Below are 175,599 nucleotides of genomic sequence, written 5' to 3'. Positions count from 1 at the left end.
CGTAGGTAGGTGTTTTTTTATGTCATTGAAGATTACCAGTGTTCACCTGGGAACAAACGGGCATAAGCACGTTGCACAAGATTGAGTTTTTCTTGTTTACCGATTGAAGCTGTTGAGCTAGGGAACAAGTTAAAACCAATCGACATTAAAATGTTGTTAATGTCAGGTGCAACCGCGTAAGTAATCGATGCAAGACGACCAAGGTTTGTCGCGATTTTCTTCGGACGTTTTACGATTGCATAAGCAATCAAATCAGCCGCTTCTTCTGGAGAAAGCGTTGGTACATATTTATAAATCTTAGTTGGTGCGATCATTGGTGTGCGCACTAAAGGCATATAAATCGAAGTAATTGCAATTTTGTGCGAATGAACTTCTGCCGATAAGCAACGGCTAAATGCATCAAGCGCAGCTTTCGATGCGACATAAGCCGAGAAGCGGGTTGCATTTGCCAATACACCAATTGAACTGATGTTAATGATTTGACCATCTTTGCGTTGCATCATGTGCGGTAATACATTGAGAACTAAACGAACTGCACCGAAGTAATTCAACTGCATGGTACGTTCAAAATCATGGAAACGATCAATCGATTCATGCACCGCACGACGAATAGAGCGACCTGCATTGTTGACCAAAATATCAATATGATCTACTGCTGCAAGAATCTCTTTAGAAACCGCATCAATCGAATCCATGTCATTTAGATCACATGGGAAAACAGATGCTTTACCGCCTTCTGCTTCGATCTCAGCTTTAACTTCGTCTAATTTTTCCTTGGTACGAGCAAGTAGTAAGACATGTGCGCCAGCTTGAGCAAGATACTTTGAAACCGTTAGACCAATGCCACTAGATGCACCTGTGACAATGATTGTTTTACCGTCGACTTTTTGCTGAAAAAGTTTTTTGAGTTTTCCGTTCATGTAAGTTACCTACATTAATCAAGCTGTTGTTTGCAATGTCTTCTTATTGCGATTAAACATTGCACTTTATTTTGTATGTATATTAACCGATATTTTTTGTTTGTCCAGTGTAAATATTTGAAAAATAATAATTTTTTTAGAGTAAAAACTCTAAAACAAAGTGTTGTAATAGTTGAAAAAGCAATAATAATTTTTGAGATTTGAACAAAAAATAAGCCTCACTTAGTAGGCTTATTGATTTCATTAAAATTAAACTTGAGCAAGGGCTTGTTCGAGGTCAGCAATCAGGTCATCAACGTGCTCAATCCCAATAGACAAGCGCACGAGGTCTTCACTGACACCTGCTGATTTGAGCTCTTCTTCGTTCAATTGACGGTGCGTTGTTGTCGCTGGATGACATGCCAAGCTTTTTGCATCACCAATATTTACTAGACGTGTAAATAGCTGTAATGCATCAATAAAGCGTGTACCGCCTTCACGACCATCCTGCACACCGAAAGAAAGGATCGCAGAAGGTTTACCTTTCACATATTTTTGAGCCAAATTATGCTGCGGATGATCTTTTAGACCTGCATAATTCACCCATTTTACTTTTGGATGTTGTTTCAAATATTCTGCAACTTTGATGGCATTTTCAGTATGGCGTTCCATGCGCAGATTCAGTGTTTCCAATCCTTGTAGAATGAGGAATACACTGAGTGGGCTAATTGCAGCCCCTGTATTGCGTAAAGGAACGACACGCGCACGCGCGATAAACGCAGCTTCACCCAGTACTTCGACATAGTTCACGCCGTGATAACTTGGATCAGGTGTATTTAAGGCTGTAAAGCGTTCTGGATATTTACCCCAAGGAAATTTACCGCTATCAACGATAATGCCGCCAATACTATTGCCATGACCACCGATATATTTGGTGAGTGAGTGAATTACGATATCTGCACCAAACTCAAACGGCTTGAGCAGAGCAGGTGTTGCAACCGTATTATCTACAATCACAGGTACACCATATTCATGTGCAATCTGAGCAATCGCTTCTAGATCGATGATATTGCCGAGCGGATTACCAATTGATTCAACAAACACCAATTTGGTTTTTTCATCAATAATTGAACGTAACGCTTCAGGGTTCTGGTAATCAAAAAAACGAACTTCAACGCCTTGCTTTGGCAAGGTGTGCGCAAATAAATTATAGGTGCCGCCATATAGCGTGGAAACCGATGCAATATTGTCACCAGCTTCAGCAATCGTTTGAATTGCATAAGTGATGGCAGCCATACCTGATGCTAAAGCCAATGCCCCAATCCCACCCTCCAGTGCTGCAATACGTTGTTCGAGTACCGCAGTGGTTGGGTTCATAATCCGTGTATAGATATTGCCTTGTACTTTTAGATCAAATAAATCCGCCCCATGTTGTGTATTATCAAAGGCATAAGAAGTAGTTTGATAAATCGGCACAGCAACAGCTTTTGTAGTCGCCTCGGGTGAATATCCCGCATGAATGGCTAAAGTTTCATCTTTATAGGTCATAATTACATCATCTACGTGAGTTAAATAATAAGCGAGTGTAGCTTAAAAGCTATCCAAAATGGTGCATAAATGATGTGATTTTTAGCAGTTTTATTCATATCAATCTCAATAAAATTGCATTTATCCAGAGAGATACTGTGATTGGGTTGATCGTGTAATGTCTTGAAAAAGAAAATCCTTTTAAAGCAAACAAACAAATCTCAACTTAACTTCAAGTTAAAGGGCTTTTCAGCGTATAATACGTCCGATTATTTTTCGCTTATTCTGATTAGCGATGTATTGGTTTTTCAATTGAGGAGTCCTGCGTGGCCCAATATATTTATACGATGAACCGAGTGTCTAAAATGGTTCCGCCAAAGCGCGAAATCCTGAAAGACATCTCTTTATCATTTTTCCCAGGTGCAAAAATTGGTGTACTTGGTTTAAACGGTGCAGGTAAGTCAACCCTACTCCGTATTATGGCTGGCGTAGATAAAGATTTCTCAGGTGAAGCTCGTGCACAACCAGGAATCAAAATTGGCTATCTAGAACAAGAACCGCCTTTAGATCCAACCAAAGACGTTCGTGGTAACGTTGAAGATGGCGTACGTGAAGCACTTGATGCTTTAGAACGTCTTGATCAGGTTTTTGCTGAATATGCTGAACCAGATGCTGATTTTGATGCGCTTGCGAAAGAGCAAGAAAAATTAGAATCAATCATCCATGCATGGGATGCACACAATCTTAATAACCAACTTGAAATTGCTGCTGATGCATTGAACCTTCCTGCTTGGGATGCTGATGTATCATTACTTTCAGGTGGTGAGCGTCGTCGTGTTGCATTATGCCGTTTATTACTTTCTAAGCCTGATATGTTGCTTCTCGACGAACCTACGAACCATTTAGATGCTGAATCAGTATCTTGGTTAGAGCGTTTCTTGAAAGACTTCCCAGGCACGATCGTTGCGATTACGCATGACCGTTATTTCTTGGATAACGTTGCTGAGTGGATTCTTGAACTTGACCGTGGACATGGTATTCCTTATCAAGGTAACTATTCTTCTTGGTTAGAGCAAAAGAATGCGCGTTTAGAGCAAGAACAGAAACAAGAAGAATCTTTTGCTAAAGCATTGAAAAAAGAACTTGAATGGGTTCGTTCAAATGCCAAAGGCCAGCAAAAGAAAAACAAAGCGCGTATGGAACGTTTTGAAGAGCTTAACTCTAAAGAATTCCAACAACGTAATGAAACATCTGAAATCTACATTCCACCAGGTCCACGTTTGGGTAACAAAGTTGTGGAAGTGGAAGGTATCAGCAAATCATTTGATGGTCGCTTACTTTATGAAAACCTAACTTTCACTGTACCTCCTACAGCGATTGTCGGTATCGTAGGTCCAAACGGTGCGGGTAAAACCACTTTATTCCGTATGATGACGGGCGAGCAGCAACCGGATACAGGTACTGTGACTTTAGGTGAGTCAGTTAAAGTGGCTTACGTGGGTCAGATTCGTGACACCTTGGATAATAACAAAACAGTTTGGGAAGAAGTTTCTGGCGGTTTAGATATCCTAAAAATTGGTGATTACGAAATCGCGTCACGTGCTTACATCGGTCGTTTTAACTTCAAAGGCCAAGATCAGCAAAAACGCGTCGGTGAATTGTCTGGTGGTGAACGTAACCGTTTACAACTTGCGAAAATCTTACAGATGGGCGCAAACGTAATCTTACTGGATGAGCCATCGAACGACTTGGATATCGAAACTTTACGTGCGCTTGAGGATGCAATTCTTGTATTCCCAGGTACAGTGATGGTGGTGTCGCATGACCGTTGGTTCCTTGACCGTATTGCAACGCACATCTTGTCGTTTGAGAACGAACAGCCAGAATTCTACACAGGTAACTATGCAGAATACGAAGCTTATCGTCAGTCTCGTTTAGGCGAAGATGCAACGCAAAAACGCTCTAAATATAAAAAGATTACAGGTTAATTTTCTGTAACTTTAAAACCAGCCTTAGGGCTGGTTTTTTATTTGTATCGTATTTAAAAAAAAGTTAAAAGCTATCAATAATAATAGTGATTAGAGCTATGAAAGAAAATTATTTAAAGGCCGTGGGTTTATACTTATATTTTTAATTTATAAAGATTAATATCAGCATTCAATATATTAAATGGTAAATATACCTTTTGGAAAATCATGAAAAAAATTAAACTTTTCTCAATTGTGGTAAGTGTGGCTGTTGCTACGCAACTTACAGGGTGTCTCTCAGTAAAATCATATGTTGATCCAGCTTATAAAACGATTGGTTATTCAAATATTGAAAGACCAAGCCAGCCAATTCCAGTCACGGTGGTGACTGAATTTCAAAGAAATGGTGTTGTGATTCCAAGAGCTGGTAAAGAGCTACAATCAATCGTTGATCGTAGTCTAAGAGCTACAGGTGTATTCTCGCCAGCAGCACAGTCGAATGTTGCGAATCAAGCAAAGCTGCATGTCACTGCAAATAACGTAGCTGATTTAGGTGAAGCAGCGGGCAAAGGTGCATTAACAGGTTTAACTTTTGGTGCGGTAGGGAATGCCGTCACTGATAAATATGAATTTAAATTTAAATATATTGATGCTCAGGGCAAAGAAACTTCTCAGCGCTATCCACATATGATTTTATCGACTGTTGGAAATAAAAAAGCGCCAGTTGAAAATGTACAACCGATGACGATTAATGAGGCATTTAATAAAGTTGTCGATGATGTTGTGATTCGTTTTACTTATGATTTGCAAAAACAGCAATAACTATCTAGCTGAGTAAAAAGGCTTTCTCGAAAAGTCTTTTTACTCTTTTAAAAAGTTATGACTTAAATAACACGCTTAAACCAGAGTCATTATTTAAAAAGAATTTAATTTAACAAATGATTAACTTTATTAAAACAAACTTATTAGTGAGTGTAATTTTATTACATTAATCTTGCCTGCTATAGTGCTGTTAAGCAATTTACGGTTATGGTGTTCTGTTGCGACGTTCTGCTGTATTGATGACAGTCTTATTGAGTTTGTTCATGTTTCAAAGTATTTGGAACGTGGCAGCTGCTTATTGCGGTCATGAAAATACAACCAAGCAACTGATAGCGACGGTGAATCATTTCGGACATCACTCATTACAAGAGACACAAGAGCAATCGAATCTTAAACAAGATCTCGCCGATGATACAACTTTACTGAGTTCACAAGATCATCATGATCATTTGCCTTCTTGTTTTCATGTCGTTGTTTTGGCAGAAGAGCAACAGTTGAATCAACCGATTTTGTATGAGCCTGAATTAAAACAACAATATGACTGGTCTAATTTTTATCAGTCTCCTTATTTAACGGGATTAAACCCACCGCCTGTTTTAACCCTGCTATCGGTGGGGTAGCTGAAAAATAACCCACCAGAAATAAATTTATTTCAAAGGGTTATTCCATGCATAAAAATTTCTTAAAAATGCGCGATGTTTATGTGCCTATTGCCATATTTAAAAAATGGCATCGGCAGATTAGCGCTGATCTAGATTTCGATCCCGTCCCGATTGAGGTTAAATAAAATGAATATTTTATTTGCGCCTCGCGTAAGAACAATGAGTTCCAGAATCATTGGCTTGGCTTTGGCTGTTATTGTCGCGATGAGCTTTAGTAAATGGCATTTCCAAGCCCCATTTGTAGAACACATTCTATGGTTCTTTGGGTGGTTCTTTGTTGGTTTGGGGATAATGGGAAGAATCTGGTGCAGTATTTACATTTCTGGCTATAAGAATAGCCGATTAGTCACTCAAGGGCCGTATTCACTCTGTCGAAATCCACTTTATCTATTTAGTTATTTAGGTGGTCTCGGCATCATGTTTCTAACGGAGACGTTCTTCTTCCCAGTGATATTCTCTCTATATTTCTTGTGCTATTACCATTATGTGATACGCCAAGAAGAAAAATTTTTGAGTAAAAAATATGGGAGCGAATATTTAGATTATTGCAATCAAATATCTCGTTTTATTCCCAGTCTCAAGAGTTATAAAGAGCCTGAATATTATCAAGTTTCGCCCAAACATTTTCGTATTTTCTTAGTACAAGTGGTCTGGTTTCTCTGGATCGCGGCTTTCGTTCAGCTATTTGAAGAGCTGAGATTATTTGGTGTTATTCCATCTGTATTTAGTTTGTTTTAAGGAATAACAGTTTGGTGTTTTGCGTCTGCTCTAGAAAATGAGTTTTTTATTTTTAAAGTAGGACTGAATTCATAAATATATGTCGCTTTGTTCATTTTATTTGGGTACTTAACCCAAAAGTTTCATTGAACAGAGCTTCTCTTAGATAAGGTGAAGATTATGTTTAGTCAATTAAATGCAAAAGTATTGTTGGTTGTTTTACTTCTTTCTGCGACTGTTGCAAAGGCCGATGGTGGTTTGATTTTCTTAGAAAAAAATCTTAATGCTCAGAAGGAAACAAAGGCTCAAGTGGAGAAAAAGAGTCATCATACGACTGCTCAGCATAAGTGTTAATGATGGCTAGTAGGTTTGGAAACCAGTAACTTCTGTTGCTGGTTTCTATCTGATGATGTACCAATGTTTTGTACGCTGACTGAATAAGCCTTGCGCTATGAAGTCATATTATTTTTTTATTGCTTAGTCGAACAATGTAATTTTATTACATCAAGTTTAGTTGCTATAGTGCCACCTGAGCAATTTTTGTCTAAAGAGAAATTTTTGCGCCGTTTTAGTATTTTTATCACCGTCTTACTCAGTTTGTTCATATTCCAAAGTTTGTGGAATGTGGCAGCGGCGTATTGCGGCCATGAAAATATCAATGCAAAAACTTCGGTATTAACTCATTTTGGTCATCATATTCCTGAAAATCAGCATGTTGATACACAATCTACTTTGGTTAATGACCAAGATGCTGATTTACCTATGCCATTAAGCTTGCAAGATCATCATGATCATTTACCTTCATGTTTCCATGTGGTGGTGACTGAGGCTCAGCAACAGCTTGATGACCCTATTTTAACAACACATGAATTAGAACAAAAATATTACTGGTCTAACTCTTACCAGTCTCCTCATTTATTTGAACTGAATCCACCGCCTGTATTGACCCCGCTATAGGTGGGGTAGCCGAAAAATAGCCCACCGCAATTTCATTTTCTTTGCGGGGCTTTATATGTCTTTACGTTTAAATCAGCGTACCAATTTATATCAGAATCGTGCGCTAAAAAAATCCTCCCATTTTTTATCGATAAAATGGTCGGTGTTATCGATTGCTTTAACCACGGCAGTGTTTGGGCAATCCGTTTCTGCTGAGTCTCTATTGACGGCTAATCAGCCCACAGTGAGAGAGATCCAAGATCGTTCTAGTTTTGAACAGATTTTAGAGCAGATTCGCACTTACCAAGCCAATCAATCTAGCTGGCAGACTCAGCAAAATATGGCAAGTGCTCAACTCAAACAGAGTGGGTTATGGGCAAATCCAAGTATTTCGATTGAACAAACAGGATTGCAAAGCAATCAGGATCAGGAGTTGGCAATCGGGATTTCTCAGCCACTTGACTTGTTTGGGCAGCGTAAAGCTGCGCAGAAAGTGGCGAAGTTATCTGCAAATCAAGTTGATTTAGAGCAGCAGCGTTATAACGCGGAATTAGCGTTGATTGTGCAATATGCATGGTCACAAGTTGCGTTATGGCAACTAGAAAAATCTCTAATAGCCGAGCAGTTACAAGTCAGTCAGCAAAACCTCGAAGCAACTGAAAAGCGCTATCAAGCAGGGAGTATTGCACAGGTCGATGTAGAGCGAGTTCGAATCGCACATTTGGAAAATCAGCGTATTTATCAACAAGCTGATTTACAACTTCAAGTGGCTCAACAGCAGTTGGCTAGTTTTTGGGGAAGTGATTCAAATCAGTACCGCATTTCACCCAGTGTCAATGAACTATGGTCTCGTGCAACACAGGTGAAAGTCGACCAAGAACAAATTGAAAATCTATTTGAACGAAGTTTACAGCTTGAGAATCAGCGACAACAAGCCAGTATTGAACAACTTAAGGCAAAATCACGTCCTCAGCCGACAATGACGCTCGGGGTTAATCGCACACGTTCAGTTGATCAAAATACTGAAAATCAGCTGCGTTTAGGTGTAGAAATTCCCTTAAATATTTTTAATAAACAGAAATATGGAATTCAAATTGCTGAGGCAAAACAAACGCTCATTCAACAGCAGCAACGTTTCTACCGTCAGCAAAATCAGATGGATATTGATGTTCGTCTCGCTGAGTTAAAAGGTTTACAAGCGCAATTTCAACTGCTGAATAACCAACAAATTCCATTAGCAACTCAAGTGCAGCAAAAAACCTTACAAGGTTTTCGCTTGGGTAAGTTTGCTGTGACAGACGTACAGCAGGCCACAGTTCAACTGCAAGATGTTCGCCTGCGTAAGGTTCAATTATTGAAACAAGCATGGCAACTCAGTGTAGAAGTACAAAGTGCACGTATGGGGCTTCCTGTAGAACAAATCACAGCTAAAGATGCGTTGATGCAACTCAATCAACGTGTATGGCAACAAAGCAATGCATTTCCAAACCAACTAGGAGAATAACGAAATGAGTATCAGATTAAAAAAGCGTTCTCAGTGGGTTTGGATTGCGATGATTGTGGTGGTCACGGGTGTATTAGCATCATTGCTGCTTTGGAATAACAAAGCAAAAACGACGGGTGATGCTGAGCAAGGTGAACAGGCCCATGCACATCAGGAAAATGAAAAAGCTGGTGCTGAAGAAGGAGATGATCATGCTGAAGAAGAAAAACTTGTACTGACTTCGGAGCAAATGCAGCAGCAAAATGTCAAACTGGCAAAAGTCTCAGTCGGTGAAGTGAATGAGAGCCAAACTTTTCCAGCAAAGCTCGTGGTGAATACAGACCGTCAAGCGCATGTATCACCGAGCTTGGCAGGTCGTGTTGAGTCTGTTTATGTGGAACTGGGGCAACAGGTGAAACGTGGTCAGGCTTTGGCAAATTTACTAGTACCAGACTTGGTAGACCAACAGGCGAATCTACAAATTGCGCAAACCAATTTAGAGTTGGCGAAGCAAGATTATGATCGCGAGCGGAGTCTTTGGTCTCAAGGTATTTCAGCAAAGCAGGATTATCAACGTGCTTACAATGCCTATCGACAAGCACAGATTCAAGTCCAAGCTGCTAGATCTCGTTTATCTGCATTTGGTGCTGGTTCGGGTTCAAGTGGGCGCTATACCTTAACCGCACCAATTAATGGGGTGATCAGTAATAAAGACATCGTGATTGGTGAAAATGTTCAGCTTGCAGATCAGTTATTTACCATTGATCAACTCGATCAACTTTGGTTGGAATTTGTTCTACCAACGATGGCAAATATTGGGGTACAGCCGAATCAACAAATTCGTTTTAAATCTCTGCAAACAGGGAATACATTTAATGCACAAGTTCAAAGTTTAACAACAGAAGCTGATGCACAAACAGGTCGTTTACAAGTACGTGCCAAAGTGTTGTCGAATGCAGCTGAACTTCGACCAAACTTAATGGTCAATGTTGAATTACAAGCGACATCTAAACAGTCCGTCATTCGTGTAAGTGCAACTGCAATCCAACAAGTTGAAGGCAAAGATGTCGTTTTTGTTGCCAAAGCAAATCAGCAAAAAGGTTTTGATTTTGAAGCTGTACCTGTACAAATTGGGCAGCGTACCCAAGATGCACAATGGGTTGAAATCAAGCAAGGTTTAACTTCTGGGCAGTCTTATGTCGCAGAAGGAAGCTTCTTGCTGAAATCTGAACTTGAGAAAGGAGAGGCTGAACATGGGCACTAACTCCTCTCAACTTCCAAAGCCAGAAGGGCTGTTTGATCGCATTATTCAGTTCGCGATTAGCAATGCGATCTGGGTCATGCTGTTTGTTATGACTTGGATTGCTGTCGGTGTTTGGAGTTATCAAAAACTCCCTATTGATGCAGTTCCAGACATTACCAATACCCAAGTCCAAATTAACACTCAGGCCAATGGCTATACCGCTTTGGAGGTTGAGCAACGGATTACCTATCCGATTGAAACTGCAATGGCGGGCATTCCAAATCTGGAACAAACCCGTTCGATTTCACGTTATGGTTTGTCACAAGTCACGATTATTTTCAAAGACGGTACAGACATCTATTGGGCGAGACAAATGATCAATCAGCGCTTGCAAGAGGCTGATGGACAATTGCCTGATTCGGTTGATCCACTCATGTCTCCGATTTCAACAGGTCTCGGTGAAATTTATCAATGGGTGGTTAAAGCCAAACCTGATGCTAAAAAAGAAGATGGTACGCCTTATACAGCAATGGATTTACGAGAAATCCAAGATTGGATTGTGCGTCCTCAATTGCAACGTGTAAAAGGTGTGGCAGAGATCAATAGTATTGGTGGCTACAATAAAACCTATATTGTTTCTCCTGATTTAAAACGCTTACAACAGCTTCAAATTTCCCTTGCTGAGTTCCAAACGGCTTTACAGGAAAACAATGAAAATCGCGGTGCAGGTTTTATCGAAGAAAATGGGCAACAGTTAACGGTACGTGTGCCGGGCATGTTGAGTACAGTTGAAGATATTCAAAATGTGACTGTGAGCGTTAAAAATGGTTTGCCGATTCGTGTCTCAGATATAGCCACAGTCGCAATTGGACATGATTTAAGGACAGGCGCTGCAACTTACAATGGTGAGGAAACCGTGTTGGGGATTGCCATGATGATGCTCGGTGAAAATAGCCGTAGCGTTGCTCAGGCAGTCGATGCAAAAATTCAGGAGATTCAGCCGACTTTGCCGAAAGGTGTTGAGATTGAAACGGTTTATGATCGTACTGACCTAGTCAATAAAGCGATTAAAACTGTTCAGAAAAACCTTGTTGAAGGTGCGATTCTTGTTATCGTCATTCTGTTTGTTTTTCTTGGGAATTTTCGTGCAGCTTTAATTACTGCCTGTGTGATTCCACTTTCCATGTTATTTACCCTGACAGGAATGACCGAACAAAATATTAGTGCCAACTTAATGAGTTTAGGGGCGCTAGATTTCGGGATTATTGTGGATGGGGCAGTCGTTATTGTAGAAAACTGTATTCGACGCTTGGCTGAAGCACAACATCATGCAGGGCGGTTACTGACACGTCAGGAACGATTTAAAGAAGTTTTTCTTGCAGCGAAACAAGCTCGTCGTCCATTGATTTTCGGGCAAGCGATTATCATGGTCGTCTATTTGCCAATTTTTGCTCTCTCTGGTGTAGAGGCAAAAATGTTCCACCCAATGGCAGCAACCGTTGTGATGGCATTGCTTGGCGCAATGATTTTATCTGTGACCTTTGTTCCTGCTGCTGTGGCTTTATTTATCACAGGTGAAGTGAAGGAAAAAGAATCGCGTTGGATGCAGGCATTAAAAACAAAATATCAACGCATTTTGGATTGGGCTTATCAATTTAGAATGGTGGTGGTGACTTTGGCGGCGAGTATTTTAGTGCTTACAGGGGTGTTAACCACGCAAATTGGTAGTGAATTTGCACCTCAACTGAGTGAAGGCGATTTTGCTTTGCAACAAATGCGTTCACCAAGTACGGGCTTAGAGCAGTCCTTGCGTATGCAGGAGAATACGGAAAAGTTAATTCTCAAGAATTTCCCTGAAGTGAAGGCTATCTTTGCTAGAACAGGGACGGCTGAGGTAGCAACCGATGTGATGCCGCCGAACATTTCTGATGCTGTGATCTTACTTAAGCCGCGTGGCGAATGGTCAAATCCGAAAGAAACCATTGATGAACTACGGACACGGATGCAGGAATTTTTGGAGAAGATTCCTGGTAATAACAGTGAATTTTCACAACCAATTGAACTTCGTTTTAATGAATTGATTTCAGGTGTACGAAGTGATGTCGGAATCAAAATTTTTGGTGATGATATGAATGTGCTCAATACGCAGGCACAGGCAATCGCGCAGAAAGTACAAAAAATCTCAGGTGCAACTGCGGTAAAAGTTGAACAAACCAGTGGTTTACCTGTGTTGAATGTCGATATTAATCACGCTTTAGCGGCGCAATATGGCTTATCGGTTAAAGGCATTCAAGATGTGGTTGCAGCGAGTGTCGGTGGTCAGAATGTAGGACAAATCTTACAAGGCGATCGTCGTTTTGATTTTGAAATTCGTTTGCCAGACGATCAGCGCACCGCACAAAACTTAGCTCAACTTCCAATTCAGTTACCAAATGGCGGCTTAATTCAGCTGCAAGATGTTGCCAAAGTTGAAACCATTTCAGGTATGAATCAAGTCGGTCGTGAAAATGGTAAACGTCGTGTCATTGTGACGACCAATGTTGAAGGGCGTGATCTAGGATCATTTGTTCAAGAGTTACAAGCCACATTGAAGCAACAGCCTTTACCAGCAGGTTATTGGTTGGAGTATGGTGGTCAGTTTGAAAACTTAGCTTCTGCGGCAGCACGTATGCAGATTGTGATTCCACTGGCTTTGATCACGATCTTTATTTTATTGATGGCGGTATTTCATAACTTTAAAGAGAGTCTACTGGTCTTTAGTGGTGTGCCATTTGCGTTATCTGGTGGTTTAGTTGCGTTATGGTTGCGTGACATTCCATTATCAATGTCTGCAGGTGTTGGGTTTATTGCACTTTCAGGTGTTGCTGTGCTGAATGGTTTGGTGATGCTGAGCTTTATTAAAGAACTTCGAGAGCAATTTGATCTGCATGTTGCAACATGGCAGGGAGCGATTCTACGGTTACGTCCAGTTTTAATGACTGCATTCGTGGCTTCTTTGGGATTTATTCCAATGGCGATCGCAACAGGTACGGGTGCAGAAGTGCAGCGTCCGTTGGCAACTGTGGTGATTGGAGGAATCATTTCCTCTACATTGCTGACTTTATTGATCTTACCTGTCGTATATCGTTGGATGAATGAAGCTAAAACTAAGTTAGATCGTCATCATATTGAAGCTTAGCATTTGTACGCGCTAGCTAGGCGGCAAGGATGCTGCTGATAGCGTTATTGATCAATTCAGCTTTGTTTTAAAAAGAGTCTTAGACTAGGTCAGAGCTGACCTAGTCTAAGCAAGAATTCTACCCTCGACTTTATGGCGTGAAAATGGATCGCTGAAAGCAAAGAGTAGCTGTACATATAGCATTTGATTTAATTCTCAATTAGAGGCAGTGTAAGCAAGAAAAGAAATACACTTTCTTGCACAATTATAAGGAGTCCAACATGAGTGGACATCAAGGGCATGACCATAGTCATGCAGTTGTCACCGAAGGCAACGCCAAAAAGCTGACAATCGCTTTAGTTTTGACCTCAACTTTTTTAATTGTTGAGGTGGTTGCTGGTTTAATCACGCAAAGTTTGGCATTACTTTCTGATGCGGCACATATGTTTACCGACGCTGCTGCATTAGCGATCGCCTTAGTTGCGATTAAAATTGCAAAACGCCCAGCCGATGATAAACGTACATTTGGTTATCAGCGTTTTGAAATTTTGGCAGCATTATTTAATGCGGCGATGTTGTTTTTTGTCGCGATTTACATTCTCTACGAAGCGTATCAGCGTTTTACTCAACCACCAGAGATTCAAAGTGTTGGTATGTTGATTGTGGCATCGTTAGGGTTGGTGGTTAATCTAATCTCGATGAAGATTTTAATGTCGAGCGCTGCAGAAAGCCTAAATATGAAAGGCGCTTATTTGGAAGTTCTGAGCGATGCGCTCGGTTCTGTCGGCGTGATCATTGGTGCGATCGTGATTTATTATACCAACTGGTATTGGGTCGATACGATTATTGCGGTTGCCATTGGTTTCTGGGTATTGCCGAGAACGTGGATATTACTCAGACAGAGTATTAATATTTTATTGGAAGGTGTACCCGAAGAAGTTGATATTGAAAAATTGCGAAGTGATTTACTCTCGTTGGATGGTGTCGAAAGCATTCACCAATTAAAAGTTTGGGCAATTACATCGAAAAATATTCATTTAACCGTCCATCTTTTCGCACCGAATGCTGATCGTAATCAGTTACATCGTGCAGCGACAGAAATGCTATCACATGAGCATGGCATTGCTGAGGTGACCTTGCAGATTGAAGATGATGCAGAAATGAATTGCCAGCATAGCCATCAACATGATGACATTGCTGAACCAGAACACTCACATCAGCATTAAGTTGATGTGAGCAGATCGAAAGTGAAATGCCGTATTAGTTTTGCCATTCATGATTGCAGTCACGGCATTTCCAATGCTTTTGTGCTTGCATAAAAGCTTGCATTGAGATTTTGAAATCAGGTAAATCACGCCAGAAAAGAACACCTGCAATCACACAGACAGCAAAGACGACCACAGTCGAAATTTGCAGTGTCTGGCCTGCACCATTACCGAAAATCCACATCCCGATACTGATCACAACCAAGATCAATAGAATAAAAATCGCAGGCACTAAAAGAACCAAGCTTTTAGGTACATTTGGACGAGGGCTATTTGTACCCTGACTGACAGGCATTATTTTGACGCTTTGACATTTAGGGCAACGGTATTGCATAAAGGTTTCCTATTGTGTTTTGGCTATTTTAGCGAAAATTATGCAAAAGCTAAAATTATGAGTTATTCAAATACATAAATTTACTTATTTTGAACTTTGATCTGTAAGCCCATCTCTGGATTTTGATTCAAAAAAGCATTTATACAGCTCGTCTAAAGCTAGTCGCTATGCTGTTACGAGTCATGCTAATTTGATTTTAGGATTTTTTGAATGATGTGAAAGGAAACGCATGTTAAGCACTAAAATTTTAAAATTGCGTTTGTCTCGGATTGAAAAGGGGAAAGAGCATTTATCAACGCAAGATAAATTGATGTTGGTGAGTATGGATAGTCCTGACTTGAGTGCGAATTTTATTTTAAGACTATTCAAAATGAACCTGCCAAAACAGTGGAAGTTCCAACATGAAACTGAGGAAGATATTTTTTATAACACTCAGCTTATTCAACTGATTGAAGATGAGTTTATTCCAGCGTATGAGTTTCATGCACGGAAACATGCTTGGTATGAGCAGTGTTTAATGTATAGGTTGAACTTCATCACACCAGAACCCACCCAACAGCAAATTAATGTTTTTTTGCGTCATTTAGATCAGTGTTTAGATCAACTACCTAAAATTGAATTACTTCACTATTTCTTGCAAAAATATCCGACCACCCAACATGCGATTGCTCTTGCAAAGGCCTATGCAGGTGCTCAGCAATATAATCAAGCGATCCAACAACACGAATGGGCACAGAGACAGTCTACGCAGCCCAATGAAGTCGCTTTTTACGGCTATATCGAATGTTTGCTTAATCGTCGCCAAGGTGAATACAAAGCGCATGTGAGTGATGTGGAATATGCGCTTGATTTATTGTGCAAATATGAAAAGCCTATCGATCAGAAGAGCTATAAAAAATTATTAGATCGTGCAATCACCGCATTATTACCGCAACAACTGCTGCAAACGCGAGCCATTGAAACCAATGTATTCTCCGATGTTGGTCGAGGGTTAAACTCACTGGGGAAATCATTAGGTGGAATTTTTGGTGCGAGAGATTTCTATATTCCTTATAGCAAAGAACTTATTGCGAGTGCGCCTCAACTATTACATGATCATGATGTGTTTGAGAGCCTTAGCCAATCTCAAGCGATGCGGTCTGCATTGCAGCGACTATTAAGCTCGAGTGAAATTGACAGCTCTGAACAATTACTTAAATTCCTGTGGATTTCAATCCAGCAAGATCCAGATATTTTAAACTCATTGCAGCCTCCTATTGATTCAGCACATCTCATTCAATCACTTTCTAAAATTGAGCCGATAGAACAGCAAGCTCTGGATTTTGGACAATTACAATTGATCTTGGAGCAAGGTCTAAGTGCTTATCTTGGCGACGGTCGTTTAAATAAACAGCATCCTGAACGACATCATTTATATGAATGTCGGGATGAAATTGTCCAGCAGATGATCGATTTTGCGGTATGGTTTTATCGAGACATTGTTAAAATTTATCTTGAGCAACAGAACTTACAGTTACAACAGGTGAAAAAGCTTTTGATTGGGCAGTTACCAGAAATTGCACTCTCCAGCGGATTATTTGCCTATCAGTTTGAACATTACCAGCGTGTGCAAGCTTTATTTGATTGGATGAAACCGAAGCTAGAAAAAGGTAATGATTTTGAAAAAATGCAGGCTGCATGGGTCGCTTTAAGAGAGGCGAGATATTTTGATGATGATTCTCTTATAACGCGTGTTCAACCGATACAGCAGAAATTTGCAGAATATAAAAGCATACGTGACCAACAGATTTTTTTACACGAACAGGTCGAACAAGAGAAACTTGAAAAGTAATATTTTATGAACAAAATAAGAGCAATTTAGTGTTTAAATAATTTGAAGCTTTGCAACAAAAAGACGCAAACGGCGATGCGTTGCATGCTAATCTACATAAAAACATCTAATAAGTTCAGAAAGCAGATCGCAGCTCATAAGAAGTGAGCCAGTAAGAAAGGGAAGAGGGAGAGCATCTTGAATCGACAAGATGATAAAAAGGCAATGTTCGATATTATGCCTGCAGATGAAGACGCAACGGATAAACCATCTTTATCACGTCGACTAATCTATAAAACGTTACAGCACGCACAAGATGCTGTTGAATTCGCAAGTGATACCTCTCGCAATATTGCAGGTGTTGCTGATGCAGCATTGGGTGCACTGGATCAAGTGACTCACCATACCAAACGTGGCGTTGAAGGGGTGAGAAACTCTGTTCGTGATATGGTCTCAGAAACCAGTGAGGCTGCACGACAAGTTGCACTTGCAATGGCAAGAGCATCACTTGGGAAAGGTTCTCTGACCTTATATTTACCTGAAATGCTGCTCAATAATCAGATTCGTAAGCGCATGGATCGCTCCGAGATTGATGATATCAAAATTGAATGTGGCAATGATCGCTTTCACATTGAACTTGATGGACATTATCGCCGTTTCCTCTATCGACTCTCTTTAGAATTTAATGTGCTTGAATGCCGTATTGGTCAGGAAAAATATTTACGTTTGCGGCAAGTTGATGAACACCTAGATTTGCAAATTCGTCATGGTGGGACACTGACCAATTGGGCGACGCGTAGAGTTGGAAATGTCAGCTTTGAAGTGATTAATTCATTACCGATACCTTTTCTCATCAATCACCTTATTCGTGATGTGCCGGGAATTCAAAAAGAAGGCCATCGTTTGTGGTATATCGACCTCGAAGAAGCGGGTTTTATTGATTTTATTAACAACCGTTCTTGGATGGTAGATAAATTATTAAACCTCACCGATTTTAGTATTCTGCCGGGTTTGAATATCCTGCAAGAAAGTCGTGAGCTAGTACAGCAATTGGTTGATCAATTTGAAATTCGTGGTTTACGCGTGCAATCTGGCCGCTTAGAAGTTCAAGTTGGAATTGGAAACGAATAATAAAAAAGCCACTGTCAATGCAGTGGCTTTTTTGAATTTGGCGTCCCTACGGGGATTCGAACCCCGGTTACCGCCGTGAAAGGGCGATGTCCTAGGCCTCTAGACGATAGGGACTTATATGAGGCATACATCTGAATATTGGCGTCCCTACGGGGATTCGAACCCCGGTTACCGCCGTGAAAGGGCGATGTCCTAGGCCTCTAGACGATAGGGACGTTTCAGAGGTGGGCGTATATTAGGTTGAATTAGATAGGGTGTCAAACACTTTTCTAAAGAAAATCTAAAAAAAGTGAATAAGTGTTTAAAAATACCGCATATCGTGGAATAAATAATCAAAAATAAAGATTTAGGTGTGAAAGCTAGATTTTTATCATGATTGTTACAGATATAAAAAATGCAGCCAGAGCTGCATTTTTTTGAATGTCGAGATTATGTGCGATCACGATAGAAAACATAGTGACTTAAATAACACGCAGCAATAAACAATAAACATCCAATAAAACCTGCTTGCATTTCAGGATCAGCTGCCATACTTAAACCTGTAATAAAACAGAAGATGAAGCCTAGAATTGGAACAATAGGATATAGCGGTGCAGCAAATTTTAAATCTTTTGCTGAGTGCCCAGCTTTATACCATTGGCGACGGAAATTGAATTGGCTCCAGCAAATGCTCATCCATACAATCACCATCGTGAAAGCAGCGACACCTAATAAGTTTTTGAAAATCGTTTCAGGTGCAAAATGTTCTGACAATAAGCCAGGGATCGCGCCGAACATGGTCACAACCAATGCAATAATCGGTGTTCCACTCTTTGAAAGTTTAGAGAAAACACTTGGTAACTGGCGCTGATCTGACAATGACCACATCATACGTGAAGCGGCATAAAGCCCAGAGTTGGCTGCTGAAAGCAATGCAGTGATGATTACGAAACGGATAATGTCATCGGCATAAGGAATACCAATGTAATTGAATACTGTAACAAAAGGGCTGCTACTCACGCCTTCACCGCCCAAACCTGCGATTTGGAAAGGAAGTAATGCGCTGATGACGATAATAGTACCCACGAAGAAAATCAATAAGCGCCAAATCGCGGCGTTAATTGCTTTCGGTACATTGACCGCAGGATCTTTGGTTTCACCAGCAGCGACACCGATCAATTCAGTACCTGAAAAAGCAAAGTTTACAATCAGCATGGTGGTAAAGATCGGAACTAAGCCCTGAGGGAACCAGCCGTGAGCGGTTAAATTGTGAAACAACGGTGCTGACTCTGAGCCATGGAATGGAATCAAACCAAAAATTGCGAGTAAACCGAGAATAATAAAGGCAATGACGGTTACAACTTTGACCAGTGCTAACCAAAACTCTGACTCCGCAAACATGCGCGTCGATGTTAGGTTGAGGCCTAAAATGGTGACAGCAAAAATAATAGTCCAAATCCACATCGAAATATGCGGGAACCATTCTTGCATGAGCAATGCAGCAGCAGTGAACTCAGTACCGAGTGTGGCGGTCCATGTTAACCAATAGACCCAAGAAATCATGTAGCCAGTGCCTGGACCAATGTATTTTTGCGCGTATGCACCAAAAGATCCTGCTACAGGCATATGTACAGCAAGTTCACCTAAACATAGCATGACCATGTAAGCAATTAGACCACCTAAGATATAGGCAATAATTGCACCGACAGGGCCGGTTTGAGCGATAACTTCGCCAGAACCTAAAAATAAACCCGTACCAATTGCACCACCTAAGGAAAGCATAACAAGGTGTCGTGTGCTCATTGCACGTTTTAATGTTTTGGTTTCTGGATTCGCATTTGAGTTGGAAGATTGCATACGACAATTTGTCCAAGCATAGAGAAGCGGCTATTTTATGGAAAATTCGAAAATGTGCAATCTGAATGAGTGAATGATTAGTTGAAAAAGATCATTTTATAATTTTTATATAGAAAATGGCGTCCCTACGGGGATTCGAACCCCGGTTACCGCCGTGAAAGGGCGATGTCCTAGGCCTCTAGACGATAGGGACAGATGAGGCAACACAAAATGTCTGGTGGAGCCAAGCAGGATCGAACTGCTGACCTCTACAATGCCATTGTAGCGCTCTACCAACTGAGCTATGACCCCAGTTTGTGTGAGCGCAATATTAGGGGGATTGCGCTCACACGTCAATGATTAAACTGAATTAAGTCTCACTATTTGCATCATTTTTCGGCAATTTTAGTGATTCATTTAATTTTTCCCAAACTTTCAGTTCTTTCTTGCTTGGACCACCAACAATTTCAAGTGCATTGCGTAAGCGAGCGAAAGTTAAATCAGGACCAATGGTCACCATTGCTTGCATTACAGGCGTTGAACTGGTTGAGCCTGCAATCGCAATAAAGAATGCTGGCATAAAGTCGCGTAATTTAATTTCCATTTGTGCAGCCAAATCGATCAATGTTTGACTTACGGTGTCATTGTTCCACGTAAACTGACTTTCTAAACGCCAGATCGCAAATTGTAGGCTTTGACGAACCTGTTCTTCGGTCAACTTTTTGCTTTCAAACTGCGCTTTGCTGATTTGTGGCATGTGGTTAAAGTAGAAACCAGCCCAATTCACGGCTTCAGAAAGTAGGTTGATACGAGGTTGAATTGCAGCAGCAATATCTTCTAATGTTTGACGATCACTTTTCCATGCCAATAAACGATCAAGCAATTGTCCTGGAGTCAGGCCTTTGATCCATTGACCGTTGAGCCAGTTTAGTTTCTCGACATCAAAGATTGGACCACCCAATGACACGCGTTGCACATCAAAGTTCTCAATCATGTCTTGTAGCGTGAAGATTTCACGCTCATCAGGCATTGACCAGCCCATGCGACCTAAATAGTTGAGCAATGCTTCTGGTAAAACACCGATGTCACGATAGTAATTGATCGAAGTTGGGTTCTTACGTTTAGAGAGTTTTGATTTATCTGGATTGCGTAATAATGGCATATGGCAAAGCGTTGGCATTTCCCAACCAAAATATTGGTAAAGCAATTGATGCTTTGGTGCTGATGGTAACCATTCTTCGCCACGGAGTACGTGCGTGATTTCCATCAAGTGATCATCTACAACGTTTGCAAGGTGATAAGTTGGCAAGCCATCTGTTTTTAACAGAACTTGCATGTCAACTTGTGCCCATGGAATTTCAACTTCACCACGGAGTAGGTCATTGATTTTACAAATCCCTTCTTCTGGTACTTTCATACGGATGACATGTGGCTCACCAGCAGTAAGGCGACGTTGTACCTCTTCAGTAGAAAGCTTCAACCCGCGACCATCATATTTTGGTGTTTCACCGCGCGCTTGCTGTTCAGCACGCATTTGATCTAGCTCTTCTGCAGTGGCAAAACAATAGAAAGCGTGACCTTTTTCAACAAGTTCTAATGCATATTGTTTATAAACACCCATACGCTCAGATTGGCGGTATGGTGCATGAGGGCCACCGACATCAGGGCCTTCTGACCAGTTGAGGCCTAACCAACGTAGCGAATCCAAGATCATTTTCTCAGATTCAGGGGTAGAGCGAAGTTGGTCCGTATCTTCAATACGTAAGATAAATTCTCCACCATGCTGTTTTGCAAAACATAAGTTAAATAACGCGATATAAGCAGTTCCTACATGTGGAAAACCTGTAGGAGAGGGAGCAATACGAGTACGGACTTTCATAAGAGATCGGATTTAAAATTAGAAATTGAAACTATTATAACGAAAAAGCCTAGTCACGGAATGACTAGGCACATTTAAACATGCGAGGGGTTACATATTTAAAGTATTAAGAATTATGCGGTTGGAAAATCGTTTGAACAAAGCGTGAGAAACGCTCATGTTGGCTAGCAAAGAAATTTTGGCTTGGCGTTGCGCGAATCGTATTGAGCATTTTGATCTCATCATTGGTTGATGGAATCATCGCTGTATTACGTTTCTGTTGATCAAGTGCTTTAACAATAAGAGAAGAAGATTTGTCTACTGATTTTATGTTATTACTTTCTTTGATTGCAGCAGCATGACCCATCTGTACAGAGCAGACTAAAAATACGCTTAAGCATAGAGTTTTTTTCAATTTTAATGCTCGCATTGCTAACATCCCCTTCATGATTTCGAGTCTACAAGACTAACTAAACAAATATAGTATTGCTTTAATGATACGATTCAAACATAAATCTTAATAAAAAAGTAGAACTGCGTCACACTTTTTACAAAAAAGATAAACTTTCAGTAAATTTCTACTCGATATTTATAGCTGTGTGGCTAGTTTGTATGCAAGTCAAATTTAGCAAGCAAATATGTAGAAAACATGGAGACCGAAGATTTAAGGAATATTATCTATTTTTGTACTTTCATTTTACTGCTATCTATATGAAAAGTTAGCATATCTAGAATTAAGCATAATAAATATTATATTGATATAAGTTGTTGATTGTAAAATATTTTATCTAAAATATAGTGGTGTAGATATTTATGAGTTAGGGGTTGTACAAATGAGAAAAATATTCACGATCGCATTGCTTGGCTTTGGTTTAAATGGTGCAGCACAGGCGGCAACCACATTTTTGAATGTATCTTATGATCCAACACGTGAATTTTACCAAGAATACAATCAAGCTTTTGAACAATATTGGAAATCTAGAACAGGTCAAGAGGTTGATTTTAAACAATCACATGGCGGTTCAGGAAAGCAAGCGCGATCCGTTATTGATGGTCTACAAGCTGATGTAGTTACTTTAGCTTTGGCAAACGATATTGATGAAATCGTAAATGCGGGTTTAATTCACAAAGACTGGCAAAAACAGTTTAAAGATAATTCAGCCCCATATACCTCAACTGTTGTTTTCCTTGTTCGGAAAGGTAATCCTAAAAATATTCGAGACTGGAACGATTTAACCAAAGCGGGTGTGGAAATTATTACACCCAATCCCAAAACAGGCGGTGCACCGAGATGGATTTATTTATCTGCTTGGGGGTATGCGCTTAAACAACCAAATGGTAATGATGCAAAAGCACGTGAATTGGTCAAAAAACTTTATCAAAATGTCAAAGTTCTAGATTCAGGTGCGCGAGGCTCGTTGACTACCTTTGCTGAGCGCGGTATCGGTGATGTATTGCTGTCTTGGGAAAATGAAGCACTACTAGCCACAAAAGGATTAGGTCAAGACAAGTTTGAGATCGTTTATCCATCTATTTCGATCTTGGCTGAACCTTCTGTTGCTATCGTTGATAAGACGGTAGATAAAAATGGTCATCGTAATCTGGCTCGTGGATATTTAAACTTTTTATATTCACCATTGGGTCAAGAGTTGGCGGCTAAACATTATTTCCGTCCACGTAATCCTCAAGTTGCTGCAAAGTACGCTAAGCAATTTCCAAAAATCAAACTTTTTAATATTAATGATGTGTTTGGTGGCTGGGCAAAAGCGCAAAAAACACACTTTGTAAATGGTGCGATCTTTGATCAAATTTATGCCGAAAAACCATAAATGTTGGGTGTGTGCCTTTGAGGAAAATGATTAAAAAAGCAAATACAGCGCGTATTTGCTTTTTTATTGAGTGAAAAATCGAAAGAAAACGGTTTTATCTATGAAAAGTTAAGAATTCTCTACAAAAAGTCGTTTGGTGATGGCATAAAACAAGGTGATAATGTGCAGTTACATTTTTAGCTGTTGATTGCATTGTTATGTCGCATATTTCTGTCTTACTTCATGAAACCGTTGATGGCGTACTGGCAGGCCGTGACACAGGTATTTTTATTGATGCGACTTTTGGTCGTGGTGGTCATACTCAATTATTGCTTTCAAAATTAGATGCCAATGCGCGTGTTTATGCTTTTGATAAAGATCCACAAGCACTTGAAGTTGCAGCACAATTAGAACAAGAAGATTCACGTTTTAAAATTATTCATGCAAGTTTTGCAGATATTCAAGCTGAACTCAGCAATATTGGTATTACTGAAGTCGATGGCATCATGGCTGACTTGGGAGTGTCATCTCCGCAACTAGATCAAGCTGAGCGCGGTTTTAGCTTCATGCATGACGGTCCTTTGGATATGCGCATGGATAACTCGCAAGGTTTGACAGCGGCCGAATGGTTGCTTGAAATAGAAGAAGAAAAATTAGCAAACATTATCTATCAGTATGGTGAAGAGCGTTATAGCCGCCGTATTGCTAGAGCCATAAAACAAGCTGGTGAAATTACAACAACAGCACAGCTCGCTGAGATTGTTAAAGTTGCTCACCCTAAATGGGAAAAGCATAAGCATCCTGCAACACGTACATTCCAAGCGATCCGTATTGCGATTAACAAAGAACTAGATGATATTGATGTATTTTTACCGCAAGCTGTAGAATTATTAAAACCAAAAGGGCAATTGGCCGTGATTAGCTTTCATTCTTTAGAAGATCGTTTAATCAAACAATTTATTCAAAAAGAATCGAGCTTGGCTGAAGATGCAGGTTGGGGAATGCCTCAAGCGCAGGTTGATACTCGACGATTGAAAAAAGTTTCTCGTATTCGTGCGAGTGAAGCAGAAGTAAAGGCAAATCCTCGCTCGCGTAGTGCATGGCTTCGTGTTGCAGAGCGCTTAGAGCAAAAAGGCAAATAATGAACAACAAGAATGATGACGAAGTCGTATCCAACAGCAAAAAGGGACTGAAAAAAGTTATTGTTTATGCTGTACTCGTTGCATCGGTGTTTATCAGTGCGATGATGGTGGTATTTCAGGTGTTTGAATATCGTCATGATTATCGAGATTTAAGTTCCTATATGCGTGAGAGAGATGATTTAAACGCAGAATGGGGACGTTTGCTGATTGAACAACAGACTTTTGGTGCGACTGCCCAAATTGGTTCGCGTGCGGTAACACAATTACGAATGTTTTCACCACCAGCTACGCAAACTGTAGTGATTTCTTTACCTATGACTTCAGAGCAAGATAAATAAGGCATGCTGTATGGCAGATAAGCGAAGCAAACCAATACGAAAAAAACAGCAATCCATTTCGGAAAAACCAACCCTTGCTCTCGATATGTGGCGATTTTATTTGCTCTGGGGTGTTGTGCTCCTTTGCTTTGTGGTGTTGGTTGCGCGTGCCTTTTATGTGCAAGTTGTGAATAAGGATTTTTTACAGAATAAAGCGAATGCCAATATTCTTCGTACAGAGCGTTTAGAGGCAATGCGTGGCGTGATTAGTGACCGTCATGGTGTGCCTTTGGCAATCAGTACACCGATCATGAAGATTGTGATTGACCCAAGAGATTATTGGGAAGCGAAAAAGCAATTTGATGAGATCACTGAAGAGTTAAAGAAAGATCCAACCAATCGTAAATTGAAACGTCAGTTGCCTGATAAAAATCTAAATTTAGATGAGTTGGCAGATGCAGTAGGTATTGATCGCCAGTCACTTCGAAAGCAAATGAATGATCGTCAACGCTCGCGCTATTTGGTACTGCAAAAAGAAGTGCCGCCGCAGCAAGCTGATTTAATTACTAAGCGTAATTTCCAAGGTGTATACGCAGAAAAAAGTTATAAGCGTTATTACCCACAACCTCAACCAAACGCTCAAATCATTGGTCTAACCAACAGTGAAGGACGCGGAATTGAAGGTTTGGAAATGCAGTTGAATAAACAATTGTCAGGTGTGGATGGCGAGCAAAAAATCATTCGTGACAAGAAAGGCAACCGTTTAAAAGTTTCTGAAGTGATCAAGGAAGTTGAGTCTGGAGAAAATATTACCCTGAGTATCGACTCGCGTTTACAATACATCATGTATCGTGAACTCACAGCTGCAGGCGTGGCGAATAATGCTCGTTCTGCAACTGCAATTGCCGTGGATGTAAAGACGGGTGAAATTCTGGCGATGACCAGTTGGCCGTCTTACAATCCAAATGATAAAAATGGCCTCAGCAATAAAGATGCGATGCGTAACCGTGGCGCAATTGATATGTTTGAGCCGGGTTCGACGATGAAACCATTTACTATTGCAGCGGCATTAGAAAGTGGAAAATACACACCAAACACTATCGTTAATACTGCACCGGGTTCAATGAAATTGGGTTGGCATACAATTCGTGATACGCATAACTATGGTGCTTTAACTGTTACAGGCGTCATTGTTAAATCTTCAAACGTTGGTTCAGCAAAGATTGCACTATCTTTGCCAAAAGATACCATTCCTTCTTTCTTTAGACGCGTTGGTTTTGGTCATCGTTCGGATGTGAAATTTCCGGGTGAGAGTGCAGGTTTGCTCTATCCAGCGGATAAGATCAACCCTTCTCAGCTCGGGACGATGGCGTATGGTTATGGTTTGAATGCCACGATCCTTCAAGTTGCACAAGGTTATGCGATGCTGGCCAATCATGGCGTTGAGATGCCACTGAGTCTACGAAAGCTAGACAAAGCACCTGAAGGAACACAAGTCTTATCACCTAAAATCGCTGATGAAGTGTTGTTGATGCTTGAACAAGTGACGATGCCAGGCGGTACGGCGAAGCAAGCGGTGATCCCAGGTTATCGTGTTGGTGGTAAAACAGGTACAGCGCATAAGCTACGCGCAGACCGAAAAGGTTATTCAAATACTGAATATCGTGCACTTTTTGCTGGGGTAGCCCCTGTCAGTGACCCGCGTTTAGCGATGATAGTCGTCGTTGAAAATCCACAAGGTCGCTACTATGGTGGTCTTGTTGCAGCGCCTGTATTTGCAAGAATTATGCAAGAGTCGTTGCGCCTATTAAATGTGCCTTTAGATAAACCACTAGATACTTCTATTAAACCCAACCCGTAGGTAAATTATGTCGATTAGTTTTCAACAGATACATCCGATCAGCATAGATGCGGCTTGGTATACACAGCCCTTTCAAGGCTTCTGCCTTGACAGTCGTAAGGTTGAGGCAGGGCATATTTTTATCGCCTTAAATAGTTTTAGTCAGCCTGAGAAAACACTTCAATTTGCGCAAAATGCCTTGGATGCTGGAGCTTTAATTGTCATTAGTGAAGCAGCTCTAGGGATCGAGAAAGAATGGGTTTGTTCGGAAGTTCGTGATCTAATAGGTGGATGGCAGAAGCAGTATTTGCAGTTGACTGATCCTACGCAGCCCTTACGTGGTATTGCGGTCACAGGAACCAATGGCAAAACAACAATTTCTCGTTTAATCGCTGAGTTAATTACGTCACAACATCACGGTTGTGCTGTGATGGGAACGACTGGTAATGGTATTTTACCGAATTTAACACCATCAACCCACACGACACTTGATGCATTACAACTGCAAAGTGCACTACATGATTATGCAAAACAAGGTGCGAGTTTTGTTGCGTTAGAAGCCAGTTCACATGGACTGGAGCAAGGGCGTTTAAATGGCTGTGATCTTGAAATTGCGGTGTATAGTAATTTAAGCCGCGATCATTTGGATTATCACGGTACTTTAGAGGCTTATGCAGAAGCGAAAGCGCGATTATTTAAATTTAAAACACTCAAAGCTGTTGTGATCAACTTGGATGATGCGCATGCAAATATAATGTTGGATGCCGCTAAAACTAATCCATCTCAACCGAAAATTCTCACCTATTCTTTAACGCAGGCTTCTGCTGATTATCATATTGCTGATTTGCAATATCGTTTGAGTGGGGCGAGTTTTAGTTTAATTTCGCCAACAGGTTGTTATGCCGTACAAAGTCCATTACTAGGACATTTTAATGTCGAAAACTTATTGGCGAGTTTGATTGCAGCGGAGTGTGCTGGTTTTGCTTTGGATCAGTTGGTTCAATTTGTTCCGCAATTACAAGGCGCGCCAGGACGTATGCAAGTCATCCAAGATGATGAACGATTGTTTGTTGTCGATTATGCTCATACTCCAGATGCCTTGATTCAAGTATTAACTACATTAAAACGTCATGTAAATGGGCAGCTTTGGGCGGTCTTTGGCTGTGGTGGAGATCGAGATCGCGGTAAACGTCCGTTGATGACTCAGGCGGCTTTAGATCATGCTAATCCTGTGATTTTGACCTCGGATAATCCGCGCACGGAAAATCCAGAGCAAATTTTTGCGGATATGAAACAAGGTATTCATTTTGCACAACATACCATGCATGAGATTCATGATCGCCGTGAAGCGATTAAGTTTGTTGTTGCTCAAGCACAGGCTGGTGACATTGTGGTGATCGCTGGGAAGGGACATGAAAACTATCAGGAAATTGATGGGGTTCGTCATTGGTTTGATGATGTGGTTGAGGTGCAATCAGCAATTGCAGCACAGCCACATGCAGTAGATTCAGCTTATCCTGCACAATAGGATTCAAAGGTAATAACAAGTATGCATACATCAACGACGAGTACCGTTCCATTAGAACCATGGACAGCTGAACAATTACAACAAGCAACCCACGGTGAATGGCATAATGCCAAAATCCCACAAGGTGAAGTTAAACGTATTCTGACAGATTCACGTCATGCCGAAGCTGGAGATGTCTTTCTTGCTTTAAAAGGCGAGCGATTTGATGCACACAATTTTGTCGATCAAGTGGTTGCACAAGGTTGTCAAATTGCCATTGTAGAGCGTCCAGTCGATGCAGAAATTGCACAGCTCATCGTTAAAGATACACGATTAGCGCTTGGACATTTGGGCGCATATCGTCGTCAACAGAATCAGCAGTTGAAAGTGATTGCACTCACAGGTAGTAGTGGTAAAACCACGACCAAAGAAATGTTGGGCAGTATTTTATCTCGTTTGGCACCGACACTGATCACGCGTGGCAATCTAAATAATGATTTGGGTGTGCCAATGATGTTACTTGAGTTACGTCAAGACCATCAATTTGCTGTGATGGAGTTAGGTGCTAGTCATCAATGTGAAATTGATTACACCTCAAATCTAGTTCAACCACATGTGGCTGGAATTTTAAATATTGGTACAGCGCATCTGGGTGAATTTGGTGGTCGAGAAGGGATCTGTCGTGCTAAATCAGAAATCTATGCGCATATTTTGGATCATGGAACTGCGATTGTTCCTGCATATGATGATTTTAGTGCAACCATTCGTCTCAATGCGCAAGGACATCAAATCTTAAGTTTTGGCGAAGGCGGTGATGTATTTGCTACGGATATCGTACTACATCCTCAATCAGCACAATTTAATTTGCATACGCCACAAGGTGTTCGTGCAGTGAACTTACCTTTTGCAGGGATGCATAATGTGCAAAACGCAGCTGCTGCCGCAGCATTTGCACTCGCGATCGGGGTTGAGCTTGATCAGATTGTAGAGGGCTTAGAGCAAGCGCAGGGTGCTAAAGGTCGTTTGAACTTTATCCAACATCAAAATCATCTTTTCATTGATGATACTTACAATGCGAACCCAACATCAATGCGTGCGGCTGCACAAGTATTATTGCAGCAACAAGGTTTGAAAGTCATGGTGATGGGGGATATTGGTGAACTCGGTGAAAGTAGCTGGCAAGAGCATCATGATCTAGGTCGAGATTTAGTGGGTCAACCATTAGATCATTTGGTTGTTGTTGGTGAGTTTGCTACAGCTGCACAACAAGGTGCGACAGATTCTGCAAAACTGCATGCCTTTGCATCTCAAGCAGATGCATTACCATTCTTAATTAATTTAGTCCAAACACATCAACCCCAGTCCATGAGTTTCCTGTTTAAAGGGTCTCGTTATACCCATATGGAAACGTTGATGGCTGACTTGATGGAGAAAATTTAAATGTTGTTATGGTTATTTGAGCAATTGGCGGACTATAACAGTTCGTTTCAGGTTGTTCGTTATTTAACGTTGCGCTCTTTGTTGAGCTTGCTGACTGCTCTGACGATCGGACTGGTTTTAGGTCCAGTCATGATTCGTAAATTACAGGCATTAAAATATGGTCAGGCTGTGAGCTCTTTTGCGCCAGAAAACCATGCCAAAAAAATGGGTACCCCAACCATGGGCGGGATCCTCATTTTGCTCTCTATCGGGATCAGTACCCTATTGTGGGCTGATTTATCCAATCCATATGTCTGGATCGTGCTTGGTGTAATGGTGGTGTTTGGTGCGGTGGGTTGGGCCGATGACTGGATTAAAGTCCGTTATAAAGATAATGCCGGCTTGCCCGCACGTAAGAAGTTTTTTTGGACTTCGGTGGCATCTCTGGGAGCGGGTATTGCCTTATATGTGATTGCGAAACAGCAGGATAGTGCCGTACATACGGCGAATATGCTGGATTTGCTGATTCCTTTCTTTAAGAATTTGTCGATTCCTCTATCTGTTGTGCCGCTGGGTTTAGCATTTATTGTTTTCACTTATCTTGTGATTAATGGTGCATCAAATGCGGTTAACCTGACGGATGGCCTAGATGGTTTGGCGATTATGCCAATCGTTATGGTTGCAGCAGGCTTGGGCGTTTTTGCTTATTTATCTGGTGACATTCGTTTTGCGAATTATTTGCATATTCCATACGTTAAATATACCTCTGAGCTTGTAGTGATTTGCTCTGCAATGATCGGAGCGGGTCTTGCTTTCCTTTGGTACAATGCGCATCCTGCACAAGTCTTTATGGGTGATGTCGGAGCTTTAGCGCTTGGCGCAATGCTTGGTACGATTGCGGTGATGGTTCGTCAAGAAATTGTCTTTGCAATTATGGGCGGTGTATTTGTCATGGAGGCTGTTTCTGTATTCTTGCAAATCGGTTCATTACGTATGCGAAATAAACGTGTATTCTTAATGGCACCGTTACATCATCATTATGAAAAGCAAGGTTGGAAAGAAACACAAGTCGTAATCCGCTTTTGGATTATTACCATTTTCCTCGTTGTGTTAGGGTTGATGACGTTAAAATTACGTTAAGCCAAGATTCGAGAAAAGAGCTGGTGATGACCAGCTTTTTTTTATGTTTGGAGAAAATAGATGAGTTTGTTGATGTGTCCTGTTTGTCGCCAATCGTTGAATTTGGCGGAGAATACATGGCGATGTGAACAAGGACATAGCTATGATGTGGCCAAACAAGGTTATGTAAATCTTCATGTGGTTCAACACAAACATAGTAAGACACCGGGTGATACTGCTGAATCTGTATTAGCGCGCCGTGAATTTTTACAAGCAGGTTATTACCAGCCATTACAGCAAGCGGTTGTTGAGATACTTCAGCAGCTTAAACCAAAAGCAATTTTAGATATTGGCTGTGGTGAGGGTTATTATACCGATGCGATGCAAACGGTTGCTAACGATTGTATTGGTGTTGATATTGCTAAAACAGCGGTACAACGTGCAGCAAAACTAAATTCCAAAGTAACATGGATTGTTGGAACAGGTGCAACATTGCCCGTTCAAAATCATTGTGTTGATGTTTGTACGAGTTTATTTAGTCCAATTCCTCAAGCAGAAATTGCTCGAGTTTTAAATCATGGTGGACATTTAATTGTTGTAACGCCTGCACCTAAGCATTTATATGATTTAAGAGCTGCTTTATTTGAACAGGTAAATTTACATGAGCCTCATAAGTTTGTTGAGCAACTTGAAGCTGAGTTTGAGTTAATACAAGAGCAAGTGATTGAAGCGCCGTTAAGTTTGGATCAAATGGCCTTAAAGAACTTAATCGCAATGACGCCTTATGCTTATAAAACCAATCCCGAACGACGGATGTTGTTAGAGCAGAATTCAGTATTCACGGTAATTGCCGCTTTTCAGATTTATCTATTTCAAAAAAGAAAAAAGCCATCAATTTGATGGCTTTTTAGCTTATTGGATTTGTTTGATGAGGTTTTCTATATTATCTCTTTCTTTCTTTGGTGTTGGGCTTTGAGGTTCCGTACCTAGAGCAGGTGGTTGTTTTTTTGAGGGAACAATAATTTGTTCATCAGCTGTAGGCGCTGTGCCGGGTAAGTCTGAGAAATCATTATCTATCGAACGTGTTGGGACGACTGGCGCAGGGCGATAGAGAGGACGTGCTAAAGGTGGAGATGCTCGATAAACTTTTTGATCCTCGCTTTGTTGAACTTGTAATTCATCACGAGAGATTGGTGCGCTTGCATCTTTATCAAAACGGACCCATGTAGACGGCGTGCCTGCAAGTGACTTCGCCATAAAGTTCGACCAAATAGGTAGTGCAGCAACGCCACCATATTCACGACGACCTAATGTTCGAGGTTGATCAAATCCAACCCAAGCAATCGCGACGAGCTTGCCATTAAAGCCTGCGAACCAAGCATCTTTCGCATCATTGGTTGTTCCTGTTTTACCACCTAAATCATCTCGTCCAATTTTGAGTGCAGCACGACCTGTACCACGCTGAATTACGTCATGTAGGATATTTGCCATATCATAAGCTGAACTGGATTTTAAAATTCTTTGAGCTTGTTTGTAATTGCTATTGGTCTTGAGTAATTGATCAGGATTTGCATCTGTCGCTTGAGTTTCTGATGATGCTAGAGCGTTCTCTAAGCTTTCATTGGTGATCTCTTGTGTTTCATCATCTTGGTTGGTGTCTTGTGCTTGGTTATAAGCATTTGAGTCGCTGATGCATGGAATACATGCATATTCAGGCTTAGCTTCATAAATGATATTGCCATTATTGTCCTCAATTCTTTTGATGAAATGAGGCTGTATACGATAGCCGCCATTTGCAAAGGTTGCATAACCTGTTGCCATTTGCACTGGAAGAACTTGAGGTGTACCGAGCGCAATCGTGTAGTTGCGTGGAATTTGATCATCCTGTAAGCCAAAATCCATAAATAATTGGCGAGCTCTTTCGATTCCTACATTCTGTAATAAGCGCACAGAGACTGTATTTCGAGATAAATACAATGCACGACGTAGCGGAATCATACCGAGATAGCGACCATCAGAGTTTCGAGGAGACCATTTGCCAATCGTAATGGGACTGTCATTCACCATGCTAAATGGTGTCATGCCGCGCTCTAATGCTAATGCATAGACAAATGGTTTAATGGTTGAACCAGGCTGTCTCCAGCCTTGTAAAGCACGATTAAATTTTGTTTGATAGAAATTATATCCACCTACGATTGCTTCAATTGAACCATCATTTGGATTTAATGCAATCAATTGTCCTTGAACTTTTGGAACTTGAACTAAAGACCACACGGTTTTATTTTCATTTGGTCGTAAGCGAATAATATCTTTAACTTTAACAATTTGAGAAGCATTGGATGGCGCACCGCCAACGCTATTGGCATTACGATAAGGACGCACCCATGACATACCTGACCAATTCACGGTGACTGTTGAACCATCTTGCATCAAAGCATCAAAGGAGTTGCTCTTTACTTTTACAACTTGTGCGGGGTAGGTGTTGGCATATGCCATGAACTGATTAAGTGGTTTATCATGAGCTTCAGGGCCACGCCAGCCATGACGACGATCATAAGCTTCAAGGCCATCTTGAATTGATTGTTCTGCATAGCGCTGACGTTTGCTATCAATCGTAGTATAAACCTTATAGCCAGAGTCGATTGCTTGAGCGCCAAAATGTTCAACAAGCTCAGCACGAACCATTTCACCTACATAGGGAAATACGTTACTGACTGAACGATCCACCATGTTTAAACTAATTGGTTCAGCAACAGCTTTTTGATATTGGGTTTGATTGATATAACCAAGCTGCAACATACGACCTAAAATCCAATTACGACGTTCAAGTGCTCGTTCAGGATTTACAACAGGATTATACTTTGATGGTGCTTTAGGCAATCCAGCGATCATTGCCATTTGTGCTGTTGTTAGTTCATTTATATTTTTGTTGTAGTAGATTCGAGCAGCTGCTGCGATACCGTAAGCATTTTTTCCTAAGAAAATTTTATTGACGTAAGCGGTGAGAATTTCTTGTTTTGTTAGGTTTTGTTCAATTTTTCGTGCAAGGAAAACTTCTGTTAGTTTGCGTCTTAATGTACGGTCTGGGCTTAAATAATAGTTCTTCGCAACTTGCATGGTGATCGTTGAGCCACCAGTTTGGACATCGGATCCAGTAATTGATTCAGTGACTGCGCGACCAAGGCCTTTGAAGCTAATGCCATTATGCTCAAAAAAAGAAGAGTCTTCCGCTGCTAGAAATGCATGGATAAATGTTGGGGGAATTTGCTCATACTTTACTGGTATTGATAGTTTGCCACCATATTCCGCGATTAACTTATTATCAGCTGTATATACCTGCAATGGTTTCAGTAATGGCGCTTTTTTTAGAGAACTCATATCTGGCAAAGATGGTGCAAGATAGAGATACATGCCATAAAATCCCATAGGAAGTGAGACTAAGATAATAATAAGCATCAAAAAAAATGGGCGAACAATGCCAGAACTGGATAGCTTTTTCATAATAAGTAAGTTTTAATAAGAGCGAATGGCAAACTAATTGTGGTCAGTATATCCTTTAGACATGCGGATTGTTAGATGAGTTATTGTATCCGTATAAATTAAAGACCAAAACAAATTAGTATGTTGTATTTTTGGGGATAAAAAAATAAATAGGAAAGTACTGTGCTCAGGTTATATCGTAAACCAAATAAGGGGTTAGTAGGGGTCGATATTAGTTCGACAACTGTTAAGTTATTGGAGCTCTCTGTAAAGAACGGTAGATATTGGGTTGAAAGTTATGCGTTGATGCCGCTGCCAGAAAACAGTGTCGTCGAAAAAAGCATTCTTAATCCTGAAGCAGTTGGTGATGCCCTTGAGCGTGTTGTCAATTTAGCGAACCCTCACACTACCAATGTGGCAATCGCAATTCCAACATCAATGGTGATTAATAAGATCATTGAGATGGATGCTGATATGTCAGATGAAGAGCGTGAAGTGCAAATTCGTATGGATGCTGAACAGTACATTCCGTTTCCATTAGATGAGGTGAGCCTTGATTTTGAGGTTCTGCCTGATAAATTGCCAAATCCCAATCGCGTTAACGTCCTATTAGTTGCTACCCGAACAGAAAATGTTGACACGCGTGTCGAAGTTCTTGAACTTGCGAACTTAACAGCAAAAATTGCTGAAGTTGAAAGTTATGCAATGGAACGAGCTTTTAGTGTGTTTTCTGATACGCTTCCAATGGGTGCGAATACTGTCGGCATTCTAGATATTGGTCATACCATGACAACTTTATCTGTGATGCAAAAAGGTAAAATCATTTATACGCGTGAGCAAGTATTTGGTGGTCGCCAGCTTACCCAGGATGTGCAAAACCGCTACGGTTTGTCATTTGAAGAAGCGGGTCGGGCAAAAAAAGAAAGATCGCTCCCAGATGATTATGACACTGAGGTTTTGGAACCTTTCCTTGATGCGGTTGTGCAGCAAGCTGCACGCTCACTGCAATTTTTCTTCTCATCATCACAATTCAATGAAATTGATCATATTTTATTGGCTGGTGGTAATGCCAATATTCCTGGCTTAGCGAAGCTTTTGCAGCAAAAATTAGGTTATCGCGTTACGATTGCTAACCCATTCTTACAAATGGGCTTTTCTCCCCAAATTGACATTAAAAAAATAGAAAATGATGCTTCCTCTTTGATGGTGGCATGTGGTCTAGCATTGAGGAGTTTTGATTAATGGCAAAGATTAACTTACTCCCTTGGCGTGATGAGCTAAGAGAACAAAGAAAGAAACAGTTTGTCGCTTTGTGTGTTGGCGTTGCTGCTTTAGGTGTGGCATCAATATTCTCAGGTTGGGTTTATTTTGATCAAAAATTGGATGATCAAGAGCAAGCGAATCAATTAATTGTAAGTACCAATCAAAATCTAGATACTCAGTTAAAATCATTAGAAGGTTTGCAAGAACGCCGTAATGCAATTATTGAGCGTATGAAGCTCATTCAAGGATTGCAAGGTCAACGTCCTGTAACTGTAAGATTGGTAGACGAACTGGTTCGGGTTACACCACCTACGATGTATTTAACCAAGTTCACAAGAACGGGCGATAAATTCACGATTGAAGGAAAAGCGGAAAGCCCAAATACAGTTGCTGAATTGTTGCGTAATTTGGAAGCATCTCCTTGGTATCGCAATGCATTTATGAATTCATTCTTAGCGGCCGAAGAGAAAAAAGATAAAACGGCTAGCTCTTTAGTTCCTCGAGTCGAGGAAAACTATGGAAGCTTTGTTGTAACAGTTGATTTAGGGGAGATTGGGGCAGTGACGGAAGTTGACCCATCAGCGGAAACAGCTGCTTCTGCAACGGCTGGAGGTGCACAATGAGTCAAGAAGAACTAAATGACCTCAATCAAGATGTTGTAGTCAAGAAAAAGAAAATGACAGTAGAGCAGTTCTTCCAACAATTTAACACGTTGGATATGAACAACTACGGCAGTTGGCCTCTGTCAGTTAAAATTACATGCTGGATTTTCGTTTTCTTGGCGGTGGTGGCGCTTGGTTATTTCGTCGTCATTAAATCTCAGCTTGAATCGATTGCAAATGCGCAAGCTAAAGAGCAAAGCTTATTAAACGAGTTTAGAGAGAAGGACTCGAAATTAAGAAACTTGCAGCAATACCAAGCACAATTACAAGAAATGGAAGCGAATTTTAATCAACAGCTTGAACAGCTTCCAAAAGAAACAGAAATCCCAAGTTTGGTTGAAGATATTAACCTAACAGGCGTGAATTCTGGTCTGAAATTTAAAAATATCCGTTTAGAGAGTGAAGTTAAGCAAGAATTCTTTATTGAGCAACCAATAAGCATTGAGGCAACGGGTGATTATCATGCATTTGGCGCGTTCGTTACGGGGATTGCTGCGTTACCTCGAATCGTAACGCTACATGATTTTGTTGTAGAAGCTAAACCTGATATACAAAAGAAATCAGATATTCCTGTGATTAATTACTCAGTTAAAGCAAAAACATATCGTTATATTGGGGCAGATGATCAAGCTGGTACGGACACGGTTTCTCCAGCAACTCAACCAGCTGCTAATGCTCAAGGAGGGAAGTAATAATGAATAAAACAACATTATTACTCGGCGTATTATCGCTGCTTGGTTTGTCTGGTTGTGATTCTCGTATTGACGCTGTAAATCAACAGATGGCTGCTATTCGTAATGAAGCTCCACTACCGATTGAACCAGCACCTATTTTTACACCAGTACCTTTATTTAATTATTCAGCACACCAATTAAAAAGTCCATTTATGCCAAGTTCTTTGGCTGCGGAATTAAGAATCATGGCGGGTAAACGTGTTTATCCAAACTTTAATCGTCAACCACAACCTTTAGAGAGCTATGCACTAGAGTCTCTGAATATGAAAGGTAGTATGCGTGGGAAAAGTAATGAGACGATTGCTTTGATTCAAACACCAGATGGGCAGGTAGAGCGTGTGCAAGTTGGAAGTTACTTGGGTGTAAATCAAGGACGAATTGTTAAAATCAGCCCGACACAGATTGATTTGGTGGAAATTGTACCTGATGGGCGAGAAGGGTATGTTGAAAGACCTAGAACTCTCGTTTTAATTGGGCTAGCACCGTAAGATTAAGGGAATAAAAATGAAAAAACAGTTTAAAGATTCTTTATTTGGGGAAGCGAAGACCATGAATCGTGCATTCCGACAATTTTCTATGGCTGCTATTACTATAGCGGTAATGCAGGCTGCTTCAGCTCAGGTAGCGATGACGAACATTGTACCGATGAGTTTGGCTGATCAAGGTACTGAAATTCGAATCATGTTTAATGGTTTGCCACCTCAACCACAGGCATATCAACTTGAGCAGCCAGGTCGATTAATTCTAGATTTCGATAAAGCTCAACAAACATTGAAAAAAACGTCTATTCCAGTATCTACGAATGAAGCAAATTCGATTGATGTGGCTTCTGATGATCAGCGTTCTCGTGTAATTGTAAATCTAAAAGATGCTGGTGCATTTACGACGCGTGTTGAAGGTAATACTTTTGTACTGAAAATTAATTCTGTACAACCTCAGACTAGTGCTGTAATGAAATCTTCGGTGAATCAGGTACAGCAAGGTGTGTCAAATATTGGTTTTCAGCGCGGTAAAGATGGTGAAGGTTTAGTTGTTATTGATCTGCTGGGAAGTAATACGCCAGTTGATGTTCAACAACAAGGAAGTAAGATTGTTGTTCGAACAATGGGAAGTAAAATCCCGACTCATTTAGCGCGTCGTTTAAATACCAATGATTTTGCAACACCAGTTGCCAGTATTGACGCATATAATGATAAAGGTAATGGAATTATTAATATCCAGTCTGCGGGTAGCTATGAGTATATGGCATATCAAGCAGAAAATAAGCTGACGATTAGTCTTAAGCGCCCTCAAGAGAACACACCGCAAAAAGCCAAAGCTCAGGCGTATACAGGTAATAAAATTTCTTTGGATTTCCAAGATATTGAGGTGCGCCGAGTATTACAACTTTTGGCTGACTTCACTGGAATCAATATGGTTGCTGCGGATACGGTGCAAGGAAATATTACTTTGCGTTTAAAGGATGTTCCTTGGGATCAGGCGCTAGATATTGTACTGAAAACTAAAAATTTAGATAAGCGTCGCAATGGTAATGTAATTTGGATTGCGCCTATTCCTGAATTGATCAAGTCTGAGGAAGATGAGGCGAAAGCGATTGCTCAAAGTATTAAATTAGCGCCTTTGCAAACTGAATATATTCAATTGAGCTACTCTAAAGCGGCTGACATTGAAAAACTTATTACGCAAGGTAAGAATACAAATGTTAATAATTCAAATGGGAATAATAATGATGATTTCACGGGAGGGTTACTTAGTCCTAGAGGAACGATTTCTATTGATCCAAGAACTAATACTCTAATTATTAATGATACTTCTCAAAAAATTGATCAGATCCGTAAAATGATTGATTTATTGGATGTTTCTGTTAAGCAAGTGATGATTGAGGCGCGTATTGTCAGGGCGAGTACTGATTTTACAAAAGAGATGGGGGTCAAGTGGGGAATCTTATCACAAGGTGTGACAAGTAATAATGATCTATTGGTTGGTGGTAGTGATACAACATTATGGAACCTACGTGAACCTACAAAAGATAGTGATACTGGTGGTTGGAAGTATGAAATTGAGCGCCCGGATAATTTAAATGTAGACTTAGGTGCTGTTACACCAGGTGCAAGTCGTATTGCCTTTGGTCTAATCAGTTTATCTGACTTTATGTTGGATTTAGAGCTCTCAGCTGTACAGGCTGATGGTTATGGCGAGGTGATTTCTACACCCAAAGTCATGACTGCAGATAAACAAGCGGCAAAAATTGAGTCAGGTACAAAAATCCCATATACCTCTTCTTCTGGCGGCGGAGCAAATGCAGTTCCCAAAACTGAATTTATTGACGCAACTTTAAGTTTGGATGTAACTCCTAGCATTACACCTGACGGTAAAGTAATGATGAAGTTGAATATCACTAAGGATGCGCCTAGTACGCCGACACCTACTGGTCAATTAACCATTAGCAAAAACTCTATTGATACCAATGTATTGGTGGATAATGGCGAAACCGTTGTTTTAGGTGGGATTTTTGAGCAGGAAAATATTAGCTCTCAAACAAAAGTGCCTTTCTTGGGCGATATTCCTTACATTGGTCGATTATTCCGTCGTGATCTTAAAACGGATAATAAACGTGAACTGCTAATTTTTGTGACACCGAGAATTGTTAATGACACTTTGACAAGAAATCATTAATATATTTTCAATAATTGCAATGAATATAGGTGGCGCGTTGCCAAGCAAAGCGTTTGAAACCCTACCAAATATATATTTGGTAGGGCCAATGGGGGCAGGAAAAACAACAGTCGGGCGACATCTAGCGGAATTGTTAGGTCGAGACTTTATTGATAGTGATCATGAAATCGAGCGTAAGACTGGTGCTACGATTCCATGGATTTTTGAAAAAGAGGGAGAAGTTGGCTTTCGTTTACGTGAGACCAATGTATTAAATGATTTAACTAATCGATCCTCCCTTGTCTTAGCCACTGGTGGTGGTGCAGTAACACAATTAGCAAATCGAGAATTCTTAAAACAGCGCGGCATTGTGGTTTATCTTTATACTCCTGTAGAGCTTCAATTACAGCGAACCTATCGCGATAAAAATCGCCCTCTATTACAAGTTGAAAACCCAGAGCAAAAACTACGAGATTTGTTAGCAACAAGAGATCCCTTATATCGGGAAATAGCACACCATGTTATTGAGACAAATCAAGGAGCGGCTAGGGATTTAGCACAGCGTATTCTTCAGTTAATATTATCGAAACAAGTTAAGTAATTCATTTTTGGTTTTAATGTTATGCAAACGTTACATGTTGAGTTAGGTGATCGTCGTTACCCAATTTTTATTGGGAGTCTTTTAAATCCAAAAGAGTTACTTAAGTCCTATCTGCATGGTCGGCAAGTCATGGTGGTTTCAAACACCACTGTAGCACCACTATATTTACAACATTATGTGCAAGCTTTAACTGAATTAGATAAACAAGTTGCGCAATGTATATTGCCTGATGGTGAGCAATTTAAAGATATACAGCATCTGAACTTAATTTTTGATGCACTTTTAGAAGCGGGATTTAACCGCGATTGTACTGTTTTAGCTCTAGGTGGTGGTGTAATTGGAGATATGGCGGGGTTTGCATCGGCATGTTTTCAACGTGGAGTTAATTTCGTACAAGTTCCTACAACATTATTGTCGCAAGTTGATTCGAGTGTAGGTGGAAAGACGGGTATTAATCATCCTTTAGGTAAGAATATGTTGGGTGCTTTTCAGCAACCGCAAGTTGTATTGGCTGATATGGCTCAATTAGATACCTTGCCAGATCGAGAGTTATCAGCAGGTTTGGCAGAAGTGATTAAATACGCTTTACTTGGTGATGTCGATTTTTTGGTCTGGTTGGAACAAAACATAGATGCTTTAGTTGCGCGGGATGCTAATTTGCTCGCAGAAGCAGTGTATCGTTCATGTGCACATAAAGCGCGTATTGTGGCAAATGATGAAAAAGAGCAGGGCGAGCGAGCATTGTTAAATCTTGGTCATACCTTCGGTCATGCAATTGAATCCTATCTAGGATATGGGGTTTGGTTACACGGTGAGGCGGTTGCAACAGGCATGGTCATGGCTGCTGATTTATCTCATCGTTTAGGGTGGATTTCTGAGGATGATGTGCAGCGTACAAAAAAAATCATTCAACGTGCAAATTTACCGATATCATGTCCAAAAATTCCTTTAGATGAATTTTTAGCTTATATGTCACATGATAAAAAAGTATTAAATGGTCAACTGCGCTTGGTGCTATTGAAAAAATTAGGCCAGGCTGTAATTACCAAAGACTTTGATATTGAGCTTATGAAGCAATCTATTCTTGCAAATCAATCTGTGTAGTTAATTCTAGGAAAACATGACTGTGTCCCGATCAATTTGGCAAAACATACAACAATATAGTTGGCTTGTGCTCGCATTGGCTTGTTTAATTGCTGCATTGGTTTTTTGGGGAATCACGGGTGATAAGCAAGAAGTTGTTGCTGTTGAACATCAAGCAAAAGATGAAGTCCAAGTTCAGATTCAACCGGAAAAAGTCGCAGCCACATCTCATTTAGGGGCATTGTCCGATGAGGTGAGGCCACTGGATTTAACGACTCGCGTGGTTGTATCTAATGAGCATGCACCTGAATTTAGAGGGACTAAGTACATTAAAGAAAATCAACGTCAATGGGTGATGGAGATTTTCCGTAGTTCAGATGAAACGATTATTAAAAACTTTTTATTAAATCGGCCAGACAGAAAAAACTTCGTTTATTTTCGTTTGAATAGTGATGACCAAGTTGAGCAATATGTTTTGGCATATGGGTTATTTGCAAATGCTGAAGAAGCTAAGCAGAAATTTGCGCAACTAAATTTGACTCTACCTCAATCTATTCAGCCTCAACCTCAGTCCATATCAAGTTATGCGACATATGTAAATGATTTGGGTTCTGATGAGCTTAAATCATCAACGAGTCAGTTGTATGCAATTAATTTAAGGCCAGCTGCACTGCCACGTGTTGATGAAACATTATTAATGAATGGTAGTTCATCACAAAGTGGGATGGGCTCTGATGTTAAAAAGTCTGTGGAAACATCGACGACTGTGAAGACTATCGTGACTCAACGTGATGCGGATGGGAATGTGGTTAATGTTAAACAAACTCAATCAGCACCTAAGCAAACAATAAATACTGAAAAATTAAAGGAAAATTCAGATTCTTCTCGGAAAGAAGTAACTGATCCATTTAATTAGAATGCACCTTAATGGTGCTTTTATGGGCTATTATGTGGCATTTTGGTATATTTTGGTGCAATTTTAATCGTAAATTATAATTCTTCTATAATTATAACTACACGTTATTTTAACTTTTTTAATGATTTAGTAAATTTATAACTATGTGGCATATTTTTTGCTTTCTTGTGGTGCTAATTTATCTGCTCATTGCTCTTTTTAGTGCTAAATGATTCATTATTTTGGTGAAATGGAAAGTTTTTGTGCTTTACAAAGGCTAGTTAAGGTGTAATAACTAAAAACACTTTATATGGTGAAATGCGCTGTTTCTGAAACAAGAAAGGCGTATATTTGCAAATTCGCCAGTAAAAATGTTTTCGCGAAGCATTGAACTTTATATGAGTTGATCGGCAATATCGCAGAAAATAAATTGATTGTTTGTTGCTCGAAAGAGCCATGTTGAAAGAAGGGTACGCTATGCACATGCCATCGCCAAATACTGTAGCTCCCGCTCAAGGTTTATATCAGCCTGATGAGTTTAAGGATAACTGTGGTTTCGGTTTGATTGCCCATATGAAGGGTGAATCAAGTCATCATCTGGTCGAAACAGCGATTCACAGTCTAAGTTGCATGACGCACCGTGGTGGTATTGCCGCAGATGGTAAAACTGGAGATGGATGCGGATTGTTATTGGCTATGCCTAAGCAATTTTTCCGTGATGAAGCTCAAAAACTTGGTGCGAATTTAACTGAAATCTTCGCTGCTGGTACCGTATTTTTAAATACTGATCCTGCTTTAGCGCATAATGCAAAAAATATTCTGAATAAAGAAATTGAAGCTGAAGGTTTAACGGTTGCAGCATGGCGTGTTGTACCAACTAATAATGATGCATTGGGTGAAATTGCACTGCAATCTCTACCTGTGTTCGAACAAATTCTTGTGAACTGTCCGATGGGCTTAACTGAAGTTGAGTTTAATCGTAAGTTATTCTTAGCACGTCGTCGTGCTGAACAATCGTTACACAATGATTCATTGTTTTATGTAACGACATTAGCAACGACTGTGATTAGTTATAAAGGTTTGATGATGCCAGCAGCAATTGCTGACTTCTATACCGACTTAGCTGATGAGCGTTTAAAATCTCATATTGTTGTATTCCATCAACGCTTTTCTACAAATACTTTACCGCGTTGGCCATTGGCTCAGCCGTTCCGTTATCTTGCACATAATGGTGAAATTAATACCATTACTGCGAACCGTAACTGGGCATTGGCACGTACACCAAAATTTGCAAACCCATTACTACCAGGATTAACTGAGTTAAATCCGATCGTAAACCGTACTGGTTCTGACTCTTCAAGCTTAGATAATATGCTTGAGATTCTTGTGGGTGGTGGTATGGATTTATTTCGTGCACTCCGTATGCTCGTTCCACCAGCATGGCAAAACGTTGAAACTTTAGATGCCGACTTGCGTGCTTTCTACGAGTTTAACTCTAAACATATGGAAGCTTGGGATGGCCCAGCAGGTCTTGTTATTCAAGATGGTCGTCACGCGATTTGTATGCTTGACCGTAATGGTTTGCGTCCAGCGCGTTGGGTAATTACTAAAAATGATTACATCACACTTGCTTCTGAAATTGGTGTGTGGGGTTATGAGCCTGAAGATGTTGTATCTAAAGGTCGTGTTGGTCCAGGTCAAATCTTAGTTGTAGATACTTTGACTGGTAAAGTGCTGGATACCAAAGACGTCAGTAACCACCTTAAAAACATGCGTCCATACCGTGAGTGGTTACGTGACCATGCGATCCGTTTAAAAGCAAATCCGCAACTTGAAGAGCAGCTTGTTGATCAAGGTCTAACCGGCGATGCACTTAAATCAGCTCAAAAAATGTTTATGGTGACATTTGAAGAGCGTGATCAGATTCTTCGTCCTATTGCAGAAAGTGGTCAGGAAGCTGTTGGCTCGATGGGTGATGATACGCCAATGGCTGTATTGTCTCGTCAAGTACGTCACATCTCAGATTATTTCCGCCAACAGTTTGCGCAAGTGACAAACCCACCAATTGATCCATTACGTGAATCAATCGTGATGTCACTCGAAACGTGTATTGGACGTGAACAAAACGTATTTGAGCAAGGCCCAGAACATGCGGATCGTATCATTATTGCAAGCCCTGTATTGTCGAATTCAAAAATGCAGCAGCTTCGTGATGTTGAAAAAGATCGCCAAGGCTATGGCGTAGCTGATATTGAATTGAATTATGCTGAAACAGAAGGTTTACAGGCTGCAATTACTCGTATCTGTGAAGAAGCTGCTCAAGCGGTTCGTGATGGAAAAACGTTGATCGTACTCACGGATAAAAACTTCCGTGAAGGCTTCTTACCTGCAAATGCTGTTTTGGCAACTGGTGCTGTACATCACCATTTGATTAAAACGGGTTTACGTACCGATGCAAATATTTTAGTGGAAACGGGCTTTGCACGTGATCCACATCAATTTGCAGTGTTACTTGGTTTCGGTGCAACAGCGATTTATCCATACTTGGCTTATGATGTGATCAATGATTTGGTTGCTAAAGGCGAGTTATTGGGTGATCCAATTCATGCTCAAGCAAACTTCCGCAAAGGGATTGAGAAAGGTCTATTAAAAGTTCTTTCTAAAATGGGTATCTCTACCGTTGCATCTTATCGTGGCGGTCAGCTGTTTGAAGCGGTTGGTTTATCTTCTGAGGTCGTTGATCAATGTTTCCTTGGTGTACCAAGCCGTATCCAAGGTGCGACATTTGCTGATTTGGAAAATGATCAGAAAAAATTGGCAATAACTGCTTGGCAAAATCGTAAGCCGATTGATCAAGGTGGTTTGCTTAAATTCGTATTTGGCAAAGAGTACCATGCGTTCAATCCTGATGTGATCAATGCTTTGCATAAGTCAGTACGCTCTGGTCAATATCAAGACTTTAAAGAGTATGCTGAGCTTGTAAATAACCGTCCAATTGCGACAATCCGTGATTTATTTAAGTTAAAAACAACGGATTCAATTGCCATTGATCAAGTTGAAAGTATTGAAGAGATTCTGCCACGCTTTGACTCTGCGGGCATGTCTTTAGGTGCATTATCCCCAGAAGCGCATGAAGCAATTGCAATTGCGATGAATACGATTGGTGGGCGTTCGAACTCAGGTGAGGGCGGCGAAGATCCAGCGCGTTATGGCACGATTCGTAATTCGAAAATCAAGCAAATTGCATCAGGTCGTTTCGGTGTTACGCCAGCATATTTAACTTCTGCTGAAGTTCTTCAGATTAAAGTAGCACAAGGTGCGAAACCGGGTGAGGGTGGTCAGTTACCAGGTGGTAAAGTGAATGGCTTAATTGCGCGTTTACGTTATTCAGTACCAGGTGTCACACTCATTTCGCCACCACCGCATCACGATATTTATTCGATTGAAGATTTATCGCAGTTGATTTTTGACTTGAAACAAGTCAACCCACAAGCGATGGTTTCAGTAAAATTGGTATCTGAGCCGGGTGTGGGTACGATCGCGGCAGGTGTTGCGAAGGCATATGCTGACTTTATTACGATTTCTGGTTATGACGGTGGTACGGCAGCATCTCCACTTTCTTCAATTCACCACGCGGGTTCTCCATGGGAACTTGGTTTGAGTGAAGCGCATCAAGCATTACGTGTAAATGACTTACGTGGCAAAGTGCGTGTTCAAACAGATGGTGGTTTGAAAACTGGTTTAGATGTGATTAAAGCAGCAATCTTGGGTGCGGAAAGTTTTGGCTTCGGTTCCACACCAATGATCGCGTTAGGTTGTAAATATCTCCGTATTTGCCATTTAAATAACTGTGCAACGGGTGTTGCAACTCAACAAGATCATTTACGCCAAGAACATTATATTGGTGAGCCACAAATGCTCATTAATTTCTTCAAGTTTATTGCTGAAGAAACACGTGAATGGTTAGCAGCACTTGGTGTTGCGTCATTGAAAGATTTGATTGGTCGCGTTGATTTACTTGAAGTTTTACCAGGTGAAACTGAAAAACATGCTCATCTAGATCTTAGTGCTTTATTGACTTCACATCCATCAGCTGAAGGTAAAGCTCAGTATTGCCAAGTTCAAGGTAATGCGCCATTTGATAAAGGTGTATTGGCTGAGAAAATGGTTGCTGAAATGCTACCAGCAATTGAATCAGGTGCAGGCGGTTCATTCAACTTCACAGTAGGTAACTGTGACCGTTCGATTGGTGCTCGTATCTCAGGTGAAATCGCGCGTCGCTATGGTAACTTGGGTATGGAAAGCAGCCCAGTTGTTATGAATCTTGAGGGTACTGCTGGTCAATCGCTTGGTGTTTGGAATGCAGGCGGTTTGCATATCAAACTAGAAGGTGATGCCAACGACTATGTCGGTAAAGGTATGGCGGGTGGTCGTGTATCGATTTTCCCACCAAAAGGTTCACCATTCCAAACACAAAATACCGCGATTATTGGTAACACTTGTTTATATGGTGCAACAGGCGGTAAGTTGTTTGCTGCAGGTACTGCGGGCGAGCGTTTTGCGGTTCGTAACTCAGGCGCATTTGCAGTTATTGAAGGTGCTGGCGATCACTGCTGTGAATACATGACAGGTGGCGTGGTAACCGTATTGGGTAAAGTCGGTCATAATTTCGGTGCGGGTATGACAGGTGGCTTTGCTTATGTACTTGATCTTGATAATGACTTTGTTGATTACTACAACCATGAACTAATTGATCTTAACCGTATCTCAACTGAGTCTATGGAAGATCACAAAGAATACTTACTACGAATTTTAGATGAGCACATCCAAGAAACAGGAAGTGCTTGGGCATACAAAATCCGTAATGAGTTCGACTTCTATAGTCGTAAGTTCTGGCTTGTAAAACCAAAAGCTGCTAATTTGCAAACGCTTTTGAAAACAACTCAAGCTGACCCACAATAATTCCACGACTGCAAAGACATAGGCAGGTGCAAAGATGAGAGACATCCTTGCGCCTACCCACGGAGAGAGACATGGCAGAACGCCTTAATAATGACTTTCAATTTCTGGATGTAGCACGCCAAGATCCAGAGAAAAAAGATATTACTGTCCGCAAGGCAGAGTTTGTGGAAATTTATAAACCTTTTACTGCGGATGTGGCTGCAAACCAGACCCATCGTTGTTTAGGTTGTGGTAACCCTTATTGTGAATGGAAATGTCCAGTACATAACTACATTCCAAACTGGTTAAAGTTGATTGCTGAAGGTCAAATTTTCCAAGCAGCGGAACTTTGTCATCAAACCAATACTTTGCCAGAAGTATGTGGTCGTGTATGTCCGCAAGACCGCTTGTGTGAAGGTGCATGTACACTCAATGATGGCTTTGGTGCTGTAACTATCGGTAATGCTGAGAAATATATCAACGATACGGCCTTTGCTTTAGGTTGGCGTCCAGATATGTCTGGCGTTAAGTGGACCAACAAAAAAGTTGCGATTATTGGTGCTGGTCCAGCAGGTTTAGGCTGTGCAGATATTCTAGCGCGTGGTGGTGTTAAACCAGTTGTATTTGATAAACGTCCTGAAATTGGCGGTCTACTCACATTCGGTATTCCAGAATTTAAGATGGAAAAAGATGTGATGAAACGCCGCCGTGAAATCTTCACAGGCATGGGAATTGAATTCCGTTTAAATACCGAAATTGGTGTTGATGTTACCATTGAGCAATTACTTGCTGAATATGATGCTGTGTTTATGGGAATGGGAACTTACACCTACATGAAAGGTGGTTTCCCTGGCGAAGACCTAAATGGTGTTTATGATGCTTTAGATTTCCTCATTGCCAACGTCAATCGTTGCCAAGGTTGGGAAAAAGATCCTAGCGAATACATCAGTGTAGACGGCAAGAAAGTGATTGTTCTAGGTGGTGGCGACACTGCAATGGACTGTAACCGTACTTCATTGCGCCAAGGCGCGCACGAAGTAACTTGTGCTTATCGTCGTGACGAAAGCAACATGCCGGGTTCTGCTCGTGAAGTGAAGAATGCGTATGAAGAGGGTGTAAAATTCCTATTCAACCGTCAGCCAATTGAAATCGTGGGTGAGAATGGCAAAGTCACAGGTGTTAAAGTTGTGACAACGCAAATGGGTGAGCCAGATAGTCGTGGTCGTCGTAGCCCTGAGCCAATTCCGGGTTCTGAAGAAGTATTAGCAGCTGATGCAGTGTTGCTAGCTTTTGGTTTCCGTCCAAGCCCTGCTGATTGGTTTGCCAATGCTAAAGTAGGTTTAGATGGTTCAGGTCGAGTGATTGCTGCTGAACAACAAGAATTTAAATTTCAAACCTCGAATCCAAAAATCTTCGCTGGCGGAGATATGGTGCGTGGTTCTGATCTTGTTGTGACTGCTATTTGGGAAGGTCGTCAAGCTGCTGAAGGTATTTTAGATTATCTTGGTGTTTAATCTCCCAATGCTGTAAATCACATTAAAATAAAGCCTGCACCATGCAGGCTTTATGATTTTCATCTTGTCAGTTTGGTAGTTTTAGCAAATTTTATAAGCTTTTTTGCCCTGTCCTTGCTAATTTTCTAGCGCAATACTCGAAGACCAGTTGGGAAATTGTAAAGGCAATCAAGATGGCGCTTGCACATGCGAATGCAGAAAAAAACTATTTAAATCGCCCTAAAGCACTTGGCATTACTGTGCGACGTTTGCAATTTAATCCTGAAAAAATTAAACGGCATTATTTTGCTAATTCTCCATTAATGTCGCATTTACTGACTGCACTCTCCTCAACCTTTCCGATAGGCGAGCAATATTTTGTAAATAGTGTCCGAAATGTCCGTGAAAAAGTGCAAGACCCACAATTACAAGCCCAGATTGCAGCTTTTATCGGTCAGGAGGCGATGCATTCTAAAGCACATACTGAGTTTAACGATGCTTGGCGTAGTGATGGTTATAATCTTGACCGCTTTCAAGCTTGGTTAGCAAAGCGAGATGATGTCCTTCGCAAAATTCATCCTAAATTACAACTCGCATTGACCTGTGCTTTTGAGCATTTTACTGCGATGTTAGGTGGTTATATTTTGAAGCATCCAGAAATTTTAAGCACATTAGACGATGATGCGATGAAACTTTGGGTTTGGCATGCGATTGAGGAAATCGAGCATCGATCGGTCGCTTTTGATGTGTATCAAGAGGTTTATGGTGATGATCGAATTCGTCGTTTATTGATGCGAAGTGTGACTACAGGCTTTGCAAGCCTCACGTTCTATGCAACAACGCGTTTAATTTGGCAAGACAAATGGAAAAGCTTACCCAAAGTAGGTGGTAACGTATTTGGAATGTATTTACTTGGAAAAATGCTAATTCAACTCATTCCAGAATATCTTTCTTATTACCATGCAGACTTCCATCCAGCTAAACATGATTACAGCAAATTGGTTGAGTATTGGAAAGCAAGAATGGCGGATGAATACGGCATGATTAGCTTTCAAGAAGAAACAGCATCAAAAATTTATAGTTAATAATTATTAAAACATTAAATATTTGCTTAGCGTGGCATTACTTTGAGATTTCGAGTAATGCCATTTTTATTTAAACAGACATAAATCAACTTTAATAAATGTTACACAGCAAGCAAAAAATCACATTACAATGAATTATCGCAAAAATATAAAGAAAAACCTGAGGATAAATTTTGATGAAAGTAATTAAACAAACCGCAATTGCGACAGTATTGGCGAGTACACTCTTATTTACAGGATGTGGCTATAATACTTTGCAAGTGAAAGATGAAGCAGTCAATGCATCATGGTCAGAAGTACAAAACCAATACCAGCGTCGAGCAGACCTCGTTCCGAATTTAGTCAATGTCGTAAAAGGTTATGCAAAACATGAGGAGCAGGTACTTACGGAGGTGACACAAGCACGCTCAAATGTAGCTGGCTTGAAAGTGGATAAAGAAGTATTAGAAGATCCAGCACTATTCGAAAAATACCAGCAAGCGCAAAGCCAGCTCACAGGAGCATTATCGCGCTTAATTGCCGTTTCTGAAAACTATCCAGATTTAAAAGCCAATGAACAATTCCGTGATCTTCAAGCACAGCTCGAAGGCACAGAAAATAGAATTGCTGTTGCACGTAATCGTTATATTACGACAGTGCAAGACTACAATTCTTATGTACGTCAATTCCCGCAAGCAATGACTGCAAAAGTGATTGGCATGAAAACTAAGGAAAACTTTAAGGCTGAACAATCTGCTCAGCAAGCTCCAACTGTGTCATTTAACTAATTACTGATTGTTGAGTTAAATGCGGAGGAGAAAGCTGATGTTGAATGTGTTAAAGCAAAAATGGAAATCTATTTTAATTATCATTTTTATGATGCTTTGCTTTCAACATACAGCTTTGGCTGAGGTTGCCACAGCAACTGATCAAAGTGATTTGGTGGTTGCGGGCAAAATTATTCAGGAACAACATAAAAATAAAGCAGCATCATCGAGTACATCTGGTACTGAAACACCCATATTACCGAAAGTCGCCGATGATATGGCAGACGGTGAATCCATACGTGGATTACCGACATTAAACCGATCTGTTATTGATCAAGCAAAAGTATTAAGTGATGCTGAAATTCAGCAATTAGATCAGAAAATACTTAACCTATATCAACAAGGTAAAGCTCAGATCGGTGTGATCATTGTACCAACCACAGGACAAGAAGCTATTTTTGATTTTGCTTTGCGTACAGGCGAAAAATGGCAGTTAGGTTCAGCGAAGCGAGATAATGGCTTATTGATGGCAGTTGCGATCAATGATCGGAAAATCCAAATACTCACTGGTTATGGCTTAGAGGGCATACTGCCTGATGTGGTTTTAAGTCGTATTATCAGAAATCAAATTACACCGTATTTCAAACAAGGACAATATGCACAGGGTATTTCAGCCGGCTTGGATGAGATTACCCGCATTGTGAATTTAGATCCTGAGATTGCTCAGCAGGCAGCTCAAGAACTCAAAGAACGTCACGATCAAGCATTACAAGCACAGCAAGCAAAAGATAATACTTTAACGATGGCATTGTTTATCCTAATTGCTGGCGTTGTTGGATCGTTTATAGTGGGTAAGCGGCTGAGTGCTTCTACTGCTGCAGTGGCTGCAACCGTTGCTGGATTGGTCAATGGTGTAGGTTTTGTGATGAGTCTGTTGCTTGGTGTTGGTATTTTCTTTTTATTAATTACTTCTATTGCACAATTGATTTTTCAAGCATTTCTCTCTGGAGGTGGGCGTGGTGGCAGTGGAGGTGGTTTTGGTGGAGGCAGCGGCGGTGGTTATAGTGGTGGCGGTGGCAGTTTTGGCGGCGGAGGAGCATCAGGCTCATGGTAACAAAGACAGATACAACTCAAATCATTACTCAACCTATATTGGATGATCAGGTACAACACAGCTTAAAACGCTGGTTTAAGCATTTTCTCTATGTCTCTTCTGCACATCGATATTTCAATAAACAAGATCAAATAGAAATTGCAAATGCTGTACAGCAAGCTGAAAAAGGCCATGTGGGTGAAATTCAGGTGGTAATTGAAGGGCATATTCCTTGCTCGCAAGCGTACTATCAAAATACAAGGCTACGTGCACAACAGCTCTTTGCTGAGCTTGGTGTATGGGACACTGAGCTGAATAGTGGTGTTTTACTCTACTTAAATCTATGCGAGCGTAAGGTTGAAATTGTGATTGATCGAGGTCTCAAAAATGCAACTCAACCAGAGATATGGTGCGAAATCTGTCAAAGTATTGTGGGCCAGTTGGCTCAAAAGCAATACTTGTTTGCGGTTAAAAGTGGTGTAGAGGAAATTGGGCGAGTTCTAGATCAATATTACCTCGAGAATGATCTTGATGATCAAAATGAGTTACCAAATGCACCTATTATTCTGAATTGAGTGTTAGAGAGCATAGATTAAATACTTGCTTTAATTAAAAAGAAAATTTAATGTATAGAAAAGTCTGTATTGTGTTTATTGATCTTCCGATGGATGGCAAAAAAATTAAAAATATTTTTTGTGATTTATGTCGCTCAAATTTAACACTATTAGAGCATCATCAAGTTCATGGTTGTGGATTTTGAATAATAAATTGGTAAATATGACATTAATTGTCATATTTTTTCGCAAAGCGTCTAAAATGCTCTCATTTTATCCAAGATGAATTTTTTTTAAGTCCCTGTTTTTTTGAGTTAAAATTGGCTAAGCTAAGGACTGGCATAAAACATGCTGAATACAAGTAGCTAATAAAAGCTTATAAAAATTTATACATTGGAGAAATGTTATGAAATCAATGCAAAAGGGTTTTACTCTTATTGAATTAATGATCGTAGTTGCAATCATCGGTATCTTGGCTGCAATCGCGATTCCTGCTTATCAAGACTACATTACTCGTTCACAAGTATCTGAAGCTGTAACTTTAGGTGGTGGTCTTAAATCTCCATTATCTGAATATGGTGCTGATCGTAATGCATGGCCAACATTGGTAGGCGTAAATGCCACTGCTGGTTCAGGTCAGCTGAATGCTACACTTGTTGGGAAGTATTCAACTGTTTCTTCATCAATTACTGGTAATTATCCTACGGGCTCAATTACTGTAGCAATGACAACTGGTAAAGCTTCTGGTGGCAACTTAGTTTTAGCTACAATTAATGGTGGCTCTACTTGGGCGTGTGGTGCAACTACTGTTGATGGTGCAACTGGTTCTGCAACTATTGCAGCAAAATATTTACCAAATGCATGTAAGCCATAATTAAATATTAAGTTCAAAATAAGACCTTTAATAGGTCTTATTTTTTTAAGGTAAATAAATATATGTCTAATATGTTAAAAAGTTCTGCAGTTTTTGTTTTTATTTTTATCTTTTCGATTTTTTTGTATTATAGTTCATTAGCTGGAGATTATGTCTGGGATGATACGCTGCTATTTGTAAATAAAATAAATCTTGTAAATGAACCATTAACTTGGAGCTTGTTGTCAGAGCCAGTTCTACCTGGAACAACATATTTTAGACCATTTGTTTTTCTTTCTTGGTATACAGAGTTTTACCTATTTGGGCAAAATCCTTTTATTTCACATTGTGTTAACTTGTTGCTGTTGATTTTTAATACTTTTTTTGTTTTTATTCTTGCTTTAAATATAGCAAAACAGTTGGATATAAATAAAGGTTTTTTATTATCATTTCTTGCTTCTTTTCTTTATATGATTCACCCAGCAATAATTGAGTCTACTGCTTGGGTTTCTGGAAGATTTGATCAATTTGTAACATTTTTCACTTTAATTGGTTTAATTTTTTTGTTAAGAATTATTTTAATATCCAACAAAGAAAAATAACGGATTTTTTTGTTGGACTAAGTTTCTTCTTGGCTCTTTTAAGTAAAGAGTTAGGTGTTGTTTTTCCGATTTTACTTTTAGTTTTTTCTCTTATGTTGGAAGTCGATTTTAAAGATAGTTATATTTTTACTTTGAAAAAAATAATTAATAGAAATATAATCATTATAACAATTTTGATAATTTTCTTTTTATTTTATATGTTCTTGCGTATTAGCGCTATGCATAGTGTATACCATCAAGCAATAAATGAGAATTATTTTTATGAAGTTATTTTTAAAGATTTGACTCCATTATATGCTCTTAAGTTTTATATAAGTCAGTTTTTCTTACCATTTTATAATATTACTCCTTTGCATCCAATAGCTGAGTTTAACTTAAATAATATCATTAATAAAACTATTGTTTTATTATTTTTTTTGGGGGTGCTGTCTTTGATTTCTTATTTTATAATAAAGAAATCTAGATTAGTTTGGTTGTTTGTTGCAGCATTAATTACAATAATTTTAGTAATACATATAATCCCTTTGACGATTGCAAACAATCTTGGCCATGAAAGATTTATGACATTAGGGATCGCTTTTGGATGCATTGGGGTTGTATTTATGCCTTATGCTAGAGTGGCGGAAAGGTTAAAAATCAAACCTAAAATTGTAAACATTATTTTGATATCAGTTTTTGTTGTTTGGAGTCTACTTGCAATAATCACGGTAAAGAGTGTGACACCATTTTGGAGAACTGATTTTCAGCTATGGAGTTGGATGTACAAAATGCATCCGAATGATCCACTTAGTCGTTATAGTTATCTCTATGGAGCTATGTCATATCAGCAATATGATTTAGTCATTAAGTATTGTGAAGACTATATAAAAAAGCATGGGGCATTATCTGTAGCGGATCAATCTGTATATGCTTCAGCTTTGATGAATGTTAGAAATAAAGATAGTATCGGCTATTTTCAGGGAGTTATTTATGCATTACCTAAATTTCATGAAAAAAATGATAGATTCGGAGCAAATAGTTTTTTAATGACATCATTGCAGATGGGGGGGGTTTATAATAATTATGCAAATGCTTTAGTTTTATTTAACGGAGATGCAAAAGCGGCACTAGAGAATAGTAAGATTGCTGAATGGTATTTAACATATGATCAAATGCAACCTGTTTTCTATTATCGGGCTGCTTATCTATATATTTTAGGTAATTATGATGAGGCTTATCATCTGTATGATTTACAAGAGAATAAGAATAGTATGAGGAAGACCGTAGATAGATATTCGACTTATCAGATCATTAATACTTATTGTAACGAAAGTGGTGGAAAAAGTGAGCCATGCATTAAGTTGAAATCTGAAAGTAGATTTGTTAAATAATGAAGTTTCCATCTATATAGGATATAAAAGCAATATGGAACAGAAGGTTCTGATAAAAGAAAGATTTAAGGCTATGGGGTATCATTTTATATTTTCTATGCTACTGGGCCTTATTGCTTTATATTTAGTATTTTTTTTGTGGTACCCACATCCTTTGGATATAGCCATGGGCGTTACAAAAATATACTTAATTATGTTAGTTATAGATTTATTCCTTGGACCTATATTCACAGGTTTAATCCTTAAAAAAGATCGGAAAAAGTTTATTCTTGATCTATGTGTTATTTTGATTTTACAACTTTCAGCGTATGGATATGGCTTGTATACAATGAGTGTTGGGCGAGCAGCTTGGTTAGTGTTTGTTGTAGATGATTTAGAAATTGTAGCACCAATTGATGTTCAATCTAATAGTCAAAACCATATACATAAAAAGTTATTGTCTCACCCTGAATGGATTGCTGCTACGTACTCTACAAATGCTGAAGTTGCAAAGCAGCAAAAAGAAGATGAAATATTCAAAGGTATAAGCTTAGCAACAAGGCCTGAGGCTTTTAATCCAATAGCTGTTCAGTCAAATGATATTATTAGACGTTTGAAACCATTAAAAGATCTAAATAAATTCAATAGCCAAGAGGCTACTACAAAGGAATTATTGGATTATAAAACAGCATCTGGCTGGTTGCCTGTCAAAGCTTCAGAATTAGACATGGTTGCATTATTTAATTCTAAGGGAGAACCATTAGGTGTAATAAATTTAAGGCCTTGGAATTGATTTTTGTCGGCATAATGTGACGCCGAGCGTCAAATCATTTTTATTAATTTTTTATATCTGTTTGATTTTTATATGTTTATTTTTTGGCATGAATTTTGATTATATAACTAAAAGTTAAGTCGGAATTACTCAAATGAATAAATCAAATGGATTTACATTAATAGAATTAATGATTGTGGTGGCAATTATTGGTATTCTTGCTGCCATAGCTGTTCCAGCCTATCAGGATTATATGACCCGAGCGCAAGTTTCTGAAGCAATAATATTGGGTTCAGGTATGAAGTCTACACTGGGGGATTATGGATGGAATCATGCAGCATGGCCAACTCGATTAGTTGGTGTGAATGCGGTGCCGAGCAGCGGAGAAATTAATGTAAATTTAATTGGAAAGTATTCTAGTATGTCTTCTACGATTATCGGATCGTATCCTAGTGGTTATATTACAATGACAATGACTACAGGAGTAGCTAGTGGGCAAACGATTTTCTTTGAAACATCTGACGGGGCAGCAACTTGGACATGTACTCCAGGAACAATAGAAAAAAGATATAGACCTAATGCATGTAAGTAATTAAAACTTAGTTAAGCTGAATTTATGAAGATAGCTAATTTTCTATATTTATTTTATACTATCGAAATTGATATATTTAATAGGAATGAGTATATTTTCTAATTTTATTTTTGGTAAATATACTTCTGGAAGATAAGGAAAATAATTGGTTGAGCTTAGTTAAATATTTTAAGAAAGAATTAAAAGAATATTATTTAAAGAAAATGTTACGCTATCAGCCGTATACTTGATAAAAATAATAAAACTTTATGCTATAAATAGACCAGTGATCATTCCAATTGAAATTCCTGCTAATATCTCTAACTTAGTATGACCAATTCGCTCTCTTAATTTTATATTTCCATTACTATTTATTTCGTTTATTGCTTTTGCATGTTTGCCAATTTGTTGTCGTAGACTATTAGCATCAAGAATCACGATAAAAGCTAGTGTTAATGATACACCAAATGCTGAACTATCAATTCCTTCTTTGAATGCTATTAAGCTAACCATACTACTTACAATTGCACTGTGGTTACTAGGCATACCTCCGTAACCAATTAAATCAAAAGCTAGACGTTTTGACTTTATACTGTTAACTAAAAACTTCGTTAGCCCGCATATTAACCATGCTAAAAAAGGAGTAATTAAATATGAATAATCCATTATATAATTCCTTTATTTAGCAAGAAGTAACCCATAAATGCAAGTGATAATCCATAGACTTCCAGTTATTAATAGTTGCTTATCTGATAGGATTGCATCTGTTGGAGATTCGCCTTCATTATGTATATCAGTAATATACCAATAACGGAACATTCCAAAGATGACTAAGGGGATTGTAATTACCAATTTAGGTCGTTCAGACATAACGAAGATACTATAAAATAGAAGCGCACCAATTGCGGACATTTCTGCATAGCGATTTAATAAATACAGAGAGTAACTTTCTAAGGATTTTCTACTCGTTACGCCATGAGCTGTTAATTCTTGACGGCGTTTAATAGATGCTAAATATAAAGCCAAGCATAGTGTCGTAATAAACATCCAGCTTGATACAGGAACATTAATTGCAACGGCACCAGCATATACACGAAGTACAAAACCTATAGCTATAGTAAAAATGTCCAATACAGGTTGGTGCTTTAAATAGTGTGAATAGAGAAAGTTTAGAAGTAAATAACTTACAATAACAGCTAGTATAAGTGGAAAGAAAAAAGAAGAAATAGCTAAAAAGATATAAAAAGCAAACATTAGTATTTTAGCTTGTTTAGGTATCACTGCACCTGATGCTAATGGGCGTGTCTTACTTTTTTGGGGATGCAGTCGATCTTTTTCAATATCCTTTAAGTCATTTAGGATATAGGTTGCTGATGATGCAATACAGAAGAGAAGCATAGCTGTAAACGCTGAAATTATGCTATTAAAATCTGTAAATAAACCTGCGAAAAGAAGCGGAGCGAGTACGAATAAATTTTTGATCCATTGCTTAGGCCTACAAAGCTTAATAAGCCCCCAAAAAGTTGAAGACATTCGATGTTTTCCCCAAAAAATCCATGTAAAATTTATCAATTTATTTAGTAAGCAAGAAGTATAGATGAAACTTGTTATTTATTATAGTCTTTTTGCTTTCATTGCAATGATTGTTAATTTTTTAGTACAAGAGCTAACTTTAACAATTTATTTAGGAACTTATAGGTTATGGCTAAGTATCTTTTTAGGTACCATAGCAGGGCTTATCATCAAATTCTTTTTAGATAAACACTACATATTTAAATATTTAGTTAAATCGCATGGCCACAATTTTATACTTTTTTTTCTATATAGTGTTATGGGGTTAATTACAACTCTAATTTTTTGGGGCTTTGAACTTAGTTTTTATTACATTTGGGGAACTGATGTTATGAAATATGTAGGGGGGGGATTGGGATTGATATTAGGATACCTTTCGAAGTACTTTTTAGATAAAAAATATGTTTTTACGTCTAAAAGAGAGGGTTAAATAATGAAGTTATGGAGTTGGGGGAGATTGTATCCTAGCGACTGTCAAGTAAAGCTTGTGGATCGTTATGCATTAAAAAGAATATTCAAGAATAATAAAAAACTTTTAGTTCAAGGAAGTGCTCGTAGCTATGGAGATGTATGCTTAAATACTAACCAAGTAATTGTAAAAACTTCAATTCTAAATTTTTTTAGAAGCTTTGATCCTGCCAGTGGGATCTTGACCTGCGAGGCAGGCATTCTTTTAAAGGATATTCAGGATGTTTTTATATCAAAAGGATGGATGTTGCCAGTCACTCCTGGTACTCAATTAATTACCGTAGGTGGTGCGATAGCCAATGATGTACATGGTAAAAATCATCATATAAGAGGAAACTTTGGTCATCATGTATTGGAAATAGAGTTGTTGAGATCCTCTGGTGAGTTATTGATTTGTACTAGGCAAACAAATAAAGAGATTTTCTATGCAACTATAGGTGGTATAGGATTAACAGGGATTATTGTTTCTGCAAAAATTAGACTCATGCCAGTGGTTTCCCCTTATCTCAATGTTGAATACAAATCATTTAAGGGAGTAACTGAGTTTCTAAATTTAAATAAAGAATCTGCAGATGATTGGGAGTATACAGTTTCTTGGATTGACTGTCTTAGTGGAAAAAATTTTAGAGGAGTTTTTATTAGAGCAAACCATCTTGAGACATCTAAACCATGTATTGCTAATAAAAGTGACCCCAAAAAGATCCCATTTTTGCCACCTATCTCATTAATTAATAAAGCATCTTTGAAACTATTCAACCAATTTTATTATTTTGTAAATGCAAAGAAACAAGGTGGTAGTTATTTGCAGCACTTTTATGATTTCCAGTATCCGTTAGACAATATTGAAAACTGGAACGTGTTATATGGAAGAAAGGGTTTTTATCAATATCAGTGTGTTATCCCACTTGGGGCGGCGGCATGTGCGATTGAAGAAATTTTGGAATTATTACAAGTAGCACAACAAGGTTCCTTTTTGGTGGTTCTTAAGGTATTTGGTAATGTTAGAAGTGAGGGGTTGTTGAGTTTTCCAATTGAAGGTATCACTTTGGCATTGGATTTTCCAAATCTAGGTACGAAAACTTTAGAATTATTCGATTTATTAGATAAGGTTGTATTGAAAGCTGGAGGTCGATTGTATTTAGCTAAGGATGCTAGAATGAGCAAAGAGCTATTTGAAAAGATGTATCCAGAAGCAACTGAATTTAAAAAACTAAGAGATCCAGCATTAAGTTCTGATATGGCATTAAGGTTATTTGGGGAGTAAATGGATGAAAACTGTTTTGATTGTTGGGGCGACGTCCTCGATTGCTCAAGCTTGTATTAGGCAATGGTGTGTTCTAGAAGAGTCTCTAGAATTTATATTAATTTCTAGAAATGCTTTAAAGTCAAAGGATTTGTGTAATGACTTACATGTTCGTTATCCTAATATTGTGCTGCATCAAATTAGTTTGGATTTTGGTCAGTTGGAGAAGTTTAAGCAAATTTTGGTAAATGAATTTGAGAGGACAAAAATTGATATTGCTTTGATTGTGCAGGGTCATATGTATCACGATGAGAGTAACTTGACACCTGATCAAATAATTGATTTGATCGATATTAACTGCGGATCTGTGGCGCTGTGTTTAGATACTATTTATAACAGAATGGCACTTCAAAATAGCGGGAAAATTGGTGTTTTTAGCTCTGTGGCTGGTGATCGTGGGCGTAAAGCAAATTATTTATATGGTGCAACAAAGGCATTTATTTCAACCTATACTGAAGGACTTCAACACAAGATTGCATTGTTAAAACAAGATATTAGCATCAGTCTTATAAAGCCTGGCCCGACAGCAACGTCAATGACTCAGCATTTGGTAAATCAAGGAGAAAAATTAGCTTCTGTGGATGATGTTGCAAAGATGATAGTTGTGGGTGTCGAAAAAGAGAAAAGTATAATCTATGCCCCTAAGATATGGAGAACTATAATGTTTATTATAAAAAAGTTGCCTTTTTTCATTTTTAAAAGATTAGATATCTAAAGATTTTTTTCGACTAAGAGCAATTTAGTCAGTTTATTTGTATATTATTCAGAGAATATTTCAGTTTCTATCACGATATGCAAATTTTGTGTCTGTTATTAACAGCATTGCTGCTGGGTTTTGCTTGGCTCTCGCCATTTCACACTTATCCTTGGGTGACGTTCTCGAGTGAGTTGGCGAGTTTTGGCGCTAGTCTGGCACTAATTAATATATTTCTTAATAAAAATATAAAAATTGCTCGCCCTCAAATTCTGATGCTGGTGCTTACTTTTATCCCTTTAGTTCAATGTGGCTTCGGGTTAATTACTGATTTTAGTGTTGCATTCTTAAGCTTTTCATATCTGTTTATGTTTTGGCTGATGATCGTTATTGGATATAACTTATCTTTACAGTCAGAACAGCGTGAAAGAATCATGCTCGGTGCAAGCTATTTATTGTTTAGCATATCTTTTATAAGTTCCATTATGGCGATCTTGCAATGGTTAAACCTTGAAAGCTATTTCGATGTAGTAATGGGGTTGAGAGGGAGTCGCCCTTATGCAAATTTTGGCCAGCCTAATAATTTAGCTACTTTTTTAATTGTAGGCTTAATGGGAGCCTTGTACTTATATGAAAAGAGAAAACTGACATTATGGCTGCTCATCCCAATAAGTAGCATCATTCTTTTTGCAACTGTTCTCACTCAATCTAGAACATCTTGGATTGTATGTATCTTCTTTTTCTTTTATTGGATTTATAAACAATACCGAAATTCACCACGATTTAATTTTCCTAAATTATTGCTATGGACAGCTTTTTATTTCGTCTTGGCTGCATATGTGTTGCCTTTATTTACACAGATTTTGACTTCAAGTATTGATACTGGCGTTACGCAGACAGCGTCAATTGCTCAACGCGCTGGTTCTGGGCATGAACGTTTAGGGATGTGGATGCAAATTCTGCACGCGATTGCTGAGAGGCCTTTATTGGGCTATGGTTGGAACCAAACAAGTATAGCAGTAGTCGAAAGTATTCAATTTAATACCGTTCAAGTCTGGTTTAATAGTGCGCACAATGTTTTATTAGATCTGCTGGTATGGAATGGGGTGCCGCTTGGTCTTTTGATCATTACATATGTAGCATTGTGGCTGTTTTGGCTGAGTAAAAATGCAAAAGATATGACGTCTATCATTGCATTACTCATGGTAAGTGCAATCTTAATCCATGCTCTACTGGAATTTCCTCAGCGTTATGCTTATTTTTTATTACCTTTAGGTTTTCTATTAGGTTTGGTGCAAGCTCAAACACCAAATCTAAAAAGTATTGTGCTCAATCAAAATGTGATCCGTTGTATTGGGTTGATGGCGCTGGTTGTTTTTCTTTTGATTTGGAGAGACTACAAGCTTTTCCAAGACAACAGTCGACTGGTCTTTAAAGGTAAGCAGCCAACAGAAGAAATTTTGGGTAGTTCAAAAATCTTGATTCTGACACAGTTTCACAAACGATTAGATTGGATTGCTTTGAATCCTAAAACTAAAATGTCGGAACATGACTTGAGTCTACTGGGTGAAATGGTAAAAAATAAAGCGACTCCATACAACCTGAAGAAGTATGCTCAACTCCTTGCATATAATCAGAAAGCTGAAGAGGCTGAGCGATATTTATTGGTCTTACAGCGGTTATATAAGCAGAAAATTAGTTTAGCGGAAATTGTTGAATTAAATAGTCGCTAGAAATAAAAAAGCCCTTTCAAAAAAGGGCTTTTTTATTAAATTTGGCTTTGGATGTAGTTTTCAATACCAACATTCTCAATAAGATCTAATTGAGTGTCTAACCAATCCCAGTATTCTTCTTCTTTCTCTAGAATTTCTTGAACTAAATCGCGAGTTACATAGTCTTGTTGTGTTTCTGATAGTTCAACAGCTTGCTTTAATGCCTCTATATTCTCTTTTACTTTGCGAATATCACAATTTAAAACTTCTTCAGTGTGTTGTCCTATGTAGAGCTTACCTAAATGCTGTAGGTTTGGTAGTCCTTCTAAGAAGAGAATACGTTCAATAATTTTATCCGCGTGTTTCATTTGGCGAATAGACTCTTTGTATTCCGCAGAACCTAATTGTTCAATTCCCCAGTCATTAAACATGCGTGAGTGTAAGAAGTATTGGTTAATTGCAGTTAAATGGTGATAAAGCACCTGATTCAGTTGATTAATAACTTCACGATTGCCTTTCATTACACTTACTCCATATCCACCAAATGATGCCTTATTCACTAAGACAATTTATATTATCTTAATCAACAAATTATAATCTTGCGAGTAATTTATAGAACGGCAAATGAAAATCACAATCAGAAAGATGAAGACTGGAGAGTAATTGATGGAGTGGTTTTAATGATCATAAAAAAACCGCTTCACTGTAGAACCTAAGATCTATTGAAAGCGGTGGAGTCGTAACAGTGTAGAGAAATATTCGGTTAAGCTGCGATTGATATGCGAGCAGCAATTTCAGCTAATTCATCGCTAATAATTGCGCGTGCTTCTGGAGCACAACGACCACAGCATGTTCCTAAGTCGAGTAAGTCGCGAATTTCACGATAGCTCTCAGCGCCATTTGCAACAGCGTCTTTGATATCTTGATCTGTAATTCCACGGCATAAACACACGTACATGGGAGTGATCTACAAATATAAATGCGATAATTGATATTATTGATAATTGTTATCGTTTGTCAATGAATTTCATTCCAATAGCTGACTTATTCTTATTGAGAATTTGGATAAAAAAATACCTCTTGAGTGGAAATCCGAGTTATCGTTGGATTTTTGTTCAGGAGGTACTGGTATTTTATAAATAGGTTTTGAATTTATATATTTGGTTTTAAATGATAAATTATGGAATGATAACGATACCATCCATTTCTACCAAAGCGCCTTTAGGCAAGCTTGCAACACCAAGAGCAGCTCGAGCAGGGTAAGGTTGCGCAAAGTATTCGCCCATAATTTGGTTAACAAGCTGGAAATGAGATAAGTCTGTAAGAAAAATATTGAGCTTAGCAATGTCCGCTAGACTGCCACCTGCGGCAGTACATACAGCTTTGAGGTTATCAAATACACGACGAATCTGTGCTTCAATCCCATCAACAAGTTCCATACTATAAGGATCTAAGCCGATTTGGCCAGAAAGGTAGAGCGTGTTGCCAACTAAAATTGCTTGTGAATAAGTTCCAATAGCAGCAGGGGCGTGTTCAGTATGAATGACTTGACGTGACATTAAGCTCTCCTATGTCCTTTTTATCTCGAAACAAAGAGACTTTAACACAAAAGTGTTATCACGGAACTGTTGAATACTGTTTAGTCGCTCTTGATTTAAGTTAATTTTAAAAATTATACATTTGATATAAAAGTGATAAATCTCTAAACAATAGGCAGTGTTATCAGGCTTTGGCGACATCTGCTTGCACAATTGGCATATTGAGACGTTCGATTCGCGGAAAACCAAAATGCATACGTAAATCACGAATGATTTGAGCGATTTGATTTCGATTGCTCACAACAATATTGACATAGGTTTTTTGATCTTGGGATTCGACCATTTCGACACCAGTCTTTGCTTTACGGCACTGGTAAATTAAATCTGATATTTGTTCATCATTCATTGCCATATGAATGCACAGATATGCACTGAAACGTACATCATCGACTTCTTCTGCTTGCCAGTGCAGTGGCATTATATTTTCAGGATGAAGATGTTGTTCATGCAATAAGTTGCGGCAACGTGAGCGATGTACTATTAATCCACGCCGAGAAAGATGTCCTTGGATTGGATCACCTAAGACTGGATTACAACAATGTGCATATTTTACATCTACACCATCTGTACCTAAAATCAAACGCTCAGATGTCTCGTGATGATTTGAATGATAATCTTGTGCAAACAGATGGTTAGCAACGAGTTGAGGTAATAAATCGCCCACTGCAATTTGCTCGAATAAGGTATCTTTACTACTTAAATGACGCCATTCAAGGACATTGATCCAGTCATTTGGTGAGAGATCATTAATGGAACGATTAAATAATTTTAAAGCTCGATTCAATGCTTGTTGGCCGACTAATCGTTGCTCTTCAATATCTTGATCTCGCAGCATATTTTGTAATGCGCGTCGTGCTTTTTGCGTATTGATAAAGCTCAGCCAATCTGGGTTAGGTGTGGCGAGAACATCTGTAATAATCTCAACCACTTGTCCACTGTGTAGTGGTGTTGAAAGTGGGCGAATCTCACCATCAATTTTTGCACCGACAGCATGATTACCTAGAAATAGGCTTGCCGAATATGCGAAATCTACAACTGTTGCACCTTGGGGTAACTCATGAAGTTGACCATGTGGTGTATAAACCCAAATCTTCTCTTGGTGTAAATAATCTAATAGATCGCTAAAGGTGGTTTTTGCACAATGACTATCAATTAGAGTGTTTAAATTCTGCATTGAGGCTTGAATCGCTGATCGACAAGCTTGAGGTGCATTTTCACCAAGTACCACGCCAAAACGAGCGGCTTTTCGCATTAGTTCTGTTTGGATAGTGAGAGAAAGTGTGGTTTTCTCACCTTTTAATTTGATCATTAATGATTGATTGCCACCTGGTAGGGGGCGACGAATATAATCTTTATATTGTAATACTTGAAAATTAGCTTTAAGTGCTTCAACTAAACGGTCACAGTCAGCAATGCTTTGCAGAATAATTTCGAAAGCATGACTATGGCTGAGTTCGTTTAAATCAATTTCATTTTTCACAAAGTGGCGCAGCAATTCAATATTGTTATTTTTCTTTTTAATGCGACCTTTAATATCGTAAGTATCGAGTAAGTCTGAGAGTTTCTGCTCCCAAACAGCTTGGTACTCACAGCGTTTAGGTTTAGTTTCTAACAATGCTGACTGAACATCATTAAACATATCTAAATCAAGATTCTGATAGCAAAGATGTTCTAAATTATCGGCCATCTCATTCATACCAACAAGACGAGCCATTGGCACAAAAATATCAAATGTTTCTTGGGCGATGCGCGCACGTTTATCTGGGCGCAATGCATCAAGCGTCGTCATATTGTGATAGCGATCTGCTAATTTAATAATAATGACACGCGGATCTTGTAGGGTCGCTTGAAGAATTTTTCGAAATGAAGCTGCTTTGTTATATTCCTTATCACTTGAATGGCTAAGTTTAGTTACACCATCAACAAGTTCAGCAACGACAATTCCAAATTTTTGCCCGATTTCATCTTTGGTAAATTCGGTATCTTCGATCACATCATGTAATAAAGCAGCCATAAGTGTATCAGCATCGAGACGCATATGGGCCAAGATACAACTGACAGCAATAGGGTGTAATACATACGGTTCACCACTTTTACGGGTAATGCCACTATGTGCCAGATCAGCGAAATCGCAGGCAGCAAGCACTTGTTGAACGTCACTATCTTTTAGATAGGCATCAACGATAACTTTAAGTTGTTGCTTGGCTTGGCTGACCTCTTCGCCTGGCATAAAAACACCTTTTATAACATGAATTCAGTAATGAGTAGCTTAACTTCTAATGAAAAGCATATTGATAAACTTGTCAATTTGTTCGTTATGAAAAATCGTAAATTTTTTCAATGAAGTATATTGTTTTTACCAATATAAGCCCGAATTTTTCAATAAACAAAAAAGCCCAGTGTCTTCACAATGGGCTTCTAAGTAAAGGTTGTTTTACTTAAAAAGTAAAGCCTTCTAAATTTAGAGAGTTTGTAGACAATACCATATCAAGGTTTGAAGTTTGGTAGTCTTGATCGCGTTGTTTCAAAATATCTTTAGTAACATGACCCACTGCGATTTCACGTAATGCAACTACGGTTGGCTTGTCATTATCCCACTCAACAGTTGGTTCCATACCTTGACGTGCTAATTGACGTGCACGTTTACTCGCTACCAGTACTAACTCGAAGCGGTTATCTACATGGTCTAAACAATCTTCAACGGTTACACGTGCCATAAGTTGTCTCGTTTGAACATCACATTTGAAAGACTAAATAGTATAAAAGGCTTTTATCCAAGACTCAAGTTATTCGCGATTGAGGGTAATTAAGTTTTCGATCAGCTGTTGATGACGAGTGCTTTGTTGCAAGGTAACTAGACGGCTTGCAGTGATGATTGCTTCTAGATCATGTACCGCTTTGTTGAAATCATCATTGATGATCACATAATCAAAATTAGAAAAATGACGCATATCTTCCACTGCACAACTAAGGCGATGTTCAATAACATCCACTGAATCTGTGCCACGATTAGATAGACGTTGTCTTAAATCATATTGTGTTGGTGGGAGGATAAAAATTTGTTTTGATTCAGGAAAAAGTCTGCGAACTTGCTCTGCACCTTGCCAATCAATCTCTAATAAAACGTCATGACCTTGTTGAAGCTGTTCTTTTACTTTAGCTTGCGATGTACCGTAGTAATTTCCAAATACTTCTGCGTATTCGATAAAACCACCTTGTTCAACTTGAGCTAAAAATGTTTCTTTGCTGGTAAAATGATAATGAACACCATCGAGTTCACCAGGACGTTGATCGCGTGTTGTATGTGAGACAGAAACGTGTAAATTGCTGACTCGATCGAGTAGGGCTTTAACCAAAGATGTTTTGCCTGTTCCTGAGGCAGCAGAAACGACAAACAATAGACCCGACATGATATTTTTCCTGATATGATAAAATATCTTGGCTATTGTAGTGTAGCGCACCATTAAACGAAATAGTTTGGTGTAAATATTCAGATCATGAGAGAGGATGTTATGGAAATCGTGTTGGCCAATCCAAGAGGTTTTTGTGCTGGTGTTGACCGTGCTATAGCGATCGTCAATCGAGCATTGGAATGTTTTAATCCACCGATTTATGTTCGGCATGAGGTGGTTCACAATAAGTTTGTAGTTGATGACTTACGTCAGCGTGGTGCAGTTTTCGTTGATGAATTAGATCAAGTACCAGATGACTCTATTGTGATTTTTAGCGCACATGGTGTTTCTAAAGCGGTACAGCAAGAAGCAGAGCATCGTGGTTTAAAGGTTTTTGATGCAACATGCCCACTTGTGACGAAAGTACATATTGAGGTGACTAAATATGCTCGTGAAGGAACTGAAGCTATTCTGATTGGTCATGAAGGTCATCCTGAAGTTGAAGGGACAATGGGGCAGTATGATAAGTCTCAAGGTGGTCAGATTTATTTGGTTGAAGATGAGCAAGATGTTGATGAGTTAGTGATTAGACACCCTGAAAAGGTGGCTTTTGTTACCCAAACGACGCTTTCAATTGATGATACTGCAAAGGTTATTGATGCATTAAGGGCTAAATTTCCTAAGATTCAAGGACCACGCAAAGATGATATTTGCTATGCGACTCAAAATCGTCAAGATGCTGTGCGTGATTTGGCTGAACAATGTGATGTAGTGCTTGTCGTTGGCTCTCCAAACTCGTCTAATTCAAATCGTTTACGTGAACTTGCTGAGCGTATGGGGAAATCTGCATATTTAGTAGATAATGCCGATCAGCTTGAAAAAGTGTGGTTTCAGCAGGATAGTAAGATTGGTGTGACTGCTGGAGCATCAGCGCCTGAAATACTAATTAAACAAGTGATTCAGCGTTTACAAGACTGGGGAGCAACTCCTCCAAAAGAGTTACAAGGTACAGAGGAAAATATTACTTTTAGTCTACCAAAAGAGTTGCGTATACAGGTGATACAAGCCTAATTTTTAAAGAAAAATGTGAACTTGAAACGGATGGAGTGCACTCCATCCGTTTTTTTATGTTACTTATCTACTTTGTATTGGTTATGTAGGATATGAGTTTATTATTAGTATAAGTAAAAGTTTTTCTTGGGTGTGGAGCGATGGGGAAAAATCGGGGATTCACCTTAGTAGAGTTGGTGGTGACAATAGCAGTAATAGCTGTGGTATCCATTATGGCAGCTCCATCAATGGCTAATTTGATGGAGAAAAGACGGTATGATCAGAATGCTAGAGAATTATTACTTGCTTTATCTCAAGCTAAAAGTCAGGCCATTCTAAATCGCTCTGATGTTAGCGTAAATCTTGCGTCTAATAGTGTGAATACATTAACGAGCTTGAATTGGAATGTAATAAATAACACAACTTTATCCATTTCCCCGACAGTAACGGCCTCCACTTTTGTATTCAATTCGAATGGTTTAATTTCAAATATAGCAGGGGATAGAACACTTACTCTTTGTAACGCTAAGGTAAAAATTCAGAAGACTATAGTTGTAACGAGATTGGGGACTTACGTTATAAAACCAGAAGGAACATGCTGATGATAATTAAAAAACAAAGAGGTGTGGGACTTATGGAAGTTCTAGTTGCTTTATTGTTATTAGCAATAGGTGTATTGGGGTACGTTGCTTTGCAACTACGTGCTTTTGATGCATCAGCGGAAGCGATGCAAAAGTCACAAGCTATGGTAATTATGAGAGCGCTGGCTGAAAACATGCGTGTTAATAAAACTCAAATAAATAATTATCCTGTTTTTGTCCGTAGTTATTCAGGTTTTGATGCAACGACACCATCACCAACAAACTGTTTTGATTCTGCTTGTTCGCTTAATCAGGTTGCACAATTCGACGCTTATCAAACAGCAAGAAATGCAAATCAATTAGGAATACATCTAACTATGGATAATTGTCCAGGGGTTACTGCTACGATGACTATGCGTAGACAATGTATTTACGCCTTTTGGGGTAAGACACAACCAGTGATTGTAACCACAGGAAGTGGTAGTTCTGCTACCACTTCTGCTGATGTTTCAAGTTGTATGGGAAATGATGGTGTGTATGTGAATGGGGCATCTTGTCTAATGATGGAGGCCTATTAAGATGAATAATATATCGATTAGTAGGAATGCTGGTTTTACAATAATTGAATTAATGGTGGCTCTAGTTTTGGGGCTTATTGTCGTTGCGGCAGCAGTCCAGCTGTTTACTGGTGGAATATTGTCAAGTCGATTACAACAGGCCAATGCTGAAATTCAGGATAGTGGAATTTTTGGTGTGGATTATGTAATTAGAGATATTCGTTTTGCAAACCAAGAAAATTTAACTAATTTGAAGTTGGATGATAGAACTCCCTATGGAGGAGTTATTTTGACTGGTTCAACAGCTACAAATCAAAATGCAAATTTTGTACCTAAAGTTGGAGCGACTACATATATTGATTCTGCTCTGTTAAGTCGTGGACAGGGTGATACTGTATCTTCAACTAATAATTATTGGAAAGGACTAACACAAGTAACTCTAAAAAATAGACAAGGTTCAACTATTTCTAATCCAGTAAGCGATCAACTCACGATTCAATTTTTTGCTCCAGAGAATATGGTTAATTGCGAAGGTGCAAATGTCTTGGTTGGAGATTTGGTGGTGCAGCGGTATTTTTTGAGACCTGATGCAAATGGGGCTTCAACTGACTATGCACTTGCTTGCGATGCGAATACGCCATTAACAAGTACAGCAGATGTGGCAGCAGCAGCTGCTGCTAGAATAACTCCAGATGCTACGACTGGAGTTATTACTCCAATGCCTATCACTGGGTTGGGTGATGCTGGGCAAATTATTATTCCTAGAGTTGATCATTTCCATGTATTAATTGGTGCGAAAACTACAACTACTATCAAGACGACAAACACTTCTACAACACCATCAACGATTACAAGTTCTACTAGTGATCAGTTTGCTTATTACACGATTCCACAGTATCGATCTGCTTCAGACTCAGCCCGTGCAAGTACAGTAGCAACAACTTCTGGATCAGTTGTGACAGATGTTAATGTTTCAACCAGAATATTATCTTTACAGATATCCATGTTAATTCGTTCTGCAAATAATGCTCAAAATAATGCAATTGATCCTTCGCAGCCATTTTTCATGTTGGATAATACGGCGACTCCATCTAATACGACTACACGTTTCCAACGCCGAGTATATAGCTCAACAGTTGCATTGCGTAATGGAATGGGAGATGTCTTATGAGCCTTTCGAACAGGAACGAGTTACATATAAAGCGTCAGCAGGGTGCAACATTAATTGTAGTCATGATTATTCTACTCATAATTATTGTGGTTGGAATTTTAGCTGTGCGTGTGGCTATTGTTTCTTTGAGTGTTGCAACTAATAGCCAAGTAAACCAATTAAATTTTCAATCATCAGATACACCTCTTGCTTGGTTTAACAATTTTGATCCAACAACCGTTACGAATATAGGGAATGTAATAGGTGCCGCGCTTAAGGAAAATGAAAGTAATCCAGGTGGGGAGTATATTTTTTGTCTTAAACCTACATCGACAACGGTTTCTTTTGCTCAAACTATTGATGCAAGCTTAATTAAACGTGGTAGTGGAAATAATGCAACTGTTGAAGCTGGTGGTGTTGTTGGATTTTGTGATTTAACTTCAAATTTTGGTAGTAACCGCCCAGCAGTAGTTACTCAAGTTGCAGTAAGTGTTCCTACAAATGCTATTAATAGTACGCCTGGTTCTAATTTACCAAGAGGAATTAATGTGTCTGATGGAACACAACTTCCAAAAAGTATGACCTCTACACAACGAGTTAGGGTAACCACTACGGCAATTTTACCAGCTTATTCAAGCAGTACAGCGTCTTCTATCCAATCGGATTGTCTAAGTTCTTCTAGTGCAAAAATTAGTGACGATCTAACTGCAACTTTAGCGGCTGGAAATGAGTATACCTTAGCAAAATGCCTAGTTGATAAGGGCGTACCATTTAGCACTCAAGTGCAAGAATTTAATTATATTAATCAATTGACTGAAACAGTTGCTCCGGGAAGCTGAGGAGAAATGCCATGAATAAAAATTTGGAAAAGTTTAGAAGAAATAAGTTGTGGTATGCCATCTGCTCAAGTTCTTTAGTTATGACTTGGTTGATGACAACCTCAGTTGTTAAAGCGAGTGATTTACAGATCTATGCTGTTCCTACAGCTGGCAAAAAAACTATTGTAATGATGTTGGATACATCTGGTTCTATGGGGCCAACAATATCTACTCAATCCTCTGGTGGGAATTATACTTATGGTATCCCAGATGATTATAATATTACTAGTTGTACAGTAACCTATTCTAATTCATTAACTACGCCTAGCTATCGACGCTATTATTGTCCCGTTTCTTCAAATACAACAAATACTAGAGTAAAAGCAACTGATGGTTCTGGCTGTGAGAAGCAGTCCGATAACAGTTATCGTTGTTATGATCGTTTAACACGTTTAAAGGATGGTGTATTCAGATTCCTAGAAACGGATAATCCTAACTTTAATAGAGTTAGTGTAGGCTTAGGGCATTTTTCTACATACAGTAGTGGGACTAGTGGTGATGGCAATAGTGGGGAAATTCTAGTGCCTGCTGCTGATCTTGGAGCTGTTGGTTCAAGTCAGAGAATTGCCTTAAAAACAGCGGTGGCAGGTCTTGCTGCTAGTGGTGGCACACCAACTGCAAACGCTTTTGCTGAAGCTGCTGCTTATTTAATGGGAACAAGCACAGTAAGCTCGAGTACTCGAAGTATTCCCTTATATTTTAAATATTATCCTACTACTGCGACGAAAGTTTATTATTTTCGACGAGAAGGTAGTGGTTGGAATCCAACTTACTATAGATGTAATGGCACAGTTGGAACGACTACAACTTCGGGTTGTACATCTACTAGTACCGTGAGTAGTAGTGCTGTCAATGGTATGGATTGGGATACTAGTGGTGGAAATAGGTATTATTATGATTATGTATATACAACGTCCAGTACACCTAATTATAAATATTGTACAGATACCACGTATACAGTGGACAGTTGTACAGCATGGAGTAGTGATTCTACAACAAATCCTACAACCTCTACATATGATACCAACTGTTATATTGGTGGGCAAAGTGGCACATGTGTATATGAAAACAAACTAGTTACAGGCAGTAGCACTTATAGTGGTTTTAATAAATCTGTACAGTCCTCTAAGGATCCTAATACAAATTATACGACATATTTATCTCCCTTACCTGCTGTAGCAAATCGTCAGAGTTGTGATGGTCAAGGTGTCTACATTCTATCTGATGGTGTACCTACATCTAATGCTAGTTCATCAGTTATGGCACAAGCCCTGAATAGGAATTCTTTTAGCAGTAGTGGTGGTCTAAGTGGTGGGACTGACTGGGACTATATGAGTAACTTTGCTAAAGAGCTATTCAATGGTGGAACTGTCCAAAGTAACTCGACGAATGCTACTAACCCAGCCAATGTTTCTATTCAAACTGCTTTTGTCGGTTTTGGTGCGGCATTAAATAATCTAAGTACAAGTGATGCTGTGAATGCTTGTAAGATGAGTTCTCGTACGCAGAGTGATAGAACTGGAGATGATGCGTGCTCACCAAATCAGGCAACCAATGCTGTAACAGCTCCAGGGTGGGGGAATGGGGGGTTTTTCCCGACACAAACAGCAGATGGCGTGACGGAAAGTGTTGTTCAATTTATTAATAATTTGGGGGCAGCTCCACTCGACCCGTTAACGACGGGACAAATCTCTGTACCTTATGATGCTCTCAATCCAAGTAACCTTTCTGAATATGGTTATTTGAGAGCATTGGAACCAGATCCTGCACATAGCTTTCTTACATGGAGAGGAAATCTTAAAAGGTATAGTGTAACCCTGTCTGGAGTTAATGTTGGGGCGTTTAGAGGTGATACTGGCGGCCTAGTTTATGATGCAGCAGGTGCGTTTAATGCTGGAACCAAAGATTATTGGAATAGTTCGAGCTATAATGACGGCGGTAAAGTTTTCCTAGGAGGGGCTTATTCTAAAGTTCCATTACCATATAATGGCCAAGCAGAGGTTAGTTCTGGGGGGAATATTATAAAATATGCTTATGCAGCTTCTCAGAAACTTCGTAATCTATTCACTGATGTTTCATCAGTAGATACGAATAATGCAATATTAACTGCTTCAACTGGTAGCTCATCTGGTACAGCATTACTGCAAATTCCTGAACAACCAACAGCAGCTTTTGCAAGTGTTTCAAGTGTGGGCACTCATGTTTTAAGTAAATTCAATGCTTCAACTGGACAAAATATTCTTAAAGATTTTCCAGTATCAATTAAGCTCAAGTTGTTAAATTATCTAGGCTATAGTACAGATATTACAGCAAATACGCTTCCATCAACGCTCTCTGCGCAAGATGCACCTTATTTATCAATGGGTGGAAGTATTCATTCTATGCCTGTGCAATTAACTTATTCTGGTAGATTGGATGCTCAAGGAAATTTAACGAGTGCCCGTAAACAATCGATTTTATACGGTTCGATGGAAGGTGGTTTACATCTTGTTGATGCTGCATCGGGTGAAGAGCAAATGGTTTTTGTCCCTGCTGAGATCTTAAATGATACGACTAAGTCCAAAGCCTTAGTCATAGGGCAAACAGGCTTAAACTCACCTATACATGGTGTTGATGGATCTTGGGTTGCAGATCCAACATATAATATTACTTCCACTACTTCAGGCTCAACCGTTACATCAAGTGTCACTGCTAGACAGATGAATATTTATGGAGGAATGAGAATGGGTGGTAGTAGCTATTATGGTTTAAACGTATTGAATCCTAGTAGTCCCAAATTACTGTTTAGAGTTGATAGTACAACGTCTGGCTTTGATCGCTTAGGGCAAACTTGGTCTAAACCTGTCCTAGCTAATATTCGTTATGGTAATAATATTACGCGTGTAATGATTGTTGGAGGAGGATATGATGAATGCTATGAAAGTCCTTCATTTACTTTGGCATCGTCAGGGGATGATAGTACTTGCTCTACACGAACTAAGGCGAAAGGTAATGCCGTCTATATGATTAATGCTAAAACTGGTGCATTAATTTGGTCAGCAACTTATAGCTCAACAGCAACAGATGGCAAACAATATATGAAACATAGTATTGTAAGTCGCATAAGTACTTTAGATCGTGATGCTGATGGTTTGATTGATCATATTTACTTTGGTGATTTGGGTGGGCAGGTTTTTAGAGCTGATTTTAATAATAATGCAACGGCGACAGGTGGATTTGGTAAGCGAGTTGTGCGTTTAGCGAATCTTGCAACAAACGATACTACAAATGATCCTGGTAATGATTATACTGGAGCAAAAGCGCCTCGTTTTTATGTTCAACCAACGGTGACAATTCATGATGAGGGTGTAAATACATTTATATTATTAGGTATTGCATCTGGGGATCGTAGTACTCCTTTAGATGTTTATCCGATTCAAGGGCGTGAAGGTATGAGCCCTGCAAATGCTTTGTCAGACCGACCAGTAAATAATATCTACGGTATAATTGATCGTGATTTTATACGTCCAGATTTAATCTCAGGCACACCAACTTTAGAGTCACAGAATAAAACTCGTGCTGATTTTAAAAAGAACCCTCAAGTTTTAGCTACAGGCGAGACAGTTGCCTCTTTGTTCTTTCCAACATCTGGAATTGGTAGGGCCGGGTGGTATCGTTCTCTGTCTAGTAAAAGCTCAAGTGCGACGACTATCAACAACATAGAAAAAGCAGATGGATCTTTCAGAATTAAAGGTGGAATGAAGGCATTTGAAGAAGAACCAATTGCTATTACTAATAATCTATTAGTTCCTGTATATGATCCTCAAGGAACTGGGATTGTACAGCAAGATCCATGTAAACCTCGAGTTATCGGTGAGACAGATTGGCAAAGATTCTGTTTACCATATGGAGCTTGTTTAAACACAAATGGAACTTTAAATACTGCCTTGGAAATGAAAAGTGGTTTTCAAACAAAAACCACGGGTTGTCCTGCTGGAGTCTCTGAATGCAATGACAATGTAATTGGTGCTGGTATTCGAGGTATTACCTTTGTACCAAAACCAGATAGCACGCCTGGAAGTTGTGGTAAGTTGACGATGGCGGGTAATACGCAAGGAACTGGTGAGTGGCAATGTACTAGTCGTTTAGTTCAGACTCGTTGGTATGAGCGTTATCGCTAAAAGGATATTCTATGCAAAAATATTCTAATAAATTGTTTTTCAATCAAGGTTTTACCTTGATTGAGCTGATGCTGGTTTTGATGGTTATCGCATTATTGGCAGCGATAGCTATGCCAAGCTATCAAGCTTATGCTCGCCGTGCAAATGCTACAGCTGCTCAACAAGAAATGTTAAAGCTAGCTGACCAATTAGAGAGGCATAAATCAAAGAATTTTAGCTATAAGGGTTTTAATCCACGTTATTTATATAATGCTTCAGGAGTTGTTCCTTTTAATACTGGAACTCAAACATTGACCTTACCATTAGAGGCGACTGGAGCAGAAATTAAGTATACATTAACGATTGTTGATGGTGATAATTCTAGTTTACTCTTAACTAACCCTGCTTCTATAGGTCAAAATTGGGCGATTAAGGCTGTTAGTTCTGATGCTCGAAATTTTTCATTTTTAATTACAAATGTGGGGATACGCTGTAGAAATACAACAAGTGCTAATATTACGTATTCTACATGTGGAGGCGGGGCGGAGAATTGGTGATGTATACTCGGAATGGCTTTTCATTAATTGAATTGATGGTTGTAGTTGCAATTATGGGAATTATTGCGATTGTAGCTTATCCTTCTTATTTGCAATATTTACAAAGGACGCATCGTGCAGATGTTCAAGCAGAAATGACTAATATTGCTCAAATAATGGAATCTAGAAGGTTGGCAAATAGTAGTTATCTTTCTACTGATACCAGTAGAAATAATATTTTATCAATTTATGGTTCGACAACTAGCCCTAAACAGGGAGGTGCCCTATATACACTCGCCTTTACATCATTAACAACTTCATCTTGGGTTCTAACAGCAACACCAATTTCTTCAAGCTCACAAAGGAATAATGGAATCATTTGTTTAAATGACCAAGGTCAAAAATTTTGGGCTAAAGGGGCATCCGGATGTTCGTTATCAAATACATCAAACTGGAATGGACGTTAATAAAACCTTAAAGTTTGATTTTTTGAATACCACTTAATCTCATTAAGTGGTATAGCGTAGTATTTAAATATTTGATAAGAATAAAAGAAAATTTCCTTATATAGAACTGGTTGAGTCTCTATAGAATTCAAAACTGTGGGTAAAACTAAATTATTCTTCCTTTCAGCATAAAATTAACGTAAAATACCGCCCTCTATTAAAGGGGTTTGAAGTGCTGTCGGTGGTCGACGCAGGGATAATCCGTAAAAACTATAAGGTTGTTCTCATGGTTGTTATTCGTTTAGCACGCGGTGGTGCAAAAAAACGTCCATTCTATCAAATCGTTGTAACTGATAGCCGTAACGCACGTGACGGTCGTTTCATCGAACGTATTGGTTTCTTTAACCCAACTGCACAAGGTAAAGCTGAAAAAATCCGTTTAGACGCTGACCGTTTTGCACACTGGGTTTCTCAAGGTGCTCAACCTTCAGAACGTGTTGCTTCTTTAGCTGCTCAAGCTAAAAAAGCTGCAGCTACTGCATAATTGTAGTAGATAGCCCATGACACCAGCACAGAATGTTCCCGAAGATCGTATTCAGATTGGACAGTTACGTTCAGCTTATGGATTGAATGGGTGGCTCTGGGTTTACTCAAACACTGAACCTATGAGTAATATGTTTGACTACCTTCCTTGGTACATCGAGACCAAGGCTGGTTGGCAAACAATTGATGTAAAACGTTGGAAACCACATGGCAAAGGCTTGGTTGTTGCATTAAAAGGTGTGAGTGATCGCACTGGTGCAGAAAGTTTAGTCGGTGCAAATATCTGGATTGCTAAATCACAGCTTCCAAAAGCAGATGTAGATGAGTATTACTGGTCTGATCTTAAAGGCCTAACCGTGTTAGGTTTGAGTGAAGATGAGCAAGAAGTCAATCTTGGTCAAATCTACGAGCTTTTTGAAACAGGTGCCAATGATGTCATGGTTGTTAAAGCAACTGCAGATAGCATTGATGCCGAAGAGCGAATGATTCCTTGGCATAAAGATGTGGTGCAACGCGTTGATCTTGAAGCTGGTCGTATTTACGTCAATTGGGGCGTAGACTACTAATCCTTAAAATAAGGAATAGTAGCGCAGCAGGAAAATAAAGAAGGAGTCTGCGGTGTTTTTTGCAGTCATCACATTGTTTCCTGAAATGTTTGAAGCGATTACAGCGTACGGGATTAGCGGACGCGCAACAAAAAGGGATATTGTGCAAGTCACTTGCATTAACCCACGAGATTTTGCTGAGGGCAACTACAAACGAGTGGATGAGCGTCCATTTGGTGGTGGTCCTGGTATGGTAATGATGGCTGAGCCGTTAGCAAAAGCAATTACACATGCCAAACAACTAGCAGTGCAAGCAGGATGTGCCAATGTTCCTGTGGTGTATATGTCACCGCAAGGACAGACCTTAAATGAACAGGCAGTACAGCAATTCGTTGATTATGATGGTTTGATTGTATTGTGTGGTCGCTATGAAGGGGTCGATGAGCGTTTAATCCAGCATTATGTTGATCAAGAATGGTCAATTGGGGATTATGTGCTTTCAGGTGGTGAGCTGCCTGCAATGGTATTGCTCGATACTGTTATTCGTCGTTTGCCGAATGTCATGTCAGACGAGCAATCTGCAATACAAGATTCTTTTGTGGATGGTCTGTTGGACTGCCCACAGTATACCAAGCCTGATCATTTTGAAGGGCTAGATGTGCCTGAGGTACTCAAATCAGGGCATCATGCCAATATTGAGAAATGGCGTTTTTTGCAGCGTTATCAACGAACTTTAGATCGTCGACCAGAATTGGTAGAAAAAGTAGAGTTGACCAAGCAGCAAATTAAATGGTTAAAAAATTCCAAAGATTAAACTGGTATCAGTTTGTCTTTGCACCCAACGAGAAGCATTGCTTCGAGTTATGACTTAAACCTAGTTTAAGTTAAATAATAGGCTCTTTAAGACATTCTGTTTTAAAGGGAAAGTTAAACGAGCGATATGCGCTTTAGCCTCTATCCTCAGCGGTGTAAGAGACCTCTTCTCTCCCGCACATATTGGAGATTCCACAATGAGTGGTAAACATCCTTTAGTTCAAGCTGTTGAAAATGCACAGTTAAAAACTGATATCCCTGCTTTTGCTCCTGGTGACACAGTAATTGTCCAAGTTAAAGTAAAAGAGGGTGACCGTGAGCGTCTTCAAGCATTTGAAGGTGTTGTAATCGCGAAGAAAAACCGTGGTTTAAACTCTGCTTTCACAGTTCGTAAAATCTCTAGCGGTGTTGGTGTTGAGCGTGTTTTCCAAACTCACTCTCCAATCGTTGCTAAAATCGAAGTGAAACGTCGTGGTGACGTTCGTCGTGCTAAACTTTACTACCTACGCGAGTTGTCTGGTAAAGCTGCACGTATTCGTGAAAAGTTACCAGCTCGTAAACAAGGTTAATTTTAACTTTGTTGTAAAGCAAAAAAATGCGCCAATTGGCGCATTTTTTTATGCTAGTGAGATTTTTAAAAGCTATCTTTTTATAATCTTAGTCCTGATTTTGATAAAATGCATGTTTATGCTTTGACTTTTTATTATGAAAAAAAGTTCGTATCGCCATTTGAGCGGTGTTTTCTTATTAAATAAACCTTTAGGTTTAAGTTCTAATTCTGCATTACAAAAAGTGCGTCGTCTGTTTAATGCACAGAAAGCAGGGCATACCGGTGCGCTTGATCCATTGGCAACAGGACTATTGCCAATTTGTTTAGGCGAGGCGACAAAATTTTCTCATTATCTATTGGATTCAACTAAACGTTATCAAACTACAGTCAAGCTTGGGCAAACCACTTCAACAGGCGATGTTGAGGGTGTTGTATTACAAGAGCGTGTTGTGTCTGCCTTAAATCAAGAGAAGATAGAAGCAGTACTCGAGCAATTCCGTGGCGATATTCAGCAAGTTCCACCGATGTATTCAGCTTTAAAGCGTGATGGGCGTCCTTTATATGAGCTGGCGCGTAAAGGGATTGAAATTGAGCGTGAGGCTCGTCCAGTGACGATCTATGAATTGAAGCTAATTGAGTTTAGTGAGGATAGTCTAACTTTAGATGTCACTTGTTCAAAAGGAACTTATATTCGAGTTTTGGGCGAGGATATTGGCGAAGCTCTAGGATGTGGGGGACATTTAACAAAGCTACATCGTACTCAAACAGGTCATTTTGAGATTGATCCAAGCTATACGATTGAATACTTAGAAAGCCTGTCTCAAGAACAACGTGATGCATTATTGCTACCTGTATTTTCTCCTGTCGCACATTTTCCTAGAGTCCAACTTCCTGAAGGGCGTGAGAAATATTTCGGTAATGGTCAAGAAAGTAATATCGATCATGAAGCAGCCGCTGAAGTTTTAGTTTTTGATGGTGAACGTTGCCTTGGTTTAGCTGAGATTACAGATAAAAAGCGCTTAGTGCCAAAACGTTTATTGAATTTATAAGGTTGTTTTTATGGAGTGGGAGCTGATACTGAGTCTCGTGTTCTTTGCCTTTTGTGCAGGAACAATTGATGCTGCTGTCGGTGGTGGTGGACTTATTCAGATCCCTGCGCTGATGAGTGCGTTACCTCAAACTGCACCCGCTACCATTTTTGGAACCAATAAGATCGCATCGATTTGTGGCACAGGCTCAGCTGCATTTTCCTTCGTCCGACGAGTCAAATTAAAGTGGTCACTGCTCGCAGTGATTGCGGTTTTTGCTTTTATTAGCTCGTTTGTCGGTGCAGCTTGTGTATCGATGGTACCAACAGAAGTGTTGCGTCCAGTAGTCTTAATCATGCTGATCGTGATTGCGATTTATACTTTTATGAAGAAGCAATTTGGACAAGTCCATGTTGATCAACAGATCACACCTCGGTTACTGATCTTTGCTGCTCTTGGGAGTCTTGCAATTGGATTCTATGATGGCATCTTTGGACCTGGCACGGGCAGTTTCTTTATTTTCTTTTTTATTCGTTTTCTTCAAGTTGATTTTTTGCATGCGTCGGCGTTATCGAAGATTGGTAATTTCATGACTAATCTTGCTGCGCTTAGTTTCTTTATCCCGACGGGACATGTATTGATAGCATTGGGATTGATGATGGCAGTTGCAAATATTGCAGGTTCATTATTGGGCGTGCGTTTGGCTTTAAAATACGGTAGCGGATTCATCCGTATTTTATTCCTGATTCTAGTCAGTATCTTGATTTGCCGATTGGGCTATCAAATCATTGTTACTATCTGATTCAAAAGATAAAGGTTTACAACAAAAACACACCTAAACGATGCTGTCTAAAAAACAAACACTTTCTAAGATAAGTATTTAGCCACACACCACCGTATCAGCTTTATGGCATCTTGTATTGTGGTTGTTAGCCAACCTTAGAGGTAAAAATGAATATATTTGAAGCGCTTAGGGAAAGCCATGAACAGCAACGCAGTTTGGCAGATCAATTAATTAAAACCAGTGGATCAAGTGATGAACGCAAAGAGCTTTTTGCTTTGCTCAAAAAAGAACTATATGCACATTCAGTTGCTGAAGACCGTTATTTATATATTCCGTTAATGTTCGATGATGTGGGATTAGATATTACCCGACATGCATTAGCTGAACACCATGAAATGGATGAATTGGTTGAACAACTAGAAGATACTGAGATGAGTAATCCGAGTTGGTTGGCAATAGCAAAACAATTAAGTGAAAAAGTCCATCATCATTTAAAAGAAGAGGAGCACAAATTTTTCCAACAAGCAGGAAAAATCTTGGCAGATAGTGAAAAAGACAAATTAGGCAAAAAGTATCTTGCTGAATATCAGAAATACAAAAATACCGATACCTAATTTTTCTATAAGGTGATCAATGCGGTTTACTGTGTTTGTGACTTTTCACCGCGTAAGGTTACACCAATCGACGCAAGCATAATGCAAAGTAATGCGACCCACTGCAGTAAGCTAATTTGTTCATGCAAGATGACTAATCCTGCTAAGGCTGCTAGAGCAGGTGCAAGACTGGTGAGTGTTCCATAACTCAATTTACTTAACCGCTTGAGTGCCATTAAATCTAGCGCATAAGGGATTGCAGTGGCTAAGATCGCAATCACTAAAGCTTTGCCCCAGTATTGAGTATCTAGTAAAGCAGGCGCATTACTCCATAGGCCAATCGGTAGCATCACAATGGTTGACATGCCAATAGCAAGAGTTAATGCATGTAAACCAATATTTTGTTGGGCAACACGATGTCCAAAGAAGATATAGAGTGCCCAAAAGAAACCAGCACCTAGTGCGCAGGCTGCGCCGATATATGAAAAGTTTTGTTGCTGTGCATCATGCCAGGGTACCATGAGTGCAATGCCTAAAATCGCAAATGCTACCCAAATAAAATCGCTGCGCTGTTTGATTGAAAGTAGGGCCAAACCAAGCGGGCCAATGAACTCTAAACCTACAGCAATACCTTGAGGCAGCTTACCAAGCGATGTATAGAATAAAATATTCATACAACCTAAAGATGCACTATAGAGCAGTAAATCACGCCATTTTAAGTATTTCAGCTTAGAGATGATGGTCCATGAGCGGAACATGATCGCAACGATAATGGTTGCGAAACTCAGCCTTAAAATCGTCACGGTGAGTGGATCAAGCGTTGTAATCAACTGTTTGGCAAATGATGCGCTAATTTGATAAGCCACCATGGATAAAACCATGTACAACACTGCAATCAACTGGAGATTTTTCATGGGAGACCGATCAGACGAATAAGTTAAGCTAAGGTGTAGGCGAGATGATCATACTGTGAGATCTGTATTATTTTAAGATGTTGAGGCATTTTATTTAGCCTCTTTTTGTTGGCGTGCATGTTGTGTCGTAAAGGTACATCCAATCGATGCAATGATGATAGTGCCCAACGCCAGCCATTGATTCCACAAAAGCATTTCACCTAAAAATACAAAGCCAGAAAGTGCGGCTACCGCTGGTTCTAAACTCATTAATGTACCAAAGCTAAGCGGTGTTAAGTTGCGTAGTGCAATCATTTCTAAGGTGAAGGGTAATGCACTTGCTAAGATCGCAAGTCCTATAAAATAATAGAGGCTTGGTAATTCAAAGACGCGATCTATTGCACCTGAATATACCGCAAAAGGGAGTAGGCACAGCATGCCAATTGTCATACCAAGACACACGGTGTGATTGCCTGAAATACCAGATGGTTTCTGTCCAGCGATAATATAAAGTGCCCAACAAGCACCCGCACTAACCGCAAAAAATACACCGACGAGATCTATACCTTGTTGTGCTTGTTGCATCGGGAAAAGCAAAATTAGCCCTAAAATCGCAAAGCCAACCCAAATGAAATCAAAACGTTGCTTGGCATGATAGAGCGCAACACTTAATGGCCCAATAAACTCAAAAGCAACAGCAATTCCGAGTGGTAAACGTTCTAAAGATAAATAAAACAGACCATTCATCCCTGCAAGTGCAACACCATAACTGAGGATTGCTTTCCAGCGAACGTGTTTAAAGTTAATTTTCCAGATTCGAAAAATGATGGCCAGAATCATTGCACCAAAAAATAGGCGCATCGCTGAAACAGTAAGAACGGGAAAGCTTTGGAATAGAATCTTTGCAAGTGAACCGCTGCCTTGTACACATAACATGGCGATCATAAGTAGTAACACAGCATGTAGAGGTGTCTTGAGCATGGGAAGAAGTCTTATTTTTTGAACAATTGGTATATTATTCACATAATAATTCAAACGCCCATAAAAAAGCCACAGCATAAACTGTGGCTTTTTCTATATTGTTCTAAATTTGCTATTAGAACAATACACGCACGCGAATCGTGCCTTCAACTTGGCTTAGGGTATCAAGCGCTTCTTGAGATGCAGATGCATCTACATCCATAACGAGATAGCCAATATCACCTTTAGTCATTAAAGACTGACCAGAGATGTTGATGCCTTGTTCAGCGAACAATGTGTTGATCTTCGATAACACACCTGGAACGTTTTTGTGGATGTGAAGTAAGCGATGTTGACCATCAGAAAGTGGTAATGCGATTTCTGGGAAGTTCACCGCAGAAAGCGTCATACCTTTATCTGAGTAAGCAACAAACTTCTCAGCAACTTCTAAACCGATGTTTGCTTGCGCTTCCATCGTCGAACCACCAACGTGCGGTGTTAAGATTACGTTGTCTAAGCCACGAAGTGGTGATTGGAATTCTTCACCATTCGCTTTAGGCTCTTTAGGGAATACGTCAACCGCAGCACCAGCAATGTGACCTGCTTTGATTGCATCCGCTAAATCTTCAATCACAACACATGTACCACGTGCTGCATTTAAGAAGATTGAGCCTTTTTTCATTTTCGCGAATTGTTCTTTCTTGAAGAAGTTACGCGTAGAAGGAACATCAGGAACGTGTAATGTTACAACATCAGCAGTTTCTAAAAGTTCATCTAAAGAGCCAACTTGACGTGCATTACCTAATGGTAATTTAGTCACAGCATCAAAATAGATCACTTTCATACCTAAGCTTTCTGCTAAAACAGAAAGTTGTGAACCGATCGAACCGTAACCAACGATACCTAAAGTTTTACCGCGAGTTTCAAATGAACCCACAGCAGATTTATCCCAACCGCCAGCATGAGTTACTTTCGATTTTTCAGGTACGCGACGAAGCAACAGGATTGTTTCAGCAAGAACCAATTCTGCTACCGAACGCGTATTTGAATACGGTGCGTTGAAAACTGGGATACCGCGAGACATCGCTGCTTTTAAATCGACTTGGTTTGTACCAATACAGAAACAACCAACGGCAATCAATTTATTCGCTGCTTCAAAAACTTCTTCAGTCAATTGAGTACGCGAACGAATACCAACAAAGTGAGCATCTTTGATCGCTTCTTTCAAAGCTTCGCCTTCAAGTGCTGTTTTGTGGTAATCGATGTTGGTATAACCCGCTGCATTTAATGTATCGATGGCATTTTGATGTACGCCTTCTAACAATAGGAAACGGATTTTGTCTTTCGGTAGTGATAGATGTTGGCTCATTACGGCTCCGCTACAAAGGCCAAAATTTAGTTGCAGTACTATAGCATAGAGCTTGGTGTTATAGATATTTCGTTTAAAATTACCTCACTAGAATTGTTGATAATTTTTCAGCAATACATGAATTTTATTGGTTATACACATTTTGTTATTACAGTATCCTTATCCTGCGCTTTATCCCTTGCGCGCTTCTATGTAAAATATAAATATCTAATGTTCAAATCTAAATATATCTAGCTTTGAGCTGTTCTGTAGAGCTTCTATATTTTGGATGATGTTATTTTTCTTTATTTAAGATATTGAAAAATATTAACTTGCAATCCAAAAGCCCGATATTTACTTCTTACTAGGCCTGTAAACGATGAATGCTTCAGTCGCTTTAACACCTGAGTTGTTGACCCAATTAACGGCAATTGTGGGTGAAAACCGTATTAAAACCGATGCCGATAGTTTGGAAAATTGGGGACGAGATCATACCAAACATTTTGATCCGAACCCATCAGTCATCGTTTTTCCTTCAAGCACTGAACAAGTTCAATCCATTGTTAAACTTGCCAATCAATTTAATGTTGCGATTACGCCGTCTGGTGGTCGTACAGGTCTTTCAGCGGGTGCTGTGGCAAATAATGGTGAGATCGTCATTAGCTTTGACAAAATGAACCAAATCCTTGAATTCTTCCCAGCGGATCGTATGGTGCGTGTTCAAGCGGGTGTCGTAACTGAGCAATTACAGGATTATGCTGAACAACAAGGCATGTATTATCCAGTTGATTTTGCATCGGCAGGTTCTAGTCAAATCGGTGGAAATATTGGTACTAATGCAGGCGGTATCAAGGTAATTAAATACGGCATGACACGTAACTGGGTGTTAGGTCTAACGGTTGTCACAGGTAAAGGCGATATTATTCGTTTAAATAAAGGCATGATTAAAAATGCCACAGGTTATGCCTTACAGCATTTATTCATCGGTGGTGAAGGAACTTTAGGTTTAATCACTGAAGCTGAAATCAAGCTTGAGCGTCAACCACAAAACTTGCAAGTGATGGTTTTAGGCACGCCAGATTTTGATGCAGTGATGCCTGTATTACATGCTTTCCAAAAAGAAATCGACTTAACTGCATTTGAATTCTTCGGTGAAGTGGCGATGCAAAAAGTTTTGGATCGTGGTCATGTACAACGTCCATTTGAAACAGCTTGCCCATTTTATGTATTACTTGAATTTGAAGCGCCGTACGAGCCAATCATGGACAAAGCGATGCAGATTTTTGAGCATTGCATGGAACAGGGCTGGGTTGTTGATGGCGTAATGAGCCAAAGCTTGGATCAAGCACAAAGCTTATGGCGTTTACGCGAAGATATTTCTGAGTCAATTGCGCCGTTTATTCCTTATAAAAATGATATTTCAGTGTTGATTACGCATGTGCCTGCGTTTATTGCGGAAATTGATGCCATCGTTTCTCAAAACTATCCAGACTTTGAAATCTGCTGGTTTGGTCATATTGGTGACGGTAACTTGCACTTAAATATTTTAAAACCTGAAAACTTAACCAAAGATGAATTCTTTGCGAAGTGTCAGGTGGTGAATAAATACGTATTTGATACCGTGAAAAAATATGATGGTTCGATTTCTGCTGAGCATGGTGTGGGGATGACTAAAAAGCCATATTTGGAATATTCACGTTCGCCTGAAGAAATTGAATATATGAAAGCATTGAAGTTGGCTTTTGATCCGAATGGGATTATGAACCCAGGTAAATTATTTGATCTTTAATGCTTGATTAAATAAAAGAAGTTCTGTTAAAAGCGTATCGAAAGATGCGCTTTTTTATTGTTTAAATATATATTTTAGAAAATTTCTATATAGCCTAATACTTATTAGCTAGAGAGTTTCTGTGGGGGTTAAGATGGGTATTTTCTACTTTTGAAGGATCAAAAGTAGACAAAAATCCTTTGTGGAACTGACAGTACATCCTTGTACAGCAGTTCCACATAGCGGCATCCGTGCCGTTGGCACGATAGTAAATTTGAGCTTTGACTTATCTGTCCCTATACGCTTTCCAACCCGTCAAAATATGATAAATCAATGGTAAAAGACACACGGAAAAGAAGCCACAAATTGCAACGACCCATACAGGTAAATCACGCGGATTACCTAAAAAGAAATAAGCAAAAACTGCGTAAGACAACATAGCAAACATTGCCATTGTGCCAAGTGTGAGTGTTACTCTAAAAATTAAAAAGCTCGCAAACGCCTTATACGGTTTCATCTCTCGATTCAGACCATATGCAATGATCATCAACAAGACAAAACCCAATATAAATAACATAAATAAAGCAGCAGCAAAGAGCAGCATGCTCCGCCAACTCTTTTCCTGAGCATTATGATCGCCATCTTTATAAACGACAGTCAGATGATCGCCGATAATAGGAACATCACCAGAGCGGATTGAATTATCTATAGTGATAGTTTTGTTGTATTGATCTTTAAATTGCACTTGAGCGGTGTGCATTAAAGTTTGTGTTCTGTATTTTCTGCCATTTGAATCGGTACGTTCAGTATCAACCCATTCGGAGTTATAGCTCACGATTTTGGCATCATAGGTTGGCTTAGTTGCCAAATCATAAACAGCCTGTGAAACCCAATAGCAGAATGGAAAAAATAAAGCGCTGATGCTAAAAACAACAGCAAATAAATAAGCAAATTCGAGTTTACTACTTTCACGATTGTCGGCTAAACGTTTTAGCCAAAGTCTTGTTAAAGCAAAAGACCAAACACATAAGATCACAAAGACAATCAAAAAAATTTGCCCCGCATGAGTCAGTTGCATGATTGATCCTATTTGTTATATTGAATGAGTTGATTTTATCGAATGGTTATCTTTTTAAAATCAAATGAATTAGAACAGTAAAAAATATTATTGTCTCTCGCAAGTCTTAATTTTTGAACAATGAAGTTATCCAAATGAATATCCATCATGAAATAGAAAAACTTTTCCAGCAACGCCAAGACATCCCGCTATTTTATATTGAAAGTGGGAGTCGTTTATGGGGGATGGCAAGCCCTGACAGTGACTATGATGTGCGTGGCTTCCATTTGCCGAGTAAAGATCAATATTTTGATTATAAGAAATATCGTGATTTGATTGAGATCATGGATGGCGATTTTGACTTCGTTTCATATGATCTCGATAAAATGTTTGGATTACTAGCAAAAAGTAATCCTACCGTTTTGGAGTGGGTGAGAGCGCATATTGTTTATTTTAATGCCTTTCCAGAGTGGCAAACCTTTCGCGATGGATTGCTAGAACGAATCGATTACAGTGCTTTGTATCATCACTACTTATCACTAGCAAAAGGTGGGATGAAAGTAATGCAAACTGCGGATAATTTTACTTATAAAAAAGTATTTTATTCGATCCGTGGTTTGATGTCGGCAGAGTTAGCCACGCAAGAAGTCATGCCTGAATTATTGATTACCGATTTATTCGCCCAAGTCTCTGAGCATGATCGATTACGTCATTGGGCAGAAGATTATTTGGAAATTAAAAAACAGCAAAAAGAAAAAGCTCAACTTCCTGAAATGGAACAAACTGCGATTCTGAATTTACTGGAAACCAAAATAGAGCAATTGGCTGCTAAAGAAATGCAAAAAGTTGATCGTCGAGAGGGTTTAGAACGTTATTTAACGGAATATAGTCGCCATTTGAAGCAGCATTATTATCAGTAAAAAATGTCTTTTGCTATTTAACAGGGGGAGATAAAAGGCATTTCCTCTGAATTTATACATTAATCTGCTTGTGCTAAATGTCATCCACAACCTGCGTGCTATTGGTAATATATTGTTTTTGCAAAATAAGTAAATATATCCCAGTAGTGAACAGGTTTTGTGGGTGACGAAGTTTTTGGTTACTTTTTTAAAAAAGTAACGTAAGTCTATAGGTTATATAGGATGCATCACGGTAAGACACTGAAAAGGAAACTATGATTTCCTTTCTCTTGTAAGACCATCAAGTGATTAGAGGTTTTTAAAAACTAGCTTCTAAAATACGCACTTTGACATTAGCCACATGCGCTTTGGTCGCTTCAAAATGCTTCAACATATGTGCCGTTTGCATATGCGCTTCTAAATGTTGAGTGCTTTGCCATTTCTCTAGCATTACGATGCTATTCTGATTGAGTGCTTGCATTTCTATTGCAGGTGAATGGTCAATCAAAGATTCATAGCCATGACAACCATCTTCTGCCAGTACTGTTGGAATGATTTTTTGGAAAGCATCTAATACAGCTTGGCGATGCTCAGCGCCTTCGTGAGTATAAATTTCAGCAATAATTGTCAACATGATATTTTCTCACTTAATGGTTTGATATGAAAATCTGATCTAAATGGTTTTTATATGCCTCAAGGTAACTCGGTACGTTCGGCATTTTGATCACATCATTCACAATAAATGTAGGTAATGATTCCATCCCTAAAAATTGATTGGCTTTATGGAACGGTAAATAAACACCATCTACACCAACTCCATGAAAAAACTGCTCAGGATCAGTGAATGCTTCCATTGGTGCATTCCATGTCAGCGATAACATGTATTTTTTACCTTGGATTAGGCCGCCTGAACCATATTTTTTCGATGCATCAGAACGACTACGACCATCACTGGCATAAAGTGAACCATGACCAATGGTAAAGATATCATCAATATATTTTTTCATTGTCCATGGTGCACCCATCCACCAACCTGGCATTTGGTAAATCACGACATCCGCCCATAAATATTTTTCAATTTCGGCTTGAATATCATAGTCACTGTCGGTACGAGTGACTTGTACCTGATGCCCTAATACTTTTAAATGAGATGCTGAAAACTCAGTAAGCGTGTCATTTAGCTCACCCTTAGAGTGAGCGAACTGTTTTGCACCATTAATAATTAAAATATTGCTCATGCGATGACTCAAAATAAATTTCTAAAACTGGAGCGCATTTTAGAAAATCTATTCATGAGTAAAAATGCATAAATAAGCAAAATACTATTGATTAAAAATCAATAATTGTGCATTGAATACATTTATCCTTGAGATTGCTTTCTTGCTTTGTACCAACGACGAATCCACCAAAACAGTGCGATTACGATATATAGCGGCCAGAACATCACTAACCAAATAATGGTTTCTTTAAAGCCATACAGCCCCATTTTAATTGCTTCCCAAACACGACTAAGGAGTGGATCACTATCCAAGGTCGCAATACGATTGATATTGAGATCATGGCTTTTTCGGACTTGGGCTTGTTGGAAATACTCAAGACGAATGGTGCTATAAGCTAAACGGTCTTTGACTTCAAGATCAGTGAGTTGTTGTAGCTGATTGTTGACAGCATTTGATTCAGCGTTGCTTTGATTAGCCGTATTAAGTTTTTCTTCGAGTAACTTTAATTCGTAGCGCTTTGCTTCGTAGTTTTGGGTATTAAAGTTCAGCATCAATGGCAATAAGTTATTGAGAAAGCTGGTGACTTGTTCATTCGGAATGCGCACAGTCAGTTGTGCGATAGGTGTGATTTTTTCATAAATATCTACACTGCCGTCAATACGATCTCGTTCGGAACGATCACTGATCTGATAATCGATTTGTTTGCTTTCGATATAACCATTGTATTGCAATAACTGTTGTTCGAGGGTTGAGGTTGTCTTTAATACATCTTTGACTTCAAATTGCAGTTGTGAAGTTTTAACCAATTGGCGGCTTTTTTCTAAAGGATTCTGTTGTGGGCTAAGTAATTGTTTGGGATTTTCTGCAATATTTTCTTGTATTGCTTTACTAAACTCTGCGCTTTCTGTTTCAAGGGCGGCATCATTGGCAAAGCTTTCTTCCTTTTTTGAACAGCCAACCAAGATTGTGGTGACGAGTAAAATGACGGTTAAATTTTTAGATAAATCAGGCATAAGTTATGTCCTAAAACGCGATATTGATTATAAAAATATAGGTTTTTTAATCGTTTGTGATCACTATAGATAAAGTGCTAAATATCACAAATCTGTTGCAAGTCATATACATATTGTTGCTTTGCAGTTCAGCTTTGCATAGTAGCATAAACATATTGGGTCTGTGGGAGCGGTTAAAATGAATAAAATTTGGATGGCTTTGGGGTGTAGTTTATTTCTAGCGGCTTGCAGTCCACCAATTGCTCAGTCGCAGCAGCAAGCAGCCGTACAAAAAAGTACAGCAATGCATGCCGTTTTATCAGATCAGCCCAATTTGTTTCATGACGAGACCAATTTAAAAATAAATCAACAATTCAACAGTGCAGAAAATCCAACGGATGCTGAAATTACAGTGGAACAAGCACAGCTAGATGATTCTGTTATGGCAATCCGAACCGAGTACGAGTTAAAAAGAGATCAAGACGTTTGGAAAATCGTCAATAAAAAACAAAGCTATCAATGTGCACGAGGGGAGAATACCGAAAAATTCCAGTTTGAACTTTGTCCTTAATAGGGGGACTTAATTTGAACATGCCTAAAAGATCAACAAAACTGTGGATAACTTCTTTGTTATTCACACATCAATACAATTCATTCGGCTTGATTAAATTGCAGTCATTTTAAAAAAGTGCTAGATTTGCGCTTGGCGATTTTGCCAAAAGGTAAAACATTTACCAGTCTCACGTAAATAGATTGTTTTTCTTATATACACCTTGTGAATACGGTGTTTTCACATTTACAACATGCTTTCTCTCAGCATGAAAATCAAAATTTAATTTAAATCTAAACCATGATTGTGGTGATGATCCTGTTTTCGTTTGTTGAAAATGGGACGAACGCCAGTTGGTTATTTTTGTGAATACAACATGATGACGAATAATCAGAATATGACGTTAAACCGTATAACGCTCATGTTTCCTTTAGCCTTGGTGCTATTTGAGTTTTCAGTTTATATCGGTAATGACTTGATCCAGCCAGCGATGCTGGCGATTACAGAACAATTCGGTGTGAGTGCAACGTGGGCACCCTCGTCGATGTCATTTTATTTGTTAGGTGGCGCGAGTGTCGCATGGTTGTTAGGGCCTTTATCAGATCGCCTCGGCCGTAAGAAAGTGTTATTGGCGGGTGTGGCATTTTTCACGATCTGTTGCTTGCTCATTTTATTGACCCACAATATTGAGCAGTTTCTTGCCTTGCGTTTCTTACAAGGGATTGGATTAACTGTCATTTCAGCAGTCGGTTATGCTGCGATTCAGGAAACCTTTGCTGAGCGTGATGCAATTAAAGTGATGGCTTTAATGGCGAATATTTCGTTATTAGCACCCTTGCTTGGTCCTGTTTTAGGTGCATTCTTAATTGATTATGTGTCTTGGCATTGGGGCTTTGTAGCGATTGCATTGGTGTCTTTCTTGAGTTGGTTTGGCTTAAATAAATTTATGCCAGCACATCAGGAAAGTCGTGCCAAACAACCGTTCAGCTATATGTTTGATGACTTTAAAAAAGTCTTTACTGATCGTCAATTTTTAGGGTTTACCTTAGCACTGCCTTTGGTGAGTATGCCGTTGATGCTATGGATTGCATTATCGCCGATTATCTTAGTTGATGAATTAAAACTGAGTAGTGTGCAGTATGGTCTAGCGCAATTCCCTGTGTTCTTTGGTTTGATTGCAGGAAATATCGTTTTAATCAAAATTATTGATCGTTTTGAATTAGGCAAGACCATTTTGATGGGCTTACCGATCATGTTCCTCGGCACGTTATTCTTGATCGCTGGTGTGATCTGGAACGCTTATCTTGTTCCTTGTTTATTGATTGGAATGACGTTGATCAGCTTCGGTGAAGGGATTAGTTTCTCAGTGATGTATCGTTTTGCCTTGATGTCTTCTGAAGTTTCGAAAGGAACGGTTGCCGCATCAGTGTCAATGTTATTGATGATGAGCTTCTTTGTGATTATTGAACTGGTTCGTGTGTTATATACACATTTCCATATCTGGGCATTTGCTTTAGTCAGCTTTGCATTGATCGCGATTTGGTTTAGCACCCCACGTCAAGTCTTGTTGCAGCACATGCAAGTTCGCCAGCAACAAGGATTGAATTAACTTTAAATGGTTAATTGCAGCATTATTTAATTTCCAGTTCGAGTAGTTTGTTTTTTAAAACTACGAGTTCTGGCAGGGTCTCTAGCAATAGGGTCATTTGTTTTAGTAATAATTGATGCTTGCTAGAGACCTGTTTTTGTTGATGTAAATGTTCAATATCTTGTAATAAATGATCCAGATAATGTTCTGGAATAGGTACTTGTTGCAGCAATGTTTGATTCAATAAGTTCTCTATACGATTTAATAGTTCGAGTGCTTTAGGATCTTCAATTTTTTCTCTTTGATGTCCTAATGCAGACACATAACTGAGCTGACTGTGACTATAAACTAAGTAACGAAAGGCGTGTTGAATGAGTTCTTGGTTTGGTTGAGGTTCAGTACTCAAACTGGAAATCATATTCGATAATTCAATTTGAGCATTATGTGCGGCACGCCGTGTGGTGCGATACGCTAAGTTTTGTTCTCGTCCGTGATGATATTGCTGGATCACTAAGTGCAAATATTGCAGTGTGGCTTGGCTACTCTTTTTAATATTGTTGGAAATATTACGGAAATTCCAGTCAGGCCAAATGAAGTTAACGGCTAACCAAGCGATGGCACAGCCGATGAGTGTGTCCATAATACGCGGTACGATAATACTAAAACCCGCGCCTTTTAAATTAAAAATCAATAACACCATCAAAGTGGCCATGACCGTTGCCAGTGCATATTTCTTTTGTCTTAAATAGAAAAAATACACCCCACAAATCACGGTAATAATGAGTTGTCCTTCAACACTCGGTACAAAATATAGAATCGGTACACCCAGCAGAACACCAAGCAATGTTCCAATCGTTCGGAGTTTTAAACGACTTTTGGTTGCAAAATAAGTAATTTGGCACACGAATAAACTGGTGAGCAAAATCCAATAACCATTTTGCGCAAATGGTAACAAGGAAATCACGTAACCAATTGCAAACACAACCGCAAGACGCACGGCATGACGAAATAACGCTGATTGTGGACTAAGCTGTTGTTTGATTTTTAAAATAAAGTCTTGTGCACCTTGAATGTCATCATCCAGTAAATTGAGATGATCTTGGTGTTGTTCTGCGGCATGATGTTCGATGTTTTGACTAAATTGTAATTGTGCAAATTGTTCATGCACACTTTTTAAATTATTTAAAATTAGTTCCAGATTTTTCACCTCGATATTATCAGGGTGCTGTTGTACCCAATCTTGCATGGAATCTTCGAGATTTTTTAAAGCCGCCGTCGCCTCCGAACTCGGTTGATACACTTGATGATGTAAAATAGCTTGGCTTAAATCACGACAAGCCACCGCTTGCAGATGCATATTTTTTTGAATACGGAAAATCAAATCACTGCGGCTAAAATTCTGATGAATTTTTTCATAATGCAGATAATTTGAAGTGACTTGCTCATGCATATCTTGGGCAAAATAATATAAGTTGAGCCAATAAATACTGGTGTTATTGACGCGAGATGCTTTTAAACGAGTGAGAAGTGAGTTTTTGGCTTGATTTAAGCTATTCACGACTTGGGTATTTTTCTGTGATAACTCAAATAGTAAGCTTTCAACATTATCAATATTATCTGGATCAAATAAACGTGCCTTAGTATGTAAAAGCACGGAAATATCTTTGAAAATTGTTGAGATTTTCTCTTGTAATGGGAGGGTGGGGCGAATAATAAAAAACACAATCGAAGTCAGACCATACCAAAGTGCGCCAAGCACAAAATAACTCGGTTGCTGATACCAATGTGGATATTCACCCAGTCCAAACATGGTGTAAATAGACAGTAAAATTGTGCCAAAAGAAATGGTGGCGTAACGTTGACCTAAAGCGCCCATTAGAATGAGTGCTGCGCTTGATACGCTTAAATAAACAATGAACCAAAATTTGTAAGGTGAGAGAAACTCTAAAATTGTGCTGACACTAAAGAATAAAACGCAAACATAGAGCAGATTCCGCAAACGAATACTCAGACGATCATCAAAATCAGTCAGTGCCGTAGCAATCGCACCCAAAGTCACAGGAACAATGAACTGTCCAAGTCCTAGGTGATGGAGAACCAATGTAGTGCCGCACAGTACGATCAAAATTTGTAGGCAATACAACAAAATAGAATTAGAGCGAAAACGATTAAATATCTGGGCGAAGTTTTTCACGATTATTGTTCTTTAATTTATTTAAGTTGATCATACGAATAAACTTCCCAAAAGGAAGCCGCACAGGATAAGCAATTTGCACTCAGTTTTAGCATGATTAATTAATTGAACTTTCAAATAATAATCTTATGCAAAATTCATGCGCAGTTTTATTTTCTTTAAAGATCGTGAGCCTTTGGGGTAAATGTGACTACAAAACAGCTAAGCTGTGGATAACTTAGAAGATACCCACAGCAAACCTTTACTTAATCACACCACATGCGATGCGAGCACCACCACCGCCAAGTGGAAGTGGACTATCCGAATAATTATCGCCACCCGCATGGATCATAATCGCACGTCCTTGGACATCTGCCATTTTTAAACGCGGCGCAATCACAGGTGTTGTAGCAAAACCTTTTTCATTCACAACTAATACGGGTAAATCACCTAAATGACCGTTTTGGGGAGTACCGTGATGTGCGATATTTTCAGGATTTAAATGACCGCCTGCAGCCAGTGCCGCTCCCATTTTTCCATCTTTCATTGCAGCATCACAGGATGCATTTTCATGGATATGAAAGCCATGCTCTCCAGGTGAAAGTTTCCATAAAGCAGGCGTGATGAGCAGACCTTTAGGGGTTTCTTGAAAAGAGATTGTACCAATTGATGCACCTACACCATCCGCACTGACAAGATGCACAGGGATCAAATGCTTTTGATCATTGATTGTGCTTTGTTTCTGAATTTTTGCCGTGGCGTTGTTATCGATAAGTGCTGATGAGCAGGCGGTTAAGCTTAAGATCACTGCGGTCAAAAAAGAAAGTTTAGGTAATGTTGAAAACATCGCGAGTTGTCCTTGTCTATTGTCTTTATCATCTTGATTCAAACAAAGTATTGAACAACTCGCAAGTGAGATTCGTTATCAAATGATTAATGGTCTAAAGAAAACCCTATTTCGATTCTGGTGGTGCTTCAATGGCAGCAATAGGTTCTTGTACATTTTCATGTAACCATTCACGCCAGATCGCCAGTAAGATTGCCAAAATAACAGGGCCGATAAATAAACCAACCAAGCCAAAACTAGCAATACCGCCTAATACACCAAACATGATCAGTAGGAATGGAATTTTAGTTGCCCCTGAGATCACCAGTGGACGGATGACATTATCCGCACTACTGACGATCAAGATACCCCAAGTCACGACACCAATTGCCTCAACGGTTTGACCTTGTGAGAATAACCAAAGTCCAACGCCAAGATAAGAAATAGGTGTACCAAAAGGAATTAAAGCTAAGATAAAGGTGACGAAGGTCAGTAGCATTGGGTTAGGTACGCCAGCTACAAAATAACTTAGACCTGCAAGGAGTGCTTGTGCAACAGCGGTTAGACCCACACCATAGACCACAGCACGAGTGGTTTCAGAAATGGTATCTAAATAATGATGGACACGCGGCCCAATCACCATTTCTAAAGCACGGCTGACCTGAGACAAAATCATTTGCCCATCACGATAGAAGAAAAACAGCGTCATGATGGCAAAGGTCAATTTAACCAAATTACGACTGATTTCACTGAGGACAAATCGACCATAGCTGAGATGGCTTTGAATCCATTCAGCAACATTTTTGGTAATACTATTCGGATCGCTGCTTAATTCACTAATGGTACGACTAATGTCCTTGCCAATAATAGGAAGGTTCTTAATAAAATCGGGGACTTGAACATGTCCTGAAAAAAGCTGTTTTTGTAAATTAAAATATAAATTACGACCTTCTAATTGCAGCATGAAAATTGCAAAAATAAAAGGAATTCCAATCACGAGTATGACCAAGGTGATCATAATCGTGGCATTGAGGGTGGGGCGGTTTTCACCAAAAAAACGACGTTGCACCCATAGATATACAGGCCAAGTCATATAGGCAATAATTGCTGCCCAAAGCACAGGGACAATAAAGTATTTAAGAATACTAAATCCCAAAAACATTAAGACAAAGAACAGTCCAAACAGCAAAACGCGTTGTAATGTGGAAGCGTATTGTTGCACCATGATTTTCTCAGTGCTAGAAATTGAATCAATCCATATTAACTGAAAAAGCCATATAGTGAAATTTTCATTTCTTGATTTTAAGATTTAATATCAAAAGATTACCTTTCGTTGCAAAGCTTAAAACCACTCGCTTGGGTCATCAACCAATTGGTTTAAAACAGGTTGCCATTGGCTCTGAATCGTCACAAAGTTTTTCTGTGTTTTATCAAAGATACTCAAGCCTTGCATCGCTAAAGTTCCGTATGCGCTACGTTCTGAAATCCATGCAACAGGTTCTTGCTCGATTTTGGTAAAAAAGTCCTGAATGTCTTTAGAACTTGCACTATTCGGTTTCACACGATTTGCAATCAATAAAATTTGAACTTTACCTTTACGAATACGTTTGATGTCTTGTAAGTGTTTTAAGAAACGACGGGTACTATCAATATCAAAGAAAGACGGTTGTAGTGGCGTCACGATGGCGTGCGATTCACTGATCAGTTGTTCAGCGTGTTCACCAGACAATGCACCCGGTGCATCAATAATTAAGTAATCTAAGTGTTTTGGTGCTTCGCCGATAGATTTTTCATGACGCCAATCAAGGCTTTGAATTTGAGCGACCGTATTAGGTCTTTGTTTCAACCATTGTAATGATGATTTTTGATTGTCGGCGTCGGCTAACGCAACTTTATAACCCTTTTGTGATAATGCTGTAGCGAGGGTAATCGCTGTCATGGTTTTGCCACAACCACCTTTTTGATTCGCAATTAATATTGTCTTCATGAACTTAGATTTTTTAACATATGTTTCGTATTCCGCTATACCTTAGCATCTTTTTTACACGAGTGTGTTACACATGACAAAAGTTTAATGTTGCAGTTAAATAGCGGAGTTGCAGTAAAGGAAGTTTTTTATGTCGGTTTGGCTGGCTATGCTGATTGGGGCGTGTATTGGAGTGGTAATCACGACCATTATTTTATCCAATACTCGAAATGGACGTATCCAAGCAGAATACGAAAAATATATTGCTGAGTTAGAATTAGAACATAAGCAAGCATTATTAGATGCGCAAAAACGTAGTGTGAATACTAGCCGAGCAGTGTTAAAAGGAAAAATGGCTGAGCAATTTGCACCGATCTTGCCTGAGTTTCAGTATTTACCCAGTGACGCCAAATTCTTAGGTGATCCAGTTGATTATGTGATCTTTGATGGCTATACCGATTTCCGTGATGGAGATGGCGAAGCGGAAGATATTGAAGTCATTTTGTTAGATATTAAAAGTGGTGGGGCGCGCTTGAGCAAAGGACAGCAAGCGATTGCTCAAGCGGTGCGTGAAGGACGAATTCGATTCGAAACCTTGCGTATTGATTTTCAAGATTAAGAAAGCTGATCCAAATCAATTTTTTGTACGCGCGCCAATAACATTTTTTGTGCAATCGCAGGAATGCCTTCAGCATCAAAGTATTGCTTTTCGATAAATTTAAATTTGGCTTGAGCCAAACTTCGCTCAATATCTCGATTCAGATGGCAACCGTCACCAATCCGTTTTTGAATCGGCGTAAGTAGTGTTTGTAAGGACTGAATCTTGACTGAGTCGGGGTGTTTGACGTGCTCAACCAGATGAAATGTGCCTGTGGGTTTAAGCACACGGTAGATTTCAGCTAAGGCTTGATCAAGTTGAGGAATACTACACAAGGTCCATGTTGATACGATGTGATCTAAAGATGCATCGGCAAATGGAAGCTTCTCAGCACTAGATTGCACATGTTTTACATTGAACGGTGCATGTTGCACACGTTCAACTGCAAGGTGATAAATATCAGGGTTTGGCTCAAGTGCATAGAGTGTATCGACGTTGCCATAAAAAGGAATATTCAGACCTGTTCCAAATCCTATTTCTAGTACTTCGCCTTCAATCGGGAGTAATAATTCACGACGCTTGTCCATCAAACTCGCTGTTTGCATGACTTGGTTCAGAAGATGAGGAAAGACTCGACGCTGATAAAATTGATAAATCATGGAAATCCATTTTTAGATTTTTAAAAATAAGTTAGCAAAATAGAAGCACAAAAATATGACTGAAGTGATTTTGATTGTTACTAAAAAAAGCACTTTTTTTCACCATCTAAGCATACTATGAAATTAATGATTAATTTATTTGCACTCAGCAACATTTTTGAGGAAGTATAAGCCATGAAAAAACGTCTATGGATGAGTTTATGCATGGTTGCTGTAATTGGACAGGCACATGCATCTAAAAGCGATATTGAATACAATATTGCAAATGGATTGCTACCTGTTGCCAAAGATCAGTCTATCTCTGTATTACAACCGTTTTATGGCAATTTTCGGATTTTAGGTTCAAAAGTGTATCGGGATGACGAACAAGCGAAATTTTCTCCGATAGATTATGCGGTGAGTTGGGGATTATTTGCCAATCCTGAGATTGCTCGTACCATTTCAGTGAATCAATATGATCGTTATCTAAATTGGAAAATGGATAAGGTGCCAGTTCCAACAGATATCGCCATGCAAATGGTCTCGAATATGCACATCATTCCTGCCAATCCCGAGATTGCACAGCAGATTAAGCAAGTTAAACGTGGTGATTTGGTGCAATTAAAAGGTGAGTTGGTTGAGGTTAGAGATAAAGATTTAGTTTGGAAATCCTCTTTATCGCCGACCGACACAGGTGATGGTGCTTGTGAGTTATTCCGTGTGAATTCGATTCAATGGATTGAAAAGCAGAAAATTTAAAATATATAAATTAAAAAAGAGGGCAGATCCCTCTTTTTTATTTGGTTTTACTCAGCTTGCATTTTGGCTTCAGGAGCAAGTGAACTTCTCCAATGATGTAATTGGCTTTGAGCATGCAGGTATTCGTTCAAATGATCGACTTGCTTGGCTGTATCTACATTTTGTGTGGACGATGATTGTGTTGCTTGCTGTAAAACTTTGGCTTGGTTTTCCCAATAATCATAGAGCAGACCTTGGATGTAACGACCTTGTTCTGTCTTTAGTTCTAAATCTTTGAGCATCACCAGTGCTGAGTTGATATTGTCTTTTTGGCGTTGCTGTTCGAACTCAGGTGTTAAGGTATTGGCCTCTTTCATTTTAGCCAATTCGATTTCCATACTATCGCTCATGTCTGTAAAGCGACGATCGTAATCATCAAGGATCGCAATATCATGTGCATCATCAGCTGTAGCCGGGAATGGCTTGATCGGTGTTTGATTTAATTGCCCAATTGCATCATTCACTGAGTTTGTTTGATTATCTTTATTAACGGTAGGTTCAGGGTCTTTATTACACGCACTGAGTAGCAGTACTGAGCTAAGCATACAAGTCAGTGCAAATGTCGTTTTTAAATGAGGCATAGAACAACTCGATTGGTAATTTAATTTATTTAAGCTTTCTGAAATTGATAAGCATAAGTGGTATATGGGAAATCAATCTGATCTTGCGCAGTTAAGCCTGTAAAATCAAATATAATTTGTTCAAACTTCGCTTTTAAGCGTTGTTGTTCTATTTTAGACATTGCTGCAATGAAGCTAGTTGAAAGTAGTCGGTTGCTGACCACTTGTTCCACTGTCCCATGATGCAAAAGTTGGAAAATATTTAACTCAATCAGTTTGAACAGTGTTTGCTGCTCGAATACTTTTTTCCATTGCTCACTGTGATACCGAGGAGTATCGCCTTCCAAGGGGGCAATTTCATCAGCTAAGGCTTTTACCCAATCAACATTGGTATCGCGCTGATTCCAGACCAGACCCAGTTGCCCCGCAGGTTTTAAGACACGATGTATCTCGATTAAGGTTTCTATATTTGCAAACCAATGAAATGACTGAGCACAAATCACAGCATCGATTGAAGCGGATGAAAATGGAAGTTGGTGGCTAAACGCTTGTACGGATTCCACCTGTGGATTTGCTTGTTGAAGTTGTTGCAACATTGCAGCAACAGGTTCAACTGCGATGACATTTGCTTGCGTTTGATTGAGGTAAGGTAAGAATTTGCCAGTCCCAGAACCGAGATCAACAACAGTGGAAGTTTCATCTATTTTGAGTCGATCTTGCAGCCAAAAGGCGATTTCTTGTGGGTAACTGGGGCGAACTTGTTGGTACAGTTCAGCACCTAAACTAAAGCCTTTTTGAGCAGCTGGATGCAGGGATTGTGTCATTTTTTGCGCTTTTTAATCTGTCTTATCTCTATAAAATAAGATACTCCGCAATTAGGGTTTGGCAAAGCCATCATTTGATGCCTTTTTGCTACAGACCTAAAATCAATTTTTAGTGTGAGCATGGATAAGCAAATATTATTTGAAGATGAACACATTCGCGTTATTTTTTTAAAAGGTTCAAGTGACACTTTGGTGATTTCGTTCGGCGATTTGATTAGTCGAGCGAAAGGCATGTCGATTAATGCTGAAAAATCATTAATAAAATATCAGTACAATGTTATCGGCATCATGCCGAAACTCAAATCATGGTTTCCTAAAAGTAGCATGTTGCAAATGCAGCAATATGTGCAGCCGATCTTGCAACAATTTAAAGGAATTGTGGGTTATGGCGGCTCAATGGGCGGCTATGCGGCGATTAAGTATTCAAAACTTTTGAATATGCAGAAAATCGTGGCTTTTGTTCCACAATATTCGATTGATCCAGATGTTGTCCAAGATCGCCGTTATGCAGAGTTTTTTGATCCATCTATCCATCAGGACATGCAAATTCAGGCGGATGAAGTGGATTCGAATCGTGAATATTTGATTGTTTACGATCCTTATTTTGCTGAAGATAAAGAGCATTTCTTAAAAATAAAACCTTTACTACCAAAGATGCATGTGATTCATTTGCCTTTTACGGGACATGAAGCATTAGCTGTCTTGGCAAGTTCGCAGTTGCTCAATGATTTTGTTGAGAAGCCTTTTGACATCACTTATTTCTATAAGCGTGTCCGAGAAGTGAAAAAACAAAGCAAATTCTATTATCGTCATGTACTTGATGCTTTATTGCCGCGACATCCGCAGGCATTATTGAAGATATTGGAAAATCAAGATTTAGCGTTAGATGAGCGTTATTTTGATGCTGTTCTAAAACAAAAATTGGTGCAACAACTGTTTAACTTAAAGCAGGGCACAGTTCAGAATTTGCATAAACTGGGCATTCAACTTCATCAGACGCAACAAGCAACAGTACAATCTCCCAATGTCAAAACGGCGGAGCAGACATTTCTTGTGTTTAATTTGGTGAGTTTAAAGCTTGAATGCTATGCGGCAGACATCATTGCAGTGAATTCACAGTATTTAGTACCTTTAACCGTTCAAGCCAATAGTTTGGTGAAACTTGAGTTGAATGGAGAAAACTATTTATTGACCATGAATGATCGTGGGATTCATAAATTGATCCCTGAGCATGAGGCACTTCCTTTGGATCAGTCACCTTTGGTATTTAAGCAATATGAAGGTTTTTGCAGCATGAGCTATAAGCAACTGACCTTAAGCTGTGATGAACAGGGTTTTAGTCACTTTGTAGAGAGTGGCGCAGAAGAGCAAAGTAAATTACAGCTTTGCTAAAAATAGAAAATCCCCTTGATCAAACAAGGGGATTTTTTGCAACATCATAAAGAGTTATTTCACGCCAACTTTAGCATTGGTATTCACATTTGCATTTACGCCGAGCACTTTAACACCGACATTTGCACCTGTTTGCAGATTTTTCTTGTCTGCTTGTAGGCCTGTTTTGGCATTGATTGCGGCAGTCTTATTGTTGAGTTGCGCTTTGGCATTGCTTTGGGCTTCTAAGTTCACAGCCTTCGCGTTAGTTTGTTTATCTTCAATACGTTTTTTGACATTTGCTGTTTTTTCAGCGGCAAACGCTTTGCCATCAACGGCTTTTTCAACAGTATAGTCTTTGGTATTTTTGACCGCAGTGCCTGTAGTATGGATCACTTTAGACCCTATATTGGTTGCTGTTCCAATCGTTGTCTGAGAGGCTTGCACTCCAGTATTTACAGCAGCATGACCAACATGTTGAGCGGCATGACCTACGCCTTGAGCGGTATTTTTCACTGCACCAGTTACGCCTTGGATTAAGCCTCCAGATTGAACATTAACTTGAGCTGAGCCATTGGCATTCATTCCAACGTTTTGTGCAAAAATAGAAGCAGAAGCGAGAATACTTGTTGTCACGATAGCTGTTTTGATCATTTTCTTCATGCGATTTCCTTTAGAGATGTACCATGTTGTGGCACTTCATGAACGCAACTGCATCATAACGAGCAAAATTTGGAAAAGTACGGATTTCAGCAAAACTTTACAACCAGATTACAGCTTAAAAACACTCTAGGGAAAATTGTGGAGACCGCTTGCATCATTAACTATGTGAAAAATATATTTTTATTTTGAATAAATTGGATTGTTTTTGAATCTACTCCACACTGTTTTTTTCTTTTCATATAAAATTAGGTGATTGATCATAAAAGTACAACTATTGAATAAATAAGTAGATTTTAGTTGCTAAAAAAACGAAAAATAAACTGGCATTTTTATTGCTTGGTATAAATATATTGAATATTTATTGCACTTTTTATATGCGTTATACTTTTTTGCAAAGAAATTTATATTTTTGGCTGCATCTCCCTAAGAAAAGTTTATTGCAGTATAAAAATTCAAATGAATATTTGATTCGAATAACTAAATGAGGAGTGATGATTTAACCATAAATGTGAAATTTAATGTGAATTTTAAAATTAAATATAGATTGGTTTTTAAGAAAAATAATTAAAAACCGAAGCAAGGTCAGTAAATAAAGCGCAGGAGAAATTAAATGAAAATGATTGCGGCATTTCTACTTTTACTGATTGGGTTGGGTGTGATGGTCTTGTATTTCAAACCTAAAGACCCGTTAACGTCAGTTGATGATGTGGCTGTCTATCAGATGAAGGGTGAAAACTCTGCACCTGTTGTAACCCGTTTAACTAAACAGGAGGAAACCAATAAAAACACGGTATCTAGTTTGTCTCGTAAACATGCAGCCGCTCAAGAGGAGGTGATATTTTACGACACAAAAAGTGATCCCTCGATTCAACCAATCGATCCAGAAAAAGATCCAGCAAATGAAATTAAAAAACTTTAAATAATCTAGTGTTCTTTACCCAAGAAAGCTAGCGATTCAAAAGTTCTTTATAAAAGAACGATGGAGACCAAAAGTGAACAATAAAACATTATTATTGGTGGGTTTATGCGCTTGTTACAGTGCAACAACTTCAGCAGCTTCATTAACCTCAACGCAATTAAAACAGCAACTTAGCTCCGCTGCAGTGAGCAAGGTTGCACAAGGTAAAATTAATCTCGATGCTCTGGTTAGTAATGATTCAAATGATTTACTGATTGAGTACGATATGAATGTTGCCAACATGCCATTAGGCTTAGAAAAGCGAAATTATATTGCTGATGGCAAAGCGCGATTTAAAAATAAATTTACAAAAGAGGTGGGCTTTCAAACCTTACGAGAATTTAATGGATTGCCATTAGGCTTATACCGAATTCAAAACCGTGAAACCTTAGCGAAAGTGTTGAATGATCCTTCGGTGAAAGGTGTCTATCCTAACCGTAAGAACTATACGACGACGATGGAAAGTTTACCTTTAATCAATCAACCTCAAACAGCAAGCAACGGCTTTACTGGAGAAGGCACAAGTGTTGCTGTGATTGATACAGGTGTGAACTACACACATTCTGACTTTGGCTGTACTGCGCTGAATACACCATCATCGACTTGCCGTGTTGTCTATTCGTTTGATGCTGCGGCTGATGACAATAATCTAGATGATGATGGGCACGGCAGTAATGTCTCAGGCATTATTTCCAAAGTAGCGCCTAAAACTAAAATTATTGGAATTGATGTTTTTAGTAAAGTTAGATATCGCGGACAATGGGTAAGCTCAGCAAATGATAGTGATATTTTAGCAGGTATCAATTGGACGGTGAATAATGCGCAAGCTTATAACATCAAAGCTGTCAATATGAGTTTAGGCGTCCCTGGAGTGAAGTATACATCTGAGTGTAGTAATAGCAGTTATAAAACTGCTTTTGCAAATGCTCGTGCGGCAGGCGTTGTTCCAGTTGTTGCTACTGGTAATGATGCCTTTTCTGATGGTATCTCATCCCCTGCATGTGTTGCTGGTGCTGTGAGAGTAGGTGCTGTGTATGATACGAATATTGGAGGCGTTTCTTGGGGTAATCCCGTGAAATGTTCCGATCCTACGACCGCAGCAGATAAAGTTGCCTGCTTCAGTAATGGTGGCTCACTGGTAACGTTACTTGCGCCGGGTGCAATGATTACAGCGGGTGGTTATACCATGGGGGGAACATCGCAAGCGACCCCGCATGTGGCAGGTGCAATTGCATTGTTACGTGCCAATAATGTCAGTCCAGCTGAGACAATTGATCAAACTGTAAATCGTTTGAAAGCAACAGGGAAACCAATCACGGATACGCGTACTGGTTTGATTTTCCCTCGTATTGATGTGTTAGCCGCGACCAATGGGCTAACATTAAACTAAGGTTAATTTTTTATAGTTTAAATTGATCTAAAGTAAGTTTGAAAAGCCATAGCTCGCTGCATACCACCAAATATGCAGCGAGTTTTTTTATCAGTAATTAGTGGCACTTCGCTAAATTGTCAGCACTAAAATTGCTTTGTAGTTTTTTGAAGTTTGCTTGAGTTGCTGGATCTTGTGTATCAAATGCAGTGGCAGTCTGAGCTGCTGGTTGGGCCTGTTCAGCATATTGAATCGTTGTTGAGTTCGCAGAAATTAAACCCTGCTGATTGAATGTCCAATGTTCAACGGCTTCTCCACCATCAAAATAACCTTTAAATTCGATCAGACAGTTTTGCGGTTGCATGATGAGTTTTGCGACATTGTTTTCAGTTGATGGTGTGGCTTCAATATTTTTAACTTGTTCTAAGGCTTGAGAAGATGTCGTTGTTTGAGTTTGAGAGATAGAACAGGCAGTAAAACCAAGGCTTGCTGTGATTGAAAATAAAAGTGTTTTTAAGGGTGTTAGCTTCATGTGCGAAATTCCAGTTCTATACATATCAATTTTTTAAAGTGTGTCGATAAAGATAGTTAAGTTCAATGAAGTTTTTGAAATTACAGTGTAAATTTATACAAGATTCTTTTAACAGACAAAGTTCATTTGCAATTTGTATCAGAAATGACCGCCGAAAAGGTCAGTCCTGATAATGACCCATTCATGGGTTTATGCGATGTTGTTTTCGGCTTTGTGTAAGGAAAATAATAGATCATGAATACGAAATCGAAGACGATTCCATTCCATCGTGTCATTGTGATTGGCGGTGGTTTTGCAGGATTAGGGGCTGCAATCAAGCTAAAAGAATCAGGTATTCATGATTTTATCTTATTAGAAAAAGCCGATGAACTCGGCGGTGTTTGGCGTGAAAATACCTATCCGGGCTGCGCTTGTGATGTGCCTTCTGCACTTTATTCCTATTCTTTTGAACCGAATCCGACTTGGAGTCGTGTCTTTGCAGGGCAAGTAGAAATCAAACAATATCTGCAAAATACGGCGCAGAAATACCAAGTTTTACCGCATGTACATTTCCAGCATGAAGCGCTATCAGCAAGTTGGTCTGATGCAAAACAGTGCTGGGTGATTAAAACCAATCAAGGTGAATTTCATTCACAATTTGCGATTATGGCATGTGGGCCAATGCATGAACCTGTCATTCCCAATGTTAAAGGACTGAAAAATTTTAAAGGTGAGATTTTCCATTCATCACGTTGGCGACATGATATCGATTTGACTGGAAAGCGAGTTGCGGTGATTGGGACTGGTGCTTCCGCAATTCAGTTTGTACCGCAGATTCAGCCTTTGGCAAAAGAATTGACGGTATTCCAACGTACACCGCATTGGGTATTACCAAAGTCTGATATGCCACTGCCAAGTGCTGTTCAAACCTTATTTAAATATGTTCCAGTGACTCAGTCGGTGATGCGCGGTTCAGTCTATGGCATCTTTGAAACTTTAAATGGTGGTTTACAAAGTAATGCTGCGATGCGACAAGTACAGCGTATTGCGGAATTTCATATTAAACAGGGCATCAAAGATTCTGAGTTACGCGCTAAAGTGACGCCAAATTATGTGATCGGCTGTAAACGCATTCTGCAATCTAATGAATGGTATCCAGCCCTAGCTCAAGAAAATGTCAATGTTGTTGCAGGGGCGTTGAGCGAAGTCAAAGGCAAGCAGTTGATTGCCAGTGATGATTCAAGCTTTGAGGCTGATGTCATTATTCTTGGTACTGGGTTTGAGGTGGCTGAACCGCCAATTGCGCAGCGTGTCTATAATCGTTATGGACAAAGCATGTCTGATGTGTGGCAGGGCAGTCCAGAAGGTTATATGGGAACGATGGTGGCGGATTGTCCGAATGGTTTCTTGATGTTTGGGCCGAATATTGCGGTGAGTTCTTCGGCTTTTATTATTATTGAAGCGCAGCTCACTTATATTATGGATGCGTTAAAACAAGCGATTCAGAAAAATATCAAAACCATAGAACCTGATCCTGTGCGTATGGCTGAGTTTAATCAACGCGTACAAGAAGCTTTACAAAGCACGGTTTGGAACAAAGGGGGCTGTCAGAGTTATTTCATTGATCGGAACGGGCGTAATAGTACGGTATGGCCGTGGACGACGTTTAAGATGCGTCAGCAACTCAGCCGTTTTAATTTAAATGAATATCTGATCGATCATCAGGTTAAGCTTGAAACTGAAACAGCTTAAATCTCTCTATTTATAAAAAACCTCTAACTTTTGATTAGAGGTTTTTTTATTTAGTTCGATGATGGCTGACTCAGTTCAGCTCGTTCAATGGGAACATGTCCATCATTTGTACCCACTACAGCATCTTTGGTGTCTTGCCATTTTTTAGCAGTGTATTGTTTAGCTTTTTCAGTTTGAGCTTGAACAACTTCAGATTGCTCTTCGGTATATTTCTTGGTATCTGTCCACTTTTCACTGATCTTTTGTGATGTGTTTTCAGATGCACCTTGTATCGAGCCACCTAAGTTTTGTAGTCCTTTCCCTGTTTTATACAGCAATACACGACCGAGACTAGGGTTGTCACCATAAGGAAGTGTTTTTTCAGCCGTTACAGTGTTTGTATTTGCGGGTGTTGTATTTTCGGCTGCCCAGAGAGAAGACGATGCGATCAGTGCAGTCGCAAAACACAGTACAGGTATTTTTTTCATCATCTTTTATCCTTTTGGCAATATTGCTGCAATTCAAGTTTTATAGCTTATCGTCAAGTTCAAGAAAAGAATGTAGGTGATGTGAAATTGATACAGTGCGTAAAAATTATGTCTGTTCAGTTTGATAGCTCATATTTTTGTAGCGTATTCGCTGCTTCATCAAATCAAGCAGATTGGGATGTTAATCTGACATGTTATGATCGTTGACGCCTCGTTTTCCTCATGATAGTTTTAATTCAACAAAAATCAATATTTGCACGTTTTACTTTTAATCAAATTAGGTATCTTATGAGGCAAAATTTGGAATCTTATATGTCACTTCTGCCGCATAAGAGTAGTTAGGCGCTCCATTATCTCCCATTGTGAGAAGAATTATTATGGCTTCGTATGAAACGTGGTTGGTAAATCATGACGAAAATAGAACCGATGACGTTTTAAAGACAAAGCTAGTTCTAGCTTTGCCTAATATAAATTTTGACTCTCTATACTCACATCAAGGAGAGCTTGCTGCAGACTATTCTCTTCGAGAAATAATTTCTACTGGGGAAATTAATAAGCAAGAGAATTTACTAGGCAGGGACGGTAAATATTTTGAGAACAAGTTAACTCAGACAATATTCTTTCGCTGTACTGGTAAAATGGTGCACAGCCACGGCCAAGCATCCGGCTTTGTTATTGGACCAAATCTTGTAATGACTGCGGGGCACTGCGTGCATCCCGGCAACTCTCAGTCCAGAAATTACGAAAACATCTATTTCCAACCAGGTTATCCAAATCATGGTAGATGGTATCGGATAGCTCGTGTTTATGCCCATAGATCATGGGTTATAAATGGCGCCTACAGCGCCGACATTGCCATATGCGTAACAGAAGATGTTATGTCTAATGATCTCTGGTTCGGAGTAAAAACACATTTGGGTGATAGCCCACTGGCGTGGGCAATTTACGGATATCCCGCAGAAAGCCCGTTTGATGGTAGTCGTCAATTCGGCGACTCAGGCCCCTTAACGACGAAGCCTTGGTCTTCTGGGAATCTTCGATTCAATCTGAGTGCCTGCGATAAAATTGACCTAACGCCAGGCTGTAGTGGCGGCCCGTGGATTGCTGGTGAAAATCACGCCGTGAAAGGAAGGATTGCTAAAGAGGGGAAGATTCCTGGCCCTGGCCGATGTATTTATGTCAATGGATTGAACTCTCATACATATGATCGTTATCCGGGCATGATGATCACACCATATTTCGGTGAGGTTGTCGCAGATTTTGTAGCAGACGTCATCGCTGCAACTTGATGGGTTTAGATGCGAACTCAAAGAGAAAAGCACCTAACAAGCGATAAATGGCCCGGTCTCGGCCGGGGCCGCCGGCTCAGTGATTCCCGAGCTTCAAATGGTGAAGTGCCTACGGTAAGATCGGTCTCAACTCAAATGGCCACTGTGCGCTGTAGCGTGGGCCACCTAACCCGTCATTCAACGGGCGACGAGGTACAAGCTGGCTGCTATAGCCAAAAGAACGGCGCGCGCCGTTAACTCTGAGTTAGCCGTTCAATTTGCTTTCGGAGAAATAAAGGAAGAAGGTTGCAGAAGACAACAATTGTTGACCAATTTGGTAATCCAATTTATAACTAAACCCCACTAAATAGATAGTGGGGTTTAGTTAAAAGATCAAGTGTTCTAAAGGCTTAACCCTGCAATACACTTACATCTGCAATCGCCGTGAATAAATCACGCAATTGAGCCAATAAACGTAAACGGTTGGCTTTTAATTCAGCATCGTCCGCCATAACCATTACGCCTTCAAAGAAAGCATCAATTGGTACACGAAGAGCAGCCAGCTTAGACAATGCTTCAGTATAGTTACGTGCAGCAAGCAATGGTTGAACCACTGGTGTCAATGCTTGAAGTTCTGCATAAAGCGCTTTTTCAGCAGCTTCAACGAGATTCGCTTCAACCACAGCACCTTCAGGCGTTGCTTCTTTCGCAAGAATATTGGCAACACGCTTATTAGCCGCAGCCAATGCAGCAGCTTCTGGCAAAGTACGGAAATGATTTACCGCAGTCACACGCTTATCAAAATCAAGAGGAGATTTTGGCGCAAGTGCTTGAACGGCTTGAATCACATCAACCGCTACGCCTTGATCTTCATATTTAGCACGGTAACGACCTTCAAGGAAAGCCACTGCATCGGTACGTGTCTTTTCATGATCTTTAACCACGTCACCATAACCTTGAAGTGCAAAGTTAACCAGTTCTTCAATCGTCACATCAAGTTCATTTTCAATGATCAAACGTAAGATACCAATCGCAGAACGACGTAATGCAAACGGGTCTTTCGAACCTGTTGGAGCTTGACCAATACCAAAAATACCAACAAGCGTATCTAAACGATCTGCAAGCGCAATCGTTGTGCCTGTTTTAGTTTGTGGTAATACATCACCCGCAAACTTAGGTAAGTATTGCTCACCTAAAGCTTCAGCAACTTCATGATTCTCACCTTCAAGGCGAGCGTAATACGTGCCTGCAATCCCTTGAAGTTCAGGGAATTCACCCACAAGTTCAGAGGTCAAATCGCATTTAGCAAGTAACGCTGCTTTTTCCGCATCTGCTGCATTTGCACCTGTAATTGGAGATAGTGCAATTGCTAATTTAGCAATACGTTCTGATTTGTTCCAAAGCGTACCCAATTGTGCTTGGAATACCATATTCGCGAGTTTTTCTTTACGAGACGCAAGCGGTTGCTTTTGGTCTTGTAAGAAGAAGAATTCTGCATCAGACAAACGAGGGCGAACAACTTTCTCATTGCCTTCAATAATTTGAGTCGGATCTTTAGACTCAATATTTGAAACGGTAATGAAGTAAGGCTGTAATTTACCTTCAGCATTGATTAAGCAGAAATACTTCTGGTTGTCCTGCATCGTGGTAATCAAGGCTTCTTGAGGAACAGCCAAATAGCGCTCTTCAAAAGTCGCACGTAACGCAACAGGCCATTCAACCAAGCTAGTCACTTCATCAAGTAAGTCTGCTGGTACAATCGCAGTCGCATTGACTTCATCTGCCAATGTTTTGACTTGTGCTTGAATCGTCGCTTGGCGCTTTTCAAAATCAGCAACAACATGCGCATTTTCTAATGTTGTTAAGTAGTCGTTTGCATGTGCCAAAACTACAGCTTCAGGCGCATGGAAACGGTGACCATAAGTCACGTTACCTGTTTTGTGATCTTGAATGCTTGCTTCAATCACTTGATCATCTTTAAGCAATACCACCCATTTCACAGGACGAACGAATTCAGTACGGCTTGCCGCTGAACGCATACGCTTAGCAATTGGTAAATTATCCAATGCTGCTTGTAAAATTTGCGGTAGTAAAACGTCAAGGCTTTGACCTTTGACATCTTTCAGGAAGCATACTTTTTCAACTTTACCTGCTTGGAAAGTTGAAAGCTGGTCAACCGTAATGCCTTGACCGCGCATAAAGCCTTCAAGCGCTTTAGTTGGTTTGCCTTCTGCATCATAAGCGGCTTGAACAGCAGGGCCGTCAAAACGTTTTTGTGTATCTGCTTGAGCCGCATCGATATCAACAATTTTTAATGCTAAACGACGTGGTGCAGCATAGGCTTCGATTGCAGTGAAGTTTAAGCCTGCATCTTTTAAGCCTTTTTCTGTTTCAGCTTTTAAAGCATCACGCAAAGTTTTTAAGCTTTTTGGTGGAAGTTCTTCACAGCCAAGTTCGAATAAAACAGTATGCTTTGTCATTATTTATTCTCCTTCGCTTTTTCAGCTTGGGCTGCTTCTGCTTCAACTTGTGCTTTTAACTGCGCTAATACTTCATCACGTAGATGCGGTTCTGCCATTGGGAAACCAAGTTTGGCACGGGCAGCCACATAACTCTGAGCAATTGAACGCGCCAAAGTACGAACACGTAAAATGTAACGTTGACGTTCAGTCACCGAAATTGCACCACGCGCATCCAACAAGTTAAAGCAATGTGATGCTTTGATCACTTGTTCGTAAGCAGGAAGTGGTAGTTCAGCTTCGATTAAACGAGATGCTTCTGCTTCGTAGAAGTCGAACAATTCAAACATTTTATCGACTGGTGCGTATTCGAAGTTATAGGTTGATTGCTCAACTTCATTTTGATGGAATACATCACCATAAGTGACTGTACCGAACTGACCTTTCGTCCAAACAAGATCGTAAACTGAGTCTACACCTTGCAGGTACATCGCAAGACGTTCTAAACCGTAAGTGATTTCACCAGTCACAGGGTAGCATTCAACGCCACCGACTTGTTGGAAGTAAGTGAACTGAGTCACTTCCATACCATTTAACCAAACTTCCCAACCTAAGCCCCATGCGCCAAGTGTTGGAGATTCCCAGTTATCTTCCACGAAACGAATGTCGTGAGTTAGGGTATCAATGCCGATTGCTTTTAATGAATCAAGATAAAGCTGTTGGATATTGTCTGGGTTTGGTTTAAGTACCACTTGGAACTGATAGTAGTGTTGTAAACGGTTTGGGTTTTCACCATAACGACCATCTTTTGGACGGCGTGAAGGTTGAACATAAGCCGCGTTCCAAGTTTCTGGACCTAATGCGCGTAAGAAAGTTGCAGTGTGGAATGTCCCTGCACCCATTTCCATATCATATGGTTGTAATACGACGCAGCCTTGCTCCGCCCAATAGTTTTGTAGGGCAAGAATTAAGCCCTGAAATGTATCAATATGCGATATAGCACGACTCATGGTGCATCCACTGGAATCAAACAAAAATTGTGGTTAAGTATAAGGATTTTGCGGAGTAGTGGCAAAGGAGTTGCTAAAAATTATTGTTGAATGATGACAATCATTTTATTTTCGTTTATCAGTAAGAGAGCAGTCATTAGATCAATAAACTTCTATCCAGAATTGAGCTATTAAACATCTAGATAATTCATAAATTTGATTTATTATAAATCTAGATTTATTGGAAATTTACAACAATGTTAAAAAAACTTTGTTTTGTTTATATGTTCTTGCTTTGCTCTTGTAGTAGTACTCCTGTGGCACTTTATTCCGACTCTAATCTTAATCCAACAGAGATTGCGACCATTACGAATAAGTGCGATTCTACTTGTAAAAATACAATAAAAAAGCAGCTTGGTGTAGATGCTCATTATCAGATGAGCGAAGGGCTATTACTTGAAGTTAATGGTAGACAAGGAACTTGGCAGGTAAAAAATGGAAAAGCATTTAACTCCTCTACGCATGGTGGATTAGTAGTTAAAGTTAAACAAGGACGCACTGAACTTGTAATTGATCATAATTCGCAGTTGGTTATGGGAAAGCCTGAAAAAATTTCTGTGGATCTTTTAGGTGGACATACATATGTAGTGGGGCGTATGCGAGTTGAAAGGATTAAAATGGCATACTATGAATGGTTTCCAGTTGTATTCGATGCTACTGAAAATAAAATTATTTATGGCAAAGAAACACAGCCTCTTTAAAAATAATAATTATTTCTATGTGTTTAAGGACTTATTCTTTAATTAACGATGAGTGGTATCGTTTACATATATCTATCTGCATTGTATGAAAATGATGTATTTACTCGTTTATGAGAGTAAGTTCTAATGTTAGAAATCTATACGTCACCTCATGACGCATTCCATTCATCACGACCTTAATTCCACCATCATGACATGTTAACGTTTCAATGAGTGGTTTTTAGGTCGTTTAAAATGTCTGATCGCATTCGTGAAAAATTACAAATTCTTGCGGACGCTGCCAAATATGATGTGTCCTGTTCCTCCAGTGGTAGTGACCGTAAAAATAAAGACAAAGGTTTAGGCGATGCCAGTCGAGCAGGGATTTGCCATAGCTATACCGAAGATGGTCGTTGTGTTTCTTTACTGAAAATCTTGTTCAGTAATGTTTGTATTTTTGATTGTGCTTATTGTGTGTCACGCCGTTCTAATGATGTCAAACGTGCTGCATTTACAGTACAAGAAGTGGTTGATCTGACCATCAATTTCTATCGTCGTAATTATATTGAGGGATTATTTCTTAGTTCAGGGATTTTTAAATCCGCAGACTATACGATGGAGCGGATGCTTCAAGTGGTGAAAAAATTACGACTTGAAGAAAATTTTAATGGCTATATTCATCTTAAAACCATTCCGGGTGCATCGCCTGAGCTGATTCACGAAGCAGGGCTTTATGCTGACCGCATGAGCATTAATCTGGAAATGCCAACTGAGGTTGGATTAAAAGCGTTTGCTCCTGAAAAATCACATCAAGAAGTACAAAAAGATTTAGGTCTAGTTCGAGATCGACTGATTCAACTTAAAGATGAACGCCAAATTATTAAGCATGTGCCGAAATATGTACCCGCAGGACAGACCACTCAAATGGTGGTTGGCGCACATCAAGAGACTGATCAAGATGTGCTATTTATGGCAGATCGGCATTACAAAGAGTTCAAGTTAAAGCGTGTCTATTTCTCAGGCTACATTCCAATCAATACCGAGAATAACTATTTACCTGCTGTCGGTTCAGCACCACCTTTGTTACGTGAAAATCGTCTTTATCAAAGTGATTGGTTGATGCGATTTTATGGTTTTCAGGTCAATGAAATCGTCAATGAAAAATACCCACATTTAGATTTGGATGTAGATCCGAAACTGAGTTGGGCATTGCGTCATCCTGAACAATTTCCAGTGGATCTAAATCGTGCTGATTATCAAATGATCTTGCGTGTGCCGGGTATTGGAGTCAAGTCTGCCAAGAAAATCGTGCAAGCGCGTCGTTTTGGTAAGGTGCATATTGATTTACTAAAACAACTCGGTGTGGCGTATTCACGTGCCAATTTTTTTATTCGTTGTGAAGACAGTCCACGTTTTCAAAAAGAGTTGTCATCTCATTATATTCGCCAACAAATCTTGACGCAGGGTTCATCCAAATACGTTAAACAACTGTCACCTCAGCTAAGCTTAGGATTTTGATCATGTCTGCTGATGGTATGGTTTATTATTATTTTGATGGTTCGATGGTTGGTTTGCTCAATTGTGTATTTCGTGCCTTTCAATTTAAAGAGTTTCAAGTTCAGCTTTGTTTTAATGAAGGTGCCCAACATGGTTTATTTTCCACTGTTGTTGAGATTCCCAATAATGAACATCATGCGCAGCGTGTTTGGTCAGCGATACAGCAGCGCTTGAGTCAATCCTCATTAAGACAATTTTATTTTGCCTATTTATCTGAGTCTTTAGACGCGTTTCAGCATTTATTTAATTACTGTATATACGTTTTTCATCATCAACATTCTGTTGAAAAAAATTATGCGCACCCGAGTGTATTGGCGATAGCACAATGGGCAAAAAAAGTCGGTCGTGAAAAGCATCGTATGGAAGCTTTTGTCCGTTTTAAGAAAACCACAGATGGATTATTTTTAAGTTTGGTGCGACCTGATTTTAATGTGTTGCCTTTGATCCAATCGCATTTTAAGCGTCGTTATCAAGATCAATGCTGGTTGATTTATGATGAGCAACGAAAATATGGTTTGTACTATGACTTACATGAAATTCATGAGGTGTCATTAGAGGCAAATGAAATTGATCGGAATCTTGCAAGTGGTGCAAGTCAAAGTTTTCAATTGCAGCTGGATGAGCAAGAACAATTATATGATCAACTCTGGAAAGATTATTTTAATAGTATCAACATTAAAGAACGTCAAAACGTTAAATTGCATGTGCAATATTTACCGAAACGCTATTGGCGTTATCTGAATGAAAAGTTGATTTAACGGAATAAAAAAAGCGCCGAAGCGCTTTTAATTTGCTTTAAACAAAGAACCAATAAATAAAGATAGACACCAGTGCAACACAAAGAATATTTAGCACGAAACCGACGCGCATCATCTCGCTTTGTTGAATATGTCCTGTACCAAATACGATGGCATTTGGTGGGGTTGCAACAGGTAGCATGAATGCACATGAAGCACCAATACCAATGACAATCACCAGAATTTCTTTAGGTAAGCCCATTTGATCTGCAATCGCAGCAAAAACAGGGACGAGCAATGCAGCAGATGCCGTGTTACTGGTAAATTCAGTTAAGAAAATAATAAAGGCTGCAACGATCACAATGACCAAGAACGGAGAGGCGTCACCGAAAGCATTTGCAAGTGTTTGACCTAATACCAGTGATGAACCTGAATCTTTCAGAACAGCACTTAAAGTTAAACCACCACCAAAGAGCATTAACACGCCCCAATCAGTGTTGTCAGCAATATCTTTCCATGTGCCGATGCCAAGAATCACCACTAGACAGGCAGCAAAAACAGCAATCCAAGTGTCAGGTTGGCTAATCCCAAAATGCTCACTGACGCTCTTACCAAAGATCCATGCCAATGCCGTTACCATGAACAATAACATGGTCAAAATACGGTCGCGATTCCAAGGGATATTTTCTGTTTTAAATTCCACACGATGGTTCAATTTCGGACGCAAGATCAGATATAAACTGACTAACATTGCAGGGAAAATAAGAAGCATCATAGGTAAGCCAACTTTCATCCAGTCGGCAAAATCATAGCCCAAAGCTTTGGCTGCAATGGCATTCGGCGGAGAACCAACCATTGTACCTAAACCACCAATACTGGCTGAGTAGGCGATCCCCAATAAGATGAAAACGAAAGTTTTACGCTCTTTTTGCACATCAAAATGAGAAAGCAAACCTAGTGCAAGCGGTAACATCATAGCTGCTGTTGCAGTATTGGAAATCCACATTGAAAGCACAGCAGTCACTAAACAGATCGCCAAGACTGCGACCCCTAAATGACCGCGAGACATGGCAATAATCCACATTGCAATTTTTCGGTCAAGCTTCTGGACATGCAAGGCTGTTGCAAGTGCGAAACCACCAAAAAATAAGAAGATGGTCGGATCTGCAAAGGTACTCAGCGCTTTGCTGGTGGTAATAGCTTTGATTTCACCATCACTGCCAACACTTGGCATGCCGACAAGGACGGCAAGCACAGGAACTAGCAGCGCAGTAATTGTGATATGAATGGCTTCAGTCAGCCAAAGAATACCAATGAATAAGAGTAAGCTTAGCCCCTTATTGGCATTTTGCTCATAAGGGAGAATTTCATATAAACCGAAAGACAGCAATGCCGCAATTGCAATGATTACCCAACCGCGCAATAGGCCTTTAGGCATTGCATTGGTGGGTGTTTCAAGGTGAGGAACATTCATAAAATATCCTTATTTGAGTTGTTATTGCCACTTAAATCTAGTGGCCAGATAACCTAAAATATCTGTCAATCTTGCGTAAATCCAAGTTTAACGATCACAATAAACACTGTTCTAAATAAGCTCCATGCCTTGCCATAATGCATTACAGCCAAGTAGCATTAAAATGGTAAAAATGATCAAATTGAACTTTTGCTGGGAAATATTAGAACGGATTTTTGCGCCGAGATAAACAAATAATAAAGATAAAATGGTTACACCAATCAACAGATAAATTTGTGAAGGTTGAAAGGTGTAAAGTGTTGGATACAGCAGCGAAAGTTGAATTAATTTGCTGGCAAGGAAACACATATTGCTGATCATGACCACATCGGTTTTGTCATGCCGAGTACTGAGTAGATACATCATCAAAAAGGGTGCCATGGCATTGGTTGCTCCGCCGATTACACCTGCGAGAAAACCAAAAATCAGCATATTTCTCAATGAGCGGCTGACTTGAAACGGCTGTGATCTAAACTGATCGAGCACATACAGTAAAATGACAGAGCCCATGATGAGTTTGAGATAACCTTCATTGACATATAAAAGTAATCCCACACCAATAAAGCTGCCGATTAGGCTGCTTCCAATTAACCCCCAATATTGCTTTAAATAATGGAGAATATTTTGGAAAAAACTATGATTTTTGCCCGCTTGCAATAGACTGAGATTCAGAATAATACAAGGAATAATGACCATTGCCACCGCTGTTTGCAGTGGATAGAACATGGATAATGCAGCCGTACTGACCATGGGAAAGCCAAAGCCGCTTAAGCCATGTAGTAGTGCCGCAAATGCACATAAAAGTAAGGTCAATACTTCTGTTTTATGCAAAACCGTTCCTTGACAGGAGTGAAAATAAAACCAAGCGTGAATTGTATTGTTCTCTGACAATATTGGAATTCAACTATCGGATAAAATCACAAGAAATTACTTGAACAGTAGATTATCAGAATATCTGTTAACTTTAAGATGTAACTAAGATACACCTTATGGTTGTTTCGGCGTATACTTGCGCCACCAATCAAAACAATACTCTCTAGCAAGGTGAATTGTGAGCTATACCCAATCAGACTGGCTTAATTTTCTAAAACCAAATTATAAAGTTCTCCCTGTCAAAGAAAGGATCTTATCTGGTGTAGGTGCGTTATGTGGTCTCGCAATTTCCTCATTGATCAGTTGGTATGTTTTGGGTGGGATCAATGCTTGGTATATCGCACCAATGGGAGCTTCATCGGTCTTATTATTTGCTGTCCCAAATAGTCCTTTAGCACAACCGTGGAATGTGATCATTGGCAATATCTTGGCTGGCGTGATTGGTGTTACTTGCACGCAATTACTTGCAGATTCAACCACTGCGTTTAGTCTCGCGGTTGGCTTTGCTATTTTTATGATGATGACCACTGATTCTTTGCATCCACCCAGTGGGGCTGTGGCGATTACTGCGGTACTCGGCGGTGATGCTGTACATCGTTTAGGGTTTCACTTTATTCTGTATCCTGTGTTGTTAAATTCGATTTTATTGCTGTTATTTGCAGTATTTTTTAATCGATTGATTGGACGACATTACCCACTGACAGCTCATTTAAATGAACGTTCCAAAGATCCAACGCCGACACAGAAGGTTTCGATTCAACCTAAAGATATTGAATATGCGTTAGATCATCACACTGAATTATTGGATATTAGTCAGTACGATTTAGAAAAAATTATTTTGCAAGCCCAAGTTCATGCTAATGAACGTTCCATGAGTACTTTTGTTTGTCAGGATATTATGAGTCGAGATGTGATTCGATTACATGAAGAGGATGATATTTATCAAGCATTAGATAAATTTAAGTCGGTTAACTTAATGAGTTTACCAGTGGTCAATGCGCAAGAAAAATTGGTGGGGACGTTGGCTTTGTATGAGGTTGTGGAATGGTTCAAAGGTGCGACTGATCCACGAAATTCATGGCAACACTATGTAAAACAAATTATGAGTCGTCGTGTTGTAACGGTTGAACCATCGCAACCCATCCAAGATCTAGTGCCTTATTTCGTAGAGAAATCTTTTAATTATATTCCTGTAGTCGAGCAGGAGTGTCTTATTGGAATCGTGAGTCGTGCTGATATGATCGCTGCTTTGCAACAACAAATAAATCGTCAAAATAGCTAATTCCAAATAAAAAAAGCTACGGTTGTATTAGGGGTAAATCCAACCGTAGCGACCAAAGAGGAAAAGGTGATTAACGTCTTAAGTTTTGATCCTCATAAACTGTTTTAACAGGCTGGTTGTAGCCATGTACGTGTTCTACTCGATTTGTCTGTTGTTTAGGAATGACGAGCCATAAAACGAGGTATACCAAAATACCGGGAAAGGCTGCACTCATCAGTGAAACAATGACAAAGATCAAACGTAATAAATTTGCATTCCAACCAAAACGTTCCGCAATACCGCCCATAACACCAGCGACTATGCTTTGTTGGCTTGAGCGATATAAACCAGAATTGGCCATCGAGTAGGTCTCCTTAAATTCATGAAACAGCAGTAAAAAAATTAAAATCAGGATCAACACTGCTGTTAATTAAGAAATATGGTCAAAAATAAATTTTTAAAGTTCTCACAAGCAAGAGAATAGTTACGGTGTGTAAACTGCTGATGGAAAAACCGACAGTTTCGCCTAAAATGCACTGACTTAAGGCATACTGCTTTGTCAATTTGCTATTTCAATCCTATCGTTAGCACAACTTACCTTGTTTTCACGCAATATTTACGTGAATAAAACCTGTTTAATATTTATACGGGGTGGTGAAGTCATGAAAAAAGATAACGATATTGATGTTAGAGAATTATGAATATGCAGTTCAGGTTATTCTTACAATATATTAGTGTAGGAGCTGTATTGAGTTTAGGGTTGAGTGCTTGTGATAGCCATCACCCAGAGTCAATGAAACAGCAACCCCAGACGCAACAAGAGCATGAAGAACTTTCCGATGATATGGTTTTAGAGGATGAACAAACTGTATCGAGTGAAGGCGTTTCACTTACTGAGATTGCGGGACAAGCAACTATTCCACATGTTGCATCTAAACGTATGGAAAAACCTTCTCAGCAGGATTTGATTTATGCTGGGCGTTATCATGCGCGTATTCCATGCTCAGATCCTTTTGCTGGATGTGTGAGTAATGAGAAAGAAGCAGAATATATTATTAATCTTTTAGATGATGGTTCGGTGTATTGGATCAATACCAGTTTTGGTCGATTAGGTTCAGATCCCTCTCGTAATATGACCAAGATTGAACAGATGTGTAAACAGGTTCAGTGGCATGCGCACAAAGAATTGAATGAAATCATGATTCGTTGTGAAAATGCGAACGTCAATCTTTACTATAAGATCAATAAAGAGCAAAACCTTGTTTTAGATTTAGACAAGATCTGGAATGGTGATCACGGACAGAATCGTCATTTCTTTAAAGAATATCCATTCCCAAAGAAAGCTTATGTCTTTGAAAAAATTGAATAGTTAAACGTTAAGCAAAAAAAGAGCGCCTAGAGCGCTCTTTTTTTACAGTTCCGATTAGTAATCGAAGCTGAAGTGTTCTGGTGCAAGAGATGTCAATGTACGAGAAGTCGATACCATTGATTCTGCATGACCTTGAGCGCGTGGCAATAAACGATCAAAGTAGAAATCAGCAACTTTGATTTTTGCTTTATAGAATTCTGGTGTTTCAATGCCGTTACCTGCTTCTAGTTTCTCAGAAGCAATCACTGCTTGTTGAGCCCAGAAATAAGCCATCATGACATAACCAGAGAACATCAAGAAATCAGCAGAAGCAGACGATACGATGTCACGGTCTTTACGAGCTGCAAGCATGATGCGAACAGTCAATGTGTTCCATTGAGCGCAAAGCTTAGTCAAGTCCCAAGCGAAACGACGTAGATACTTGTTACGCGCATGGGCAGCACAGAATTTTAAGATTTCAGCGGTATAGTCACGAACAACTTTACCTTTTGAGCTTAAAAGAACTTTACGACCTAATAAGTCAAGTGCTTGGATACCCGTTGTCCCTTCATACAATGTAGAGATACGTGCATCACGTGCGATTTGTTCCATACCCCATTCTTTGATGAAACCATGACCGCCGTATACTTGCATACCATGATTCGCAGCTTCCAAACCTAATTCAGTCAAGAAACCTTTTAAAATCGGCGTATAGAAACCTAGCTTGTCATCAGCAGCTTCATAAGCAGCTTGATCACCATTTACTAAAGCATCTGTCATTTTGTCTGCAAGTTTTGCCGCATGATAGATCATTGAACGACCGCCTTCTGCAACCGCTTTTTGAGTTAACAACATACGACGAACATCAGCATGGTGAATAATCGCATCAGCTACACGCTCAGGCTCTTTCTTACCAGAAAGGGCACGCATAGACATACGATCTTTCGCATAAGGTAATGCACCTTGGAAAGAAAGTTCAGCGTGAGCAATACCCTGAACAGCAGTACCGATACGAGCAGTGTTCATGAAAGTAAACATTGCATGTAAGCCTTTGTTTACTTCACCGATGAGGTAACCAGTTGCATTGTCAAAGTTCAACACAGCAGTTGCAGAAGCACGGATACCCATTTTGTGTTCGATTGAACCACAAGATACGGTATTACGTTCACCTACACCGCCATCAGCAGTTGGGATGAATTTCGGTACGATGAATAACGAAATACCACGAGTACCCGCAGGTGCATCTGGAAGACGAGCAAGTACGATATGGATAATGTTCTCTGTTAAATCGTGTTCACCCGCAGAGATGAAGATTTTAGTACCAGAGATTTTATAAGTACCATCAGCAGCAGGTTCTGCTTTAGTTTTTACTTGACCTAAGTCAGTACCACATTGAGGTTCAGTTAAGCACATTGTGCCTGACCAAGTCCCTTCAACGAGTTTAGGCATATAAGTATTTTTTTGCTCATCCGTACCGAACTGCATGATAGTGTTCATACAACCTGTACTTAAACCTGGGTACATAGTGAATGACCAGTTTGCAGTACCCATCATTTCTGATTTGATCAGGTTTAAAGACATTGGTAAGCCTTGACCACCAAATTCTTCCGGGTAAGAAAGACCTTGCCAACCACCCATTACGAATTGGTCATAAGCTTCTTTGAAGCCTTTAGGTGTTGTTACTTCGCCGTTGTTAAACGTACAGCCTTCTTCATCACCTGATTGATTGAGTGGAGAAAGTACGTTTTCACAGTAATCTGCCGCACCTTCAAGGATCATATCAACGGTATCTTTATCAGCATTTTGTCCACTTGCCAAAGTTTGGTAGTGTGCAGGATAATCAAACACTTCATTCATTAAGAAGCGAACATCACGGAGAGGGGCTTTATAAGCTGGCATAATCTTAATCCTGTATTTGAATCATTTTGGATTATCTGTTTCGATACTTTGATTATTCACAATAGTGATAAAAATGCATTGATAAACACGGTTAAAAACAGTGTCAGAAAAGCTAATTTTGTAAGAGTTTGATTCGTAGAAAAGTCATTCTTTATTAAGTGTTCTTCATTCGCTTTGAAGATGGTCATGATAACTCTAGTTGTTGAAAGTATAATGATATAAAGGTGTTCGATAAAGCTATGCGTTTAAAATATTTAACTTTATGTTTGTTGGGTCTTAGTCTTTCTGCGTGCTCTCAGCATGTCATTAAAACCAATTCTAGCTCTGTAAATTTAGAGCAAAAGGCCATCAATAGTATCAATGCGATGTATGAATATCCGAGTTATGATTATCGCGGAAAATTTAATATTCATGTCAACCTTGATCAAAACAACACAAATTCCAAAGACGGTAAAGTGCAGTTAGATGCAGCTTTAAAGCAAAAAGTTGATCAATATTTACGAGATCAAAAAGTCAATTTAAATGCCAAACAAAAACAAGCGCTGTATGTTGCATTGGCACAACAGCCAAAAACTTATAGCACCAAGGCAGAAAAGTTTACCAGCGCAATGACCAATATTTTGAATGATATGCAATTTGAGTATGATGGCTCAGTGCACTATCGTCAAAAAATGGGATCATTTAATTTAACGGCTCGTTATGAAAAGCCAACTTTATTGGTGCAAGCAAAAGTACCTATGGTGTTGGATTTAAAAGATTATAAGTTTTACATCAATTATTTTGCTTTGATGCCGTATTTGGTCAATAAAGAAAATCAAAATAATCTAGCGTATCTCGATTTTTCTAAATATCAGGGATTATTCAATCAAGTTGATTTCAAAAAATTTGCTGAATATGTCAAAGCTTCAAGTGCGGTTTACTATCGCTTAGCAGATCAAAATAATATTCAGGCCTTATCCGTTTCTTCTGCTGATAAAGCGGCTGGAGTGGTTGAAAAAATTCGCTTAAAAACCTCGATTGAAGAGCTAGTTTTACAAGCAAATTTATATAGCAAAGTAAATGAAAAATACTTAATGCAAAGTGTTTTGAATTTTAATGAAAAGAGTCTAGAAAAACTGGTTGCTGATGAAGTGAAAGCTTCAGAGCAGTCAAAATCTAATCATAAGCTTGAGCATAAAGATGCTGCAGACGACGCAAGTGTCGTGAGCCAACAACTCTATCATTTAGTGAATAAGCATTTTGGCGTAGATGATGAAGAGGATTATGCTGCGGAAAGTGATGAAGATATTGCTGATGCTACGCAACAAGCTACAGATGCAGATGAGTATGCAACTGAAGATGAAGCAGTTGTCGCGAGTGCGGCAGATGATGCAGAGCAAGAAGGGCTGAGTGCAGCGCAATGTAGAGAATTGTATAACGCTACGCAAATGACATATGGCGATGTTCAATATTGTGAAAGTATCTATGGCATTGATGTATTTAACAGTGCGGATAAGACACCTAGCTTTATTACCACAATCGCTAAACTACAAAGTGTAGAAAAAATATTTGCTGTTTACGATCAAAATCAATTTATTGATGACCATGCGTTTAAAGCACTCTGGATTAAACATCAAGCTGATATTGAGAAAGCATTACCACCAGTTGATAAACGTAATCCATTTGTGATGGATGTTGGTTTGGATGCAGAAGGCCGCGCTGTAAAATTAGACTATGATTTGAATTATGCACTGCCTGAGTTGAAATCAAGTTTTAATATCAAAGCGGATATGTATGTCAGCAATTATGGCAAAGCAACACCAATCGATCAGGCACAGTTAAAACGTGCCAAAACTTGGGCTGAAACAAGCAAAGGTTCAATGCTTGAAAAAGCAGTGAATAGTTTTTCAGAAAAGTTAGGTCAAACTGGAATTCAAGAGCATTCTGCTGAGCCTTATACGTTGTCTTTAGATGATCAGCTTGAGACGATTGCAGCTCAAAAATATGATGCAACCCATTCTTATGAGCAAACCTATAAAGCTGTATTTATTGCAAAACTGACAGAAAGCACACCACAAATTGTTGAACGCTACTCAAGCAAAGAATTGCAAGAAATTGCGAGTGTATATGCATACTGGTATTCAGACGAAGATGTGTATAACCCTGAAGGTAAAGCTTTGAAAGCTATCGAAGCATTGCAAAGCAAACATCATTTACAAAATGAAGATCAGTTTGATGATCGTCTTGGACATGCTGTTGATCGTATTGTGAGTGATGCAATGCGTGGCGATAAAGATCGTCAAGAATGGAAAAAATTAAAAGCTCAATACAAACAACCTCAGCAATTATTTGCTCAGCAATATCAAATTCAATTTGAACGTGAAAATGGTATTTCAAATGATGAGAAAGCATTGCTTGCGCAAACAGCAAATGTTTTAGGGCAAGTGTATGTAGATGCGCGTAAGAATCAATTGTCTGAGAAATCTATCAAATCATTGAAGATTGAACATAATGAATTTATTGATTATGAAGTCTTTAAAGATGTTTATATGAAGTTAGTGAATGCTAAGTAACTAGTAAAAGAAGAACCTGCTTATTGCAGGTTCTTCTTTTTATGGGTTATAGAAAATCTTTGAGTTCAGGTTTAACGCCATTCCAGATAGAAAAAGCTTCTATTGCCTGACCAACAAGCATACCAAAACCATCTGTAGAAGGAATTTGACGGGCTTGTGCTTGATCTAAGAAACTCGATGGTTTGCCATATGCCATTTCGTAAGCATGATGGAAAACTAAGGTTTCAGGTAGTTGTAATGCATCACCTGTTAAGCTTGCTGAAGTTGCATTAATCACAAAATCGTACTCACCACTTAGTTGATCTAAACTTGTTGCAGTGAGTTCAATGTGCGCTACAGCCTCTTTTAAGTCTTCAACGAGTTGTTCAGCACGAGCAAGTGTACGGTTTGCAATAACAATCTTTTTGGCGCCTGCTTGAACTAGAGGATAGATGACGCCTCGCGTTGCTCCACCAGCGCCTAAAATGAGGATACGGCTGTTTCCAAGTTCCCAACCTAACGCTTGAATCGCTGCAACCAAACCCTGACCATCAGTATTGTCACCATAGAGTTTGCCATCTTGCATCCATAAGGTGTTGACTGCTTTGGCAATCTTGGCACGTTCAGTCAGTTGATCACACAACACAAAGGCCTGTTCTTTAAAGGGTACGGTGACATTCATCCCCACACCATTCTGGGCAAAAAATGCTTTGGCTGTATTTTCAAAACCATCCAATGGCGCAAGAATTTTTTTATAGTTTAAGTCGATCCCAGTTTTTGCTGCGAATGCATGGTGTAACTCTGGTGAGCGTGATTGTTCAATCGGATTTCCAATTACAGCAAATTGTTTGGTCATGAGGGAATCATTCTTATGAGGTCGTTAAAGTTTATAAAGTTGCAGAGAAGGTCGCAATATTGATTTACAACTCTAGTCGAGTGATGGTCTGATTTATTTCTCAGAGTATGTTCATATCATTTCTTGGGTGATATGGGTTGTGATTACTGTTTTATGGCTATATTTTTAATTCGGCATGCGGCAAGTGAAGCCAATATCGATGGGCGGAGGCGATCGCATGCTGCAATATTTTTATTTTAATGTTTTTAGGTGAGATTTCATCCCTGAGCTATATGTCAGGGATGAATCATTTCTTTTATTTATTTAAACCTAACCAATCTTTTGGTTTTAAATAATAGTCAGTAAGTCTTTTTTCAGGTGAGTTTGCTTCCCATTCAGGACGATAAGACCAACCCGCTAAATTGGGCAAACTGACGAGAATTGATTCAATGCGGCCACCCGTTTGTAAACCAAACAACGTGCCACGGTCATAAACCAAGTTATATTCAACATAACGGCCACGACGATACAGCTGGAACTCACGTTGTGCTTCGGTGTAGGGTTGTTCACGATGCTTTTCAAAAATCGGTAAAATTGCTTCTAAATAGCCATTACCAACTGCTTGGATATATTTAAAGCAAGTTTCAAAATCCCATTGATTTAAATCATCAAAAAATAAACCACCAACGCCACGTTGTTCATCACGGTGCTTTAAATAGAAATAATCATCACACCATTGCTTATGTTCAGCATAAACATTTTCACCAAAAGGTTGGCACAGGTCATAAGCTGTTTGATGCCAGTTTAGGACATCTTGATCATCTGGATAGAAAGGGGTTAGATCAAAACCACCGCCAAACCACCAGACTGGATCTTGCCCTTCGGGTTCAGCGACAAATAAGCGTACATTTGCGTGTGAAGTTGGAATATTAGGATTTTTAGGGTGAATAACTAAAGAGACACCTAATGCTTGTGCCTTAGCACCTGCAATCTGTGGATGGCGCTCAGTGGCAGAAGCAGGCAATTTACTAATATTAATGTGGGAGAACATCACCCCACCTTTTTCAATTACATCACCATTTTGCAGAACACGAGATCGACCACCGCCGCCTTCAGTTCGCTGCCAATCATCAATGATAAATTCTGCGGTACTACCGCCAGCACGTTCCTGTTGCTCTAGTCCTGCACAAATGCGAGCTTGTAGATCGAGTAAAAACTCACGAACACGTTGAATATCAGCTGAAGTTGGGTGCTGCATGATGATCCTCTTAAAGTGATCTAGGGATGAGTTACATCAAAGCATAAATCCATAAAAAAAGTAAGGGATTTTTGAATCTATATTAAGATGTGTGATTTCGGACAAAGTTTTGATCTGCCAATAATGCTTTTATTGAGACTGTGTGGATTGGTTCTGTTCAATAAGTTCATTAATTTCTTCGCCATACATCCATGTATTTAGAATACCTTCTGAACTCTCCAAACCTGTTATATCCAAAAAATGTTCAAAAGTCGTAGCAACTTGTTCTCTATCTTCTGTGTCTAAAGTATCAGGCTTAATTTGATGGATACCATTAGAGAGAATCTTAAGTCGTTGTTCTTTGCTAGGTTGTTTAGCATTTTGATAGAGTTCAATATAAGTTTCAGCAGTTTCGGCAACTTTTTGATTTAATAATTCTTTTAGTTTCTTATCCTCTACGCCTGTATATAGATAACCATCACCAGCAAAATGATCTTGTTTTTGAAATTGATGTAGTTGCTCGATCACTCTATTTGATGAGTTATCGCTATGCTCATTCGCTTTAGTATAACCACTTAGTAACAGGAGGCTTGTTACTAAGAAAATGCTTAATAATTTCAATTTTATGAATACTCTTATTGAATGAGCGATATGACTCTAAACTCAGAAGTCATCTTTTTTATACAGATGATCCATACGCTCACGTTTCGTTTTTAAATAATGCTCATTAAATGGGTTACGACCTACAGTTAAAGGAACACGTTCGACGACATTGATGCCCAAATCAGTCAAAGCTTTTAATTTTAATGGATTATTCGTTAATAATTTCACTTCTTTGATTTGAAGGTGATCCAGCATAATACTACACATGTCATAACGACGTGCATCAGCTGGAAGGTTCAATAATAGGTTTGCATCAACGGTGTCATGTCCTTGATCTTGCAATGCATAGGCACGGATTTTGTTGGTTAAACCAATTCCACGACCTTCTTGGCGGAGATATAAAATGACACCTTGACCTGCTTCGTTAATCAAACGTTGAGTCGCTTGTAACTGTGGGCCACAATCACATTTAAGTGAGCCGAAAGCATCGCCAGTCAAGCATTCTGAGTGAATGCGTACTAGTACTGGTTTGTTGGGAGCAGCTTCTAAACCTTTAGAAAGCGCCACATGTTCTTCGCCCGTTTCTGGGTCTTGAAACACGGAAATATTGAAGTCACCAAAAGCGGTTGGTAGCTTTGATGTTGCAATAAATTCAATTGGCACAGAGAGCTCGCTATGATAATAAAAACAGTGAAAGTATAGCCTAATGTGTGAAGATTGCGTGAATTGGAATTTCTGATTTTTCACATAAGTTTTTCTTTTTCATACAAAGCACACAATAATGGTTGATAAACAGTGACATAATTCAGGATAATCTGCGAGCCAATCTTAGATATTGGCATGAGAATGTTCAGCACTACATCATTCGCTCATGTGGCTGATTGAAGGTAGATCGTATTTAATTGTATGATTGCCCCCATTTAACCCAGCTTCGGATTTGCCAGGCTTAAAAAGGCTTTGCCACATTATGTTGTATACCGAAATTCCAACTCAACGCCCTGTTACGCCATTGTTAGATGGAATTGATCATCCACAACAATTACGTCAGCTCGAGCAAAGCCAACTCGCACAAGTGGCGGATGAGTTGCGTCAATATATTTTGTATGCAGCAGGACAAAGTGGTGGTCACTTTGGCGCGAATTTAGGTGTAATCGAGTTAACGGTTGCATTGCATTATTGTTTTAATACGCCGCAAGATCGTTTGGTTTGGGATGTAGGCCATCAGGCTTATCCACATAAAGTCCTGACTGGACGTCGTGAACGTATCACTACTATTCGCAGTAAGGATGGTCTTGCAGCATTTCCTGCACGTGATGAGTCTGAGTTTGACACATTTGGTGTAGGGCATTCCTCGACTGCAATTTCTGCTGGTTTAGGTATGTCACTTGCACGCCGCTATCAAAAAGATCCATGTGATGTAGTTGCGATCGTCGGTGATGGGGCAATGACTGCTGGTATGGCTTTTGAAGCCATGAACGATGCAGTTGCTCATGATGCTGATCTTATTGTTGTACTCAATGACAATGATATGTCGATCTCTTGCAGTACGGGTGGTTTTGCTAAACACTTGGCTGCGATTTGGGAAACAGGTCAATTGGTAAATGTAGATGAACAAGGTGAAGCCTATGTTCAACAACATCCAAAGTGGACTTATAACTCTCGTTTACATCAGTCAGCGACTGATGCTGCAGATAACTTATTTAAAGCAATTGGTTTTGATTATTTTGGGCCATTTGATGGTCACAACGTTGAGCAGTTGGCACAAGTTTTTAGTGCACTCAAAAAACGTAAAGGCCCACGTTTAGTTCATATTTATACAAAAAAGGGTAAAGGCTTTGCTCCAGCGGAAGCAGATCCAATTACCTATCATGCAATTACCAAGATCGCACCAGTAGCAAATGCACCTGTAAAAAAAGCACCACCAAAGTATTCAGATGTGTTTGGGCAATGGTTGTGTGATGAAGCTGCTCAAGATCAGCGATTACTCGCGATTACACCTGCAATGTGCGAAGGCTCTGGCATGGTGAAGTTTGCACAGCAATATCCAGAGCGTTTCTTTGATGTGGCCATTGCTGAACAACATGCAGTGACCTTAGCAGCAGGTATGGCATGTGAAGGTTTAAAACCTGTGGTTGCAATTTATTCAACCTTCTTGCAACGTGGTTATGACCAGTTGATTCATGATGTTGCATTACAGAATTTAGATGTGACTTTCGGGATTGATCGTGCTGGTTTAGTTGGTGAGGATGGTCCGACGCATGCAGGTGCATATGACTATGCTTATATGCGCACTGTACCAAACATGGTGATCATGGCGCCGAAAGATGAAAATGAATGTCGCCAAATGCTACATACTGCTTACATTTATGAAGGGCCAACTGCCGTACGATATCCGCGAGGTGCAGGCACAGGTGTTGAAATCCAGCAGCAGATGACTGCTTTGGAAATTGGTAAAGCCGAGATTGTTGCTGAATTTAATAAAGAAGTAGATCAACAGATTTCTATTCTAGCTTTTGGTAGCCGAGTAGCACCATCAGTTGAAGCCGCACAGCAGTTTGCAAATAAACATGCTGTAGGTGTGCGTGTGGTAAATATGCGTTTTGTGAAGCCATTGGATGAGCAAATCATCCGTGACCTTGCGGATAGCACACAACTTTTCGTTACAGTAGAAGAGCATGCTGTGATGGCTGGTGCTGGAAGTGCTGTTAACGAATTCTTGGCGCAAGCACAAATTGTAAAAGCTATTTTGAACTTAGGTTTGCCTGATACTTTCCTTCATCAAGCAACGCATCAGCAAATGTTGCAAGACTGTGGTTTGGACAGTTCAGGGATACTGGCTTCAATCGAGAAAGCTTGGTTTTAGCTCTTAAGTTCATGTAAATGTGAGCAATAATTTTTCGCAACATTTTTCCCCTAAAAGCGCTTATATTTGATAGAATATAAGGGCTTTTATGCATTATTCTTTGTCAAAATCTTCAAATTTGTAGTGGGTGTTCAATGGAACCTATGGTGGTTATGGCTGCGCGTGCGGCTCAAACAGTTGGTCAAGAGCTTTTAAAGGCACATCAGAATCGTCATAAGCTCGATTTACAAGTTGAAGAAAAAGGCATCGATGGTCCAGTAACGCGTGTAGACCGTTACATCGAACAACTTACAATTGATACGCTTCGTAAAAGTTATAAAAACCATAGCTTCCTTGGTGAAGAGTTTGGTATGCAAGAAGGTAAAGGTCACGACGCAGATTGGTGTTGGGTGATCGATCCTTTGGATGGTACTCAAAACTTTATCAACGGATTCCCTCATTTCTGTATTTCTATCGCTGTACAACACAAAGGTGTAACGCAACACGGTGTGATCTATGATCCAGTGCGTGATGAATTGTTCTCTGCAAGCCGTGGTCGTGGCGCAGTTATGAATCAACGCCGTATTCGTGTCAATGTAAAAGATAATCTAGAAAATACTTTCCTTTCTGTTGGTCATCCTTACCGTGCAAAACGTAATGGCGAAATCGTTTCTTATGCAGAACAGCACTTTGCTTCATTATTGGCGGTAACTAAAGCAGGTTCTCAAATTCGTCGTGGTGGTTCAGCTGCATTAGATTTAGCTTATGTTGCTGCTGGTCGTTTTGATGGTTTCTTTGAACTTGGTTTAAAACCGTGGGATATTGCTGCGGGTGAGTTGATCGTGAAAGAAGCGGGCGGTGTTGTTGTTGATGCTCGTGGTGGCAATGAATCATTTGATAATGGTCAAGTGCTTGCTTGTTCATTGAAAATGTTAAAACCATTAATGCAAGCCGTTGTCCCAGCTTGGGGTGAAGCTGCAAAATAATTTGTAGATTTAAATAAAAAAGCCCTCATTGTTTGAGGGCTTTTTTGTTTTCGGGTTAATGGGGAGTTATGAAGATTATTTATGAGAGTGAGCTATTTTATATAGAAACGCACCATGAAATGCAGGCGGTTAAAGTTGAAGAGCGAAATATTGATTTTTGATTAACTGTTAATGGTAAGACATTTTTTGGAAGTGCTTTTACGCTAGCAAATATTTAATATTTAATGACTAAAGATAATCGAATGGGTGAGTCTGCTTTAGGTTCTTACTTTTGGTGTGTGGATATACTTATCCTTGATCAGATGACTCATTAGTGCTTGGTAAAAGCAATTACAAATATATTAAATGATGAGTCTTTAGATATAGGGGTGATATTAACTCAAGTTATTAATTACTATTAAATTTTTTCTTTCTTTGTAGCTTGGATACAAATATAAAATGTATTGAAATAGAAAAAACCAATTAAAAAAGGTGACTTTTAAAATTATTCTGCTATAATCCGCCCACGCACTTAAATTCCAGTTCATTACCTGAACATTCAGTTCTATTCATATTAGCGCACGCTGTCCATAGAGAGGACCACATCTTGCGCCCAAATCGCTTAGCGATTCTTCAGGTTGAGGCAGTAATCAAGCGTGCGTTTAGTCCACATCGTCGTTATTCGGATCGCCGCTGAATTTCATCTATTTTCAGCTTGAGTCGCTTTGCCGCTTGTTGCCGATGTCTATTTTTGTATTTATTAAAATGGAGCACCCACAAGGGTGAAACTCTCTATGAGCAAAACTTTTGCCGAATTTTCTTTGCACGAAACCTTACAACAAGCACTTGAGGGTTTAGGTTTTACAAGCCCAACGCCTGTGCAAGAACAAGCGATTCCAGCTGCATTAGAAGGTAAAGATTTATTAGTTTCAAGCCAGACTGGTTCTGGTAAAACAGCAGCATTTTTACTCCCAACATTAAATGCTTTAGCAGGTCAGGAAACTTTTGTGCCATTTAAAGAGCGCATGAAAGCAGTGACTCAACCAAGCATTTTAGTTTTATGTCCTACTCGCGAATTGGCTCAACAAGTAAGCCAAGACGCTATTGCATTTGTACGTCACATGAAAGGTGTTCGTATTGCTGCAATCATGGGTGGTATGCCTTTTGGTAAACAAATCCAACAGCTTAAAGGTGCGCAAGTCGTTGTAGCGACTCCTGGTCGTTTACTTGACTTGGTGAACCGTCGTCAATTGAAACTTGATAAAGTTGAATCTTTAATTGTTGACGAAGCTGACCGTATGTTAGACCTAGGCTTCTCTGAAGACTTAGAAGCAATTAGTGATTTGGCTGCAAACCGTAACCAAACATTGATGTTCTCTGCAACATTTGCTGATCGTATTATTCGTCTTGCTGAACGTATGATGAATGATCCAGAGCGTATTGCGATTGAAACTGGTCACACAACAAATACTGACATCACCCAAACTCTTCATTGGACTGATGGCTTTGAGCACAAGAAAAAGCTTTTAACTCACTGGTTATCTGACGAAAACTTAGACCAAGCAGTTGTATTTGCAAGCACTCAAGAAGATACAGACATGCTTGCGGAAGAGTTAGCTGAAGCTGGTCATTCTGTAGTTGCACTACATGGCGCTATGCCACAAACCGTTCGTAACCGTCGTTTACGTAGCATCCGTGAAGGTCGTGCAAAAATCTTAGTTGCAACTGACGTTGCAGCACGTGGTTTAGACGTACCAACAATTTCGCACGTAATCAACTTCGGTTTACCTATGAAAAATGAAGACTATGTACACCGTATTGGTCGTACAGGTCGTGCTGGTCGTACAGGTCAAGCGATTACATTAGCAACTTACCGTGAGCGTGGCAAAATCCGTGCTTTAGAAGATTATTTAGATGCACGTTTAAATGTATCTGAAATCGAAGGTTTAGAGCCATCTCCACCTCCTGCACGTTCAGGTCGTGATGGCGGCGGTCGTGGTCGCGGTGGTCGTGATGGCGGCGGTCGTGGTCGTGGTGGTTTTGGCGGCGGTCGTCGTTTTGAAGGTGAAGGCAACTTCAAGCGTCGTGAAGGCGGTGATGATCGTCCACGTCGTAGCTTCGATGACAAACCTCGTGGTGAGCGTCCTGCATTTGGTGGTGAAGATCGTCCACGTCGCGAATTCAATTCTGACCGTCCACGCCGTGAAGGTGGTTTCGAAGATCGTCCACGTCGCGAGTTTAATTCTGATCGTCCACGCCGTGAAGGTGGTTTCGAAGATCGTCCGCGTCGCGAATTTAATTCTGACCGTCCACGCCGTGAAGGTGGTTTCGAAGATCGTCCACGCCGCGAGTTCAACTCAGATCGTCCACGTCGTGAATTTAATTCAGACCGTCCGCGTCGTGAAGGTGGTTTCAATGATAAACCACGTTTTGATGCGAATGACGACAACCGTGGCAATCGCGTAGATTATAAACCACGCCGTGAGGGTGGTTTCGGTGATCGCCCTAAGCGTGACTTTGGTGATCGTCCACAACGTGAAGGTGGTTTCGGCGACCGTAAGCGTAGCTTCGGTGGCGATGACCGTCCTAAACGTAGTTTTGGCGAAGATCGTCCAAAGCGTAAGTTTGGCGAAGATCGTCCAGCTCGTGGTTCACGTGAAGAGCATTTCGGTGGCGACCGTCGTCGCAAAAACGATTTTTAATCGATAAAAACCGATGAAATGAAGAAGCCAGTTGAAAAACTGGCTTTTTTATTTTGAATGAGTCATGTAGAATGCCAAAATGTCTACTAGTTCAAACTTTACATGAAAAATGAATAGGGTTAAGCAAAATAAAAGTTTCTTGAATCAAGCGTGGTCGTTCATGTGCAGTGAAGGTTTACCATGCTTATTTGTTGTACTTATGCTATGTAATGGGCTATTTTTTGCATATGCCATTTTTGATGAAAATCACACCGATTCATTCAATGCAAATTCACATCAATCTGCTTCAGAATTTCGTTCAAAGAATAACTACATAAATTAAATAATCTTCATACATCGTTTATCAAAATAAAAACAAGCGCTTAATCTTTCAGTGTATAGTATGCGTGCATAAAAAGTGCAGGAATGAATGCCATTATGAATAACAAATCTCCTCTCGATTCAGAAGCCCTCATTGAAGTTAAAAACTTGAGCTTTAATCGTGGGGAACGCGTCATTTATGACGATATCAGTCTAAAAATTCGACGTGGTCAAATTACTGCAATCATGGGGCCATCTGGTACAGGTAAAACGACATTGCTTCGTTTGATCGGCGGACAACTCACACCTGATCATGGTGAAGTTTTACTTGATGGTAAAAATATTGCAGCTATGTCGCGTCATGAGTTATTTGCTGCGCGTGCCCGTATGGGAATGTTATTCCAAAGTGGTGCACTTTTTACAGATATGTCTGTGTATGAAAATGTCGCTTTCCCAATTCGTGCACATACTAAATTACCAGAGCATATCATTGCTGAACTAGTTGCCTTAAAGCTTGAGTCAGTTGGTTTGCGTGGTGCTGAACAGTTAATGCCAACTGAATTGTCAGGTGGTATGAATCGTCGTGTTGCCTTAGCGCGAGCGATTGCATTAGATCCTGAGTTGATCATGTATGACGAACCATTTGCTGGTCAAGATCCAATCGTAATGGGTGTTTTGACGCGCTTGATTCGTTCTCTACGTGAAGCTTTGGATCTCACTACAATTATTGTCTCGCATGACGTTGCGGAGACTTTATCAATTGCTGATTATATTTATGTGGTTGCAGAAGGCAAAATTCAGGGTGAAGGTTCTCCAGAAGAATTAAAAAATCATGCTTCACCATTTGTACGTCAGTTTTTAACAGGTTCGGCAGAAGGGCCTGTGGAATATCAATTTACGCATCAAGCATATTTAGATAGCGAGGTTCGTCCATGAATACGATAGCCTGGCTAGGTAGACTCGTTATTGAGCGAATAAAGGGGATTGGTGCTGCGTCACTGATGCTCCTACAAGTTTTATTCGCAATGCCATCACAAGGTGGTTTTCAGCGCTTTGTTTACCAAATGTATCGCGTCGGGGTGATGTCTCTACTGATCATTGCCGTTTCTGGTTTATTTATTGGTGCAGTGCTTGGCTTACAGATGTATAGCATTCTCGTCACTTTTGGTAGTGAAGCGATGTTAGGCACGGCCATTTCATTAACCTTGCTACGTGAGCTTGCTTCGGTTGTTGCTGCATTATTATTTGCGGGTCGTGCAGGTTCAGCTTTGACTGCTGAAATTGGCTCGATGAAGCAAAGTGAACAACTTGCCAGCATGGAAATGATCGGTGTTGATCCACTTCGACAGATTGTTGCTCCACGTTTATGGGCAGGCATTGTCAGTTTACCAATGTTGACGGTGATTTTTGCAACCATTGGTATTATCGGTGGCAAGTTAGTTGGCGTTGACTTTTTAGGTGCAGATGAAGGTTCTTTCTGGGGCGGTATGCAAAGTACAGTTCAGTTTGGGCATGACATTTTGAATGGCACAATTATTAAAAGCATTGTGTTTGCACTGATTTGTACATGGGTGGCGGTGTATCAGGGCTATGCTTGTGATCCAACACCAGAGGGTATTGCGACTTCGATGACGAGAACGGTCGTATATTCTTCACTTTGTGTATTAGGTTTTGATTTCGTGTTGACTGCGGTCATGTTCGGAGGGATTTAATGAAATCACGTACTAGTGAGCTGGCCGTAGGTATTTTTGTCATTATCTTCGGTATCGCTCTATTTTTTCTTGCAATGAAAGTTAGCGGTTTGGTTGGTACAAATTTACGTGATAGCTACAGCATGACAGCACAGTTTGATAACGTAAATGGTTTAAAACCTCGTGCCAAAGTCACCATGAGTGGTGTAACGATTGGTCGTGTAGAATCTATTTCTCTTGATCCCGTCACGCGTTTAGCAACAGTAAAATTTGATTTGGATGGTAAGCTGACGAGCTTTGATCCAAAACAACTTAAAGAAGTGCAGAACAATGCACTTGAGGAATTACGCTACAGTTCTGATTATGAGCAAGCTGATGCTGCGAAACAAAAAGAAATGGAACAGCAACTTATCAGTAACATGACCTCCATCACGAGTCTGGATGAAGATGCTTATATAATGGTAGCAACCAATGGCTTATTGGGCGAAAAATATTTGAAAGTTGTACCAGGTGGTGGTGTGAATTATTTGAAACGTGGTGATGTTGTTTCAAATACCCAAGGTACAATGGATTTAGAGGATTTGATCAGTAAATTTATTACTGGTGGTGCTGGTAAAGCCACATCAAGCTCGACAACTGAGAGTTCAACATCACCAGCTGCAAACGCTGATGCAGAACCATCTTTTGTTGAGTAATTCAGGTTAGGAGATTGAAGTGAATACATTATTGAAACAGACTCTAACGGCAAGTGTATTATCAACCATGCTTGCAAGTGCTGCATTTGCTGCACCAACAGAGACCCCACCTGATTTTGTAAAACGTGTGGCTGATGGCTTGATTACGCGTCTAAAAGCAGATCATGCTAAATTGCAGAATAATCCTGCTTTAGTAAAAACGATTATTCGTCAAAACCTTGATCCGTATGTTGATTCACAAGCATTTACTCGTATCGTATTGGGTACTTATGCAAATAATCAGTACACAAATGCTGCTCAACGTGCTCAGTTTGAGAAAAACTTCCGTGAAGTGATTATCGAAAACTATGGTAGTGCTTTCGCTAAATATACCAATGAAAGCTATACTATGCGTCCGTTTAGATCATCAAATAGCAAGAACCCAGTGGTTACTTTAGACTTCTTGCATAATGGTGAAAAGATTCCTGTATCTTTCCAGTTGACGGATAAAGGTGATCAGTGGAAAGTGCGCAATATCAATGTGTCAGGTATTGATTTAGGTTTACAGTTCCGTAATCAGTTTGCAGCGACAGTGCAACGTAATGGTGGTGACATCAACAAAGCGATTGCAACGTTTAAACCAGATGCAGACTCTGCTGTTAGCAAAAAATAAGGTAACGATGGATGATTCAGTATATTGATCAGCAACTCGTCGTTTCTAAAACGATTAACTTTGTAAATGCAGAAGAGATTTATCAAGCAGGCTTAAAGCATATCCAACAACATAAGAGTTTTCCTTTGGTTGTTGATCTAGGTCAGCTTGAGCAAGGAAATACGCTATCTTTGGCTGTTTTGGTGCAATGGTTGCGCCAAACACCTGAGAGTAAAGGTCTACATTTCAAAAATGTTTCTGAGAAAATGTTAAAGATTATCCAAGCTTGCCATCTACAAGATGATTTGAAATTGATTTAAATGATTCTTGTAGATGAAAAAGAGAGCTATTTATAGCTCTTTTTTTATTCCTATAGTTTGGGGAACGCAGAAAAAAGCGCGCCACAGGTTGGATATTTTTGATGTAGCTTTTTTAGATAATAGGTTTGGTCATGTTCTAAAAAACCATCTAATAGTTTCATCGGTATGCTTTGATTATTGCATCGTTGGGTTCTTCTATTCCATGCGCTAAAAGGTGAAATTGGATGATCAATTGTTATGATGTTTTTATCGCAGTGTAATAATGCCAATGAACTGATTTGATAATTTTGAGGTGTCGTCTTATTTGGTGGATACGCTAGACCAATGACTAAATTATTACTTTTTATTGTTTTGATTGAAAAATCACTATGCCATTGTTTAGGCTTGGATGAGAAAATCTTTGTTAGCAAACTTTGAAAGATAAAGTGAGGGTGTTGAAAGGTGAACTGCTTATGGTTGCTTGAAGATAGTTGCTGAACAGATTAAAGCCGTGCAATAAACACATCATTTGGGGAGTGTGGTGCGCAGGCAAAAGCTAGGTTTATCGAAAGGGTTATATTCAAAACTAGAAATAACCCTTTCATTTTAAATCCATTTCTTCCATCTAAAGTAGATCATTGGTAAGACTAAAAATGCCATTAAAATTGCGGTGACGATCCAAAAGCTCAAACTACCATGTGCAAAAGGGAGTTCTTCCGTATTCATACCATAAATGCTGGCAATCAACATGGGTGGCGCAAGCATACTTGGCAAGATCGAAAATCGACGAATCGTATCATTTTGTTCAGTGTTAATGAATCCAGACGTAGTATCCAATAAGAATCGTACTTTCTGGAATAGAAAGGCATCATGTTCGACCAGTGAGCGGACATCTTCGCTGAGCTCTCGAATATCCGCATCGTAAATATGACTGCCCAAAGCACGCGGGCGGGATAAAAACGTTAATACACGACGTAAATCGATTAAACAAAGTTGGGCTTTTCCAAGCATATCTTCTTGCTGGGCAAGCCGAGTAATCATGTCATCCAGATCTAAAATCTTTTCTCGATGATGATTATTTAGGACTTCTGTTGAATATCTTTCTAAGTCCTTGTGGATATCTTCTAAGATATCCGCAAGTTCATCTAACTTTGCTTCGAGCAATCCGAGTAAGATCCAAGTGGGATCTTTATAGTCCATATCGTAGTCATTGCGGCGCGCTCGTGCACGAAAAGCACGGAACGCAACAAGCTTTTCGCCACGCATGGTAAACAAACGGTCTTTATGCAAAATAAAGGCAACGGTTTGCACCATTGCAAGCATATGAGACGTGTCTTCAGTGTCGCCATCGACCTGATAATTTTTATTCTTTGTTAAAAAATATGTACTGATATGCAAAATTCCATCATCATCACGATAGAATCGAGCGGATGAGGAAATGTCTTCAAGTGATTTTAATGTGGGTAAATTTCGATCATAGGCATCGAGAACCCATTGTTGTTCTTCTTGAGATGGAGCGATCAAATCAATCCATACGAGTTCAGGGTGTAGATCAAAGCCCCCATTGATCGTTGCATCTTCTAGACTACCGCGCTCAGTGGCATAAAAGGCTTCAAGCATGTCTTTTTTCCTCGCGCAGTTGATGTAAAGCTTTCATCATTTTGAGGAAAGCCAGCGTGTATTTTAGACAAGGATCGAATGAAAAACACTTGCCTAAACGATATTTTCTAAAAAATCTTGTTTCTTAGCCTACTTTAACAGCATGACAGTTATATAAAACGGTTTTAATTGTATGAATTCTATATGTGTTTTCTGCGGCTCCTCCCTTGGTAACGATCCTATTTACAAACAAATCGCACAAGCGACAGGCCAAGCAATAGCAGAACAGGGTCTCACTTTGGTTTATGGTGGTGGTCGCTCTGGATTGATGGGCGTTGTTGCTGACAGCGCGATACAGGCTGGAGGGCAAGTGATCGGTGTGATTCCAAATGCTTTAGTTGATCGTGAGTTAGCTCATACAGGGTTGACAGCGTTACATGTAGTGAATGACATGCACGAGCGAAAAACTAAAATGGCGGAATTGGCCGATGCTTTTATCGCTTTACCTGGTGGAGCAGGTACTTTGGAAGAAATTTTTGAACAATGGACATGGAGTCAGTTAGGGATTCATCAAAAGCCTTGTGCATTTTTAAATATAGATGGTTTTTATGATGGGTTGATTCAAACAATACAGGATTCGGTTAATCGAGGGTTTAGTCAGGCTCGTTTTGTCGAAAAGCTGATTGTTGCTGATAATATTGGTGACATTTTAAAGGCATTTGCAGCATATGAACCTGCTATACCTAAATGGATGTCAACTGCTGAAATTCAGGCGTGAGAGAGAAAAGTGAAAACAATTACTGTAGCTGCAGCTGTTATTTTGAATGAAAACAATCAATTATTATTGGTACGTAAAAAAATACACAAGCTTTTATGCAAGTTGGTGGAAAATTAGAGCTGAATGAAGCACCTGAGCTTGCGATTCAGCGTGAAATACTGGAAGAGATCGGTTGTCATTCGGAAATCAAAAAGTTTATTGGGCAGTTCCATACACAGGCGGCCAATGAACCTGATCATCTTTTGGTGAGTTATGTTTATTTAGTTGAGCTAAAACAATCTCCTCAGATTGCAGCTGAGATTGCTGAAATGAAGTGGATTCAATTAGATGATCAAATTACTGTATTAGCTCCTTTGACGAAAGAGGTGGTGATTCCATGGTGTCTTAAAAATCAACCACTTATGCAGATGGCTTAACACCGCCAGCAGCGAGACAAATGGCATTAATTTTTTGGCAGCCCAATTGTTTCAGTATTTCTGAAAGTGCATGGATTGAGCTGCCCGTCGTCACCACGTCATCCACGATCATGACATTCCGATAACGGATTTTATTTGGTGGGCATGCAATAAATTGTTGTTCAATATGATCAAGCCGCTCTAAGCGAGTTAGACCTTTCTGTGAATGCTGTGCTAAGCGTTGTACAGGTTGCCAGATTGGAACATTCAGATGCTGACTCAGTGTTTTAGCGAGCAGAAGTGACTGATTATAGCCTCGTTCAATCAAGCGATCTGTTGAAATCGGCATAGGCACAATCGCCTGTATTTTAGGCAATTTGAGTTGTAATAAAAGCCCTGCTAATAGTCGTTCATATTCAAGTTTTTGCTCATATTTAAACTGTTGAATAATACGATCAATCGGATATTGATAATGGCAAGCAACGTAAATATGCTGTTCATGACGTTGAATTTGTTGTTTTAACCAAGGTAATTGTTGCCAACAATTTGAACAAACGCCAAACTGTTGCTTGATGCCCACATCACATAAATCACATGGCGTAAAATAATCAAACAACAGTCGGGTTTGTTTACGTAATAAATTAAACATAGGCATAACGTGGTGCTTCAGGTAACCAGCGTTTCAGCAAGCCTTCTGCATGTTGCGGGTAATCTTTGAGAATGTGTTCAGCCACATAATGTGCTTGACTCAGTAGATGATCATCACGTTCTAAGCGAGCAACACGAAAGCCCATATCACCTGTTTGTTTAGTACCGAGTAATTCACCGGGGCCACGTATTTCTAAATCTTTTTCTGCAATCACAAAACCATCATTACTTTCTCTTAAAATTGAAAGTCGTTCCTGCCCATTTTGTGAGAGTGGTGTTTTATAAAGTAATGCGCAGAAACTAGCCGTTGCGCCACGTCCCACACGACCACGAAGCTGATGCAGTTGCGACAGGCCAAGCCGCTCGGCATTTTCAATTACCATAATAGAGGCATTGGGAACATCAACACCGACCTCAATCACCGTCGTTGCAATCAGGAGTTGTGATTGATTGTCTTTGAAAGCTTGCATAACGGCTTGCTTCTCATCAGCCTTCATTTTTCCATGAACCAATCCAATTTTAAGGTCAGGAAAGCGTTCTTTGATTTCCTGATAAGTTGCTTCAGCGGCTTGTGCATCTAAGGTTTCGGATTGTTCGACTAGTGTACAGACCCAATAGGCTTGCTTGCCTTCGAGACAATTCTTAGCGATACGTTGCAACACTTCTTCACGACGATCCAAAGGAATAGTCACGGTTTGAATCGGTGTTCGTCCCGGTGGGAGTTCATCAATGATAGAAGTATCAAGGTCACCATAGGCACTCATCGCAAGCGTACGAGGAATGGGGGTTGCGGTCATGACTAGTTGGTGTGGTGTGAACTGATCAACGCCTTTGTTGCGTAAAGCGAGACGTTGGTCAACACCGAAACGATGCTGTTCATCAATAATAACCAGTCCTAATTTTGAAAATTCCACATTGTCTTGAAATAATGCATGCGTACCAACAACCAGTTGGGCGTGACCCTCTTTGATGTGTTGCTCAGCTTGCGCACGCGCTTTGCCCTTTTGTTTACCTGAAAGCCAAGCCACTTCAATACCCAGCGGTTCAAACCAACGTTTAAAATTCAAGTAATGTTGTTCCGCTAAAATTTCAGTTGGTGCCATTAACGCAACTTGCCAATCTGCTTCAAGCGCATGACATGCGGCAACGGCAGCAACCAAGGTTTTACCTGCACCGACATCACCTTGAACCAAACGTAACATTGGTTGATCTTGTTTTAGATCTTGTAGAATTTCTTTCGAGACACGCTTTTGAGCATTGGTCATTTGAAAGGGCAATGCTTCTAATAGTTTTTTGGCGAGTATTTTACTGCTACTAAATCGAGGTGCGGCAATCTGACGGATATAAGCACGACGTGTCAATAAGCTAATCTGATGCGCTACGAGTTCTTCAAAAATCAAGCGTTGTTGTGCAGGATGTGAACCTTGATTGAGTTGTAACATATTGGCATCAATCGGTGGTTCATGAATGTAGTGTAGGGCTTGTTTTAACTGATAACCGTTGCTGTACTTACTTGGTAATAATTCAGGAAGATCATCACTATGATGTTGCAACGCTTGGCGAACATATTCGCGTAGCTTAGGTTGAGTGAGTCCTTCTGTACTTGGATAAATTGCCGTGAGCTGCGTTTTTGGAAGAGGTGTGTGTTGTTGAATGACTTGGATTTCAGGATGATACAGTTCTAAACCGCGGGCCCCGACACGGACTTCACCGAAAATCCGTAAACGTTGTCCCATTTTGATGCGATCAGTTAAGCCTTTATAAATATGATAAAAACGTAAAGTCACTTTGCCAAAATCATCTTGGAGCAATGCGGCAAGAGACTTCTTTTTTCCAGGTGGGAAATCAACAGAACGCACTTCACCTTCAAGTAAATAACTTCGTCCAACAACCAGCTGATTCATTGGAATAATAGTGCTACGATCTTCATAGTCACGGGGAAGATGAAATAGCAAATCATCCGTGCTAAAAATATGAAGCTTTTCTAATAGGGTCGCTGCGGCAGCACCAACGCCTTGTAATTGCTGGACTGAAGTCATCTTTGATCAAGGGTATGTATGCATATTTTATTTATTGGTTATGGTAAAACATCTCAGCGTGTCGCTAAACACTTATTTGAGCAAGATCACCACATTAGCACAATTAGTCGCAGTCCAAAAACAGATTGTTACGCTACTCATTATATTCAAGATGTTCATCAACTTGATTTAACATCATTTCCGCCGATTGATATGGTTTATGTGATTTTAGCGCCTGCTGAAAGTGGCGTGGAAGCCTATCAACACACCTATGTAGAGAGTGTTCAGCCGATTGCGGAAGCATTAAAGCAGCATCCTGTTCAGCGTATTGTGATTGTTTCTTCAACTCGTGTTTATGGTGAAAGCGAAGGTCAGCGTATCGATGATGAATCGGTGATTCAACCTGTCGATGAGCAAGGACATTTACTTCGAAAAATGGAGTTGTTGTGGCAGGATTATTATCCTCAACAAAGTATTATTGTTCGTCCTACAGGGATTTATGGGACTTCAATTGCTCGATTAAAACGACTTGCAGAGCAGACACAAACTTATCCAGCGATTCATTTTAGTAATCGTATCCATATGGATGATTTAGCTAGATTCTTGGCATTTTTAGTCGATATTCAAACCTTTGAGTCGAGTTATATTGTGACGAATAACATCCCGATTCCGATGCATGAGATTTTATTGTGGTTTCAACAAAAACTAGGATTACCACTGCTAAAGCTTAGCTCAGAGCATCATACAGGTAAGCAAATTTTTGCAACCCGATTGGCCAAAACTAATTTCAAACTCAATCATCCCATTTGCTTTAATGACTATGCTGAGTTGCTACACGTACATAGTAATGAAAAATAATTAGGCTAGACTGCAAGTATGCTTTGAATTGTTGGTATGGATTTTGAATTTTAAATATCAACAAATTCCGTAAAGGAACTGCCTGAATTATGCACGAGGTTTGCAGTTGGGCGTAAAAGGTTGGATATGAGAAAAATAATCTGTTTAATGTTGTTAGGATTGATATCTGTTGAGGGCTGGGCAGGTGAGCAGACATGGTGTGTGTTCGACCCACTAGGTGCGAAAGGTGATATTAGTCGTCGTTTGCAAGATGTACGTTTGACTGCATTACAAAATCGAGTCGACTTAAAATTTCAATTTTTCAAAAATGAAAAGGATGCAATCCAAGCCTTTGACCAAAAAAAATGTTCTGGATTAGCAGCTTCTAACTTTAATACTTATCGTTATAACCATTTCATCGGTAGCACGGGTGGAATTGGTTTAATTTCAAATAATCGAGTTGCGCGGATGTTTTTGCAACTTTTAAATAATGTACATGTCGAAAAACGTATGATTGGTCAAGACTATGAGGCAATTGGAATGATTCCAATTGGCACAGCGTATATGATCATGAATACACAGCAGATCAACAAAGTATCTCAATTAAAAAATAAGCGTATCGGTATTCTTGAAGATAATCCGCCACAACAGGCGTTGGTGCAAAGTGTTGCTGCAAAGGCAGCATATGTAGATTTCTCTGATGCGGTTGATTTGTTCAAGCAAAAGAAAATCGACATTTTGGCTGCTCCGGCTTATGGTGTCTTGCCGTATAACATTAAGAAAGAGTTTGGTGAGTCGACGCAGGTGGTTAATTTTCCTGTCGCCTATTTTGCGATTAGCATTGTTATTCGCCCCAAAGATTATCCAGTTGGTTTCGGGCATCAAATTAGAAATTGGTTTGTTAAAAATAACAATGTCTTAGCAGCGCAAGCGATTCAATGGGAAAATCACCTTCCTGCATATTATTGGGCAGATATTTCTAACTTTGAAAAGCAGGGATATGAAGCGATGGTGGCTAAGATTCGCAATCGTTATGTTGATCTTGGATACTATGATGCGTATTTCGTTGAATTAATCAAACGATTGAGATGTATTGATGACCCTCAATATTTAGAGTGTCGAAAGTAAAATAAAAGGCAACCGAAGTTGCCTTTTTTATGACTTAAGCTTTCTTACGCTTTAATCGGCGTTTTGCTTGTTGGGATGCCATAGCCTCTAACGCTTCGGCAAGTTCTTCATCACTAAAAGTCGTGATGTGTTGCAACATTTGTAATGTTGCTTCATCCAGTACAAGTTGTGCCCCAGCTGCCATTTCACTGAAGTTATCATCATATTCAATAAAACCTTGATCGTTGTTACGGATATAGTTTTGTTGAGTTAAGACTTTAATGAAACTTTGGAATAATGCTTTATCGAAGAATTCAGGTGAATTGAATTCATATAACACAGATAGGCGTTGACCGAGTAAGTGGCTAAGCTCTTCAACTTGTTTAGTTGAAATATTGCCAGAACCACGTTGCGTAATCAGCGCTAAGGTCATGTAATAGCGTTCTAAACTTTGTTTAACAGGCATTGCAAGCGTTAAGAGTTTTTGATGCTCTTCACTGTTTGGTGTTGGGCTGAAAAGATTGCCTTCTTGATCTTGGAAAATCAGACCTATCTCAGCCAATGCATTGATATAGCTATCAATATGTTGCTGTAACTCAGAAGGTTGCCATTTCATAAACAATTCAGCTTTCAAGAATGGATACAAGGTACGAATCACATTACTCAAATCTGTTTTATGGATTTTACCATTGTGCTCAACCAATGAAGCAACCAATGATGGCAAGACAAAGGCATGCAAAATATTGTTACGGAAGTAAGTGAGTAGAACCGCTTGGTTGTCCTCAATCGCAATAATATCACCTAGTACGTGTTGAACACGTTTGATGAGCTTTAGCTTCAAGCCATAAGCAATAATTTCTTTACCCGATAATGGCGTTACTTGCGTGCGCTCATCGTAAGGATGTTCTGTCACTAGATCTCGATAAATATCGAGTTGTTTCGCACAGATTTCTTCATCCAAAGTGTGTTTTGGTGTTGCTAATAAAATTAAAGCCAAAAGCGAAACAGGATTGATCACCACTGCACGGTTAATATTTTCTAAAATGACATTTGCAGAACTTGAAACCACATTCGAGAGTTCAGTTGAGCTTGCCGTTTCGAGTTGGATATTATCGGCATTGTTTTGCTTCAAAATATCATCAAGGAATACTGGCTCACCAAAATTCACATGTACTTTACCGAAGATACGTTCAATTTTTCGTAAGGTTTTTACGATACCAAAAATTGATTCAGCTTCTTTCGGCTTGCCTTGCATTTCACCAACATAGGTTGAGCCTTCCATTAAACGCTCATAACCAATATAAGTTGGAACAAAAACAATTGGTTTTGCAGGGCCACGTAAATGACCTTGGATGGTCATTGCCAACATACCCGTTTTTGGCGGAAGTAAACGACCAGTACGTGAACGACCACCTTCAATAAAGTACTCGATTGGTGTATTGCGTGACAAAATGCTATATAAATATTCTTTGAATACAGAGGTATAAAGTGCATTGCCGCGGAATGAACGACGAATAAAGAATGCGCCGCCACCACGGAGTAGTTGACCTACAAAAGGTAAGTTCAAGTTATCACCAGCAGCAATATACGGGATCATCAAACCGCGTTTATAAATAACATATGACAATAATAAATAGTCGATATGGCTTCGATGACAAGGTGTATAAACGATCTCGTAGTCTTTTGCTAATTCACGGACTGTACTGAAGTTATGTACTTCAACGCCGTCATAGAGCTGCGTCCATAAACGAGTTAATGCCATATCCGCAAAACGTACTGCGGAAGCAGAATAATCAGAAACGATTTCATTGACATAACCAATAGCACGACGTTCGGCTTCAAGCATACTGATTTTGTGCTGAATGCTTTCTCGACGAATGGCATCTTGTACCTCAGGTGATTTGATCACTGATTGCATGACATTACGACGGTCAGACAAGTCAGGGCCAAGTACCACTTCACGTTGCTGATCCAAATACGTATCTAACGAGCTGGAAATATACGTTGCTGGTGAGATATTTGGATGGTTGGTCTTGGCATAATCTACCAATTCACGTAGAGATTGCGGCTCGTGAAACTCTAAATAAGATTGACGGCCATGCAGACCAATGTTGACGAGTTGTTTAACTGTACCTGGTGTTGCCCAAGTATCTGAGAATAATAATTTGAACCAAGAGTCTTCTTTATCTGGTGAACGTCCCCAAAGCACAGTCACAGGAACCAATTCTACTTCTACATCTGGATTTTGCTCTAGCGCTTCGATGAGTTGTAAAAGACGCGGGGGATAGGTTTGGGTATTGAAGAAATTGTTTTCGTTATGGTGCAAAAAGAGAACTGAATTTTTTTCTTGATAAGTCCCAAAAGCCAAAGGGTCTAGGGCTGGTTTTAAATGTAAACGTCTCGTTTCTCCATCAACCACAAGCGCATTACTACGAGAGTAATTTTGTAAAACATAGCACACAAGTTTATTTGAATCAGTTGTGCTTTGCTCTGCTGTGGTGGATTCTGTAGGAACTTCACCAAGAACATGTGGGGTAACCACAAGGTCAAGTAACTTACTCGAAAGTTGGCGATACATTTGACCAAATCCAGTCTTGGACATTACAAACTCCTAAATAATAATCCTGACATCGAGTCATGATGAACACGACATTCTGCGATATTCTTACATAAAACGGTATGTTATTTTCTGACAAAATATAGCGTATTTGGTAGATTTTATCGTTAAAAATCGTATTTTTAGCAGGTATAACTAAATACGAATGTGACGGACGAATCATTTTATCCTGAGCATCTTTATTGGAATTTATGGCACAATCAAAATATTAACCCCACAAGGATGGGTTAATTTCTCCTGATTGATGTTGGAAGGTTATTATATGAATGCTTTGACTCAAGAACTCGTTGAACTGTTGACCCTAGAAAGGATTGAAGATCATATTTTTAGAGGCAATAGCCGTAATTTAGTCGGGAAACGAGTGTTTGGTGGACAAGTGCTTGGTCAAGCATTACGCGCTGCATCATATACAACTGACCGTCCAGCACATTCCTTACATGCATATTTTTTGTATGGGGGGGATGTAAATGCGCCGATTATTTATGAAGTTGAACCGCTTCGAGATGGTAAAAGTTTTGCAAGCCGTCAAGTCAAAGCCATTCAACATGGGCGTGTAATCTTTTCTGCGATGGTATCTTTTGCCTATCCTGAAGAGGGTTTGAATTATCAACATAAAGAACCAGAATACCCAGCACCTGAGACATTAAAGTCCGAAAATGAACTGAAAGAAAGTCTAATTAATTTTGTGCCTGAAAATGTGCGTGCAAGTTTTATGCGTGAACGTCATGTCGAAATTCGACCAACGCAATTGGTTAATCCATTTCAGCCACAACCAGAAGCGCCGTTTTACGCGCATTATATTCGGACTCATGGCACGATTCCGTCAGAGCTAGATGAAATTTCATTGCATCAAGCTATTGTTGCATTTTATTCAGACTTTACGTTGATGACCACAGCATTACGCCCACATGGTTTGTCGTGGATTTCACCAAACTTACAATGTGCAAGTATTGATCACACGATTTACTTCCACAGACCATTACGTGCAGATGATTGGATGCTATACGATATGGAAGCAACGGTGAGTGCGAGTTCTCGTGGTTTGAACTTTGGTAAGATGTGGCAGAATGGTCAGCTTGTTTGTAGTACTGTACAAGAAGGCTTGATTCGGCTCAGAGAAATTGAAACGCAGTAATATTAAAAGAGAAAAATAACTAATTTGGAGTGTATGTGGTGTTTCAATCTCATATTTCTACATTGATAAAGCAACACTCCTTTAAATCTTTGGTTGCAGCCAGTTTGTGTTTAATTGTTTTTGGGTGTTCACGTAATGAATCACTGTCTGCCGAATATCAAGAAGCTTGTCATGGTGAGCCTTTGACAACAGTAGCTCAACGTAATCAAGCTTTAGAAGATGGTTTTGTTATAAACCAGCAATTCAAATGTATTGATAAAGCTTCATACTTGGCTATGCAAGAAGCTGAGGCACAAGGAATAGCTGCAAGATCCCCTGAAGCATTGGCAAGAAAAAAAGCAGAAGCTGAAGCACGTGATGCTCAGATTGCAAGACAAAGAGAGCAGAAAGGTTATGAATCAGAAGCCGATCCTACTCCGAAGTATGAGTTGCGTTATGTCGAAATTAACTCGGCGTCCGTTGGGGAGTTAATGCATGTTTGTAATATTAAAAATGGGACAGCTGAAGACATTGTAAAAGAGCGCGAACGTAATGGTCAGTTCGGAGATTGGGTTGATGTTGTTCACCGTGTATTTGCGATGAGTGCAGCGCAAAATGTGGTATATGCTTCGGTATGTGGTTTAACTGTTAATGGTCAGAGTTTTGATGGAGCGCCCGCAGATCAGGCGGTAGCTCAACAGATTTATCAGCGTTATTCTCATTATAAGTAACAATTTATAAATTCTTTTTCTATATTTTACCGGTGATTACTGTGACAAAAAATTGCTCGAATCTTCAATAAGCACATGCCATAGTATTGATAGTTCATCAATTCCTTATTTTTTAGAATGAATTTAAATACACAAATTTTAATTGCCGCAATCTTTGGTGTGCTATTTGGACTTTTGCTCACAGCACAGCCAGATACCGTCTTTGCTGCAAATAGTTTATATGGACTTGGAATTTTAAGTAGCATTTTTATTGGTTTGTTAAAAATGTTATTGATCCCACTGATTTTCAGTTCGATTGTCGTGGGTGTTTCTAATTTACAAGCAGGTGGGCAGTTTGGTCGCGTTTGGAAAGTGACCGCACTGAGTTGCTTAACGACAACGACACTAGCTCTCATTCTTGGAATTAGCTGTGCGCATATTTTTGAGGTCGGAAAGGGAATTGATATTACGGTATTTCAGGCTGCGATGCAGAGCCATGAAACACCAGCTACGCTGACACCATCCAGCTTTTTAACGAACTTTATTCAAAATACTTTAATTAATCCTTTCAAGGCATTCAGTGATGGTAATGTGCTGGCTGTTGTGGTATTTGCGCTGTTTCTTGGCGTTGCTTTGGTAAAAGGAGGTGAGCGGTTCAATTCAGTTCGGCAAATCAGTCAGCAATTTTTTGAAATAATGATGATGTTGGTGGGTTGGGTGATGAAGCTTGCACCAATTGGGATTTTTGCCTTACTTGCGAAATTAATTGCAACCGAAGACCTCTCTGTTTTGAGTCGACTGTTCGAGTTTGCAGTTGTGGTGACAGGTACAACGATTTTTCATGGTCTCGTGGTACTGCCGTTGTTGCTCTGGGTATTTGGAAAGATGAATCCAATAACCTTTTTTAGAGGAGCTAGAGCCGCATTGGTGACTGCATTTGCGACTAGTTCAAGTTCGGCGACGATGCCGCTTAGTTTGAAATGTGCTCAGGAGAATTTAGGCGTTCGTCCACAAACAGCGGGTTTTGTGATTCCTTTGGGTACGCAGTTAAATATGGATGGAACAGCCCTTTATGAGGCTGCCGCTGCATTGTTTATTGCAAATCTGATGGGGTTGGATCTCAGTTTAACCCAGCAAATCATTGTGTGCTTAACTGCGATTATCGCATCTTTGGGCGCGCCAGGAATTCCAAGTGCAGGGATGGTGACGATGATTATGGTGCTGCAATCTGTCGGATTACCAGCAGAGGCAATCGCAATCTTACTTCCAATTGACCGTTTGTTGGATACGGTGCGTACCGTTGTGAATGTACAGGGCGATATGATGATTAGTGTGGTTGTTGATCGCTATGCGAAGCAAGTAGAAACAGAACCAAGCTAATTTTCCCGCTATACATCAGGCGTAAAAAAAGCAGGAGATAACTCCTGCTTTTTTTATTAACTTGAATTACGCAGCTTGTTGTAAAGCGCGTTTTGCAGCTGGTGAATGATTGAGGTAATTCACAGCATCTTGAGTATTCCCTTCTTTTACAGGGTCATACCAAGGCATTAAGTAATCAATTTGCTGAGCAACCAACCAAATTGGATTTGGAAGAATTTGGTTGTCCTTGCTGCCGATCTTATACCATTCTAGCCAAACCCAAGGTTTGAATAGACTTGGTTTCTTATCAGCAAAGCGTGGATCTTGGCTCATGATATGCGCTGCACCATCAACCCAAAGTCCTAGAACGCCAACAATTACGGCAACGCTAAGGTAGTAACGTGCAATATAGCCACCGCCTAAATGACGGTAGAGATCAAATGCAACTGTACGATGTTCGATTTCTTCTGAACCATGCCATTTGATCAAATCGATCATCTCAGGATCAGCACCGAGCTCTTCCCAGCGTTTGTTATAGAGTGCATACTTACCAAGAACACAGGTCATATGCTCAACGGTAGCGATCACACCCAAGCGGAATAAATCCCATTGATGGTCAAGTATCTTAGGTACTTCTTTGCCGAAAGGTTTATCAGCCAAAGCCTTGGTAAATAAGAAATCCATGATGTCTAAATTACGTTGAATATCAATATTGCGCTGGCTTAGATATTCTTTATTTGCAGATGTATGCGCAACAGCGTGCATTGCTTCCTGACGAATAAAAGCTTGAACATCTTCTTTTAATTTCTCATCAGTAATTTCTGGCAGTACTTTGTTGTATAGACGGCAAAACCAAAATTCACCAGCAGGCAAAATATTGTTAATTTCATTAATAAAATAGCTGGCAAAAGGCTGATTTGGAATCCAATCTACAGGTGTTTTTTCCCAATCAAATTTTACTTTTCGAGGGAGGATTTTATAGTCAATCGAAGAACCAAGAACTTTGTTCTTCACAAATGATAGTAATTTCATCGTTTAGTCCTAATCGATAGTGCAATGAACCAACACTAAGCAGTATATGCAAACGACCTAGTGTTTGTGTTTAGCAATTCGGGACAATTAAAATTTATTTAATGCATCAAGTTGCATGAAATGCATTTTTTATTCTTCAATGTCTGTTTCAGACACTTCTGGGATTTCATTTAAGTCAAACTCAGACGGTTGTTCGAGCGTATAATTCAAACGACCAGCCATCACGCTTGAGAGTTCCTCTAAACCGATACGGTTGAGTGATGAGAACAATTGAATCGAGAAATCAAGTTTCATTTTCTTCAACTGTTGTTTGACTTCCAGCAAAGTTTTATTTGCAGGACCACGGTTAAGTTTGTCTGCTTTGGTCAGAAGAATATGTACAAATAAATGACGAGAGTGTGCCCATTCCAACATCATTAAATCAAAGTGTTGTAATGGATGACGAATATCCATCAACAGTACGAGACCTTGTAAACTCTTACGATGGATCAAGTAGTTTTCAAGCTCTTTTTGCCATACGATTTTCATTGCTTCAGGAACAGCAGCATAGCCATAACCAGGTAAATCGACTAAGCGTTGGTCAGGATTGCCTAAGCTAAAAAAGTTGATCATTTGAGTACGACCAGGTTTTTTAGAAGCGCGTGCAAGTTGCTTTTGATTGGTTAGTGCATTGATTGCACTTGATTTACCAGCATTCGAACGTCCTGCAAATGCAATTTCATAGCCTGTATCTTCTACGCACAAAGCGAGCTTAGGCGCACTCATTAAAAACTCAGCTTGGCGTAACCAATTTAAAGACTGTACCGCATACTCAGTTAATGCAGGATCAGTTTTCTTTTCATAACTGATTTTTTGTTTAGGTGCGAGTTTGGCTTTGGTGTCTTTAGATTGTTGACGCTGACGCATAGAAGCTTACTTTTGAATTGAAATAGCAAAGCTATTATAAAGGATGTCAGGGAATCGTGCGAATGTGATGGTTAAGCTTTTTGAGTGAGTTGTAAAAAATCAATATGAGAGCTTTGAGAGGACGGTAGAATACCGTGTTGTAAAACTTCGCCTAAAGTATAGCGGTCAAGGCTTTGGTAAAAGCTTTCTAGAGCTTGATCTAAGATACCTTTCAGGCCACATTGAGAGCGTAATACACAAGGTGGAGTATTACATTCTACGATTTGGTGATTACCTTGCAAAATACGAACAATTTCACCGAGTTTGATATTGCGTGCATCTGGATTTAGGCGAATTCCACCGCCTTTGCCGCGGATGGTGACAATCCAATGTTGTTTCCCCATAAAGTGAACAACTTTCACCAAATGGTTTTGTGAGACATGGAGGTCTTTGGCTATATCGGCGATTGTATAAGGCACATCGTTTGGACGAGCGACATACAATAAAATCCTTAATGCATAATCAGTAAATTTATTGAGTTGCATAACTTCGCCCAATCTATTGTTATAGATAGAAAAGGCTAGTCTATATCACCGACTAGCCTTATGCAAAACACTGATCGAGATCAGCTTAGTTTTACGCCGCCTGTTCCAAATGCTTCGCTATGAATGTTTTCAGCTGGAATGCCACGAGCAACCAGCGCTTTGTGTTGCTCTGCCATAAACGGCATAGGGCCACATAAATAGTAATCGGCATTTACTGGCAAGATTGCCGTGTCGATTGAGCTCAAATCTAAACGTCCTGCAAGATCATAGTCTTCACCTAGTACATCATTTTGATGTGGGAATTCATAGGCTGTGAATGTGCTCAAGCGAGGATATTGTGATTTAAGCGCATGAATATGCTTTTTCATGGCATGAACATGGCTACTGCGACATGCATGGATAAAGCTAACTGGTTGCGGCATATCTAATGTAACAAGTTGATTTAACATCGCGATCATTGGAGTTAAGCCAACACCACCGCTAATAAATACATTCCGTTTACTGCTATCAATCAGATAGAAATTGCCTGTAGGTGCGGATACTTCAATTTCAGCACCTTCTGCCAAACTATGTAAAGTGCTAGATACCCAACCACTTGCGAGATCGCCTTTTTCATTTTCTCGTTTGACTGAGATACGAAGGTAATCGCTTTGCGGGCAAGTTGATAAAGTATATTGACGAGGTTGTTTTAAGTTGAGTTCAGGAACAAATACTCGAACTGAAATGTATTGGCCTGCTTCATATTTTGGTAAATCGCCACCGTCGACAGGTTCGAGATAGAACGAAGTGATTTCTTCACTTTCCACAACTTTTTTCGCAATTTTAAAATTACGCCAACCTAACCAACTACCTTTGGTTTGTTGGTGTTGATCATAAATGGCTTTTTCTGTGCTAATGAAAAGATCAGCTAATTGACCATAAGCCGCAGCCCAAGCATCAATGAGTGGATCATCCATAGAAATGCTGAGAACTTCACTAATTGAATGCAGAAGATTCTCACCCACAATATTGTAGTCAGGTGCTTGAATATTCAGGCTGACATGTTTGTGTGCGATTAACTCGACGACAGGGAGTAGCACAGAGGGGTCTTCAATATTTTCTGCATAAGCTAAAACAGCACCTGCGAGTGCTTGAGCCTGAGCACCGCTACGTTGATGTCCCATATTAAAGGTTTCTTTTAATTCAGGATTATTGCCCAGCATACGGTTATAGAAGTACCCCGTTAGCGCGACACCATTTTCACGGAGAACAGGAACAGTAGCTTTTACTAGGTCGATTTGCTGCGGAGTCATGAGTGATCTCTCTTGGCTAAGATTTATAAGATGCATTTAAAATACATCTTATAAGGTGTATTTGCAATACATCTTATAATAAATTCCATAAAAAAATAAGGGATAATAAATTATCCCTTGATTAATCGTTGGAAAAACTTTTATTTCTTGCCAAATAGTGAACCGAGCAAGCCACGCACAATTTTTTGACCTGTGCTGCCGCCTAAGCTTCTTGCCGCACTTTTGGCGAATGTTCCAACAATATCTTGTGTTAATTTTTCGCGATCACGTTGTGCTTTCTCCGCCGCTTTTTGCTGCTCTTTAGCAAAACGTTCTTGTTCTTTTGCTTGTTGTTTGGCTAAAATTTCTTGTTCTTTACTTTGCTGTTTAGCGAGAGCATCAGCTTCTTTTTGTTGAGCTTGTTGAAGTACTTTCTGTTGTAGTAATTCATAAGCACTATCTCGATCAACTGCTTGATCATAGACACCCGCCACAATGCTTTGCGCAATAATCACTTGTCGCTCTTCAGCTGTAATTGGGTTAAATGCCGAGTAGGGGGGCATGACCCAGCCGCGTTCTACAATTTGTGGCGTACCTTGTTCATCTAAGCAGCTAATCAATGCTTCACCGACAGCAAGTTCAGTGATCGCTTGATCAACTTTAAAATCAGGGTTGACGCGAAAGGTATCTGCAGCGGTCTTTACTGCTTTTTGGTCTTTTGGTGTGAATGCTCTTAACGCATGCTGTACACGGTTACCAAGTTGTCCTAAGACGCTTTCAGGTAAGTCGAGTGGATTTTGGGTGATGAAGTAAATCCCAACCCCTTTAGAACGAATCAGGCGAACCACTTGCTCAATTTTTTCTTGTAAATTTTGGCTGGCATTGTCAAAGAGTAAATGCGCCTCATCGAAGAAAAATACCAGTTTAGGTTTATCCATATCACCAACTTCGGGTAACTGTTCAAAAAGTTCAGACAGCATCCAAAGTAGGAATGTGGCATAAAGCTTGGGGGTATTCATGAGTTTGTCAGCAGCTAAAATATTAATATAGCCATGACCATTCGAATCGGTTTGAATGAAGTCTAAAATATTGAGGCTCGGCTCACCAAAGAATTGTTCGCCCCCTTGATCGCCAAGCGCCAGTAAGTTGCGTTGGATTGCACCAAGACTTGCAGGTGAGAGGTTGCCATATTCTGCTTTAAGATCAGCCGCATTTTCACTGACATAGGTTAGCATAGCTTTTAAATCTTTAAAGTCGATGAGCAATAGGCCTTGATCATCTGCAATTCTGAAGACTGCTGATAGCACACCTTCTTGCGTGTCATTTAGATTCAGCATCCGAGCTAATAATAGTGGACCAATTTCTGAAATCGTTGTGCGAATGGGGTGTCCTTGTTGGCCAAATAAATCCCAAAAAATCACAGGTGAAGCTGCAAATGGAACTGACTCTATGCCTAAAAGTTTCAAGCGCTCATCAAATTTAGGGCTGCTTGTTCCTGCTTTTGCAAGACTGGAAACATCACCTTTGGCATCGGCTAAAAATACAGGCACACCAAGACGCGAAAAGCTTTCAGCAAGAACTTTGAGTGTGACGGTTTTACCCGTACCCGTCGCGCCTGCAATCAAGCCATGTCGGTTTGCAAATTGTGAATGTAAAACGATATCTTGTGTTGTATCTGTAGTTTTCTTAGCAATAACAATTGGTGTACTCATTCTTCACCTATTTCTGATTTCATTCGAGCTGTTTTAATGCGTTTTGAATATCTTGAATTAAATCTTCTGGATGTTCTAGTCCTATACAGAAGCGAACCAATAAACCTTGTTGTAAATGTGTATTGCTAAGCGAACGCATCTGTTTTAAATCGTAGAGCATCACCAAGCTCACAGGCCCACCCCAACTAAAACCCAGTTTAAATAATTGCAGGCTGTCGCAAAATTTACGGACAGCGGTTAAATCGTATTCTGGCTTAAAAATGACACTCACTAAACCTGCACTTTTACCTGTACTACAAACTTCAGCCCAAAATTGATGACCCGCAGCATTGTTTAAGCTTGGGTGTAATATCTGGCTAAATTGAGCTTGCTGTTTTAACCAATCTAAGACTTTGATTGCATTAAGCGATTGCTGGTCATAACGTAGCGACATGTGTGCCAGACTACGTTGGATTTGAGCACTATCATCTCCTGAAACGCAGATCCCTTGTGTCGCATGCATTTTGAAAAGCTTGTGATGTAATTGTTGATCTCTGGTTACTACTGAACCCATTAGAATATCGCCACCACCGCTTGGGTATTTGGTGAGTGCATGCACAGTTAAATCTACTGATAAATGTTCATCTGAAAAATCAAATGCATTAAATGCTAGACCAGCCCCCCAAGTGTTGTCTAAGACAGTGATGACATTGGCTTGTTGTGCTTTTTTGACTAAGTTTTTTAGATCAGGAAATTCGAGTGTCACTGAACCCGCTGCCTCTAGCCAAATAAGTTTGCTTTTCTCGGTAGGCTGAAAGCTATCGGCATCAATAGGGTTATAAATTTTGACGGAAATACCGTAACGATCTTGTAGGTTGTTTAAATGCTCCAGATTAGGCCCATAAATGTTGTCGGCTACCCAGACTTCATCACCTGAACTTAAAAAAGTGCTATTGACCAAATTAATTGCAGATAGACCACTAGGCGCAAGTAAGCTGAAAATGCCGCCTTCGATTTGAGCGATGTTGTCGCCTAAAGTAAATGTAGTCGGTGTCCCATGTGTACCATAACTATAGTCATAGCGATCGGTCCAGTGACGATCAAAAAGGTGCGATGTGCTTTTAAAAATAATGGTCGACGCACGATATAGGGGAGGTTGAATCGTTTCTATATATTGAGGAGCTTTTCGTGGTGCATGAATTAAATCAGTTTGTGCATTCTTATGTTTAGTCATGGTGCAAAATCAAAGCAATATAATAGTTTAGGTTAAGAGAAAATAACAAAAGCTGCCAGTGGTTTGCATCTTTTGTACAGAATCGTTACAGATAAAGCGCTTGGAGAAAAACTGGCTTTATTTTTGCTAAGACTTACTTATCATTCTAACGATAATAGGTTTGAGCGCATGAAGTCGCATTTAAGAGTGCATTATTTTCAGCACATTGCAGGCGAAGGTTATGGGAGTTGTTATGACTTCCTAAAGGCACATAAGGCAAAGATTACGGCAACCGAATTTTTTGCCTTACCTGTAGATTTGCCATTAGAACTAGAAGCATTACCTCGAGTGGATGAAGTTGATTTACTCATTATCATGGGGGGAACCATGAGTGTGAATGATGAAGCGAATTATCCATGGTTGAAACTAGAAAAAAGATGGTTACGTCGTTATTTAGCAGCAGGTAAGCCTGCAATCGGTTTATGCCTTGGTGGGCAACTTATAGCAAATGCATTAGGCGCAGCGGTGAGCCGTAATCGTCATCAGGAATTAGGTTGGATGGATGTTGGTAGAGCTTCACATATTCCAGAAGAATGCTTTCAGATTCCTGAGAAGATTAATATTATGCAATGGCATAGCGAAACTTTTGAAATTCCAAAAGGCGGTGTGCGTTTGGCTGAAAATAAAGTATGCCGTAATCAACTCTATCAAATTGGCCGAAATGTATTGGGCTTCCAATTTCATCCTGAAATGACACCGCATGCTTTACAGCTATTAATTGAAAATGAAGAGGACTTGGCAATTTTTGATGGAGAGTATGTTCAGTCAATGAGTGATTTAAAACGATCAAATCAAACTAAATTTGAACAGGGGAATACGTTGTTAAACCAAGCGATTGAGTATGTAGTGAGTGCTTAACAAAACTTTAAAGTTAAAAAATTAAAAGAAGAATTGCATAAGACTTAAACAATAGTTATAATAAGCGACCCTCAAATGGAGGGCGTTTTCTACGAAGAAAGTAGTTAACGCATTACAGTCGTGGCATCGATCACGACCTTAGTGAATTTCACTGCCCTTGACACTTGCCAAATGGTGAGGTGCGTCATGGGTGATTCTTTATATATTTGGCTTGGAGTTTACTGGTATGTCTAACCAGAGAATTCGTATCCGTTTGAAGTCTTTTGATCATCGTCTGATCGATCAATCTGCTCAAGAGATCGTAGAAACCGCTAAGCGTACTGGCGCACAAGTGTGTGGTCCAATCCCGATGCCTACTCGCATCGAACGCTTCAACGTTCTTACTTCACCACACGTCAACAAAGACGCTCGTGACCAGTATGAAATCCGCACTTATAAACGTTTGATCGACATCGTTCAACCTACAGATAAAACTGTTGATGCATTGATGAAGTTGGATCTTGCTGCTGGTGTAGATGTTCAGATCGCTTTGGGTTAAGGCTTTCGGTTGATTAACGTTTAAGTTAATTAGGCCGCTTTATTAGAGGTTTATGCACATGGCTATTGGTTTAGTCGGTCGCAAATGTGGTATGACTCGCGTCTTTACAGATGCTGGTGTATCTGTACCTGTTACAGTTATCGAAGTCGATCCAAACCGCATTACGCAAATCAAAACACTTGAGACTGATGGTTATCAAGCAATTCAAGTAACTACTGGTGAACGTCGCGAATCGCGCGTAACTAACGCTCAGAAAGGTCACTTCGCGAAAGCGGGTGTTGCTGCTGGTCGTTTAGTTAAAGAGTTCCGTGTTACTGAAGCTGAGCTTGAAGGCCGTGAAGTTGGTGGTTCTATCGGTGTTGACTTGTTCACAGTTGGTCAAATTGTTGACGTAACTGGTCAGTCTAAAGGTAAAGGCTTCCAAGGTGGTGTTAAGCGTTGGAACTTCCGTACGCAAGATGCTACTCATGGTAACTCTGTATCTCACCGTGTATTAGGTTCTACAGGTCAAAACCAAACACCTGGTCGCGTGTTCAAAGGCAAGAAAATGGCTGGTCACTTAGGTGATGAACGCGTAACAGTTCAAGGTCTTGAAATCGTATCTATTGACGCTGAACGTTCTGTTTTAGTTGTTAAAGGTGCAATCCCTGGTGCAACGAATGGTGACGTGATTGTACGTCCTACCATCAAAGCGTAAGGTGAAATAGAATGAATTTAAAAACTGTTTCTGGCGCTGCGGTTGAATTATCAGAAGTTGCTTTTGGTCGTGAATTTAACGAAGCTCTTGTACACCAAGTTGTTACAGCTTACTTAGCTGGTGGTCGTCAAGGTACTCGTGCTCAAAAATCACGTGCAGACGTTTCTGGTGGTGGTAAGAAGCCATTCCGTCAAAAAGGTACTGGTCGCGCTCGTGCGGGTTCTATTCGTAGCCCGATCTGGGTTGGTGGTGGTAAAACTTTTGCTGCTCGTCCACAAGATTGGTCTCAAAAAGTAAACCGTAAGATGTACCGCGGTGCAATGCAATGTATCTTAGCTGAACTTGTTCGCCAAGATCGTCTTGTATTAGTTGAAGAGTTTGCTGTTGCAGCTCCTAAGACTAAAGAATTGCTTGCTAAATTGAACGACTTGAATGCAACTCGTGCATTGATCGTTACAGATGCTGTAGATGAGAACTTGTATCTTGCAGCGCGCAACATTCCACACGTTGATGTGGTTGATGCAACTGCAATTGATCCTGTTAGCTTGATCGCATTCGATAAAGTTGTCATGTCTGTAGCTGCTGCTAAGAAAATTGAGGTAGAACTCGGATGAACAACGAACGTTTATATCAAGTCCTACAAGGACCAGTATTCTCAGAAAAAGCGCAAGTTTTAGGTGATACTGCTGGTGTTCAAGTATTTAAAGTTGCATTAAATGCAAACAAACTTGAAATCAAAAAAGCAGTTGAGCAACTCTTCGGTGTTGAAGTTGTTAAAGTAAATACAACGATCACTAAAGGTAAAACAAAACGCTTTGGTCGTACATTAGGACGTCGTTCTGATGTTAAAAAAGCATACGTCACCCTGAAAGCTGGCCAAGATGTTGAAATGGCTGACTTGGGCGATACCGCTGAAAACGCAGCGGAATAAGGACGAAAACTATGCCTATTCAAAAATGTAAGCCAACGTCTCCAGGACGTCGCTTTGTAGAGAAAGTGGTTCATGACCACCTTCACAAAGGCGCTCCTTATGCACCGTTGGTAGAAGCTAAAAAACGTACTGGTGGTCGTAATAACAATGGTCACATCACTACACGTCACGTGGGTGGTGGTCATAAGCAAAACTACCGTATCGTAGATTTCAAACGTAACAAAGATGGTATTCCAGCGACTGTTGAGCGCATCGAATACGATCCTAACCGTACAGCTCATATTGCTTTGTTGAAATATGCTGACGGTGAACGTCGTTACATCATTGCGCCGAAAGGCTTACGTGCTGGTGATAAAGTTCAATCTGGTAACGATGCTCCAATTCGTCCAGGTAACTGCTTGCCACTTCGTAACATGCCAATCGGTTCTACACTTCACAATCTTGAACTTAAAATCGGTAAGGGTGCTCAATTAGCGCGTTCTGCTGGTACTTCAGTTCAATTGTTGGGTCGTGATGGTTCTTACGCTATCGTTCGTTTACGTTCTGGTGAAATGCGTAAAGTTCACGTTGAATGTCGCGCTGTAATTGGTGAAGTTTCTAACCAAGAAAGCAACCTTCGTTCATTGGGTAAAGCTGGTGCTGCGCGCTGGCGTGGTGTTCGTCCTACCGTTCGTGGTATGGCGATGAACCCGGTAGATCACCCGCACGGTGGTGGTGAAGGACGTAGTAAGGGTATTCAACCTGTAAGTCCATGGGGTCAAAAAGCTAAAGGGTACAAGACACGTACCAACAAGCGTACGACTAAGATGATTATTCGCGACCGTCGCGTCAAGTAAGGGAATCTGAATAATGCCTCGTTCATTAAAAAAAGGTCCATTCGTCGACGCGCATTTGTTCGCTAAGGTTGAAGCTGCGATTGCTGCTAACAACCGTAAGCCGATCAAAACATGGTCACGTCGTTCAATGATCCTTCCAGACTTTGTTGGTTTAACAATTTCTGTTCACAATGGCCGTAACCACGTTCCAGTAATTGTTACTGAGCACATGGTTGGTCATAAATTGGGTGAATTCGCGCCAACTCGTACCTATCGTGGTCACGGTGTTGATAAGAAGTCTAAACGTTAATAGGTGCTATGATGGAAGTAACTGCTAAATTACGCGGTGCCGCTATCTCGGCACAAAAAGCACGTTTAGTTGCTGATTTGATCCGTGGTAAGTCGGTTGCACGTGCGATAGACATTTTAAACTTCAGCAACAAGAAAGCAGCTGTGCTTGTTAAAAAAGCACTTGAATCTGCAATCGCGAATGCTGAACACAACAACAGCTTAGATGTTGATGACCTTAAAGTAACTACGATTTACGTTGATGAAGGCATGAGCCTTAAACGTATCATGCCACGTGCTAAAGGCCGTGCAGATCGTATTACTAAGCGTACTTGTCACATCACCGTTAAGGTAGGGGTTTGATATGGGTCAGAAGGTTCATCCAATCGGTATCCGCCTAGGTGTTGTGAAACGCCATAACGCTAACTGGTATGCGAATCCGAAACAATACGCTGAATACTTGCTTAAAGATCTTCAAGTTCGTGAGTTTTTAACTAAAAAACTTAAGAACGCGATGGTAAGCAACATTCTTATCGAACGTCCTACTGGCGCTGCTAAAGTAACGATTAGCACTGCTCGTCCTGGTATCGTTATCGGTAAAAAAGGCGAAGACATTGAAAAATTACAGCGCGAACTCACTAACATTATGGGTGTTCCTGCGCAAGTTAGCATCAACGAAATCGATCGCCCTGACTTAGACGCTCGTTTAGTTGCTGAAGCAATTGCTTCTCAATTAGAAAAGCGTGTTATGTTCCGTCGTGCTATGAAGCGTGCGGTTCAAAACACGATGCGTGCTGGCGCTAAAGGTATCAAAGTTGAAGTTTCTGGCCGTTTAGGTGGTGCAGAGATCGCTCGTACTGAATGGTATCGTGAAGGTCGTGTACCTTTGCATACACTTCGTGCGGATATCGACTACTCTACTTTCCGTGCAGAAACTACTTACGGTACGATCGGTGTTAAAGTTTGGATTTTCCGTGGAGAGATCTTAGGTGGCATGAAACAAGTCATGAACCCTGCTCCTGCTGAAGAGCGTCCAGCTAAACGTGGTCGTGGTCGTGGTGAAGGTCAAGAGCGTCGTGGTCGTCGCAATGACCGTGCTGCTGACAAGGGAGAATAATCCATGTTGCAACCTAAACGTACCAAATTCCGTAAAGTGCACAAAGGCCGTAACACTGGTCTAGCGCATCGTGGTAGTACAGTATCATTTGGTTCGATTGCAATTAAAGCAACTGAACGTGGTCGTATGACTGCTCGTCAGATTGAAGCTTGCCGTCGTACCATCAGCCGTCGTATTAAGCGTGGTGGTAAAATCTTCATCCGCGTATTCCCGGACAAACCAATTACCGAAAAACCATTAGAAGTTCGTATGGGTAAAGGTAAAGGTAGCGTGGAATACTGGGTTTGTCAGATCCAGCCAGGTAAGATCCTGTACGAAATTGAAGGTGTTAACGATGAGTTAGCGCGTGAAGCATTTGCTTTAGCTGCTGCTAAACTTCCGTTTAAAACCACTATCGTGACTCGGACGGTAATGTAATGAAAACTAAAGATCTACGTGAAAAATCGGTAGAAGAGTTGAAGGCTTTGCTTGATGAGCAACAGCTTAACCAATTCCGTCTTCGTATGGCGAAAGCAACTGGTCAATTAGGCAAATCGCATGAAGTGCAAATTGCTCGTAAGACAATTGCTCGTATCAAGACACTCCTTACCGAAAAACAGGGGAACGGACAATGAGTGAAAAAACAGTCCGCACGTTAACCGGCAAAGTCGTAAGCGACAAAATGGACAAGTCTATTGTTGTGCTTATTGAACGCCGCGTTCAACACCCGTTGTATGGCAAATCAATCCGCCGTTCAACTAAATTACACGCTCACGATGAGAACAATGTTGCTAAAACTGGCGACTTAGTGACCATCAAAGAAAGCCGCCCAATTTCTAAAACTAAAGCTTGGACTTTAGTGGAAGTAGTTGAAGCTGCTGCTGAGTAATTAGACGTTCTTGTTGCATCATCGGACAATTTCGAGTACTCTTTGAGCCTTTCGAAATTGTGACCGGTGATGCTCGGTTTTGGAGTAGGGCAATGATTCAAACCGAAAGTATGCTCGACGTAGCAGACAACAGTGGTGCACGCCGCGTACAATGTATTAAAGTACTTGGTGGTTCACATCGTCGTTATGCTTCTGTTGGCGACATTATTAAAGTTACTGTAAAAGAAGCAATCCCACGCGCACGTGTTAAAAAAGGTGACGTGATGAATGCTGTAGTTGTTCGTACAAAATTCGGCATCCGTCGTCCAGATGGTTCAGTTATTCGTTTCGACGATAACGCAGCTGTTATTTTGAATAACAACAAAGCTCCGATTGCTACTCGTATCTTCGGACCAGTGACTCGTGAACTTCGTACTGAACAGTTCATGAAAATCATTTCATTGGCTCCTGAAGTTCTATAAGAGGCAATCATGGCTAAGATTAAAAAAGGCGATCAAGTAATCGTGATCGCAGGTAAAGAAAAAGGCAAACAGGGTACTGTTTTGTCTGTTTCTGAAGATCGAGTTAAGGTCGAAGGTCTTAACTTAGTGAAGAAGCACCAAAAGCCAAACCGTGTAACTGGCGCTGAAGGCGGTATCGTTACTCAAGAGGCTACGCTTCATATCTCAAACGTGGCAATTTTTAATGCTACAACCCAAAAGGCTGACCGTGTTGGTTACCAAGTGATTGATGGCGCGAAAACTCGTGTTTATAAATCAAATGGTGAATCAGTGGCGGCAGCGAAGTAATAGGTTGAAAAGGCAATGGCCAGACTTAAAGCACGTTACAATGACGAACTTAAAGCGAAGTTAAAAGAAGAACTTGGCGTTAAGAACGTGATGGATATTCCACGCATCACTAAAATCACCCTTAACATGGGTGTAGGCGCAGCTGCAACTGATAAGAAATTATTAGATGGCGCTGTTGCTGACATGCAACTCATTGCTGGTCAAAAACCAGTTGTGACTCTTGCTCGTAAATCAATCGCAGGTTTCAAAATCCGTGATGGTTGGCCGATCGGTTGTAAAGTAACTTTACGCGGCGACCAAATGTACGAATTCTTGGATCGTTTGATCTCGATCGCAATCCCTCGTATCCGTGACTTCCGTGGTTTCTCTGCGAAATCATTTGATGGTCGTGGTAACTACTCTATGGGTTTAAAAGAGCAAATCGTTTTCCCTGAAATCGATTTTGACAAAATTGATCGTATCCGTGGTTTAGACATCACGATTACGACAACTGCTCGTAGCGATGACGAAGGCCGTGCGCTTATGCGTGCATTCGGCTTCCCGTTCAAATAAGAGGTCGATATGGCTAAGAAAGGTATGATTAATCGCGAATTGAAACGCGAAAAGACAGTTGCAAAATACGCTGCAAAACGTGCTGAATTAAAAGCTGTTATTGCAAATGTAAACGCAAGTGACGAAGAACGTTTCGAAGCGATGTTAAAGTTACAAGCATTGCCACGTAATGCATCTCCAGTACGTCTTCGTAACCGCTGTGGTTTAACTGGTCGTCCTCATGGTTACTTCCGTAAGTTCGGTTTAAGCCGTAACAAATTACGTGACACAGTAATGCAGGGTGATGTACCAGGCGTTGTTAAGGCAAGCTGGTAAGGAGCGACTAAATGAGTATGCAAGATACCGTTGCCGACATGTTAACACGTGTTCGTAACGCACAAATGGCAAAGAAACAAACTGTTTCTATGCCTTCTTCTAAGTTGAAAGTTGCAATTGCAAACGTACTTCAACAAGAAGGTTATATTTCAAATGTAGAAGTGGCTCAAGAAGACACTAAATCTACTTTGACTATTACGTTAAAATATTTCGAAGGCAAGCCAGTTATCGAAATGGTTAAGCGCGTAAGCCGTCCAGGTCTTCGCCAATACCGTGGTAAAGATAAACTTCCTAGCGTTAAGCAAGGTTTAGGCGTTGCAATTGTTTCTACAAGCAAAGGCATCATGACTGATCGCGCTGCACGTGCTGCGGGCATCGGTGGTGAAGTTATTGCTTTTGTTTCTTAATAGGTGATTCCTCATGTCTCGTGTGGCTAAAGCCCCAGTAACTGTACCTAATGGTGTAACAGTTACTCAGAACGGCCGGCAGGTCGAAGTGAAAGGCAGCAAAGGTACATTGTCTTTCAACCTGCATGCGCTGGTCGAGCTAAAACAGGAAGAAGGTAAACTTCAACTTGCTCCAGCTAAAGAGTCGAAAGACGCTTGGATGCAAGCTGGTACTGCTCGCGCTGTATTGAATAACCTTGTAAAAGGTGTTAGTGAAGGCTTCGAACGTAAGTTACAGCTCGTTGGTGTTGGTTATAAAGCTGCAGTTAAAGGTTCTGTTGTGAACCTTGCACTCGGTTACTCACACCCAATTGACTATGCTTTACCTGAAGGTGTAACAGCGGAAACTCCAACTGCAACTGAAATCATTTTGAAATCAGCAAACAAGCAGTTGTTAGGTCAAGTGGCAGCGGAAATCCGTGCATACCGTTCTCCTGAACCATATAAAGGTAAAGGTGTTCGTTATTCGGATGAAGTTATTCTTCGTAAAGAAGCTAAGAAGAAATAAGGCGCGAGGTTCTTATGAACGAAAAGAAACAAACCCGTTTGCGTCGTGCGAAAAGCACACGCTTGCACATTCGTGCATTGGGTGCGACTCGTTTGTGTGTAAACCGCACGCCGCGTCACATCTATGCTCAAGTTATTTCAGCAGATGGTGGCAAAGTTTTAGCGCAAGCTTCTACTTTGGATGCATCTTTACGTAGTGGTACTACTGGTAATGTTGAAGCTGCGACGAAAGTTGGTGCTTTGATCGCAGAACGTGCTAAAGCAGCTGGTGTTACTAAAGTTGCATTTGACCGTTCTGGTTTTAAATATCATGGTCGTATCAAAGCCTTGGCTGATGCTGCTCGTGAAGGCGGCTTGGAGTTCTAATCATGGCGAAAGTTGAACAAAACGAAGGTCTCGTTGAAAAGCTGGTTGCCGTTGATCGTGTAGCCAAGGTTGTTAAAGGTGGTCGTATTTTCTCTTTCACAGCATTAACTGTTGTGGGCGATGGTAACGGTCGTGTAGGTTTTGGTCGTGGTAAAGCACGTGAAGTTCCAGCTGCTATTTCTAAAGCACTTGAAGCTGCTCGTCGTAACATGATTACTGTAGACCTCGCGGGTACTACTTTACAACACCCTGTGAATGCTCGTCATGGTGCAAGCCGTGTATACATGCAACCTGCTTCAGAAGGTACTGGCGTAATCGCTGGTGGCGCTATGCGTGCTGTTCTTGAAGCTGCAGGTGTACATAACGTACTTGCTAAATGTTATGGTTCTACTAATGCTGCTAACGTAGTAAACGCAACTTTTAAAGGTTTGCGTGATATGACTTCTCCTGAGAAAGTCGCTGCGAAACGTGGTCTTTCAGTAGAACAAATTCAAGGGTAATCAATCATGAAAACGATTAAAGTTACCCAGACTAAATCTTCTTCGCATCGTTTAAAAAATCATAAACTTTGCTTACAAGGTCTAGGTCTGCGTCGTATTGGTCATACTGTAGAAGTGCAAGATACGCCTTCTAACCGTGGTATGATCAACAAAGTTTACTATATGGTTAGTGTAGAGGAATAAGCCATGACTCTGCGTTTAAATGAACTTTCACCTGCAGAAGGTGCAAAGCGTGAAAACCGTCGTCTAGGCCGTGGTATCGGTTCTGGTGTTGGTAAGACTGGTGGTCGTGGTATCAAAGGTCAAAACTCACGTAAAAGTGGTGGTACTCGTCCAGGCTTTGAAGGCGGTCAAACAGCGTTATATCGTCGTTTACCTAAATTCGGTTTCACTAGCCAAATCGCTTTGAAAACTGCTGAAGTACGCTTGTCTGAGTTAAATAAAGTGGAAGGCGACGTAGTTAGCCTTGAAACTTTAAAAGCTGCGAATGTTGTTCGTCGTGACCAAATTCGTGCTCGCATCGTGCTTTCTGGTGAAATCACTCGTGCATTCACTGTACAAGGTGTTGCGTTGACTAAAGGCGCTAAAGCAGCTGTTGAAGCTGCTGGCGGTAAAGTCGAGGAGTAATCTCGAGTGTCTATGACTCCTAGTTCTTCAGGTCATGTTAACATGATGAAAGGTCAGCCATTTCATGTGAAATATCGTGAAATTATCCGCCGATTAATGTTCTTGATTGGCGCGTTGTTGGTCTTTCGACTAGGAGCGCATATTCCGTTGCCGGGTATTGATAATGTAGCGCTAGCACGGTTTTTTAAAGCTAATGAAGGTACCTTCTTAGGTTTATTTAACATGTTTTCTGGCGGTGCATTAGAACGTATGTCGATTCTAGCGCTTGGTATCATGCCTTACATTTCTGCATCGATTATCGTGCAGTTAATGTCTACGGTAGTTCCTTCGCTAGAAGCTTTGAAAAAAGAAGGCGAGCAAGGCAAACGTAAAATCAATCAATACACACGCTACGGCACTTTGCTACTTGCACTTGTGCAAGGTGTAGGGATGTGTGCAGGCTTGATCAGTCAAGGTATTACCTTAACCTCAGGCCTTGCATTTTATATTCCAGCTGTAACTTCTTTAGTTGCAGGCACAATGTTTTTGATGTGGTTGGGTGAACAGATTACCGAACGTGGTGTTGGTAACGGGATCTCAATGATCATTTTTGCAGGTATTGTTGCTGGTTTGCCAAACTTGGTGATTCAGTCATTTACATCTGTACAGAATGGTCAAGGTAGTTTAATTGGTTTAGCAGTATTTGGTTTATTATCACTAGCTGTTTTAACTGCGATCGTGTTTATTGAAAAAGCACAGCGTCGTATTCCAGTAAACTATGCTCAGAAACAACAAGGTCGTCGTGTATTTACTGCACAGCAAACACATTTGCCATTAAAGATTAATATGGCAGGTGTTATTCCTGCGATTTTCGCAAGCTCATTGTTATTATTTCCAGCGAGCTTGGGTCAATGGTTAGGTAGTGCTGATCCAAATGCAGGGATTGTAAAACGTAGTCTGCAAGACTTGGCATTGGTATTATCGCCTGGACAGCCGTTATATTTAATGCTCTTTGGCGCGTTAATTATTTTCTTCTGTTATTTTTATACGGCACTTGTTTTTAGTCCGAAAGAAGTATCAGAGAATTTAAAGCGCAGTGGAGCTTATGTGCCTGGTATCCGCCCAGGTGAGCAAACGGCTCGTTATTTAGATCATATTCTTAACCGTTTGACGTTTATTGGTGCAATTTACATCACTGTTGTATGTTTAATGCCAATGATTCTACAAAGTTCATTCGGTATTCCATTCCATTTGGGTGGAACATCGTTGCTGATCGTAGTTGTTGTAGTGATGGACTTTATGGCGCAACTTCAAGCGCACTTAACTTCGCATCAATATGATAATCAAACGTTAATGAGAAAAACGACTGCTCATCCTCAGGGATAAGCGCACTTAGAGGTTTTCATCATGAAAGTACAAGCTTCTGTAAAGAAAATTTGTGGTAGCTGTAAAGTTATCCGTCGTAATGGGGTTATTCGCGTAATTTGTAGCGCAGAACCTCGTCATAAGCAGCGTCAAGGTTAATTTAATTAAGACCTGTTGATTTCAGTAGGCTAATTAGGTTATTATCCGCCCCTCAAGATTTTTGTGGGGCGGTTGATTATCTTAACTGCCTTTTTGGAGAAAATTGAATGGCTCGTATTGCCGGTGTAAACATTCCGGATAACAAGCATGCTGTTATCTCTCTCACGTATATTTTTGGTATCGGTCGCCACACTGCTAAGAATATCTTAGCTGCTGTAGGTATCACTGAAACTACAAAGATTCGTGAATTAGATGATGCTCAGCTTGATGCGATTCGTGCAGAAGTTGCTAAGGTTCCTACCGAAGGTGATTTACGTCGCGAAATTTCCATGAACATTAAACGTTTAATGGATTTAGGCTGCTACCGCGGTCTTCGTCATCGTCGCAGCTTGCCTGTTCGCGGACAACGCACCAAAACTAACGCACGTACCCGTAAAGGTCCGCGCAAACCGATTAAAAAGTAAGATTTCTGGAAGCTAAAAGATGGCTAAAGATACTCGCACACGCAAGAAGGTCACTCGTACCGTCTCTGAAGGTGTTGCACACATTCACGCGTCTTTTAATAACACCATTGTAACGATTACCGATCGTCAAGGTAATGCATTGGCTTGGGCTACCTCAGGTGGGCAAGGCTTCCGTGGTTCACGTAAATCAACTCCGTTCGCTGCTCAGGTAGCTGCTGAAGTTGCTGGTAAAGCAGCTTTGGATTACGGTTTGAAAAACCTAGACGTCCTTGTAAAAGGTCCTGGTCCAGGTCGTGAGTCTGCGGTTCGTGCATTAGGCGCAGTGGGTTATAAGATTAACAGCATTACCGATGTGACTCCAATTCCTCACAACGGTTGCCGTCCACCTAAAAAACGTCGCGTGTAAGGAGAAACATTCATGGCTCGTTATATTGGTCCAAAATGCAAACTCTCTCGCCGCGAAGGGACAGACCTGCAACTTAAATCTGGCGTTAAACCATTTGACGTCAAAACTAAAAAAGCTAACAAAGCACCTGGTCAACATGGTCAGGCACGCGGTGGTAAGCAATCTGAGTACTCACTACAATTACGTGAAAAACAAAAAGTACGTCGTATGTACGGTGTGTTAGAGCGTCAATTTAGTAATTACTATAAAGAAGCAGCTCGTGTTAAAGGCGCAACAGGTGAGAACTTGTTGAAATTGCTTGAAAGCCGTCTTGATAACGTAGTTTATCGCATGGGTTTTGGTTCTACACGTGCAGAAGCTCGCCAGTTAGTAAGTCACCGTTCTATTACTTTAAATGGTCGTCGTGTAAACATTGCGTCTATTCAAGTTAAAGCGGGCGATGTAATTGCAGTTCATGAAGGTGCTAAGCAACAATTGCGTATTAAAAATGCAATTGAGTTAGCTGCTCAACGTGGTACCCCAGCTTGGATTGAAGTTGACCATTCTAAGTTAGAAGGTACGTTCAAAGCTGCACCAGATCGTTCTGATTTACCTGCTGAAATCAACGAAAGCTTGATTGTAGAATTGTATTCTAAATAATCCTTGAGGTAGCAATAAATGACGCGTACTGCAAACGAGTTTCTAACTCCGCAAGCGATCAAGGTCGAAGCGGTGAGCGGGACCTCGGCAAAAGTGATTCTGGAACCTTTGGAGCGTGGCTTTGGTCATACTCTAGGCAATGCTTTACGTCGCATTCTATTGTCTTCTTTACCTGGCGCTGCTGTGGTTGAAGTAGAAATAGAAGGTGTCGAGCACGAGTACAGTACTTTAGAAGGCTTGCAGCAGGACATCGTCGAGCTCTTGCTGAACCTAAAAGGATTGTCTATTAAGCTGTTCGATCAAAATGAAGCATATTTAACATTAGAGAAACAAGGCGCAGGTGATGTAACAGCTGCTGATCTTCGTTTACCTCATAATGTTGAAGTGGTTAATCCTGATCATTTAATTGGTACTTTGAGTTCAACTGGTTCATTAAAAATGCGCCTTAAAGTTGCTCAAGGTCGTGGTTATGAAACATCTGACTCACGCTTCCCAGAAGGTGAAACACGTCCAGTAGGTCGTTTACAGTTAGATGCTTCATATAGCCCGATCAAGCGTGTTTCTTACACAGTAGAAAATGCTCGTGTAGAACAACGTACCGATCTTGATAAGTTAGTGATCGATCTTGAGACTAACGGAACTGTTGATCCTGAAGAAGCAATCCGCAAAGCGGCAACAATCTTGCAACAACAAATTGCAATCTTTGTTGACCTTCAGAAAGATCAAACTCCTGTTGCTCAAGAACCTCGCGAAGAAGTTGACCCAATTTTGCTTCGTCCAGTAGATGATCTCGAGCTTACTGTTCGTTCTGCTAACTGTTTGAAGGCAGAAAATATTTACTACATTGGTGATCTTGTTCAACGTACAGAAGTTGAGTTGTTAAAAACTCCTAACTTAGGTAAAAAATCGTTAACAGAGATCAAAGATGTTTTGGCATCGAAAGGTTTACAACTCGGCATGCGTTTAGAGAACTGGCCACCAGCTAGTCTCCGTATGGATGACCGATTTGCCTATCGTAGCCGTTAATTAAGTAGGACTATCACCATGCGTCATCGTAATAGTGGTGTGAAATTAGGCCGTACAAGCAGCCATCGTAAGGCGTTGTTCCAAAATTTAACGAATGCTTTAGTTGAGCACGAGTTAATTAAAACAACTTTGCCTAAAGCGAAAGAACTTCGCCGCGTTGCTGAGCCTTTAATCACTTTAGCTAAAAACGATACAGTAGCAAACCGTCGTTTAGCGTTTGCTCGTACTCGTTCTGCAGCAACTGTTGGTAAATTATTTACCGTTCTTGGCCCTCGTTACAAAGAGCGTAACGGCGGTTATCTACGTGTTCTTAAAGCGGGCTTCCGTGCAGGTGATGCTGCACCGATGGCTTACGTTGAACTTGTAGATCGTGAAGTAAAATAATACTTCTATACAAGAGCAGCTCAGTTGTTCAAAAAGGTCGGTGTAATAACCGACCTTTTTTATTGCTAGGATATTGTGCGAAGTGATATTTAAAAGGGCTGTATGGTCTATTTAAATTACTTAATTAGGTTTCAATGATTTCTTTCACTAGGGGGCAAGTAGATTAAGAAAGCTTCAATGAACTGATCTGAATATTCTGCTGAGTATGCTGTTCTATAGTTTGTTTCAATCTCCACAGGAATAATTTCACCAGCTTGATTGCTATCTTCTGTAAATTCAAGATAGTGCCTGTCACCTTCGAAATAAAAATTATATTGGTTTTTGACCGAATCTAATCTATCACCTATTCCTAATAAGCCTAATAATTTTCCTTGATACCCCTTCGCTACATAGATGAATTCTAATTTTTTGGTATCTGCATTGAATGTTAGAGTGACGGTTTTATTCCAATAACAACATATTTCATTAATGGACTCCCCCCATGGTAGTATTAAATTACGATATAAAATCAGCCACTTATCTTTCTCATAACAGACGTTTTCAGATTCATTATAATCATGAATGATTTGATAATCGGATAATGCTCTAAAAGTGTTGAAATCTAATCCTAAGTTAATTCCAGCAGCAGATTTTGCTGGTATGATTTCGGCAGATAAATTTGGAATCAATTGCTTATACTCTATTAACAGCTTGTCTTATAACATTATGATTGCTAAAGGTTAATTCGATACTTTGTATGTGAGTGTATTGAACTTTCTATTTACGTTAAAATTTTATAACAAATTATTTATACATTCATTGGGGTTAACATATTTTTCATGCTTTACACATATTACTTAAATTAAATTTTTTGGTTATAAGGCGAAAATAAATTTTTTAAACTCCGATCCTTTAATAAATTGCAAATCCAAGCAAAAATCTCAGGTTTTTTTACACTCTCTTTTTCTAAAAATGTCCCGAAGTGACATGAAAAAACCGATGAATGACTAAACTTGACATTGTGTATTGTCAAATTTGTGCTTTAATAAAGTCATGGTTTATACAGGGTATAAAAAAAATGGAAAAGCAAGTTGATGTATTGATTATTGGTGCAGGTATCTCTGGGATTGGGTTAGCTGTGCATCTCTCTAAAAACTGTCCACAACGCAAATTTGAAATCTTAGAGCGTCGTGAAAGCTTTGGTGGAACTTGGGATTTATTCCGCTATCCTGGTATTCGTTCTGATTCGGATATGTCAACGTTTGGTTTTAACTTCAAGCCATGGGCAAAAGACAAAGTATTGGCAAGTGGCGCTGAGATCAAAGGCTACTTAAGTGATGTCATTAGCGAAAATCAGTTAAAAGATAAAATTCACTTTGGTCATCGTGTACTTTCTGCGAACTATGATTCTACAAAGAAAAAATGGTTAGTTGAGATCGAAGACAACAATAAGAAAAAACAAACGTGGTCTGCAAACTTCGTAATGGGCTGTACAGGCTACTATAACTACGATCAAGGTTATGCACCTACATTCCCGAAACAAGAAGATTTCAAAGGTCAGTTTATTCATCCACAACATTGGCCTGAAAATTTAGATTACACAGGTAAAAAAGTTGTGATTATCGGTAGTGGTGCTACTGCAATTACTCTTGTGCCTTCTATGGTTAAAGGTGGTGCAGGGCATGTGACGATGTTACAACGTTCACCAACGTATATTGCGACGATTCCTTCTATCGACTTTATTTATGAAAAAACTCGTAAATTTATGTCTGAAGAAACGGCTTATAAATTTACTCGTGCACGTAATATTGGTATGCAACGTGGTATTTATGCACTAGCGCAAAAGTATCCAAAGACTGTACGTCGTTTATTGTTGAAAGGCATTGAGTTGCAGTTGAAAGGTAAAGTCGATATGAAACACTTTACTCCAAGCTACAATCCTTGGGATCAACGTTTATGTGTTGTGCCAGATGGTGACTTATTCAAAGCATTGCGTGAAGGTCAGGCAAGTGTTGAGACAGATCAAATCGAGAAATTTACCGCAAATGGTATTCAATTGAAATCTGGTAAACATTTAGAGGCTGATATCGTGATTTCAGCAACTGGCTTAGAGATTCAGATTTTAGGTGGTGTGCAAGGTTCAATTGATGGCAAACCAATGAATACCTCTCAACATATGCTTTATCAAGGCGTTATGGTGAGCGATGTACCTAATATGGCGATGATCATTGGTTATATCAATGCATCATGGACTTTGAAGGTTGATATTGCTGCTGATTATATTTGCCGTTTGATTAATCATATGGATAAAAATGGTTTTGATGAGGTGATTGCACACGCCGATCCTTCACAGCGCGAAAATGACACAATCATGGGTAAAATGTCATCTGGTTATATCGCCCGCGCAGCGGATGTGATGCCAAAACAAGGTAAGCAAGCACCTTGGAAGATCACAAATAATTACCTTGCAGATCGTAAGGAGTTAAAAGATGCTAAGTTTAATGATGGTGTTTTAGAATTCCATAAGCGCGGTGAGCAAGCAACAAACCGTAAGCCAAAATTAGTATCATAATTTTTGCTTGAATGATTTGAAACCCTATGCATAGCATAGGGTTTTTTATTTGTGCTCAGGGTTTAAATCTTAGAAATATCGCGTATATTGAGCACATTAGAAAATTTATATTAGGGATAATACGATGAGAAAAATCATCATTTTGGGGACTATCTTACTTAGTACATTCAGTTATGCTGATGATGTTAAACAAAAGACAGTAATTGCTGAGAAGTTGGTTTCGGTTGATGGTACTGAACAAGGACTTGAAAATACGGATAAAATGATTCTTGAACAAATTCGTATGCGCTTACCAAAAGATATGCCAGCTGATTTTTTCACTGATTTAACTAAAAACTTAAATAGTGAACAACGTAAACAATTTATTGTTCAGCGTTATGTGGAAACGTTTAGCCAGAAAGAGTTACAAGCCGCTTTAAACTTTTATCAGTCAAATGAAGGGAAGACGTGGGCAAAGAAAGCAAGTGAAATTGGAGGAGAGGTTGCTCATTTCACAACGCAAAATGCTCGTAATGCTTTAAACACTACCATGCAAGAACATGTTGAGAATCCTACCGTAAAACAGTTGATGGCTCGTATGAACCCAGCACCAGTAGCTGCGGTAGAAAAAACTGAACAGAAATAATCAATCAAAAAAAGGGATACATAATAGATGTATTCCCTTTTTT

172 protein-coding genes, 4 tRNA genes and 4 pseudogenes are annotated in these 175,599 nt (G+C 39.8%); 122 read left to right on the top strand and 58 right to left on the bottom strand.

All coding sequences use genetic code 11. The features are described 5' to 3' along the window. Positions 1–32: 32 nt before the first annotated feature. Positions 33–920, bottom strand: a complete 888-nt coding sequence (locus tag ACT4_RS06360) for an SDR family NAD(P)-dependent oxidoreductase (RefSeq protein WP_004877895.1) — start codon at positions 918–920, stop codon at positions 33–35. 249 nt (positions 921–1,169) lie between these two features. Next, positions 1,170–2,447: an O-acetylhomoserine aminocarboxypropyltransferase/cysteine synthase family protein gene (locus ACT4_RS06355; RefSeq protein ID WP_004877893.1), complete on the bottom strand. Its 1,278-nt coding sequence runs from the start codon at positions 2,445–2,447 to the stop codon at positions 1,170–1,172. Positions 2,448–2,752: 305 nt separating this feature from the next. Between ACT4_RS06355 and ettA the strand changes: the two genes are divergently transcribed. From ettA to ACT4_RS06310, 10 genes are all read left to right on the top strand, one after another. Further along, complete coding sequence (gene ettA, locus ACT4_RS06350; RefSeq protein ID WP_007480773.1) at positions 2,753–4,414, top strand: energy-dependent translational throttle protein EttA; 1,662 nt, start codon at positions 2,753–2,755, stop codon at positions 4,412–4,414. Between the two features lie 207 nt (positions 4,415–4,621). Then, positions 4,622–5,215, top strand: coding sequence for a hypothetical protein (locus ACT4_RS06345; protein WP_007480770.1), 594 nt, complete (start codon positions 4,622–4,624; stop codon positions 5,213–5,215). A gap of 263 nt (positions 5,216–5,478) precedes the next feature. Continuing rightward, the gene (locus ACT4_RS06340) at positions 5,479–5,835 is read left to right on the top strand and encodes a cation efflux protein, CzcI-like (RefSeq protein WP_007480769.1); all 357 of its coding nucleotides are present in this window, start codon (positions 5,479–5,481) and stop codon (positions 5,833–5,835) included. A 168-nt stretch (positions 5,836–6,003) separates the two neighbouring features. After that, positions 6,004–6,615, top strand: a complete 612-nt coding sequence (locus ACT4_RS06335) for an isoprenylcysteine carboxylmethyltransferase family protein (RefSeq protein WP_007480767.1) — start codon at positions 6,004–6,006, stop codon at positions 6,613–6,615. Positions 6,616–6,774: 159 nt separating this feature from the next. After that, a complete protein-coding gene (locus ACT4_RS17260; protein WP_004877880.1) occupies positions 6,775–6,948 on the top strand; it encodes a hypothetical protein in 174 nt (57 codons plus the stop codon). A gap of 204 nt (positions 6,949–7,152) precedes the next feature. After that, positions 7,153–7,551: a cation efflux protein, CzcI-like gene (locus ACT4_RS06330; protein ID WP_007480765.1), complete on the top strand. Its 399-nt coding sequence runs from the start codon at positions 7,153–7,155 to the stop codon at positions 7,549–7,551. Positions 7,552–7,606: 55 nt separating this feature from the next. Then, positions 7,607–9,034 carry a TolC family protein gene (locus tag ACT4_RS06325; protein WP_007480763.1) on the top strand — a complete coding sequence of 476 codons (1,428 nt, stop codon included), beginning with the start codon at positions 7,607–7,609 and terminating at the stop codon, positions 9,032–9,034. Positions 9,035–9,038: 4 nt separating this feature from the next. Continuing rightward, positions 9,039–10,277, top strand: a complete 1,239-nt coding sequence (locus ACT4_RS06320; RefSeq protein ID WP_007480761.1) for an efflux RND transporter periplasmic adaptor subunit — start codon at positions 9,039–9,041, stop codon at positions 10,275–10,277. After that, on the top strand, positions 10,267–13,434 hold the full coding sequence (locus ACT4_RS06315) for an efflux RND transporter permease subunit (RefSeq protein WP_007480759.1): 3,168 nt from the start codon (positions 10,267–10,269) through the stop codon (positions 13,432–13,434). Before ACT4_RS06320 ends, ACT4_RS06315 begins: the two co-directional genes overlap by 11 nt. 260 nt (positions 13,435–13,694) lie before the next feature. Further along, positions 13,695–14,639, top strand: a complete 945-nt coding sequence (locus ACT4_RS06310) for a cation diffusion facilitator family transporter (RefSeq protein ID WP_007480758.1) — start codon at positions 13,695–13,697, stop codon at positions 14,637–14,639. A gap of 34 nt (positions 14,640–14,673) precedes the next feature. Here the strand turns inward: ACT4_RS06310 and ACT4_RS06305 are convergent, their stop codons facing one another. Continuing rightward, complete coding sequence (locus ACT4_RS06305; protein ID WP_007480757.1) at positions 14,674–15,012, bottom strand: membrane protein; 339 nt, start codon at positions 15,010–15,012, stop codon at positions 14,674–14,676. Between the two features lie 229 nt (positions 15,013–15,241). Between ACT4_RS06305 and ACT4_RS06300 the strand changes: the two genes are divergently transcribed. Both ACT4_RS06300 and ACT4_RS06295 read left to right on the top strand, forming a co-directional pair. Further along, positions 15,242–16,843: a hypothetical protein gene (locus ACT4_RS06300; RefSeq protein WP_007480755.1), complete on the top strand. Its 1,602-nt coding sequence runs from the start codon at positions 15,242–15,244 to the stop codon at positions 16,841–16,843. Positions 16,844–17,020: 177 nt separating this feature from the next. Continuing rightward, positions 17,021–17,953, top strand: coding sequence for a hypothetical protein (locus ACT4_RS06295; protein ID WP_004877860.1), 933 nt, complete (start codon positions 17,021–17,023; stop codon positions 17,951–17,953). A 38-nt stretch (positions 17,954–17,991) separates the two neighbouring features. Here the strand turns inward: ACT4_RS06295 and ACT4_RS06290 are convergent. From ACT4_RS06290 to ACT4_RS06260, 7 genes are all read right to left on the bottom strand, one after another. Next, positions 17,992–18,067, bottom strand: a tRNA-Glu gene (locus tag ACT4_RS06290). A gap of 25 nt (positions 18,068–18,092) precedes the next feature. Continuing rightward, positions 18,093–18,168 (bottom strand) — tRNA-Glu (locus ACT4_RS06285). A 214-nt stretch (positions 18,169–18,382) separates the two neighbouring features. Next, a complete protein-coding gene (locus ACT4_RS06280; protein WP_007480753.1) occupies positions 18,383–19,789 on the bottom strand; it encodes an amino acid permease in 1,407 nt (468 codons plus the stop codon). A 117-nt stretch (positions 19,790–19,906) separates the two neighbouring features. Continuing rightward, a tRNA-Glu gene (locus tag ACT4_RS06275) sits at positions 19,907–19,982 on the bottom strand. A 22-nt stretch (positions 19,983–20,004) separates the two neighbouring features. Beyond that, positions 20,005–20,080 (bottom strand) — tRNA-Ala (locus tag ACT4_RS06270). Between the two features lie 58 nt (positions 20,081–20,138). Further along, a complete protein-coding gene (gene gltX, locus ACT4_RS06265; protein WP_007480752.1) occupies positions 20,139–21,647 on the bottom strand; it encodes a glutamate--tRNA ligase in 1,509 nt (502 codons plus the stop codon). A gap of 106 nt (positions 21,648–21,753) precedes the next feature. Continuing rightward, the gene (locus ACT4_RS06260) at positions 21,754–21,993 is read right to left on the bottom strand and encodes a DUF4179 domain-containing protein (RefSeq protein ID WP_372595724.1); all 240 of its coding nucleotides are present in this window, start codon (positions 21,991–21,993) and stop codon (positions 21,754–21,756) included. Between the two features lie 466 nt (positions 21,994–22,459). Between ACT4_RS06260 and ACT4_RS06255 the strand changes: the two genes are divergently transcribed. From ACT4_RS06255 to ACT4_RS06220, 8 genes are all read left to right on the top strand, one after another. Then, positions 22,460–23,455 carry a sulfate ABC transporter substrate-binding protein gene (locus ACT4_RS06255; RefSeq protein ID WP_007480749.1) on the top strand — a complete coding sequence of 332 codons (996 nt, stop codon included), beginning with the start codon at positions 22,460–22,462 and terminating at the stop codon, positions 23,453–23,455. A gap of 197 nt (positions 23,456–23,652) precedes the next feature. Continuing rightward, positions 23,653–24,576, top strand: coding sequence for a 16S rRNA (cytosine(1402)-N(4))-methyltransferase RsmH (rsmH, locus tag ACT4_RS06250; RefSeq protein ID WP_007480747.1), 924 nt, complete (start codon positions 23,653–23,655; stop codon positions 24,574–24,576). Further along, a complete protein-coding gene (locus ACT4_RS06245; protein ID WP_004877852.1) occupies positions 24,576–24,914 on the top strand; it encodes a cell division protein FtsL in 339 nt (112 codons plus the stop codon). Before rsmH ends, ACT4_RS06245 begins: the two co-directional genes overlap by 1 nt. A gap of 10 nt (positions 24,915–24,924) precedes the next feature. Continuing rightward, entirely contained in the window at positions 24,925–26,754 is a 1,830-nt protein-coding gene (ftsI, locus tag ACT4_RS06240) for a penicillin-binding protein PBP3 (RefSeq protein ID WP_004877850.1), read from the top strand. Positions 26,755–26,761: 7 nt separating this feature from the next. Then, positions 26,762–28,261 carry a UDP-N-acetylmuramoyl-L-alanyl-D-glutamate--2,6-diaminopimelate ligase gene (locus ACT4_RS06235; RefSeq protein WP_007480745.1) on the top strand — a complete coding sequence of 500 codons (1,500 nt, stop codon included), beginning with the start codon at positions 26,762–26,764 and terminating at the stop codon, positions 28,259–28,261. A 21-nt stretch (positions 28,262–28,282) separates the two neighbouring features. Further along, positions 28,283–29,680, top strand: coding sequence for a UDP-N-acetylmuramoyl-tripeptide--D-alanyl-D-alanine ligase (gene murF / locus ACT4_RS06230; protein ID WP_007480743.1), 1,398 nt, complete (start codon positions 28,283–28,285; stop codon positions 29,678–29,680). Further along, a complete protein-coding gene (gene mraY, locus ACT4_RS06225; RefSeq protein ID WP_007480741.1) occupies positions 29,681–30,799 on the top strand; it encodes a phospho-N-acetylmuramoyl-pentapeptide-transferase in 1,119 nt (372 codons plus the stop codon). Positions 30,800–30,859: 60 nt separating this feature from the next. Beyond that, positions 30,860–31,678, top strand: a complete 819-nt coding sequence (locus ACT4_RS06220) for a putative RNA methyltransferase (RefSeq protein ID WP_004877838.1) — start codon at positions 30,860–30,862, stop codon at positions 31,676–31,678. 12 nt (positions 31,679–31,690) lie between these two features. Here ACT4_RS06220 and ponA read toward each other — a convergent pair whose 3' ends face one another. Further along, complete coding sequence (ponA, locus tag ACT4_RS06215) at positions 31,691–34,279, bottom strand: penicillin-binding protein PBP1a (protein ID WP_034604691.1); 2,589 nt, start codon at positions 34,277–34,279, stop codon at positions 31,691–31,693. A 162-nt stretch (positions 34,280–34,441) separates the two neighbouring features. Between ponA and ACT4_RS06210 the strand changes: the two genes are divergently transcribed. From ACT4_RS06210 to ACT4_RS06125, 19 genes are all read left to right on the top strand, one after another. After that, complete coding sequence (locus ACT4_RS06210; RefSeq protein WP_004877835.1) at positions 34,442–35,500, top strand: pilus assembly protein PilM; 1,059 nt, start codon at positions 34,442–34,444, stop codon at positions 35,498–35,500. Next, entirely contained in the window at positions 35,500–36,144 is a 645-nt protein-coding gene (locus ACT4_RS06205; RefSeq protein ID WP_004877833.1) for a PilN domain-containing protein, read from the top strand. The genes ACT4_RS06210 and ACT4_RS06205 overlap by 1 nt, the downstream gene beginning before the upstream one ends. Continuing rightward, complete coding sequence (locus ACT4_RS06200) at positions 36,141–36,875, top strand: type 4a pilus biogenesis protein PilO (RefSeq protein ID WP_007480736.1); 735 nt, start codon at positions 36,141–36,143, stop codon at positions 36,873–36,875. The genes ACT4_RS06205 and ACT4_RS06200 overlap by 4 nt, the downstream gene beginning before the upstream one ends. A gap of 2 nt (positions 36,876–36,877) precedes the next feature. Next, complete coding sequence (locus ACT4_RS06195; protein WP_004877829.1) at positions 36,878–37,405, top strand: pilus assembly protein PilP; 528 nt, start codon at positions 36,878–36,880, stop codon at positions 37,403–37,405. A gap of 61 nt (positions 37,406–37,466) precedes the next feature. After that, complete coding sequence (pilQ, locus tag ACT4_RS06190) at positions 37,467–39,593, top strand: type IV pilus secretin PilQ family protein (protein WP_171054780.1); 2,127 nt, start codon at positions 37,467–37,469, stop codon at positions 39,591–39,593. A 19-nt stretch (positions 39,594–39,612) separates the two neighbouring features. After that, positions 39,613–40,173, top strand: a complete 561-nt coding sequence (gene aroK, locus ACT4_RS17495; protein ID WP_007480733.1) for a shikimate kinase AroK — start codon at positions 39,613–39,615, stop codon at positions 40,171–40,173. Between the two features lie 21 nt (positions 40,174–40,194). Next, on the top strand, positions 40,195–41,277 hold the full coding sequence (gene aroB / locus ACT4_RS06180) for a 3-dehydroquinate synthase (protein WP_007480732.1): 1,083 nt from the start codon (positions 40,195–40,197) through the stop codon (positions 41,275–41,277). A 16-nt stretch (positions 41,278–41,293) separates the two neighbouring features. After that, positions 41,294–42,172, top strand: coding sequence for a hypothetical protein (locus ACT4_RS06175; protein ID WP_007480731.1), 879 nt, complete (start codon positions 41,294–41,296; stop codon positions 42,170–42,172). A 462-nt stretch (positions 42,173–42,634) separates the two neighbouring features. Then, positions 42,635–47,113, top strand: a complete 4,479-nt coding sequence (gene gltB, locus ACT4_RS06170; RefSeq protein ID WP_171054777.1) for a glutamate synthase large subunit — start codon at positions 42,635–42,637, stop codon at positions 47,111–47,113. A gap of 71 nt (positions 47,114–47,184) precedes the next feature. Beyond that, positions 47,185–48,606: an FAD-dependent oxidoreductase gene (locus tag ACT4_RS06165; protein ID WP_007480728.1), complete on the top strand. Its 1,422-nt coding sequence runs from the start codon at positions 47,185–47,187 to the stop codon at positions 48,604–48,606. 173 nt (positions 48,607–48,779) lie between these two features. Next, positions 48,780–49,670 carry a metal-dependent hydrolase gene (locus ACT4_RS06160; RefSeq protein ID WP_007480727.1) on the top strand — a complete coding sequence of 297 codons (891 nt, stop codon included), beginning with the start codon at positions 48,780–48,782 and terminating at the stop codon, positions 49,668–49,670. A gap of 176 nt (positions 49,671–49,846) precedes the next feature. After that, positions 49,847–50,437 carry a LemA family protein gene (locus ACT4_RS06155; RefSeq protein WP_004877820.1) on the top strand — a complete coding sequence of 197 codons (591 nt, stop codon included), beginning with the start codon at positions 49,847–49,849 and terminating at the stop codon, positions 50,435–50,437. 37 nt (positions 50,438–50,474) lie between these two features. Then, positions 50,475–51,530, top strand: a complete 1,056-nt coding sequence (locus tag ACT4_RS06150; RefSeq protein WP_007480725.1) for a YgcG family protein — start codon at positions 50,475–50,477, stop codon at positions 51,528–51,530. Then, a complete protein-coding gene (locus tag ACT4_RS06145; RefSeq protein ID WP_007480723.1) occupies positions 51,524–52,084 on the top strand; it encodes a TPM domain-containing protein in 561 nt (186 codons plus the stop codon). Before ACT4_RS06150 ends, ACT4_RS06145 begins: the two co-directional genes overlap by 7 nt. Positions 52,085–52,478: 394 nt before the next feature. Continuing rightward, on the top strand, positions 52,479–52,937 hold the full coding sequence (locus ACT4_RS06140; RefSeq protein ID WP_374750074.1) for a pilin: 459 nt from the start codon (positions 52,479–52,481) through the stop codon (positions 52,935–52,937). 62 nt (positions 52,938–52,999) lie between these two features. After that, a complete protein-coding gene (locus ACT4_RS17490; RefSeq protein WP_007480718.1) occupies positions 53,000–53,518 on the top strand; it encodes a hypothetical protein in 519 nt (172 codons plus the stop codon). 29 nt (positions 53,519–53,547) lie between these two features. Beyond that, the gene (locus ACT4_RS06135; protein ID WP_007480716.1) at positions 53,548–54,888 is read left to right on the top strand and encodes a hypothetical protein; all 1,341 of its coding nucleotides are present in this window, start codon (positions 53,548–53,550) and stop codon (positions 54,886–54,888) included. A gap of 34 nt (positions 54,889–54,922) precedes the next feature. Then, the gene (tfpZ, locus tag ACT4_RS06130) at positions 54,923–55,660 is read left to right on the top strand and encodes a TfpX/TfpZ family type IV pilin accessory protein (protein ID WP_007480714.1); all 738 of its coding nucleotides are present in this window, start codon (positions 54,923–54,925) and stop codon (positions 55,658–55,660) included. Between the two features lie 133 nt (positions 55,661–55,793). Continuing rightward, positions 55,794–56,231 (top strand): pilin, encoded by a 438-nt coding sequence (locus ACT4_RS06125; RefSeq protein WP_004877810.1) that lies wholly within the window; start codon positions 55,794–55,796, stop codon positions 56,229–56,231. 246 nt (positions 56,232–56,477) lie between these two features. Here ACT4_RS06125 and ACT4_RS06120 read toward each other — a convergent pair whose 3' ends face one another. Both ACT4_RS06120 and ACT4_RS06115 read right to left on the bottom strand, forming a co-directional pair. Continuing rightward, positions 56,478–56,876, bottom strand: a complete 399-nt coding sequence (locus tag ACT4_RS06120; RefSeq protein WP_007480711.1) for a divergent PAP2 family protein — start codon at positions 56,874–56,876, stop codon at positions 56,478–56,480. Positions 56,877–56,888: 12 nt separating this feature from the next. Beyond that, positions 56,889–57,743 (bottom strand): decaprenyl-phosphate phosphoribosyltransferase, encoded by an 855-nt coding sequence (locus tag ACT4_RS06115; protein ID WP_007480709.1) that lies wholly within the window; start codon positions 57,741–57,743, stop codon positions 56,889–56,891. A gap of 64 nt (positions 57,744–57,807) precedes the next feature. Here ACT4_RS06115 and ACT4_RS06110 point away from each other — a divergent pair, with 64 nt between their 5' ends. The 4 genes from ACT4_RS06110 (at position 57,808) to ACT4_RS06095 (ending at position 61,980) form a co-directional block, all read left to right on the top strand. Further along, positions 57,808–58,212: a GtrA family protein gene (locus ACT4_RS06110; RefSeq protein WP_007480707.1), complete on the top strand. Its 405-nt coding sequence runs from the start codon at positions 57,808–57,810 to the stop codon at positions 58,210–58,212. 3 nt (positions 58,213–58,215) lie between these two features. Further along, complete coding sequence (locus ACT4_RS06105; RefSeq protein ID WP_004877803.1) at positions 58,216–59,514, top strand: FAD-binding oxidoreductase; 1,299 nt, start codon at positions 58,216–58,218, stop codon at positions 59,512–59,514. A gap of 4 nt (positions 59,515–59,518) precedes the next feature. After that, complete coding sequence (locus ACT4_RS06100) at positions 59,519–60,268, top strand: SDR family NAD(P)-dependent oxidoreductase (protein ID WP_004877800.1); 750 nt, start codon at positions 59,519–59,521, stop codon at positions 60,266–60,268. Between the two features lie 77 nt (positions 60,269–60,345). Further along, positions 60,346–61,980: a PglL family O-oligosaccharyltransferase gene (locus ACT4_RS06095; RefSeq protein WP_007480704.1), complete on the top strand. Its 1,635-nt coding sequence runs from the start codon at positions 60,346–60,348 to the stop codon at positions 61,978–61,980. A 35-nt stretch (positions 61,981–62,015) separates the two neighbouring features. On the opposite strand, the gene bfr is transcribed toward ACT4_RS06095, so the two are convergent. The 6 genes from bfr to gmk form a co-directional block, all read right to left on the bottom strand. After that, positions 62,016–62,480: a bacterioferritin gene (bfr, locus tag ACT4_RS06090; protein WP_004877797.1), complete on the bottom strand. Its 465-nt coding sequence runs from the start codon at positions 62,478–62,480 to the stop codon at positions 62,016–62,018. Between the two features lie 242 nt (positions 62,481–62,722). Then, positions 62,723–62,917, bottom strand: a complete 195-nt coding sequence (locus tag ACT4_RS06085; RefSeq protein ID WP_004776027.1) for a bacterioferritin-associated ferredoxin — start codon at positions 62,915–62,917, stop codon at positions 62,723–62,725. A 220-nt stretch (positions 62,918–63,137) separates the two neighbouring features. Continuing rightward, on the bottom strand, positions 63,138–63,518 hold the full coding sequence (locus ACT4_RS06080) for a RidA family protein (protein WP_004641286.1): 381 nt from the start codon (positions 63,516–63,518) through the stop codon (positions 63,138–63,140). 163 nt (positions 63,519–63,681) lie between these two features. After that, positions 63,682–65,787 (bottom strand): bifunctional (p)ppGpp synthetase/guanosine-3',5'-bis(diphosphate) 3'-pyrophosphohydrolase, encoded by a 2,106-nt coding sequence (locus tag ACT4_RS06075; protein WP_007480693.1) that lies wholly within the window; start codon positions 65,785–65,787, stop codon positions 63,682–63,684. Positions 65,788–65,995: 208 nt separating this feature from the next. Further along, on the bottom strand, positions 65,996–66,274 hold the full coding sequence (gene rpoZ, locus ACT4_RS06070) for a DNA-directed RNA polymerase subunit omega (RefSeq protein ID WP_004877793.1): 279 nt from the start codon (positions 66,272–66,274) through the stop codon (positions 65,996–65,998). 69 nt (positions 66,275–66,343) lie between these two features. Further along, entirely contained in the window at positions 66,344–66,967 is a 624-nt protein-coding gene (gmk, locus tag ACT4_RS06065) for a guanylate kinase (RefSeq protein WP_007480690.1), read from the bottom strand. A gap of 102 nt (positions 66,968–67,069) precedes the next feature. Here gmk and ispH point away from each other — a divergent pair, with 102 nt between their 5' ends. From ispH to ACT4_RS05990, 15 genes and pseudogenes are all read left to right on the top strand, one after another. Then, complete coding sequence (gene ispH / locus ACT4_RS06060; RefSeq protein ID WP_007480688.1) at positions 67,070–68,020, top strand: 4-hydroxy-3-methylbut-2-enyl diphosphate reductase; 951 nt, start codon at positions 67,070–67,072, stop codon at positions 68,018–68,020. Between the two features lie 140 nt (positions 68,021–68,160). After that, on the top strand, positions 68,161–68,601 hold the full coding sequence (locus ACT4_RS06055) for a GspH/FimT family pseudopilin (protein ID WP_007480685.1): 441 nt from the start codon (positions 68,161–68,163) through the stop codon (positions 68,599–68,601). After that, the gene (pilV, locus tag ACT4_RS06050; RefSeq protein WP_007480684.1) at positions 68,601–69,158 is read left to right on the top strand and encodes a type IV pilus modification protein PilV; all 558 of its coding nucleotides are present in this window, start codon (positions 68,601–68,603) and stop codon (positions 69,156–69,158) included. The genes ACT4_RS06055 and pilV overlap by 1 nt, the downstream gene beginning before the upstream one ends. Before the next feature lies 1 nt (position 69,159). Continuing rightward, a complete protein-coding gene (locus ACT4_RS06045; RefSeq protein ID WP_007480682.1) occupies positions 69,160–70,308 on the top strand; it encodes a PilW family protein in 1,149 nt (382 codons plus the stop codon). Then, positions 70,305–71,126: a PilX N-terminal domain-containing pilus assembly protein gene (locus ACT4_RS06040; protein ID WP_004877785.1), complete on the top strand. Its 822-nt coding sequence runs from the start codon at positions 70,305–70,307 to the stop codon at positions 71,124–71,126. Before ACT4_RS06045 ends, ACT4_RS06040 begins: the two co-directional genes overlap by 4 nt. Positions 71,127–71,137: 11 nt before the next feature. Further along, positions 71,138–71,764: pseudogene (locus ACT4_RS17685) on the top strand (pilus assembly protein PilY); the annotation flags it as partial. A 3,572-nt stretch (positions 71,765–75,336) separates the two neighbouring features. Further along, positions 75,337–75,861, top strand: coding sequence for a type IV pilin protein (locus ACT4_RS06030; RefSeq protein WP_007480679.1), 525 nt, complete (start codon positions 75,337–75,339; stop codon positions 75,859–75,861). Next, positions 75,861–76,307 carry a type IV pilin protein gene (locus ACT4_RS06025; RefSeq protein WP_004877779.1) on the top strand — a complete coding sequence of 149 codons (447 nt, stop codon included), beginning with the start codon at positions 75,861–75,863 and terminating at the stop codon, positions 76,305–76,307. The genes ACT4_RS06030 and ACT4_RS06025 overlap by 1 nt, the downstream gene beginning before the upstream one ends. Positions 76,308–76,572: 265 nt before the next feature. Then, entirely contained in the window at positions 76,573–76,830 is a 258-nt protein-coding gene (gene rpsP, locus ACT4_RS06020) for a 30S ribosomal protein S16 (protein ID WP_004877778.1), read from the top strand. A gap of 16 nt (positions 76,831–76,846) precedes the next feature. After that, positions 76,847–77,395 carry a ribosome maturation factor RimM gene (gene rimM / locus ACT4_RS06015; RefSeq protein WP_007480676.1) on the top strand — a complete coding sequence of 183 codons (549 nt, stop codon included), beginning with the start codon at positions 76,847–76,849 and terminating at the stop codon, positions 77,393–77,395. 52 nt (positions 77,396–77,447) lie between these two features. Then, positions 77,448–78,188: a tRNA (guanosine(37)-N1)-methyltransferase TrmD gene (gene trmD, locus ACT4_RS06010; RefSeq protein WP_004877775.1), complete on the top strand. Its 741-nt coding sequence runs from the start codon at positions 77,448–77,450 to the stop codon at positions 78,186–78,188. 196 nt (positions 78,189–78,384) lie between these two features. Beyond that, positions 78,385–78,756 (top strand): 50S ribosomal protein L19, encoded by a 372-nt coding sequence (gene rplS / locus ACT4_RS06005; RefSeq protein ID WP_004660214.1) that lies wholly within the window; start codon positions 78,385–78,387, stop codon positions 78,754–78,756. A gap of 136 nt (positions 78,757–78,892) precedes the next feature. After that, the gene (gene truB, locus ACT4_RS06000; RefSeq protein ID WP_007480674.1) at positions 78,893–79,786 is read left to right on the top strand and encodes a tRNA pseudouridine(55) synthase TruB; all 894 of its coding nucleotides are present in this window, start codon (positions 78,893–78,895) and stop codon (positions 79,784–79,786) included. A 10-nt stretch (positions 79,787–79,796) separates the two neighbouring features. Further along, entirely contained in the window at positions 79,797–80,567 is a 771-nt protein-coding gene (locus ACT4_RS05995) for a TSUP family transporter (RefSeq protein ID WP_007480672.1), read from the top strand. A gap of 149 nt (positions 80,568–80,716) precedes the next feature. Next, positions 80,717–81,163, top strand: coding sequence for a hemerythrin domain-containing protein (locus ACT4_RS05990; protein ID WP_007480671.1), 447 nt, complete (start codon positions 80,717–80,719; stop codon positions 81,161–81,163). A gap of 26 nt (positions 81,164–81,189) precedes the next feature. Here ACT4_RS05990 and ACT4_RS05985 read toward each other — a convergent pair whose 3' ends face one another. From ACT4_RS05985 to serA, 3 genes are all read right to left on the bottom strand, one after another. After that, positions 81,190–82,056 (bottom strand): DMT family transporter, encoded by an 867-nt coding sequence (locus ACT4_RS05985; protein WP_004877770.1) that lies wholly within the window; start codon positions 82,054–82,056, stop codon positions 81,190–81,192. A gap of 90 nt (positions 82,057–82,146) precedes the next feature. Beyond that, positions 82,147–83,016, bottom strand: coding sequence for a DMT family transporter (locus ACT4_RS05980; RefSeq protein WP_007480666.1), 870 nt, complete (start codon positions 83,014–83,016; stop codon positions 82,147–82,149). A gap of 115 nt (positions 83,017–83,131) precedes the next feature. Further along, complete coding sequence (serA, locus tag ACT4_RS05975; RefSeq protein ID WP_004877767.1) at positions 83,132–84,364, bottom strand: phosphoglycerate dehydrogenase; 1,233 nt, start codon at positions 84,362–84,364, stop codon at positions 83,132–83,134. A gap of 358 nt (positions 84,365–84,722) precedes the next feature. Between serA and ACT4_RS05970 the strand changes: the two genes are divergently transcribed. Next, positions 84,723–86,132 carry an FAD-binding oxidoreductase gene (locus tag ACT4_RS05970; RefSeq protein ID WP_007480662.1) on the top strand — a complete coding sequence of 470 codons (1,410 nt, stop codon included), beginning with the start codon at positions 84,723–84,725 and terminating at the stop codon, positions 86,130–86,132. Between the two features lie 265 nt (positions 86,133–86,397). Here the strand turns inward: ACT4_RS05970 and ACT4_RS05965 are convergent, their stop codons facing one another. Further along, a complete protein-coding gene (locus ACT4_RS05965) occupies positions 86,398–87,189 on the bottom strand; it encodes a hypothetical protein (RefSeq protein ID WP_007480660.1) in 792 nt (263 codons plus the stop codon). A 134-nt stretch (positions 87,190–87,323) separates the two neighbouring features. Here ACT4_RS05965 and ACT4_RS05960 point away from each other — a divergent pair, with 134 nt between their 5' ends. Then, complete coding sequence (locus tag ACT4_RS05960; RefSeq protein ID WP_007480658.1) at positions 87,324–88,088, top strand: DNA polymerase beta superfamily protein; 765 nt, start codon at positions 87,324–87,326, stop codon at positions 88,086–88,088. Positions 88,089–88,386: 298 nt separating this feature from the next. Here ACT4_RS05960 and ACT4_RS05955 read toward each other — a convergent pair whose 3' ends face one another. The 3 genes from ACT4_RS05955 to ACT4_RS05945 all read right to left on the bottom strand — a co-directional run bounded on the left by ACT4_RS05955 (position 88,387) and on the right by ACT4_RS05945 (position 90,300). Continuing rightward, entirely contained in the window at positions 88,387–88,701 is a 315-nt protein-coding gene (locus ACT4_RS05955) for a putative quinol monooxygenase (RefSeq protein WP_007480656.1), read from the bottom strand. A 13-nt stretch (positions 88,702–88,714) separates the two neighbouring features. Continuing rightward, complete coding sequence (locus ACT4_RS05950) at positions 88,715–89,305, bottom strand: NAD(P)H-dependent oxidoreductase (protein ID WP_007480654.1); 591 nt, start codon at positions 89,303–89,305, stop codon at positions 88,715–88,717. A 122-nt stretch (positions 89,306–89,427) separates the two neighbouring features. Beyond that, on the bottom strand, positions 89,428–90,300 hold the full coding sequence (locus ACT4_RS05945) for a DUF4349 domain-containing protein (RefSeq protein ID WP_007480652.1): 873 nt from the start codon (positions 90,298–90,300) through the stop codon (positions 89,428–89,430). Positions 90,301–90,478: 178 nt separating this feature from the next. Here ACT4_RS05945 and ACT4_RS05940 point away from each other — a divergent pair, with 178 nt between their 5' ends. Further along, a complete protein-coding gene (locus tag ACT4_RS05940) occupies positions 90,479–90,850 on the top strand; it encodes a hypothetical protein (protein WP_004877746.1) in 372 nt (123 codons plus the stop codon). A gap of 358 nt (positions 90,851–91,208) precedes the next feature. After that, positions 91,209–92,438 (top strand): MFS transporter, encoded by a 1,230-nt coding sequence (locus ACT4_RS05935; RefSeq protein WP_373278693.1) that lies wholly within the window; start codon positions 91,209–91,211, stop codon positions 92,436–92,438. A gap of 22 nt (positions 92,439–92,460) precedes the next feature. Here ACT4_RS05935 and yccS read toward each other — a convergent pair whose 3' ends face one another. The 4 genes from yccS to ACT4_RS05915 form a co-directional block, all read right to left on the bottom strand. After that, complete coding sequence (gene yccS, locus ACT4_RS05930; protein ID WP_034604690.1) at positions 92,461–94,611, bottom strand: YccS family putative transporter; 2,151 nt, start codon at positions 94,609–94,611, stop codon at positions 92,461–92,463. Positions 94,612–94,852: 241 nt separating this feature from the next. Further along, positions 94,853–95,437 carry a superoxide dismutase family protein gene (sodC, locus tag ACT4_RS05925; RefSeq protein WP_007480645.1) on the bottom strand — a complete coding sequence of 195 codons (585 nt, stop codon included), beginning with the start codon at positions 95,435–95,437 and terminating at the stop codon, positions 94,853–94,855. Positions 95,438–95,543: 106 nt separating this feature from the next. After that, positions 95,544–96,641, bottom strand: coding sequence for an AI-2E family transporter (locus ACT4_RS05920; protein WP_004877739.1), 1,098 nt, complete (start codon positions 96,639–96,641; stop codon positions 95,544–95,546). Positions 96,642–96,758: 117 nt separating this feature from the next. Continuing rightward, a complete protein-coding gene (locus ACT4_RS05915; RefSeq protein ID WP_004877738.1) occupies positions 96,759–97,403 on the bottom strand; it encodes a ParA family protein in 645 nt (214 codons plus the stop codon). Between the two features lie 130 nt (positions 97,404–97,533). Between ACT4_RS05915 and ACT4_RS05910 the strand changes: the two genes are divergently transcribed. Continuing rightward, a complete protein-coding gene (locus ACT4_RS05910) occupies positions 97,534–98,001 on the top strand; it encodes a Holliday junction resolvase-like protein (RefSeq protein WP_004877736.1) in 468 nt (155 codons plus the stop codon). Here ACT4_RS05910 and ACT4_RS05905 read toward each other — a convergent pair. Next, positions 97,998–98,639, bottom strand: a complete 642-nt coding sequence (locus ACT4_RS05905; RefSeq protein WP_007480641.1) for a class I SAM-dependent methyltransferase — start codon at positions 98,637–98,639, stop codon at positions 97,998–98,000. The genes ACT4_RS05910 and ACT4_RS05905 overlap by 4 nt on opposite strands. 192 nt (positions 98,640–98,831) lie before the next feature. Between ACT4_RS05905 and ACT4_RS05900 the strand changes: the two genes are divergently transcribed. Beyond that, positions 98,832–99,377 (top strand): hypothetical protein, encoded by a 546-nt coding sequence (locus tag ACT4_RS05900; RefSeq protein WP_227509622.1) that lies wholly within the window; start codon positions 98,832–98,834, stop codon positions 99,375–99,377. Positions 99,378–99,424: 47 nt separating this feature from the next. Here ACT4_RS05900 and ACT4_RS05895 read toward each other — a convergent pair whose 3' ends face one another. Both ACT4_RS05895 and ACT4_RS05890 read right to left on the bottom strand, forming a co-directional pair. After that, entirely contained in the window at positions 99,425–99,997 is a 573-nt protein-coding gene (locus tag ACT4_RS05895) for a hypothetical protein (protein WP_007480637.1), read from the bottom strand. A gap of 29 nt (positions 99,998–100,026) precedes the next feature. Then, positions 100,027–100,800 (bottom strand): class I SAM-dependent methyltransferase, encoded by a 774-nt coding sequence (locus ACT4_RS05890; protein WP_007480636.1) that lies wholly within the window; start codon positions 100,798–100,800, stop codon positions 100,027–100,029. Between the two features lie 120 nt (positions 100,801–100,920). Here ACT4_RS05890 and ACT4_RS05885 point away from each other — a divergent pair, with 120 nt between their 5' ends. Next, positions 100,921–102,192: a hypothetical protein gene (locus tag ACT4_RS05885; protein ID WP_007480634.1), complete on the top strand. Its 1,272-nt coding sequence runs from the start codon at positions 100,921–100,923 to the stop codon at positions 102,190–102,192. Positions 102,193–102,246: 54 nt separating this feature from the next. Here the strand turns inward: ACT4_RS05885 and ACT4_RS05880 are convergent, their stop codons facing one another. Further along, positions 102,247–102,834 carry a hypothetical protein gene (locus tag ACT4_RS05880; RefSeq protein ID WP_007480632.1) on the bottom strand — a complete coding sequence of 196 codons (588 nt, stop codon included), beginning with the start codon at positions 102,832–102,834 and terminating at the stop codon, positions 102,247–102,249. Between the two features lie 610 nt (positions 102,835–103,444). Here ACT4_RS05880 and ACT4_RS05875 point away from each other — a divergent pair. Both ACT4_RS05875 and ACT4_RS05870 read left to right on the top strand, forming a co-directional pair. Then, on the top strand, positions 103,445–103,753 hold the full coding sequence (locus tag ACT4_RS05875; protein WP_007480630.1) for a hypothetical protein: 309 nt from the start codon (positions 103,445–103,447) through the stop codon (positions 103,751–103,753). Between the two features lie 73 nt (positions 103,754–103,826). Further along, positions 103,827–105,182 carry a S8 family serine peptidase gene (locus ACT4_RS05870; protein ID WP_007480629.1) on the top strand — a complete coding sequence of 452 codons (1,356 nt, stop codon included), beginning with the start codon at positions 103,827–103,829 and terminating at the stop codon, positions 105,180–105,182. A 97-nt stretch (positions 105,183–105,279) separates the two neighbouring features. Here ACT4_RS05870 and ACT4_RS05865 read toward each other — a convergent pair whose 3' ends face one another. Then, positions 105,280–105,693 (bottom strand): hypothetical protein, encoded by a 414-nt coding sequence (locus ACT4_RS05865; RefSeq protein ID WP_007480628.1) that lies wholly within the window; start codon positions 105,691–105,693, stop codon positions 105,280–105,282. Between the two features lie 234 nt (positions 105,694–105,927). Here ACT4_RS05865 and ACT4_RS05860 point away from each other — a divergent pair, with 234 nt between their 5' ends. After that, positions 105,928–107,424, top strand: coding sequence for an NAD(P)/FAD-dependent oxidoreductase (locus ACT4_RS05860; RefSeq protein ID WP_007480626.1), 1,497 nt, complete (start codon positions 105,928–105,930; stop codon positions 107,422–107,424). A 50-nt stretch (positions 107,425–107,474) separates the two neighbouring features. Here the strand turns inward: ACT4_RS05860 and ACT4_RS05855 are convergent, their stop codons facing one another. Continuing rightward, positions 107,475–107,891, bottom strand: coding sequence for a hypothetical protein (locus ACT4_RS05855; protein WP_034604692.1), 417 nt, complete (start codon positions 107,889–107,891; stop codon positions 107,475–107,477). Between the two features lie 377 nt (positions 107,892–108,268). Here ACT4_RS05855 and ACT4_RS05850 point away from each other — a divergent pair, with 377 nt between their 5' ends. Then, on the top strand, positions 108,269–109,180 hold the full coding sequence (locus ACT4_RS05850; protein ID WP_007480623.1) for a serine protease: 912 nt from the start codon (positions 108,269–108,271) through the stop codon (positions 109,178–109,180). Between the two features lie 389 nt (positions 109,181–109,569). Here the strand turns inward: ACT4_RS05850 and glyS are convergent, their stop codons facing one another. Both glyS and glyQ read right to left on the bottom strand, forming a co-directional pair. Then, positions 109,570–111,639, bottom strand: coding sequence for a glycine--tRNA ligase subunit beta (gene glyS / locus ACT4_RS05845; RefSeq protein ID WP_007480621.1), 2,070 nt, complete (start codon positions 111,637–111,639; stop codon positions 109,570–109,572). Next, on the bottom strand, positions 111,639–112,628 hold the full coding sequence (gene glyQ / locus ACT4_RS05840; RefSeq protein WP_004660270.1) for a glycine--tRNA ligase subunit alpha: 990 nt from the start codon (positions 112,626–112,628) through the stop codon (positions 111,639–111,641). Before glyQ ends, glyS begins: the two co-directional genes overlap by 1 nt. Positions 112,629–112,864: 236 nt before the next feature. Here glyQ and ACT4_RS05835 point away from each other — a divergent pair, with 236 nt between their 5' ends. The 3 genes from ACT4_RS05835 to ACT4_RS05825 all read left to right on the top strand — a co-directional run bounded on the left by ACT4_RS05835 (position 112,865) and on the right by ACT4_RS05825 (position 115,662). Beyond that, positions 112,865–113,368 carry a hypothetical protein gene (locus tag ACT4_RS05835; protein WP_019385460.1) on the top strand — a complete coding sequence of 168 codons (504 nt, stop codon included), beginning with the start codon at positions 112,865–112,867 and terminating at the stop codon, positions 113,366–113,368. Positions 113,369–113,602: 234 nt separating this feature from the next. Continuing rightward, positions 113,603–114,865: a putative DNA modification/repair radical SAM protein gene (locus ACT4_RS05830; RefSeq protein ID WP_007480615.1), complete on the top strand. Its 1,263-nt coding sequence runs from the start codon at positions 113,603–113,605 to the stop codon at positions 114,863–114,865. Between the two features lie 2 nt (positions 114,866–114,867). Then, a complete protein-coding gene (locus tag ACT4_RS05825; protein WP_007480613.1) occupies positions 114,868–115,662 on the top strand; it encodes a TIGR03915 family putative DNA repair protein in 795 nt (264 codons plus the stop codon). A gap of 37 nt (positions 115,663–115,699) precedes the next feature. Here ACT4_RS05825 and ACT4_RS05820 read toward each other — a convergent pair whose 3' ends face one another. Both ACT4_RS05820 and ACT4_RS05815 read right to left on the bottom strand, forming a co-directional pair. Then, positions 115,700–117,115, bottom strand: a complete 1,416-nt coding sequence (locus tag ACT4_RS05820; RefSeq protein ID WP_004877713.1) for a DASS family sodium-coupled anion symporter — start codon at positions 117,113–117,115, stop codon at positions 115,700–115,702. A gap of 111 nt (positions 117,116–117,226) precedes the next feature. Next, positions 117,227–117,985, bottom strand: a complete 759-nt coding sequence (locus tag ACT4_RS05815; RefSeq protein WP_007480611.1) for a sulfite exporter TauE/SafE family protein — start codon at positions 117,983–117,985, stop codon at positions 117,227–117,229. Positions 117,986–118,205: 220 nt separating this feature from the next. Here ACT4_RS05815 and ACT4_RS05810 point away from each other — a divergent pair, with 220 nt between their 5' ends. Next, on the top strand, positions 118,206–119,309 hold the full coding sequence (locus ACT4_RS05810) for an HPP family protein (protein WP_007480609.1): 1,104 nt from the start codon (positions 118,206–118,208) through the stop codon (positions 119,307–119,309). Between the two features lie 70 nt (positions 119,310–119,379). Here ACT4_RS05810 and ACT4_RS05805 read toward each other — a convergent pair whose 3' ends face one another. Beyond that, complete coding sequence (locus ACT4_RS05805) at positions 119,380–119,649, bottom strand: PspC domain-containing protein (protein ID WP_007480607.1); 270 nt, start codon at positions 119,647–119,649, stop codon at positions 119,380–119,382. A gap of 342 nt (positions 119,650–119,991) precedes the next feature. On the opposite strand from ACT4_RS05805, the gene ACT4_RS05800 reads away from it, so the two are divergent. Then, complete coding sequence (locus ACT4_RS05800) at positions 119,992–120,657, top strand: hypothetical protein (protein WP_023013785.1); 666 nt, start codon at positions 119,992–119,994, stop codon at positions 120,655–120,657. A 54-nt stretch (positions 120,658–120,711) separates the two neighbouring features. Here the strand turns inward: ACT4_RS05800 and ACT4_RS05795 are convergent, their stop codons facing one another. Beyond that, on the bottom strand, positions 120,712–122,535 hold the full coding sequence (locus tag ACT4_RS05795) for an acyl-CoA dehydrogenase C-terminal domain-containing protein (protein ID WP_004877701.1): 1,824 nt from the start codon (positions 122,533–122,535) through the stop codon (positions 120,712–120,714). 239 nt (positions 122,536–122,774) lie between these two features. On the opposite strand from ACT4_RS05795, the gene ACT4_RS05790 reads away from it, so the two are divergent. Next, a complete protein-coding gene (locus tag ACT4_RS05790) occupies positions 122,775–125,087 on the top strand; it encodes a hypothetical protein (RefSeq protein ID WP_007480602.1) in 2,313 nt (770 codons plus the stop codon). 46 nt (positions 125,088–125,133) lie between these two features. Here ACT4_RS05790 and aroE read toward each other — a convergent pair whose 3' ends face one another. Further along, positions 125,134–125,922 (bottom strand): shikimate dehydrogenase, encoded by a 789-nt coding sequence (aroE, locus tag ACT4_RS05785; protein WP_007480601.1) that lies wholly within the window; start codon positions 125,920–125,922, stop codon positions 125,134–125,136. Positions 125,923–126,075: 153 nt separating this feature from the next. On the opposite strand from aroE, the pseudogene ACT4_RS17655 reads away from it, so the two are divergent. After that, a pseudogene (locus ACT4_RS17655) lies at positions 126,076–126,156 on the top strand (histidine phosphatase family protein); the annotation flags it as partial. A 61-nt stretch (positions 126,157–126,217) separates the two neighbouring features. Here the strand turns inward: ACT4_RS17655 and hemF are convergent. The 3 genes from hemF to ribA form a co-directional block, all read right to left on the bottom strand. Further along, entirely contained in the window at positions 126,218–127,159 is a 942-nt protein-coding gene (hemF, locus tag ACT4_RS05780; protein WP_007480599.1) for an oxygen-dependent coproporphyrinogen oxidase, read from the bottom strand. 129 nt (positions 127,160–127,288) lie between these two features. After that, the gene (locus tag ACT4_RS05775; protein WP_007480596.1) at positions 127,289–127,759 is read right to left on the bottom strand and encodes a DUF4844 domain-containing protein; all 471 of its coding nucleotides are present in this window, start codon (positions 127,757–127,759) and stop codon (positions 127,289–127,291) included. Positions 127,760–127,801: 42 nt separating this feature from the next. Then, positions 127,802–128,404: a GTP cyclohydrolase II gene (gene ribA, locus ACT4_RS05770; RefSeq protein WP_007480595.1), complete on the bottom strand. Its 603-nt coding sequence runs from the start codon at positions 128,402–128,404 to the stop codon at positions 127,802–127,804. 304 nt (positions 128,405–128,708) lie between these two features. On the opposite strand from ribA, the gene dxs reads away from it, so the two are divergent. The 8 genes from dxs (at position 128,709) to ACT4_RS05725 (ending at position 137,887) form a co-directional block, all read left to right on the top strand. Further along, the gene (gene dxs, locus ACT4_RS05765; RefSeq protein WP_007480593.1) at positions 128,709–130,604 is read left to right on the top strand and encodes a 1-deoxy-D-xylulose-5-phosphate synthase; all 1,896 of its coding nucleotides are present in this window, start codon (positions 128,709–128,711) and stop codon (positions 130,602–130,604) included. A 134-nt stretch (positions 130,605–130,738) separates the two neighbouring features. Beyond that, positions 130,739–131,569 carry an inositol monophosphatase family protein gene (locus tag ACT4_RS05760; protein ID WP_007480590.1) on the top strand — a complete coding sequence of 277 codons (831 nt, stop codon included), beginning with the start codon at positions 130,739–130,741 and terminating at the stop codon, positions 131,567–131,569. Between the two features lie 773 nt (positions 131,570–132,342). Further along, positions 132,343–134,250 (top strand): DEAD/DEAH box helicase, encoded by a 1,908-nt coding sequence (locus ACT4_RS05750; protein WP_034604682.1) that lies wholly within the window; start codon positions 132,343–132,345, stop codon positions 134,248–134,250. Between the two features lie 417 nt (positions 134,251–134,667). After that, on the top strand, positions 134,668–135,486 hold the full coding sequence (locus tag ACT4_RS05745) for an ABC transporter ATP-binding protein (protein ID WP_019385442.1): 819 nt from the start codon (positions 134,668–134,670) through the stop codon (positions 135,484–135,486). Continuing rightward, positions 135,483–136,262, top strand: a complete 780-nt coding sequence (mlaE, locus tag ACT4_RS05740) for a lipid asymmetry maintenance ABC transporter permease subunit MlaE (protein WP_004877682.1) — start codon at positions 135,483–135,485, stop codon at positions 136,260–136,262. Before ACT4_RS05745 ends, mlaE begins: the two co-directional genes overlap by 4 nt. After that, a complete protein-coding gene (locus ACT4_RS05735) occupies positions 136,262–136,936 on the top strand; it encodes an outer membrane lipid asymmetry maintenance protein MlaD (protein WP_004877679.1) in 675 nt (224 codons plus the stop codon). The genes mlaE and ACT4_RS05735 overlap by 1 nt, the downstream gene beginning before the upstream one ends. 19 nt (positions 136,937–136,955) lie before the next feature. Next, positions 136,956–137,588 carry a phospholipid-binding protein MlaC gene (locus ACT4_RS05730; RefSeq protein WP_007480583.1) on the top strand — a complete coding sequence of 211 codons (633 nt, stop codon included), beginning with the start codon at positions 136,956–136,958 and terminating at the stop codon, positions 137,586–137,588. Positions 137,589–137,599: 11 nt separating this feature from the next. Then, a complete protein-coding gene (locus tag ACT4_RS05725; RefSeq protein WP_007480581.1) occupies positions 137,600–137,887 on the top strand; it encodes a lipid asymmetry maintenance protein MlaB in 288 nt (95 codons plus the stop codon). A gap of 50 nt (positions 137,888–137,937) precedes the next feature. Here the strand turns inward: ACT4_RS05725 and ACT4_RS17485 are convergent. Both ACT4_RS17485 and ACT4_RS05720 read right to left on the bottom strand, forming a co-directional pair. Next, positions 137,938–138,471: pseudogene (locus ACT4_RS17485) on the bottom strand (hypothetical protein). Position 138,472: 1 nt separating this feature from the next. Beyond that, the gene (locus ACT4_RS05720; RefSeq protein ID WP_004877674.1) at positions 138,473–139,486 is read right to left on the bottom strand and encodes a CorA family divalent cation transporter; all 1,014 of its coding nucleotides are present in this window, start codon (positions 139,484–139,486) and stop codon (positions 138,473–138,475) included. 172 nt (positions 139,487–139,658) lie between these two features. Between ACT4_RS05720 and ACT4_RS05715 the strand changes: the two genes are divergently transcribed. Then, complete coding sequence (locus ACT4_RS05715; RefSeq protein ID WP_007480577.1) at positions 139,659–140,243, top strand: TIGR00730 family Rossman fold protein; 585 nt, start codon at positions 139,659–139,661, stop codon at positions 140,241–140,243. A 9-nt stretch (positions 140,244–140,252) separates the two neighbouring features. Then, a pseudogene (locus ACT4_RS05710) lies at positions 140,253–140,659 on the top strand (NUDIX domain-containing protein). Here ACT4_RS05710 and ACT4_RS05705 read toward each other — a convergent pair. Continuing rightward, positions 140,643–141,293: a ComF family protein gene (locus ACT4_RS05705; RefSeq protein WP_007480573.1), complete on the bottom strand. Its 651-nt coding sequence runs from the start codon at positions 141,291–141,293 to the stop codon at positions 140,643–140,645. The pseudogene ACT4_RS05710 and the gene ACT4_RS05705 sit on opposite strands and share 17 nt — an antisense overlap. Further along, a complete protein-coding gene (gene recG / locus ACT4_RS05700) occupies positions 141,280–143,325 on the bottom strand; it encodes an ATP-dependent DNA helicase RecG (protein WP_007480571.1) in 2,046 nt (681 codons plus the stop codon). Before recG ends, ACT4_RS05705 begins: the two co-directional genes overlap by 14 nt. A gap of 18 nt (positions 143,326–143,343) precedes the next feature. On the opposite strand from recG, the gene ACT4_RS05695 reads away from it, so the two are divergent. Continuing rightward, the gene (locus ACT4_RS05695; protein ID WP_007480568.1) at positions 143,344–144,162 is read left to right on the top strand and encodes an NAD-dependent epimerase/dehydratase family protein; all 819 of its coding nucleotides are present in this window, start codon (positions 143,344–143,346) and stop codon (positions 144,160–144,162) included. 126 nt (positions 144,163–144,288) lie between these two features. Continuing rightward, the gene (locus ACT4_RS05690; protein WP_031234849.1) at positions 144,289–145,269 is read left to right on the top strand and encodes a putative solute-binding protein; all 981 of its coding nucleotides are present in this window, start codon (positions 144,289–144,291) and stop codon (positions 145,267–145,269) included. A gap of 34 nt (positions 145,270–145,303) precedes the next feature. Here the strand turns inward: ACT4_RS05690 and plsB are convergent, their stop codons facing one another. Beyond that, positions 145,304–147,850 (bottom strand): glycerol-3-phosphate 1-O-acyltransferase PlsB, encoded by a 2,547-nt coding sequence (plsB, locus tag ACT4_RS05685; protein ID WP_007480564.1) that lies wholly within the window; start codon positions 147,848–147,850, stop codon positions 145,304–145,306. Positions 147,851–148,127: 277 nt separating this feature from the next. On the opposite strand from plsB, the gene ACT4_RS05680 reads away from it, so the two are divergent. From ACT4_RS05680 to ACT4_RS05670, 3 genes are all read left to right on the top strand, one after another. Then, positions 148,128–149,000, top strand: a complete 873-nt coding sequence (locus tag ACT4_RS05680; protein WP_007480562.1) for an acyl-CoA thioesterase II — start codon at positions 148,128–148,130, stop codon at positions 148,998–149,000. A 38-nt stretch (positions 149,001–149,038) separates the two neighbouring features. Further along, positions 149,039–149,710, top strand: coding sequence for a helix-hairpin-helix domain-containing protein (locus ACT4_RS05675; protein ID WP_007480560.1), 672 nt, complete (start codon positions 149,039–149,041; stop codon positions 149,708–149,710). A 117-nt stretch (positions 149,711–149,827) separates the two neighbouring features. Next, a complete protein-coding gene (locus ACT4_RS05670; RefSeq protein WP_007480559.1) occupies positions 149,828–151,069 on the top strand; it encodes a dicarboxylate/amino acid:cation symporter in 1,242 nt (413 codons plus the stop codon). A 66-nt stretch (positions 151,070–151,135) separates the two neighbouring features. Here the strand turns inward: ACT4_RS05670 and ACT4_RS05665 are convergent, their stop codons facing one another. From ACT4_RS05665 to ACT4_RS05640, 6 genes are all read right to left on the bottom strand, one after another. Further along, positions 151,136–152,080 (bottom strand): metal-dependent hydrolase, encoded by a 945-nt coding sequence (locus tag ACT4_RS05665; protein WP_007480557.1) that lies wholly within the window; start codon positions 152,078–152,080, stop codon positions 151,136–151,138. Positions 152,081–152,209: 129 nt separating this feature from the next. Then, positions 152,210–152,986, bottom strand: a complete 777-nt coding sequence (gene yihA, locus ACT4_RS05660; RefSeq protein ID WP_004877646.1) for a ribosome biogenesis GTP-binding protein YihA/YsxC — start codon at positions 152,984–152,986, stop codon at positions 152,210–152,212. A 71-nt stretch (positions 152,987–153,057) separates the two neighbouring features. Next, positions 153,058–153,510 carry an Rrf2 family transcriptional regulator gene (locus tag ACT4_RS05655; protein ID WP_004877642.1) on the bottom strand — a complete coding sequence of 151 codons (453 nt, stop codon included), beginning with the start codon at positions 153,508–153,510 and terminating at the stop codon, positions 153,058–153,060. A gap of 80 nt (positions 153,511–153,590) precedes the next feature. Next, entirely contained in the window at positions 153,591–154,802 is a 1,212-nt protein-coding gene (gene hmpA, locus ACT4_RS05650; RefSeq protein WP_007480555.1) for an NO-inducible flavohemoprotein, read from the bottom strand. A 140-nt stretch (positions 154,803–154,942) separates the two neighbouring features. Beyond that, on the bottom strand, positions 154,943–156,493 hold the full coding sequence (locus ACT4_RS05645) for a helicase HerA-like domain-containing protein (protein WP_007480554.1): 1,551 nt from the start codon (positions 156,491–156,493) through the stop codon (positions 154,943–154,945). Between the two features lie 19 nt (positions 156,494–156,512). After that, on the bottom strand, positions 156,513–157,706 hold the full coding sequence (locus ACT4_RS05640) for a PLP-dependent transferase (protein WP_007480552.1): 1,194 nt from the start codon (positions 157,704–157,706) through the stop codon (positions 156,513–156,515). A 168-nt stretch (positions 157,707–157,874) separates the two neighbouring features. Between ACT4_RS05640 and ACT4_RS05635 the strand changes: the two genes are divergently transcribed. From ACT4_RS05635 to rplQ, 29 genes are all read left to right on the top strand, one after another. Beyond that, the gene (locus tag ACT4_RS05635) at positions 157,875–158,603 is read left to right on the top strand and encodes a type 1 glutamine amidotransferase (RefSeq protein WP_004877635.1); all 729 of its coding nucleotides are present in this window, start codon (positions 157,875–157,877) and stop codon (positions 158,601–158,603) included. Positions 158,604–158,829: 226 nt separating this feature from the next. Next, the gene (gene rpsJ, locus ACT4_RS05630; RefSeq protein WP_000070912.1) at positions 158,830–159,141 is read left to right on the top strand and encodes a 30S ribosomal protein S10; all 312 of its coding nucleotides are present in this window, start codon (positions 158,830–158,832) and stop codon (positions 159,139–159,141) included. A 58-nt stretch (positions 159,142–159,199) separates the two neighbouring features. After that, positions 159,200–159,838 (top strand): 50S ribosomal protein L3, encoded by a 639-nt coding sequence (rplC, locus tag ACT4_RS05625; protein WP_004678595.1) that lies wholly within the window; start codon positions 159,200–159,202, stop codon positions 159,836–159,838. 11 nt (positions 159,839–159,849) lie between these two features. Further along, a complete protein-coding gene (rplD, locus tag ACT4_RS05620) occupies positions 159,850–160,452 on the top strand; it encodes a 50S ribosomal protein L4 (protein ID WP_004877634.1) in 603 nt (200 codons plus the stop codon). Then, the gene (gene rplW, locus ACT4_RS05615) at positions 160,449–160,769 is read left to right on the top strand and encodes a 50S ribosomal protein L23 (protein WP_004877633.1); all 321 of its coding nucleotides are present in this window, start codon (positions 160,449–160,451) and stop codon (positions 160,767–160,769) included. Before rplD ends, rplW begins: the two co-directional genes overlap by 4 nt. A gap of 11 nt (positions 160,770–160,780) precedes the next feature. After that, positions 160,781–161,605: a 50S ribosomal protein L2 gene (rplB, locus tag ACT4_RS05610; RefSeq protein WP_004657675.1), complete on the top strand. Its 825-nt coding sequence runs from the start codon at positions 160,781–160,783 to the stop codon at positions 161,603–161,605. Positions 161,606–161,618: 13 nt separating this feature from the next. Then, entirely contained in the window at positions 161,619–161,894 is a 276-nt protein-coding gene (rpsS, locus tag ACT4_RS05605) for a 30S ribosomal protein S19 (protein WP_004641066.1), read from the top strand. Between the two features lie 11 nt (positions 161,895–161,905). Further along, positions 161,906–162,235 carry a 50S ribosomal protein L22 gene (rplV, locus tag ACT4_RS05600; RefSeq protein ID WP_004657676.1) on the top strand — a complete coding sequence of 110 codons (330 nt, stop codon included), beginning with the start codon at positions 161,906–161,908 and terminating at the stop codon, positions 162,233–162,235. A gap of 1 nt (position 162,236) precedes the next feature. Next, positions 162,237–162,989: a 30S ribosomal protein S3 gene (gene rpsC, locus ACT4_RS05595; RefSeq protein WP_004877621.1), complete on the top strand. Its 753-nt coding sequence runs from the start codon at positions 162,237–162,239 to the stop codon at positions 162,987–162,989. A gap of 3 nt (positions 162,990–162,992) precedes the next feature. Further along, complete coding sequence (gene rplP, locus ACT4_RS05590) at positions 162,993–163,406, top strand: 50S ribosomal protein L16 (protein ID WP_004641059.1); 414 nt, start codon at positions 162,993–162,995, stop codon at positions 163,404–163,406. Beyond that, positions 163,406–163,603, top strand: coding sequence for a 50S ribosomal protein L29 (rpmC, locus tag ACT4_RS05585; protein ID WP_000849927.1), 198 nt, complete (start codon positions 163,406–163,408; stop codon positions 163,601–163,603). Before rplP ends, rpmC begins: the two co-directional genes overlap by 1 nt. Beyond that, positions 163,600–163,857 carry a 30S ribosomal protein S17 gene (gene rpsQ, locus ACT4_RS05580; RefSeq protein WP_004641057.1) on the top strand — a complete coding sequence of 86 codons (258 nt, stop codon included), beginning with the start codon at positions 163,600–163,602 and terminating at the stop codon, positions 163,855–163,857. The genes rpmC and rpsQ overlap by 4 nt, the downstream gene beginning before the upstream one ends. A gap of 92 nt (positions 163,858–163,949) precedes the next feature. Further along, the gene (gene rplN / locus ACT4_RS05575; protein WP_004657680.1) at positions 163,950–164,318 is read left to right on the top strand and encodes a 50S ribosomal protein L14; all 369 of its coding nucleotides are present in this window, start codon (positions 163,950–163,952) and stop codon (positions 164,316–164,318) included. 9 nt (positions 164,319–164,327) lie between these two features. Further along, positions 164,328–164,645, top strand: coding sequence for a 50S ribosomal protein L24 (rplX, locus tag ACT4_RS05570; RefSeq protein ID WP_004877618.1), 318 nt, complete (start codon positions 164,328–164,330; stop codon positions 164,643–164,645). A gap of 15 nt (positions 164,646–164,660) precedes the next feature. Next, complete coding sequence (gene rplE, locus ACT4_RS05565; RefSeq protein ID WP_004877617.1) at positions 164,661–165,197, top strand: 50S ribosomal protein L5; 537 nt, start codon at positions 164,661–164,663, stop codon at positions 165,195–165,197. A 9-nt stretch (positions 165,198–165,206) separates the two neighbouring features. Further along, positions 165,207–165,512, top strand: coding sequence for a 30S ribosomal protein S14 (gene rpsN, locus ACT4_RS05560; protein WP_004877616.1), 306 nt, complete (start codon positions 165,207–165,209; stop codon positions 165,510–165,512). Positions 165,513–165,523: 11 nt separating this feature from the next. Beyond that, complete coding sequence (gene rpsH, locus ACT4_RS05555) at positions 165,524–165,919, top strand: 30S ribosomal protein S8 (protein ID WP_007480533.1); 396 nt, start codon at positions 165,524–165,526, stop codon at positions 165,917–165,919. Between the two features lie 13 nt (positions 165,920–165,932). Beyond that, positions 165,933–166,466 (top strand): 50S ribosomal protein L6, encoded by a 534-nt coding sequence (gene rplF / locus ACT4_RS05550; RefSeq protein ID WP_004877614.1) that lies wholly within the window; start codon positions 165,933–165,935, stop codon positions 166,464–166,466. A 14-nt stretch (positions 166,467–166,480) separates the two neighbouring features. Continuing rightward, positions 166,481–166,831, top strand: a complete 351-nt coding sequence (rplR, locus tag ACT4_RS05545; protein WP_004641044.1) for a 50S ribosomal protein L18 — start codon at positions 166,481–166,483, stop codon at positions 166,829–166,831. Positions 166,832–166,833: 2 nt separating this feature from the next. Continuing rightward, on the top strand, positions 166,834–167,331 hold the full coding sequence (gene rpsE / locus ACT4_RS05540) for a 30S ribosomal protein S5 (protein WP_004657688.1): 498 nt from the start codon (positions 166,834–166,836) through the stop codon (positions 167,329–167,331). Positions 167,332–167,337: 6 nt separating this feature from the next. Beyond that, positions 167,338–167,514 carry a 50S ribosomal protein L30 gene (gene rpmD, locus ACT4_RS05535; RefSeq protein WP_000849088.1) on the top strand — a complete coding sequence of 59 codons (177 nt, stop codon included), beginning with the start codon at positions 167,338–167,340 and terminating at the stop codon, positions 167,512–167,514. A gap of 3 nt (positions 167,515–167,517) precedes the next feature. Further along, a complete protein-coding gene (gene rplO / locus ACT4_RS05530; protein WP_004877613.1) occupies positions 167,518–167,958 on the top strand; it encodes a 50S ribosomal protein L15 in 441 nt (146 codons plus the stop codon). Between the two features lie 45 nt (positions 167,959–168,003). Next, entirely contained in the window at positions 168,004–169,323 is a 1,320-nt protein-coding gene (secY, locus tag ACT4_RS05525; protein ID WP_171054776.1) for a preprotein translocase subunit SecY, read from the top strand. 21 nt (positions 169,324–169,344) lie between these two features. Beyond that, positions 169,345–169,461 carry a 50S ribosomal protein L36 gene (gene rpmJ, locus ACT4_RS05520; protein WP_000867907.1) on the top strand — a complete coding sequence of 39 codons (117 nt, stop codon included), beginning with the start codon at positions 169,345–169,347 and terminating at the stop codon, positions 169,459–169,461. 107 nt (positions 169,462–169,568) lie between these two features. Next, the gene (rpsM, locus tag ACT4_RS05515) at positions 169,569–169,925 is read left to right on the top strand and encodes a 30S ribosomal protein S13 (RefSeq protein ID WP_000090815.1); all 357 of its coding nucleotides are present in this window, start codon (positions 169,569–169,571) and stop codon (positions 169,923–169,925) included. A gap of 19 nt (positions 169,926–169,944) precedes the next feature. Next, complete coding sequence (gene rpsK / locus ACT4_RS05510; RefSeq protein WP_001040166.1) at positions 169,945–170,331, top strand: 30S ribosomal protein S11; 387 nt, start codon at positions 169,945–169,947, stop codon at positions 170,329–170,331. A gap of 12 nt (positions 170,332–170,343) precedes the next feature. Continuing rightward, the gene (gene rpsD, locus ACT4_RS05505) at positions 170,344–170,970 is read left to right on the top strand and encodes a 30S ribosomal protein S4 (protein ID WP_007480422.1); all 627 of its coding nucleotides are present in this window, start codon (positions 170,344–170,346) and stop codon (positions 170,968–170,970) included. A gap of 18 nt (positions 170,971–170,988) precedes the next feature. Further along, positions 170,989–171,996 (top strand): DNA-directed RNA polymerase subunit alpha, encoded by a 1,008-nt coding sequence (locus ACT4_RS05500; RefSeq protein ID WP_004657700.1) that lies wholly within the window; start codon positions 170,989–170,991, stop codon positions 171,994–171,996. 18 nt (positions 171,997–172,014) lie between these two features. After that, the gene (gene rplQ, locus ACT4_RS05495; RefSeq protein WP_004641032.1) at positions 172,015–172,380 is read left to right on the top strand and encodes a 50S ribosomal protein L17; all 366 of its coding nucleotides are present in this window, start codon (positions 172,015–172,017) and stop codon (positions 172,378–172,380) included. A gap of 131 nt (positions 172,381–172,511) precedes the next feature. Here the strand turns inward: rplQ and ACT4_RS05490 are convergent, their stop codons facing one another. Further along, the gene (locus ACT4_RS05490) at positions 172,512–173,048 is read right to left on the bottom strand and encodes a hypothetical protein (RefSeq protein WP_007480402.1); all 537 of its coding nucleotides are present in this window, start codon (positions 173,046–173,048) and stop codon (positions 172,512–172,514) included. Positions 173,049–173,437: 389 nt separating this feature from the next. On the opposite strand from ACT4_RS05490, the gene ACT4_RS05485 reads away from it, so the two are divergent. Together ACT4_RS05485 and ACT4_RS05480 are read left to right on the top strand one after the other, a co-directional pair. Beyond that, the gene (locus ACT4_RS05485) at positions 173,438–174,931 is read left to right on the top strand and encodes an NAD(P)/FAD-dependent oxidoreductase (protein WP_007480401.1); all 1,494 of its coding nucleotides are present in this window, start codon (positions 173,438–173,440) and stop codon (positions 174,929–174,931) included. 124 nt (positions 174,932–175,055) lie between these two features. Further along, a complete protein-coding gene (locus ACT4_RS05480) occupies positions 175,056–175,556 on the top strand; it encodes a DUF2059 domain-containing protein (RefSeq protein WP_007480400.1) in 501 nt (166 codons plus the stop codon). Positions 175,557–175,599 lie beyond the last annotated feature (43 nt).

The sequence above is a fragment of the Acinetobacter sp. NBRC 100985 genome, assembly GCF_000241225.1.
Lineage (GTDB): Bacteria > Pseudomonadota > Gammaproteobacteria > Pseudomonadales > Moraxellaceae > Acinetobacter > Acinetobacter venetianus.
Note: the sequence above shows the minus strand (reverse complement) of the source record. Positions and strands in the feature narration are given on the sequence as shown.

Coding starts and splice junctions, on each gene's coding strand:
- ACT4_RS06360 (WP_004877895.1), bottom strand. CDS start 920: ATGAACGGAAAACTCAAAAAACTTTTTCAGCAAAAAGTCGACGGTAAA.
- ACT4_RS06355 (WP_004877893.1), bottom strand. CDS start 2,447: ATGACCTATAAAGATGAAACTTTAGCCATTCATGCGGGATATTCACCC.
- ACT4_RS06345 (WP_007480770.1), top strand. CDS start 4,622: ATGAAAAAAATTAAACTTTTCTCAATTGTGGTAAGTGTGGCTGTTGCT.
- ACT4_RS06340 (WP_007480769.1), top strand. CDS start 5,479: ATGTTTCAAAGTATTTGGAACGTGGCAGCTGCTTATTGCGGTCATGAA.
- ACT4_RS06335 (WP_007480767.1), top strand. CDS start 6,004: ATGAATATTTTATTTGCGCCTCGCGTAAGAACAATGAGTTCCAGAATC.
- ACT4_RS17260 (WP_004877880.1), top strand. CDS start 6,775: ATGTTTAGTCAATTAAATGCAAAAGTATTGTTGGTTGTTTTACTTCTT.
- ACT4_RS06325 (WP_007480763.1), top strand. CDS start 7,607: ATGTCTTTACGTTTAAATCAGCGTACCAATTTATATCAGAATCGTGCG.
- ACT4_RS06320 (WP_007480761.1), top strand. CDS start 9,039: ATGAGTATCAGATTAAAAAAGCGTTCTCAGTGGGTTTGGATTGCGATG.
- ACT4_RS06315 (WP_007480759.1), top strand. CDS start 10,267: ATGGGCACTAACTCCTCTCAACTTCCAAAGCCAGAAGGGCTGTTTGAT.
- ACT4_RS06310 (WP_007480758.1), top strand. CDS start 13,695: ATGAGTGGACATCAAGGGCATGACCATAGTCATGCAGTTGTCACCGAA.
- ACT4_RS06305 (WP_007480757.1), bottom strand. CDS start 15,012: ATGCAATACCGTTGCCCTAAATGTCAAAGCGTCAAAATAATGCCTGTC.
- ACT4_RS06300 (WP_007480755.1), top strand. CDS start 15,242: ATGTTAAGCACTAAAATTTTAAAATTGCGTTTGTCTCGGATTGAAAAG.
- ACT4_RS06280 (WP_007480753.1), bottom strand. CDS start 19,789: ATGCAATCTTCCAACTCAAATGCGAATCCAGAAACCAAAACATTAAAA.
- gltX (WP_007480752.1), bottom strand. CDS start 21,647: ATGAAAGTCCGTACTCGTATTGCTCCCTCTCCTACAGGTTTTCCACAT.
- ACT4_RS06260 (WP_372595724.1), bottom strand. CDS start 21,993: ATGGGTCATGCTGCTGCAATCAAAGAAAGTAATAACATAAAATCAGTA.
- ACT4_RS06255 (WP_007480749.1), top strand. CDS start 22,460: ATGAGAAAAATATTCACGATCGCATTGCTTGGCTTTGGTTTAAATGGT.
- rsmH (WP_007480747.1), top strand. CDS start 23,653: ATGTCGCATATTTCTGTCTTACTTCATGAAACCGTTGATGGCGTACTG.
- ACT4_RS06245 (WP_004877852.1), top strand. CDS start 24,576: ATGAACAACAAGAATGATGACGAAGTCGTATCCAACAGCAAAAAGGGA.
- ftsI (WP_004877850.1), top strand. CDS start 24,925: ATGGCAGATAAGCGAAGCAAACCAATACGAAAAAAACAGCAATCCATT.
- ACT4_RS06235 (WP_007480745.1), top strand. CDS start 26,762: ATGTCGATTAGTTTTCAACAGATACATCCGATCAGCATAGATGCGGCT.
- murF (WP_007480743.1), top strand. CDS start 28,283: ATGCATACATCAACGACGAGTACCGTTCCATTAGAACCATGGACAGCT.
- mraY (WP_007480741.1), top strand. CDS start 29,681: ATGTTGTTATGGTTATTTGAGCAATTGGCGGACTATAACAGTTCGTTT.
- ACT4_RS06220 (WP_004877838.1), top strand. CDS start 30,860: ATGAGTTTGTTGATGTGTCCTGTTTGTCGCCAATCGTTGAATTTGGCG.
- ponA (WP_034604691.1), bottom strand. CDS start 34,279: ATGAAAAAGCTATCCAGTTCTGGCATTGTTCGCCCATTTTTTTTGATG.
- ACT4_RS06205 (WP_004877833.1), top strand. CDS start 35,500: ATGGCAAAGATTAACTTACTCCCTTGGCGTGATGAGCTAAGAGAACAA.
- ACT4_RS06200 (WP_007480736.1), top strand. CDS start 36,141: ATGAGTCAAGAAGAACTAAATGACCTCAATCAAGATGTTGTAGTCAAG.
- ACT4_RS06195 (WP_004877829.1), top strand. CDS start 36,878: ATGAATAAAACAACATTATTACTCGGCGTATTATCGCTGCTTGGTTTG.
- pilQ (WP_171054780.1), top strand. CDS start 37,467: ATGAATCGTGCATTCCGACAATTTTCTATGGCTGCTATTACTATAGCG.
- aroK (WP_007480733.1), top strand. CDS start 39,613: ATGAATATAGGTGGCGCGTTGCCAAGCAAAGCGTTTGAAACCCTACCA.
- aroB (WP_007480732.1), top strand. CDS start 40,195: ATGCAAACGTTACATGTTGAGTTAGGTGATCGTCGTTACCCAATTTTT.
- ACT4_RS06175 (WP_007480731.1), top strand. CDS start 41,294: ATGACTGTGTCCCGATCAATTTGGCAAAACATACAACAATATAGTTGG.
- gltB (WP_171054777.1), top strand. CDS start 42,635: ATGCCATCGCCAAATACTGTAGCTCCCGCTCAAGGTTTATATCAGCCT.
- ACT4_RS06165 (WP_007480728.1), top strand. CDS start 47,185: ATGGCAGAACGCCTTAATAATGACTTTCAATTTCTGGATGTAGCACGC.
- ACT4_RS06160 (WP_007480727.1), top strand. CDS start 48,780: ATGGCGCTTGCACATGCGAATGCAGAAAAAAACTATTTAAATCGCCCT.
- ACT4_RS06155 (WP_004877820.1), top strand. CDS start 49,847: ATGAAAGTAATTAAACAAACCGCAATTGCGACAGTATTGGCGAGTACA.
- ACT4_RS06150 (WP_007480725.1), top strand. CDS start 50,475: ATGTTGAATGTGTTAAAGCAAAAATGGAAATCTATTTTAATTATCATT.
- ACT4_RS06145 (WP_007480723.1), top strand. CDS start 51,524: ATGGTAACAAAGACAGATACAACTCAAATCATTACTCAACCTATATTG.
- ACT4_RS06140 (WP_374750074.1), top strand. CDS start 52,479: ATGCAAAAGGGTTTTACTCTTATTGAATTAATGATCGTAGTTGCAATC.
- ACT4_RS17490 (WP_007480718.1), top strand. CDS start 53,000: ATGTCTAATATGTTAAAAAGTTCTGCAGTTTTTGTTTTTATTTTTATC.
- tfpZ (WP_007480714.1), top strand. CDS start 54,923: ATGGAACAGAAGGTTCTGATAAAAGAAAGATTTAAGGCTATGGGGTAT.
- ACT4_RS06125 (WP_004877810.1), top strand. CDS start 55,794: ATGAATAAATCAAATGGATTTACATTAATAGAATTAATGATTGTGGTG.
- ACT4_RS06120 (WP_007480711.1), bottom strand. CDS start 56,876: ATGGATTATTCATATTTAATTACTCCTTTTTTAGCATGGTTAATATGC.
- ACT4_RS06115 (WP_007480709.1), bottom strand. CDS start 57,743: ATGTCTTCAACTTTTTGGGGGCTTATTAAGCTTTGTAGGCCTAAGCAA.
- ACT4_RS06110 (WP_007480707.1), top strand. CDS start 57,808: ATGAAACTTGTTATTTATTATAGTCTTTTTGCTTTCATTGCAATGATT.
- ACT4_RS06105 (WP_004877803.1), top strand. CDS start 58,216: ATGAAGTTATGGAGTTGGGGGAGATTGTATCCTAGCGACTGTCAAGTA.
- ACT4_RS06100 (WP_004877800.1), top strand. CDS start 59,519: ATGAAAACTGTTTTGATTGTTGGGGCGACGTCCTCGATTGCTCAAGCT.
- ACT4_RS06095 (WP_007480704.1), top strand. CDS start 60,346: ATGCAAATTTTGTGTCTGTTATTAACAGCATTGCTGCTGGGTTTTGCT.
- bfr (WP_004877797.1), bottom strand. CDS start 62,480: ATGAAAGGCAATCGTGAAGTTATTAATCAACTGAATCAGGTGCTTTAT.
- ACT4_RS06085 (WP_004776027.1), bottom strand. CDS start 62,917: ATGTACGTGTGTTTATGCCGTGGAATTACAGATCAAGATATCAAAGAC.
- ACT4_RS06080 (WP_004641286.1), bottom strand. CDS start 63,518: ATGTCACGTCAAGTCATTCATACTGAACACGCCCCTGCTGCTATTGGA.
- ACT4_RS06075 (WP_007480693.1), bottom strand. CDS start 65,787: ATGCCAGGCGAAGAGGTCAGCCAAGCCAAGCAACAACTTAAAGTTATC.
- rpoZ (WP_004877793.1), bottom strand. CDS start 66,274: ATGGCACGTGTAACCGTTGAAGATTGTTTAGACCATGTAGATAACCGC.
- gmk (WP_007480690.1), bottom strand. CDS start 66,967: ATGTCGGGTCTATTGTTTGTCGTTTCTGCTGCCTCAGGAACAGGCAAA.
- ispH (WP_007480688.1), top strand. CDS start 67,070: ATGGAAATCGTGTTGGCCAATCCAAGAGGTTTTTGTGCTGGTGTTGAC.
- ACT4_RS06055 (WP_007480685.1), top strand. CDS start 68,161: ATGGGGAAAAATCGGGGATTCACCTTAGTAGAGTTGGTGGTGACAATA.
- pilV (WP_007480684.1), top strand. CDS start 68,601: ATGATAATTAAAAAACAAAGAGGTGTGGGACTTATGGAAGTTCTAGTT.
- ACT4_RS06045 (WP_007480682.1), top strand. CDS start 69,160: ATGAATAATATATCGATTAGTAGGAATGCTGGTTTTACAATAATTGAA.
- ACT4_RS06040 (WP_004877785.1), top strand. CDS start 70,305: ATGAGCCTTTCGAACAGGAACGAGTTACATATAAAGCGTCAGCAGGGT.
- ACT4_RS06030 (WP_007480679.1), top strand. CDS start 75,337: ATGCAAAAATATTCTAATAAATTGTTTTTCAATCAAGGTTTTACCTTG.
- ACT4_RS06025 (WP_004877779.1), top strand. CDS start 75,861: ATGTATACTCGGAATGGCTTTTCATTAATTGAATTGATGGTTGTAGTT.
- rpsP (WP_004877778.1), top strand. CDS start 76,573: ATGGTTGTTATTCGTTTAGCACGCGGTGGTGCAAAAAAACGTCCATTC.
- rimM (WP_007480676.1), top strand. CDS start 76,847: ATGACACCAGCACAGAATGTTCCCGAAGATCGTATTCAGATTGGACAG.
- rplS (WP_004660214.1), top strand. CDS start 78,385: ATGAGTGGTAAACATCCTTTAGTTCAAGCTGTTGAAAATGCACAGTTA.
- truB (WP_007480674.1), top strand. CDS start 78,893: ATGAAAAAAAGTTCGTATCGCCATTTGAGCGGTGTTTTCTTATTAAAT.
- ACT4_RS05995 (WP_007480672.1), top strand. CDS start 79,797: ATGGAGTGGGAGCTGATACTGAGTCTCGTGTTCTTTGCCTTTTGTGCA.
- ACT4_RS05990 (WP_007480671.1), top strand. CDS start 80,717: ATGAATATATTTGAAGCGCTTAGGGAAAGCCATGAACAGCAACGCAGT.
- ACT4_RS05985 (WP_004877770.1), bottom strand. CDS start 82,056: ATGAAAAATCTCCAGTTGATTGCAGTGTTGTACATGGTTTTATCCATG.
- ACT4_RS05980 (WP_007480666.1), bottom strand. CDS start 83,016: ATGCTCAAGACACCTCTACATGCTGTGTTACTACTTATGATCGCCATG.
- serA (WP_004877767.1), bottom strand. CDS start 84,364: ATGAGCCAACATCTATCACTACCGAAAGACAAAATCCGTTTCCTATTG.
- ACT4_RS05970 (WP_007480662.1), top strand. CDS start 84,723: ATGAATGCTTCAGTCGCTTTAACACCTGAGTTGTTGACCCAATTAACG.
- ACT4_RS05965 (WP_007480660.1), bottom strand. CDS start 87,189: ATGCAACTGACTCATGCGGGGCAAATTTTTTTGATTGTCTTTGTGATC.
- ACT4_RS05960 (WP_007480658.1), top strand. CDS start 87,324: ATGAATATCCATCATGAAATAGAAAAACTTTTCCAGCAACGCCAAGAC.
- ACT4_RS05955 (WP_007480656.1), bottom strand. CDS start 88,701: ATGTTGACAATTATTGCTGAAATTTATACTCACGAAGGCGCTGAGCAT.
- ACT4_RS05950 (WP_007480654.1), bottom strand. CDS start 89,305: ATGAGCAATATTTTAATTATTAATGGTGCAAAACAGTTCGCTCACTCT.
- ACT4_RS05945 (WP_007480652.1), bottom strand. CDS start 90,300: ATGCCTGATTTATCTAAAAATTTAACCGTCATTTTACTCGTCACCACA.
- ACT4_RS05940 (WP_004877746.1), top strand. CDS start 90,479: ATGAATAAAATTTGGATGGCTTTGGGGTGTAGTTTATTTCTAGCGGCT.
- ACT4_RS05935 (WP_373278693.1), top strand. CDS start 91,209: ATGACGAATAATCAGAATATGACGTTAAACCGTATAACGCTCATGTTT.
- sodC (WP_007480645.1), bottom strand. CDS start 95,437: ATGTTTTCAACATTACCTAAACTTTCTTTTTTGACCGCAGTGATCTTA.
- ACT4_RS05920 (WP_004877739.1), bottom strand. CDS start 96,641: ATGGTGCAACAATACGCTTCCACATTACAACGCGTTTTGCTGTTTGGA.
- ACT4_RS05915 (WP_004877738.1), bottom strand. CDS start 97,403: ATGAAGACAATATTAATTGCGAATCAAAAAGGTGGTTGTGGCAAAACC.
- ACT4_RS05910 (WP_004877736.1), top strand. CDS start 97,534: ATGTCGGTTTGGCTGGCTATGCTGATTGGGGCGTGTATTGGAGTGGTA.
- ACT4_RS05905 (WP_007480641.1), bottom strand. CDS start 98,639: ATGATTTATCAATTTTATCAGCGTCGAGTCTTTCCTCATCTTCTGAAC.
- ACT4_RS05900 (WP_227509622.1), top strand. CDS start 98,832: ATGAGTTTATGCATGGTTGCTGTAATTGGACAGGCACATGCATCTAAA.
- ACT4_RS05895 (WP_007480637.1), bottom strand. CDS start 99,997: ATGCCTCATTTAAAAACGACATTTGCACTGACTTGTATGCTTAGCTCA.
- ACT4_RS05890 (WP_007480636.1), bottom strand. CDS start 100,800: ATGACACAATCCCTGCATCCAGCTGCTCAAAAAGGCTTTAGTTTAGGT.
- ACT4_RS05885 (WP_007480634.1), top strand. CDS start 100,921: ATGGATAAGCAAATATTATTTGAAGATGAACACATTCGCGTTATTTTT.
- ACT4_RS05880 (WP_007480632.1), bottom strand. CDS start 102,834: ATGAAGAAAATGATCAAAACAGCTATCGTGACAACAAGTATTCTCGCT.
- ACT4_RS05875 (WP_007480630.1), top strand. CDS start 103,445: ATGAAAATGATTGCGGCATTTCTACTTTTACTGATTGGGTTGGGTGTG.
- ACT4_RS05865 (WP_007480628.1), bottom strand. CDS start 105,693: ATGAAGCTAACACCCTTAAAAACACTTTTATTTTCAATCACAGCAAGC.
- ACT4_RS05860 (WP_007480626.1), top strand. CDS start 105,928: ATGAATACGAAATCGAAGACGATTCCATTCCATCGTGTCATTGTGATT.
- ACT4_RS05855 (WP_034604692.1), bottom strand. CDS start 107,891: ATGAAAAAAATACCTGTACTGTGTTTTGCGACTGCACTGATCGCATCG.
- ACT4_RS05850 (WP_007480623.1), top strand. CDS start 108,269: ATGGCTTCGTATGAAACGTGGTTGGTAAATCATGACGAAAATAGAACC.
- glyS (WP_007480621.1), bottom strand. CDS start 111,639: ATGACAAAGCATACTGTTTTATTCGAACTTGGCTGTGAAGAACTTCCA.
- glyQ (WP_004660270.1), bottom strand. CDS start 112,628: ATGAGTCGTGCTATATCGCATATTGATACATTTCAGGGCTTAATTCTT.
- ACT4_RS05835 (WP_019385460.1), top strand. CDS start 112,865: ATGTTAAAAAAACTTTGTTTTGTTTATATGTTCTTGCTTTGCTCTTGT.
- ACT4_RS05830 (WP_007480615.1), top strand. CDS start 113,603: ATGTCTGATCGCATTCGTGAAAAATTACAAATTCTTGCGGACGCTGCC.
- ACT4_RS05825 (WP_007480613.1), top strand. CDS start 114,868: ATGTCTGCTGATGGTATGGTTTATTATTATTTTGATGGTTCGATGGTT.
- ACT4_RS05820 (WP_004877713.1), bottom strand. CDS start 117,115: ATGAATGTTCCTCACCTTGAAACACCCACCAATGCAATGCCTAAAGGC.
- ACT4_RS05805 (WP_007480607.1), bottom strand. CDS start 119,649: ATGGCCAATTCTGGTTTATATCGCTCAAGCCAACAAAGCATAGTCGCT.
- ACT4_RS05800 (WP_023013785.1), top strand. CDS start 119,992: ATGCAGTTCAGGTTATTCTTACAATATATTAGTGTAGGAGCTGTATTG.
- ACT4_RS05795 (WP_004877701.1), bottom strand. CDS start 122,535: ATGCCAGCTTATAAAGCCCCTCTCCGTGATGTTCGCTTCTTAATGAAT.
- ACT4_RS05790 (WP_007480602.1), top strand. CDS start 122,775: ATGCGTTTAAAATATTTAACTTTATGTTTGTTGGGTCTTAGTCTTTCT.
- aroE (WP_007480601.1), bottom strand. CDS start 125,922: ATGACCAAACAATTTGCTGTAATTGGAAATCCGATTGAACAATCACGC.
- hemF (WP_007480599.1), bottom strand. CDS start 127,159: ATGCAGCACCCAACTTCAGCTGATATTCAACGTGTTCGTGAGTTTTTA.
- dxs (WP_007480593.1), top strand. CDS start 128,709: ATGTTGTATACCGAAATTCCAACTCAACGCCCTGTTACGCCATTGTTA.
- ACT4_RS05760 (WP_007480590.1), top strand. CDS start 130,739: ATGGAACCTATGGTGGTTATGGCTGCGCGTGCGGCTCAAACAGTTGGT.
- ACT4_RS05750 (WP_034604682.1), top strand. CDS start 132,343: ATGAGCAAAACTTTTGCCGAATTTTCTTTGCACGAAACCTTACAACAA.
- ACT4_RS05745 (WP_019385442.1), top strand. CDS start 134,668: ATGAATAACAAATCTCCTCTCGATTCAGAAGCCCTCATTGAAGTTAAA.
- mlaE (WP_004877682.1), top strand. CDS start 135,483: ATGAATACGATAGCCTGGCTAGGTAGACTCGTTATTGAGCGAATAAAG.
- ACT4_RS05735 (WP_004877679.1), top strand. CDS start 136,262: ATGAAATCACGTACTAGTGAGCTGGCCGTAGGTATTTTTGTCATTATC.
- ACT4_RS05725 (WP_007480581.1), top strand. CDS start 137,600: ATGATTCAGTATATTGATCAGCAACTCGTCGTTTCTAAAACGATTAAC.
- ACT4_RS05720 (WP_004877674.1), bottom strand. CDS start 139,486: ATGCTTGAAGCCTTTTATGCCACTGAGCGCGGTAGTCTAGAAGATGCA.
- ACT4_RS05715 (WP_007480577.1), top strand. CDS start 139,659: ATGAATTCTATATGTGTTTTCTGCGGCTCCTCCCTTGGTAACGATCCT.
- ACT4_RS05705 (WP_007480573.1), bottom strand. CDS start 141,293: ATGCCTATGTTTAATTTATTACGTAAACAAACCCGACTGTTGTTTGAT.
- recG (WP_007480571.1), bottom strand. CDS start 143,325: ATGACTTCAGTCCAGCAATTACAAGGCGTTGGTGCTGCCGCAGCGACC.
- ACT4_RS05695 (WP_007480568.1), top strand. CDS start 143,344: ATGCATATTTTATTTATTGGTTATGGTAAAACATCTCAGCGTGTCGCT.
- ACT4_RS05690 (WP_031234849.1), top strand. CDS start 144,289: ATGAGAAAAATAATCTGTTTAATGTTGTTAGGATTGATATCTGTTGAG.
- plsB (WP_007480564.1), bottom strand. CDS start 147,850: ATGTCCAAGACTGGATTTGGTCAAATGTATCGCCAACTTTCGAGTAAG.
- ACT4_RS05680 (WP_007480562.1), top strand. CDS start 148,128: ATGAATGCTTTGACTCAAGAACTCGTTGAACTGTTGACCCTAGAAAGG.
- ACT4_RS05670 (WP_007480559.1), top strand. CDS start 149,828: ATGAATTTAAATACACAAATTTTAATTGCCGCAATCTTTGGTGTGCTA.
- ACT4_RS05665 (WP_007480557.1), bottom strand. CDS start 152,080: ATGAAATTACTATCATTTGTGAAGAACAAAGTTCTTGGTTCTTCGATT.
- yihA (WP_004877646.1), bottom strand. CDS start 152,986: ATGCGTCAGCGTCAACAATCTAAAGACACCAAAGCCAAACTCGCACCT.
- ACT4_RS05655 (WP_004877642.1), bottom strand. CDS start 153,510: ATGCAACTCAATAAATTTACTGATTATGCATTAAGGATTTTATTGTAT.
- hmpA (WP_007480555.1), bottom strand. CDS start 154,802: ATGACTCCGCAGCAAATCGACCTAGTAAAAGCTACTGTTCCTGTTCTC.
- ACT4_RS05645 (WP_007480554.1), bottom strand. CDS start 156,493: ATGAGTACACCAATTGTTATTGCTAAGAAAACTACAGATACAACACAA.
- ACT4_RS05640 (WP_007480552.1), bottom strand. CDS start 157,706: ATGACTAAACATAAGAATGCACAAACTGATTTAATTCATGCACCACGA.
- ACT4_RS05635 (WP_004877635.1), top strand. CDS start 157,875: ATGAAGTCGCATTTAAGAGTGCATTATTTTCAGCACATTGCAGGCGAA.
- rpsJ (WP_000070912.1), top strand. CDS start 158,830: ATGTCTAACCAGAGAATTCGTATCCGTTTGAAGTCTTTTGATCATCGT.
- rplC (WP_004678595.1), top strand. CDS start 159,200: ATGGCTATTGGTTTAGTCGGTCGCAAATGTGGTATGACTCGCGTCTTT.
- rplD (WP_004877634.1), top strand. CDS start 159,850: ATGAATTTAAAAACTGTTTCTGGCGCTGCGGTTGAATTATCAGAAGTT.
- rplW (WP_004877633.1), top strand. CDS start 160,449: ATGAACAACGAACGTTTATATCAAGTCCTACAAGGACCAGTATTCTCA.
- rplB (WP_004657675.1), top strand. CDS start 160,781: ATGCCTATTCAAAAATGTAAGCCAACGTCTCCAGGACGTCGCTTTGTA.
- rpsS (WP_004641066.1), top strand. CDS start 161,619: ATGCCTCGTTCATTAAAAAAAGGTCCATTCGTCGACGCGCATTTGTTC.
- rplV (WP_004657676.1), top strand. CDS start 161,906: ATGGAAGTAACTGCTAAATTACGCGGTGCCGCTATCTCGGCACAAAAA.
- rpsC (WP_004877621.1), top strand. CDS start 162,237: ATGGGTCAGAAGGTTCATCCAATCGGTATCCGCCTAGGTGTTGTGAAA.
- rplP (WP_004641059.1), top strand. CDS start 162,993: ATGTTGCAACCTAAACGTACCAAATTCCGTAAAGTGCACAAAGGCCGT.
- rpmC (WP_000849927.1), top strand. CDS start 163,406: ATGAAAACTAAAGATCTACGTGAAAAATCGGTAGAAGAGTTGAAGGCT.
- rpsQ (WP_004641057.1), top strand. CDS start 163,600: ATGAGTGAAAAAACAGTCCGCACGTTAACCGGCAAAGTCGTAAGCGAC.
- rplN (WP_004657680.1), top strand. CDS start 163,950: ATGATTCAAACCGAAAGTATGCTCGACGTAGCAGACAACAGTGGTGCA.
- rplX (WP_004877618.1), top strand. CDS start 164,328: ATGGCTAAGATTAAAAAAGGCGATCAAGTAATCGTGATCGCAGGTAAA.
- rplE (WP_004877617.1), top strand. CDS start 164,661: ATGGCCAGACTTAAAGCACGTTACAATGACGAACTTAAAGCGAAGTTA.
- rpsN (WP_004877616.1), top strand. CDS start 165,207: ATGGCTAAGAAAGGTATGATTAATCGCGAATTGAAACGCGAAAAGACA.
- rpsH (WP_007480533.1), top strand. CDS start 165,524: ATGAGTATGCAAGATACCGTTGCCGACATGTTAACACGTGTTCGTAAC.
- rplF (WP_004877614.1), top strand. CDS start 165,933: ATGTCTCGTGTGGCTAAAGCCCCAGTAACTGTACCTAATGGTGTAACA.
- rplR (WP_004641044.1), top strand. CDS start 166,481: ATGAACGAAAAGAAACAAACCCGTTTGCGTCGTGCGAAAAGCACACGC.
- rpsE (WP_004657688.1), top strand. CDS start 166,834: ATGGCGAAAGTTGAACAAAACGAAGGTCTCGTTGAAAAGCTGGTTGCC.
- rpmD (WP_000849088.1), top strand. CDS start 167,338: ATGAAAACGATTAAAGTTACCCAGACTAAATCTTCTTCGCATCGTTTA.
- rplO (WP_004877613.1), top strand. CDS start 167,518: ATGACTCTGCGTTTAAATGAACTTTCACCTGCAGAAGGTGCAAAGCGT.
- secY (WP_171054776.1), top strand. CDS start 168,004: ATGAAAGGTCAGCCATTTCATGTGAAATATCGTGAAATTATCCGCCGA.
- rpmJ (WP_000867907.1), top strand. CDS start 169,345: ATGAAAGTACAAGCTTCTGTAAAGAAAATTTGTGGTAGCTGTAAAGTT.
- rpsM (WP_000090815.1), top strand. CDS start 169,569: ATGGCTCGTATTGCCGGTGTAAACATTCCGGATAACAAGCATGCTGTT.
- rpsK (WP_001040166.1), top strand. CDS start 169,945: ATGGCTAAAGATACTCGCACACGCAAGAAGGTCACTCGTACCGTCTCT.
- rpsD (WP_007480422.1), top strand. CDS start 170,344: ATGGCTCGTTATATTGGTCCAAAATGCAAACTCTCTCGCCGCGAAGGG.
- ACT4_RS05500 (WP_004657700.1), top strand. CDS start 170,989: ATGACGCGTACTGCAAACGAGTTTCTAACTCCGCAAGCGATCAAGGTC.
- rplQ (WP_004641032.1), top strand. CDS start 172,015: ATGCGTCATCGTAATAGTGGTGTGAAATTAGGCCGTACAAGCAGCCAT.
- ACT4_RS05485 (WP_007480401.1), top strand. CDS start 173,438: ATGGAAAAGCAAGTTGATGTATTGATTATTGGTGCAGGTATCTCTGGG.
- ACT4_RS05480 (WP_007480400.1), top strand. CDS start 175,056: ATGAGAAAAATCATCATTTTGGGGACTATCTTACTTAGTACATTCAGT.